Raw genomic sequence first — 230,686 nt, 5'->3', positions numbered from 1 at the left:
ATAAAAAATACTTAGAGGATTTAATAGATGAGTGGCTTATTCATGCACCTAACTTAAAACTGGAAGAGAGTCAAAAAGAGTTAAATCAAAAATTACTCAATAGTATTATAAAAGATTTTAATATGGGAAATTATGACTCATTTTCAAATCTTAAGCAATTTTTAGAAAGTAACGAGAAAAATAAAGACCTGAAGTACGTTCTTAATCTAAAAAGAGGGCATCTAGGAACAACAGTATTGAATGTGTTTGTCGCACACGATGAAGCCATTCATCCTCTTCTCAAAGCTGGTGCTGATCTAAATATGCAGGATAATAAAGGTAAAACACTTTTGCATGATACTGCTATTTATTCCAGTGAGTATGAAGGTCTAAAGTATCTCTTAGATGCAAAAACTGATCCAAATATACAAGATAAAAAAGGTAATACACCTTTACACTATTATGCTGCTAATTGTAATGATTATAGCAGAAAGGTTATGGATTTACTCATAAGCAAAGGAGCTGATTTAAACATAAAAAATAACAATGGAAAAACCCCACTGCAAATTGCAATTGATAGCAACAATATTATAGAGTGTTTTTTAACTGACAACCAAAAAAAGTTAAGAGACCAACTACGTAAAATGGTTAAAGCTACAGATTCTGATGAAGATTGGGATAATCCTTATGGTCCAGGTGTTGAAGATCTGAAAAAGTTTTTAGATAAACATAAAAATAACCAAGATTTAAAGATAGTTTTAAATGTTAAGGGTGATAGTTCAATTTGGCCGTTTTGTCAATTTCCTGATGTAAAAGCTTTACTCTTAAAAGCAGGAGCAACTGACTTTGTAGGTAATAAGCAAGATAATTGTGAAAAATGTGATAGTCTCTTATCAGAGATGTATCAAACAAATCAACTTGCTAAGCTAAATAAATTTTTGAGTAAGGTAGTAAAAGCTAAAAGCATGATTGAACTACAGGAAGTTGTAAATGAGATTATAGCTTCTGGAATGAGATTAAATTTTGCTAAAGACAAAGATTATTACTTTGCAGATCACGTACTAGAAAAAATTGCTAAGTTAGAAGGAAGCTATGGAATTGCCAGTGATATAGTATGTGCATTAATATCGAGAGGAGCAAAGTTAAAAAACTCAGATAGTTTAAAAGTCATTGATACAATAGAACGAGAGTTTAAAGATCATAAAGCTAATGTAATCAAGGCTCATGTAGAGTACATTAATTATGCTGAAGAATTTTTTAGAGTTGCAAAGGATGCTACCAGTGGTCAACTGTGTGATGGAAAAATCGATAACAGTGTATCTTACTTAGAATACTCAGAGGATAGTATAATAGATGTTGCAAAAATCACAGATAGAACAAGGAATTTAGGAATACCTCAAGGAGAAAAAGGATATGGAAGGAGTGTAATAAAAATTGGCAAAAGTGAGGTGGAAATTATAACCCAAGATGGCATAAGGAATTACACAGATCTTACAGAATGCAGCGATATAGTATTAACTTTCTATACCAGTTTGGGAAATATAGACGTTAGACTGTATCCTGACGTACAAGATAAAAGCAAAATTATAGTAGAAGTGAGTAATAGAGAGGAAGTATTGGAAAAATTCAAAGGTCATGAAGAAGAATTAGGCGAGGATTGTGCACTTGGTGATTATGATGTCTACTATGCTATTGAACAGGGATATTTTGAAAGGTCTGGAAAATTAATGCATCCTGAAGTAATAAGCGAGTCTAACAACAAATGGACAGAACGTGAAGAGTTAAGAAGGGATTCTATGGAGGAAATTGCTAGAAGGCATAAGTTATCACAAGATTTACGTAATATTGAATCTAGTATTGTTAAAAAGGAGAAGAGCTTTGACATAAAAACTCATCTGATAGATATCTTTAAAACTCTGTCTAGGTTATCTGGAGAAAAAGAGAATATTTCTAAAATAGATTTAGTTAACGCGGCAGAAAGAGAGAGTAAAAGATTGGGACTAGAAGGTAGATACAATTGGGATGGGATTTTTAATTTAGAGAAAGAATTTACTGAAAAGGCAGAAAAACAATGTGATAAAGAGCAAAAATCAAACATACCTGATGATTTTTATGTAGGGCATGCAATCAATAATGGAAGCTGTTTTTTTGATTCATTCAGACAAAGTCTAGAACAACAGAAGGGAATCAAAGTCACTGTAGGGCAGTTAAGGAATGAGTGTAAGAGGTTTGCGCAAGACAATCCTCCAGAGTGGTTTATAAGTAAAGTTCGCAATGACTTTGATGAGGTTGAAGGTAAGTTCGTAAATCGTGGAATTACGTGTGACCAATATATCAATAGCATTGGAAAGAATGAATTTTGGGGACGTTCCGATATCGAGGGCAGAGTACTTTGTGGTAAGTATGGTGTGAAATTGCATGTTGCAGAGAGTAACCGATTGCACACTATTGATAAGCAACAAGATCCGTTCTTGCATCAGTTAATAGATAGCTCAGGATCAAAAGCAGGTAAGATAGATTATAGTCACAATAGTGTCCTACATATGATAAATGGAGGCCATGATCATTTTCAACCCTTACTTTATAGAAATAAGGCCTTGGCAAAACAAACGCAAGAACAAAAAGATTCCTTATGCTATTCAAGCTTGCCAAGCTGTAGTATGGATGAGTTAAAGATAGAAAAAGCATCTCATCAACAGAAGGCACTGCTTGTAAGTAGACCATAGCTTTGTATATGATTTGTTACACAGCAATGATGGGAGAAGTTTATTTAGTAAGTTGAAAAAGAAACTATTTTATTTAAAAAGTTTACTTAATGTTTATGGATTTTCAAGTACACTCTCAGATTCAAAAGGGGCTATAGATTGCTCGACATGTACTATTTCCTGGAGTTGTGTGCTGAAGTTTAGAGTATTGCCTTTTTTGATGTTTAAAGAATTTTCCTCTAAATCTACTATTACAATATGCAGCTAAAATTGGATACATCTTCTACCATTGTTGCACCTAATATGCTAAAATCTTCATCACTTATATTGATTTTCTACATAATTGATTTTGTAACATTTATTTGCTCTTCTATATCAATTTCAACATCTTTTTGTGTGGCCCTTTGTAGTAGCTCCTTTTGCAATAACCTTTTTTAATTTTCTGGCACATACTTTTTTCGATGTTTTTTCATATTGTTATTTTTATAAACGTTACGACGCTGAGCCGTAAAATTTCTCCCTTTGCTCACTCCATAGCATCGGTATTTCTCTCAAATCAGCTAGCTTCAAGGCTCTTGGCTGTCTCCCATTTACTATGTCTTCTTTAATCTTTGGTGCTAAATAGTTCAACCTCAAAATTTGCTGTATACGTCTTGTACCTATATTAATTTTGGCACTCAGCTCTTTCACACTTTCGTATTTTCCTTCCTCCAGTTGCCGTTTCCACAGGTGGGCTCTTACCACTGCTTTGAGTAACGCATTATTTGTTTTTCCTTCTGGTTCTACTACTGTGCATTTATTTCCTTTCTTTTTTAACCACATTGGTATAAATTCCACCTCATCCTCTGAACTCATTTCTATTCCATCTTCTTTTACCATTACTCCCTTTATTAATTTTTTCACCATTTCTTTCTGTTCTCTGAAACTTAAATTTTTCCATTCTTCCGCTTTTTCTTGCCAATTTTTGTATAGGTGCTCTGCTCTCTTCATTACTTCTTTTTCTACTTCTCCTGCTACTATATTCCGACTCTTTGACGCACAGCTTTTTCCAACTAAATGATTGTTGCATATGTAATATCTATACCTTTTATTCTCTTTTTTTGCGTACGTCAGCGTCATATTTGCATCACAGCTCTTGCACTTAATTATTCCCCTAAGCAACGCTTCCTCATATTTTGCTTTTCTATATGGCTGATCCTTTATCAATTCCTGCGCTTTTTGCCATTTTTCCTCTTTTATTATTGCTTCATGCTTTCCCTCATACTCTTTCTCATAATGCCGTATTTTTCCCATATATATTGGATTTGTTATTATTCTTCTCACCGTGGCCTTTTTAAAGATATCTGATTTTGTTCTGTAACCTTGGCTATTTAACTCCCTTGCCAACTCTGCCATTGATCTCAGCTCCAAATATCTTTCAAATATATGTTTCACTGTTTTCGCTTCTTTCTCATTTATTATTAATTCTTTATCTTTTACATCATACCCTAGCGGTAAAGTTCCACCCATCCACAATCCCTGCTCCTTTGATGTTGCTATTTTGTTTTTTACTCTCTCTACTATCATTTCTCTTTCTAGTTGTGCTGCTCCTGACAATACTGTTTGTACAAATTTTCCCATTGGCGTATTATTGTCAAATATCTGTGTTACTGCTACAAAATTTACTCTATGTCTTCTAAAAAATGATGTTACTTCGATGCTGTCTTTTGTTTCTCTTGATAGTCTGTCTAGTGTGTACACTACTACACAATCTACTTCTCCTTTTTTTACATCTTCAAACAATTCCTTTATCGCTGGTCTTTCTAAGTTCTTTCCTGAGAAACCTCCATCGTCGTACCTTTTGGCCAATGCTACCCAGCCTTCTCTGCTCTTTATGTACTTCTCACATGCTACTCGCTGCGCATCAAGACTGTTAAACTTTTGTTCTAGACCGTCTTCATTTGACTTTCTCGTATATATTCCACATCTTATCCCTTTACACATTTTCCCTTCTCTTTTGATCACGCAAACCAAATAGGAGCGGCCCATTGTAACTCATTCCCATTATTTTTCCGGCTACTGCTGACAATGACGTGAAAAATTCTTCTCTGTAGATTAAACCCTTATCTGTTACCATTACTGCATGCGTCTCTTCCCCTCTCTCTAGTATTAATTCTGTCCCTTCTACTGGTAATTTATCGCTACTTATTCTTTTTCCCTTCTCTAGTCGATCTGCCAGATGCTCTAGTCTTTTTGTCCCCTTTCTTGACATTTCTCCATACGCTTTTTCCTGTATTCTATAAGCTAATCTTGGTATCAGATATTTCTTTGAGTATCTAGGTGCTTCTTCCTCATATACCTTCTTCCATATTTTTCTCAGTTCTGCCAACGCTTTTTTCTCTAAATTCATTACTTTCTTTTCTGTTTCTTCCTCCATATTTTTAGCCTCTCATAAATAGCTTTTCAATCCTGTCTGTTTCTTTCTTTAATACCTCGGTTATCTCTTTACTATTTTTCGCATAATCCATTGCTATCATTCCGAACTTATCTTCTTGCTCTATTTCTGCTCCTGCTTCCACTAACTCTTTTACTATTTCTACTTTCCCCACCATACATGCAAGGTGCAATGGAGTGCATTTATTTTCATATTCTTTCGCATTTACATTCCCTCCTGATTTTATTAATTCTCTCACGGTTTCTAGATATTTCTCCGTTACCGCTAAGTGCAGTGCTGTGTATCCTTCTACATCTGCTGCATTCACATTCGCTCCTTTTTCGATTAATAACCTCACTGTTTTTGCGTCTACTGCATAATGTAGAACTGTTCTTCCATTCTCGTCTCTTTCATAAATATTTTTACTTGAGTTCTCTAATAGTGACTCCTCTTTTTCTTTTTTACTCATAATCTACCTCACCTTTTCTTTAAATTTTAACCCCTCTTTTAGGCCTTCTTTCTCACCACCTCATCTATCATTTCGTTCACTTGGCTCATTATCTTGCTTGCTAAATTTTGACATTCTTTCTTTATTAGCGATTTGTCTCTCTTCCTTATTTCTCCTATCTCTATTATTTTTAGCTCCGGCATGTAGCTTCCATTCAACATGTCTGCTATTTCTCCCACTAGCCCCTCTATTCCATAGCACGTCAGTTCTCTACTTTTTGTTATTCCTCCTTGTTCTCTCAGAAACTTACTCGCCTTTCCATTCTCTTCGCTATTCCATGAACAATACTTTTCACTTTCCCAGATGTAATACATTGGTGTTGCGCCATATTTATTCAGTTGATTAACCTCAGCCCCTGCCTTTACCAGCTCTTTTATTATTTCAACTCCTGCTCCTCCCATTTTACACGCAGAGTGCAATGGCGTACATCCGGCGATGTATTGAGTGGCATTTACTTCTGCTCCTTCCCTTAGCAGCACTTTTACATTTTCTAAGCTTTTTGCGAATACTGCACAGTGCAGAGGTGTATAACCATTTTTATCTCTTGCATTGATCTCTGCTCCTTTTTTTATTAAGAACCTCACTGTTTTGTAATCAGAGATTTCTACTGCTTGGTGTAATATCGTCTCTCCTTCTTCATTTCTTTTATTAATGTTTTTACTTGATACTTCTTTAAAAAACTTACTAAAAGATTCTTTGCTAAACTTCATACTTACCTCACAAAATTAGCTTTTCTAGCGCCAGATAAATTTCTTATATTTACCTGCTACTATTCAAGTCATGTCCTTTTTAGCATGAGAAAGCAAGTCTTTTTCTTTTTATTTCATACACTTTTACCTATTATTAATATAATATATGAGGATCTAAATATAAGTACTTAACTTATTACACATATTGCTTGACTATCTTTCCAACTTCTGTGCAAATGTCGATGTTCGTGCCATTTCAGTACTCCTGGGTAAAACACTAAAATGTAATTTTCTAATTCGTGTATTGAGTCTTTCTGCTCTGAATCTAAATCGTTCTCATACCTAATATTGTGTTCTGCTATAACGTATTCTACTATTTTTTGGTCAATGAAGTTCTTTGTTTGATAAAAATGAGTAACGCCAAATCTTTCTAAAATTGGTTTGTGTTTTAAATTCCAACGTTGCCCTGAAAGTTTATCGTTTCCCAATACAAATTTATTCCCTCTTTCCTCTACACTACCAACTGGAAAACATGCGTTTATTTCTCCTAAATTCCAACTGTTGTAAGTTAAAAATATGATATAAAGGAGATAAGAGGGAAGATAACCCTACTCACTATAGGAATAGAGTTATCACGGGCGTGTGCGACCGACCAACTGTTGGTATTATAACCGTTCGGATCAAGGTACACTAGCCCATCTCTCGATACGTTTGAATAGTTGCATGGGACATATGTATGCACCCGTTTACAATCTTAAATTAATTAAAACTAATCGAGGTTATTATGATTACATCTTATCAAAATTTTATTGGCATTGATATCGGAAAATTTAAAAATGTTGTTGCAGTTCACAAACAGAAGAACGCTGTCGAATTCGACAATGATACTGCTGGCTGGCAACAATTGTTTCAAGATTTTTCAAATATCTTACCTAATTCTTTAGTAACTCTGGAAAACACTGGAAAATATGAGCTTGGCTTAGCACATTTTCTTGTTGATAAAGATATTGCTGTACATCGAGCTAATACTCGCAAAGTAAAAAGCTTTGTTCTATCTCATGGAACTTTAGCAAAGTCTGATCAATCAGATGCAAGAGCCCTTGCTCAGTATGGGTTTGAACGCTATAGTACTCTATCTCTATTTGCACCTATGTCAAAAGAACAAACAACCTTAGTTGCACTTTGTCAACGTCGTGATGACATTACAAAAATGAGAGCTCAAGAGAAATCTAGGCTTGCAGCACCTGAAAACGACCATATAAAAGAAAGCTGTCAGAAAACTATTGAATTCTTTAATAGCCAGATAGATGAGCTCAACAATACCATACAAAAAATTATTGATGAGAATCCAGAGTTACAAAAGCGCCAAAAAATCCTTAAAACAGTTCCAGGAATAGGTGCAAAATTATCTCAAGATTTTCTGTGTCTAATGCCAGAACTTGGTTATGTAAGTAGGGGAGAAATTGCAAGTCTTGCTGGAGTTGCACCTCATCCGAAAGAAAGTGGTAAAACTATTGGTTATCGCAGAATAAGTGGTGGCAGAAGCAACGTTCGTGAAAAGCTTTTTACAGCTGCGATGTCTGCTTCAAGGTCTAAGTCTGCGCTTGGTGCCTTCTATTCCTCTCTTTTACCCATAAGCATTGAACCAAAAGGAGCTCCAAGTCCTTTGGTAAAAGAAAAGCTCATTGTATCCACATATTTAGCATAATCTGCTAAAGCAATATTTGTTTCGACATGAGCATTAAATATTCTTGCACCGTCTAAATGAAGATTTACATTGTGAGCTTTTAAAAAGTGATATAACTCGACTTGTTTTTCAAAAGGATAAATTTTACCATTAAACCCGTTTATACTATTTTCTATAGAAACAAGACTCACCTGAGCAAAAATTTTGTACCTTGGCTTAGAATTAATAGCATATTCTACTTCAGCAACATCTAAGATTCCGCTATTATTTCTAATACAATTAAATACGATATTATTTACTTTTGCATTGCCTGCGCTATCGAAAAAATTAACGTGATAATTATAATGAGTTATTAGTTCATCACCAGGACTTGTTTGACTGGCAATGGCTAATCTATTTGCAAGCATACCGCTGGTTGCAAATAATGCTTCTTCTACTTTGAATAATTGTTTGCAATATTCTGATAAGTCATTACAGCTTTTGTCTTCACCATAAGCAAAATCTCCAACAGTTGCATTACTTATTGCATGTATAACGTTGGAGCTCTGCAGAGTTGTAGTGTCACTTCTCAGATCAATAATTTTTTCCATCTTATTTTTTGCCATTCAAACAACCAATTTGAGCATTCCAAAGTTCCTTGTAAAGACCTTGCTTAGAAACTAATTCAGCGTGTTTACCATCTTGGACAATTTTTCCTTTGTTAAATACTAGAATTCGGTCCATGTGTAAAAGTGTAGAAATACGGTGTGCTATAGTAATCGTAGTTTTATTTTTCATCAATTTGAATAAACTCATTTGAATTGTTTTTTCTGTTATAGAATCTAACTGACTAGTTGGTTCATCGAGAAATAATATTGGAGCGTTTTTTAAAAATGCCCTGGCTATTATTATTCTTTGTCTTTCTCCTCCAGATAGCTTGATGCCTTTTTCTCCGACTGTAGTTCCATATTGATCTGGTAGAGTCATAATGAAATCGTGAATACCAGCCAGCTTTGCAGCTCTCATTATTTCTTCGATAGTAGATTGAAGTCTACCATATATGATGTTTGCTAAAATAGTATCATGAAATAACAATGGGTCTTGAGGTATTACAGATATTTGTTGCCTCAAAGAACTCTGTGTAACTTCTGATACTATTTGATTATCAATCTGTATATTACCTTTTTTAACATCAAATAGCCTTAGGATTAAGTTTATAAAAGTAGATTTACCACCTCCAGAACAACCAACTAGACCTACTTTTTCGCAAGGATTAATGGTAACTGAGAAATCTTGAAATAATGACTCCTGACCTTCATAAGAAAAAGAAACATTATTAAACGTTATTTTTCCACTTAATAAATTTAATTCTTTAGCATTTTTCTTATCTTGAATTTCTGGTACGGTAGTTAAGATTGGCAATGCATCTGAAACTTTGCCGAAATGAGTAGAAAATTGCGTAAGATTCCTAGTTAGATGGTTAAGAAACTCTATAATCGATATATTAATTCCAAGTACAAGAGCTATATCTCCTATTGCGATCTTGTTCAATTGATAGTCATAAATTAAAAAGTACAAGTTTACTGCTTGGAGTATATCAAATGAATAGCCATATATAAACCAAAGACAAAAGTATGCCCATTGTAATTTTCTCTCTGCAATAGTTCTTTTCTTGCATATTTGAAAAAATTTGTGTCTCTCATGTGCTTGCTGAGAAAATAGCCTTACTGATATAACATTTAAAATACTATCTGCTATACTAGCTATTACTTGTGAATTTTGTTTAGAGTAATTATCAGCTAGTTCAGTAAGTACACGAAAGCTGAAAATCGATACTAAAATAAAAATGCTTACCCAAGTGAATGTAGCGATTGCAAATTTTATGTTTACTAATGATAAGGTATAAATAGCTAAGACTAATGCTATGCTGTAACCGAAAAAACAATCTATAAGCAATCTTATTAACTCTATCACACTATCCATTAAGCTACTGACCTTATGTACTAAGCTTCCAGATAAATTGTTCTGATAATAGGAATGGTCTTGTTGGAGTAGTCTACAAAAAGATATATCAGCTATCTTTTGACGCATTAAGGTAAACATTCGAATGTCAACAAAATAGCCATAGAATCTAAAAGCAGTAGTGATAAGTAATGCCATACCAAGATAAGCGCTTACAGGTAATAAAAGATTCTCAATTACATTACCTTCCTGATATTTTACAGCTGTATCTAGAATATTTTTTACTAAATACTTTCTAAAAGACAAATCAACAGCTACCACCAGGGCAACTAAAGACATTATAAGTACATTAAGTTTGAATTTAGATACTATATTCAAGATGAACATCAATACACATTTGAAGCTATCAACTCTACTTCTGTTCATTTATAATGCTAGCTCCACTACGTTGACTTTTTTATTGAGAAATACAAGTAGTGAAAACCATAAATTTTTGTATATTTTTCCTGAGATGTCTCCAGCATCATGTAGTGCTGATGCTCGATTCAGAATAAGTAGCTTATATAAATCTCGCTTAGCCTCAGTAGTGTCGATCTCAGAAATATTTGTAGTTGTGTCTGTAATAAAGGCTAACCAGCTCTTGATAAGTTCTTCCATGTTTTTTGCTTTTACACTTTCCTGGTAGCCAAACAATGACAAGCATTCTCTCAGTACAGATTCTGTTAACTCACCACAATTGAGTATACCAAAAACTGAAGGCTGAGGTTTTGGCACATAGGGAAGATCTTGATCTTTTACAATCCACCTTGTTACATAAGCAAATCTATCTTTAGCATCTGTATTCTTATCACTACCATGCCATAACCGTGAATCAAAAACTATCCCATCTCCTGCTGAAATAGGTAGTGACTTAATTTTGTAATTTTCCCGATTGTTTGAGTACTGATCAAAAAAATATGGGTACCAAAAATCAACTAAAGGCTGTATTTCCCATTTATGACTGTTTTCTATAATTTGCAGTGCACCTGAAGTTTCACTTACATTATTCAAAGCTAACCAAACAGAAAAGTGGTAAGGATCATTGAAACTATAGGAGATGTCTTGGTGGAAGGGAACTGCATCTATTAAATCAGCAGTTTTACATATAACATTTGATTTTTTCTGCAGTATCTGACACTGAAGTGACTTTTCAAGGTAATTTTTAATAATTTCATCTAATGCTTGAGAGATAATTCTAGTTACTTGAGATGACGTGCCCCATCTGCCGGTACAGTTTAAGTAGTCAGAAGTTGAAACACTTAGTTCTTGGGATAGCTCTGATATCTTATTTGTTATATCACTTAAAGACTGAGTTATTAGCTTTAAAGGAACCAGATTTTTGATAATAAAAAAACCATTTTTTTGTAGTATTTCCATATGATTAATACCTGACATCAATGACTGATAAGTAATCTGTTAAAGGCACAACAGCAAAAATTTTGAATCCTTTTACTTGTTTTAATATTTTTTCCCAATCGCTTAATGTTCTTAGTTTACCTCCTGTTTCAACCATTACATTAATATCTACAGAGCCTCCAGTTGGAGAGCGGTAATCTAAAATAGTTTCTATCAATAAAATACGAGATATTCCTTTGACCAATTTTAAATAAGATAATACTTTATCATCATCATAATGCTGCAGAAAGCGGCAAAAGACACCTAATTCATAATTTGTAACTGATAGTTCTTCCTGAGTTATAAGTTTGACTTTTAAATTTTCTACTAACTGTCTTGGTACTTTATGTTCGTTATATAGGCCTATAGAACCTTTATTGTGTATATCAGAACAAGCAAGAAATAAAGAGTGTACACCAAATAGCAATATATTCTTAGCACCATCTATATTAATCCTAGAATTAAACTCTTTAGTATCAAACCTAGAATATCCTAGCAATGCTTGGTAAAACGCTATTTTCTTATCTTCTGATGCTTCTCTTTCCTTAAAAGATTCAAATGAAGAGATGGACTTCTGTTTTAGTATATCGGCAATCTTTAACCAATTCTTTTCAGCGGCAACTCTTGCCCACATCGTTGCTGCTTTTGGCAAAAATGGTATTTCCTTAAAACACTTACCTTTTGATGATAGTTGCCATAAGTCCTTGTCCTTATCGTAATCAATAAACCCTATTTCCCACAACGCCCTTAACAGCCTTTCTAGATTTGGTACGATAATGTTTAACTTTTTAGATAAAACTGGCATAGTTGCAGGTAAAATATTTAACAAATCAAGTTCAATAGCAACGCTTGTTAGGTAAGTTTTCCAAAAGGCTGAAAGTTCTGCAGAAATCCTATGCACTTGAGATTCTTTACCTAAATCAAAAATACTAAACTTTACATTTCCGGTAATATTGATTTGTCCTAACACACCTTCAAAAGTTTCAACCTTTGCCATGCCATTATAGAATGCTTCTACCATTTTAAATCTCTGCTGGTAAACAGGATCACCATTAATATCTATATGAAACCAACCATGTTGATCTTCTGCAATAGAATACCCTTTATGAAAAACATTAAGTTTTTTATACCATTTATTATGTACTAACTTTCCATGATGATTAATATGTGTAGCTTTGCCATCCTTATAGACTACAGAGATACCATCCTTAAAATCTCCAACATAATCATATTCCTCCTGATAAATTCTGTTGCCATTTAAATTAATATGAAAACATTTATCATGTCTTCTAACTACACAAGCATCTTCCTGATAATTTCCAATCCATTGATAAGACTGTTTGTATACTCTACATCCAGATGGATCAATATGGTAACACCCTGTATCATCTTCTACGGCTGCTCTATTAAAGTAGAATCCAAAAGTTTTCAGAAATCTATTATGATAAACTGCTTCTCCTCTTACATTGATATGATAAGCACCTGTCTGATCATAAACCGGTGCAAGACCAGGCTCATGAAATTTACCAACCTTTATAAACCTATTTTCATACAAAGGATTTCCTAGCAACTCGTGAAACCTCTCACACGGTGAAATTTTAATAGATTTAAGATTATCTTTGATTAATTGATCAAAGGTTTTCTCATGTTGCATGTTTTGCATAATTTATAATTTAAATAATTCTTTTGTAAGCTTAGGTACTCACTACTCTGCCATATTTCCTCGAGTTTAACCTCATTAACATTACCAAAATTTCCTAATGTCTTACGGAGTTCATCTGGAGCACAGCAAGGACTAAACTTTCCTTCATTGTTTATCCATGCTTCTTTACCTAAAAATGGGCATTGACCACCTGGAGCCAAATCCTTAATACCTTCTTGAGAAAGGATTGTGAAATTTTCTAATTTTATCTTTTTACCATTTGGTAATAGCATATTATCTCTAAGCTCATATAACCTTCTCACCTCTGTATTCCATCTACTAATTGCTAACTCATCTCTTCTCATAGATAGATCCTTAATTTCCTCAAAATGTGCCCAAAGATGATGTCCTTTAACTCTATCTATGCCATTTTTTATGGCCATCTTAACTATGTCATAGAGTTCATGTAAATTACTTTCCAAAAATGTTAATTGTAAAGTAACGGTACACCTTTCACCTGTATCGCTAAAGTATTTATCTCTAACTTCAAGGAAAGTTTTTAAATTTTCTGTCACTACTTCCCATTTTGAACCTTTCATGATTCTTTCATGAGTTTCTTTAGTTGCCCCATTCCAGGAAATCTTAACATCAGATAAAATTGGTACCAATAGTTCAGCCCATTTTCTAGCTCCTTTAATGGGAAAAGAACCATTGGTTGTGAGGTTAAGCTTAAGGCCGAACTCATGGCACAAATTGATTATTTCATCAAAGCTTTTATACATTAAAGGCTCACCCATAGTAGAAGGAATGATTTCCCTTAAAGGTGTGCCAGCTGCTTCCTTAATTACTTTTCTGATAGTTTCTATCGACAGTATCTTAGGTTTTATTCCTTTGGCTTTCTTATCTTCTTTAACTTTGCTGTATGGTGAGAAACATTCGCACATTATACAAGCAAAATTGCAGTAATCTGGATTAGTATCAAAAGTAATTCTCCAAGGACCAGGTTTCAAAGCTACTGATTTGCCTTTCTTTTCAATAGCATTACGGTAAATCTTGTTAAGTTTCTCAATATGCTCACTCATAGAAGGTATATTCCCATTTTCAGTATAAGGATAGCCTTTTTGGGTAAGTTTATTGTATAACTCCTGATTTGTAGATAGGACTTGCATTTTTTCTGACAAACTACTTGCATCTCTGTGCTTAAATAATAGTCCATCTCTTACATATTCTGCCATACCACCATAATCGGCTGTTATAACTGGTATTCTAAGTTGCTGTGCTTCATGTATTACTAATGGTGAATTTTCACCCCAAATTGAAGGAACGACTATTGCATCAACTTTATTAAATACGTCAGTAACTATATTCTTATTATCATAACTTCCCATCCACTCTATTCTTTCTTTAACAACAGGTGAAAACTGATCGGCAATCGCTTTTAAAGCTTTAGTTTCTTCTCTTGCTGCTCCCCAAATTCTAAGTTTTGCTTTAGATGATAAGTGAGAAAAAGCTTTCAATAATAGATTAACACCTTTTTCGGGAGTATGAGTACCAATATAACCGAAAATAAACTCTTTTTCTTGTGCTCTATTTCTATTCTTAAGACGATTGAGATCAAAACCATAATCAAGATAAGAAATTTTGTTTATCGGAACATAAAAATCCTGAGTAAATTTATCCATCAAGAATTTCGATGGGGAAATAAAGTAATCTATATAGTCTATTATTTTCCTTGTGTGCTTCATTCTAGTTGCAACCCATTGTTCCCAATAATTTATGTCTAAATTCAGGAATTCTTCATCTCCTGTAAAATATCCTTTGTAACATTGAGTTGCACATTTTTGATCCTTTTGTCCATCACAAAGCCGTAACAAATCTTCAGAATTGCGTTGAATAAACCTTCCTCTTGGACACATTAACCAAAAGTCATGTAGCGTAAAAATTGTAGGTATATTTTCTTTAAAAGCAATTTCTGGTAAAGTAATTGATAGATGATTAAGATGACCAAAATGTATAAGATCTGGCTGAAAGTTATCTATTACTCTTTTAAATTGTATATCTACTTCTTCATTGATAAATTTGTAACGATATTTAGCTGTGGGTATATTAATTAAATGCAGTAAGATTCGAGAGTCACTACTATCTAGGACTGTAGTGTAATAAAAATCAGGTAAAAAGCTATTTTCATACCTAGTAAATACTTGTACCTCATTGTTATTTGCTAGTTCATGAGCAAGAGTTTGGCTATAAACCTCTGAACCAGCACTATAATAAGGAGGGTAACCATGAATAACTTTTAATATTTTCATATATTACCATATCTATATTGTTAGGATGTTCTTGTGTATTGTTTTGTAGACTTTTTATAAATTTACTTAATCCTACTTCTAATGAATGTTTTGGAGACCAACCAAGTAGCTCTTTAGCTCTAGTAAAGTCACCATGGAACTTAGTTACATCAAAATTTCTTGGAGGATAAAAATCAATTCTAGAATCACTTTTCGTGACTTTTAATATTGTTTTTGCTAAGTTTTCTAAAGTACATGGGCTATTAGTAGTAAGATGAATAGCAGGAAGAGAAGATTTTTCGCTTTGTAAATATTTAACAGTTAAGCATATACCCTCTATAACATCATCCAAATAGGTAAAATCAAAAACACATTCTTTACCTTCTATTTTAATTGGATCACCTCTTAATGCATTAATACAGAGTGCAGGAATTACTCTACTGTTATGATCTAGTAAACCACCGTATACATTTGAAAAGCGTAATATTGCTACATTAAAATCTTTTGAACTTGTTATTTGTTCCTCAATAAATGCTTTACCTTTTGCATAATTATTTATTGGATCGATACTAGCAGATTCTGTAACTGGCAGTTCCTTCTGCTCTCCATAGACTTCCCTACTACTTGCATATATAAACCATGGTTTATTTGGAAGTGACTTACATAACCCTAAAAACCGCATTGTACCATCAACATTAATTTTTTGACACAGTGTAGGATAAAGTTCACCATGTATAACTCTAGAAATTGCAGCCAGATGAATGATTCCTGTACACTGAGCAAGTAGTGGTACTATATCTTCTGAAAAAAAACTGAGTGGATTATCGCGAAACCTAATATCGCAGCTTATTACTTCATGGCCTTGGTTTTCTAACTTTTTCACCAAGGTTGACCCTATCAAACCTGCAGCACCTGTTATTAATATCCCCATGTATACCCTCTACTACAACTAGGAAAATTTGTCATACCAATTATCTTACAAGTAAGAATTAAAGGGTATTATAAAACCAGTATAAAACAAATGTCAACTTAAATTAATGAATAAAAAAAATGTAGTTATGAAAGAAAAGTTGGCTGCCTTCTTTCTTGAAAATAGTGTTCGGCTTTAATCAAATCCTCCTTATTATTTACTCCCATTGCTTCTCTTTCATCAGAAACTACATAACCTACACTCAAGTTATTGTTTGCTGCAATGGGCACTATATCATTAAGACAATATTCATTGGTCGAATTATTAAATTTTATTTCTTTTACTAAGGTAAAGAGATCTTTAGCATATGAAGCTATTATTCCAGAGTTTGCAAGAAGCATTTTATCTCCATTTTTTAGGATTTTTTGAACATTGCCGTAATTATCAATTACTAATCTTCCATATTGTTCATCTTGACTATTGAATCCAAGAAGAACTAAATTATTATACTTTAAACAATCAGTCATTTTCATAACTGTATCACTAGATATAAAGGGAGTGTCTCCATACTGTATTAAAACTATGTCTTGATCAGATAACTCCTCCAGATTTTCTAGAGCAATTTTAACTGCAGTGCCAGTACCTGTAATATCTTCTTGAATTATTAGTTTTATATTGTATTGATCGATTATACTTTTTAGGGTATCAAAGTTTTCTAAATCTTTTAGAAGGGAGTTGTTAACAACAATTGATAAGCTTTTTAGACTCAGCAATTTTGCATTAGAAATTATATGTTCTAAAAGAGTAAGATTTCCCACTTGGTGCAACGCTTTTGAATATTCAGAATTCATTCTACTGCTCTTTCCTGCTGCTAATATTATCAAAATGTTACTCATACATAACTCAGGAATTGATTAGGTAGTAAGTTAATTCATAATTAGTAAGATGTAAATCCCACTGTAATTTTTGTATATTTTCTAGATCTTGGCACCCTCATTAGAGTTTCATTTAAGAGAGCTATAACTTTAAACTCTTTACTCGATTTTCTACGCTGACATCTTGTAAACTCTGATCTGGACTTTTTAATATTTCTAATAATCTACTTGCAAGGTTTGAGTGTTTATTGATTACTGCAACCTGGACTAATGACTTGTCTTGATCATTACGAGCATTTGTTACAGCTACGCGCTCATCAGGTTTTATTGCTTTCAGCTTACTGATAATTTCAACATTACCATTTTTTGCATTCTCAAACAGCTCTTCTACTAATTTCAATAGGTTAGTAATATTTTGGTCTCGAGAAAGATCAAGTGGTGCTTTACCTTCTTTATTCTTGATGTTATAAATTGCACCATGTTTCAACAAAGATTTTACAGCTTCGAAAAAGCTATTTTCAGTAGCAACATGCAACGATGTAGTGCCTTTAACTATTGTTTTAGCATTAATAAAATCACTCAATTTATTGTGGCTTACACGTTGTAACAAAGCTTCAATAATTTCTTTATGACCTTTGGAAGCAGCAGTGTGTAATGGTGTATTACCTTTGTTAGTAACTTTAGTAGCATCAGCTCCATTTGCTAGCAAGATATTTACAACTTTTATGTGCCCATTATTAACAGCATAATGTAATGGCGTTCTTCCATCCACGTTTTTCGAATCAATGATTGCTCCATCTCTAATGGAACTCTCAATTCCTAAATAATTATTATCTTCTATAGCCTTAAATAACTTCTCAGTCAATTTTAGTAATTTTATAACTTCTGGGTTTCCTCTTCTTTCTGCAAAGTGTAATGGTAAAACATATCTACCTCCTTCAGCTCTAGCATTAAAGTATGCTCCGCTCATAAGTAGAGACCTAACTATATCTAAATTACCAATTTGTGCCCCTAAGTGTAAAGGCGTAGCATTTTTATCCATTTTTGCATTAACATCCGCTCCATTTATAATAAGAGTTTTAACTACCTTAGGATGACCATATTGAGCTGCAAGATGTAGGGCTGTGCCTTTATTTTGATTTTCTTTTACATTTACATCAGCACCATGTTTCAATAGAACGGTTGCTATCTGATCATAACCTTTTTCTGCTGCAAAATGTAAAGGAGTCCAATTTGTGTGATCTAAAGCATTAATATCTGCTTCCTTTTCTAAGAGCAATTCAACCACCTCTAAATGATCATGGTCTACTGCAAAGTGTAGAGGTGTAGTACTTTTAACTGTTTTAGCATTAATGTCTGCTCCTTTATCAAGCAAAGATTTAGCAACTTCTAAATTACCATCATATGCTGCACAATGTAGAGGAGTCCAACTTCTGTTATCTAGAGCATTAATATCTGCTCCATTTTCAATCAAGAAATTCATTATTTCCAAGCGATTATGTTCTGCTGCCAAATGTAGAGCTCTTCTACCATCATCCATCTTTGCATTTATATTTGCTCCTTTTGCAATTAAGCTCTCTACTATTTTTAAAGAAAAACCATTATATGCTGCATTATGTAAAGGAGTCCAATTCTGATCATCCACGGTGTTAATGTTTGCTCCATTTTTAATTAAAAAATCACTCACCTCGAAATGACTTTGCTGAATTGCTAGATGCAAAGGTGTAAAACCTTCGTTTTTTTTAGCATTAACATTGGCTTTTTTCTCTATTAGTAGCTTCACTACTTCTAAGTGACCATTCTGAGATCCTATATGTAAAGCTGTGGAATTATCGTGGTCCTTAGCATTAACATCAATTCCCCTTACGAGAAGAAGAGACTTAACTACTCCAAAGTGATTACGTTCTGCTGCTAAATGTAGAGGTGTAAGATTCTCATAATCCTTAGCATTAACATTAGATTTTGCTTTTAGTAAAATGTCTACTAACTCTAAAAAGCCATTTTGAGACGCTAAATGTAGAGGTGTAATCTTATCATCTGTTTTTGCATTAACGTTTGCTCCCGCTTCAAGCAGAACTTTAACTATATCTAACCTACCAGTTTGTGTTCCCAGATGTAAGGGTGTAATGTTTGCATCAACTTTATGATTACCTATGCCTGAAGATCCAGCGTTAATATTAGACCCTTGTGAAATAAGAGCTTTAACTACTTCGAGGTTACCATTTTGTACTGCAGAATGCAAAGGTCTTGCTCGATCATTATTTACAGCATTAACATCTAATCCCTTTTCAATAAAAACATTTACTATATCTAGATGACCATTCTCTGCTGCTAGGTGTAAAGGTGTATTAAGTTTATCTGTTTTAGTACTAAGATCTGCTCCATTTGCAATCAAGGTGTTGACTATATCTAAATATCCTTGCTGGGATGCAAAACTTAAAGGTGTAAAGCCTAGAATGGTCTTATGGTTTACATCTGCTCCATGAGTAATAAGAAAGTTAACCATCTCTAAGCGATTTTTTGCAATTGAAAAATACAGTGGCGTAAAGGCATCGTACTTAATCTCTGAGTTAATATCTAAACCCTCTCCTAATAAAGTGTTGACTAAATCCAACTGACCATTTCCTGCTGCTAAATGTAGCGGCGTAAGACTAAGATGTTTCTGAGTTTCATAGTTTTCATTTAAAAACTCTACAAAAAATTGCAGCTGATCCAGATTATTAGATATTCTATTAGTAAACATAAAGGCCTCGCATGAAGAATTTATGTAAAATATAGTATCTACAAGTTTTTAAGCAAGATAAATCTTCTTCTTAAAAAAGATACTGTGATCCAATCTGTGTGCTTATAACTTTTTTATTTGATCATGAGTGATCAGCTGTCTCAGCTGCAATAGAGACACCTGCCTTAAGTAGTTACATCAATTTTCTCTGTTTTTGCCCCTTTTTTTTCTGATGAAGATGTCTTCATTCTTCTCAGTAGCCAATATTCTTTTTAAAGAATAATCGTTACGTGCACCAAAGCATTAATAATTATACACAATTGTGAAGAAATATTCAATCTTTTTATTGTTTTGAATGTGTTGATGAAAAAAACGTCTGTCAGAGATCATCTGAGAATTGCATTTTAGGCTTTAGATGTAGAAGGGGTCTTATCGTCTTTTTATAAATACTCTAAAAATAGGCTTAAATCGCCAAGAGATGGATATCATGAATTTAGTAGCGTAAAAACATCAAAGATACCTCATATCATAAAGTTTAATGTCAACATTTGGTGCAACATTCCTGATTTACAAAGCAGAGTCAATAAAGGTTGCAAATAATCTACTTATGTTGGACGTTTCTGTTAATGCTATTTCTAAAATAACAGATTTATCTATTGAGGAACTTGAAAATCATGCTTCCAAAACTTAACCTGAATTAAAAGCAACATTAGTTTACTGATTTCTACACAATATATTAAAATACCAACAAAGGTGATTACATAATTAATTATCTGCATTACTGGATGAAATTCTTGTGCTTCTGTATTCAATATATAATATTAAAAAAATATTTTAGTAAATTTATTAAAGTAGATACTAGAAACTCGCTTATTTTGTTTTTCTAGCTCAGTTATAGTTTTCGATTTTGCTTGCAGAATTTGTCTATCACTTTCTGGTTATCCTCTATCATTTTACTTGCCTCTTGCTGAAGAAATTTGATATTTCTGAGTGTAATATTGTCCATCTCAGTCGATGCTACTTTCAATTGCGATTGTATTCTTATGTATTTATCATCTATTACTTGTTCTAGTTGATAATCAACTACTTGTTCTAGTTGATAATCAACGCAATCCAATCCAGAATGGCTTTGTTGCATAGCACTGATAGGCATGTAAATCACAATGAACTTACGCAGCTAATTTAAATTTAGCCATACCAATATCAGTAAATTTGTTCAGTAAGTAGCACTTAATTAACAGCTCTTTTTCACGATTTACCTCTGATTTATTTTTCAAGCCAAACCCAAATATTTGCTTCAACCTATAGAAAAAGACTTCAATATAAGACCGTGCTCCATACTTAACTTTTTTCTTCCATTCATTAATACCATCTTCATAATTCTCATATGACCTAATTCTACTAATATACTTGTTTCTTTCTGATAAGTAGTCAGCTAAACAAATTTTAGTATCCTTCCTAGGGCGAATAATAGGCACAATATTGTATTTTCTGCATTCTTTATACACACTTTTTATATCATAAGCCGCATCTGCTCGAATAGAACAAATGTTATATTTATCACTGACTTCTTCTAACATATCGCAGACCGGCAAATAGTCTACAGCAACACCACTAGTGTAGTTCATGCTTATTGCTTTCTTATCATTTATGTTTAAAATAACATGTAATTTTCTTACTTGACCATAACCACTGTATTTTCTTTTTCGAATATTAAGCTTACTATGCCCACCGTTATTATTGTAGATACTAACTCTAGTGCTATCTACGGCAATTTCAACATTTTCCAGATCATCTTTATTGCTTCTATGGTCATCAATCTTCAAATTAAGCTTTTTAAATCTTCTGGAAGCTTGTGTATAGCTGATAATCTTAAGTTTTTTGCCTATTTGTACCATATAACCTTTTACAAAACCTACAGCTTGTCTCAAGCCAATTCTAAAAAGATGAACTATTATGTGTATTAAAATTACAACTTTATCACTATAAGTGTTATTGCCACCTGCAACTTTTGGACTATTTTCATACCAATTTTCTATGGCTTGATTAACAAAATGAAAAACATTTCCTCTTTTTTTTAGAAACTCATTATATTCTCTTTGGTTACTTACTCTCATTTTTTGTGGCATAAGTTATACTTGTTTGAAAAATGCCTATTTTACAACAAAATGCGTTAGTAACCATAAGCTTTTCTCCTTACAATAACCTCAACCAACACTAGCTATGCAACAAAGCCATCCAGAGTTACAAAAGCGCCAAAAAATCCTTAAAACAGTTCCAGGAATAGGTGCAAAATTATCTCAAGATTTTCTGTGTCTAATGCCAGAACTTGGTTATGTAAGTAGGGGAGAAATTGCAAGTCTTGCTGGAGTTGAACCTCATCCGAAAGAAAGTGGTAAAACTATTGGTTATCGCAGAATAAGTGGTGGCAGAAGCAACGTTCGTGAAAAGCTTTTTACAGCTGCGATGTCTGCTTCAAGGTCTAAGTCTGCGCTTGGTGCCTTCTATTCCTTACTATTACCCATAAATATAGGATTCATGAGCAAGTCTCCATCCTTCTGCTAAATCAAAGAGACGTTTCCATCCCTTCCACAAAGCTATAGGACCTGGTTCTAAGTCATTTTTGCGAGCTAAAAACCCTCCCAATTGAGCTACCCACCTCACGATTTTTCTTATGGGTGGTGGGGCTTCAGGATAGTTTTTTGTTTTTAGCATTTTTGTATACAAAACCTTCCACTCCTCATCAGTCAGTATGATAGTACAAGGAAGATTGGGATTTGTTCTAGCTACTAATGTAATAAAAAATATTCTCCATGCAATTATACTCATTATTGTAAGAAAGCGGATCAATCTATCTGCTGTTTGGAGTCTACATTCTTCAACTTTAAGACCGGATTTCAAAATTTTATGAAAGACCTCTATTCTCCACCTTAAGCAATACCATTGTATTTTTTCTACTGCTTCTTCAAAATTATTAACACTTATATTTGTCAATAAGATCCAGTTCATAGGTTCTTCGCCAAATGGGGAATACTTTTCTATAACATAGACAGCATTCAAATTTAAATTAGGAAGTTTTTGAGTCTTACGTCTAGCGTTGTTTTTTGATGCATTCATCACAAAGTTACTAAACTTTACTTCTAACACTGCTGTTCTTTTAGGCCTATTATCACGGGTAGGAATACTTATTTGAATTTCTCCTTGGCAAGGCATACGATTCATCAAATCCCACAACTTTTCACCACCTTTTTCAGAATAAGTTGATCTCTTGTTTACTGTTCTGTTTTGATTTCCTCTTACTACAAAAAGAGATTGATTAGTGGAAGCAACTTCAAATAAATCATAAATATCTCCTTCTCTATCGCAAACGGTAACTACCTTAACATCCTTTAATCCAGGGTGATTAGTAGAGTCTTTTAGTGATGCTATCCACCGTATGCTTTCTTTCTCTTCTATAGGAACAGCAGTGTTATGGCTTCTCCTTTTCAACTCTCTTAGGTCTTCAGCTAAGGGAGGTCTAGTACTAATTTTTTGATCTAATAATCCTATAGGTAGTCCTTCTGTTGTAACTGCAAATGTTGTATGCATCACTAATCCATGGGTTTTAAAATTGGTTGTTTCAGATCTTAATCTTGCTGCTATAATCCCTAATCCTTTGGCCTTTTTATGATTTTTATATGAAATATAACTCGTGTCTTGGATAGCTAAAATAGTTGAATATTCTTTAGCTCTTTCAACAGTTTTAACTATATGACTGTCTAATATCTTTCTTTCAGAAATGGCATCATTTTGAAAAAATCTATAAGCTGCTTTACTTTGATACCAATCTTTACAAGCTTGATTTATTGAACATTCAGGCGATTCAGCAAAACTATTAACTACTTTTAAAAGCCTTTTACTTAATCTTATATCGCCAAAATTAACAATCCCAAATTCACTTTCTGCCCATTCACTAGTTGAGGTATTTATACTTCCTTTCATCATATATTTCATTTTTAGACCATAGGTCTATTTATAGTACTAAATTGAATTAGTAAAATAGCAGCTTTTTACCATTTATATACTTATGGGTAATAGTAAGCTTCTATTCAAGGCTTGTTGGTAAAGGTAAAAAGAAGATGGTGGCTATGACAGCTCTAATGCGTAAAATCATAGTAATTGCCAATGCGAGGCTTAAAGAAGCAGTCAATGTGAATTAAAAAAATCTGCATAGAAAATAGGTTAACGAATATGTGCGTCTACACACATTTAAAGCACATATTCGTTAACCATAAGATCTAAGCAGTAACTGTTGTTTGATACAAAATTTTTCTATGATTAAGTTAGGGTTTTTATTGTCAAAAATGCACTTTTTACTCGAATAAAAAACAAAATTACAAACAAAAGTTGTAATGAAACTAAATTCAAAAAATTTTAAAAAACATAGTTGATCCGATAATACTATCTGTGCTTTTGCAAACTTTATTTCTGGCAATAAGCTCTGTGGTAGTGGATGTAGTGCTTTTGAGTTATACCACTGATGATTTCTTTCATAGATGCCTTTGTAATCCTTCGTGTGAGGCTCTGTTTCTCCAAGTACTGCTACATCTAACCGATATATATCATTACTAAATGCTTGTTCATAATGGTTACGTAGATAACTCTCTATAACCTTAATTGATGTACCACTAAACCTGAAAAAATTTACTCTTCCAAACGATAATACTGGTCCGTCTTTTTCAATTTTTATCCCTGAGTAATCCGATAACAAACTTCCAAATAAACTTTCATCTAAAATAAATCTGCTAATATTATAGTGATCATTGAAAATCCTCATTAGTCGCGATCTTACGGGCAATGATAGCTTTGCTAGCTCTACTACTGCATCTACAAAAAAGTCATTTGGAACATCCCTTATCCCTATCTGCAATTCAAAAAAGTGCTTACCAGGTGGTTCTTCGATAATTGTAATATCTTCTATATTTGCCCATTTTAGCGCTATTTTTAGTGATGCAGGTGTTCCTCTTAAACGCTGAAATTCTACCCCTTCTTTTATCGCTCTTCTTTTCTCTTTTGCCCAACGCAGTATCTCTTCTAAACCATATTCTTCTATTATCCATGGTAATACTTTTTCCCCTGGACTAAATTTAAACCCTCTGATACAGTTTGGATCAACTTTGTAATCTATCGCATCTACTAGCGCTTTCTCCTGTTTTGTTGCATTTGGTGGCAATAACATTACTCAATCTTTAAATTTCTCAAATTTGCACATTCATTTCCCAGAACCACAACATCCTCTTTTGGCTCGATTAATTCTACGTTTTCTACACCATCTACAAATAAATTCGCTATTATCCAAGATCTTGTTACACTCCACCCTAATCTTTTTGCTAATTCAAACTTCTTAATAAACTGCTTCTTGATTTCTTCCTCTGATATTACAGGACTTATGCTCATTCTGCTGTGAATATCTATTTCCGTAATATTGCAACCAATTACTGTTATTGTATCTGCTAAAACCCTTATATCATCTCTAGTAACCTGCTTTTTTACAATTTTAAGTAGCTCTTCTAACGCTATGCCAGTTGTGGATAATTGTGTTGATAAGATTGAAATTTGTACTTTTCCTGGTATAGGTGATTCTACTAGCGCATCCTTTACTCTTCTATCTGCCGAAAGTGCATGATATTTATAATATTCCTTACTTCCTCCTGTTGACCAACCTGCTATTTTTGCTTTTACCCTCTTTCTAAATCTTTCATCCTCTTCTTCTTTTTCTCTCTCTACTCCATAAAACTCAGCCAAATTATCAACTGTCGCAAATTTAAGTAAGTTACTCTTTACTGCTTCATTTATTCTTTCTCTAAGCAAAAGTTCTCGCCATGCTGCTACTTCTAATACCTTCATTGCTGGATCACTTTCTACCAATCCTGTAAAACTTGCATCTCGCTTTACTAACTCTTCCTTCATTCTCGAAAATATTTCCTCATATCTTAGTTTTTCAATAATATTAGATGTTTGCATTTCTAAACAACTACTCCACTAATATTTATGAACTTGCCTTCTGAAAGATAGACACCTTCTAAATTCAATGTTACTCTCCCTTCTTTTACTCCTTCAACTTTTACTTTTTCTAACTTAAATCTCTTTTCCCATTTTTCCAAAGCTTCTGCAGTTGCTGCGTAAATTTCTAGTGTTAAATCACGATTAACTGGCTTATCCACTAATTCAAATAATCTTGAGCCATAATCTCTCCTCATTATTCTACTGTTAATAGGAGTGGTCAGTATATCAATTATCGACTGCTTTAAGTGCTCTATTCCTTCTAACGTTTTTCCTGTTTTAGCATCCATACCCTTCATTTCTATTTTGCAAAAACGCTTTCACTGCCTTTTATTACTTTAAACCCACATGAAACTATATCTCCTACTCTTCCTACACTAAGACCATTTGCAAACACTGTTTTTGATCCTTCAGTTAATGCTCTTCCTTCACTAAAACTGTCTCCTTGTCTACATATTGACTTACCGTTTACAAAAACATTATTACTTCCGCTAATGCAGAAATGTGGTATAGCTTCTCCACAGTAGTCTCCTAACCTCACTATTCCTTTGTTCAATTTAAGTCGATCCTTTCTGCTTTCAGTTTTATTCCACTTTTTGTCATTTCTATCTCTGATTTTCCTACTTTGAAATTTAATTTATCCACTACAGAAATTTCAAGATTCTTGCTCTCTTTGTCATACAATAACTTTGTTCCATCTTGAAATACTAAACTGTTAATCATTTCACTATTCTCTGGAGCAGAATAATTTTGCTGATATATTCCAGCTAGTACTACTCCTAATGATAACTCTCCCAATGGTGACAATATTACTACCTGTTCATTTATGCTTGGTGGTAGCCAGCTTCTTTCCTCTCCTGCTCTAGAAGTTATCCATGGAAGAAAATCTGTTAAAAGTTCTCCTATCTTCACTCTTACTTTTGCTTTCTCATAATCTACTTCTTTTACAACTCCTATTCGTACAATGTTTGCTAACTTTCTTTGCAGCTCTGAAATAGCAAAATTACTCTCTAACATTTTCTTCTATTATAATCGTATGTGGCTTAATCTTATTTTCTGTCCATATCGATTTACCTAAATGAAGCTGATGACTCCAATCAACCATCCACACCAAATATGCATCTAATTCGGGTCTAAATCCGTCAATTTCTGCAGAGATAAATTCTCCTGGTGAAACATTTTTTATATTCCATGTATTTTTGTTTACAACTTTTGCCACCTCGGCAGCTAATGTTCTGACAATAAGAGGAGCATTTTCGATTGTGCTATCAACTACTATTCTAGCTTCAAATCTTGCTTTCAGAGCTAATTCTTCTGTTCCTGGATCTTTTCCTTGCTCTAGACTTGATAATTCTATAAATACTGCCGGTGCTACTAATTCTTTCCTTATTGCTGGATATACTTCGCATGTTTGTATCGCAGAAATTTCTTTCTTCAGCGTGGTACAAATTTTATCATGTAAATCTTTCAAATTCATCCTTTATAGCTCAATTCACGTTCAAAAATTTTGTACACACTTTCTCAATCTCATAATTAACAAGATCTCTCATTACTTTTGATGCTTCAGGTTCGAGTGGCAATTTAACTTCCTTTATTGGCAATGCTGTTTTTCCCTCGCGTTTAAAAGCTCCTTTATAATCTCTTGGCATTGTTGCAGTAAACGCTCCAATAAACTCATGTTTTCCTACTTTCGTACCTCTTCTTGTTTGTCTCACTTTACCAATTAATGAAGTTCTGACGTCATACAGATTCGCTCTAATTAATACGTTCAACCTGCTTGTCTTTGCTTTAAAAATTCTTAATCTCTTTCTTATCAAACTTAATTTTATCTTCTTTTCCTCACTGATTTCCTTAGCTGCTTGCGCTTTTAACCATAGTGCTGTTCTATTTAGTGCTTTTATAGCTGCCAGTTTTACTTTCTGCTCTTTTTCGTCAATATTGTTACTAATTTTAATATCAAACACTTTCTATTGCCTCAATTTTCCATATTTCACTCGAAGAATCTTTTAACGGTGGTTCAAAAATCTTGTAGAACCTTTTTTCAATCTTGATATAATCACCTATGCTAAAGGAAGTAACGTCCTGATCACGTATTTCTATAGAAGCAATTTGCTGAGTTAATGCTCCATCTGCACCTAGAGAGTACGTAGTCTCAGGACGTTTAATTAGCACTTTTATTCTACGAATGCCCTCCTTGTTTTTATTACAATATGTGGCTTCCACTCCTAAATGCTCAAAACAATCTTCCAATAATTTTCCTATATTCATCAACTAGAACTAATTTTTACCAAAACTCCCGGACGATGGCACATTGGCAATGGATTCGACTGCGTATGCAAATCGGTCCCTCTATCAAATCTTCTTGGCTCTTGTTTTGCATATAGTGGCTGTCCTAGTGTATTTACTGTTTCATTAAAGTCTGCTGGTGCGAAATATGTCGTAAATGTATTCGCTGTTCCTAGTGGAAAACAGTTTCCACTTTCTCTTTCTATAAACCTCCTCACATTTTCTTCAGGATCAGTTGCTTGCCCTCTATATTCCTCAAATGTTATGCCACAGAACGTAAATCCTGACCTCATATCATTTCGAAGTGCTGCTCCTTCTTGCCATCAACTATGTTTTTTAAAATTTTTTGAATTTAGTCTCATTTGTTGATAATTTTGTATTTTTATTCAATTGAAAAATGTATTTTGGCAACAAAAACCCTAGTTTATACAGAAAGAAATTTATATCAAACAGCAAGCACTGCTTAGATTTTATGGTTAACGAATATGTGCTTTAAATGTGTGTAGACGCACATATTCGTTAACCTATTTTCTATACAGATTTTTTATTTCATATTAATTGCTTCTTTAAGTCTTGCATTGGCAATTACTATGATTTTTCGCATTAGAGCTGTTATAGCTACCATCTTCTTTTTACCTCTACCAATAAGATCAGAATAAAAAGCACCAAGTGCAGATTTAGATCTTGCAGCAGCCATAGCAGCTGTGAAAAGCTTTGCACGAACATTGCTCCTACCACCTGTTATCCTTCGGTAACCAATAGTTTTACCGCTTTCTTTTGGATGTGGAGCAACTCCAGCAAGACTTGCAACTTCTTTTTTGTTTAGGTGGCCAAGTTCTGGCATTAGACACACAAAAACTTGTGATAACTTGAGACCTATTCCTGGCACTGTTCTCAAGATCTTTTGACGCTTTTGTAACTCTGGATTTTTATCAATAATTCTTTGTATGGCATCGTTGAACTCATTTATCTGACTGGTAAAAAAGTCTATTGTTTTTTGGCAACTTTCCTTTATATAGTCGTTTTCAGGTGCTGCAAGCCTACATTTCTCTTGAGTTCTCATTTGTGTAATGTCATCACGACGTTGACAGAGTGCAACTAAGGCGGTTTGTTCTTTTGACATAGGCACAAATAGAGATAGAGCACTATAGCGTTCAAAACCATATTGAGCAAGGGCTCTTGCATCTGATTGATCTGTCTTTGCTAAAGTTCCATGTGATATGATAAAACTTTTTACTTTACGAGTATTAGCTCGATGTACAGCAACATTCTTATCAACAAGAAAATGTGCTAAGCCAAGCTCATATTTTCCAGTGTTTTCTAAAGTTACTAGAGAATTAGGTAGGATATCTGAAAATTTTTGAAACAACTGTTGCCAACCAGTAGCATCATTGTCAAACTTGATAGCGCTCCTTTGGTTATAAGCTGCAGCAACATTTTTAAATTTTCCGATATCAATGCCAATGAAATTTTGATAAGATGTAATCATAATAAATAACCTCGATAGTTTAATTAATTTAAGATTGTAAACGGGTGCATACATATGTCCCATGCAACTATTCAAACGTATCGAGGGATGGGGCTAGTTTACCTTGATGGCTACGGTTGTAATACCAACTTTCATTCGGTCGCACACGCCCGTGATAGCCCTATTCCTATAGTGAGTAGGGTTATCTTTCCCTCTTATCTCTTTTATATCACATTTTTAACTTACAACTTTCTATGCTAGTGTGCTTTCATCAACCTGGATCCCAGTGTCAGCTACTTTCATGACAAGAAAAGAAGCACTGGTTTCACATGAATCTGAACAGATATCATGTTTTTCTTTAGTTTACTGCTTACAAAGTGACTTTTTTTGTTTCTGCATGAGCTAAATTAACTACCAATATCATACCTGAAGAACCCACCTGACCATTCTAGAAAATTTAACGCTGAGTACACTTTACTTTTAGCTTCTTCCACAGTATTTCCTTCTCCTACTATATTTAGCACCCTTCCGCCATCGGAAATCCAATTACCACTTTCATCCAACTTAGTACCAGCATGAAAAACTAGCACACCAGGAATGTTTTCAATTTTATCCAATCCTTTAATTACCTCTCCTTTTTGATAATCACCAGGATAGCCTTTACTTGCAACAACTACACAAACTGTAGTTTTGTGATTAAACTCCACCATTTTTGTATTTAACTTGCCTTCTGCAACTGACAACATCAACTTTAACAAATCACAATTTGGATCAAGTCTAGGTAAAATAGATTGTATTTCCGGATCCCCAAACCTAACATTATACTCAAGAAGCTTTGGACTATCTTTGCAAATCATTAAACCAGCAAAGAGTACGCCTTTATAGGATGTTCCCATGTTAGTCAGTGCTTGAATTGTAGGATATATTATTTTTTGGATAATTTTTTGCTCCATCTCCTTACTTATAATCGAAGGTGATGAGTATGACCCCATGCCTCCAGTATTTTGTCCCTCGTTATTTTCACCAACTCTCTTGTAATCTTTTGCACACCCAAGGGTTACTACCTTGAACCCATCAATAAGAGCAAAAAAACTTACTTCCTCTCCAATTAAAAACTCTTCTATGATTATTTCTTCACCTGACTCACCAAGATTTTTCTCCACTAGCATTGAATCTATTGCTGAAAAAGCTTCATTTTCTGTGTGGCATATTATGACGCCTTTCCCTGCTGCAATTCCATTTGCTTTAATTACAAGCGGAAATTTTATTTTATTACTACGGACAAAATTTTTAGCTAACCTTTCATCAATAAAACGCTCATACTTTGCAGTTGGTATACCATACTGTTTACATAGTTCCTTCGTAAAAGACTTTGATGCCTCAAGTTTTGCAGCTGCTTGACTTGGAGCAAAAACATTTATTCCCTCTGCAGCTAAATCATCAGCAAGTCCATTAATTATCGGTTGCTCTGGACCAATAATTACTAGCTCTATATTTTCTTTCTTGCAAAATTGTATAACATCCACTGAATCTTGAATATTTATATTCACAAGAACTCCAAAATTTTCCATGGCCGGGCGAACAGGAGTAACATATAACTTAGTCAAGGTAGGAGACTTCTTTAAAGCCCAAAGTAAAGCATGCTCACGCCCACCAGAACCTATAACCAGAACCTTCATCTTTATTTCCTCGCTTTTCTATATGTCAAAATTATTGTTTGCTTATAACAGTATCATTACTCATGTATCTTTGCAACACGTTTGGTATTGTAACTGACCCATCGGAATTTTGATAGTTCTCCATTATGGCAACAATTGTTCTTCCTATGGCTAAAGCTGAGCCGTTTAAAGTGTGAACGTATTTTTTTGTTTTTCTGTCAGTTTCTAAGAAGTATTTAGTGTTCATTCTTCTTGCCTGGAACGTACCGCAATTTGAGCAGCTTGATATTTCTCTGTACTTATTTTGCTCAGGTAACCATACCTCTATATCATAAGTCTTTTGTGCAGCAAAGCCCATATCACCACTACAAAGCAGCATTATTCTATACGGTAGTTCTAATTTTTTTAATATTTCCTCAGCAGCATTTGTCATGCGTTCAAGCTCATCATTTGACTGGTCTTCAGTTGTGATGCTTACTAATTCCACTTTACCAAATTGGTGTTGCCTTATCATACCTCTTGTATCTCGTCCTGCACTGCCAGCTTCTTTACGAAAACATTCTGAATATGCAGTAAAACGAATAGGCAGTTCTTTTTCTTCTATTATTTTGTCAGCAACTAAATTTGTTAAAACTACTTCACTTGTGGGAATTAATCTTAATTTATCGGTAGTTAAATATGAGTCATCAGAAAATTTTGGTAGCTGACCAACGTTATACATCGCCTCGTTTTTCACCAAGGCTGGGTGATAAACCTCAGTATAGGCAAATTCATTAACATGTGTTTCCAGCATAAAATTTATTAATGCTCGTCCAAGCTTAGCTAACTGTCCTTTTAATATTGTAAACCTTGATCCAGAAATTTTTGCTGCTTGCTCAAAATCCATCAAGCCTAACCTTTCTCCGAGTTCATAGTGAAATTTTGGCATAAAACTAAATTGCCTTTTTTCTCCATATTTTCTGATTTCTACGTTGGAGCTCTCATCTTCACCTATTGGTACATTTTGTGCAGAAATATTTGGTAAGTTAGATAAAATATCCACTAACTTATTTTTTTCTGTTTGCTCCTTGAGGCTGATTGTCTCTATCTCACTTATGATGCTTTTTGATAACTTTACTTGTTCTTCACATGGGCTTTTGTTCATTTTAAGCCTCTTTATTTCTTCCGTGACCTCGTTTCGTTGCTTATTTAAAGCTTGCAATTTAGTAGTCAGTGATCTTTTTTTATGGTCTATCTCTAATATTTCTTCTGTAGTAAATTCTTTCACCCCTCTGCTTTTTATTGCTTTTTCAAATCCTTTAGGGTTTTTGCGTATATGTTCTATATCATGCATATGTTGTGCTATTACTAACATCATTACTCTACTTCAAAAGCTTTGAATGCTCAATATTTTTACATATAAATGCTAATATTGATTTTACCTTCATAATTTGCTAGAATTGATAAACTTGAAATATAATATGTTAGCCATCATAGAAAGATACAATAAATCTAAAGAGAGTACTCACTTCACTAAACTTAAGGCTAGTGGAAGATTTGCTGTCTACGCTTTTTGTATATATTTGGCGACTACATTTACCATTGGCTGTTTGGGATTGATAATGGGATCTTTCCTCTTAACCTTACCACTTGCTATGCTCATCTCCAACCCTATAGCTTGGATCTTAATGGGAATAGTGCTTGCAGCGACATACAAGATGGTTATTGAACCTTTATTTTACTTGGTAAAAGGTTATGTTGATGAAAAAGGAACTGTAAAGGAAGAAAAGAGTCCAAAAGAGCAAAAATTCACAAGAAGTAAATCACTGGATAGTGGACTAGATACTATATCAAGACAAACAAATGATTCGGATAAGAGGGTACGTAGAAATTCCTATTCTCCATCTACAGATAGTGGTATTGTACCAGGAAGTGAACCTGCCTCAAGTAACAATAGTCGTAGAAATTCTAATGCTTCAGGAGATAGTGGTTTGGGTGGCAAAGAGTTTCATGAAGATTTACAAACTCTTATGCATCAGACAAATAGAGAAAATTACTATTACTGGCTACAAGAACATGATATTTCTCATATTGCAAGAGCTGTATATAACTATTCAGAAAATTCAAGTGGCAATGTAGTTTTTTGTATTCCTGGTGATGTGAGTACTTTAAACTCAAAACTGAAAGAGTATAAAATAGAACAAGGGAACACAAAAAAAATCTTTGCCTCGATTATTAATTTAGGAGGAAATCACTGGGTAACACTGATAGTCACATGTAATGGTAACAGACAATTTAGAGCTTATTATTGTGACTCATTTGGTAATAAATTACCAAATGAGGTTGAAGGAAAGGTAAAAGACGATATAAGTCTTGCTAATGAGATTGCTGAGAAGTGTCTAGTACCCTTAAATAATGAGGTGGGAAGTTTAATACGGAAAAGAGAAAATAATCCAGATAATGCTAGCCTTAAAGAGAAAAAAGATGATGTTGAAAAAACATTAGGTCATGCAAGAGAATATAGAAATAAGTTAGTTAGTAAGCCAATTGATACTAGTTATATAGTGGGCATATTGCAGGAAACCTTAGAGATAGGAAATGATAGCATAAAGAGTTCTGCGGTTGATCAGCAAAAAGATGGCTGTAATTGTGGAGTATTTGCTTTAGAAAATGCTCATAGGATTACGGAAATGCTCAACGAGGATAAATCATTTGATGAAATTGACAGAGAGTTATCAAAGTACAAGCCTAGGCCAGGACAATTGCACGAGAAGAGAAGAGAGTTCGCAAAAGCACTTATGGAGGATGAAGAGTGGAAAGAATCCATTGCTGAAGGTGGAATTTTACATGATACTATACAGCAGCTCATTTCTGAAGATAGTAAGAAAGAGGAGGCACAATCTACCATAAGTTCGATTATTCAAAATGTTACTACAACGTGTGCAAGACGTTTGGGCTTAAGTAATTAATCTATAAAATCTATGTCCCTACAAATAGGAAGTTTGACGATTGATTCTCCAGTTATTTTAGCGCCAATGTCTGGAGTGACTGACTATCCATTTAGGAGTATTGTAAAGAAACTTGGTGCAAGTTTGCTAGTCTCAGAAATGATTGCAAGCAGAGCTATGATCATGCAAACTCGCCAGAGCATGCAAAAAGCAAAAGTCGATGAACTAACCGCTGTACAACTTGCTGGTTGTGAGCCTGATGTTATGGCGGAAGCTGCAAAGTTAAATGAGGGCATGGGTGCAAAAATCATAGATATAAATTTTGGTTGTCCAGTTAAAAAAGTTGTAAACGGTTACGCAGGGTCAGCACTTATGCGTGATGAAAAAAAGGCTGCTGAGATAATAGAAGCTGTAGTCAAGGCAGTGAGTGTGCCAGTTACAGTAAAAATGCGTACTGGATGGAATGACGAAAATCGTAATGCTCCGCGCTTGGCAAAAATTGCAGAAGATTTGGGAGCAAAGATGATTACTGTACATGGAAGGACAAGGGCACAGCTTTATAATGGTCAAGCAGATTGGAAATTCGTTAGAAATGTTAAAGAGCAGGTAAAAATTCCAGTTATAGTAAATGGAGATATTAAGAGTTTGAATGATGTTCAAAGTGCACTTAAAGAATCTGGGGCAGATGGAGTAATGATAGGTCGTGGTGCTTACGGCAAACCTTGGCTGATTAATCAAGCAATAAACTTTTTGAGTGGAAATAAAGTTTCTGAGCCAACAGCCTCAGAGAGATTAAGCATAATACTCAAGCATTATGACAGTATTCTTGAGTACTATGGAAGCGATACAGGAATAAAGATGGCCCGCAAACATATAGGATGGTACAGTAGCGGGCTTCAAAACTCATCTGAATTTCGTGTAAGAGTAAATAACATAATAGACAGCACAGAGGTGAAAGAAAATATAATTGATTTTTTTAGTTAAAAACAGATTAAACATACTACCTCATTAGATATATTCAATTTGACTGATCATAGTGCGATGCCACCACACTCTCTTCTTCATCAGAATGTAATTGATAACTATTATCACTCAGCAATTTTTCGTAACCGTTCACGGAGATAAGGTGGTTTACAAAGTAAGTATAAAAGTGTAAAGAGATAGGAAGCTAAATATGGAATGGGTAAATGACAACAGTGCTGCAAGAAAAGGTTGTAGCAGAAAACGCTAATCTCAAGGAAGAAATAAAAGCACTGATCAGAGAAAATGATAGCTTGAAAGCAAAAATAGTTGAATTAGAAGACAAATTGGGCTTAAATTCGCAAAATTCATCGCTGCCACCATCACGAGATATATATCGTAAGAAAGCAAAAAAGAAAAGTGATAAAAAACCAGGAGGTCAGCCAGGACATAAGGTGCATAAGCGTGAATTAATGGCTGCAGACGAGGTAGTGAGATGCACAATTGATACAATTTGTATGTGTGGAGGTAAGATTACTTTAGAAGATGAAATTATTCATCAGAAGGCAGAGTTGCCAGAAATTAAGCCAATTGTAACTGAGTACAGGTTGCAAAGAGGACATTGTAGAGTATGTAATAAAAGAATTACAGCAAATTTACCCGAAGGTGTTGCAAGAGATTTTCTAGGACCCAATGCTAAAACAGTTATAAGCAGCCTTAGCGGCTTTTTTATTAACTCAAAAAGAGAGGTACAGCAAATTTTGGGCAGTATTTTTAATCTAAATATAAGCCTTGGTTTAGTCTCAAATACTGAACGCAGGGTATCGAAGAAGTGTGCATCTGAATATGAGAAAATGAAGGAAGAGTTGCAAGGAAGCGAGTATTTGCATATAGACGAAACAGGGCACAGAAATCAAGGAAAGAGAGGCTGGAGTTGGGTAATAACAAACAAAGCGTTGACACTTCTGAAGGTAAGCGAGTCTCGTGGTAAGAAGGTGTTGAAGAGTTTACTGCCAGAATATGATGGTATAGTTGTGAGCGATAGATACGCTGTATACAATTACTTCAATCGTGAAAATAGACAGATATGTTGGGCACATCTGGCAAGAGATTTTGAGAGATTTGCCCATAGTAAAAATGTTGAAGTGAGCAAAATTGGCCAAGCACTAAAATCGCTCAGCAATAAGGTGTTTGTAGTAGATAAGGCAAAAAAACAAAATTTGATAGATAATTTGAGATTTTATCGACTGGTGCGAAAAATTCGGAAAAGGGTAAAACATTTTTTACGTAAAATGACGAGGGTTGCAAATAGCACTCAAGCTTCAAGAATGGCCGCTAAGATGTTACGATCTGAGGATATGATGTGGAAGTTTTTAAGAAAACCTGAAGTGATAGAAACAACTAATAACCTTGCAGAACGGCAAATTAGACGGTACGTAATTTATCGTAAAAACAGCTTTTTCACCTGGTCAGAACGTGGAGAAAGATTCGTGGAAAGAATGTTGTCGATATTTTTGACATCACGTCTAAATGGCCAGAACCCCTTTCAAAAGCTACAGAATCTAGTAGCTGTCACTGCTTAGTTCTTTAATTCATTCTCACAATCCGTGAACGGTTACAATTTTTCGTCATAAGTCTCAATATCAAAATATTTTTCATATTTATCTATATTTTCACAAAGCGAAAGTGCTTTCACCTTATTCATAATCAGACCCGTACCCGCAGGAATTAACCTTCCTACTATAACATTTTCTTTTAACCCACTCAAAGGATCACTCTTTCCGCAAAATGCTGCTTCCGTAAGTACTTTTGTTGTTTCTTGGAAAGAGGCAGCAGAAATAAAGGAATTAGTTTCAATGCTTGCTCTAGTAATTCCCTGCAGAATAGGAAGATAATGAGCAGGTCGTTTTCCAGAATTATTCATAGCATCATTTTCTCTATCAATTTCCAGCCTGTCGATATTTTCTCCAATTAAGTACATAGTATTACCAGGATCGGTAATTTCTACTTTTTGTAGCATTTGCTTTAAGATCACTTCTAAATGCTTGTTATCTATGCGCACACCTTGCAATCTATAAACTTGCTGTATTTCAGAAATCATATAGTGTGCTAACGCTTCTAACCCAAGCACACGTAGAATATCATGAAGATCAGGATCGCCATCCATCAATAAATCACCTTTACGCACAAAATCACCTTCATTGACTATTACATGCTTACTTCTTGATACTAAATACTCAACTTGAGAAGCTTGGTCATCTACAGGTTTAATTACTACACTGCGTTTTCCTCTACGGTCTTTTTCAGAGAACGTTACATAGCCATCTATTTCACTAACGATAGCATGCTCTTTAGGACGACGTGCTTCAAATAATTCTATAACCTTAGGCAAGCCACCAGTAATATCACGAGTTCTAACTGACTCTCTCGGCGTTCTTGTGATAACATCACCTGCATGAACCTTTTGGCCATCCTGTACATTAAGCACTGCACCAACTGGTATAAAGTAACATGCTTCCACACCACTTGAAAGTGTTATTACTTTTTCATTATCATCAAGCAGTGCAATACGAGGACGTAAATTAGCTACACCAGAGTGCAATTTCCAATCTTTTACTACTCTATTTGATATTCCTGTAGATTCATCCATCACTTCAGTGATTGAAATTCCATCTTTTAAATCCTGGTAAGATATTGTACCACTCTTTTCCGTAATAATAGGTAGTGTATACGGATCCCATTCCGCAACTTTATCACCAATTTTTACTAACTCACCCTCATCTACATAAAGTTTAGCACCATAAGGCACACTGTGCTTCAATTTTTCACTACCAAGGCTATCAATTAAAACGACTTCACAGGAACGGCTTATCACAATTTTATTTCCGTTTTTATCTATAATTATATTACTATTGTTTAGTTTTATTCTAGCATTAATAGAAGCTATAATATTTGAGGATTCAACACCTCTAGTCATTACCCCACCTATATGGAAAGTACGCATCGTTAACTGAGTACCTGGCTCTCCAACAGATTGAGCAGCGATAACACCAACTGCTTCACCTATTGAAACAATTTTACCAGTTGCAAGGTCTCTTCCATAACACAAAGAACACACACCAGGACTTATTTCACAAGTTAAAGGCGATCTAATTTTTATAGCATCAAGACCTGCAATGTTGATTTGCTTTACTTTACCTTCATCAATTAATTCCCCTGCTTTTAATAATAACTCTTTGGTTACTGGGTTATATATATCATTTGCAGCTGTTCTACCCAGTACAACACTCTCTAGAGATGCAACTATAGTACTACCTTCAACTATAGCTCTTACAATAAGGCCATTTTTCGTTTTACAGTCATGTTTTGTAACTATGCAATTTTGAGATACATCAACCAAGCGACGAGTTAAGTATCCAGAGTTTGCAGTTTTAAGTGCAGTATCAGCTAAACCTTTACGCGCACCGTGAGTAGAATTAAAGTATTCAAATACATTTAATCCTTCGCGAAAATTAGAAATTATAGGTGTTTCTATAATTTCACCAGAAGGTTTGGTCATTAACCCTCGCATTCCTGCTAACTGCTTCATCTGGGAAGTAGAACCTCTTGCACCTGAGCTAACCATCATATATATTGAATTGTACTTACTATTTTCATCATACACAGATATCGCTTTTAACATATCATTCGCTATTATATCTGTGCACTTAGACCACTCATCTATAACTTTATTATACCTCTCACTTTTAGTGATTAGTCCGTCTTGATACTGTGCAGAAAATTTCTTAATTTCACCCCTTGTATAATCAACGTGTGTAGCTTTAGTTTCAGGTATGACCATATCGCAACGACTAAAAGAAGTACCAGAAAATGTAGCATACTCAAAGCCAAGTGTCATCAATTTATCAGAAAATACCACTGTAGCACTTTGACCGCAGCTACGATATACTAAATCAACAATACTAGTTATTTCCTTAACTGTTAATACCTGATTTATTAAATCGAAGCTTAGATTCTCATGTTTAGGAAAAATCTGCCATAATATTAAACGTCCAGGAGTTGTACAAATAGTTTTATACTGAATGTTTCCATCGCTATTGATGTGTTCCATTTTGTACTTTATATGAGAATGAATATGCAGAGTACCGTTGTTTAAGGAATGCTCAACTTCACAAAAAGCACAAAAAAGTGGTAAATCATCCTTCTTAAGTTGCTGTAAAGTTAGGTAGTATATACCAAGCACTATATCTTTACTAGGAACTATAATCGGTCTTCCATTAGAAGGACTTAAAACGTTATTAATTGACATCATCAACACTCTAGCTTCAAGTTGAGCTTCCAATGAAATTGGCACATGTACTGCCATTTGATCACCATCAAAGTCAGCGTTAAATGCTGTACAAACAAGTGGATGAAGCTGTATTGCTTTACCTTCAATAAGGACTGGCTCAAAAGCCTGAATACCAAGCCTGTGTAGCGTAGGCGCTCTATTTAGTAAAACAGGATGCTCTTTTATTACTTCTTCAAGCATATCCCAGACTTCTGGCTTTTCTGCTCTTATTAACTTACTAGCAAATTTAATAGTTGGAGCGATTCCATATATTTTAAGCCTTGAGTAAACAAAAGGCTTGAATAACTCAAGAGCCATTCTTTTCGGTAATCCACACTGATTTAGTTTTAAAGTTGGACCAACAACTATTACAGAACGTCCAGAATAATCTACCCTTTTTCCTAAAAGATTCTGACGGAAACGACCTTGCTTTCCTTTCAGCATATCGCTAATAGACTTTTTATACCCAGTAGCGCCAGCTTTATTTACCAGAGCATTACGACGACTATTATCAAAAAGAGAATCAACTGCCTCTTGTAACATTCTTTTCTCATTACGAATCATAATCTCAGGAGGATTCAAACTTAACAATTTTCTCAATCTATTATTTCTATTAATAATAGTTCTATAATGATGATTTAAATCAGAAACTGCAGGTCGACCACTTTCAAGCGATACCAAGGGACGCAAGTCAGGTGGTAAAATAGGTATAGCTGTAAGTATCATCCACTCAGGTCTGTTTCCAGACTTGATAAAATTTTCAACAATACGTAATCTCTTTATAATTTTCTTTCTTCTCATTTCAGAAGCAACAGACTCTAACTCCTGTCTTAAATTCTTCCTAATTTCATGTAAATCAAGGCGTATTAGCAATTCTCTTATAGCTTCAACACCTTGCATAGCTATAAAGCTATCGACCCCATAGCTATCTTTAGCTTCATTATAAGCTTTCTCACTAATAATTTCACCTTTTTCAAAAGAGGAAACAAGAGGATCTATTACAACATAATTATCACTATATAAAATACTTTCGATATCTCTAAGAGACATATCTAATAATGCTCCAATTCTTGAAGGAAGTGACTTCAAAAACCATATATGAGCAACAGGAGATGCAAGCTCTATATGACCCATTCTTTCTCTTCTTACTTTAGAAGATGTAACTTCTACTCCACATTTTTCGCATATACGGCCCCTATGTCTTCTTTTTTTGTACTTTCCACATAAACATTCATCATCATTGACAGGACCAAAAATTTTAGGACAAAATAATCCACCTTTCTCAACTTTGAATGTACGGTAGTTTGCAGTTGAAACATCTGTTATCTCTCCATAAGACATACGTTTAATACTTTCAGGGCTAGCAATGGAAATGCTAACCTCATTAAAAGATTGTGCGATATTAGTGTGAGATATATCTTCAATTACTATGTCATTTTGCTTCAAATCCACATTAAAACACAAGGAACGCAACTCTTTTATCATGACATTAAAGGATTCAGGAATTCCACATTCAAAGTTACTGTCACCTTTTATTACCGCTTCATAAATCTTAACCCTGCCATTAATGTCATCAGACTTCACAGTTAACATTTCCTGCAAAGTGTAAGCAGCACCGTAGGCTTGCAGTGCCCAACATTCCATTTCACCAAAACGCTGACCACCAAAATGAGACTTTCCTCCAAGAGGTTGTTGAGTAACCAAACTATAAGGTCCTACTGAACGCGCATGAATTTTACCATCTACTAAGTGATGCAACTTAAGCATGTACATGTAACCAACTGTAACTTTGCGATCAAACTTCTCACCCGAGCAACCATCATATAATACAACTTGCCCAGAGTTATCCAATCCAGCAAGTTCAAATAGCTTTACTATTTGTTCATCTTTTGGACCTTCAAATACAGGTGCAGTAACAGGAATGCCATCACGCAACTTATACGCAAATTCAATGAGGTGATTATCATTAATATCGCGAATGTTATTACAAATAGATAAATTACTGCCACAACTATAAACCTCAATCAGGAAGTGACGTAAACTACTGTGTGCATCTTTACAAGAGTTGAAATAATTCTCTACTAATGTAGTCAATTCATTATTTAATTCATCCTTATTAGGCGTATCTAAAATAGAAGCCGTTATTTCATCATCATTAATATCCTCAAATTTTTTATTATCAAGATATAATGCTGCAAATTTTTCAAAATCATCATCACTGAGAGATCTAATTGCCTCACAAAAAGCACGTTTGATTTTATTGATCTCATCAAGAATATTGCCTACTTTTTCTCCTAATTTTTTACAAGCCCAACCTACATGCGTTTCCAATATTTGACCTACATTCATTCGCGAAGGAACGCCAAGAGGGTTAAGAATAATATCAATAGGAGTACCATCTTCTAAATAAGGCATATCTTCTACTGGAACAACTCGAGAAATCACACCTTTATTTCCATGTCTACCAGCCATTTTATCCCCTGGCTGCAAACTATGTTTTACAGCAATAAAAACTTTTACTGACATCGACACACCTTGAGGCAGATCATAGCCTTCATGCAATTTTTCTACTTTTCGCTTAAAGTTTGCTATCGCATGTGATACTTTTTCATCAAAATCTTTTTTTAAGCTCTCAACTTGCTTAGAAATAGATTGGTTTTTCAATCCTATATCCCACCATCCCTCACGTTCAATAAAATTAATACTTTCTCGATCTTGAGAGCCAGAATTAATAAGAATTTTTCTTAATTCATCATAGAAATATTGATTAATAACATTGATTATATGGTCTCGTTCTTTCTCAAAGTCGTTTGCCTCTTTTTGTTTAATAAGAAACGCCCTTTCGTTTTCTTCTTCCCCTCTGCGTGTAAAGACCTGCACATCAATCACTATCCCTTCAATATCTGGAGATGTATATAAAGAGGAATCCACACAATCAAATGACTTTTCACCAAAAATTGTCATTAACAATTTTGTCTCAGGAGGCAATGAAAGAGAATGCTTAGGTGTAACTTTCCCCACCAAAATATAACCTGGACCAACTCTTGTACCAACCTTTACTATACCACTATCATCCAAGTGATAAAGATTTTCTTCATTAACACCGGGTATGGCACGAGTTATTTTTTCCGACCCTAAAGGAGTGTCATGTACAACACATTCAAATTCTTCTATATGAATAGAAGTAAATAGATCTTTTTTAACAACTTCACTAGAAATAATGATTGAGTCTTCAAAATTATAACCTTGCCAAGACATAAAAGCGACTAGCAAGTTTTGGCCAAGTGCCAATTCACCGTTATTAATAGCAGGACCATCAGCTATCACATCACCTTCCTTAACACAATCACCTACATGCACCAGTGGTTTCTGGTTAATACAAGTATTATGGTTAGAACGCTGAAATTTTCTTAGATGATAAATATCTACATCCAAGTAGTTAATTCCTCCTTTGTCAAAAGCACGTATAACTATAGAGTTACTATCTGAGCTGTCAACTATGCCACCACGTTTTGCTAAAACTACAGCACCAGAGCCAGAAGCTACGAAAGATTCCATGCCAGTAGCAACCAAAGGAGCAGTAGGCTTCAATAAAGGTACAGCTTGACGCTGCATATTTGAACCCATTAACGCTCTATTAGCATCATCATTTTCTAAAAATGGAATTAAAGAAGCAGCAACCGATATTACCTGCTTAGGAGATAAATCAATGTAACTTACTTGATTACTATTTACCATTACAAAGGTACCAGCATACCTACAGTATAACATATCATCAACAAAGCAGTTGTTCTCATCAAGCTTTGCGCTGGTATCGGCTATATAATATAAACCTTCATCTATAGCAGACAGATACTCAATTTGATCAGTAACAACCTTATTAACTACTTTCCTATAAGGACTTTCAATGAACCCATATTTATTAATACGAGCGTATATAGCTAAGCTATTAATTAAGCCTATATTCTGCCCCTCAGGAGTTTCAATAGGGCAAATTCTTCCGTAATGAGTTGGATGAACATCACGCACTTCAAATCCCGCCCTCTCTCTTGTTAAACCACCAGGACCTAACGCTGACAACCTTCTTTTATGTGTTATTTCAGATAATGGATTAGTCTGATCCATAAATTGAGATAATTGGGAAGAGTTGAAAAAATCTCTTAAGACATTGGTTAACACTTTTGGATTTATAAAATCAGATGGAGAGACTTTATCTAAACTAGAAGTAGACATAGAATCAACTACTGCCCGTCCCAATTTTAATAATCCAGTTCTAAATTGATTTTCTATAAACTCTCCAACTGAACGGACTCTTCTATTTGCTAAATGATCAATATCATCTACAGATCCTTGACCATCACGTAACAATACTATTTTTCTTATAATTTCAATAATGTCTTCATGTGTTAAAGTAGTTAAATTTTCCTCATAATTTAACCCAAGGCAAGAGTTAAGTTTTAATCTACCAATGTTAGACAAATCATAATATTCCGGACTGAAGAAAAGATTACGAAAAAACTCCTCTACTATCTTTAAAACAGGAACTTCACCAGGACGCAAAACCTTATATATTTCATATAGAGCGTTCTCATAAGACATGTTTTCATCTAAGAAAAGTGTGTTTAATATGTAAGGTCCAACAGAAACATTATCTATGTTCAACACTGATATTTTATCTATAGATAATAATTCAAGCTTTTTTATATCCTCTAATTTTATAGATTCACCAGCAGATAAGACTTTTGTAGAACTAGCACTATCTATTAAATCTTCTGCAAGAAATAAACCACATATAGAATCATAAGGAATTAGATACTCTTTCAATCCGTTATCATATAGATTTTTAGCTAATTTTGAAGTAATACGAACATTAGCTTTAAGTAACACATTGCCTTCAACATTCTTTAAATCAAAAGGAAGCCTCACTCCCTTGAATTTATCAGGGGAAAAAGGTACTCTCCAGCCACTTTTATGTTTTATATACTCTATTTTTTCATAAAATTTATTAAGTATGTCATTATTTGATAAGCCCAAAGCCTTTAATAAAACTGATATTGGCAACTTTCTCTTTCTATCAATACGAAAATACAGATGATCTTTAACATCAAACTCAATATCAAGCCAAGAACCTCTATAAGGAATAACTCTAGCAGAATAGATCAATTTGCCAGAATTGTAAGTTTTTCCCTTATCACTATCAAAAAAGACTCCAGGAGATCTATGCATTTGTGAAACGATAACTTTCTCTACGCCATTGATGATGAAAGTACCTTTATCAGTCATCATAGGCAGTTCACAAAAGCGAACCTCCTGCTCTTCAGCAGATTTTATAGTTGCAAGCTTAGAATGATCATCATCTTCTTTAATCTCTTGATATTTTTCAAGAGAAACACCATCCTGCATAATAACAAGACGTATAGAAGCAATAACCTGAGCAGAAAAAGTTATACCACGTTTTATACATTCAGACTCACTATACTTAAGATCATCTACCCTACAATTCAAAAATTCGATAGTAGCCCTATGCAAAGGATCAGATATTGGAAAAATTGTATGAAAGATAGCTTCAAGTCTTTCATTACTCTCATTATTAGGAGTAAAGGAATTATATGACCCCTTTTGGACTTTAACCAAATCCAACAAAGAATCTTTTAAATCAATCGACCTGGAATAAGAAACTCTAGGAACAAAAGCACTAGAAGCACACATATAAGAAGAATCAACCATTAAAATACCTTCACTAATTAAAAGAGCTATATCAACATAAAATTAATATACTAACATTTTATTCAAGCTCAACTTTAGTTGCTCCTGCTTCAATAAGTTTTTGCTTTATTTTTTCTGCTTCGTCTTTAGAAACATTAGCAGTCAAATCTTTGGGTAAAGACTCAACTAATTCTTTCGCTTCTTTTAAATTCAATGTAGAATTAACTTCTCTAATAGCTTTAATCACTCCTATTTTTTTGCTTGCATCAATCTCTTTGATTACAACTTTATATTCAGCTTTTTCTTGAGCAACAGGAGCATTAGCATTATCACTAATAGGCACCCCAGCACCAACAGCTCCACCAAGAAAAGAACCACTAGGCAACCCTATTTTTTCTTCTAGAACTTTTACAAGTTCAGAAGCTTCTAATAGATTTAAAGATAATATTTTATCAACCAAATCACTTGTTACATTATTCATACTGACCACCTTATTTAACAACAAATTTATTTTTTAGAACTATAGTAATCCAAAACTCTCATAAGCCTCATAGAAGATGAATTAATAGACAATGCTAACCGAGCAGGAATATCATAAGATATTAAACGCATAATTTTAACACGCAATTCATCCAGAGAGGGAAGCTTAGCCAATTTGTTAACATCTTCCACTGTTAACAATTCATTTATATGAGCCGCACAAATCACAGACATTTTTTCTTTGTTAGCATTAATAAAATCAACTATTAACTTTGCAGCTTCTACTATAGCACTAGAATATATAATAGCAACAGAACCAGAAAATTTACCTGATAAATAAGAAAATTTACCAGTCCTTTCCAAAGCCAAGCAAGCTAGAGTATTTTTAACTACTAACATCCCACCCATTACAGATTTTAGACTATTCCTAAGAATTAATGAATTGCTAACATTCATAGACTTGAAATTTACCAATATTAAGAAATCATTATTTACAAACACATTCATTATGTTTTGTATAAATTCATCCTTATCTTTACGCTTCACAATTTCGCTCCCTTAAATTATATCTTCTACTTTGTTTATTTTATGAGCTTTACCCATAGTTGAATTTAAAAAAACGCTTTTAAAGTAAACTCCTTTCACAGAAGCAGGTTTATTGTCTCTAATTACTTTAAGAAAGGCTTTTAAATTTTCCAGCAAATCATCAATATCAAATTTAATACTTCCTAATTTACCATGAATAACCCCATTTTTATCCGTCCTGAATTTTATTTGACCAGACTTAATGGTTTTAGTAGCTTCCGCAATATTAGAAGTCACAGTACCAAATTTAGGGTTAGGCATCAGCCCTTTAGCACCCAATACTTTTGCAATAGGAGTGATTTTTGCCATGAAATCAGGAGTAGTGATGCACCAATCAACATTCAACTTTCTACCTTTTTTTATCTCTTCAATTAAATCTTCTCCTCCTGTAATATCAGCACCAGCTTTTTCAGCTTCTAATAAATGTTTATCTTGAGCAAAAACAGCTACTTTAATATTCTTCCCGATACCTTTAGGCAACACTACTGTACCACGCACCTGCTCTTCAGATTTACGTGAATCTACACCTAAATTGACTGCGATATCAACTGATTCATTAAATTTTGCTGAAGCAGACTCAACAATCTTCTCCAAACACTGCTTAAAATCATCATTATATGTACTCATTTACCTAACCTTCCACAACTTCTATACCCATAGATTTTGCAGTGCCTATAACCATCTTCACTGCTGAATCTTCATTATCCACTTTCATATCAACCATCTTACACTTTGCCACTTTAATGATAGCAGACATAGATAATTTAGCCACTAATTCTTTACCAGAATTACCAGAACCTTTACTTAATTTAGCTTCCTGCTTAAGCAAATAAGCCACAAGCGGACCGCTGACAGTAAAATCATGAGAGCGATCATCCTTTATGGAAATTCTCACTGTTACTAAATCACCTACTTTATAACTAGCGTTAGCAGCGCTAGTAGCTTTATTAAAAGCTTCACAAAATTTAGGAACAGGTATACCACGCGGGCCAAGTACTGAAGCAATTTTCGGTCCTGGAACTGCTTTTCCAGCTTCCATAAGCAAGTTAATCTTAGCAACTACATTACTCATAATTAATCCTCTATTTTCTCTACTTGAGCCAAATCAAGCTCTATTATTGTTGGCTTACCTAAGATTGATACTTCAATATTAATAATTTTTTTCTCATCATTTACCATATCTACCTTACCAGTAAAATTTTGAAAAAGACCATCATTAATTTTTACTTTTTCACCTTTCTCATAACCATAACTCAACTTTTTCGTTTCTTGAGCATTGTAAAGCGCACTACACATTGAGCGAATCTCATTATCCTCAATCACCTTTGGAACATTACCATTTTTCAAAAATCCATAAACCTTAAGAGATTTTGGTATATTATTAATAAAATTTAATACCTCATCGCATAAATTCATGTATAAAAAGACATAACCAGGAAAGGACTTCCTTCGTTTAGCATTTTTTTTAGATTTTAAATCCATCTCACTTAATTCTTCACAAGGAATAAAAACCCTATTAAAATAATTATTAATATTCAATCTCATAGAATTTTCTAATATATATTGGCGCACTTTCTCTTCATAATTAGAGGCAACTCTTAAAATGTACCACTTATATCTATTAAATTCCTTACGTTTTAAAATTACCTCATCATCTGAAATCATCTCAAAATGACCAGACTCATCACCACAAAACCCAGTCATTTGATTCAAAATATTTTTGCTTTCATCACACAGATGCATACATATATATACTTCACATAACTCTTTTATATCAGATTTTACATCACATACTGTCTGATAAGGAATAAACACCTCCTTAAAGTAAACAGTATTGGTTGCCAACTCGCATATATCCTTCTCATACCCGTAATCGACTTTAATGATATACCATTTATACTTATATTCCATAAATAATTCCAAATAAAGTCTTAATTACGTAAAGAGACATAAAATCTACGAAGCAAAAGAAAATCGAAAAGCATAATATAACAGTTATTACAATAAACAAAGATGACAATACCTGCTGTTTTTTTATCCAAGCAATTCTCCTTATTTCTTGCTTTATATCGCAAAAAAAAACATACAGGTTTTTTAACATTTCTACCATAATATTAATGCAGGAGCGATAGGAATTGAACCTACAACCTCTGGTTTTGGAGACCAGCGCTCTACCAATTGAGCTACACTCCTATAATTCAAAGTTTACTCTAAAATTTCCGAAACAACGCCAGAACCAACAGTTCTACCACCTTCTCTTATCGCAAAACGTAATCCTTTATCCATTGCTATTGGTACTTGCAACTCCACTTCTATACTTACATTGTCCCCTGGCATTACCATCTCCTTTCCATCTAGCAATTTTATGCTCCCAGTTACATCCGTTGTCCTTAAATAAAACTGTGGCTGATAATTTCCAAAAAATGGTGTATGCCTTCCTCCTTCTTCTTTCTTCAATATATACACCCCCGCATTAAATTTCTTATGCGGGGTTATTGTCCCTGGTTTTGCCAATACTTGCCCTCTCTCCACTTCTTCTCTCTTTGTTCCTCTTAGTAGTATTCCTACATTGAGTCCTGCACTTCCCTTATCTAGCAACTTCTTAAACATCTCAACACCAGTACATGTCGTCTTTTGCGTCGCTTTCAGACCTATTATCTCTATATCATCCCCTGTCTTTATCTCCCCCTTCTCTATTCTTCCTGTTACTACCGTCCCCCGGCCCGATATTGAAAATACATCTTCTATTGGCAACAAAAACGGCAAATCTACAGGCCTTGGAGGTACTGCCACATACTCATCTAACTTCTCCATCAATTTATCTATTGATTTCTTTCCATACTCACTACTATCATCCTCTAATGCTTTTAACGCAGACCCAACTATCACAGGCACTTCATCACCTGGAAATCCATACTTACTCAGCAACTCTCTCACTTCCATTTCTACCAAATCTATCATATCAGCATCAGCAACATCAGCTTTATTTATATATACCACGATATATCCAACACCCACCTGTTTTGCCAGCAATATATGCTCTCTCGTTTGTGGCATCGGCCCATCAACCCCTGACACTACCAATATCGCTGCATCCATCTGTGCTGCACCTACTATCATATTCTTTACATAATCAGCATGTCCAGGGCAATCAACGTGTGCATAGTGTCTCTTTTCTGTTTGATATTCAACATGCGCTGTTGCTATTGTTATACCTCTCTTTCTCTCTTCTGGCGCTTTATCTATTTGATCATATGCTACAAAATTACCATAATGCTTTGTTATCGCCGCTGTTAACGTTGTCTTCCCATGATCCACATGTCCTATCGTTCCCACGTTTACATGCGACTTTCCAAATGCTTCTACTATCGCTGTCATAATTACTAACCTTTAATTATACTTTAACTTTAACTCATCAACCACATATTGTGGCACTTGTTCATAACAAGAAAAATGCATACTATACTGAGCTCTTCCCTGAGATATAGAACGCAAAACATTTATATAACCAAACATATTTGCAAGAGGAACCGAAGCAGTAATTATTTTGCTATTATTACCTAAATCCAGCATATCAACAACACTGCCTCTTCTACTATTTATATCACCCATAACATCACCCATATATTCTTCAGGAGTAATGATTTCCACTTTCATTATAGGTTCTAGCATTTTTGGACCAGCTTTATTTGCCATTTCCTTAAAAGCACCTTTAGCAGCAAGTTCAAAAGCCAAAGGACTAGAATCAACATCATGAAAAGCACCATCAAGAAGAGTAGCCTTAAAATCAATCAATGGAAAGCCGGAAATTATACCACCTTCTTTTATCAACTCTAAGCCATTTTGCACTCCAGGTATATACTCTTTTGGAATAGCACCGCCTACAATTTTACTTTCAAACTGAAAGCCAAAACCAGGCTCAAGAGGTTCGAATTTTATTTTAACTTTAGCAAACTGACCAGCACCACCTGATTGTTTTTTATGAGTGTAATCAATTTCAACAGATTTAGTGATAGTTTCACGATATGCAACTTGAGGCGCACCAACGTTAGCTTCAACATTAAACTCGCGCTTCATTCTATCAATAATAATCTCAAGATGCAGCTCACCCATACCTTTCAATATAGTCTGCCCACTCTCTGCATTTACTGACATCCTTAAAGAAGGATCTTCTGCAACCAATCTATTCAAAGCAACACCTAATTTTTCCTGATCTGAGGTGGTTTTCGGTTCTATAGCAATTTCAATAACAGGATCAGGAAATTCCATACGCTCTAATAGTATAGGAAAATCAGATGAACATAAAGTATCACCAGTAATTGTTTTCTTTAATCCAACTAAGGCAACTATATCACCAACTTTAGCTTCGTTTATATCTTCTCTGTTATTTGCATGCATAAGCAACATTCTACCAATTCCTTCAGTCTCATTCTTTCCAGCATTTAACACAGCAGATTTAGATTTTAACTTACCGGAATAAATACGAATAAACGTCAAGCTACCTACAAATTTATCCGTCATCACTTTAAACGCAAGAGCAACGAATTTCTCTTTTTCTGAAGGTTTGATCTCAATTTTCTTTTCTGAATCTTTAGGATCAGTTCCAATAATTACATCAACATCAATAGGAGAGGGTAAAAAATCAACCACACCATCTAAAAGTGATTGCACGCCTTTGTTTTTAAAAGCTGACCCACATAATACAGGGACAAATTTTCCTTTAATGGTCCCGCTTCTCACACACTTTTTCAACAAATCAATTGGCAGATCGTTAGATTCAAAGTAAGTATTTATCGCCTCATCATCCATTTCAGCTGCAGCATCTAATAAAAGATTTCGATACTCTTGAGCCTTATCAAGCAAATCAGAAGGAATATCTTCATAAGAAAATTTAGCGCCTAATGTTTCTTCTTGCCATATAATAGCTTTCATAGAAATAAGATCGATTATGCCTTTAAAATCTTTCTCACTTCCTATTGGCAACTGAATAACTAAAGGTGATGCGCCAAGCTTCCTTTTTATCATATCGACACATCGATAAAAATTTGCCCCGATTCTATCCATTTTATTAACAAAGCAGATACGAGGAACGTTATATTTATCAGCTTGACGCCAAACTGTCTCAGACTGAGGCTCAACTCCAGCAACTCCATCAAATACAGCAACCGCACCATCCAAAACCCTCAAAGATCTCTCAACTTCAATAGTGAAATCAACATGACCAGGAGTATCTATTATATTAATCCTATGATCATTCCAAAAACATGTTGTTGCAGCAGAGGTAATTGTAATGCCACGCTCCTTCTCTTGCTCCATCCAATCCATAGAAGCTGCACCATCGTGCACTTCACCAATCCTATTTTGTTTGCCAGTATAAAATAAAATACGCTCTGTTGTGGTGGTCTTGCCAGCATCTATATGAGCCATTATTCCTATATTTCTATACCTAGATATTAAAACTTCCATACCACAATCAATCAGCTAATATTAAAAACGAAGATGAGAAAATGCCTTATTAGCTTCAGCCATTTTATACTTTTCTTCACACATCTTAAATGCACCACCACATTTATTATAAGCATCTAATATTTCAGACTGCAAACAATAAGCAGTAGTTCTACCGCTCTTTTTTCGAGCAGCAGAAGTTGCTCTAGCAATCCACCTTAATGCCAAAGAAATTGCTCTATCTTGACGAATTTCAACAGGGACTTGATAAGTTGCACCACCAACACGCCGAGAGCGTACTTCTATAGAAGGGGTAACATTTTCTACTGCTGTTTCAAAAATTGATAAGGCATCTTTGCCTATTTTCTTTTCAGCTAAGGACAAAGCACTATAAGCAATCTTTTCTGCAATAGATTTTTTACCACATTTCATAATTATATTAATAAAACGCATAAGCAAGACACTACCATAACGAGAGTCAGGGCTTGTTCTTTTTTTTGCTTTATTACGACGCGCCATAAATTTTAACCAGATTTCTTTACACCATATTTTGAACGAGCTTTCTTTCGATTTTGCACACCACGTAGATCAAGAGCACCTCTTATTATGTGATAACGTACACCCGGCAAATCCTTAACTCGCCCACCACGTATTAAAACAACAGAATGCTCTTGTAAATTATGACCTTCGCCAGGTATATAAGCCGTCACTTCACCGTATCCACTAATCTTTACTCTAGCTACCTTACGTAGTGCTGAATTAGGCTTTCTAGGAGTTGTAGTATATACCTTAGTGCAAACACCCCTTCTTTGAGGATTGCATTTTCCCAAAGCTGGCACCTTCTTCTTGCGAGTTAACCCTGATCTACCTTTACATATTAATTGATTTATCGTAGGCATATACTGTAAACTTAAAACTCTAAAAATAACTAAGTCTTAGTTATAAAATAATAAACCTCAATAGTCAATATAAAAATAAACATTACTACTCTAATAATCTCAGCCTAATTGCTTTGAAAGCTACTGATAATTATATGCTAAAGCGCATATTGGTTTTAATATTAAGAAATTATCACTTGCTGTGGTCTAATTAATATAGATATGGAACAAGTAATATACTGTGATGGCTATCAAAGAATATGCAGAAAATAATGCTTATAATAGAGCCAAGAGCTTCTAACATTAATGCAAAAATACCAACCGAACTAACCGAATTACCAGTAAAGCCGGATGATTTTTACAATCCTACTCTTGACACTTAGATTTAATGCAGCTACCCTAAGTTCAAAATTCTATACTCAATTTTGCTGTTCTTGCATACAAGGAACACGTTTTTAGAATAATGAAAACAATCAGCGCTTTAATTAAAGAAGGGTCAAAGCTACTATCATCACATAGAATTGAATCGCCACATTTGGATTGTGAAATCATCATGCAGTACGTACTTGGAGTAGAAAGATCATTCACAATCATGAATCACATCAATCAGGTACCAAGAAACAAAGAACTTCTATTCTGGAAATTAACAAAAAAAAGAGCAGAAAGATATCCAATATCGCAAATAATAGGTAATCGTGAATTCTGGAGTAAAAATTTTATAGTTAACCAACATGTTCTAGATCCAAGACCAGATAGTGAGACAGTAATTTCAACAGTGTTAAAATATTACCAAAATAAGAAGCAAAAAATAAAAATTGCAGATTTTGGCACAGGCACAGGCTGTTTGTTGATCTCCGTACTTAGTGAGTATGAATATGCTATTGGAGTTGGTTTTGAAAAAAGCCTGGAAGCATACAAAATTACCTGCCAGAACACAAAGAAACATAATCTTCTCAACAGAGCTAAAATATTTCCAAATTCGTGGACAGAATGCAGAGATTTATTTGATCTCATAATAAGCAATCCTCCATATATTAAAAGAAGTAAGTTAAAAGATCTGCAAGCTGAAGTGCAAAAAGAGCCAAGAATTGCTCTTGATGGTGGTATCGATGGATTGAGCTGTTACCTGAGTATTTTTCCAATATTGAAAAAGTGCCTTAAAAAAGATGGGTTTGCGATACTGGAAATAGGCGAAGATCAAAGCAATATTGACAAAATAATACCCTTATATGGACTGGCTTTTCAGGAATACGTATACGACTTGGCTGGAATGAAAAGATGCATTGTTGTAAAGCAAGATAAAGAACATGACTAGTAGAACGCTAGCTTTCTAAGAACCTGTTCATAATCTCAAGAAAGGCATAAAGTAAGAAATAGAGTGTATAAATTAGGATATATGAGGAGTGTATACCCAAGTGACATAAGTCGAGAGAAGTTTGAGATTATTTCACCAGATCTGGAGTCTTGTGGAAAAAACAAAACCAAGAAAACTTGATTTGTATGATATATTTTGCGGAGTGTTGTACGCCCTAAAAAGTGGTTATCAGTGGAGGATGCTACCAAAAGAGTTTCCAAAATGGCGCAATTGTTATGATTATTTCAAAAATGGAGTGAAAAAGTAAAAGGAAATAAAAAAAAAGTATTTTGGAGTGCATGTTAAAAAAAATAGTTAGTGTAGTCCGACAAAACAATGTTTGGAAAGAAAAAATCAGCTTTTGCATAATTGACACTCAGAGTGTAAAGAACGCAGACACTGATGAAGAAAAAGGCTATGACGCTGGTAAAAAAATCTCAGGAATAAAACGCCATATCGCACAAGATATAGATGTTTGCTATTTATTCTTAAGCTTGGGAGTGTTAAATAGCATTTTACTTTTTTTAGTATGTAGAGATTTTCTAGGAATTATTCTATTGAATTCTATGATATTATTTTTTGTAACATTGTTATACATACCATAAGAGTGAACTGACGAAATTTGTAAAGGAGTTTTATGGCTTAGCTACATGGTACTAACACTCAAGTAAATTTTCATCAATGACGCAATTTGCTATGTCTATATCTCACATAGCTTACAACTTGCTTTACTCCTTTTACTTTTCTTGCAATTGCTATTACAGCTTTTAATTCCGCCTTATTTTGAGCTATACCCATCAAATAAACGACTCTATCAACTGTATTAACGCTATAATTAATTGATTTAATATTTCTTTTTCCCAGAAGCCTCGTGCTTATCTCTGCTGTTATCATACCATCTACAGTAACATCTAGCATAGAAGCCATTTTAATTGGTGTGACTCTTATTTCATTTATCACTTCTTTAATCTCTTTTTGCTGCCAAGCTATTTTCTCTGCTGTGAGTTGCTTTTCATGATTATCAACATTTCCAATGAGTAATACTCTTCCTTCACTCACTTTAACTTTTATAGATGAGAACAGTCCGTGTTTTAAGAGTCCCTTATTGATTCTTATTACTATAGTTGTATCATCAATAATGTTTCCCAAGGATTTATCTTGCATTGTTATTGCTGTAGCCGCTGCAGTTGCTGTTACCACTATACCACTCACAAGAGTCGTACAGCCACTCTGTGTAATCAGAAAAATTGCGAGTAAGAAGCTTGCTATTAATCTCATTATTAATTTCCAGAGTTTAGAGCTTTAATTAAAGAATATTAATAAGCTTTTTTTATTGTGTAAATACTATAAATTGAATAAGCCTTGAATATTTCTAAGACAGTACTTATCTCAATAATGTTAGTTAAAGTAATTCAGGCTTAGATTCATAGTGGAGTTAACCAGTATTATAAGTTCAGTCTGTGGTACTAAAATCTAATCTTTAAATTGCATAAGATGAAAGAAGTGGTTATCTATAAGTTAATGAAGGGTTCTTGCGGATATGGCGAAATTGGTAGACGTGCCAGGTTTAGGTCCTGGTGAGCTTGCTCGTGGGGGTTCAAGTCCCTCTATCCGCACTTAAAGTCATGTAACTCAGGTTTTAAGAGAAAATTTATAATCACTAAGTACACTTTTGTTTGTATAAGAACCTGTTCTTAAGGATTGTATTTAACTTAAATTCTGGTAAAATGGCTTTATTAAAACATAAATAAAATATTGATAACAGGTTGTAATGTCTAGTAATATAACTCAAAATGCAGTCGAAGCAGATACATTAAGTAATATATATACCTATAAGGAACTTAGTGTAGATAAACTAAAGTATGAGTATGAAATCACAGTTAGTAGTGATTATATAGAACAAAAGATAAACTCTAGATTACAAGAAATAGCGAAGGATGCAAAATTGCCTGGATTTAGATCCGGAAAGATGCCTTACGATCTTGTTGTTACAAATTATAAAAACGAAGCTTTGGAATATGTGATAAAAGATACGATTGACTATTGCTCAAGTGATTTAATGAAAAAAATCGAAGTTAAGTCTCACATCCATCCTAAGGTTGATATTATGTCATTACCAAACCTGGATAAAAAGGATGAAAAAGGCGACTTTCTGTACAAATTATCTTTTGAATCGATGCCAAAAGTGCCAGTAATAGATCTTGATAAAATAAATTTGAAGAAAGTTAAGGCAAAAATCAAAGAGGGAGACATAAAAGAATTTATTGATTCTATAAAAACAAAATTTCCTAACTTTGTCTCTGTTGATGATGCTTCTTATCAAGCAAAAAACGAGGATAAACTGATAATTGACTTTGAAGGGCGAATTAGAAATAAGCTCTTTCAAGGTGGAAGTGGCAAAAATTTTACTGTTAATTTAGGATCTGGAACATTTATAAATGGTTTTGAAGATCAATTAATTGGCATGAAAAAAGGGGAAACAAAAAGCTTTAAGTTGAGATTTCCTGAAGATTACCAGGTAATTTCCCTTGCGGGGCAGGAGGCTGCTTTTTCTGTTCGAGTTAATGATATTCAGATTGCCGAAGATTTGCAAAGTGATAATGAAATAGCTAGGAGAATTGGTTTTGAAGATCATTCTTCGCTAATAAATCATGTAAAAGAAGTAATTGATAATCAGTGTAAAGAAATGGGAGATCTCTTAATTAAGAAAGAGCTATTTGATTGTTTGGATGCTAGTTATAGTTTTGATTTGCCTATAGAAGTAGTAAAACAGGAACAGCAGAGAGTGGAAAGAGAGTTGAATGCTAAAGATGATTCTTGTAAAGAAGCTGAAAGACGTGTAAAGCTTGCAATGCTATTTATGGAGTTCAGTAAAGAACATGAAATATCATTAACTCAAAGTGATATTATGAATGTTATTGTAAATCAATATGTCAGTAAAGATGTATCATTTGACAGAGTATTTAAACATTTTAAATCAGACAGACAATTTCAGGAATTAGTTAGAGGGCAAGCGCTTGAGTATAAAGTGACAGATTATATGATAGAAAAAGCTAGTAAAGAAGAACAGATTGTTTCTGTGAAAGAATTAAAGGAATTATTTGATAATATTTGATAGGAAAAGGTATGACTCTTATACCAATTGTAGTTGAACAAACTAGTCGCGGTGAGCGGGCTTATGACATATATTCAAGGCTAGTAAAAGAAAGAATAATTTTCGTAACTGGCCCTATTGAAGACAACATGGCCAGCGTAATAGTAGCACAGCTTTTATTTTTAGAATCGGAAAATCCTGATAAAGACATTCATATGTATATTAATTCGCCAGGCGGTGTTGTAACTGCTGGTTTATCAATCTACGATACAATGCAGTACATAAGTCCAGACGTTTCAACTTTATGTATAGGTCAAGCTGCATCTATGGGTTCTTTGTTGCTTGCAGCTGGTGCGAAAGGTAAGCGCCACTCTCTACCTCATTCAAGAATTATGATACATCAACCATCTGGTGGTTATCAAGGTCAAGCAACTGATATAGAAATACATGCTAAGGAAATTTTGCGAATTAAGAAAAAGCTAAATCAAATTTATGAAAAACATACTGGGCATTCACTCAAGAAGATTGAAGGAATGATGGAAAGAGATAAATTTTTGGATCCTATAGAAGCAATGAAACTTGGCTTGATTGATAAAGTAATAGCTGAGCGTAAAGATATGAAGATTGAAAATATTAAAGTTAAACAAAAGGTAGTTTAATGGATAACAATAATGATTTACACTACTGTTCTTTTTGTAATAAGGCACAAAACGAAGTAGATAAATTGATTACTAACTCTTCAGATGGTTTAAAGGTGTTCATTTGTAATGAATGCATAGAGTTATCCCATAAAGCAATAAGTCAAAAGAAAGAGAGAGCTTTTAATTCAGATCATATATCTGATATGAAGCTATTACTAAAGAAACCTGAAGATATAAAAAATTTTCTTAGTAAGCATGTTGTAGGTCAGGAACATGCGCAACACGTTTTATCTGTGGCTATGTATAACCATTGTCAATCCATGGTGCAACTTCATTCTATAAGTGATATTGAAATTGAGAAGTCAAATATAATGCTTATTGGCCCTACTGGTTCTGGTAAGACTTTGCTAGCAAAAACACTTGCTAAAGTTTCAGATGTGCCATTTGCTATGGCCGATGCGACAACTTTGACTGAGGCAGGTTATGTAGGTGATGATGTAGAAAGCGTGTTGTCACGTCTATTACAAGCTGCAAATTATGATGTTGCAAAGGCACAGCATGGTATAGTGTTTATCGATGAAATAGACAAGATCACAAGAAAGTCTGAAAGCGCTTCAATAACCCGTGATGTTTCAGGTGAAGGGGTCCAACAAGCTCTACTAAAAATCATGGAAGGTACGGTTGCTTATGTTCCTCCACAAGGAGGGCGAAAACACCCGCAACAAGAGTTTATACAAGTAGACACTAGTAACATACTATTTATTTGTGGAGGAGCTTTTGAAGGCCTAAATAAAATTATTGAGGCAAGAAAAAAGGGAACATCAGTTGGCTTTGGAGCAGATATAAGTCAGTCTAAAGCACAAAAGAAAAAAAATGCTTTACGCGATGCTCAACCTGAGGACTTAATCAAATTCGGTTTGATACCCGAATTTGTAGGACGGGTTCCAATAACTGCTGTTCTAGATGAGCTGGATCACGAGGATTTAATACATGTGTTGACAGAGCCAAGAAATGCGCTAGTAAAACAATATAAAGCATTGCTTGCATTTAGTAAAGTAAACCTTGAGTTTTCAGATGAAGCAATATCAGCTATTGCTAAAAAAGCTATAAGCTATAAAACAGGTGCAAGGATGTTACGTGCTATCTTAGAGTCACTTTTGCTTGATGTTATGTATATATCCGGCAACGGAGGTTTTGAAGGTAGCACTATAACGGTTACTAAGAAAATGGTAGAATTAGGCAAAGCGACGATTAATCATAATAATAAGGGTAGTGTTATAACGGTTAATGATTAATTTGAGGCATATATTATGAGTATTGGACGTGCTGTAAACTTTAATTCTACTGTATTACCAGTATTACCTCTAAGAGATGTAGTAATTTTTCCAAATATAATGTTGCCTTTATTCGTAGGTAGAGAAAAATCTGTTCATGCACTAGAATATGCAATAAGTAGCAGTAGTCACCAAAACGAGATTTTTCTCATAGCACAAAAAGATGGTTCTATTGATAATCCAGAGCCAGAGAATCTTTATGAAGTAGGCGTGTTAGCAAACATTATACAACCATTAATAAAACTGCCTGACAATGCAGTAAAAGTCATGATTCATGGGGTAAGAAGGGGAAGAGTTATAGAATATATTAGCTCTCACACTTTGTTACAGGCCAGAGTAGCGTTAGATGGTCATTATGAGTATGGAGAAAATGAAGATAATATTGATTTAGAAGCTTTAAGGCGTTCTGTTATAGATGCATTCGACAATTGGTGTAAACTAAGCAAGAAAAGTCGACCCGAGATTATTATTGACCCCATTGATCAAGTTAAAGAGGTTAATCAAATTGTAGATATGATAGCTTCGCACTTAAATATAAAGGTATCAGATAAGCAAAACATACTTGAAGTTTATAACCCAAAAGAGCGTTTAAAAAAAGTTTTTGCTCTTATTGAGAGAGAAATAAGTATTTTGAGTGCACAAAACCGCTTGTATAAGACAATTAAATCACAGGTTGAAAGTACTCAAAAAGTTTACTACCTTAATGAGCAATTAAAAGCTATACAGAAAGAATTAGGTGAGTTTGAAAATGGAGATGAAGGGAATATACTCAATGAATTTGAAAAAAAGATAAATGAAACAAAGCTTTCTGAGGAAGCAAAAGAGAAAGCCATAACTGACTTAAAGAGATATAAGAAAATGAATCCCATTTCTCCTGAAGCAACAGTTATATCTAGTTACTTGCATTGGTTGCTTGATTTACCATGGGGAAAGTACAAAGATGCAAAAATTAACTTAAATGCGGCTAAAAAAATCTTAGATGAAAATCATTATGGCATAGAGAAAGTAAAAGATAGAATAATAGAATTTTTAGCAGTATTAAAGAGAGTAAAAGAGATAAAGGGTCCTATACTTTGCTTAGTTGGACCACCTGGTGTTGGTAAAACTTCTTTAGCTAAGTCTATGGCAAAAGCAGTAGGAAGAGATTTTGTTCGCATATCTCTTGGTGGTATACGTGATGAGTCTGAAATACGAGGACACAGAAAAACTTATATTGGCTCAATGCCTGGTAAAATCATTCAACACATGAAAAAAGCTAATTCATGCAACCCGCTTTTTCTGCTTGATGAAATAGATAAGATGGGTTCTGATTCGCGTGGTGATCCTGCATCTGCATTACTTGAGGTTTTGGATACTGAGCACAATAAACACTTTACGGATCATTACTTGGAAGTTGAATTTGATCTTTCAAGTGTAATGTTTGTAGCTACGGCAAACAGCTTAAATTTGCCACATCCTTTGCGTGATAGGATGGAAATTATACAATTATCTGGATATAGCGAAGATGAGAAGATCAGTATTGCTACGCATCACCTTATTCCAAAATTTAAAAAAGAGCATGGTTTGCATCAGAAGGAGTGGAAAATAACTAATGAAGCATTATACGAGTTGATACGTTTATATACACGTGAGAGCGGCGTGCGAAGCATGGAAAGGGAACTTGCAAAGCTCATGAGAAAAGCAGTTAAAGCAATATTAACTGATAAAAATAAGAAAATATCCGTAGAGGTTGGTAATTTACAAGATTACCTAGGGGTACGTAAGTATACCTTTGGCATTGCAGAAAATGAGAGTTTGGTAGGGGTAGTAACTGGTCTCGCCTATACTGAAACAGGTGGTGATATTTTAATGATAGAGTCAGTCCTAATTCCGGGCAAGGGGGAAATAAAATACACAGGAAAGCTTGGAGAGGTTATGCAAGAGTCTATAAAAGCTGCGTATAGTTATGTGCGATCAAATTGTTTATTTTTCGGTATAAAACCCGAAAAATTTCAAAATAATGATATACATTTGCATGTACCTGAGGGTGCTGTGCCAAAAGATGGTCCCTCTGCTGGCAGTGCAGTATGTACATCTATTGTTTCTCTTATGACAAATATACCAGTTAACAAAAGTGTTGCTATGACAGGTGAAGTAACATTGCGTGGTAGAGTGTTGGCTATTGGGGGTTTGAGAGAAAAATTGCTTGCTGCGCTAAGAGGATCAATCAAAACTGTGATTATACCAAGTGAAAATGAGAAAGATATGCAAGAGATTCCTGCAAATATAAAAGAAGAAATCAATGTAATTTTTGCTGAGAATATTGATGAAGTTATAAAAGTTGCTTTGATGCACCCTATTACTTCAATTGATGATAATAACGAAATTAGTGTGTCTAGCTCCATAGAAAATAAGGATAATACCTTCCCTTCATCAGAAACATTAAAGCACTAAATTGAAAAGGTTTATGCAATTTTCGTTTCTTTTTTTTAACCTCAAAGCTCTGATTTGAATATATAAATTACAAGTAACATATATGGCAATTTCATAAGTTCATTTTTCAAGCATATATTGCAATATCTCACTAGCAATTGCAACATCTTGGCGTGGAGTTTTACCATGTTCTATAAACACTGAGATTGCATAGCGCGGATCATGGTAGGGGCCATAAGCGATAAACAATTTATGACTTTCACCTTTAGAGTTTATCTCTGGTGTTCCGGTTTTGCCAGCAATTTGTATACTGCCTAGTCCTTTTCTATAGTTAGAATTCACCACGTCAAACATAGCTTTTCGAACCACACTAAGATGCTCATGATTCACATCAATATCAAGAAAGTCTTGCCCTGATTTACTCATCTCAATGTGGGGAATTACCTCCTTTCCTGTTGCAACCCTCGCTGCAAGAACCGCAAGCTGTAATGGCGTTGTAAGTAAATACCCTTGTCCTATAACTAAGTTAATGGTATCACCTAAATACCACTCTGAATATAGCTTGCGTGCACGCCAATTCATGTCAGGCAACAATCCCGGAGCTTCTTCCTTAAACATTCCAATTAATGGTCCACTTCCTATACCAAATTTGCTAGCCATTTCTAGTAGAGAATCTACATTTATTTTTTTTCCTATATTATAAAAGTAAGTGTTGCATGAGAGAGCCATTGCCTCATTTAAAGATACATATCCATGAACTTTGCTTTTCATGCAACGAAATTTCCGCTCACCTATCTTCATATATCCCCTACACGAGAATTTTTCTTCTGGTGTTATTATTCCATCTTTTAAACCCGCAAGCGCATCTATTATTTTAAATATTGAACCAGGTGGAATTTGATATGATAATGCACGGTTTACAAGCGGTAACGAAGGAATATTTAAACTTTCCCAAGTTTCATTTGATAATCTGCTAGTGAAAAGATTATTATCGTAAGAAGGTGAGTTATACAATGCTAAAATTTCTCCGTTATTTACATCAATTACCACTGTGGAACCTTGGTGGTCTTTAAATATCTCTGCGATTTTTTTCTGTAAATCAACATCAATTGTCAGCTGTACATCTTGTCCGTCTTGTTGAGGTATGCTAGACAACTCTCTCATGATACGCTTCTTAGAATTTATTTCCTGCTCAGACTTGCCTGTCCTGCCTTTTAATATATCATCATATGTATATTCAATGCCACTAACCCCTGCTTCGTTTATGCCTTGCTGTCTTTTCGTGTATCCGATTATATGAGAACATATCGAACCAAATGGGTAGTAACGTTTATAAAGAGCAGTTATTCTTCTTTCTGATGATTTTATCGCATCAGGTTTAATTTCTGATAACATCTGCAAGTCAACTTCCCTAGTAAAGTTTTTTTGCCCATCAAACAAAACAATATACGAAATTTTGTTTACTGCGAGTTCAACGCTATTCCTATCCAAAATCCTGCCTCGTTTAGGCACAATAGTAACAACTTTTATCCTATTATTATTGGATAGCACTTCATATTTTTGTCTATCTCGTACTTGTAAAGTATACAACCTACAACTAAAAATAGCAGAAATAGTAAGCTGAATACCACCTAATATGAATAACCTACGGTTGAAGACCTTGTTTTTTGTCCACATAGAATTCCTTTAGAACGCACTCATCCTCCTTTTATTGGCACATTTCTAGCTTTCACTACATCACAAACCCTTTCTTCCCACTCACTTAAGGTAACAAGTTTGTAACCCGATTTTTTTAGTATTTCAATAATCTGAGGTAAAGCTTCAACTGTATTTGATTTGTTATCGTGATCATGGAACAATATAATCGCTCCATTATGTACATTGCTTAAAACTCTTTCAACCAAAATCTCTGATTTATCACCTTGCCAATCCAGAGAATCGACTGTCCATAATATGGAATACATATTTAATCGATTAGTATTTTCGATCAAATTATCGTTATGACATCCATATGGTGGGCGAAACCATTTTACATTCTGTTCTGTTGCATTTTTAATTGCCACATTTGTCTTTTCCAGTTCTTGCAATTGCTCCTCACTTGAAAGTGATGTCAACTTCCTATGCGACCAAGAATGATTACCTAATTCATGACCTGCTTCATGGATTTTCTTTACTATCTCATATGTTTTTTTATTTATGCGTTCACCAAGCAAAAAAAATGTCGCTTTTGTTTTATTGCTCTCCAGGATATTAATAATATCTCCTGATCTATTATAAGATGGACCATCATCAAACGTAAGTGCAACAAACTTATCTTTGTTATTCAATAATTTCTTTATATTACTTAAATTTCTATATGATAGATCCAAATCACAACTGAGCCCACGATACGGTAAGTTAAAGTTACAATCACTACAGAAAACTGCGCTTGAGTATAGCAAAAGGAAAGCGATTATCCTTATAAACATATATAATCAGCAAAGTGCTAGAATACCTTACTTTCTTGCTAAGTTAAACCACTTTTAACAGCTACTGTTTACTTCGTCATTTTCTCAATATAATATATTAATAATTTTATATAATATATTATGATTGCAAACATAAACACCGTTGCACTTCAGGGAATCAGCACAGTAAATGTCAATGCACAAATTCACATGGCAAATGGTATTCCAGCTTTTAAAGCAGCAAGGACAACATTGCAAATTTAGAGTTCAAAAGGGTTATTCCTCGAGAACTACTGCGTCAGAAAGCTGGCGTTGAATTTGTATATAATGTTGATCTTGGAGGTTTTTATGAATAATAGTGAGAGAAAAGAGAAATTAGAAACTCGTATTCTATCAAGCAGAGGTAGATCTTTGCTTGACTATGAGCTACTGGAACGTAATCTATCTGCATACACAGAAGGAAGAGAAGTTGCCAAAAAGCTAATGGAGCTCTTTAGTAGTTTAGGGAGAGTAATTAATGCTGATTTTCATGAGCTAAAAAATGTTACAGGAATGAACGATGGAGCAATAGCAAGTATCTTTTGCCTGAAAGAGATTTTTGATAGGATATTGAAAGGTAAGTTAAAAAAGCTGTCGATTCTTGATAATAGAGAAGAGCTACTAAAATACTTTAAAGCAGCAATAGGGTAGTCAAGAAAGGAAAGCTTACGAGTGATATACTTAGATAGAAGTGGTCATTTAATATATGAGTATATTCAAGACTGTGGAACTATAGACAGAGTACCTCTGTATGTGAGGGAAATAATAAAACAGGGATTACTGATTGACGCATCATCTGTTGCAATTTCACATAATCATCCAAGTGGAGATATAGAGCCATCTAAAGAGGATGAAGATAACACACTTACATTAGCTGCAACCTGTGAAAATGTAGGAATGAAATTAATAGATCATATAATCGTAACACAGAAGAGCCATTTTAGTTTTTATGACAGTGGTTTATTGTAATCTGTAGACTGGAAGGAAAGTTCTCTAGCTTTCCTTCTTTTTTTCCACTTCATAAATTAAAAAATTCAATATAAGCTTGAACAGCTAAAATTAGTAATAAAAAGTGGAATTAGGCAAAAAAATAAAGGAACTTAGGTTATACTGTGGTTTAACACAAACTGAGTTAGGAAAAAGAATAGGTGTTTCATATAGGCAGATACAAAGGTACGAAAATGGTTCAAACCACATTTTGGCTAGTAGACTATACGACTTAGCAAAAGCTCTATCGATTAATGTGGCTGATTTTTTTACTGATGTGCATGACGACTTACATGAAGCTTATGATGAGGAGATATTAAAATTAGTCAAAGGATACAATGAAATTAAGAGCAAAAGGTTACGTAGTGTAGTTTATATATTGGTAAAATCTTTTTCTCAAAGTATATTATCTGATACGTAAAATGACCATACAACATCCTATCGATAAGCAAATAGGTGAAAGAATAAGGAAAAGAAGGCTAATATGTGGTTTTAGCCAAAGGGACTTAGGAAAAAAGCTTGGAATTTCATTTCAGCATATACAAGGATATGAAACTGGAGAGGTAAGGCTTGTAGTTGATAGATTGTATAATTTGGCAGAAGTTTTGTCTGTTGATATGTCATATTTTTTTACCAAAGCCTCTGAAGACTTGCATGATAAGGCCTTCTGTAGCGGTGTGGGCAGCGAAGAAATATCAAGATTAGTAAGAGAATATAGAAAAATTAAAGATGAAACATTGCGTGATATTGTGCATTCAGTGATAAAGGCTCTTGCTAACAAATAGTACAAATTTTAAAATTCAGGTATTTTTTATAATATAAAACACTTCTACAAGCAATACTAATTAAGGTAAATTTTTTATGGTAATCTTAATTAAGGGAACGTTCAAAGAAGTGTGTCAAACCGAAAAAAAAGTAATAAATTGATATAAAAAAATGGAGGTTTGACAATGAGTCAGAAAGTAGTAAACAGAACTACCGGTTTGGTAGATTATAAAGAATTAGAAACAAATATCCTGTCATCTATACGAGAAGGAAGACCATTGACAGGAAGAGATGGAGCATTAACACCGTTTATGTAGTTAGGTGGGAGGGTTAACACCCTCGCCTTGAGGCGAACACTTTAGTATAATGCACTTTAGTGTTCGACTACTTTAGTATGGATTACAAGCATAGCTCTCATAGTACGTTTGATTTAAAATACCATTTGGTATTTTGTACTAAATATAGACATAGGGTACTTACAGGTCAGATAGCTACACGCGCTAGAGAAATTATTAGAGAGATATGTACTACAAACTACGTAGATATTATAAGCGGTTCCTGATCATATACACATGCTAGTTTCTATGCCTCCTAGTATAGCTCTCTCAAAATTAGTTCAATATATCAAAGGTAAGAGCAGCCGTAAGCTCTTCCAAGAATTTCAGCAGCTAAGAAAAAGATATTGGGGGCAACATCTTTGGGCAAGAGGATACTTTGCTGTCACAGTTGGTAATGTCAATACTATAGATGTTCAAAAATACATCGAAGGGCAGGAAACACACCACAACAAAGATACTAATTTTAATATTTCAGAGTTTTAAAACTCATAATCTGCTTTACAAGCTTCTTTTCATACCACCAGCTTTAGCTGGTTGCAGTTGATAAAAAGGCTGCTAGAGGCAAGTCTGGAAGTGAAATAGAAAGCCACATGTCAGCTAAAAGTGAAGAAAATAACCATGGGAGAAACGCAAAAACTTTACGCACGAGTGCAGGCTCATTTGAGCTGCTAACACCAAGAGATAGGGAGGGAAGCTTTGAACCGCAAATAGTCAAAAAAAGACAAACAAGCCTACATCCAGAACTTGAAGCAAAGGTCTTAAGTACATACGCCAGTGGCATGGGATACAGAGACATAGCTTCACACGTTGAGGAAATATATGACCATAAAATATCAGCAGCAGAGATATCCAGTATTACTGATAAACTGCTACCAATAATCAATGAATGGTGCAGCCGTCCACTGCAATCAGTATATCCAATAGTGTTCATGGATGGCATGTTTTTTAAGGTTAAGGAGGATGGACATTGTGTAAGCAAGTTTATGTATAACATATTAGGCATAGATCAAAATGGCAGAAAAGAAGTATTAGGTTTTTATTTGGCTGAAAGTGAGGGAGCTAATCTCTGGTTGGGAGTGCTAAATGACCTCAAAGAAAGAGGAGTAGAAGATATTCTAATTGCCTGCATTGATGGGCTAAAAAGCTTTCCTACAGCTATAAATAGTATATTTCCTAAAGCAGAAGTACAACTATGTATAGTGCATCAGATAAGGAATTCACTGAAATATGTATCTAGCAAAGATGTAAAAGTTTTCATGAATGATTTGAAAAAAATATATCGTGCTTCAAGTAAAGAGATTGCTGAGAATTATTTGCTTGAGCTGGAAGAAAAATGGAGTGAAAAATATCCCTTGGTTACAAAATCGTGGCAAAACAATTGGGAAAATTTATCTGGTTATTTTAAGTATTCTGGGCCAGTTAGAAAGCTGATTTACACTACCAATCCAATTGAGGGATGGCTTTGTTGCATAGCTAGTGTTGGTTGAGGTTATTGTAAGGAGAAAAGCTTATGGTTACTAACGCATTTTGTTGTAAAATAGGCATTTTTCAAACAAGTATAACTTATGCCACAAAAAATGAGAGTAAGTAACCAAAGAGAATATAATGAGTTTCTAAAAAAAAGAGGAAATGTTTTTCATTTTGTTAATCAAGCCATAGAAAATTGGTATGAAAATAGTCCAAAAGTTGCAGGTGGCAATAACACTTATAGTGATAAAGTTGTAATTTTAATACACATAATAGTTCATCTTTTTAGAATTGGCTTGAGACAAGCTGTAGGTTTTGTAAAAGGTTATATGGTACAAATAGGCAAAAAACTTAAGATTATCAGCTATACACAAGCTTCCAGAAGATTTAAAAAGCTTAATTTGAAGATTGATGACCATAGAAGCAATAAAGATGATCTGGAAAATGTTGAAATTGCTGTAGATAGCACTAGAGTTAGTATCTACAATAATAACGGTGGGCATAGTAAGCTTAATATTCGAAAAAGAAAATACAGTGGTTATGGTCAAGTAAGAAAATTACATGTTATTTTAAACATAAATGATAAGAAAGCAATAAGCATGAACTACACTAGTGGTGTTGCTGTAGACTATTTGCCGGTCTGCGATATGTTAGAAGAAGTCAGTGATAAATATAACATTTGTTCTATTCGAGCAGATGCGGCTTATGATATAAAAAGTGTGTATAAAGAATGCAGAAAATACAATATTGTGCCTATTATTCGCCCTAGGAAGGATACTAAAATTTGTTTAGCTGACTACTTATCAGAAAGAAACAAGTATATTAGTAGAATTAGGTCATATGAGAATTATGAAGATGGTATTAATGAATGGAAGAAAAAAGTTAAGTATGGAGCACGGTCTTATATTGAAGTCTTTTTCTATAGGTTGAAGCAAATATTTGGGTTTGGCTTGAAAAATAAATCAGAGGTAAATCGTGAAAAAGAGCTGTTAATTAAGTGCTACTTACTGAACAAATTTACTGATATTGGTATGGCTAAATTTAAATTAGCTGCGTAAGTTCATTGTGATTTACATGCCTATCAGTGCTATGCAACAAAGCCATCCCGGATGCAGGGTATGTTCAACGTTCTGAGTTTTCCCCCAACTTTTGGTATTTCCTTTCTCCGGTTCCTATTTGGGCTATAGGTTTTGGTTATTAGTTCATGTCTTATTTGCTGAAGATACTTTTCTAAGCCTTCTGCCTCTATCGATTTGAATGTTACCCCATCAATTCCTGGTGCCCCATTGCTTTTCTTTGTTAGCTTATATGCTTCTTCTAGTGTCTCCATCTTGCAGACGTGTACATAGATTCCCCAGAATCGCCATTCCGGTTCTGCTTTCGCTTTGATATATATCTTTCTTCTCAGGTCTTGTAATTTTATTGGCATTTTTGTCATTTTTACCTTTACCTTCCTTTTGTTAAAAGATCTCTACTAGTAGGGTGCCTTTGCTCCATGGGCGTTACCCCACTTCTTCGCTACTACACACCCATCCGCCACCCTTTCATCTTCGGTTCTTTTCCTGTTTTCCAGTTATAGAACCTACCACTCCAAGGTATTTCTCCTTGGGATGAGGAGGGCTTCTCCAGTTGCTTTGTATGTCCTCATTACCATGCTATCACTACCACCCCGCTGAAGTAGAACAATTGTATCAGTCGTTTTTCAACTGCCTATTCTGCTTTCGCCCATTGACCGCTGGCTCAGCCTTCAGTTCTTATCGTTTTCGAGGCCACCTATATGTTTGCTTTCGCTACGGCCTAGTAATTCGCCATGGCTTTGTTGCATAGCACTGATAGGCATGTAAATCACAATGAACTTACGCAGCTAATTTAAATTTAGCCATACCAATATCAGTAAATTTGTTCAGTAAGTAGCACTTAATTAACAGCTCTTTTTCACGATTTACCTCTGATTTATTTTTCAAGCCAAACCCAAATATTTGCTTCAACCTATAGAAAAAGACTTCAATATAAGACCGTGCTCCATACTTAACTTTTTTCTTCCATTCATTAATACCATCTTCATAATTCTCATATGACCTAATTCTACTAATATACTTGTTTCTTTCTGATAAGTAGTCAGCTAAACAAATTTTAGTATCCTTCCTAGGGCGAATAATAGGCACAATATTGTATTTTCTGCATTCTTTATACACACTTTTTATATCATAAGCCGCATCTGCTCGAATAGAACAAATGTTATATTTATCACTGACTTCTTCTAACATATCGCAGACCGGCAAATAGTCTACAGCAACACCACTAGTGTAGTTCATGCTTATTGCTTTCTTATCATTTATGTTTAAAATAACATGTAATTTTCTTACTTGACCATAACCACTGTATTTTCTTTTTCGAATATTAAGCTTACTATGCCCACCGTTATTATTGTAGATACTAACTCTAGTGCTATCTACAGCAATTTCAACATTTTCCAGATCATCTTTATTGCTTCTATGGTCATCAATCTTCAAATTAAGCTTTTTAAATCTTCTGGAAGCTTGTGTATAGCTGATAATCTTAAGTTTTTTGCCTATTTGTACCATATAACCTTTTACAAAACCTACAGCTTGTCTCAAGCCAATTCTAAAAAGATGAACTATTATGTGTATTAAAATTACAACTTTATCACTATAAGTGTTATTGCCACCTGCAACTTTTGGACTATTTTCATACCAATTTTCTATGGCTTGATTAACAAAATGAAAAACATTTCCTCTTTTTTTTAGAAACTCATTATATTCTCTTTGGTTACTTACTCTCATTTTTTGTGGCATAAGTTATACTTGTTTGAAAAATGCCTATTTTACAACAAAATGCGTTAGTAACCATAAGCTTTTCTCCTTACAATAACCTCAACCAACACTAGCTATGCAACAAAGCCATTCGCCATTATCCTATGATAACGTTGTCGGTAGGCTTCAACATTTTGCTTTCCCTCCACATTGCTACCCTAGCTACAGGACTTCGACTTTTATCCTGGTGGGTCTACCTCCCGCTGAACATACTTGCCTTCTCTGGACACACAGCCAATTACGTGAATTGAAGTTTAAGAGATTATGCAGAAATTAAGGTGAAAAACTTACTTGTCATAGCAAGTTTACATTTTCATAGAGAATTTTTATCACATGTCAAAAAATATATTGACTTAAATGCTTTTGTATTTTCTAATACTAAATTTATAATATTGGAAGGCAAGATGAGTTTAGATTCTGAATTAATTGAAGCGGTAGGGCTGGGAAATTTCGATAGAGTAAAATACCTTATAACTAAAGGAGCTAATGTTAATGCTATGGACGAAGACCATAAGACTCCTTTATTTTTTACTGCTAGAAATAATATAAGTAATGATATAAGTATCGCAAAATATCTTATAGAAAAAGGAGCTGATATTAATGCTAAAGACAATACTGGTTCAACCGTTCTACACTTTGTTATTTACTGGAATAAACTAGAATTAATGAAATACCTCATAGAAAAAGGAGCTGATATTAATACTCAGGATAAGGACAAATGGGCACCTTTACATAAGGCTTCTTCTTGGGGCAAATATGATATGGTAAAGCTCCTTGTAGAACATGGTGCGGATATTGGAGCTATAAATACGGGCGGCAAAGTGCCCTTGAATCTAGCTAGTGAAAAAGGTCATACAGGTATAGTAAATTTTCTAACGCAAGCAAAACTAGACCAAGAACTGATAACTGCAGCTGCGGAAGGAAATCTCCAAGTAGTTGAAAGTCTTATTAGACAAGGTGCTAATATTGAAGCCACAGACGAGGGTAATCGTACAGCTTTGCATGAAGCTGCTCTCTATGGTAAACTAGATGTAGTAAAGCTCCTTGTTGAACACGAGGCCAACATTGAAGCTAAAGATAATGATAATAACACACCTTTAGACCTAGCTCGTGAAAGAGGTCACACAGATATAGTAAATTTTTTATCGAAAGAAGAAAATTTAAACCAAGAATTATTAACTGCTGCAGCACAGGGAGATCTTGATAAAGTTACAAATCTTATTGAGCGAGGTGCTGAGGTTGAAGCTAAAGATAAAGATAATAAGACACCTCTACACTTAGCTGTTGAGGGAGGTCATAAAGGTGTAGTAGAGTTTCTTCTTAGTAAGAAAGCTAACATTGAAGCTACAGAAAATTATGGATGGACGCCATTACACTATGCTGCATGGAAAGGTTACTTAGAAATTGCTCAGCTTCTTATTTATCGAGGTGCTAAAGTTGATGCTAAGTCTAATCCTGATAATGATAGTAAAGAACCTATACATGTTGCTGCTGCATACGGCAAAAAAGATGTTGTAGAATCTTTACTTGATAGTGGTGCAAATATTAATGTTACAACCAAGAGTGGTTTGACACCACTACACTATGCTGCACGGGAAGGTTACTTAAAAATTGCTCAGCTTCTTCTTGATAAGGGAGCTAACATTGAAGCTACAGAAGATTATGGATGGACACCATTACACTATGCTGCATGGAAAGGTCATCAAGAGGTTGCTCAGCTTCTTATTTATCGAGGTGCTAAGGTGAGAGCAAAAAGTCGAAAAGGGCAAACACCTTTAGATATAGCTTATAATTATGATAATAATTTTTTTCCAGAAGTAATAAAACTCTTCGTAGAAAAATTAGCTAAATTAGATGAAGTAACACCTTTGCATTCGGCTGTTAAATATGGCTCATCAAAAGTAGTGGAACTTTTTATAAACGATACCGTTAACGCTCAAGAAGAGAACCATGGTTGGACTCCTTTACATTTTGCTGCTCAAGAAAATAAAGAGAACATAGCTGGACTTCTTGTAGGCAAAGGTGCTAATGTTAGTGCTATAAACTATAGAGGTTGGACTCCTTTACATGAGGCTGCAAGTAAAAACAGTCTCAATGTAACTCGGCTTCTTGTAGACAAAGGAGCTGTTGTTAACGCTAGAAATCGTAAGGATTGGACTCCTTTGCATGAAGCTGCTAAAAAGGGTAACTCTGATATAGTTGATTTTCTTATCAAAACTAATGGCACTGACATTGAAGCTAGAAGTAGTAATCGCAAAGACACTCCGTTACATGTAGCTGCTGGAGAAGGTAAGCTCGAAGTAGTTAAATTGCTTGTAAACAACACAGCTGATGTTAATGCTAAAAATAAATATGGCAAAAAACCATTGGATATTGCTAAGGACAAAAATCACACAGATGTTATTAATTTTTTAACACCAAAAACCTCTCGTAAACGTCGTGATGTGTCAAATGAGCAAGAATTTTCAGCTGCAAGTGGTTCAGCTAGGTCAATTTCATGGATAAATGATTATATTTCTTGGATTCAAGATTTTGCAAGTAGGTTTATAGATAATGATTTTCTTAAAAAGGTTCAATCATTACCTGCAAATAACCTTGCTCGTGGATCTTATGCAATAAGTTATCCATTGCAAAATCAAAAGAGTAGCTTCATGAGGCGTGTTAAGCGTTCTGATTATAATGAAGAATTACATGAGGCTTCAATTGAAGGAAGATTAGATAGAGTAATGAATGCCATAAAAAATGGCGCTAATGTTAATTCTAAATACAGCAGTGGTAGAACAGCTTTACACCTTGCAATTCAGTTTCCTAATCTAAATATAGTAAAATACCTTGTGGAAAACAAAGCTGATGTTAATGCTCAAGACGAGAGTCGCTGGACTCCTTTGCATAGCGCTGCTTTTATGGATCAATTAGGTATGGTAGAGTATCTACTTACAAGGAGAGCTACTAATATTAACGCTAAAGATATTCGTGGTCACACACCTTTGCATTTTGCTATATCTAAAGGATACTCAAATATAGTTAATTACCTTATTAATAACAAAGCTGATATCAACGCTAAAGACAATGATGGTCAGACATCTCTGCACTTTGCTGCATCCGAAAAGAGCTTGGAAATGGTTGAGTATTTTATTAACAAAGGGGTTGATATTAATGCTAGAAACAAGTCTGATGAGACGCCTTTACATATGGCTGCTTTTTACTCTGGTGAATTAGAGATAGTAAGGTACCTCGTGAAATAGGGAGCTGATATAAAAGCTCAAGAAAAAAACAGTAAAACGCCTTTAGACTTAGCTCACGAAAGAAATCACAAAGAAATAGTAAATTTTCTAACGCAAGCAAAATTAGACCAAGAACTGATAACTGCAGCTACGGAAGGAAATCTCCAAATAGTTGAAAGTCTTATTAGACAAGGTGCCAATATTAAAGCCATAAATAAGGATAATAAAACACCTTTGCACTTAGCTGCTCAAGGAGGTTATAGAAGTGTAGTGAAGCTCCTTCTTGACAATCGAGCTAGCATTGAAGCCACAGACAAAAACGATTGGACACCCTTACATGAAGCTGCCTTCTATGGTAAACTAGATGTGGTAAAGCTCCTTGTTGAACACGAGGCCAACATTGAAGCTAAAGATAAAGATAATAAAACACCTTTAGACCTAGCTCGTGAAAAAGGTCATACAGATATAGTAAATTTTTTATCGAGAGAAGAAAATTTAAACCAAGAATTATTAACTGCTGCAGCACAGGGAGATCTTGATAAAGTTACAAATCTTATTGAGCAAGGTGCTGAGGTTGAAGCTAAAGATAAAGATAATAAGACACCTCTACACTTAGCTGCTGAGGGAGGTTACAAAATTGTAGTAGATTTTCTTCTTAGCAATGGGGCTAACATTGAAGCTAAAGACAATAAAGATGGGTGGACACCACTCCACTATGCTGTAATGAAAGGTCACTCAGAAATTGTTCAGCTTCTTCTTGATCGAGGTGCTAATATTAATTCTAAAGCGTATAATGGTAGAGAGCCTATACATGCCGCTGTTCAATTTAATCAAGCACATCTTGTAAAATTTTTCCTGAAAAAAGGCGTAAATATTAATGTTAAAACGAATGAAGGTTGGACACCTTTAATGAGGCTGCAATTCATGGTTGGTCAGACATAGCTGGGATTCTTATTGACAATGGTGCTAACGTAAGAGCTAAAAACAAAGGTAACAAAACACCTTTAGATTTAGCTGATGAATATAATAATACGGAAATAATAAAACTCCTTGTAAGAAAATCAGCTGAATTAGATGAAGTAACACCTTTACATTGGGCTGTGAAACACCGCTCATTAAAAATAGTTAACCTTTTCATAGAAGATGATGTTAACGCTAAAGAAGAAAACCATGGTTGGACTCCTTTACATTTTGCTGCTCAAGAAAACAAAAAAGACATAGCTGAGCTTCTCATTGCAAGAAACGCTACTGTTGATGCTAGAAACTATAGAGGTTGGACACCTTTACATGAGGCTGCAAGTAAAGGCAAGCTAGACGTAGCTAAGCTTTTTGTAAAAGAAAGAGCTAATGTTAATGCTAGAAATAATAAAGGTTGGACTCCTTTGCATGAAGCTGCTAAAAAGGGTAACTCTGATATAGTTGATTTTCTTATCAAAACTAATGGTACTGATATTGAAGCTCAAAGTCGTAATGGCTTTGTTGCATAGCACTGATAGGCATGTAAATCACAATGAACTTACGCAGCTAATTTAAATTTAGCCATACCAATATCAGTAAATTTGTTCAGTAAGTAGCACTTAATTAACAGCTCTTTTTCACGATTTACCTCTGATTTATTTTTCAAGCCAAACCCAAATATTTGCTTCAACCTATAGAAAAAGACTTCAATATAAGACCGTGCTCCATACTTAACTTTTTTCTTCCATTCATTAATACCATCTTCATAATTCTCATATGACCTAATTCTACTAATATACTTGTTTCTTTCTGATAAGTAGTCAGCTAAACAAATTTTAGTATCCTTCCTAGGGCGAATAATAGGCACAATATTGTATTTTCTGCATTCTTTATACACACTTTTTATATCATAAGCCGCATCTGCTCGAATAGAACAAATGTTATATTTATCACTGACTTCTTCTAACATATCGCAGACCGGCAAATAGTCTACAGCAACACCACTAGTGTAGTTCATGCTTATTGCTTTCTTATCATTTATGTTTAAAATAACATGTAATTTTCTTACTTGACCATAACCACTGTATTTTCTTTTTCGAATATTAAGCTTACTATGCCCACCGTTATTATTGTAGATACTAACTCTAGTGCTATCTACGGCAATTTCAACATTTTCCAGATCATCTTTATTGCTTCTATGGTCATCAATCTTCAAATTAAGCTTTTTAAATCTTCTGGAAGCTTGTGTATAGCTGATAATCTTAAGTTTTTTGCCTATTTGTACCATATAACCTTTTACAAAACCTACAGCTTGTCTCAAGCCAATTCTAAAAAGATGAACTATTATGTGTATTAAAATTACAACTTTATCACTATAAGTGTTATTGCCACCTGCAACTTTTGGACTATTTTCATACCAATTTTCTATGGCTTGATTAACAAAATGAAAAACATTTCCTCTTTTTTTTAGAAACTCATTATATTCTCTTTGGTTACTTACTCTCATTTTTTGTGGCATAAGTTATACTTGTTTGAAAAATGCCTATTTTACAACAAAATGCGTTAGTAACCATAAGCTTTTCTCCTTACAATAACCTCAACCAACACTAGCTATGCAACAAAGCCTTCCTGATTTGAAGGAAAAAAGCAAACTGCTAACTAGCTATAAAGGTGTTGGACGGAAAACCGCAAGTATCCTACTCATAGAGGTACCTGAACTTGGCAGGTTAGATAATAAGGAAATAGCTTGTCTAGTTGGAGTTGCACCAAAAACTAGTGAAAGCGGAAGGAAAGTAAGCAAGGCCCAAGTCATAGGTGGCAGATTTTATGCTCGAAAAGCATTATACATGTCTGCTGTGGTTGCAATGCGTCATAATAAAAAAATGAAAGTATTTTACCAGCGTTTAGTTGACTCCGGCAAAGCCGCTAAAGTTGCTTTAGTTGCTGTAATGAGAAAAATCATCATTTGTTTAAATGCTATGATAAAAAACAATAATTTTTATCTTGATGTTTAAGACGGTAGATGCCAGTGTCTGGGCATTGGAATAACAAAAAGAGGGCAGGGCCCTCCTTGTATATTAGATATAGGCTGAGTTATGATCGTGATAAATGTGATCGCTTGCGCAGTCGAACATTTTCACAAAACCATTCTCTAGATAGAGATTATATTCATGATGTTGATCTAATAACTCAAAGTTATCTTGTGTTTCTAAGCTGAAGTGACTTGAATCTGATAGCAATTCGTAATTTGGATTATCTATTTTACTAATGCTGCTTATTACTTTGCCATTACCATTTGATATAGCCAAACTATAACTATCACCATCCTTCATTATTTTGATGGATACCTTATCTTCAGGTAACACTATAAGCTTTTTCGTGTCACTATCGTGAATTAGAAATTTGCCATCTTTAAAGTAATACTTGTCTTCCGGCAAAGCACCAATCTTATAATCCGATGTATGCAGTTTGTTCCAAAAATCTAACACAGATTGCTTATCTGCTCCTTCTGCTCTATTATACAAGGCTTTCACATCATTATAATCTATGATTACATTTGCCTTATGCTTTCCTTCTACATCTCTATCATAGCTCTTTTCTATTTTCAAGATTGTGTCTTTCAACACTACCTGCTCTTTCTCCTCCACTGAAGCTGACCTTTTTGCCCTTGTTGGAATTTGTGGTTGATCAGACTGTATTTCACTATTGTCGTTTGATACAGTTCTCTCTTCAGCAACAACATTAGTAGTACTATGAACTTCTGTCTTAGTTTCACTTACTTGCCCTTTTGGACTTTCGGTTTGTTTCTCTTTTGTGAATATTCTCTGATAGTCCGTGTAGCCTCTGTTAGTATCGCCGATATCGCCACTGCCTTGATCGAAAGTTATTTTTTTGCTTCCATTTCCCATATTCTCAATTTCAACTTGAGGAGAAACAGATGCGAGGAAATCATTATAGCTGTAGTTATAATCAGCAGAAAAGAATATTTTTCCTTTGAAGTTATGGAAATTATTAGATAACATTCCAATTTCTTCATCAGTATCACCATCAAATAGTTTTACTTTAGTGAAATATGTTTGATCTTTTATTCTAACTATTTGACCACTCGAGCTTCTTTGTATCTGATAATCATTTGGATCATGTTTAATTGTAAAAAGTTTACCAGGGGCATATTTTTCTAAGTTTATAAGGCCCACATTTATATGTTTATGAGAATAATCTCTCTTTTCATATTCATGTGCAAATACTGGGTCAATATATTTGTATTCGTCTGGTATGCTACTGTATTCTCTTCCTTCAGAATCAGATGGTGCTAATTTATATTGTCCATCTTTTTCCACCAATTTTAGGTGAGTAACATTGCCTGGCAATTGAAACCTTACGTTTTTTCCATGATCATGAATGAACAAGTTACTTTCATTTATAACTTCACCTCTTTCATTTTTCATCTCTTCAGTGATATAGAAGCCCATATTTTTGAATGCATGTAGATTTTCGCCTCCTTGCTTTACAACCGCTTCGTATACATCGTCGTCTGTTCTATCAGTCCCTTTATCATCCAATAATGTTCCTTTTTCTACGATTACGCCGCTTTCTCTTTGCTCATCAGAATATTGAGCATGCTTTGAATCCTGATGATTTAGAATTTTGGTCCCTCTAAGAAGCAGAGAATCTAAATCTTTTTGAATGTGTCCAGTGCTAGGATGCAACAATTCATTTTCATGTAAATGTGCTTCATCAAAGTATTCATCACGTTCAACTGTTCTGCCATCTATCAGAGAAGCTTTATAATGACCATTTTCTTTTGTAATAGCTATATAAGCACCACCGTCATATTGAGTATTCAAGTTGTGCAATATGTCCTCAAAAACAAAAGTTTCTTTAGTTTGACCTTCAACTTGCTTAAAAAAGCCCGATTCGCTCGACAACTCTCCAAGCTTTGTATTCCCATCATATATAGATAGTGCACCCATATCTCCGTGACCAAGAGCTTTGATAGAGAAAACTTTACCTTCTTGTAGATTAATATGAGCACCTCTGATTAGGTTTGGATCGATATTAACCATCTCTTCTAACATCTTTTTTACGTCAATGTTCTGAGTTTCTTTTACTTGTTTCAAGCCAGCGTTTATGGTTTTATCAAGCAAATCATCTTTCAGTTGTGTATATTTGTCCTGTGTAGCATTATATAATCTCTTATCTTCATTATGATAATTAGTGCTGGCTGAATTGCATTTTTCTACAAATTTCTCATAAGAGATCTCTCCTCTTTTGTATTGCTCGTATGCATCATGACGCTGTGTTTCTTCCTGTTCACGCAGGCTTTTCAACACATCATTATATTTTATATCCTTCTGCTTATCTAAGTCTTCTTTCCCATCATAGTAAGATTTTCTAAGATCTTCACCATGTTTTGATAATATCCTCAAAGCTTGCATTTTATACTCTTGACTGTTTTGATATTCATTACCTTGTTGATCAGAGTAAGTCAGCTTAACCTGCCCATCAGTAGTTTTTACTGCCTTTAAGAAATGATATTCCTTTGATATATCGAGGGTATCATTTGTTGCCCTATTAACAGCACGAGCATAATCGTAAAATGACACATGCTCTACAGCAGAGAAACTTCCAACGTTTTCTCCATCTATTTTTTCTATATTTGCTTTATAATACGATACATCTTTAATTTCTCCACCCACTATTTCTTGACCAGTTGCTATAAAATCTCCTTTTGTAACTTGCAAAGCGTTGAGATGTTCCATTGCAGTTTCTGTATCATTCTCAGCAAGCCAACTTTTGAAGTCAGCATCATGTCCTTTTATGTCTTTCAAGAAACTTTTTGATTCATCTGAGTTACCTTGACATAAAGCATCTAGGTAGTCTCTTAATAAACTAGGATCTTTTTCCTGTAAGTACATTATCAACGCATGACCAGTTTTATACACTAAACTGTTTTCTTCACCATTGGCTGAGTATTGTAAATTTAAAATTCCACCTAGATCCAAATTTGCGGATTCAGTTTTATCAATGCTTGACCCTTGAGCATTGAACTTGTGATCTGAATGATGTTCAAAGTAATCTGCAATTCCCTCCATTAATACTGTAGGTAGAGATTTTCCTCCTGTAGCCAAGTAAGTTAAACCATGTGCAAATTCATGCTGAAGGTTATGAACGCCACCTTGCTGATAGACATACATCTCAGCAAAAATATCAGCTTCTCCTTTGTAGTAACATTTACCACCTTCATCTCCAAGGTAAGAACCAAAACGTTCGCTTCCACCAAGGTGAGTGTAATCAGCCTTATCATCAAACACATAAATTTTGAATGTTTGTTCTGAGCTACCAGGCTCCAGCTTAAATGCATCTTTAAAATTAGTAGCTGTTTCTCTTATCTCACTTTCAATGTGAGCAACTTTACTTGCTCTTAAATTATGAGAATAAACTTCTACTTTAATATTTAAATCTTTAACTTCTATGATATGCTTGTTGTTAAAATATTCATCTTTAGATATATTTTTATTTACTTGTCGATTGATTGTCATTACTTTAACCCCTAATTTATTAGTCTTTACAATATCAAGCATAAAGTGACTCATCTGAAAAAAACGTAAATTCTCATATTGGTATAATTTATATCTTAATAAAAAAGTATAGATAGTTAACTTAATATGTAACATTTAGAATGTGGCTAAAATTCTATAGCTAACCTTAGGTGGCTGCTAACAAGTAACGGAATTATAAATATTAAGAAATTTATCAATTTTAAAAAAGGCAAAAAAATCCCTATGTAGCGAGTTTTGACCCTATAACAATGTAAATTGGCGTTGTAATAATGTGCTAACAAGCGCGATTTGGCTGAATGTAGAAAAAATAAAAAAGACATGCAGCCGCTATAATTTTTATGTAATTTGCCAATAAATATCTGAGTTTTTTACTGAATTTTTGTTGTTGAACCCGCGAGGATCAAAAATAAGGATAAGTACTCTGATTGGTATGATAAGGAAAGTGGGAAGGTTTGTCAAGGAGTTTCATTCAGCAAGAAGTCTAAAAGCAAATTGACTTTCATTTCACTGAAGCACTATACTAAGGTTAAGATGGGTAATTAGCTCAGTTGGTAGAGCACTTGCTTGACGTGCAAGGGGTCGCTGGTTCGAGCCCAGTGTTACCCACGTTTTTTTGCTCATAAAAAGATTTTATATGACAGCAGTGCACAATGGCAAACACTCAATAGCAGAGTCCAAGCGCTTAATTTATTCCATAATAATAGTTGCAATAACAATGCTTATGGAGATAGTAGGTGGAGTAATTTCACACTCGCTTGCTCTGTTATCAGATGCAGGGCATATGCTCACTGATCTTTTTGCCTTGATTTTAAGCTGGGTAGCGCACAAATTTTCAGCTAAGAAATCTGATTTACAGAGGTCATATGGGTATCACAGATTGCAGATAATTGCAGCATTTGTTAATGGTTTAACTCTATTTTTCATTGCAGCAGTCATTATCATTGAATCAATAAAGAGATTCATTTGTCCGGTCAATGTTGAATGGAAAGTAATGCTAATAATTGCCACACTTGGCCTGATCTCTAACATTATAGTCTTTTTTATATTACATAGTAAATGCGAAAGTAATATAAACATAAAAAGTGCTGTATTGCATGTTATCGGAGATATTTTAGGTTCTGTAGCTGCTATACTTGCATCCATAATTATCATGTTTACCGGATGGCAAATAGTGGACCCTATTTTGTCAGTATTTGTCAGTGTAATAATCTTAAACAGTGGCTATAAAATTCTCAAGAATTCTTGCCATATACTCCTTGAAGGTACACCTGAGAGTGTATCTGTTGAGGAGATAAAAAGTGAGATTGTATCTAAGTTACCTGAAGTGATAGATGTGCATCATATACATGCATGGTCACTATCTGATAATTATTTTATACTTACTATGCATGCCAAGATAAAGCAAAATGGACAACACACTAATATTTTGTATGAGATAAAAAAAATACTATTAAATAGGTTCGAAATTGCGCACTCTACAGTTGAAATTGAATACGATGAGTGCGTAGACAGTAAAATACTTAAGCATTGACATCTATAGGCTATTTGTTATTACTACAATATCATAATATTATAGAGAGTAGGCTATGATAGGTGTTTCCCAAATACAATTTCCTGGAAAGGATTCTTACAGATTAAAGACAGCAAGTTACTTCGCAGCTTTTGTTTCTTTAAGCATTTTAGTTAATCCTGCCAATGTCTTTTTATCTTTTGCCACATTGTTTTTTAGATCTGAAATAAAAACTTTTTACGTTTATAAAGACATAAAAGCTGCAAAGCAGGAAAAAATAAGTAAAAAGGAATATTGGGAAATATTTTTTAAGGATAATAAAATTAAGATAGAATCTTTCCTTTTATTTTTTGCCTCTATAACATATATAACTTTTACAACTACTTTCCTGCTTGTTTCGTTACTTGCAACAATACCACTTGCAATGATTTTAATTCTATTACAAAGTGAATTAAGGCCAAAGGATTTTAATCCATTTACGTTACTCAAAGCTGCTATTAGTTTCTTTTTAGAAGGCATAAAAGAAAACTCACGTGGGCTAGTCAATAGCTTTGATATTAAGCTTGAACATTTACTACCCCATCAATTAAATAATGATATCATTAAAAATATTGACAAATTAAAAGATAAATATACTGAACAAGTATCTGAAGACACTATTAATAATGAGGGATTTAAAGAGTTTATTGAATATATAAATCACTTACATATGCTTGATGGCCAACCATTTAGTAATGAGAATAAGGGAAAATTAGTAATGTTTTTGCAAGATTTTTGCAAAGGTAATGAGAAACATAGCTCTGGTTTCACTGGTGGACAAATTCTTCTGTTAGTTCTTAGAGCCTGCAATGATGGAGATAGAGAAGCTGTAAAAAATAAAAAAGACGCGTTGATTGCAAATTTACTAGATAGCCAAACTTTCTCTAGAAAAGAACGAATTCCTAACACATGTTTTACTGGTGTTATCTACAGAATGTTAAGTACATTAGAGGGTATTCATTCCGATCCAGAGATTAAATTTACACCACCTAGACAAATGCTCCTTACAGAAGCAGAAAATGAAGCACGTAAGTTTATGTTAGACAGGCTAAAAAATAAGAAGAACAGTAAAGAAATTCTTAGGGCTTGGCATAACGCCCAAAATAATTATGAAGATGATAAAAGTCAAAAAATAGTTGATGATTTTATTGCAGAAGTAAGTATTTCCTTAATGAGAAATTTACTGAGTTTTACTTCTCAATATAGTGAACAAATTGTGCTGACGTTAATGAAAAATATTAACTCTGTAAAGTTAAATAAATTAGAGCACTTTGCGCTGTCTCAGCACATAACAAATAAACTACAGGGGGATGGTTTAGACGATCAACTCGAAAACATCAAAGGAAAAGTCTTTTTGGAGCTTTTAAACCAAAATTTACTTAGAACAGATTTTTTTCTCAAGGACTCATCTTTAACTGAAGCTAAGAGAATAGCTAGCAAAATAATAAAAGAAGAAGTAAAAGAATTAAAATTGAAAGCCAAGAAGACTATTAAGGGTCAAGTGGCCAGAATGTTAGATAGTTTAAGAACGTTACCACTAGAGAAAAGGTGTTATAGGGTATACACGGAACTGAGTAAAAATAGCAGAGACGATAAAGAAGAAATAAAGAAAATTCTGCAAGAAAAGCTAGCAATAACAGAAGCAGTGATAAATAACATGTTAAAAAAAGAAGCTTCACACAGGCTAGAGATAGAGATTGAAGATATTTATAATCAAAATAAGCGCAATGTAACCACACTTTATGAAAAAATACAAGAAGTGAAGCAAAGATTCATTGAAGATGAATTTTTAATACCTCAAGAAGTAGAGAGTATAACAAGAGTAAAAATTACAATCTTAAATAAAGAAGATAAAATAATACCATCAAGCAGTTTATCTCGTAGTTTAAGTGTCAGTGATTTAACATCTCATTGCTTATAGAAACTTATGCTCTCTGCCTTGCAGAAGATTTGCAATATTTTTGTAATGCTTCAAGAAAATTAATATCGCTACAGTGAGTAGTATAAGGAATAACTCCTTTTGAAAAAAGAAAGATGCTATAACAGCTGCTGCATTAGCAGCCAAGGAAGCAAGAGAGGAGTACCGAAAGATAAAAAATACTATTAGCCAGACAAATACAAATGCTAATGCTAATGCTATAGAAATGTTAAGTGCTACTAAAACTCCCAAAGTTGTTGCAACCCCCTTTCCTCCATTGAACCTTAGCCAAATAGGAAACATATGCCCTAGAACTGCTAAAATTGCAGATACATATATATAAAAATCGTTATTATCACAAAATTGTTGTGCTGTATAAACCCCGACAAATCCTTTCAAAGAGTCTAAAAATAATGCGAGGACAGCAAGTCTCTTATTTCCTGTTCTTGCAACATTTGTAGCACCAATGTTTCCTGAACCTACTTCTCTTAAATTTATACCATTTATTTTTGCAATAATTAAGCTAAACGGTATTGAACCTAATATGTAAGATAATACAAAGACTACAAATATCTCTATCATAGCAGAAATCTAGCTAATTTTGTTATTCCTTAGCCTTTTTAGATAACATTGGACTTCATTGTTAATCTGATTGCTAAACAGTATAAGTGCTGTCATATTGATGAGTGCTAAACAAGAGAATAAAGCCCCACCAATATTAGCAATAGCCATTATATCTTTAGACAAACCTGACAAAAATGCAACTACCACCACCGCTATACGATATATTACTACACTTTTTACACCAAACAAATACAGCCATCCCATTTCACAACAATATACAAATGAAATTACTGAGGAAAACGCAAACAAAGGCGCAGCGATGGTTAAAAGTATAGGAAACCAAGAAGAAACTGTTTCAAATGCTTTTTGGGTGATCAATATTCCCTCGCCAATGCCAGTCTGGTATGCGCCTGTTATTACTATTGTTATTCCTGTCAAACAACAAATTAACATTGTATCAAAGCATGGTTCTATCATAGCAACTAGACCAGTCCTAACCGGCTCCTCATCTTTAGCTACAGCGTGAGTAATTGCAGCAGAACCAACACCTGCTTCACTGGCAAAAATTGCCCTTTGAATCCCAGCGACAAATGCTCCTACTACTCCACCACCAACAGCATTGAAGTCTATCATACTGGAAAACAATATTTTTAATGTATTGCTAAAATTGTGAATATTGAATGCAATAATCGTGAAACAACTCAAAATATATATGAGTGACATAATAGGCACCAGCGCAGAAGAGACTTTAGCTATTCTCCTGATTCCACCGATAATCACTAGAGCAAGTAATGTAGAAATTATGAAGGAAAGAACCCAAGGATGACTATCTATCCAGCTTGAATAGCCAGATAATATTGAAACCATTTGATTAGTCTGAAATGCTACACTTCCACCAAGACCTGACAATACAAAAAACACTGCATATATTGCAGCTATCACAATACCAAGCTTCTTAAATCCAAATTCCTCTAGTCCATTTCTTATATATTGAAAGGGACCACTGAATAACTGCTCCTGGCCTTCTGTTCTGTGTCTGAATGCTAAAGTTACTTCAGCAAACTTTGCAGACATACCAAAAAAGCCTGTGATCATCATCCAAGGTACCGCTCCTGGCCCTCCCATTGAAATTGCAATTGCAACACCAGCAACAGTTCCAAGACCTACTGTGCTTGATAGCGCGGTTACAAATGCCTGAAAATGCGTAATGTGACCATCATGATGATCTGTGTCATATTTTCCACATAAAATAGCGAACGCATGCTTAAACATCCTTATGTTGAGAAATCTAAAACGTAGTGTTAGAAATATATAACCAAAGGCCAATAAAAGAATTATAAATGGTACGTGAAAGATCTTGAAAAACAACACTTCATTCATGAAGTTGCTTACTCCATTTAATGCAGTGTCATAACTTTTATGAAAAACTGAAGCAGCGTATACATCATTAAATGGTAGGCAAAATAACACTATATAAAGCATTCTATAAATCATGTTTAATACCTTTTGTAATAAGAATCTATTGTATTTAAGACTTCCCTTCTCAGTAGATATATCGCAACAGCATTTGGAATCATAAGGCACATAAACAGGCTATCACCTAAATAAGATATAAATTCTATATTTTTTGATATACAGCTGATATACACTGAACCCACTATAAAAAACTGAAACAATATCAGTACTTTTTTGTTACCAAATAAGTACACTAGGGCAACTTCACAGTAGTAATAGTAAGCTATTATTGTGGAAAATGCAAAGGAAAACATTATCAGCGGAAGAGCTAGCTTGCTAAATAAAGGTAAGGCTGTTGAAAATGCTGAGCTAACTAACGTAATATCACCTACGGTATTAGTGATATGCATATCGGTGATAATTATCACAATACCAGTCAAAAATGAGACTAATATTGTGTCTACAAATGGTGCAATCATTGCAACACTTCCAACTTTAACTGGGTCTTTCTCTTTTACAATCGAATGTGCTATAGCTGCTGTTCCAGTACCTGCTTCATTAGCAAACACTGACCTTCTTACCCCTGCTATTAATCCACTCAATACTCCACCTCCTATAGCTGATTTGTTAAAGATATCTTGAAATATTATAGATAGAGCATTCAGTAGATTATTTCCGTTTACACAGATTAAATATATACACATGCCTATATATAACATTATCATGATCGGCCCTAAACCTGTTGCAACTAAAGCAATTCGCTTTATTCCTCCCAGTATTACAATTAATACAAATAGCGAGATAATAACAGATGTGTTGTATTCAAATAAGTTACTTGACAACGCTGCAATTTGATTTGCCTGAAATGGTATGCCGCCTAGAATCATTGCAACAAGCAGCATAACTGCGTAGATAAATGCAAGGAATTTGCCAGTCTTCATAAATCCAATCTTTGCAAGTCCATGTTCCATATAATAAAAAGCCCCACCAGTTGTGTTTTTAGAGCGATGAGTAAATGCAAGCACTACTTCAGCAAATTTTATTGACATGCCAAGTACTCCGGTAATTATCATCCAAAAAACTGCACTTGGCCCCCCTATTGTAATAGCTATTGCAACTCCTGATATTGTTCCAAGACCAACTGTTCCTGAAATTACCGTTGCAAATGCCTGAATGTGGGTGATTATGCCGTTATTATTATGGCTCTCTAGGTTGAATAGTGTTTGTACCCCATATTTGAACAACCTAAAGTTAATGAATTTGAATCGAATCGTACAAAAAACCCCAGTTGCAATTACCCAAATAATTATAAATGGTATGTTGAATATCTTTATATATAAAAAAGAGTTTAATAGATCAGTTGCTTTTACAATCATGCTGCTCACTACTTTTATATAGCTAATGAGTTTTATATGTGTAGTATATATAAAGTCCAGTGCTTATTGGAATAGTAAGTATATACAATGCGCCTAAAATTGGTAGTGTTATCCAGGGCTTGCTTATAAACAGTATGATCAATATTCCAAAAAACGACACAAATATATAGGATAGGCTTCTAGGAACATAAATGTACTTTGCAGAGAAAGTTGGAATATGACTTATCGAAAAAAATGAAATGGCCAAAAAGTAACAAGCTGTATTCTTTACGTTAAAAAATTGCTCTATAAGAAGTAAGTATTCACTCTCATGAGATTGAAAGGTAATAATTATTGGTAACAGAGCAAGTAAAGCGCATACAGGAGCTGGAAGGCCGGAAAAGAAAAATTTTTTCCAGTATAATTGCTCTAAATGTAGCGAAACATTGAATCTTGCAAGTCTTATTGATATGCAGATTACATATATCATTACTAAAATCCATCCTACAACTTTAATTTCATTTAACTTCCAAAAATATAAAAGAAAAGCAGGTGCTGAACCAAAATTTAGAAAATCTGCAAAAGAATCGAGTTGTGCTCCAAAATCGCTAGTTGATTTTAAAATTCTGGCTATCCTGCCGTCCATTCCATCTATTATTGCTGCAATGATAATAAAAATTGCTGAAAATTCCCATTGTTCATTAAATGTGAATTTAAGTGAAGTAAGGCCAGCACATAAACCTAATAAAGTTATAAAGTTTGGAAATAACTTGGTAATAGGTAAGGATTTACCGTTACTTTCATCGTTATTCATACAATGTCAAAGGTAAGCTTCTCTTGTTTATTTAAATCTGCTATAACTGTCTCACCGCCAATAACAGTTTGTCCTTCTGAAACTCTTACTTCTATACCAATAGGAATATAAATATTTACTCTGCTACCAAATCTTATAATTCCAAATCTTTCACCTGCTTTTACGCTCTGAGATGTCCTCAAATTACAAACAATGCGGCGTGCAATAAATCCAGCTATTTGTTCCACAATGATTTCTTTTCCCTTTTCATATTCAATCACAATAATCTGCTTTTCATTTTCATTACTGGATCTATTACTCATTGCAGAAACAAACTTGCCTTTCTTGTAGCTCATTTCCTTTATCGTACCAGATATTGGTATACGATTCACATGGACATTCAAAACGCTTAGAAATATGCTGACAAGTGTAAATTTCTTTTCTTCTTCATTCTCTTCTGATAAAGAGTAACTAACTTCTTCTATCTTTGAAATCACACCATCAGCGGGGCTTAATATAAAATCCTTATTGCTTGGTACAGCTCTTGCTGGATCACGAAAAAAATAGGTACATAATAACGTTGGAAATAAGCAAGTAATTCCAGCTCCCCAAGATATAGAGAATGCTATACATGTTACGATAAAGGAAACAACTATAAATAAATAACCTTCTCTGTTTATGTTAGGCAAACCAAAGCACATAACTTATTCTCAATAATTCATTATTAATAATTTATCATTTATAATTTCTCATGAAAAGCTTTTTTTTACTGTTTCACTTTTCGAATTATTATAGGCTTTGTTGCATAGCTAGTGTTGGTTGAGGTTATTGTAAGGAGAAAAGCTTATGGTTACTAACGCATTTTGTTGTAAAATAGGCATTTTTCAAACAAGTATAACTTATGCCACAAAAAATGAGAGTAAGTAACCAAAGAGAATATAATGAGTTTCTAAAAAAAAGAGGAAATGTTTTTCATTTTGTTAATCAAGCCATAGAAAATTGGTATGAAAATAGTCCAAAAGTTGCAGGTGGCAATAACACTTATAGTGATAAAGTTGTAATTTTAATACACATAATAGTTCATCTTTTTAGAATTGGCTTGAGACAAGCTGTAGGTTTTGTAAAAGGTTATATGGTACAAATAGGCAAAAAACTTAAGATTATCAGCTATACACAAGCTTCCAGAAGATTTAAAAAGCTTAATTTGAAGATTGATGACCATAGAAGCAATAAAGATGATCTGGAAAATGTTGAAATTGCTGTAGATAGCACTAGAGTTAGTATCTACAATAATAACGGTGGGCATAGTAAGCTTAATATTCGAAAAAGAAAATACAGTGGTTATGGTCAAGTAAGAAAATTACATGTTATTTTAAACATAAATGATAAGAAAGCAATAAGCATGAACTACACTAGTGGTGTTGCTGTAGACTATTTGCCGGTCTGCGATATGTTAGAAGAAGTCAGTGATAAATATAACATTTGTTCTATTCGAGCAGATGCGGCTTATGATATAAAAAGTGTGTATAAAGAATGCAGAAAATACAATATTGTGCCTATTATTCGCCCTAGGAAGGATACTAAAATTTGTTTAGCTGACTACTTATCAGAAAGAAACAAGTATATTAGTAGAATTAGGTCATATGAGAATTATGAAGATGGTATTAATGAATGGAAGAAAAAAGTTAAGTATGGAGCACGGTCTTATATTGAAGTCTTTTTCTATAGGTTGAAGCAAATATTTGGGTTTGGCTTGAAAAATAAATCAGAGGTAAATCGTGAAAAAGAGCTGTTAATTAAGTGCTACTTACTGAACAAATTTACTGATATTGGTATGGCTAAATTTAAATTAGCTGCGTAAGTTCATTGTGATTTACATGCCTATCAGTGCTATGCAACAAAGCCATTATTATATAAACATTTGCTTATAAAATCGCTGATAGATGTAAATTTTTTAATAAAAATTGAAGTTTTTTAACTATTATTAATATAATTTTAATAAAAACTTAATAATAATCCTTAATAATCTATGAATTAATATGTTCGCAATTTCGTATGACAGGGGAAATAGAAAAAGATGAATCTCCTTCCTTATACTCTGCAATTCGGATGGGTGATATTGAAGCTACAGAGCTACTAATAAAGTTTGGTGCAAACGTCAATGATAATTATGAACGTAATAGTACGCCACTGCATGTTGCTATCGGGTATAAGCAGTTTGAAATAGCGAAATTGCTGATAAATAACGGAGCAAACGTTAACGCAAAAACTGGAAATCATGGCAAAGATGACTTAACACCAATGCACCTTGCAATTTTTGCAAACACGCCAGAGTTTATAGAATTGCTAGCTAGCAATGGTGCGTTAATTAATGAAAGGGAAAGCACTGAAGGACATACACCTTTTCACCTTGCTGCTTTATATGGGAATAAAAGTGTAATACAAGCCTTAGTTGATAAGGGACAGGATATTGAAGATATTGATAATAATGGGCGGACAGCTTTATTTTTAGCTATTAGACAATGCACTGAAGCAAAGGATGATAGCAGAGTAGAAGTTATCGAGTATTTGATAAATAAACTCAAAGCAGATATAACGAAAAAAGATAATAATAACAACACAATACTTTTTCCTGCTGCTAATAATTGTCCTGGAAAAGTAGTGGAACTCATCATTAAACAATATATAGAAAGCTTTGGTAGAGATCGGTTGAAGAATTTTATCAACCACAAAAATAAAGCTGGAATGGATGCCTTGGATATTGCACTCAATAGTGGAAATGAAGAGGCCATTGAAGTACTTAGATCATATGGAGCAGACATTGAGAAGATAGAGGGTGAAAGTCGTCTATTTCGTACAGTAAAAGAAGGTAATATAGAAAAAATGAGGCTTCTTTTAGAGCAAGGAGCAAACGTTAATATAAAAAATGGAAAGGGGCTTACTCCTTTAGATATTGAGATGCGGGAAAACGATCAAGACATGGCTCGATTCCTAAGAGAGAATAAAGCAAAAACAAGTTTAGAGATAAAAGTTCAGTTAGCGGCATTAGTTACGCTAACTATTATAACTCTTGGTTTAGCACTAGTAGTGTATTTTGTTGTGAAAGGTATTCAAGAAATTGCTGCACAAAAAACAGGCAGTACTCTCAATAATGTAGAAAGTACAAAGATAGAACCTCCTATCAAGCAAAAATAAAGCTTTTTACAGGTAGTTGATAAGTTTCTTGCTTTATTTACATTCTTTCTATAGTATGATATATTAATGTTAGAATAGGGTATGTTTGCAGGTCAAAATAATAATCAACAGCAAAATAGAAATAGAGTACAGGCTTTAATAGAAAGAGTGCAAAATGCTTACAACAACACTAATAAAATTAAAAGATTCATTAATATAGTTTTATTAGTAAGTATGATTCCTTCATTTTTTCTTCTTGTACAGCTCTCTTTGTATTTATCATTAGTAAATTATTTTTTCAAACCAAGGGAAAATGAAAAAAGATTATCAGCGTGGCCAAAAAATGTTATTAGAATAACATTAAGCATTTTTTTAATTATACACATTATTAATTCCTGTGTGCTTTTGGTACTGCCTATATTGTGCTTATGGTTGCTAAACAAATCACTCATTGAAGAAATACAGCAGTTTAACGATTTAATACAACAAATTCCAGAGGAAGAAAGGCCTATTTTCTTTCAAGATTTAGCAGCCATTCCTTTTATGGCACAAACTACTCATGACCCAAGTGCAGTTGCTAGTATAAACTTGAGTGTTGATAGACTCATAGAAAAGTATAAAGAGAATTTAAGCAAAGATGAATTCTATGTACAGCTAAATAGAGGCAACACAACCGACATTGAAGAGTACATCAAACAGTCAAATGAATTTACAGAAGGCGATAAATCTCATGCACTTGAATGCTTAAGATTTATCAATAGAACAGGAGATAATTTTAAAGACAATCATAGTAAGTTAACACTAAAGCAAGCAGCTATTTTATGTTGGAAAGCCTGCAATGATAGAAATACAGGGACAGAAAATCAAAGAACTCCTTTGAATGATGAAGACATAAAAAACAGAAAAGATATGTTTTTAAAAGGTCTTGTAGACGCTGCAACAACTTACGGTAATCAAGGTCAAAGTTGTGCAGGTGGAACATACAATAAATTATTTGAGTCTTTATCTGGCTTACATCCATCAGTGGTTATTACACTCGATGGAGAAGAGGCTAGAGAAATGATAAAAGAAACGATCACACAAAAATTCCCTGAAATGGCCAGAGCCAATTTCACCAATTTCTCTGGAACAGAACAAGAAAGGATCCGTAGCGAGTTACCAGAGTTATCATCTGAAACAGTAAGGTATATTATGACTACGCATTCAGCTCTTGAGAGAAGGTGTCAAGAGTTCAGCAATAGATTAAACAATGATAAAAAGAATGAAATATTAGAAGAGTGTATGAGCAACTTATCCTATGTTAAATTGGAAAATCTAAGTGGAAGGAAAAGGTAAATTGTATTTGATTGTAGCCATTTATCTTGAAATATGAAGCAGAGTTTTGTATGATTATTTGAACTTAAGTTTATGTATTGAAATAACATGTAAAACCACTTCGTGTAGGTGATGTATTATATTTTATCTACATGTCAAGGATCCTTCTTTCAACTTAAAGATGTTGCTAATCAGCACATACAAATGTAATATTAATTAATATTTATAAATAAAGCAATTCCATGGAAAGTAACTACAACGCTGATGCAATAAAAATCCTAAGAGGTCTTGATGCTGTAAGAAAGCGTCCAGGTATGTACATTGGTGATACTGATGATGGATCTGGTCTGCACCATATGGTGTACGAGGTTGTTGACAATGCGATAGATGAGTCTTTGGCTGGGTATTGCAGTAAGATTGAAGTTAGCATAAATGAAGATGGTTCAGTTTCTGTAACCGACAATGGTCGTGGCATTCCAACAGACATTCACCCAGAGGAAGGGATATCAGCAGCAGAAGTGATAATGACCCAATTACATGCAGGAGGTAAATTTGACAGCAATACCTATAAGGTTTCTGGAGGATTACATGGTGTTGGAATTTCAGTTGTTAATGCGTTATCGAGTTGGCTGGAATTAACCATATGGCGCAATAAGAAGGAATATTTCATACGCTTTGAAGATGGTGAGTCTGTTGAATCTTTAAAGGTAATTAATGAAAACAAAAATAAAAGAGGAACTAGAGTAACGTTTATGCCATCAACGGGGACTTTTAGTAGTATTGATTTTAGTTACTCCACTCTTGAGAGTCGCATCAGAGAATTGGCATTTTTAAACTCAAATATTGAGATCATTTTGTGTGATCTCCGTAATAAACCACATGTAAAGTCTCATTTTAACGATAGTAAAGAGTCTGAAGATAATTTTGGTACAGCTAATTTTGTACGGTACTTAGACAAGAATAAGACACATGTTACTAAAATTGCCAGCATTAGAGATAATGTAAAAGATCTAGGTACCAGTGTAGAAATATCAATGGAGTGGAATGATTCCTACTATGAGAATATGCTATGCTTCACAAATAATATAAGACAACGGGATGGTGGTACGCATTTGGCAGGGTTTAGATCTGCACTAACCAGATGTATCAATAACTATGCAAACAATGAAGGTTTTTTGAAGAAGGCAAAAGTGAATTTGACTGGAGAAGATGTTAGAGAAGGCTTAACTTGTGTTTTATCTCTCAAGATGCCTGATCCTAAATTTTCTTCACAGACAAAAGATAAATTGGTCAGTTCTGAAGCGCGGGCAGTTGTAGAGAGCATAGTTTTTGACAAGTTGAGTACAATACTTGAAACTGACCCCAAGTTAGCAGCAAGTATAGTAGAAAGAGCGATTAGGTCAGCAAAAGGAAGAGAAGCCGCAAGAAAAGCACGAGAGTTAGTTAAAAATAAAAACAATATTAATATTGCAACTCTACCTGGAAAGCTTGCCGATTGTCAGGAAAAAGTTCCTGAGTTATCGGAATTGTTTATAGTAGAGGGTAATTCCGCAGGTGGTACTGCAAAGCAGGGACGTAATCGTAAAACACAGGCGGTACTTGCTTTAAGAGGGAAAATTCTAAACGTAGAACGTGCAGGGCTGGATCGTATTTTTTCATCTGCAGAAATTGGCTCTCTGATCACGGCAATTGGAGCTGGAATAGGGAGTGAGCACTTCGATATTGAAAAAACTAGGTATCATAAAATTATCATTATGACAGACGCAGATGTTGATGGCTCGCATATAAGAACTTTGATTCTAACTTTCTTTTTTAGACATATGCGTGAAGTAATTGAAAAAGGATATTTATACATAGCGCAGCCACCACTCTATAAAGTTACAAAAAATGCTAAAGATACTTATATCAAAGATGATGAAACTTTTGAAGAGTATATAGTAAATTCAGCGATTAAAAAATTAACATTAAATGGTGTAGGCAAAGATTTGCGTTTCGTTTTGAATAAGTGCCTCAGTATTTCAAACATTAGCAAAAATTATGATAGGGAAATACCAAAAGATCTCTTAGAATCATTGCTAATTTTAAGCAAAAAGAATGCTCTATTGTCTGCTGATGAGATATTAAAATATTTAAAATTGATGTATAGTGAATATAATTGGGAAGTAGAAGTAAAAGATGAGGAAATTCACATTGCTAAATTGTTTCAAGGGTTAGCAGACAAATATGTATTCTCGCTTAGTATGCTTGAAAGTAAAGAAATACGGAATATATTGAGTTCTCTTGATAACATAATTGACTTATTTAATGGTGATTCATTTTTACAGTCACAAGAAACTGAAATAAAAATAAAGTCTCCAAGTGCACTCGCAAAAATAGTGATGGATTATGGTAAAAAAGGTTTAACTCTGCAGAGATTTAAAGGCCTTGGTGAAATGAATGCTGATCAGCTTTGGGAAACTACACTCAATCCAGAAACTAGAACTCTGCTAAAAGTTGAAATAAAAGATTGTGAAGAAGCAGATAGCATATTCTCGGTGCTAATGGGTGATATAGTTGAACCACGTCGTGACTTTATAAATAACAATGCACTTAACGTGCATGATGTTGATATTTGATTTTAGAAACGCTAAACCCTTATGGCTTAGCATTGTGTGCCAAACCGGCTATTTAAAACGTACTACTAACCAATCCATTTCAGAAATCTGAATTGATCTCGGTTGTATTCCCGTTTTCGATCATAAATATATAGATTTTCTGCCCTATTGTTGTTATAATTAATCCCTCGCTAAAATTGAATATTAATGAATGAATTGAGAAGGCTCACTATTACAGAGATGCATGATGGACTTAGGCGGGGGGATTTTTCTGCTGTTGAGCTTGTAGAGACGCATGTTAATGCAGTTGAAAATGAGCAACTAAATGCATTTGTAACAAAAACCCCAGAAATCGCGATAAAAGCTGCTAAAATAGCAGATGAATACTTCTTGAAACAAAAAGATAATATTTCACCACTTATGGGCATACCAGTTGGTGTTAAAGATTTATTCTGTACAAAAGGAATAAAAACAACAGCATGCTCAAAAATGCTGGAAAATTTCATCCCGACTTATGAATCTACGGTATCTAACTTGCTTTTAAAAAATGGAGCAGCCATGCTTGGTAAACTTAACATGGATGAGTTTGCTATGGGTTCTGCGAACACAAACAGCTATTTTGGTCCTGTTAAAAATGTATGGATTAGAAAAAGTGACGGAGAAAAAGTTGTTCCTGGTGGATCATCTGGTGGATCTGCAGCATCAGTTGCTGGGTTTTTATGTGCTGGAGCACTAGGAAGTGATACTGGTGGTTCTGTACGCCAACCAGCAGCTTATTGTGGAGTTGTTGGAATAAAGACAACTTATGGAAGGTGTTCGCGTTTTGGTATGATTGCGTTTGCAAGTTCTCTCGATCAAGCAGGAGTAATTACTCGTTCCGTTTCTGATTCAGCATTAATGCTTGAAATAATTTGTGGCTATGATGAAAAAGATTCAACATCGAGCAAAAGGACAGTGCCTAAATTTTCCAGTTTTATAAATGGTGATATTAAGGGTAAGCGCATTGGTATACCAAAAGAGTATAAGATGGATGGAATTTCAGATGAAATAGTTCATAATTGGGAAAAAATTGCTTCCTATTTAAAAGAAAACGGTGCTGAAGTTGTTGACATTACTCTGCCTCATACTAAATATGCGATACCGGTTTACTATCTAATTTGTTCTGCTGAAACTTCATCTAACCTTGCTCGCTATGATGGTGTACGTTACGGATTCAGGGTTGATGCTGATACCCTTGAAGAAATGTATTCGCTAACAAGAGCAGAAGGTTTTGGTAAAGAAGTGAAAAGGAGAATTTTAATTGGTGCTTATGCGCTTTCTTCAGGTCATTACAATGAGTATTATGAAAAAGCACAGTGCATTAGGGCATTAATTAGAAATGATTTTATAAAAGCGTTTGAAAAAATAGATTACATACTTGTGCCATCTGCTCCAACAGAAGCTTTTGGCTTAAATGAAAAGCCAGACCCGCTAATTATGTGCATCAATGATGTGTTTACCGTGCCGGCAAGCTTAGCGGGATTACCTGCTATTTCTGTTCCTGTTGGACTTTCCAATGAAGGCTTACCACTTGCTTTGCAAGTAATTGGAAATTATTACGATGAAGCTGGAATATTAAATATGGCAAGTGTGATAGAGCAAAATTGTGGCAGAATAGTTAATTCCCTTACGTAATATGTTTTCTTATAGTAACTATAGCATTATGATTATTTTGGCTATAGGAAACAAGAGCTTGATTTTTATAGCTAAATAACAGACCATCAAAGGCACACATAAATATCTACAATGAAAGAAAAAACTTTCACAATCATTGATGGTTATGGTTTTCTTTTCAGGGCTTACTATGTCTTACATCATTTAACTACCACAGCTGGTATTCCAGTAGGTGCTGTGTACGGTTTTCTTAATATGGTTCTGAAGTATATTTCCCATTCGGACTACTTAACTATAGCACTTGATTCTGGCAAAAAAAATTTCAGGCACAGTTTATATTCTGAGTATAAAGCAAACAGAGTAACGCCTCCTGAGGATCTAATTCCACAATTTACAATACTGAGAGAAGCGGTAGAAGCTTTTAACTTCAGCTATGAAGAGATTGAAGGCTATGAAGCAGATGACATAATTGCAACACTAGCTGCAAAATATGCCAACCACGAAGACTTTAAAGTAGTAGTAGTCTCATCAGATAAAGACTTATTTCAACTTTTGAATTACAACATTCTAATATTTGATCCTATTAAAAATATATACATAGATGAAAAACAAGTGATAGAAAAATTTGGTGTAAATTCAAATAAGCTTCTTGATTTATTTTCTCTAACTGGAGATGCATCTGATAACATTCCAGGCGTTCCAGGAATAGGCCCAAAAACTGCAGCTAAATTGCTGGATAAATTTGATTCGTTGGATAACATTATAGAAAACATCAATAACATTGAGCAAACAAGAGTTCGTAATATTCTTACTGAGCATAAGGAAAAAGCACTAATTTCAAGAGAACTTTTGTCACTATGCAAAAAAGTAGATCTTCAACATGATATTGTAAAATATGAAGTCCATCCTCCAAATATGGAAAAATTGTTATCCTTTTTGAAGAAATATGAATTTAATTCATTGATAGGAAAAGTAGAAAAGCTCTTTTCTTATAGTGGATCTAGCACAAAAGAGAAAATAGAATATAGTAGTGAAGAATTAGAAAAATTTTTGGAGCATTGCAGATATGAAGGTAAAATTGCAATTCATTGCCACTTTGAAAACAATAGATTGAACAAAATCTCCTTATCTTGTAGTGAGGATAATATTTTCTACATAGATCAAAGCTGCCTACAAGATGCACTTACTATAATAAATTCAACTTTATTTTCAAATGGGGTGCTTAAAATAGTACATGATATTAGAAAGATCAGAGAAATATTTCCTACAATAGAGAGAGTGCTAGACTCAATTGATGACCTGATGATCATGTCATACAGCCTTGACACAGGTAAGCATGATCACAGCATTCCAAACATAATTGCACACAATTTAAGTAAAAATGTAGAAACTTTCTCGGCAAAAATTTTAATAGCGATCCATGAGAAACTGACACAAAGATTATTTCAGGAAAAACTTTTTACGATTTACGAGCGCTTTGATAGACCTCTCATGAAAGTAATATTTGATATGGAGCAAAATGGAATACTGCTCAATATTCAAAAACTACAGGAATTGTCTGATAAGTTTGAGCAGCTAATTGCTGTACTTGAAAACGATATACATAATTTAGCAGGAGAAAAATTCAACATTGCATCGCCAAAACAATTAAGTGATGTTTTGTTTAATAAAATGGAGCTAAGTAAAAAGAAAAAGTCAAAATCTGGGTCTTATAGCACAAACTCTGAAGTTCTAGAGGCACTTGAAGAGGAGGGGACAGAAATCGCAGGTAAAATTTTAAGTTGGCGACATTCAAGTAAATTAAAGGGTACCTATACTGACGCGTTAATAAAACAGGTTGATCCGCTTGATGGTAGGATACATACAAGCTTTTCAATCACTGTGACTGCAACTGGAAGGCTGAGCTCTAGCAATCCTAATTTACAAAATATTCCTATCAGAAGCGAAGAAGGTAGTCTTATCAGGCAAGCCTTTATTGTGCCAAAAGGTTGCAAGATAATTTCTGCTGACTATTCACAAATAGAATTAAAAATCCTGGCACACGTTGCAAATGTTACCGCATTTAAAGAAGCTTTTGCAAACAGGCAAGATATTCATGATATCACTGCAAGACAAGTTTTTGGAGTGCAAGAAATAGATGAGCAATTAAGACGCAAAGCAAAAACCATTAATTTTGGCATTATATATGGCATTAGTCCATTTGGCCTTGCAAAGCGACTTGGCATTACCTTTCAAGAGGCTGCTGAATACATTAATTACTATTTTTCTTGTTACCCAGAAATAAAGGTCTATATGGAAAAAGCAGTATCTATCGCGAGAAATCATGGTTATGTAGAGACTTTGTTTGGTAGAAGATGTTTTGTAAGAGACATCAACAATAAAATTCCTTATCTAAGACAATTTGCAGAAAGGGCAGCAATAAATGCACCACTGCAGGGAACTGCTGCTGATATAATAAAACGCGCGATGATTCGGCTTTTTGATCAGTTAAAGTCAGGTAAAATAATCCTCCAGGTTCATGATGAATTACTTGTAGAAGTGGAAGAGAGCAGAGTGCAAGAAACAGCAAAACTTATGAAAGATATAATGGAAAATGCAGTAGAAATTTCTATACCACTTGAAGTAGAAATAAAAATTAGCGACAACTGGGGCTTTTCTTAATTATACCGTAGACCCTAAGAACCTGTCTTGAAAGGACTTAAGTGGTATCTGTTCAGATGCATGGCTAATGTGTAAATATTGAAGCAAAAGTAATGTCATCCCAGTGCTTGACACTGGGATCCAAATTGCTCACAAGCAACCTAATCATAGATATTAAAAGCAACGCTTTCAATGAGACTACAAAAGGCTGGATTCCAGTGTCAAGCACTGGAATGACACCTTATTGTTGTAAATTCACTTTTACCTTATTTTGCCACACCCCTGAACGGATGCCTTGAGTGGTTAATTTCGTAAGTATAATAGTAGTCATATTAAAGAGTTCTTGAAGTAAGGAGAGTACACTCATACGTCAAGCAAACAACATTTACCTAAAATCTGTGACATTAGCAGCTTTCTTGCCCCGTTTTCAGTAAACAGTGATTTTTCTATATATTAGAAAAATTTTTATTTTAATTAGCGTTAAACAGTAGGCGCCTATTGGTTTTTAGCTAAAGTAAAGGTCAAATATCTGGAATTCTGGACATAAAATCCCCCTGTGTAAAAAAAAAGATTAGAAAAAGTAACCGTTCACGGATTGTGAGAATGAATTAAAGAACTAAGCAGTGACAGCTACTAGATTCTGTAGCTTTTGAAAGGGGTTCTGGCCATTTAGACGTGATGTCAAAAATATCGACAACATTCTTTCCACGAATCTTTCTCCACGTTCTGACCAGGTGAAAAAGCTGTTTTTACGATAAATTACGTACCGTCTAATTTGCCGTTCTGCAAGGTTATTAGTTGTTTCTATCACTTCAGGTTTTCTTAAAAACTTCCACATCATATCCTCAGATCGTAACATCTTAGCGGCCATTCTTGAAGCTTGAGTGCTATTTGCAACCCTCGTCATTTTACGTAAAAAATGTTTTACCCTTTTCCGAATTTTTCGCACCAGTCGATAAAATCTCAAATTATCTATCAAATTTTGTTTTTTTGCCTTATCTACTACAAACACCTTATTGCTGAGCGATTTTAGTGCTTGGCCAATTTTGCTCACTTCAACATTTTTACTATGGGCAAATCTCTCAAAATCTCTTGCCAGATGTGCCCAACATATCTGTCTATTTTCACGATTGAAGTAATTGTATACAGCGTATCTATCGCTCACAACTATACCATCATATTCTGGCAGTAAACTCTTCAACACCTTCTTACCACGAGACTCGCTTACCTTCAGAAGTGTCAACGCTTTGTTTGTTATTACCCAACTCCAGCCTCTCTTTCCTTGATTTCTGTGCCCTGTTTCGTCTATATGCAAATACTCGCTTCCTTGCAACTCTTCCTTCATTTTCTCATATTCAGATGCACACTTCTTCGATACCCTGCGTTCAGTATTTGAGACTAAACCAAGGCTTATATTTAGATTAAAAATACTGCCCAAAATTTGCTGTACCTCTCTTTTTGAGTTAATAAAAAAGCCGCTAAGGCTGCTTATAACTGTTTTAGCATTGGGTCCTAGAAAATCTCTTGCAACACCTTCGGGTAAATTTGCTGTAATTCTTTTATTACATACTCTTATATGTTAAAAACAAGTCTTTATAAATGTCACGAAATGGCGGTATAAAGACACGCAGAGAGGAGGAACCGTACATACTCTTGGTCATAAGGACCGTTTTGCAGCAAGGTTCTCCTCTCTGGTTTATTATACTGAAAGTGTAACCGTTCACGCAATGGCGTCAACTTAAGAGCCTTCATTAGCAGACTCTCCTAAAGACATGATGGCGTTTAGGCTTATCAACTTTGTCCATTCACGGTATAAGAAAGTAGTTTACAAAAATTGCATAATTAGTATAAAAAACAATAAACTAGATAGATGAGGGGTTGATGATAGAGGTGCTACAAGAAAAGATTGTGGTATTGGAGTCAGAAGTTGGTACTCTGAAAGCAGAGAATGATAAGTTAAGGACAAAAATAATTGAGCTAGAGGATAAGCTGGGTTTAAATTCAAAAAATTCATCGCTGCCACCATCGCAAGATGTATATCGCAAAAAGACAAAAAAGAAGAGCGATAAAAAACCAGGCGGGCAGCCAGGACATGAAGCGCACAAGCGGGAATTGATGGTAGCAGATGAGGTGGTAAAATGTTCAATTGATACAATTTGCATGTGTGGAAGCCAAGTTATTTTAGAAGAAGAAACTGTGCATCAAAAGGTTGAATTGCCAAAAATTAAACCGATAGTGACTGAATATAGGCTACAAAAAGGCTACTGTAAGGCGTGTAAGAAAAGGATCTCAGCTAGTCTGCCTGAAGGTGTGACAAGGGATCTTTTAGGAGCTAATGCAAAAGCAGTAATTAGCAGTTTTAGTGGATTTTTTATCAATTCAAAAAGGGAAGTACAGCAAATTTTGAGCAGCATATTTAATCTGAATATAAGCCTAGGTTTGGTATCAAAGACCGAGGGTAGAGTATCAGAAAAATGTATATCTGAATACGAAAAAATAAGAGAAGAGCTACGGAAAAGCAAGTATTTACATATAGATGAAACAAGCCATAGGAACCAGGGAAAGAAAGGTTGGAGTTGGGTAGTAACGAATAAAACAGCAACACTTATGAAGTTAGTTGGATCTCGCGGAAAGAAGATATTAAAAGGGCTATTGCCAGAGTATGATGGAATAGTTATAAGCGATAGGTATGCTGCGTATAATTACTTTAATCGTGAAAACAGACAGATATGCTGGGCCCATTTAGCAAGGGACTTTGAAAGGTTTTTTTACAGTAAAAATGTTGAAGTGAGCAGAATTGGCGCAGCATTAAAATCGCTGAGCAACAGGGTATTTGTGGTAGATAGAGCACGTAAACAAAACCTGATAGACAATTTAAGATTTTTCCGGTTAATGAGGAAGATTCGAAAAAGGGTGAAACATTTTTTGCGAGAGATAACAAGGGTTGCAAAAGGAACTCAGGCCTCGAGAATGGCTGCCAATATACTACGTTCTGAAGATATGATGTGGAGATTCGTGCGCAATCCTGATCTGATCGAGACAACCAATAACCTTGCAGAACGTCAGGCTAGACGGTACGTCATTTATCGTAAAAATAGTTTTTTCACTTGGTCAGAACGTGGAGAAAAGTTCATTGAAAGAATGCTTTCGATATTTTTGACTGCACGTTTGAATGATCAGAATCCTGTCCAGAAACTACAGAATTTAGTCGCTATTCCTGCCTAATTGGGAATATTCCGTGAACGGTTACTCATAAGGACCGTTTTGCAGCAAGGTTCTCCTCTCTGGTTTATTATACTGAAAGTTCCGAACAACTGGTTGAGCTTTTAGGCTCGTATATAAGGGTGGAAAATGCAGTATACACATTATTTATGGAGGGATTATGAATTTATCAAATATTATTACTGGCATTGATATTAGCAAAAATAAACTAGATATCCATATTCATCCACTTGGACATCATAAAGTATTTGAAAATAACGTTCAAACTATTGATCAAATAATCGACTTTTTGCGTTTACATAACGTAACCAAAGTTCGACTTGAAGCAACTGGTGGGTACGAAAAATTATGTGCTTATACTTTATTAAGCCATGGTTTTGAAGTATATGTCATTCAACCAAGATGGGTGAGAGATTATGCAAAAAGCCTTGGTATTGCTACTAAAACTGATAAAATAGACTGTAGCATCATCTCACGTTATGTTAGTAATACAGACATGCGTGTCACTCCTTTAAAAGTTAGTAGTATTGACTGTTTGAAGCAAAAATTATCTCGCAGGAATCAACTAGTAGAAATAGCAAAAATACAAAAAACCCAAGCTCATCAAGTAACCGATTTATCTATAATCAAACAAATGGAAGAGCTACTTGCAGTTTTACAAAATCAAATTCAAGTCTTAGAAGATGAGGTAATGGAATTAGTCGATAAAAATCAAGAGCTTAAAAAAAAGTACATGTCAATAACTAGTATACCTGGTGTAGGTGCAATAACAGCTATTACTTTTATTTGTTATCTACCCGAGCTTGGAACTCTCCAACATAAAGAAATATCCAGCCTTTCCGGAGTTGCACCTTTTAATCGAGATAGTGGTTTTAGTAAGGGAAAAAGGTGTATTCAGGGTGGTAGATCACAAATTAGAAAGGTTTTACATATGTGCATTCTTAGTGCGCAAAGGTACAATTCTTATATAAAAATCTTCTTTGATAGGCTATACAATCAATATAAAAAACCATATAAAGTTACCTCTACTGCTGCAATGAGAAAATTACTTATCCTTGCTAACTCTTTAGTAAGAGACGGTAGACTGTTTACTGAGGAGTATAGCCCTAAAACTGCTTCTATATAGCAATAGCATAGCTGTGAATAAGTACGCCCACACAAATTTTAAGTACTTATTCACAGCTACATCAATTTTTCTATTGACTTTTAACACAACTGCTACAATGTCCTCTTTGCAACCTGTACTCAGTTACAATTGGCTTAATTTCTGGCAACTCTGCCTTCTGATGAATAATTTCATCTTCTAAAGTAATCTTACCTCCACACATACAAATTGTATCAATTGTGCATCTCACTACCTCGTCTGCAGCCATTAATTCACGCTTATGCACCTTATGTCCTGGCTGACCTCCTGGTTTTTTATCACTTTTCTTTTTTGCTTTCTTACGATATATATCTCGTGATGGTGGCAGCGATGAGAATTTTGCGAATTTAAGCCCAATTTGTCTTCTAATTCAACTATTTTTGCTTTCAAGCTATCATTTTCTCTGATCAGTGCTTTTATTTCTTCCTTGAGATTAGCCTTTTCTGCTACAACCTTTTCTTGCAGCACTGTTGTCATTTACCCATTCCATATTTAGATTCCTATCTCTTTACACTTTTATACTTACTTTGTAAACCACCTTATCTCCGTGAACGGTTACTAATTTTTGGCCTTATTGTACTTACATCAATAATTTATTATCACATTTAATATTACGCATTAAAATTAACTCATCTCTTTCAAAGGCTCTATATTAAAAATCGAAAGTCCAGAAGCAATGACGTGTGCTAAGGCTTGGACGAGAAACATTCTTGCAGCGGTGAAATTTAAGTTATTCTCCAGTATAAACCGCATATTTAAATCACTTTTGCCATATCCCCATAAAACGTGAAACGCTTCTGCAACTTCAAGTAAGTAGAAAGTGATTCTATGTGGCTCACAAAGCCTTGCAGATATTTCTACCACATCTGGCCACTTTGCTAAGGTTTTTATGAGGAATAGCTCCCCATCTGTCTTTAAAAGTGAAGGGTCTGCTGTTGGGAGCTCTTTTGGAGCATTACGCATTAACGAATGAGCACGGGCGTGCGCATATTGCACATAAAAAATAGGGTTGTCTTTTGACTGTTCTTTAACTTTAGCAAAATCAAAGTCCAAGACCATATCATTCTTGCGTGTTAACATTATAAAACGAGTTATATCCCTGCCAACCTCTTCCACTACATCCCTAGCTGTAAGAAAATTTCCTGATCTTTTCGACATCTTAACAGGTTTGCCATTTTCGAAGAAATTCACAATATTATGCAGTTTTACCTCTATCTTTGCTTGATCATCACTGAGCGCAGAGACAACTGCTCTAAGCCTTTTAATATAACCGCCATGGTCACTGCCGAGCTCTACGATCATATTGTTAAAACCACGTGATATCTTATCAAAATGGTAAGCAATATCCGATGCAAAATAAGTCCAGCTACCATCCTCTTTTTTTAGTGCGCGGTCAACATCATCACCAAATGTTGTAGAGCGAAATAACATTTCTTTTCTGGAAGTCCAACTTTCACTTTCTTTGCCTTTTGGTTTCTCCAAGTATCCTTCATACACAAGACCCTTATCAGATAATATCTTTATACTCTCTTCGATTTTGCCATTTTTTTGTAGCTCATACTCTGAAGTAAAAATATCATGATTGACTCCAAGCAAGCTCATGTCCTCCTTTATAAGTTCTAAGATAGAACTTAAAGTATATTCTCTAATTACTCGATTATCTTCCTCTTCTCTAAGCTCCTTGCCATATTTTTTAGCTAGCCCCTCCCCTATTGGTTTTAAATATTCACCTGGGTATAAACCTTTTTCGATGCTAATTTTTTCTCCCAGAGCTTCCTTATACCGCAAATATACTGACTTTATTAGTGTATCTATCTGCGCTCCAGCATCATTAATATAGTATTCCTTAGTAACTTTATAACCAACTTTTTTCAATAAATTTGCCAAAACGTCACCAAATACTGCCCCTCTTGCATGACCAATATGTAGTGGCCCAGTTGGATTTGCAGATACAAATTCAACATTGATGGCCTGATTGTTTCCAATGTTGAGAGTGCCAAACTCCGTTTTTAGCTCATTTATTTGCTTTAAAATCCCATGCCATACTTCCATTTTCAAGTGCATATTGATGAACCCAGGACCTGCTATTTCCACTTTTGCAACTTCATCAAAAGATTTAAATTCTTCTGCTAAGATCCCTGCAATCTCAACTGGATTCTTTTTTTCATGCTTTGCAAGCACCATAGCAACATTTGTGTAAATATCTCCATGCGCTCTATTGCTCGGAGGCTCTACAATAAAGTTTGTTGCATTCGTACTTATAACACCCCTTTGCTTCAACTTATTTAATTTGCTGGAAATTAGAGAGGAAACCTGCTTGAAAATGTTCATTTATTATACTGCTAAAATCTATAGCAGTATAGTTGATAAATGGAAGGAGTTGAAGGGTTATCTTAACTATTTTACCTTCATTTTCTCTTTTGCTTTAACAGGCTGATGTAACACTTGATAGATTAAACTTAGACAGCAACTTTTCGTATATCATAGCATTATACTCTGAAACCATAAACTTAGATCAACATTAATTCAGAATAACCAAAGTCAAAAAACTCCGGATACCATATAATTCCAGGTAGTTCTATTTCCCAATCCCAAGTTGTATTCAGCATTACTGTGTTGCCATCGTCGCAAGTATTAAACCATGCTACGTCATGATTACTACAACATGAATCATAACAATCGTTGAAACACAAATTATAATAATACTTGCAGCATGGGTGTAGTTTACACTCATCTACGGTAGGTTTTACCTTATTTCCTTCATCTATAGGAGGTTTTACTTTATTTCCTTCATCTACAGGAGGTTTTACCTTATTTCCTTCATCTATAGGAGGTTTTACTTTATTTCCTTCATCTATAGGAGGTTTTACTTTATTTACTTCATCTACAGGAGGTTTTACTTTATTTACTTCATCTACAGGAGGTTTTACTTTATTTACTTCATCTACAGGAGGTTTTACTTTATTTACTTCATCTATAGGAGGTTTTACTTTATTTATTTCACCTCCAGTAGGTTCTTCTCCTCCAGTAGGTTCTTCTCCTCCAGTAGGTTCTTCTCCTCCAGTAGGTTCTTCTCCTCCAGTAGGTTCTTCTCCTCCAGTAGGTTCTTCTCCTCCAGTAGGTTCTTCTCCTCCAGTAGGTTCTTCTCCTCCATATTGAACAGCATTCGTTAGATTATCAGTAACACTAGTATATGTTTTATTATCATACTGGTTATTAAGATTATACTTTAACATAGAAATCTCCCATACAATTAGAGTTATATATAAAATTATTAATAGAACAAGGTAAAAAATTACACGCCGAATTAGTTATTAATCAAGCTCTAAATCTATAGATATAAGGGCATAATACATACCCCATATCCATAGTATAAATTGTTATGTTATTACCATATCACATCAGTGCTATACCTATCGTCGCATTATGCTTTCAGCACATAGTATCCCTACACGTCCTTCACACCTTTTACACCCTCACTAAGTTTTATCGCCTTCAAAATAAATCGTTGTGCTCTGGAGCTAATTTTGCAGCTGTATCAGTTCCTATCCCAGTTCTTGTTCCCCAACCACAACATGGTACATTTAACACTACTGTGTTACCAGAATCGTGAGCATGATACCATGATGCTGTTGTACCATGACCATAACCGTGATTACTACCGTAGCATGGGTCATAACCATGTTTACAATGTGAGTTATAATCATAGTGGTATGGAGTACAATGATGCTTGAAAAACGGGTCTTGACTGTGACATAAACGAGTAGTATGACAATGCTCATCTTTATCAGGAATGCATATTGATTTACAGCCTGGAAAAGAAGTTTTGGTATTATGAGAACAAACGTTTTTTGGAGATGAAGTGTGATAGTGAGTCATAAATATCCTTTAAAAAATAACTATTAGACTATTATAGGATAAAATAATTAATAAATTTATAATCTTAATACTAAGATTGATATATTTAAAATTTCCTTTCCAGCCGTTATACAAGTATAGCTCTTTTCATAATAGTCCAAACGAGGTAAAATAAGGTTTTATAGTAGTGAAGGTAAGGATGCCAGCAGCATATAGTTATAAAAAAAGCAATGGAAGCACTAGAAGAAGGAGAAAGCAGGGAAACGGTGGCAGCAAGATTTAAAATTGGAAGAACTACGTTATGGGAGTGGCAGCAAAGAAGAAAAGAAACAGGAGATTTTCAGTCAAAAAAACTTGGAAATGGAGGTTATAATCACAAAATTACTGACTGGAATAAATTTACTGAATTTGCTAAAAAATATGGTGGTATCGGAAATGGCTAAGCTTTGGAGCAATGTTAGTATCCCAACGATCCATCGAGCTCTTAAAAAAATTGGACTCACACGCAAAAAAAGACATATAGATACAAAGAAAGAAACGAAGAAAAACGCGCTGAATTTTTGAAAATTATAGCAACAAAAGAACCTCAAAACTTAGTTTATATAGATGAGTCTGGCATTGATAACACCGAGTTATGGATATTGCCAGAAGGGACAGAGGTTTTATGCTCTAAAATCTGGTAAAAAAATTCAACGAATCAGTATGATTGCAGCCTTAAACGGCAGAAAAATAGTTGTTCCGTTAACATTTGAAGGCCACTGTAATATGGATATCTTTAATAAATGGTTTGAGCAGTTTTTGACACCGATTTTGAAACCTGGACAAACTGTTATCCTTGATAATGCTACTTTTCATAAGTCTAATAAGATTTGCTAAAGGAGTTGGCGCAGAAATTTTATATCTACCGCCTTATTCTCCCGATTTTAACAAAATTGAGCATCATTGGTTTGCTATAAAAAACAGAGCTAGGAAAAACATCCCTCTATTCACATCTTTTCGTCATGCTGTTGATTCCGCTTTTCTATAAGCTTTTCGGACTATTATGAAAAGAGCTATAGTATATCCAATCCAGGAATTTTGGTAAAATCTATACCAGTTACTCGATATAATTCTTCATGCAAAGCAAAGTTTGGTTTACTTTTTCTGTGCTTATTTTTCTCTTCACCTAACTTTTTACTCTCATCAGACTTTGTCTAAAATGTTTTATAATATTCTTAAATGCTCCTGTCACATTCTGCTACTTTTTCCTGATAAATATTATATAGCTCAAATTCTTGCTTTAATGTAAATAGGTGTTCTTTTCTATAGTTTCCTGCTAATGCTTTTGCAATAACAGATTTATCACTTTTTATTCGTCCATCTCTTAGTTCAGCCAATTTTTCAGGATTATTCTCACCATCTATTATTGCTTTAATAATTTGCATTCCAGTTACACCAGTTGTATCGCTTATAACTTTATGTAGTTGAATATTCATTTGTGTTAGCGCTTTTTGCATACGCAAAGTATGTGTAGAAGCATTTTCAATTAAATTTTTACGTTGCCGAACATAACTACGCAATACACACATTTGATCATCTGGCCTAAATGACCCTTGGAGTAACCCGTAACTGTGTAGTTGTTGAATCCATTTGCACATCTGATTTTCTCCCAGGTACATTTTTAACATGTTTTGCGTTTACCAGTTTTACTTCAAATCCGTGTGATTCAAGTACTTGAAACAAAGGAATCCAGTACACTCCTATTGACTCCATGGCTACTGTATTAACTTTACATTTTTTCAACCATTTTGCTATGTTGTAGAGATCTTACGTAAAGCAGCTAAATTTTTGTATACGTTGTTCATCGCTTCCTTCGGGTACACATACATAATGTACAGCCTAGCCAACATCGATTCCTGCTGCATTAGATCTCTAATTTACTTTTGAACTTTGCCATTTTTAATCTCCATTATATAATAATCCATAATTGAGAAGTGCTTAAGCTTGGGACGGTTGAGTTATACATTCTTCTAATCGAGGTAGCCCAAAAGGCTCAATCAGTGGTTCGACCGTTCCTCCAAAGCCACGCTGTCCTACGGGCACTTAAGGCACCATTGCACAGTTCGGCTATAACTGCAAAAAGCTCTTCTCTACAAAATTATACATAAAATTTGCTATACACTCAGCTAGGAAGTTTCTTTTTGGTTTGACAGGTTTTATCTGTCCGGCGCTGTCCAGTATGATAGGGGTTTTTAGGTCAATTCGGCGGATGCTATATACCATGCTGCTATAAAACCTAAATAAATCTTTCTGAATTCGACTTTGTTCTACATTATGAATGGCAGAATTGTTAGTATTATAAAGCCTTTCTGGATGTGGTTCATTTAAGATATTATATCCAACAATGGCAGGATGGTCCTTAAGTTCTCTTGCAAGATCTTGCCAAAATTTTGCTGCTTGTTTTTGAAAAGCTTGATCTGACCATAAACGTAAATCATCTTTATCGTTATTATTTTGCTCCCATCTAGATCCAGGTAAGCTAAGCATCGTTAACACTACTGGTATTTTTTGTTGATGAAAAGCATCTAAAACATCTTTCAGAACTTTCAGGTCTTTGGAAATCAGGCCCGGATAATTGTCTGCATTGCCTAAGAGGAAGTCACGTTGCGTAGTTTCAAATTTGTCAGGAGCAAGAAGAATAAAACCAATTTTGTATTCCTTTGCTGCTTTGATTAAGTCACTATCAACTTTTCTATTGAAAACATTTGCTCCCTTTCTAACTCCAGTTTGCCAAAAGAGCATTTTGCTGTTCTCCGGTATGGCTTTGTTGCATAGCTAGTGTTGGTTGAGGTTATTGTAAGGAGAAAAGCTTATGGTTACTAACGCATTTTGTTGTAAAATAGGCATTTTTCAAACAAGTATAACTTATGCCACAAAAAATGAGAGTAAGTAACCAAAGAGAATATAATGAGTTTCTAAAAAAAAGAGGAAATGTTTTTCATTTTGTTAATCAAGCCATAGAAAATTGGTATGAAAATAGTCCAAAAGTTGCAGGTGGCAATAACACTTATAGTGATAAAGTTGTAATTTTAATACACATAATAGTTCATCTTTTTAGAATTGGCTTGAGACAAGCTGTAGGTTTTGTAAAAGGTTATATGGTACAAATAGGCAAAAAACTTAAGATTATCAGCTATACACAAGCTTCCAGAAGATTTAAAAAGCTTAATTTGAAGATTGATGACCATAGAAGCAATAAAGATGATCTGGAAAATGTTGAAATTGCCGTAGATAGCACTAGAGTTAGTATCTACAATAATAACGGTGGGCATAGTAAGCTTAATATTCGAAAAAGAAAATACAGTGGTTATGGTCAAGTAAGAAAATTACATGTTATTTTAAACATAAATGATAAGAAAGCAATAAGCATGAACTACACTAGTGGTGTTGCTGTAGACTATTTGCCGGTCTGCGATATGTTAGAAGAAGTCAGTGATAAATATAACATTTGTTCTATTCGAGCAGATGCGGCTTATGATATAAAAAGTGTGTATAAAGAATGCAGAAAATACAATATTGTGCCTATTATTCGCCCTAGGAAGGATACTAAAATTTGTTTAGCTGACTACTTATCAGAAAGAAACAAGTATATTAGTAGAATTAGGTCATATGAGAATTATGAAGATGGTATTAATGAATGGAAGAAAAAAGTTAAGTATGGAGCACGGTCTTATATTGAAGTCTTTTTCTATAGGTTGAAGCAAATATTTGGGTTTGGCTTGAAAAATAAATCAGAGGTAAATCGTGAAAAAGAGCTGTTAATTAAGTGCTACTTACTGAACAAATTTACTGATATTGGTATGGCTAAATTTAAATTAGCTGCGTAAGTTCATTGTGATTTACATGCCTATCAGTGCTATGCAACAAAGCCATCCGGTATTGACTTAGCACTCACATTACAGAAAACTATAGAATACAAAACAGCTGTAATTAGAAGAAAAATTTTCACTTATATAATTTTGCTATAATGGTAAGTAACCTAACAGACAAGATCCCGTTTGTAAAGATGCATGGTACTGGCAATAGTTTTGTTATCATAGACTCACGTTCAGCAAATAATTTAGACTGGAATTATAGACAAATTGCTGATCAAGGCAGTTGTGATCAAGTGATAATTATAACAATGTCTAATGCTGCAAACTGCTTTATGCATATCTACAATGCTGACGGTAGTCGAGCTGAAATGTGTGGAAACGCAGCACGCTGTGTTGGATATTTGATAATGTTAGAAAAAGGTACTGAATATATCACTATTGAGCTGATAAATAATCGTATCTTAGAATGTTTTAAAGTAGGTGATAAATCAATAAAGGTCAATATGGGTAAACCACTGCTTAAATGGAATGAAATTCCTCTTTCTTGTGAATGCGATCCCCTTTATCTACCTATAGAGCTTGAAATGCTGAAAGAGCCAGTTGCAGTAAATATTGGTAACCCTCATATAGTTTTTTTTGTTGATAACATAAGCGAAATACCATTGCAGAATTTAGGACCAAAGCTAGAAAATCACGAATTATTTCCTCAGAAAACAAATGTTAGTATTGCACAAATAGAAAAATCTGGAGAAATAAACTTAAGAGTTTGGGAAAGAGGAACAGGTATTACTGCTTCATGTGGTAGTGCGGCTTGTGCAGTATTTGTTGCATCTATACTTCGTAAGTGTTTGGCTACTAAACAAACTTCAGTGCATTTACCAGGAGGTCAGTTATTGATTGAGTGGTCAAAAAATATACTGATGACTGGGGATATAGGGTTTTTATGACCTAGGCTAGGCACTGACACTCATTACTTCTAACACCTTTTTACCAATCACAGCAGGGGTTTCTGCAATCGCAATCCCAGCACTGCGCATAACCTCTAACTTTGCACCAGCACTTCCGCCACTAGAGGAGATAATAGCCCCAGCGTGCCCCATACGTCTTCCTGGAGGTGCTGTTTGACCTGCTACAAAACCAACGATTGGCTTTTTAGTTTTTTCTGTTTTCACAAAATGTGATACATCCTCTTCTTCGTTTCCACCTATTTCACCAATAACTACAATACCATGAGTATCGTCATCTTTTAAAAAGAGCTCCATACAGTCAACAAACGTCATACCATGAACAGGATCCCCTCCAATTCCTATACATGTTGACTGACCAAGACCAACAGCGGTTGTTTGTGCTACCGCTTCATAAGTTAAAGTTCCAGAACGAGACATAATTCCTATATGTCCACGTCTGTGAATATGTCCTGGCATAATTCCTATTTTGCATTCTTCGGGTGTAATAACCCCTGGACAGTTTGGGCCAATCAATCGACTGTTTGAACCAGCGAGAGCGTGCTTTACCTTTACCATGTCAAGTATAGGAATGCCCTCTGTGATGCAAACTATTAATTCTATCTCTGCATCTATTGCCTCAAGTATTGCATCAGCTGCAAATTTAGCAGGTACATATATCACAGTAGCATTCACATCAGTTTTTTCTTTAGCTTCTGCTACGGTATTAAAAACTGGTAAATTAAGGTGAGTGCTTCCACCCTTGCTAGGAGTTACACCGCCAACCATTTTGGTTCCATAGCTAATTGCTTGTTCTGAATGAAATGTACCTTGTGCACCAGTAAAGCCCTGGCATATTAATCTTGTATCTTTATTTACTAAAACAGACATACTCTACTTCACCTCTTGTACTATTTTCTGTGCAGCCTCGTCAAGTTCGTCTGCAGCAATAATATTTAGCCCTGACTCTTCTAAAATTCTTTTTCCTTCTTTAAAGTTAGTGCCTGATAATCTAACCACTAAAGGGACCTTAATATCTATTTCTTTTGCAGCTTCAACTATTCCATTTGCAATGATATCACAACGCATTATACCGCCAAATATATTAACCAAAATTCCTTGTACATTACTATCAGATAATATAATTTTAAATGCTTCAGTGACAGTTTCCTTACTTGCTCCACCACCAACATCTAGAAAGTTAGCAGGCTCTGCTCCATAGTACTTTATTATATCCATTGTTGCCATAGCAAGACCTGCACCGTTCACCATGCAACCAATATTGCCATCCATTTTGATGTAACTAAGTCCATGTTTTGAAGCTTCTATCTCTTCTTTAACTTCTTCATCATAATCACGAAGCTGCACGATTTCTGGATGACGATATAAAGCGTTGTCATCAAAATTAATTTTAGCATCAAGTGCAACAAAATCCCCGGAATTTGTTTCAACTAGTGGGTTAATTTCTATTTGGCTTGCATCAGTTGTAATAAACGCATCATATATATTTTTTGCAATATTTGTTATTCTTTCTATTTGTTCTGAATTCAAATTAAAATTATTGGCAAGTTTACTGTTATCAAGATTTGTAAAACCAGTAGCAGGGTCAATATCAAATTTCACAATTTTTGTAGGAGAATTTTTTGCCACTTCTTCAATATCCATTCCACCTTCTGAGGAAAATATAAATACTAACCTACTGAGCTTTGGATCAACTACTAGACTCAAATAGTACTCTTTTTTAATGCTTGAACCTTCCTCAATGTATACTCTTCTTACCTGCTGTCCACTAGGCCCTGTTTGATGAGTAACTAAAGTTATGCCAAGCATGTCCTTTACAAGTTGTTGAGCTTCTTTAGTTGACTTTGCTAGCTTTACGCCACCAGCCTTACCCCTACCACCTGCATGAATCTGAGCTTTAACCACAAACACGTCAGATTTTAGTTGATTTATTTGAGTTTCTACTCCTTCTGCAGATGTAGCAACAAAACCCTTTGGTAACGGGACATTAAACTTGTGTAAAATTTCCTTTGCTTGATATTCATGAATATTCATAAGATAACTAATTATTAACCTTAGTAAAAACTACCAACCATAACGCTGTCTTCTGCATTCTTGCTGATACCTCTTTTTCCTTGCTTCAGCTTTTTTTTTAGCTGTTTTCTCTGATTTCTTTTCGTGATATTTTTTTTTCATTTTGAGCCCTCTTCCTTCCTTTTGAATTATTTTTCTCAACACTGGAAGAGCTCTATCTACATCACCATAATGGACTGATACTTCAATCAAACTCTATACCTCCTTCGGTAATCACTTCAAAATCCATTTATAAATTAGAAAATTAACATTGTCAATTATTTTATAAACTTGAGCGATAGAATATGATATGCAGTGATTTATATGAAAAAAGCTTCATTCTGCTGTCAATCATTTACTTGCTGATAAAAATTGCTTTTAGGTTACAGTGCTCTTGTAATTTTTCTAATCTCGGGGCGGAGAGATTTGAACTCCCGACCCTTTGGTCCCAAACCAAATGCGCTACCAGGCTGCGCTACGCCCCGACTTCTTTACTAAGAGTATCGATAGTTCGGAAAAATGCAAGTTTCATTTATTTCTTTTAGGAAAAATATAATGCAGATTTCTTTATATAGAGTGTCAAGTTGCACTAGCCATATTAAAAAATCTAGCTATACCAATTGGTGAAGGTTAATGCAGCAACTACAGCAGTATCAACTCTCAAAATTCTTTTTCCTAGACTCAGTTTCTGACAAAATTTATTGGCAGAATCAAGTTCGTAAGATGAAAAACCACCTTCGGGGCCAACAATAATAGCAACGTTTTTCTTGCCTTTTAGAACTTTATTAGGAGGTTGTCCTTCACCTGTTTCATCACACAAAACAAAATTTTTATTCTGGGAATCGAATAATTCACAAAAATTAATAGGAAGAAAAATCTGTGGTATACTTGTCCTACCGGATTGTTCCGCAGCTTCAATTGCCTGTAATTTCGCTCTACTTAGGTTAATGTTTTTTACTACTGTACGTTCTGTTGAAATAAATTGAATGCAGGTTACTCCCATTTCAGTTGCTTGTCTTACTATGTTGCTTAAGGCGCCGCTTTTTACCAGAGCACAATACAAATATAGATTTTTTTCATGTTGTTGTTGTTTAGTGCGTTCTTTTATTATAATTTTTGTCGATTTACTTGATATATTCACTACTTCTCCTAACCATTCTCCATCCTTTCCATTAAAAAGATAGATGTTATCATGCTTCTTAAGCCGCATTACATTGTAAATATAGTGACTTTGTCGTGGATGAAGAGCCAAACTTACATTTTGTGATAAAGCTTCTTCAACATAAAGCCTAATTTTTTTCATTCAAAACTTTAGTTATTTGCATTCTGTTTGAGTGACTCTTACGGGATTTGAACCCGTGTTACCACCGTGAAAGGGTGGTGTCCTAACCACTAGACGAAAGAGTCGACTTGAATCTAACTGAGTTATATCGATTATACATATAAAGTCAATTCAATTATTTTGAATCACACAGTTAGAGTGATATATCAGTGATTTTATATCGACAGCCTCCTATTACCCCATGTTCAATGCTTACTGAACCTATCTCAGATTTAGGAGCTTTAGATCCTAAATCTAATTTTTGTTCAACTTTTGTATCTGAATCATAGCCAGAATCGTATCCAGAATCTCTACGCTCAAAATTTTGCCTTATTTCTTTTACGTTAAAGCCAGCCTTGGTCTTGATTTGCTGACTCGCTGGCTTATTAGCACTTTGCTCATTTAGTTTTACTTGCAAATTATTCACTTTATCCTGCACTAATCCATGATAAGTCCCAGAATTATCTTTTATATGTTTTGCTTGTCTTTCTGATCTCTTTTTCGATAAATCTACTTTAGCATAAATAGGCTCTGGTTGCTCTTTATGATTTAAGCTAGTGGGCTTTTTTTGCTCTGAGAAATCATCTACATCTTCATAAATAGGTTCTCCTGATATACTAGAATAACCACTATCTTTCAATGATAAATTTTCAGTAGATCTTTTATGCAAATCATATACTTCAGCATAAATGGATTCTTCCGATACGCTCAACTCTTCTAATGAGTTACTAACCTTAGCGTCATATACCTCATCATAAATGGGCTCTTTTAAAAGTAAAATATCATCATGCTCAAAAATTCTAGGAGGTTTTTTAGGTGAGTTGGCCTTAAATTTTAGCTCTACTTCCTCTTTAAGCTTGTCACAACTTTCCGTTTGTTTCAAAATCTCCAATATTTCTTTTCTTTCTTTTTTTATTAGCTCACCAAGCACTAAACAACATTTTTCTTTACGATCTTTGAGACTGTCCTTATCTCCGTACTGCATAGCTTCTGATGCTATTTTGTATTGAAGGATTACATTTCCTATACTATTATTTATTTCATTAATATTTGCTCCAGCACTAATAAGTAACGTCATTACATTATGATCAAGATTTGTTACTGCATACTCTAAAGCTCGATTTAAAGTTTGATCATTATTCAAGTTAAATGACCCCTTGTTCCTAAAAGGATTAATTCTAGAAAAGAGTTTTTCAAAGCTGTTTACTATATTATGAAGACTTAAAGCTAGCCTCACGCCTCTTATATTGCTATTTCTAGAGGATTTAATTAAAAAACTATCTACTATACCCATGATTGTACCCCTCTATATAAAAGCTCACCATTGTGGTACAATTTTAAACTATAACGATTTATTTTATATTAATAACCGCTTTTCACACCCACTTGACAAGAGGCGGCATCGACATCATAATTGCATCGGGGTTACCATTAGTCATTAAACCAAACCTTGTACCACGATCATAAAGAAGATTGAACTCCACATATCTGCCACGTTTTATCAATTGTTCTTCTCGTTGTTCTTTTGTCCAAGATTTTTGCATATGTTTGTGTATGATGTGTAAGTAAATTTCTAAAAAGGCTTCACCTACTGCTTTTGTGAACTCAAAATCATTTTTCCAGTTGCCAGAAGTTAGATTGTCATAAAAAATTCCACCAATACCACGTGGCTCTTTTCTATGTTGTAAAAAAAAGTAATCATCACATTGCTTTTTAAATTTCGGATAATATTCGATGTTGAACTCATCGCAAGTTGCTTTAATTGATTCGTGAATATACTTGCAATCTCCCTCATCTTTATAAATTGGAGTAAAGTCCATTCCTCCACCAAACCATTGTTTTGAGGTATATATCAGCCTTGTGTTCATATGTGCTGCAGGGATAAGGGGAGATTGCATGTGAGACACTAAAGATATACCGCTTGCCCAAAACTCTCCATTGCTTTCACTTGCACCAGGAATTTCATTAATGGCTGAGTCTGCGAGCTTTCCGTATACTCTTGAAACGTTTACTCCAACTTTTTCAAAAATATTACCAAAGATAATTGTAGATTCACCACTTCCTCCACCTGGTCGGTTCCACTTTCTTTTTTCGATTTTTGGTTCTGTGAATGACTGTAACTCAATTGATAAGAAAGATTCGGTGATCTTGTTTCTCAGTGCGCAGAACCATTCAAATGCTTGTGTCTTTTGTTTTTCCATAATGCCTTCTGTTGGCTTATTAATATTATTCTACTCTATATTTACAGGAATTAATTAGATTGGGATAGTAACTACCCATCAAGGATGTTAATAAATCTATAATAATTAAATCAATATAGTAGAATATTTTTATATGTGCAAGGATGCCAAGCAATAATAATGAGTAAAAGATACATAGATGACAAAAAAGAGAACAGAGTTGACTTCATACTAAGAAATTATGGGATGTCAATTATTGTGATGGCAGTCATTATGTTCTTACCTCCAATAGCAATATCAGTACTCTATTTTTCTAATGTATATAGTCAGCATGTTAATATAGAGATTAATTTATTAATTAGCATTCTAATGACTCTCTTTGTGGCATATAATATAAAACGTTACAAGTATCTACTTAATATCATAGAGTTTCAAAATGCAATATTTGCAAATGCGCTGAATCATAATACAGAGTTTTGTCTCATTTTACATAAAGATGAGGGTATTATTTATGCTGATGCGAGGTTCTACGAAAGGTTTAAAGATCACATAAACGATGATGTTACGCTAGATAAAATTCTTGAAGCAGGAGATGTGTCAGAAAAAGACAGAAAATCACTCTATCATGCGTTAAGAAATAACACTTCTGTAAAAGTATGCATTTCCTTAAGCAAGAAGAGTAGAATATCTAACTTTCTTTTGCTCTCTGAACCAATACCGGATAATCCACAAATTGCTATAAATAGTAATAAGACTTTAAATTTATCATTAGCCCCAATAGCAAGACCGAATGGGTATTTTGTACTGAAGGCAACACAGGTAAACAAAGAGCAGGTATATGAAGAGTTGATAGAGAAACACAATATAGCAACTTACGTTGCAAATACAAAAGGAGGTATCTTATCTGTAAATAAAAGATTTTTAGACATGTTTGAACTAAAAAAATTGGAAAAAGGTAGCTCAATCAATGATTTTATATCTCAATCTAAGTATGACGATACAATAACCAAAAATGAAATTATGTTTTTTACTATAAGCGGTGCTCCATTTAAGGCTTATATGAGTACTGCTATATTTTGTGATAAATACAATCATAGCTATATACACGGCTTTATAACACCAACTGAATCAAATATTGTTGATTATCAACTACACCCTTGTTTTACAAATTCGTCAATTGCTATTGCACAATGCGACATAAATGGCAATTTTATAAAGAAAAATATAGCATTAGTAAAACTTGCGGGGTCAAATAATGGTTCTATCTTTGCATTGATATCAGATGGTTATCATATGAAAGTGCGTGAATATTTTTCAAGTAATAGGATAAATAATGCGTCCTTTGATGTGCAGCTCAATGGCGGTAATAACATGAAAATATATTTTAATAAGTTTCTTCATAATAAAGTGATGTTCATACTTTGTTATTTTATTGATAATACTGAACGTAAAAAACTAGAGATAAAACTTGAGCATTATCAAAAGGTGCAAGCTATAGGGCAATTAGCAGGTGGTATTGCACATGATTTCAATAATATATTAACCGGAATAATAGGATTTTGTGATTTGCTTTTACTCCAGCACTCAGCTAGCGATCCATCTTTTGGAGATATAATACAGATACAGCAAAATGCAAAACGTGGGTCAAATTTAGTAAGACAACTGCTTGCTTTTTCAAGAAGACAGACTTTGCAGCCAAAGATTATTAATGTAAATGGTACGATAGCTGATCTTTATGAAATGATCAAAAGATTAATAGGTGAAAATATAAAATTTAATATTTATTATGGTAGCGATTTGGGTGCTGTTAGGGCTGACCAAGGACAATTAGAGCAAGTTATGCTTAACTTAGCAGTTAATGCTGGTGCTGCTATGGAAAAGGGGGGAGAGTTAACTATACGAACCTTTAATCAAAAGGTTGATTCATTAAATTCTACACCTCAGGATATGTTTTCTCCAGATAAGGAAACGATTGAACATGGGAATTATGTTGTGATTGAAGTGATTGATACTGGATGTGGAATGACGAGTGATATAATTGAAAAGGCATTTGATCCATTTTTTTCTACCAAAGATATTACTTCTGGTACAGGTCTTGGCCTCTCTACTGTATATGGCATTATTAAACAAACCGAAGGATACATCTATGTTGCTAGCAAAGTGAATCATGGAACTAAATTTAGCATATTTTTGCCCATAGTTTACATATCGGATGAAAATGATAAAGAGGAAGATAGTAAAGAAATAGAGAAACCGGTAGAGATTAAAGGTAATGGTATAATTTTATTAATTGAAGATGAAGATTCAGTAAGGGAATTTACTGCTAAGGCTCTTACAAGAAAAGGATTTAATGTAATAGAAGCGAGTATAGGCAGCGAGGCACTAGAGATCATTAGAAAAAAAAATCAACACATAGATCTAATAATCACTGATGTAATCATGCCAGAGGTGAGTGGTCCAGAAATAGTTAAAGAAACATTGATACATAGGCCAAACATCAAAGTTATTTTTATTTCTGGGTATACAGAGGATGCTTTTTTAAAGAGCGATGAAATCAATATAGAAGACTTCCATTTTTTACCCAAACCATTTACTCTGAATGAGTTAGGAAATAAGGTTCAAAGTGTGTTACACAAGACAAAAAAAGGCAGTTTACTTTGAGCATGATTGGCAACAAAAAAATTTTTCTAATGCAAAAATTTCTTGCATATATACAATAGAGTTATTTTATACATAAGATAAAAGGCGTGAGCAAGATCATTGCAATAGTAAATCAAAAGGGTGGAGTTGGTAAAACTACAACTAGTATAAATTTATCAACAGCCTTTGCTGCTGTGGGAAAAAGTACTTTACTGGTAGATCTTGACCCTCAAGGAAATGCTAGTACAGGACTTGGGATTTCTTATCGTAGCAGGGAAGAAAAAAATATATATAAAATACTGCTGAGCAGCGAAAGTGAATTGGTGGAATCGGCAATTTTCAATATAAAGGAAATTCCAAATCTATCGCTGATTTCATCAGTGGTTGACTTATCAGCTGCAGAAATTGAGCTATCACAACTTGAGCAGGGAAAATTCGTACTAAAAGATACGCTAGAGAAAGTACGTAATAATTATGAGTACATAATTATCGATTGTCCTCCATCACTTGGTCTGCTTACTATCAATGCTCTGACCGCTGCTGACTCGATTATTGTTCCTCTTCAGTGTGAATTTTTCGCTCTGGAAGGATTGAGCCATTTAGTTAAGACTGTAGAGCTGATAAAAAGAAATAACCTAAACCCTTTCCTGTTAATAGAAGGAATATTGCTCACAATGTATGACAGACGCAACAAACTTAGTGAGCAGATTAAAAATGATATTTGCCAATATTTAAATGATAAAGTATATAAAACTATTATCCCCTTGTATGTGACCATTATTCCACGTAATGTACGGTTATCAGAAGCGCCTTCTCATGGAAAACCTGCTATTGTATATGATCTTAAGTGTCCTGGTGCACAAGCATATATAAGTTTGGCAAAAGAAATTTTAAAGAAACACATGAGCATCTGTAAAGAGAAAAAGCTGATAAGTGAGGGTGCAGCATGAAGGACAATAGGCGCTTAGGTAGAGGTCTTGCTGGCCTCATAGGCGATAATTATGGTAATAAAGAAGATCGGTTACCTATTTCATTACTACACCCGAGCAAATTTCAGCCGAGAAAATATTTTGATGAGGAGTCATTAAAAGAACTTGCAGGTTCGATAGAGAAAAATGGTATAATACAACCTGTTGTGGTGCGCAAAGATCCAAATAATGAAGGTTATGAAATAGTAGCAGGGGAACGTCGTTGGCGGGCAAGTAAAATTGCAAATCTTGATAGTGTGCCAGTCATCATAAAAGATTTAAATGACAAGGAATGCTTAGAAGTATCGATAATTGAGAACATACAGAGGCAAGACATTAATCCAATAGAAGAAGGTGAAGCGTATAGGAAACTAATAGATGAATTCTCCTATACACACGAAGAACTAGCTTCAACTTTAGGTAAAAGCCGCAGTCACATAACCAATATGATACGAATGCTGTCACTCCCTAATGGAGTAAAAACAATGATCAACGAGAAAAAATTGTCTATGGGTCATGCAAGAGCATTGATTAATGTTGAAAATGCGGAAAGTATTGCAGAAAGAATAGTTTCTCAGGGCCTGAGCGTTAGACGAACTGAAAAATTGATAAAAGACTTACAACAAAATAACGACCGAAAAGAGCATAAGTGTACTAAAAATCAAGATATGGCAGCATTAGAAGGAGCTATATCTTCTCAGCTTGGTTTAAAGATCAAAATTAATGACAGTAATTCTAAGGGTAAAGTCATGATACGTTATAACAACTCAAATGAATTGGATTTTATATTGAAAATTTTGAATAGAAGACTTGAATCAGCTATTAATGTCGAAAGTAGCTCATAGAAATTTCTTGACAAACCTTCCCACTTTCCTTGCAATGGAAGTGAAATGGTGTAACCGTTCACGGATTGTGAGAATGAATTAAAGAACTAAGCAGTGACAGCTACTAGATTCTGTAGCTTTTGAAAGGGGTTCTGGCCATTTAGACGTGATGTCAAAAATATCGACAACATTCTTTCCACGAATCTTTCTCCACGTTCTGACCAGGTGAAAAAGCTGTTTTTACGATAAATTACGTACCGTCTAATTTGCCGTTCTGCAAGGTTATTAGTTGTTTCTATCACTTCAGGTTTTCTTAAAAACTTCCACATCATATCCTCAGATCGTAACATCTTAGCGGCCATTCTTGAAGCTTGAGTGCTATTTGCAACCCTCGTCATTTTACGTAAAAAATGTTTTACCCTTTTCCGAATTTTTCGCACCAGTCGATAAAATCTCAAATTATCTATCAAATTTTGTTTTTTTGCCTTATCTACTACAAACACCTTATTGCTGAGCGATTTTAGTGCTTGGCCAATTTTGCTCACTTCAACATTTTTACTATGGGCAAATCTCTCAAAATCTCTTGCCAGATGTGCCCAACATATCTGTCTATTTTCACGATTGAAGTAATTGTATACAGCGTATCTATCGCTCACAACTATACCATCATATTCTGGCAGTAAACTCTTCAACACCTTCTTACCACGAGACTCGCTTACCTTCAGAAGTGTCAACGCTTTGTTTGTTATTACCCAACTCCAGCCTCTCTTTCCTTGATTTCTGTGCCCTGTTTCGTCTATATGCAAATACTCGCTTCCTTGCAACTCTTCCTTCATTTTCTCATATTCAGATGCACACTTCTTCGATACCCTGCGTTCAGTATTTGAGACTAAACCAAGGCTTATATTTAGATTAAAAATACTGCCCAAAATTTGCTGTACCTCTCTTTTTGAGTTAATAAAAAAGCCGCTAAGGCTGCTTATAACTGTTTTAGCATTGGGTCCTAGAAAATCTCTTGCAACACCTTCGGGTAAATTTGCTGTAATTCTTTTATTACATACTCTACAATGTCCTCTTTGCAACCTGTACTCAGTTACAATTGGCTTAATTTCTGGCAACTCTGCCTTCTGATGAATAATTTCATCTTCTAAAGTAATCTTACCTCCACACATACAAATTGTATCAATTGTGCATCTCACTACCTCGTCTGCAGCCATTAATTCACGCTTATGCACCTTATGTCCTGGCTGACCTCCTGGTTTTTTATCACTTTTCTTTTTTGCTTTCTTACGATATATATCTCGTGATGGTGGCAGCGATGAATTTTGCGAATTTAAGCCCAATTTGTCTTCTAATTCAACTATTTTTGCTTTCAAGCTATCATTTTCTCTGATCAGTGCTTTTATTTCTTCCTTGAGATTAGCGTTTTCTGCTACAACCTTTTCTTGCAGCACTGTTGTCATTTACCCATTCCATATTTAGCTTCCTATCTCTTTACACTTTTATACTTACTTTGTAAACCACCTTATCTCCGTGAACGGTTACAATTTGTCTTCTAATTCAACTATTTTTGCTTTCAAGCTATCATTTTCTCTGATCAGTGCTTTTATTTCTTCCTTGAGATTAGCGTTTTCTGCTACAACCTTTTCTTGCAGCACTGTTGTCATTTACCCATTCCATATTTAGCTTCCTATCTCTTTACACTTTTATACTTACTTTGTAAACCACCTTATCTCCGTGAACGGTTACGAAATGGTGGAGTTTGTCAAGTAAGTTATTTCGTTTCTACCTTCAATAAAAATTTGCACGCAATAGCACAGAAGCATACGTTGCTATTCCCTCATTTCTACCAATAGAACCTAATTTTTCCGCTGTGGTTGCTTTGATACTTACGAATTCACCATTAATTTCTAATATTTTTGATATGAATTCCTTCATTCCTGCTTTGTAAGGCGATATTTTAGGCTCTTCACAAACTATAGTAATATCTAAATTAGACACGCTATATCCTTTTTCCTGTGCTTTTTTAGCAGCAAAGTCAAGAAAATGAGATGAATTGCAATCCTTCCATTTAGAGGAATTAGGAGGAAAATGTTCTCCTATATCGCCACATCCTAGTGCTCCGAGTATTGCATCAACGATTGCATGTATTGCAACATCACCATCGGAATGTGCCTCTATTGCCATATTATGCTCAATTTCCACACCGCAAATTTTTATAAAGCTCTTAGCATCATTTTGAATTTTAACAAATTTATGTATATCATAACCGGTTCCGACACGGAATTTTGGCTCTCCAAAGAGAAGTTTTGCCATATTGATATCCTCTTTTGTAGTTAACTTAAAATTCTTTTTCTCACCTTCAATAATCGCAACATGTTTTTTATGCTCCACCATTAGTGATGAATCATCAGTAAATTCTTTGACTGACTGATGGCACGATAATAATTCTCTGAAATTAAAAATTTGAGGGGTTTGTATGGCTCTAAGTTTTTCTCTTGAAATCGTAGATTCAACGAAATTATTACTCACCAACGATATAGTATCCTCGACTTCTATTGCTGGAACTACTCCTGTATATTGACCATTAATCATGGATTCAATCAAGTTATTTATTAGAATATTTGATACAAAAGGCCTACAAGCATCATGTATAATAACAAAATCTGGATTGATCTTTTGCAAACTCTCCAGTCCAAGTTTAACTGAACTCTGCCTGCTTTTTTCTCCACATACTGGACTCAGCAATTTAGTATCTATAGTTGATGACGTAACTTCTTTATAGAAATCTTTTTGACTTTCATTTACTACCACTCTTATGTAACTTATGTACTGATTAGCTAAGAATTTTCTAATTGTGTGAAATAAAACAGACTTACCTGCCAGTTTTATATACTGTTTAGGGATTTTGGCATTGCATCTACTGCCTACTCCTGCTGCAACTATTAATGCTGCTATCTTGTATTCCTCAAGTCTGTTAGTGTACATGCTTATCATTTTCGTTGTTAATACAAGTTATCTAGCATTTTAAAAAAGTTTGATTCAATTCTCAAAAAAGAATATTCTTTTACTAGGTGTAATATATGTTAGAGGGAAATAATGCACGTTGCTAAGTATAATAAAGAAAATGAGATACATCTTATATTTTTTCATGGAATAGGTGATAATTATAAAAATGCGTCCAGGTATATACAAGATAGATCTACATATCTCCATAGGTCTAATTTCTACACTCATGCACATAAATACCCAATTGCATTTCAAAACTATATAACTTACGCAATAGCTAGTTTCTTATTTTTAGGAATATCCATATTATCACCCGCTCTGATATTATTTACCAACCCAATGACGTCTAGGACAGCGAATTCAGCAATATTAGCAGCTTTGATTTGGCACTTTTTTGTCTATATCAATACTCATGATTCCATTTATAAATAAGAATAAAAGCTTATCTCAGTCTTCGATAAAAAAAATCAATGAATTAATGGACAAGGGTGTAAAACCTGAAAACATCATACTTTTCGGCCATTCCTTTGGAGGAGCAGTTGCATCAGAAGTATTAAAATATTTTACAGACAAAAATATTAAACTTGGAGGCGTTATTTTTACTAGCACTTTCAGCTCTTTTCATAATGCAATAAAGCATTTTCCAATTCCTCAAGCAAAAATTTTAAGTGTACTGCCCTCATGCTTATTGAAAAAGATGCTTAAGGTCCTAAATTTAGATTTTGATATAGTAAGCAATATACAAAAGCTACAAAATGATAATATACCAATAGTAGTCATTAATCATGAAAGAGACACCTTAATACCATATCCTGCACAATTGGCAAAGGCAGTAGACGATCTATTGTTAAATAGAAATTCGATTAAGATCGTTAATCTGAGAGGCTTTACAGATAACCCGCATAACGGAGTTTTATCTAGTTGGCAATTGAGTGAAAATTTGGCTGATCTCATGCCTAATAAAATAATGAATAGATAGTACTTACAAAAAACTGTATATTTTTCGGTAAATTAACTATTCTAAACACATGCAAAAACGTCATATAACTATTTGTTGTGTACTGCTTTTCATAATAGGGGCATTATTTTTGATGCGTCCTATGATTGTTCCGTGTCTAATATCTGTTTTTGTTGCACATCTATTTAACCCGCTAGTAACCAAGTTTGAAAAATATAGAATACCACGTTCATGTTCTGTAGTTTTTATAATACTTACCTTATTGATAGCTTTTATATTAGTTATCACATTTGTTTTACCTATTATATATTTTCAAATTACTTTAATATTAAATTTCTTAGTGAATAAGATACCTTCATTAAAGCTTAAAGTGATTCCTTCTGTGCTAGAATTTCTTAATATAAAAACTGAAGATAGTTTATTTGATCACTTGTCTAAAAATCTAGTAGAAAATTACAGTGATTATATATCTTATTTTATAAATGCTCTTAGCATGGGCAGTAATCTTATAATTCAAGTGCTAAATTCAAGCTTTAATTTGATTTACATGGTATCATTAATAGCTATTACGCTTGTGGTGTTTTTTTATGTATTACGTGATTGGCCTGCAATTGTAGAAAAGGCTAATAAACTAATTCCCATTCTTTACAGAGAAAAAGCTGCAGGTTATTTTTCCAAAGTAGATTTCATTATATCTAATTACCTAAAGGGACAGTTAAACGTATGTATAGTCATGATGATCTTTTACTCCGTGGGCCTTAGCATAATTGGGCTGAAGCATTCTGTAGCTATTGGAATTTTATCAGGAACATTAACATTTATACCCTATATAGGGCCATTATTATACACTATTATCGGATTTTTGAGCGCCATTACTCAATTTAGTGGATGGTTTGAAAGTACTGCTGTCTTGCTATTATTTAGTGTTGGTCAATTAATAGACTCAAGCATATTAGTGCCTTTATTAATAGGAAAAAAAGTTCATATACATCCAACTATCATTATTTTAGGAGTTGTCATATGCACCTCATATTTTGGGTTTATAGGTATATTATTTTTTATTCCAATAATAGGAATGTTCAGTGTATTAGTAGAATATGCAGTCAATAAATATTTTGAAAGTGAGCTTTATAAAAATGGCTAATTAGTTCACGATAAAAAGAAAAAGGACCTCTGATACATTTGAGAGATGCAAGTAAATTTTTATGCAAAAATTATTATCAAAAAGTAGTAATGTAAGAGGCTTTACGTGCAATTAAATTTATTTAGCAATAATCAAGTTGATTATTGCTGGCAAAACTATATCACCTTAGACGAAAATAAGCACGTATATAACTTAATAGTTAACGATTTATCTTGGAAATGCCTGATTCTTTTTGGACCTAACAGCTCTGGAAAAACTCACCTTGCTCATATTTGGCAATCAATAAACAATGCAATTTTTATCAATGTGAATAATTTTGTAAGCGAAATTAGGTATAGCGATGCGTTTATTTTAGAGGATGTACAAAACATTAAAGATGAGGAAATGTTGTTACATTGTTATAATTATATGAAAGAAAATGATAAGAGACTGCTAATCACTTCTTCAATTTCACCAAAAAAGCTTAACTTCAAACTAAGAGATTTAAGCTCCCGAATATTGTCAACTACCAGCGTAAAAATTTTGCCTGCAAGCGAGGAATTATTAAGAATTATGCTAATAAAACGATTTTCAGATAAACAGTTAAAAATTGATTTAAAAGTGATTAATTATATTCTAGCAAGAATAGAACGTTCTTTCCACAGCATTAATAAAATTATAGAAAAAATAGATAGTGAATCCATAGGATCAAATGTAACCATTCCTTTTATTAACACTTTATTAAAAAAAAGTCCCAAGTGATTCCTTCTGCTGCAAGACATTTGTTATATATATTAAAGATTTATTAATACCCATACAATAATGAAGTTGAAATCACTATCTCTTTATGTTAAAATTATAATAAATACTATGATGTAATAAGCATAAACAGACATAGCTAAGGGATATTTTATATGATAGTAAAACTTACTTTACAGGATGTTTTTATAGATTTGATGTTATAATTGAAACATGGTAAAAATAAGATCAAATTTAAAAAAAAGGTTAAAACAAAGGTTTGTAGTACTTACTTTATTGATAAATGTTTTATTTATCTCATATTTTCTTATAAAAAATACAAAAAATACTTTTAATCAAATTATAGTCAAAGAAATAAATATAGGAGCTAATAATGAAAAATAAACAACCACAAAATAAAAAAGAGGATCTTTACATAACGTATTACATAGATACTTTGGTTTCCGAAAAATCCTCTACACAAAATACTTTGGAAAGTTATCGTTCAGATTTACACCAACTTGAAAAATTTTTATTAGAAGGAGGCACTACCTTAGTTGGTGCAAGTAAAGCTAATATTAAAGATTATGTAAACTTTTTACGTACACAAAAGAAATATAAAACTAGCTCTATATCAAGAAAAATATCTGCTATCAAAAATTTCTATAAGTGCCTATTTAATGATGGAATAATAGATTTTAATCCAGCACCGGCTAATGATAATGAATTAAGAAATCCAAAGGTTTCCCGTCCTTTGCCTAAGTATTTAAGTGTTCAAGAAATATTTTTGCTCATGGAAACAGTAAAAAAATCAGCAAGCGGATCGAATAAAGAGATAAGCAGTAAAAGGCTATGTGCAATTTTAGATATTCTTTACTCTTCCGGGATGCGTGTTTCTGAACTAATCAATATGAAGTTATGTGAAGTATCACATTTAGTAAACAGTAATGGTAAGGAAGGCTACATAATAATAAAGGGAAAAAGTGGCAGAGAAAGGCAAATCTTTTTTAATCAACAAGCATTGCAAAGCCTTAAAGATTATTTATCAATTCGTGACAATCTGCTCCCTAACAACAAAAAATCTGATTGGCTATTCCCAGGTGATAAACCTAATAAACCAATTACAAGGCAAAGAGTTGGTCAATTAATAAAGGAATTAGCAAGAAAGTGCGATATTGATGAAAATAAAATCTCTCCACATGTGATTAGGCATTCTCTTGCTACCCATCTACTGAATAGCGGAGCAAATATTGTGCTGATACAAAAAATTCTTGGCCATACTAATCTTTCTACAACACAAATATATACTCATATTGCTAACGAAAAGTTAAAGGACAAATTAGCTGATTCTCATCCTATTACTCAGATGATCAATAATTAAACTTATTGCTTTTAGTTTTGTAGTAAAGTTAAATTCAAATAAGTTTACGTGTGTTTGTGATTGCAAGTTTATTATTTAATTTACTCCTTATATTATGGGAAGTATTCTATACTTTAATTACTCTCCCTGTAATTTTCTTTCCTGAGTGTGTAATAACCATTTTCCTTGTTTGCTCGGTGAGAGTTGTATTATTCATGTTGCGTTTATTATGTGGCATTAAATATGAAGTGAGGGGAATGGAAAACATTCCTAAGCAACCTTTTATAATTGCATCTAAACACCAATCTCCATTTGAAACATTTATTTTTATACTACTCTTTAGAAAAGCAGTTTTTATTTTAAAACGTGAATTGAAATGGATTCCATTCATTGGTTTGCATCTCATGGCATTAAAAATGATTTTTATTAACCGCTCAGATGGTATTAGTTCTGTGCGTCATATCATGAAATTAGCAAAAGTGTGTATAAAAGAAAATAGAGGCATAATAATATTTCCTGAAGGTACAAGAACAACTATAAACCAAAATATAAAATATCAATCGGGTATTGCTGCTTTATATAGCGTATTATCTGTTCCTGTGTTACCGATTGCTTTAAACACTGGTTTGTTTTGGCCAAAAAGCATACTTTCTCTGAGAAAGAATCCCGGAAAGGCGGTAATAGAAATATTACCTCCCATATATCCTGGGTTAAACAAAAATGAATTCTTGCAAAGTTTAGAAAAAATCATTGAAGAAAGAAGTAGTAGATTAATTGCAGAAAAAACTGATATTGCAAATTAACAAAAAAACTTTATAATTAAAAGAAAAGTACAGGTATTAATATATGGCAAATCATAAGAGTGCTAAAAAAATGATGAAGGTAATAGCAAAGCGTACTTTAGTAAATAAGATGCGAAAAAGCAAAACTCGTACTGCTATTAGAAGATTAGTTGATATAATCAAGTCTGGTGATAAAGAGAATGTTGTCTTGGCATTTCGGAATGCTGAATCCAATTTACACAAATGTGTAAATAAAGGTGTCATTCATAGGAATACCGCTGCGCGTAAAATAAGTCGCTTAAATGCAAAAGTAAAAGCATTGATGACCGCTTAATACGGTTAATGTAAAGTTAGCTGTATTAATATATACTCTTCAGTTTGTATATTCTGTATAAAATTAAGTAGCTTAAGTGATGGATAAAAAAGCATTATTGGAACTAAGTAATGGGTCAAAAATTGATCTACCCGTATTAAATGGAACAGTAGGTCCTGGCGTGTTAAATATCAAGGATTTATATAAGAAGACAGGATTATTCACTTACGATCCAGGGTTTGTTTCTACAGCTTCATGCTCTTCTACAATTACATTCATTGATGGAGATGAAGGAGTTCTTAAATATAGGGGACATAAGATAGCTGATTTGCCAGAGAATAATCATTTTACTGCTGTGATTTATTTATTGCTCTATGGTGAATTACCCAGTTCAGAGCAACACAAAAAATTTCTTCTCAAAATACAAGAATCATCCAAAGTATCAGAGCAAGTTACAAATGTAATCAAAGCATTTCCAAAAACTGCTCACCCTATGTCGATTTTAGTTGCATGTTTTGCAAATTTGTCAGCGTCTTACCATGAAATGCATGGCAACAATGTCAATGGTGAAGATTTAGATTTTGGAATTTCTGCAATAGCAAAAGTTCCTGCAATTGTTGCAATGATTTATAGACATATCAACAATCAGGAATTCATAAATGCTAATAATAAATTAAGTTATAGTGAGAATTTCTTAAATATGATATTTGGCAGTGCTGTTAATAATACCCTTTTTGTAAAAGCTCTGGATAAAATATTTACTCTTCATGCTGATCATGAACAGAATGCTTCTACAGCAGCTGTCAGATTGGTAGGGTCAGCTGGTTCTAATCTATTTGCAAGCCTGTCTGCAGGAGTTGCTACACTTTGGGGTCCAGCACACGGTGGAGCTAATGAGGCAGTTATAAATATGCTAAAAGAGATAGAGCAAAGTGGAGATGTAGATAGATTCATTGAGAAAGCTAAAGATGATAAAGATCCATTTAAGCTAATGGGATTTGGACATCGTGTTTATAAAAACTATGATCCGCGCGCGCTTATATTAAAGGATGCTTGTCATGAGATTTTAAGCAAACTAGAGCAAAACAATGAATTACTTGAAATTGCAAAAAAACTTGAAGAAATAGCTTTAAAGGATGAGTATTTTATTACACGTAAGTTGTATCCAAATGTTGATTTTTACTCAGGTATAATAATGAATGCTATCGGTATCCCTTCAAGTATGTTTACACCCATTTTTGCACTTGCAAGAACCACTGGTTGGGTTGCCCAATGGTATGAAATGGTAAACGATAAAGAAACCAAGATTTGTAGGCCAAGGCAGCTATACCTTGGCAAATAAACTTTCATTCACAATTCATCTTTGAATAGCCTAATTTCCTTTAGCTATAAAATACAGCAAATTGATTTTTTACTAGTTGATGTCTGCTTTTTTGCAGAACATTGGTCAGGCTGTGATATAGAAGGTTGGTTAAATGTTGTTTTGGGCTTATTAAAAGAAGATCGTGCTGAAGATCGTGCTGAAGAAGGGCCAAAGCCACTATCTTTAGCCGAAGCATCATCTTTAATTCTTTGTGCATCTTCATCATAGTAATTGAGGCCAAGTAATTTTCTTGAGTTTCCAGTATGTGATTTACCTATAACTGAATTCTTAGGTGAATCACCAAAACCACTATCTGCACTTGTATCTGCACTTGGTCCATCCGTCCCTACTTTTTCTTCAGAAGGGGCAAGAGTTTGTGGTTTCATAGCTGGCACACGCGCAGGATCAATGGACAGTTTATAATCCTTATTGATTACAGAGCTCTCTATGATCTTATCCATCACGCAGTAAGCAATGTCTCGGTTAAAAAAGTCTATTGCATATATTCGTCCGTCACCATATGTTGGCAGACCTCTTTCTGCAATATCATCTTTTACATCACGCAATACTTTTGTACCACCAAACACCTTATTATTAATATGATCAACTTCTTTTTCATTTAAAAACTCTATGTATAGCCCTTCCCATAATAGTCCAAAAAGGTCATAAGAAAGAAGAATCGACAGCATGACGAAAAGATTTGAATAAAGGAATGTTTTTCCTGGTTCTGTTTTTTATAGCAAACCAATAATGTTCAATTTTGTTAAAATCTGGAGAATATGGAGGAAGATATAAAATTTCTGCACCAACTCCTTTAGCAAATCTTATTAGACTTATGAAAAGTAGCATTATCAAGGATAACAGTTTGTCCAGGTTCCAAAATCGGTGTCAGAAACTGCTCAAACCATTTATTAAAGATATCCATATTGCAGTGGCCTTCAAAGGTTAACGGAGCAATTATTTTTCTTCCACTTAAGGCTGCAACCATGCTAATTCGTTGAGTTTTCTTCCCAGATTTTAGGGCATAAAACCGCTGTCCTTTCTGGCAATACCCATAGGTTCAGTGTTATCAATGCCAGACTCATCTATATACACTAATTCTTTAGGTTCTTTTGTTGCTATAACCTTTGAAAATTGAGCTCGCTTTTCTTCATTTCTTTCTTTATATCCGTAGGTCTTTTTTTTCTTGTGAATCCTATATTTTTAAGTGCTCGATGAATTGTTTGTCTACTAATATTGCCCCAGCATCTCTGACTGAGTTTTGCCACCTTGCTCATTTGCAAATTCGGCAAATGCATTCCAGTCGGTAATTTTATGCCACGCTTCCAGGCTTTTTTGACTGAAAATCTCCCGTTTTCTCACGTCTTTTCTTCCACTCATATAAAGTTGTTTTTCCGATCTTAAATCTCTTGGCAACAGTTTCTCCACTCTCTCCTTCATCCAATGCTTCCATTACCTTTTTTCTTAAGTCATAACTATATGCTACTGGCATCCTTACCTTCCACTACTATCAATCCATATCTTACTCTTTTTGGACTATTATGAGAAGGGCTATACTGACAAAATTCATTTTTGTTGCAAATACCCTTTTATAAACCCGACTGTTTGTCTTAAACCAATTCTAAAGAAACTGACGATATATGCACTAAAATCACAACTTTATCACTATAAATATAGTTGCCGCCCTGCATTTTTGGACAATTCTCGTACCAATTTTCTATGGCGTCATTGATATAACAAAAAATGCTTCCTCTTTCTTGGAGAAATTTGTTATATTCATGGCAGTTACTGACTCTCATTTTTTGTGGCATATTTTTTCTTCAACAGTTAAATGGCTGTTTTATAATGAATTTTGTCAGTAACTGCCAGTTCTTTTCACTTGAGCGATGCAACAAAGCCATCCCAGTGTCACGCGCTGGGATGACAAGAGGAGAACTACTGGGATGACAAGGGGAGAGCTACTAAATGACATCTTCAATTTCTGTGTGTCAAGCACTGAAGAGGTCTCTCCTATTTTCTCTTGATGAATAAATCTAAGTAGAGTATAGTAAAAATGCATTTATGTAGCGGTTAATGAGCAATTTAGTTTTAGTCTATATAACTTTTTCAAACTTGAAAGAGGCTAAGGCTATTTCTGAAGAATTGTTAAACGAGAAGTTAATTGTGTGTGTAAATATATTTCCTGAAGTAAATTCTCTGTATTTATGGGAAGGTAAAATTAATAGTAATTGTGAAGTGGTGGCAATTATGAAGAGTAGGAATGATCAGGCTGATAAGATTGTAGAAAAAATCGAGGCAATGCATTCTTATGATCAACCAGCCGTTGTGATAATACCCATAGGAAAAGCGAATAAATCTTTTACTAATTGGGTTAATAATGTTATTGATATAAACAATATTGGGGTGTAGCCAAGTGGTAAGGCAGCGGTTTTTGATACCGTCACGCGAAGGTTCGAATCCTTCCACCCCAGCTTTATTAAAGTGTGCGTGAAATGATATCACTTTTTTATAAATTAAGGTTATTTAATTATATACTGGGCAGCTTGAAAGATATAGTTGTCAAGCTATTTCTTTTCACTCTGTATCTTTATACATCGAGCATTATGCTTATGTTTCTCACCAATGGTTTTTGGTATACTGTAGAGTTTAGCTCTTTCAAAAATGCATTTTACCATTTGTATCAATATTTAAAATGGTATTATGAAAATAGAGATGATTTGGGTTATGGAGTTTCTATTAGAATATTAGTAGCGTTTCTTACTCCGCATTTTCTCTACAAATTATTTTCTGGCACAGGCTGGAAGTCTTTTTTCAAGGAGAAGATAGTTCAGATACTCAGCACGAGAAGAAAAATGAGTAATAAACCAAATGGCAGTAGTTATGGTTATAGTAATAAGAACAGTTACGGTAACAATAATCTTCAAGAGGCAGAACGGAAAGTGAATATGATAAAGCAGCTATTAATCCAAGATATAGATGAAGCTATAGAAAAAAGATTAAATGATATTTTTCTTGGTGAGAGGGGTAAACCTCATTAAAAGGGCTTTATCTTTTTTAGAATTGACTGTATTTTGTTTTTTACGTATAACGGATCTCAATCAGCCAGTATACATGTTTCAACAAAATCTTGACTGAAGTCTGATAGTCAGGAAATTGCTTTACGTTTCTCTACCAAGCTTTCTGTTTTTTTACAGTTACTTGCTGCATCAATCATTGCCTGTGATATCACTGATTGCCACAGTATGCAGTACCTTTGTATATCATCTAAAGTGCTATTTGCTTCGTGATGGTGAAAAAATTCTTTGAAATTGAAGTTATTTGACATTATGTACCTCTTTAAGTTGAAAATTAGAATTTGAAGTAGTGCGAAAGTTGTCTGCTGCAATGAGTAGCCTTTATGACAGTCAGACCGGGTTTTATGTGAGCTATAAATGTTTAAGAAATTATATCTATTCAGATCTATGTGAAACCAGTGCTTCTTTTCTTGTTATCCGAGCTGGGATCCAGGTTGACAAAAGCGCTTTACAACGTTTTGTGGTAACCGTTCACGGAATATTCCCAATTAGGCAGGAATAGCGACTAAATTCTGTAGTTTCTGGACAGGATTCTGATCATTCAAACGTGCAGTCAAAAATATCGAAAGCATTCTTTCAATGAACTTTTCTCCACGTTCTGACCAAGTGAAAAAACTATTTTTACGATAAATGACGTACCGTCTAGCCTGACGTTCTGCAAGGTTATTGGTTGTCTCGATCAGATCAGGATTGCGCACGAATCTCCACATCATATCTTCAGAACGTAGTATATTGGCAGCCATTCTCGAGGCCTGAGTTCCTTTTGCAACCCTTGTTATCTCTCGCAAAAAATGTTTCACCCTTTTTCGAATCTTCCTCATTAACCGGAAAAATCTTAAATTGTCTATCAGGTTTTGTTTACGTGCTCTATCTACCACAAATACCCTGTTGCTCAGCGATTTTAATGCTGCGCCAATTCTGCTCACTTCAACATTTTTACTGTAAAAAAACCTTTCAAAGTCCCTTGCTAAATGGGCCCAGCATATCTGTCTGTTTTCACGATTAAAGTAATTATACGCAGCATACCTATCGCTTATAACTATTCCATCATACTCTGGCAATAGCCCTTTTAATATCTTCTTTCCGCGAGATCCAACTAACTTCATAAGTGTTGCTGTTTTATTCGTTACTACCCAACTCCAACCTTTCTTTCCCTGGTTCCTATGGCTTGTTTCATCTATATGTAAATACTTGCTTTTCCGTAGCTCTTCTCTTATTTTTTCGTATTCAGATATACATTTTTCTGATACTCTACCCTCGGTCTTTGATACCAAACCTAGGCTTATATTCAGATTAAATATGCTGCTCAAAATTTGCTGTACTTCCCTTTTTGAATTGATAAAAAATCCACTAAAACTGCTAATTACTGCTTTTGCATTAGCTCCTAAAAGATCCCTTGTCACACCTTCAGGCAGACTAGCTGAGATCCTTTTCTTACACGCCTTACAGTAGCCTTTTTGTAGCCTATATTCAGTCACTATCGGTTTAATTTTTGGCAATTCAACCTTTTGATGCACAGTTTCTTCTTCTAAAATAACTTGGCTTCCACACATGCAAATTGTATCAATTGAACATTTTACCACCTCATCTGCTACCATCAATTCCCGCTTGTGCGCTTCATGTCCTGGCTGCCCGCCTGGTTTTTTATCGCTCTTCTTTTTTGTCTTTTTGCGATATACATCTTGCGATGGTGGCAGCGATGAATTTTTTGAATTTAAACCCAGCTTATCCTCTAGCTCAATTATTTTTGTCCTTAACTTATCATTCTCTGCTTTCAGAGTACCAACTTCTGACTCCAATACCACAATCTTTTCTTGTAGCACCTCTATCATCAACCCCTCATCTATCTAGTTTATTGTTTTTTATACTAATTATGCAATTTTTGTAAACTACTTTCTTATACCGTGAATGGACAAAGTTGATAAGCCTAAACGCCATCATGTCTTTAGGAGAGTCTGCTAATGAAGGCTCTTAAGTTGACGCCATTGCGTGAACGGTTACAAAAATATCGACAACATTCTTTCCACGAATCTTTCTCCACGTTCTGACCAGGTGAAAAAGCTGTTTTTACGATAAATTACGTACCGTCTAATTTGCCGTTCTGCAAGGTTATTAGTTGTTTCTATCACTTCAGGTTTTCTTAAAAACTTCCACATCATATCCTCAGATCGTAACATCTTAGCGGCCATTCTTGAAGCTTGAGTGCTATTTGCAACCCTCGTCATTTTACGTAAAAAATGTTTTACCCTTTTCCGAATTTTTCGCACCAGTCGATAAAATCTCAAATTATCTATCAAATTTTGTTTTTTTGCCTTATCTACTACAAACACCTTATTGCTGAGCGATTTTAGTGCTTGGCCAATTTTGCTCACTTCAACATTTTTACTATGGGCAAATCTCTCAAAATCTCTTGCCAGATGTGCCCAACATATCTGTCTATTTTCACGATTGAAGTAATTGTATACAGCGTATCTATCGCTCACAACTATACCATCATATTCTGGCAGTAAACTCTTCAACACCTTCTTACCACGAGACTCGCTTACCTTCAGAAGTGTCAACGCTTTGTTTGTTATTACCCAACTCCAGCCTCTCTTTCCTTGATTTCTGTGCCCTGTTTCGTCTATATGCAAATACTCGCTTCCTTGCAACTCTTCCTTCATTTTCTCATATTCAGATGCACACTTCTTCGATACCCTGCGTTCAGTATTTGAGACTAAACCAAGGCTTATATTTAGATTAAAAATACTGCCCAAAATTTGCTGTACCTCTCTTTTTGAGTTAATAAAAAAGCCGCTAAGGCTGCTTATAACTGTTTTAGCATTGGGTCCTAGAAAATCTCTTGCAACACCTTCGGGTAAATTTGCTGTAATTCTTTTATTACATACTCTTATATGTTAAAAACAAGTCTTTATAAATGTCACGAAATGGCGGTATAAAGACACGCAGAGAGGAGGAACCGTACATACTCTTGGTCATAAGGACCGTTTTGCAGCAAGGTTCTCCTCTCTGGTTTATTATACTGAAAGTTCCGAACAACTGGTTGAGCTTTTAGGCTCGTATATAAGGGTGGAAAATGCAGTATACACATTATTTATGGAGGGATTATGAATTTATCAAATATTATTACTGGCATTGATATTAGCAAAAATAAACTAGATATCCATATTCATCCACTTGGACATCATAAAGTATTTGAAAATAACGTTCAAGCTATTGATCAAATAATCGACTTTTTGCGTTTACATAACGTAACCAAAGTTCGACTTGAAGCAACTGGTGGGTACGAAAAATTATGTGCTTATACTTTATTAAGCCATGGTTTTGAAGTATATGTCATTCAACCAAGATGGGTGAGAGATTATGCAAAAAGCCTTGGTATTGCTACTAAAACTGATAAAATAGACTGTAGCATCATCTCACGTTATGTTAGTAATACAGACATGCGTGTCACTCCTTCAAAAGTTAGTAGTATTGACTGTTTGAAGCAAAAATTATCTCGCAGGAATCAACTAGTAGAAATAGCAAAAATACAAAAAACCCAAGCTCATCAAGTAACCGATTTATCTATAATCAAACAAATGGAAGAGCTACTTGCAGTTTTACAAAATCAAATTCAAGTCTTAGAAGATGAGGTAATGGAATTAGTCGATAAAAATCAAGAGCTTAAAAAAAAGTACATGTCAATAACTAGTATACCTGGTGTAGGTGCAATAACAGCTATTACTTTTATTTGTTATCTACCCGAGCTTGGAACTCTCCAACATAAAGAAATATCCAGCCTTTCCGGAGTTGCACCTTTTAATCGAGATAGTGGTTTTAGTAAGGGAAAAAGGTGTATTCAGGGTGGTAGATCACAAATTAGAAAGGTTTTACATATGTGCATTCTTAGTGCGCAAAGGTACAATTCTTATATAAAAATCTTCTTTGATAGGCTATACAATCAATATAAAAAACCATATAAAGTTACCTCTACTGCTGCAATGAGAAAATTACTTATCCTTGCTAACTCTTTAGTAAGAGACGGTAGACTGTTTACTGAGGAGTATAGCCCTAAAACTGCTTCTATATAGCAATAGCATAGCTGTGAATAAGTACGCCCACACAAATTTTAAGTACTTATTCACAGCTACATCAATTTTTCTATTGACTTTTAACACAACTGCTACAATGTCCTCTTTGCAACCTGTACTCAGTTACAATTGGCTTAATTTCTGGCAACTCTGCCTTCTGATGAATAATTTCATCTTCTAAAGTAATCTTACCTCCACACATACAAATTGTATCAATTGTGCATCTCACTACCTCGTCTGCAGCCATTAATTCACGCTTATGCACCTTATGTCCTGGCTGACCTCCTGGTTTTTTATCACTTTTCTTTTTTGCTTTCTTACGATATATATCTCGTGATGGTGGCAGCGATGAATTTTGCGAATTTAAGCCCAATTTGTCTTCTAATTCAACTATTTTTGCTTTCAAGCTATCATTTTCTCTGATCAGTGCTTTTATTTCTTCCTTGAGATTAGCGTTTTCTGCTACAACCTTTTCTTGCAGCACTGTTGTCATTTACCCATTCCATATTTAGATTCCTATCTCTTTACACTTTTATACTTACTTTGTAAACCACCTTATCTCCGTGAACGGTTACACAAAACTATTTTATATATTAAGTAATAAAGTTATTAATTTATAGGTTCTTCTGAAAAAATCATCTTCTTCTAGATAAGAACTCCCTAAAAAAATAAATGTAACAAATAAAATGCCCATCTCAAATGTTGCTATATTTCACGATATTTCCTTAACTTGACGCGTATGGTTTATTTAACACTTCCAATAAAAAAAATATCAAAGTCATCATATTATATCACGAACCTTTTCCAAGACTTTTTTCATATTTTCGCTTGAAAGTGGAATTAAGCCAAGCCTAGATAAATATCCACCTTCAGTACTAATAGAGTCTATAACTTCTCTAATGAATTCCCTTAATCCATCAACAGTATCTAAGTGTTCTTTCTTTATATAAAGATATAAAGGCCTTGCTAACATATACTCCCCCGATGATATATTTTTATAAGTTGGCTCAATTCCTGCGATTGTGCTTCCTTGAATCTCATCTTGGTTTTTCGCTAAAAAGCTGAAGCTAAATATTCCTAAAGCATTTTTATTGCTCTTCAATTTTTGTATTATTATGTTTTCATTAATTCCAACTTCTATATATCTTCCATCATCTCTGATATTACTACATGCTTTCTTTCTTTTTTCTTGATCTTGATAATTCTCTTTGAAAATCCTTGAGTTCATACATGAATATTGATCAAGCATAATAAAATTAATCAAAGTTTCATGTGTACCTGTATTTTGATGTGGGCCATAGATTTTAATTTCTGTTTTTGGTAGAGCTTGATTTACATCAGACCAAAATTTCTTGTTATTCTTTACTAATCTATCATTGTCTTCAGAATATGAAGATAAAGTTTCAAACAGGTCATTTTTTGTAAAATCAAATCTATGGCTTTGATTTGAATTTGCAATAACAATTCCATCATAGCCAATTATGATCTCTATTACTTCATTCACTTTATTTCTTTTACATAATTCTCTCTCTACTTCCTTCATAGGGCGAGATGAAGTAGTGATATCTGGTGTGCCTTCCCCTATTCCTGAACAAAACATTTTGAACCCTGATCCACTTCCTATCGATTCTACAACTGGAGTTTTAAAGGAAAATATACGGCTGAATTCTTCAGATATAAATGAGATAAAAGGAAAAACAGTTGAAGATCCAACAATTCTGATATATCTTCTGGCATCAACATTTGACAGTGGGATGAGTAATACAAATGCAAAAATAAGGAAAAGGCGTTTCAGCATCGTTTTCGCTCAAGAGTGTAAACTTAATTATCGTAATAAAAAATCAAACTGAAAAGCTTTTTTTCTAGATTTCAAAAGGTATAACGATCAAATGTGTGCGTAATGATGAGATCTGAATCACAGCATTCATACAACTGTATCTATATCGAATCTTCTTATGTTTTTCAATACTGAAAAATTCTTTCATATTAACTTAATGATGCAATATATCCTTTTCTTTAATAGATAAGTCATCATCGACTTTTTTTATATTATCATCAGTAATGTTTTGTATTTCCTTTTTGGCAACATGAAAATCATCTTCTGAGATTTCCTTATTTTTCTTCATTTCCTCTATTTCTTCCATAACATCTCTGCGTATATTTCTAATTGCAACTCGTGCATTTTCAGAAAATTGATGCAATAATTTCACTAATTTTTCACGAGTTTCTTGTGTTAAGTCTGGAAGAACTATACGTATAGTATTTCCTTCAACAACAGGATTTAAATTCAGGTTAGCATTGATTATCGCATTTTTTACTTCACCGATAACAGTAGCATCCCAAACTTTAACTGATAGAGTTTTGTTATCTATAGCTGAAACGCCTGCAACTTGGTTCAGTTTTTGATGTCCACCATAGATATTTACAACTATACCATCAAGTAATGATGCGTTAGCTCTACCAGTACGTACACCTTTCATATCATCGTGAAAAGACTGAATAGTTTTTAGCATTCTTTCTTTTGTTTTAGCTTTTATTTCGTTTAACATAAATTACCTAATGTTTACAATCTGAAACTATAGTATAAGTGCCTTGACCCTTAATAATATCAACCATTTTTTCTCTTTTTAAAGAAAAAACTACAATTGGGATAGAATTCTCACGAGCAAGTGAAATTGCTGATGCATCCATAACTTTTAAATCACGAGTTAGCAGATCTGTATAAGAAAGCCTATCATACATCACAGCATTCTCATTTTTTTTTGGATCGGCAGAATATACACCACTTACTTGAGTACCTTTTAAAATAACATCACAATTCATTTCAACAGCACGTAAAGCTGCAGCTGTATCTGTAGTAAAAAATGGGTTACCTGTGCCTGCTGCAAAAATGACCACTCTACCTTTCTCTAAATGATGAATAGCCTTCCTTCTTATATAAGGCTCACATATAGTAGTCATGGGTATAGCAGACAACACCCTAGAGACTATAGAGCTTTTTTCTAAAAAATTTTGCAAAATTAAAGCATTAATGACAGTACCAAGCATTCCAATATAATCACTGCTTGCTCTTTCACAGCCACTTAAAGATGCTGATGCACCACGAAAAATATTCCCACCACCAACAACAATACAAACTTGAACTCCGAGATTACAAACTTCAACTATGTCTTTGGATAGTTTATCTATAACTTCCATATCATGGCCAAATAGCTTTGATCCCATCAAAGCCTCCCCAGAGATTTTGAATAACACTCTGGGGTACTTTACTTCTGAAGTTTTGTTACTTATTTGCACCATCCAAAGTAAGTAACTTATAATTAGCTAATTTAACAGCACTTGATTCTATAAAATCAGCAATCTTCATTTTATCATCTTTTATAAACTTCTGCTCTAGCAGAACAACTTCTTCATAGTATTTAGCCATTCGTCCATCTACTATTTTTTTCGCTACCTCTTCAGGTTTATTTAAGCTCTTTACTTGCTCCTCGATTATAGAACGCTCATTTTTTAATTTTTCTTGATCTAAATCATTTATAGATAAAGCTTCAGGTTTCATAGCAACTACATGCATAGCTATTTGCTTTCCAATCTCTTTTTTATCACCAGATGACTGCAATGCTACTAAAGCACCAATCTTACCTAAGCCAGGCATATCACCATGTACGTATCCAGAAATAATCCCATCTTTAGTCTCTAGGTAGCAAAGATTGCTTAACTCTAACTTCTCACCAAGAACCGATGTACCACTCATAATAGCTTCCTGCACTGTACAAACATCTTCATATTTGGCATTTTTTAACTCATCAAGACTAGTACAACGTTCTTGACAAGCAATTGATGCTAAATTTGAAACTAATGCTATGAACTTCTCATTTCTAGCAACAAAATCAGTTTCACAATTGACTTTAACCAATACACCATAATTTTTAGCCAAGCACATAGCAATAAGCCCATCCGAAGCTACTCTATCAGACTTTTTGTCAGCTTTAGCAAATCCTATTGTACGTAACCTATCAACGGCTTTCTTAATATCACCATCACACTCTTCTAACGCTTTCTTACAATCGCTTAAGCCAAGCCCTGTTCTATCGCGTAATTCCCTTATACTACTTGAATCCATCTTCATTTACTTACTATTACCTCCCTTTCTGTTTCAACCTTAATACGCTTCTTTTTAGTTTGCACAATATCCTCTTCTTTTTCTTGAATAAGCTCATCATCCTTAACTCTAGACCTTGTCAAACTAGACTCTATTCCAGCTAATATAGAATCAGCAACTAATTTACAATAGAGCTCTATTGATTTTCTTGAATCATCATTTCCTGGTATAGGATAGGCAATACCATCTGGGTCAGAATTGGTATCAAGTACTCCAACTACAGGAATACCCAGTTTTTTGGCCTCTTTAACCGCTATATGCTCTTTGTTAGTATCAATAATAAATAAAATATCAGGAACTGCTCCCATTTCTCTAATTCCACCCAATTCTTTATCAAGCTTTTTTCTTTTCTTTTCAATGTTTCCTAATTCTTTTTTTGTTAAGATGCTATCTTCATCATTGGATATTTTCTCATATTGTATCAAAGTTTTTATCGAAGAAGAAACAGTGTTCCAATTAGTCAGCATACCACCAAGCCATCGATCATTTACATAATACTGACCACAACGAACTGCTTCACTTGCAACAATATCTAAAGCTTGAAATTTTGTACCAACAAATAAAATGCGACCATCTTGAGATGCAACATCGTATAAAGCTTTCATCGCCGCCTCTAACAATGGTAATGTTTTTCGTAAGTCTATTATGTGTATACGATTCTCTTGATGTATACCATATATATATGGGGCCATTTTCGCATTCCAGCGACTAACTTTATGGCCAAAATGCACACCAGATTCAGCTAAATCACGTATAGTGACTTTAGGCAAATTTGTCATATTTACTCCTCCAAATAGTTTATCCTCCATGGCATAACCCTAACGGGACTACTTGCACAAGCCATGTGTGAAATTAAGTTATTTACATAGTAATAAAAAAGACAAAAAAGCGCAAACAAAAAATATTGACAAGTGGCAACACGTTGATTAGCTTTAAGGTTGCAAACGTTAAAAAGCAATGGGGGGTGTAGCTCAGTTGGTTAGAGCGCATGCCTGTCACGCATGAGGTCGTGAGTTCAAGTCTCATCACTCCCGCCATTACAGCAGAAACATCTTAAAATTCTTTAACTTTCTTATTAATTTGAATTAATTTCTTTCAGAGACTTGACATGATATTGTAATTGCTGCTTAATCTATTTAATTTTATCATTAATAATTGGGATTAAATATGTTCATTTCTGAGGTTTTTGCGGCAGATGCGACTAACAATGTATCAGCATCTGTTGCTAGCTTTATTCCACTCATTTTAATATTTGTAGTATTTTATTTTCTCATTATTCGCCCCAATCACAAAAAACTAAAAGAACATAGAAGGATGATAGATCAAATAAAACGTGGTGATACGGTTATTACTTCTAGTGGAATAATAGGTGAAGTAAACAAAGTTGACGAAGTAAATGCACAACTAATACTAGAAATAGCACCAAAAATTGAAATAAAAATCCTAAAGTCTGCTATATCTGAAATCTTAAATAAAGAAATTCAAAAGCCAGTAGCTAAATCTATTGAAAAAAGCAAAGTTGAAAAGAATGGCAAGAAAAATAAACTAGAGGAAAGTAAAAAAGACAAAAATGCTTCATAATTTAAGAAGTGTGTGGAATATTAGGTATAGTAAGTAGCGGTGATTCAGTAATACCAACTTTACTAACCGCGTTGCAAAAATTGGAATACAGAGGGTATGACTCTTCAGGTATAGCAATTATAAATAATAGAGGTAAGATAGAAGTAAAAAAATCAGAAGGTAAAGTTGAAAGATTGTGTGAAGTTGTTCATGAGAGCAAGATATCTAGTAGCAAAGTTGGTATAGCACATACTCGTTGGGCTACACATGGAGCTCCAAATCTTAAAAATGCTCATCCCATTTATATAAATAATGTTGTTGTTGCTCATAATGGCATAATTGAAAATTACAATATATTAAAAAAGGATCTGGAGGAAAAGGGAGTATCTTTCCACACCGATACTGATACAGAAGTGATACCAAACATATTAACTTCATATCTTGATGAAGGGTTATCACCAGTTGATTCTATATTACAGTGTCTAAACAATTTACAAGGTTCACTTGCTTTGGCTTTATTATTTGCAGAATATCCAGATACTTTATTTGTTGCAAAAAGAAATTTGCCTTTAGCAATAGGATATAACTGTAATAAAGTGTTTGCTGCTTCTGATACTAATACTTTGAATTCATTTGTAGAAAAAATATTGCATTTAGAAGATAATGATATTGCAGTAATAAAATCTAACGAATTCAGTATATATAATAATGGTATACAAGTTAAACGCAGAACAGAAAATAGCAGTCCAAGAAATTTTCTAATTAGTAAAAATGGTTACCCTAGCTTTATGCTAAAAGAAATTTTTGAGCAACCGTATGCATTAAACAAAACAATAAATCAATTTTATAAACAATATAAAGAAATCAACAAAGAATTATTTTCTGAACTAGGTTACATTACTATAGTTGGATGCGGTTCATCCTATTTTGCTGGACTAATAGCAAAGTGTTGGCTGGAAAGTATTGCTCAAATTCGGGTATATCTAGAAATCTCGTCAGAATTTAGGTATAGCAGCGTCAAGCTCGAAGAAGGTAGTATTGGCTTATTCATTTCTCAATCTGGTGAAACTGCAGATACTATGGAAGCACTACGTTATGCGAGATTGCAGAAACAAATGATCATTAGCATAATTAATACATTTAATAGCAGCATAGAAAAAGCCTCAGATATTGTATTGCATACTCTTGCTGGACCTGAGATTGGTGTTGCTTCGACAAAAACCTTTTCTACGCAGCTTGCAATTTTAGCATGCTTTGCTGTAGAGCTTGGAAAAATAAAAGGTATACTGGGTAGAGAGAGGATAAAGGAACTAAGCGGTGCTATTAATTCCATTCCCGAACATGTAGAGCATGTTTTGAATGTGATGGAAATACAACATATATCAGGCAGTATATTAGAGCACAATAATATAATTATAATTGGGAGAGGAAGCTCATATGGAGTTGCAATGGAAGGTGCATTGAAGATAAAAGAGCTTTCATATATCAACACAATTGGTATTGCAGCGGGAGAAATGAAGCACGGTTCTATCGCCTTGATAGACTCTACTGTACTTGTTATCGCAATTATTCCTTACGATAATTTATTCTTTAAAACGCTATCCAATATACAAGAGATTATTGCAAGAAAAGGTAAAGTAATTGCCTTTAGTGATAAGCAAGGAGCACCGCTCTTAAAGGGAATTTGCATAGATGTGGTGCAACTTCCAGAAGTTGACAATTTTGTTTCTCCAATTATCTACAGTGTTGCTATGCAATTTCTTGCTTATTCTATTGCAGAAAAAAAAGGGTTAGATGTAGATTGTCCGAGAAATTTAGCTAAATCTGTCACAGTTGAGTAACTTATTTAAAGTGAGTTGCTAATTAACAGCTCTAATTGTCAGTTATAAATTACTGAATTTTACTAATAAATTCATTGCTATCATTAGCCCTCTGCGAAAGAATATGTAACTAATGTAAGGATGAGAGAGGCTAAAATCCACGCCTCAAATTAACAAGATTTGCCATTATGGTTACCAGACACAACTTAATCTAGCAAGCAAGAATTAACTAACAGAAAAATTGAAAACTAATATCAGTCTCTTATGTAATGCTACTAATATTTTTCTAAAAGCAATATGTTTTCTATTTAGGAAAGTCTACATCGCCATAACAATATTTACTAGAATGAGGTCTTGTCTCATTGTAAAAACACAACCAATGATCAACGTCTATCTGAAGATCTTCTAATGAATTGTAGATTGTTTTACAAAAAAAGAGGAGTAAATGAGAGTTCAGTAACTTGATTATAGAGTTGTACTGCCTTTCCATATTTGAAGCAAGTTGTTATTCTATCTCAAACCGTAGCACAAAGTAAATATGGCAATTTACACTAAAATTTTCTGTTTATGATTTATATTATGTAAAGATACTATTTGACCTTGAGCTTTAAAGATATTATGTAATAGCATTATTTAATATGCGAGGTTTATTATGGCTAAAGTAAATGCAGGTGAAAGCGTAAGAAAGCTCAAAGAAATTAAATTTCAGCTTATGTCACCAAAAAAGTCCAAAAGTAGTCAACAAATGTCACCAAAACGGAGTCGGAATTCTGGTGAAAAGCTATGGAATGCATTAGAATCATTACAAGAAGCAAAATCAGAGTTAAAAAAAAGAAAGTTTGAAATAGAACTAAAAAAAGACACTGAAATATCAGACGAAGGAATAGAAAAAGTAGTGGAATTGGAAAGGAAAACAGAAAAAGAGATAGAAGAAATAGCAATGCCAATATCAACGTTACTACTTAAGGAAACAATAATAAAATTACAAGGAACAAAAATAATAAATTTTTTAAAAAAATTAGAAAAACAAGTAAAAGAAATGCAAGAATTATGTAAGAAACTAGAATTAAATGCTAAAATAGAAGAAGAAGATCTAAATAAGCTCGAGGACATAAAGAAAGAATCAGAAAAGTGTTGCAGAGAGTTAGTGAGCTATATGCCTAATTCAAATAATCCTAGAATGTTGTACACTGCTGTTATTGGTGTTGGTCTTGCTGTTGGGCTGGTAGCAAGTACTATACTTGAACATACAACTAGACTAAGTATGTTAGCAATAATTGGCATAGCTACATCATCTGCACTCGTAGCTGGTGGTGCTACATATGCAGCACTAAGACCTAATACTAAAATAGATGAATCAAAAGAAGTCCAAATAAAGAGTTCTCATCACTCACTTTCCTAATCACACTTTAATTCAAACTTTATCAGTTTTATTCAAGTTGCTTCTAAAAGGAGAATATCAATGGTGTTCTCCTTACTGATTTGGTTAAAATGCAGAAAACGCCTATGTCAAAATTTACACAGATGTTAAGTGCTGCCACTAATTCCCAGTTAGTACAATTTGTGTATCTTATTGACATATTTAATTTATTCTGTTACAATTTTTAGTAATTAGGTTGGGGTAAAACAATGAAGAGTTTTAAATGGCTACTTAATCAAGTCAGACTTTCATGGATTAGCTTAATATCAAAAGTAAAGAGCTTTTTTCAAACTAACGATACACATTATCAAACAACTGCTAGCAATGGAAATGATCATACAAGAAAAATAAGTGTAGAAAATACAATAGAGGCGAAAGTTAATGAAGAGGATGTATGGTATGATTCTCTGAAAGAACAAGAGCCAGGTGAAAAAGAAAGAGATCTGGATGAAGAAGAATTTTTTGATGCTATTGAAAATTTGGATGAAGAGGAAGTGAGTGCTAACATAGAAGGAAAAGAGTATGAAAAAAATAAGTATAGCTCTTTTCATAATGGTCCAAACGGGTTAAAATAAGAGTTTATAGTAGTGAAGGTAAGTATGCCAGCAGCATATAGTTATGATTTAAGAAAAAAAGCAATGGAAGTGCTAGACGAAGGGGAAAGCAGAGAAACGGTAGCAGCAAGATTTAAAATTGGAAGAACTACATTATGGGAGTGGCAGCAAAGAAAAAAAGAAACAGGAGATTTTCAGTCGAAAAAACTTGGAAATGGAGGTTATAATCACAAAATTACCGACTGGAATAAATTTACTGAATTTGCCAAAAAACACGGTGGAAAAACTCTATCGGAAATGGCTAAGCTTTGGAGTAATGTTAGTATCCCAACGATTCATCGAGCTCTTAAAAAAATTGGACTCACACGAAAAAAAAGACATATGGATACAAAGAAAGGAATGAAGAAAAACGTGCTGAATTTTTGAAAATTATAGCAACAAAAGAACCTCAAAACTTAGTATATATAGATGAATCTGGTATTGATAATACCGAAGACTATCCCTATGGATATTCTCAGAAAGGACAGCGGTTTTATGCCCTAAAATCTGGAAAGAAAACTCAACGAATTAGCATGATTGCAGCTCTAAATGGTAGAAAAATAGTTGTTCCGTTAACATTTGAGGGCCATTGTAATATGGATATCTTTAATAAATGGTTTGAGCAGTTTTTGACACCGATTTTGGAACCTGGACAAACTGTTATCCTTGATAATGCTACTTTTCATAAGTCTAATAAGATTTGCTAAAGGAGTTGGTGCTGAAATTTTGTATCTTCCTACGTATTCCCCAGATTTCAATAAAATTGAGCATCATTGGTTTGCTATAAAAAATAGAGCTAGGAAAAACATCCCTCTATTCACATCTTTTCGTCATGCTGTTGATTCTGCTTTTCTATGAACTTTCCGGGTAACCGTTCACGGATTGTGAGAATGAATTAAAGAACTAAGCAGTGACAGCTACTAGATTCTGTAGCTTTTGAAAGGGGTTCTGGCCATTTAGACGTGATGTCAAAAATATCGACAACATTCTTTCCACGAATCTTTCTCCACGTTCTGACCAGGTGAAAAAGCTGTTTTTACGATAAATTACGTACCGTCTAATTTGCCGTTCTGCAAGGTTATTAGTTGTTTCTATCACTTCAGGTTTTCTTAAAAACTTCCACATCATATCCTCAGATCGTAACATCTTAGCGGCCATTCTTGAAGCTTGAGTGCTATTTGCAACCCTCGTCATTTTACGTAAAAAATGTTTTACCCTTTTCCGAATTTTTCGCACCAGTCGATAAAATCTCAAATTATCTATCAAATTTTGTTTTTTTGCCTTATCTACTACAAACACCTTATTGCTGAGCGATTTTAGTGCTTGGCCAATTTTGCTCACTTCAACATTTTTACTATGGGCAAATCTCTCAAAATCTCTTGCCAGATGTGCCCAACATATCTGTCTATTTTCACGATTGAAGTAATTGTATACAGCGTATCTATCGCTCACAACTATACCATCATATTCTGGCAGTAAACTCTTCAACACCTTCTTACCACGAGACTCGCTTACCTTCAGAAGTGTCAACGCTTTGTTTGTTATTACCCAACTCCAGCCTCTCTTTCCTTGATTTCTGTGCCCTGTTTCGTCTATATGCAAATACTCGCTTCCTTGCAACTCTTCCTTCATTTTCTCATATTCAGATGCACACTTCTTCGATACCCTGCGTTCAGTATTTGAGACTAAACCAAGGCTTATATTTAGATTAAAAATACTGCCCAAAATTTGCTGTACCTCTCTTTTTGAGTTAATAAAAAAGCCGCTAAGGCTGCTTATAACTGTTTTAGCATTGGGTCCTAGAAAATCTCTTGCAACACCTTCGGGTAAATTTGCTGTAATTCTTTTATTACATACTCTTATATGTTAAAAACAAGTCTTTATAAATGTCACGAAATGGCGGTATAAAGACACGCAGAGAGGAGGAACCGTACATACTCTTGGTCATAAGGACCGTTTTGCAGCAAGGTTCTCCTCTCTGGTTTATTATACTGAAAGTTCCGAACAACTGGTTGAGCTTTTAGGCTCGTATATAAGGGTGGAAAATGCAGTATACACATTATTTATGGAGGGATTATGAATTTATCAAATATTATTACTGGCATTGATATTAGCAAAAATAAACTAGATATCCATATTCATCCACTTGGACATCATAAAGTATTTGAAAATAACGTTCAAGCTATTGATCAAATAATCGACTTTTTGCGTTTACATAACGTAACCAAAGTTGGACTTGAAGCAACTGGTGGGTACGAAAAATTATGTGCTTATACTTTATTAAGCCATGGTTTTGAAGTATATGTCATTCAACCAAGATGGGTGAGAGATTATGCAAAAAGCCTTGGTATTGCTACTAAAACTGATAAAATAGACTGTAGCATCATCTCACGTTATGTTAGTAATACAGACATGCGTGTCACTCCTTTAAAAGTTAGTAGTATTGACTGTTTGAAGCAAAAATTATCTCGCAGGAATCAACTAGTAGAAATAGCAAAAATACAAAAAACCCAAGCTCATCAAGTAACCGATTTATCTATAATCAAACAAATGGAAGAGCTACTTGCAGTTTTACAAAATCAAATTCAAGTCTTAGAAGATGAGGTAATGGAATTAGTCGATAAAAATCAAGAGCTTAAAAAAAAGTACATGTCAATAACTAGTATACCTGGTGTAGGTGCAATAACAGCTATTACTTTTATTTGTTATCTACCCGAGCTTGGAACTCTCCAACATAAAGAAATATCCAGCCTTTCCGGAGTTGCACCTTTTAATCGAGATAGTGGTTTTAGTAAGGGAAAAAGGTGTATTCAGGGTGGTAGATCACAAATTAGAAAGGTTTTACATATGTGCATTCTTAGTGCGCAAAGGTACAATTCTTATATAAAAATCTTCTTTGATAGGCTATACAATCAATATAAAAAACCATATAAAGTTACCTCTACTGCTGCAATGAGAAAATTACTTATCCTTGCTAACTCTTTAGTAAGAGACGGTAGACTGTTTACTGAGGAGTATAGCCCTAAAACTGCTTCTATATAGCAATAGCATAGCTGTGAATAAGTACGCCCACACAAATTTTAAGTACTTATTCACAGCTACATCAATTTTTCTATTGACTTTTAACACAACTGCTACAATGTCCTCTTTGCAACCTGTACTCAGTTACAATTGGCTTAATTTCTGGCAACTCTGCCTTCTGATGAATAATTTCATCTTCTAAAGTAATCTTACCTCCACACATACAAATTGTATCAATTGTGCATCTCACTACCTCGTCTGCAGCCATTAATTCACGCTTATGCACCTTATGTCCTGGCTGACCTCCTGGTTTTTTATCACTTTTCTTTTTTGCTTTCTTACGATATATATCTCGTGATGGTGGCAGCGATGAATTTTGCGAATTTAAGCCCAATTTGTCTTCTAATTCAACTATTTTTGCTTTCAAGCTATCATTTTCTCTGATCAGTGCTTTTATTTCTTCCTTGAGATTAGCCTTTTCTGCTACAACCTTTTCTTGCAGCACTGTTGTCATTTACCCATTCCATATTTAGATTCCTATCTCTTTACACTTTTATACTTACTTTGTAAACCACCTTATCTCCGTGAACGGTTACCTTTCCGGATTATTATGAAAAGAGCTATACTATAGTCTACAAGATGGTCTACAAGAAAAAAATGAATTTGATCACACAACACACACTCTTACACTTGCTTTTGAAATTGAAAAGCCATTTCCAGACTCTGACCTTAGTAAATTTAAGTTATGCGAACTTAAGCAAAATGGTGATAAATATACGTTTATCTTAGAAAATGATCAGAAAAATCGAATAGAATTACACTCTGAATATCTCAATATTTATTTTCCTAAGTATTTTGAGAAACACAGAAAAAAAGGAGCTTACACCGAACTTTTTTCTCAAGAAGAAAATAGAATTAGCAATGATATTATAATACCGCTACAAGTTCCAAAAGAAGCAAGCATACTTACCAAAGAGTGCAATTGGTTAATAAGAAAGGTTGTAGGTGAAATACCATATTATCCAGTGGGCAAATCGCTTGAATACTGCAGGAGTCGTGTAAATTTCTTTCTTAACTTAAACAATATTATGTCTTTTTCTCTAAAATCAGCAAAAGCACAATATGCAGCTATGCTATCAGGTACTCCAACAGAAACAAACTGGCCAATAAAGGATATTCTAGTCAGAGGTAGTTTTATTAATCAGCATATTCCTAGAGTTGAAGAAGCTTATATTGATAAGCATTATATAGTTGAAGAAACTTTTGAAGTAGTTAACGTAGAATGTGCATCAGAGCTGAAGATTTCTCAACCTAGCATATAGCCTTATATTCTTTCATCAGCATGATATAATTTTGTGCAGATTGTGTAATATGTTTTATTTCTTCATTTGACATTTTTTTGAAGAATTGTGCTGGCCTGCCAGCCCATACTTCACCACTTTTTATCACTTTTCCATGTGTCACCAGTGAACCAGCAGCTACCATAGCTTCAGACTCGACAATCGCATGATCCATTATAACAGAGCCCATACCAATAAATGCTTTATCATGTATCGTGCATGCATGTAACACACAAAAATGTCCAACCGTCACCATACTACCAATAATCGTGTCACCGCCTGGATTTCTATCTACATGAATTACGGTGCCATCTTGAATATTCGTTTCATCACCTATTTCGATTGATCCAACATCTCCTCTGATCACACAATTAAACCAGATACTCGCATTCCTTCCTATTTCAACGTTACCTATAATACGCACACCATCTGCGATAAAAGAACTTTCATCCATTTTTGGTTCATAATCTTTGTATTTTAAAATGTGATAGCTCATAATTTAAATAAGGTTTAATACATACTTGGGTTCCAGTAGTCAAGTTACTCGGGTAAAGATATTCTTGACTTATGATCCTTATGCTCCTAAAATCTTTATTTTTAGCTCTATTTATAATGTCAGTAACAGTACTTAGTGTACTTCAAATAATATTAGTTGTTGTATTGGTAATTTTAGTGCTCCTGCAGCCACCTGGAAGTAGTTCATTAAGTGGCTTTAGTAATTCACAACAGGGAATGAATTCAATAATTCCGGTAAAGTCTTCTGAAAATCCACTCAGTAGAATAACTTCTATAGTTGCTGGGCTGTTCATTATAAATACACTGTTACTATCAGGATTATGTTCAAAAGATGTACATAAAAAATCAATTGCAGAGAAGATTATATCAGAAAAGAAGCAAGAAAGCCAATCAACTTCTGTTCCATTTGAAAATTAATGAAAGAAACCAAGTTTATCTTTGTTACAGGTGGAGTTGTTTCATCACTTGGTAAGGGTTTAGTTGCTTCAAGTGTGGGAGCACTTCTTCAAGCTCATGGATTCAATGTTCGCATCAGAAAGCTTGACCCATATCTCAACATTGATCCTGGAACAATGAGCCCAGCTCAGCACGGGGAAGTATTTGTTACTGAGGATGGTGCTGAAACTGATTTAGACCTTGGACATTACGAGCGTTTTACTAAAATTAAAGCAACCAAGGACGACAATATAACAACTGGTAAAGTATATAATAAATTATTAAAGAAGGAAAGGTGTGGTGATTATCTAGGCAAAACTGTGCAAATCATTCCTCATGTGACAGATTTAATCAAATCTTTCATTTTTAATGGTACAGAAGATTTAGATTTTGTAATATGCGAAATAGGCGGAACCGTAGGTGATATTGAAAGCCAACCGTTTTTGGAAGCTATACGCCAAGTTAATTATAAACTAGGAAAGCAAAAAGTTATCCTTATTCACTTAACTTTAATACCATATCTCACTGCAGCACAAGAATTAAAGACAAAACCGACACAGCATTCAGTTCGAGAGTTAAACTCTGCGGGGTTACAACCAGATATTATATTATGTCGCAGTGAAAAAGAAATTTCCGATAATCAAAAAGAAAAGATAGCCAATCTTTGCAATGTTTCTTTATCTAACGTAATACCTGCTCCTGATGTAAACCATATATACGAGTTACCGTCCTTGTATAATCAATGTGGGCTCGGGACACAAATTTTGGATCACTTTCACTTAAGTAAGCCAAAACCAAGCTTACCTGAATGGGACCAAATAGTACACTCTATGAGACATCCAACACAAGAAGTTATCGTTTCCATAGTAGGAAAATATACTGAATTTCCTGACGCATATAAATCACTGATTGAAGCATTAAACCATGGTGCAATTAGTAATAAAGCTAGAGTGAAGATAAATTGGGTCAACTCAAGAGAAGAGAATGGAAAATCTATAGATGCAAAGTTTATCAGAGAAAAATTACAAAGCTCTAATTCAGTCCTTGTTCCAGGAGGATTTGGTGATAACGGAATAGAAGGTAAAATATTAGCAATAAAATATGCCCGTGTAAATAACATTCCTTTTTTAGGAATATGTCTTGGTATGCAGCTTGCAGTGATTGAATTTGCTCGTAACGTTATTAAGCTTGAAGATGTACACTCTGAAGAATTTTATACTTGCAAACACCCAATCATCAAGCTCGCTGATGGTAAGAACGTTGATCTTGGTGGAACCATGAGACTTGGAACATACAAGTGTAATGTAAATCCAAATTCAAAAATGGCAAATGTGTATAGTAGTGTCACTATTTCAGAAAGACACAGACACAGATATATAGTTAATTTAGATTATAAAAATAACTTAGAAGAGAATGGAATGATATGCAGTGGTATATCAGAAGATAAAACATGCATAGAGGCAGTGGAGCTAAAAAATCACTCATGGTTTATTGGTGTGCAATTTCATCCAGAATTTCAATCAAGACCATTTTCTCCTCATCCTCTCTTTACATCATTTATTAAGGCAGCTATTGACAATAGAGTTTAATAGAACTGAATAAACTCTATTCTAATAGAGAGGTAAAAAATGTTACTAAGAAATAGTAAAGATAGCATTACATATGGATCTGCGACCTTCGAGGAATTGAATAGGCATGTAGAACAAATAATATATAAATTAGAGGAGGATCAAATTATAGAGGATATAATGGAAGAAGTAGTTGTAGCTATAAACGAACTAAAATCGGTAGAAGAAATAAAAAAATATTTAAAGCGAGAAATAGATAGCCTTGTAAAAAGGACAATAGTCCTTAGTGAATTCTATAACCTAGAAAAAATAGAAAAGCCAAGAAAAGAAAATTATATTTACCCAAGCACCTAATGTTTAAGTACCAATACATGGAACTTGCCATAGAGCAAGCAAAACTTGCTCAGAAAGATGGCGAAGTGCCAATAGGTGCTGTAATAGTTAATGGAAACAATATCATCTCCTCTGCACACAATATATCTAATGATCCAACTGCACATGCAGAAATGTTAACAATTAGACAAGCATTTTCAACTTCCACGCTTTATGAAGCTGAAATGTACGTAACGTTAGAGCCGTGCCCGATGTGCGCTCAAGCTATCTCTTTTGCAAAAATTAAACGTCTGTACTTCGGGGCTTACAATCCCAAAGGTGGAGGAGTTGAAAACGGCACTAGAATATTTCAATTCTGTAACCACATACCTGAAGTTTATGGTGGAATATTAGAAACAAAATGTTCTCTTTTGTTAAAAGATTTCTTTGAGAAATTGAGAACTTAGTTTAAGATGTGTGAGATTGTTTCAATATTTTTTGAGTAAAATCTGTAGTAACCGTTCACGGAGATAAGGTGGTTTACAAAGTAAGTATAAAAGTGTAAAGAGATAGGAAGCTAAATATGGAATGGGTAAATGACAACAGTGCTGCAAGAAAAGGTTGTAGCAGAAAACGCTAATCTCAAGGAAGAAATAAAAGCACTGATCAGAGAAAATGATAGCTTGAAAGCAAAAATAGTTGAATTAGAAGACAAATTGGGCTTAAATTCGCAAAATTCATCGCTGCCACCATCACGAGATATATATCGTAAGAAAGCAAAAAAGAAAAGTGATAAAAAACCAGGAGGTCAGCCAGGACATAAGGTGCATAAGCGTGAATTAATGGCTGCAGACGAGGTAGTGAGATGCACAATTGATACAATTTGTATGTGTGGAGGTAAGATTACTTTAGAAGATGAAATTATTCATCAGAAGGCAGAGTTGCCAGAAATTAAGCCAATTGTAACTGAGTACAGGTTGCAAAGAGGACATTGTAGAGTATGTAATAAAAGAATTACAGCAAATTTACCCGAAGGTGTTGCAAGAGATTTTCTAGGACCCAATGCTAAAACAGTTATAAGCAGCCTTAGCGGCTTTTTTATTAACTCAAAAAGAGAGGTACAGCAAATTTTGGGCAGTATTTTTAATCTAAATATAAGCCTTGGTTTAGTCTCAAATACTGAACGCAGGGTATCGAAGAAGTGTGCATCTGAATATGAGAAAATGAAGGAAGAGTTGCAAGGAAGCGAGTATTTGCATATAGACGAAACAGGGCACAGAAATCAAGGAAAGAGAGGCTGGAGTTGGGTAATAACAAACAAAGCGTTGACACTTCTGAAGGTAAGCGAGTCTCGTGGTAAGAAGGTGTTGAAGAGTTTACTGCCAGAATATGATGGTATAGTTGTGAGCGATAGATACGCTGTATACAATTACTTCAATCGTGAAAATAGACAGATATGTTGGGCACATCTGGCAAGAGATTTTGAGAGATTTGCCCATAGTAAAAATGTTGAAGTGAGCAAAATTGGCCAAGCACTAAAATCGCTCAGCAATAAGGTGTTTGTAGTAGATAAGGCAAAAAAACAAAATTTGATAGATAATTTGAGATTTTATCGACTGGTGCGAAAAATTCGGAAAAGGGTAAAACATTTTTTACGTAAAATGACGAGGGTTGCAAATAGCACTCAAGCTTCAAGAATGGCCGCTAAGATGTTACGATCTGAGGATATGATGTGGAAGTTTTTAAGAAAACCTGAAGTGATAGAAACAACTAATAACCTTGCAGAACGGCAAATTAGACGGTACGTAATTTATCGTAAAAACAGCTTTTTCACCTGGTCAGAACGTGGAGAAAGATTCGTGGAAAGAATGTTGTCGATATTTTTGACATCACGTCTAAATGGCCAGAACCCCTTTCAAAAGCTACAGAATCTAGTAGCTGTCACTGCTTAGTTCTTTAATTCATTCTCACAATCCGTGAACGGTTACAGTTTTTTTTCGTTTCCTTTCTTCCTTATACCACTTTTCCTTAACTTGACGCGTATGGTTTATTTAACACTCCCTTCCTTTCTGGATTACAGCGTCACGCGCTGGAATGACACCTATTTGTTTTAGTAGTTCCTTTCCTGTCATTCAAGTAGCCTTTTCTTGTCATTCCAGTGCCCAGACACTGGTGCTCACAAGCAAACTAATCATAGGAGGTATTATAATAAAAACAACGTTTTCAATGAAACTACATAAAGCAAGTGTCACGAACCGGAATGACACCTATTATTGTTTTTACTTTATATCTTTATTTGTCTATCTTATTTTGCCATTCTGTTGAACGAATACAGGAAAATAAACTGTAATATCTAACTTTGATGCAAAAAGATTAACATATAACACGTAAAAGTTACTGAATCACTTTAGCCATATATAGAATTATTTTGTTAAATATTCTCTACTCCCAGGTTTCATTATAGGTAATTGTTTTAATTCACTTGGCAGTTCTTCCTCGCTATAGTTTTTGATATTTAGTTCAATCAAAGATATTACAGGAAAGGGCAGTTTTGTTTCACTATTTCTCTTGATCAAAGAAGCTCCAGCAACAACTTTACCTCCCTTCTCTTCTGCACATTTTACTGCTTCAAGTGAAGATTTACCTGTGGTAATCACATCTTCAATTAGTAAGATTTTCTCACCTTGTTTAATCTCAAATCCACGGCGTAATTCAAATTTACCATTAACACGTTCGCAAAATATTGTTCGGATTCCAAGCTGTCTACCAATCTCATAACCCACGATTATTCCACCAATCGCAGGAGATAGTATTAAATCTATGGGTTCAATAAGCTCTTTTCTTATTTTATTCGCCAATAGCTCACAAACGTTCATTGCTCTGCTTGGATTTTCAAAAATTTTAGCGCATTGTATGTAAGTGTTGCTGTGCAGCCCTGACGAGAGTACAAAATGTCCGTGCAAAATCGCACCAGCCTCTTCAAATTCTTTTATTATTGTATTATCTAATATCATTCTTGAGTTTGAAATTCTTTATTAATTATCTGCGTTATACAGATATCAGACCACACATTTATTGCAGTTTCAAACATATCAATGATTGTATAAATAGGCAAAATCAATCCCATAATGTACAAAGGAACATTCATTGATACCAAATAACTAGTTGCCATAAAATAGCACCCCATCGGCACTCCAGCGTTACCAATTGCAGCTCCTGTAGCTAAAAAAATCCATATGAACATCTCACTTAAGGAAAATGTGTGCCCATTCATCTCTGCAACAAACATCACTGTGATTAAAATAAATGCAGCACACGCATTCATATTGACTGTTGTGCATATTGGTAGAATAAAAGATGACAATTTCTTTGGTACCTTTAGCTGATTTTGCACACATTCTATAGTTGTAGGCAGCGTTGCACTAGATGATTTAGAAAAAAACGCAAGTGTAAGTGCTGGCATCACACCTTTCATCGTTTGAATTGGTGATATACCTTTATACCACATGAGTAGTGGCAAAATCACAAATGCTTGCACGAAATTTGCAGACATTATGCAAGCAAAATACCAAAAAAGACTATGGAATTCGCTGCCACCTTTTAACTCGTATAAAAAACATGTGATAAAAGACCATACAGCAAGAGGAATAAACTTTAATAACCCTTGAGCAATTCTAAGAAGTGTATCAAATAGTGCAGAAAATATTTGGTGTAATATATCTTGTTTTTCTTTTGAGAGCGAAATAATAGCTCCACCCATCAAAAAAGCAATCAATATGCTGCCAATAACATTATTTTCAAGAAAAACTTGCACAAAATTCGAAGGAATGAGTGATTTTAAGTATGAAAAGTAATTGTGGTTGCTGTCACTCACACTTTCTATTGTGTTACTTATGAAATTTTTTCTTACTGGATCTATGAATAAATAGAAAGATAGCGCAACAAATGCAGCTATAATGGTTGTAAGCAGCGTATAAAACAGCGTCTTCTTAAGTAATACTTTAATTTCAATTGAGTCTTTAAGCCCTGAAATTGTGGACACTATAGATAGAAAAACTAAAGGTAAGCTAATCAATTTCAACAGACTGATGAATATATCGCTAAATAGCTTTGCTATTTCAAATATTACTTCATTGTTTAAATAGTAAGCAATTACCGCAAACAGTATAGAAAAGAGTATTGCAAGTTTGCGCATTGAAAATAAAACCTCAAAATAACATTATATAACAATTTTTGGAATTAGGTTAAGATAACTTTACAGATGAAGGAAAAATGAGTAACATTTCATTATTAATTAAATATACATAGAAGAAGGTATGGGTCCAGAAATTAAAAGCGTTTAAAGTCTTATGGGATAGCAGCTATAATAGGAACACTTATAGGCTTTAGTTTAAACTTTGCAGCTTTATCACCTTTAATCATAGGCGGAATTATTTCTTTGGTTTCTACATACTCATTTCTCATTTTAATTACTTCCAGAGAAGATAGTCTTAAGCATTATGAAAAAACAAGCCAAACAAAGCTAATAGCTTATTTTTTATGTACCTTAGCTACCACTGCCGCAGTAGGGATTGGTCTTGGTGCAGCTATAGGTACTATTTTTCCTGCTGTAATGTTAAATATAGAATCAGCAGCTTTGATGAGTGCAACAATAGGAGTTATTGCACCAGTTGTAAGTCTTTTTGCATTAGGTTTATTAGCATTGACGGCTGAAAAAATAAATGAATGTATTATAGAACCTACAGTCGAAAAAATAAAAGAATGCTTTTCTTCAAAGGAAGCATAAATTATCCTCGCAAAATAGTGTACCTTGGACTTAAATTGAAGTGTACTCAATTGAAATAGGTCATATTAGAGAAGGTTAGAAGTTACCTACCCAAAACCCTTATCTCCCACTCAAGTTCAATGTTAAATTTATCTTTTACTGCATCTTTTACTCTGTTGCCAAGGTTTTCTAAGTCAAGTGCAGTTGCATTATTGTAATTGAGTAGAAAATTACAATGTTTCTTAGAAATTTTAGCTACACCATTATCTAATCCTCGGCAGCCAGATTCATCAATCAGTTTCCATGCCTTGCAGCCTATTGGATTTTTGAATATACAACCAGCAGTTTTTCCTCTTACTGGTTGGCTTTTATTTTTTTTATCAATAACTTCTTTCAATCTTTGAAATATAAGCTCATACTCTGAACTTACTCCTTTAAATTCAGCTTCAATAAAAATCCACCTGCCTTTTAGACTATGTCCACGATAAAAATATCCCATTTCTTCGCTGGAGAACTCATATAGGTTTCCATCCTCTAGGTTTACTGCTTTTATGGATTGTACAACACTTGCGATATCACTACCATATGCACCTGCATTCATTTCTATTCCACCGCCAACTGTTCCTGGAATTCCAGCAAGAAACTCAAGCCCACTAATTTGCTGTTCCCCTGCAAAGTAGGCAAGGTTACTAAGCAGTGCAGCACCACCTGCAACTATGGAGCTATTATCTTTACATTTAATATACGCAAATTCCTTACCTAATTTCACCGTTATTCCTCGAATGCCACTATCTCGAATTATTATGTTGGATGTTGCACCGATAACGCTAATTGGTAACTCCGCATCTTTTATCAAGCACATTAGATCTTCAATGTCACGTGGCTTAAATAGTACATCAGCTTGGCCACCAACATTTAACCAAGTCATTTTAGACATTGAAACATTATAACGGTAGATTCCACATACTTTAGGTAAGCTTATAAGCATTTTGATTTTAACTCTAATCCTGCATCCATACCCATTTTTTCTGCATCTTCTACAAACGAAGTGCGTTCAGTAAAGTATATAACTCTCTCGCCCGCTAACATACAATAAAGATGTAGCATGTTTTCACTCACATATTCTGCTAAAGCTGCAAGCGGTGTAAAGCATGAACCATTTACTGTCTTCATGAAACTGCGCTCTGATTTTGCCCTTACAAAAGACATATTATTATTAATTTTCTCTAAAAGATCGATAACTTTTATATCATTCTTTCGGCATTGAATGCAAATTGCCCCCTGCCCTACTGCGCTTAACATGACTTTTGGTGGCAATACCTCTGTAATTAAGTGATATTTTTTTAATCTTATCAGCCCTGCTTCAGCTAAAATCATTCCATCAAAATTCTGATTTTGCAGTCTAGTTGTCACATTTCCACGCAGTGTCACTACATTTAAGTCTGGCCTGAGATTTAACAGCTGAACTTTTCTTCTTATTGAAGAAGTTGCAATTGTAGCCTGCTGTGGCAAAGTTTTTAGGCTCTTATATTTATGAGAAATAAATACATCACATGGACTTAGCCTCTCTAAAACACAAGGAATTGTTAAGTCCTTCGAGAAAAACGCAGGTACATCTTTTAGCGAATGAACCGCCATATCTATATTATTTTTTAGTAATTCAGCCTCAATCTCCCTGAGGAACAGTCCTTTACCTCCTATTTCAGCAAGGGTTACATTAGCATATTTATCACCAGAAGTTTTGATTTTAATGATCTCAACGGATAGATTAGGAAAAGACTCTAATAATCTTTGTTTTGCTTCCAAAGCTTGGATGATCGCAAGGTCGCTTCCTCTCGTACCTATTTTAACTAGCATATATCCTTCATATTATATGTCTATATTCTATGTCCATTTTTTATTATCTCCAGTTTAGTTATTGAATACTTTATAATTAGTGCATAGTATCACGAACATTTAGTAATCGACGAGTATGTATGTTTGATATTTTAAAAGATTCTAATGGCAGATTTAATAAAAAGAATATTTTACCTCTTGTAGGTGCCACTGTCGCTATTATTCTAACAGCATTAAGTGCAGTAGTAGCAATTCCCAGATTTTCCTCTCACCCCTCTCTATCTAGTCCTCTCGGTTGGAAAGATCCAAGTTATAGTGAATTTCTTGCTATTCACATACCAGCTACCATAGTTACTTTCTCAATACTTGGTTTATGCATTTACCTTCCGATTGATAGCATTAGAAAAAATAAACAAATAGAGAATCTTAAAGCTACCTCTGAACCTCATTCATGGATTTATAATGATATTTTAGAAAAACAAACGCAGACCATCAATTATAGATCAGGGCTTTAGGCGGTCCTAATCTTTTAGGTGCTTGTGATTAGCAACTATTCGGTCTACAATGCACTAATATAGTTTAAATTTATGCCAAACAAGATAATAGTTAAATCTCTTTCAGTGTTACTAATTTTTTTGCTGTCCTTATATATAATACTGCCAAATTTTATTGATAATAAGTTCTTTACCTCAAAAAAGAGAATAAATTTAGGGCTTGACCTGAAAGGTGGATCATCTCTGCTTCTAAATGTAGACTTAGATTTTTACTTCAAAGAGAAACTAAGCATGCTAACCGATGAAATAAAAGAAGGTCTGTTAACACAAAAGATTGAATTTAGCGCAAAAAACGATAAACAAGTGGTTGTAACTTTAAATAATATTGATGATTACAAAAAAGTTTCAACGTTAATACATAAAATAAACCCAAATTTAGAATTGAGTAGAAAAAATACTGCAATTTTCATTTCATATAAACCGCATTATAAGAATTCATTAATCAATGAAGTAGTTTCAGAGTCAATAGTTAATGTTCAAAGACGCTTAGATAAGCTTGGTACTAAGGAAGTAAGTGTGCAAAAACAAGGACAAAATAAGATATTAGTCCAAGTTCCTGGAGTAGAAGACACTCAGCAGATAAAATCTCTGCTTGGCAAAACAGCCAAGCTGGCCTTCCATTTGGCAAACACCAATGTAGCTAAAATGCAAGATATCGATCATGACACTACGATTATGCTCAAGGATTCTTTGGGTAATTCCTACCCGATATTCCGCAAAACTGAAATAGGCGGTGATTCATTAGTTAACGCATCAGTTAGATTTGGCAATTTAGGTAAACCAACAGTACATTTCAAATTCGACAGCATAGCAAGTAAAAAATTTGCAAAAATTACTAAAGAAAATGTAGGAAAGCCTTTTGCAATTGTTTTAGATAACACAGTCTTAACTGTACCAACAATACGTGAACCTATTCTAAATGGAGAGGGAGAAATTAGCGGTAATTTCACTGAAAAACAAGCGAGTGAACTTGCAATACTTTTAAAATCAGGTGCACTACCTGCACCACTTAAAATAATTGAAGAAAAAAACATTGGTCCAAGCCTTGGAGAAGAGTCAATAAAAGCAGGAGAAATTGCAGCAATAATCTCTATCATAGCCGTTGGTTTATCTATAATCATTACTTACGGCAAATTAGGCTTATTAGCGTCTGTTGCACTCGTTTTTAATGTAATCTCTATACTACTCATTCTTACCTTACTTGAAGCAACTCTTACTCTCCCTGGAATTGCTGGAATTGCGCTAACTGTTGGCATGTCAGTGGATGCAAATGTTTTAATATTTGAACGCATCCGCGAAGAAATAAGAGCAGGAAAAAGAACAGCTCGTGCCATTGAAGAAGGATTTAAAAACGCAATAAAAACAATTCTTGACTCAAACCTCACTACACTGATTGCTGCAGGAATAATGTTCATTATTGGTAGCGGAGCAATTAGAGGGTTTTCTGTCACTTTATCGATAGGAATCCTGTGCTCGATGTTTTCTGCAATTATAGTCACAAAACTTCTGATAGAATTGTGCATCAACCCACAAAAGCTAGTACTTTAGTATCTGTTCAGCAGAGTGACAAAATAAGATAGACGAGAAAAGACAACTAAATGGTTGTCATGAAAGTAGCTATCTAGTCTTTTCGTCGTCAAAAACGTTGTAACATGCTCACCAATTTAGTGAGCATAAAACCAATATATTTGTGGAGGAAAAGGAAAAAAGAAACAGAAACCATCTTCAGGCTATCACAAAGGATATGGCCATAAGATTAAAGATATGGATAGATTTATCAAATTTCTGGATGGAAATCAGGATATTAGAATTGAAAAGATAATTGAAGAATTTGGTAATATGTGTAGAAGCACAGTATATAACTACCTTAGCAAAGTAAACTATACATATAAAAAAAACTTTTCTTTATCGAGAAAGAGATAAAGAGAAACGTAAAGAGTTCATAAAAAAAGTAGAAGAAATAAATAAAGGAAACTTGATATACATAGATGAGTCTGGAATAGAGGACAATGAATTTTATGAATATGGGTGGTCTCAAAGAGGCAAGAGGTTATTTGCCCAGGGTTCAAAAGAAAGAAGGTAAGCATGATTGGAGCACTGAATGAAGGAAAAGTTAAAGCACCATGGATAATTGATGGCTACTGCAACAGCGAGATTTTTGATGCTTATGTAGAAAATGTACTTGTCCCTGTATTTAAACCTGGACAGACTATTGTTCTCGACAATGCGAGTTTTTATAAATCTGCAAAGACGAAAAATTTGATAGAAAATATTGGGTGTAAAATTTTGTTCTTGCCTCCATACTCGCCAGATTTAAATCCGATTGAGAAGTTCTGATCAAGCACGACATAAGAAAGGCTCCACAAACCTTTTGGCCCAATATTAATTCGGCTATTGATTTTGTTTTTCAGTGCTCGGGCAAATCTTACTTCGGTTAGCTATATTACTAAAATCTCGTATTCTACATTTGACTTTAATAGCTCTTTATCTTCCTGAAATCTGAATGTTTTATCAATGCATCTTCTATCCATCCGTTAGCAATACTTTCACTTATTCCATAGCTTTGCGCTATATGGAAATATGTACGGTATTTACGCAAATATTCTAGTGCTATTAGCAAACATGCATTGTTTATTTGGTTTTCCTCCTCTTGCATTTTTCTTGGCCTCTTCCTCTATTAAAATTTCTATTATTTTTCCAATGTTTTTCTTTTTACTCCTCTTAGTCTTCGAAGCTTCTCTTCATCAAGTTTACTTACCTGCTCAAAATTTATACCTTCCCTAATATTGCTTCTACTACTTGTTTCTTAAGTTATCCAAGAAGTCTAATGGCAAGCACTGACCACTTTTGCTTCAGATGCCCTTGAACAGATATTATTACTAGAAATTAAACATCAAACCAACTTCAATATTATGAGTGGATATATCGTCTGCAATAGGTGTTGGAATATTAAAGTAACGATAGCCGAGAAAGGTTTTAACTTCTGGAATTACTGAGTAATCAACACCAAGCTTTATTTGATAAACAAGCCAAGGAACATTCAGTGGCATTAAATTTTTAGATGATTTATCAATCCTTTTTAATCTAAAAACTGTTGATCCTATACCAAGACCAATATACGGAGCAAATTGAGTATTTTGAACATTAGGGTTATAGTAAAAATTTAATAAGAATGCAGATACACTTGCTGATTTATCAAATACCGGAGGAGAGTTACTATCTTCAATATTGACTTTAGAATACATGGTCTCAAAATCAACTCGGCCATTTTCTCCAGCATAGTAACCTACAGATATGCTGCTAAGCCACTGAAAATCAATTTTACCGTTAAATTTTTTTATGTTTTTAATTTCATCTCCTAAGAATAGGTCTAAAAGAAAACCACCATAACGGCCCTCAGCTAAAGCAAGAATTCTTTTTCCTATTGCACGTATACCCTCCACAAATACTTCTGAGCTATCATAATATATCTTACCACCATTAGCACTAACATAGAAATCAAGTTTTTTTGATTTTTCCTTTGTAGGTTCAGCTTGATCTGCAATACTTGGCCATATATTTTTCTGATTAGCTACTTGGAAAACAGAAGGTGAACTACTTTCAAGTTCTTGACATTTTATTGGCACTTCTTTTTCATTAACTTCTTCAGAATGTATCACACTTTCATTATTGTCCGTTTCTAATTTTAAGGGCTGCACTTGCTCAATGTGTGTATTGTTATTGATATAAGTAATAAAAAAATAGACACACGGAATGAAGATGAAAAATAAAGCAATAGATATTCTAATTATCATAAATGAATTATCACTTATAGTATAACTACTATATCATATATTCCTTTAATGTACAAAAATTAAGAAATAATATTTCCAATTAAACAATTATTTTCTATTCCTTTAACATGAGCTTTCACAATACTTTTAGCTTGAACTCTTGATGTAAGTTTTATTAATGCAAAATTTTCTGTTCTACCAATATTATTCTGCTCAACCAAAACGCTTTGCTCAGTGCCGAGCAAAGATTGATAAAAACTGCTCATCATTTCTTTATTTATTTCTCTTAGATGCTTTACTCGTTCTTTACGTACATTCTCTGGTATTTGTGGCATCCGTGCAGCAGGTGTGTTTTTCCGCTCTGAATATGGAAAAGCATGTAGATAAACTACATTTATTTTTTTCAGTAAATCAACTGTATCCTGAAACATTTCATCAGTTTCTGTTGGAAATCCAGCAATAATATCAGCGCCAAATGCTATATTAGGTCTTAAGCTCTTCATTTTATGATAAAATTCTATCACTTGTTCTCTATTGTGACGACGTTTCATTCTCTTTAGTATTAAATTATTACCAGACTGTAGACTCAAGTGTAAGTGAGGCATAAGTCTTGACTCATTAGCTATTAAATCCATTAGTTCATCATCAACTTCAGCAACATCAATAGAGGAAAGTCTTAGTCTCTTTAACTGTGGTATATCCTTTAAAACTCTTCTAATCATTGAACTGAGTGATTGCTTACCAAACAAATCTGTACCAAAGTCAGTAATATCAACACCTGTAAACACCACTTCTTGATACCCATTTTCTATAAAAATCTTAATTTGCTCTATAATATTGTTTACTGGCACAGATCGATTATTTCCTCTTGCCTCAGTAATTGAGCAAAATGTACAACTATGATTACAACCATTTTGAATTTCAATAAATGCCCTTGATTTATCTTCAAATCCATTAATGAGAATAGGTTCTACTTGGTTATCACTGACTAAGATTTCATCATTATTTAGTAGATAATTTTCAGCTCTTAGCTTGTCTTGATTACCTAGCACTTTACTTACACCAGGAATATCACTATATGATTTAGGATCTAATTGAACGGCACAGCCAACTACGATAATTTCTTTACTTGGGTCGTTTTTATAGATCTTACGTATTTTTTGCTTCACTTGGCGTTCTGCTTCGTTTGTCACTGCACAGCTATGCACTACAACAACATTTTCTCTCTTTGCTTTTTTTAATGCTTCTTTGATTAACTCACTCTCGTAGAAATTTAGACGACAACCAAATGTTATTACTTCATTCATGCTTTTGCTTTAATAGATCTAAATTATATCAAATATCCAAGCAAAATGACTATTTTTTGGTAGATATTATAATTTAAACATAACCTCTAGAGTTGAAAATCACAGGAAGAATTTGTAGATATACAGTAAGATCATTTAACATTTTGGTATTAGATTTCTTGCATAACTGGAATTCAAAGAGTTCCAGCTCGTGACGCTGGAATCAAGATTTTCTTATTGGATACCAAGCTGGCTGGTTATGCAAGAGATCTATTATATTCCATAAAAAAAGCTTAAGGCCAATGATGTTAACCTCAAGCGAATATAAACCAAAAAACATTTTGCTAAACCTTGAAGCTCTACCATGCAAATTCATCTATATCATTTGGTACATAAGTGTCAGAATAAGCTTCATCCAAACTTTCTGCTTTCCATGGAAGCCATGAAGAAGGTTTTATCTTCTCTAAAACTTTACCTGGTATTGATGTTATCTCTTGCTTCACGTCTTCTTTTAATTTTTCTATTTGTAACCGAGCAAAATCTTCCACGCGAACCATGAGTTTATCTGTTAGCTCTTTTATCATGTCTTGATTTTGTTCTGTAACTTTCTTTGTAATAGGTACGACAATTTTACTTATAATCTCCGTTCCTAATGGAACAACGATTTGCTTTGCAACCTGATCACTAACAGGTTTAATAAGGTAATCTGCTATACTCTTTGCTGTATCTCCAGTCAGATTTGTTATTTTTTTTTAAACTATCACCAATAATACCATAGTTTTTTTGGTACATCATATCTTCATCAGCAACTTCATATCTTCCTAAATCATCATACATTCCCATTTCTTGGTGAGACAATCCATTTGCATCAGATACATATCCGTATTTATTAAGTGAATTGGAATTAGACCGCATAACATTCTCCTAATTATTTATATATTCCTATTTCAGTATGAAACAACTAACAAAACATTAACTTTGAAGAACTCTTCTCAATTAATACATCAATAAAGGTAAGACCATATAATTTTCTCCTTTCTTGATACTATTCTCCTCCGAACTTAGTTCACACAGTTATTCAGACACTTCTGAATTTACCACCCCCAATTCCACTGCTTTTTTATATTTTGACTAGGTCTTCTCCTACAATTAGATAATCAGTACTCTTATCTGAAATGTACCATATAACTACACCAAGCTACAAATATGACACAAGAGTTTAGATTATTTTAGTTATTCTCTTGTATAAGATACTCTTTATATCAAAAAGAGGACCATATGAGTGAAGCAACTTTTTCTGAAAAAATCAGCTTTCTAGAGAAGACATAGCAGAGTTAACAGAACTTATGTGTCTTGAACGAAGTGAAGTAAGTGAAAGTGGAACAGGGCTATTAGAACTTATAGCTGAACAGGAGCAAATACTTGAGGATTTAGGAATAGAATCAAAAGAGCTTTTATGTTCTCAGCATACAGGAATGTATGAGAACCTTAGTCAGCCCTATTCTACGGATCTCGAGGTTTTATAGCAGATATATAGATTATCATTATTATTGATACCTACTCAAGAGTTGCTATGGCAAACAGAGAAAACTGCAATTACTGCCGCTAATCTTTTTAATATATCTTTCTTTGATGGTGCTATTATCGCGCATTTTGACTGATATGGGCTATGATAAACCAGAAAATCACAGCTATATTTAGGAATTGAGACAAGGCCTCATTTAGGTAAATATTGCTATGCAGACTTTTCTTGATAGCAAGCATATTGCTTTTTAGAAAAATATTAGTAGCATCAAACATAGAGATTGATATTAGTTTTTCTGTCAGATTAAGTTGCGTCTAGTACAACTGACTATGCAAATAAGCTAACAGAACTTGAGATATTTTAATTGTTAGTTTTAGGGTGTATTTTCGTGTTCATTGCTATGAATGGGCAGAGCTACCTCTTCGAGGTAGCTCATCGGATCACCTAAATCATGCTCTATTTCTACTTCAAACTTGAACCCGTAACCGTTCACGGAATATTCCCAATTAGGCAGGAATAGCGACTAAATTCTGTAGTTTCTGGACAGGATTCTGATCATTCAAACGTGCAGTCAAAAATATCGAAAGCATTCTTTCAATGAACTTTTCTCCACGTTCTGACCAAGTGAAAAAACTATTTTTACGATAAATGACGTACCGTCTAGCCTGACGTTCTGCAAGGTTATTGGTTGTCTCGATCAGATCAGGATTGCGCACGAATCTCCACATCATATCTTCAGAACGTAGTATATTGGCAGCCATTCTCGAGGCCTGAGTTCCTTTTGCAACCCTTGTTATCTCTCGCAAAAAATGTTTCACCCTTTTTCGAATCTTCCTCATTAACCGGAAAAATCTTAAATTGTCTATCAGGTTTTGTTTACGTGCTCTATCTACCACAAATACCCTGTTGCTCAGCGATTTTAATGCTGCGCCAATTCTGCTCACTTCAACATTTTTACTGTAAAAAAACCTTTCAAAGTCCCTTGCTAAATGGGCCCAGCATATCTGTCTGTTTTCACGATTAAAGTAATTATACGCAGCATACCTATCGCTTATAACTATTCCATCATACTCTGGCAATAGCCCTTTTAATATCTTCTTTCCGCGAGATCCAACTAACTTCATAAGTGTTGCTGTTTTATTCGTTACTACCCAACTCCAACCTTTCTTTCCCTGGTTCCTATGGCTTGTTTCATCTATATGTAAATACTTGCTTTTCCGTAGCTCTTCTCTTATTTTTTCGTATTCAGATATACATTTTTCTGATACTCTACCCTCGGTCTTTGATACCAAACCTAGGCTTATATTCAGATTAAATATGCTGCTCAAAATTTGCTGTACTTCCCTTTTTGAATTGATAAAAAATCCACTAAAACTGCTAATTACTGCTTTTGCATTAGCTCCTAAAAGATCCCTTGTCACACCTTCAGGCAGACTAGCTGAGATCCTTTTCTTACACGCCTTACAGTAGCCTTTTTGTAGCCTATATTCAGTCACTATCGGTTTAATTTTTGGCAATTCAACCTTTTGATGCACAGTTTCTTCTTCTAAAATAACTTGGCTTCCACACATGCAAATTGTATCAATTGAACATTTTACCACCTCATCTGCTACCATCAATTCCCGCTTGTGCGCTTCATGTCCTGGCTGCCCGCCTGGTTTTTTATCGCTCTTCTTTTTTGTCTTTTTGCGATATACATCTTGCGATGGTGGCAGCGATGAATTTTTTGAATTTAAACCCAGCTTATCCTCTAGCTCAATTATTTTTGTCCTTAACTTATCATTCTCTGCTTTCAGAGTACCAACTTCTGACTCCAATACCACAATCTTTTCTTGTAGCACCTCTATCATCAACCCCTCATCTATCTAGTTTATTGTTTTTTATACTAATTATGCAATTTTTGTAAACTACTTTCTTATACCGTGAATGGACAAAGTTGATAAGCCTAAACGCCATCATGTCTTTAGGAGAGTCTGCTAATGAAGGCTCTTAAGTTGACGCCATTGCGTGAACGGTTACAAAAATATCGACAACATTCTTTCCACGAATCTTTCTCCACGTTCTGACCAGGTGAAAAAGCTGTTTTTACGATAAATTACGTACCGTCTAATTTGCCGTTCTGCAAGGTTATTAGTTGTTTCTATCACTTCAGGTTTTCTTAAAAACTTCCACATCATATCCTCAGATCGTAACATCTTAGCGGCCATTCTTGAAGCTTGAGTGCTATTTGCAACCCTCGTCATTTTACGTAAAAAATGTTTTACCCTTTTCCGAATTTTTCGCACCAGTCGATAAAATCTCAAATTATCTATCAAATTTTGTTTTTTTGCCTTATCTACTACAAACACCTTATTGCTGAGCGATTTTAGTGCTTGGCCAATTTTGCTCACTTCAACATTTTTACTATGGGCAAATCTCTCAAAATCTCTTGCCAGATGTGCCCAACATATCTGTCTATTTTCACGATTGAAGTAATTGTATACAGCGTATCTATCGCTCACAACTATACCATCATATTCTGGCAGTAAACTCTTCAACACCTTCTTACCACGAGACTCGCTTACCTTCAGAAGTGTCAACGCTTTGTTTGTTATTACCCAACTCCAGCCTCTCTTTCCTTGATTTCTGTGCCCTGTTTCGTCTATATGCAAATACTCGCTTCCTTGCAACTCTTCCTTCATTTTCTCATATTCAGATGCACACTTCTTCGATACCCTGCGTTCAGTATTTGAGACTAAACCAAGGCTTATATTTAGATTAAAAATACTGCCCAAAATTTGCTGTACCTCTCTTTTTGAGTTAATAAAAAAGCCGCTAAGGCTGCTTATAACTGTTTTAGCATTGGGTCCTAGAAAATCTCTTGCAACACCTTCGGGTAAATTTGCTGTAATTCTTTTATTACATACTCTACAATGTCCTCTTTGCAACCTGTACTCAGTTACAATTGGCTTAATTTCTGGCAACTCTGCCTTCTGATGAATAATTTCATCTTCTAAAGTAATCTTACCTCCACACATACAAATTGTATCAATTGTGCATCTCACTACCTCGTCTGCAGCCATTAATTCACGCTTATGCACCTTATGTCCTGGCTGACCTCCTGGTTTTTTATCACTTTTCTTTTTTGCTTTCTTACGATATATATCTCGTGATGGTGGCAGCGATGAATTTTGCGAATTTAAGCCCAATTTGTCTTCTAATTCAACTATTTTTGCTTTCAAGCTATCATTTTCTCTGATCAGTGCTTTTATTTCTTCCTTGAGATTAGCGTTTTCTGCTACAACCTTTTCTTGCAGCACTGTTGTCATTTACCCATTCCATATTTAGCTTCCTATCTCTTTACACTTTTATACTTACTTTGTAAACCACCTTATCTCCGTGAACGGTTACGGGATGGCTTTGTTGCATAGGTCAAATAAAAAGAACTGGCAGTTACTGACAAAATTCACTATAAGACAAGCATTTAACCTACTAAAGAAAAATATGCCACAAAAAATGAGAGTCAGTAACTGCCATGAATATAACAAATTTCTCCAAGAGAGGGGAAATATTTTTTATTACGTCAATGATGCCATAGAAAATTGGTACGAAAAAGGTCCAAAAATGGCTGGTGGCAACTATATTTATAGCGATAAGGTCGTGATTCTGGTTCACATAATAACTTATTTATTTAGAATAGGTCTGAGACAAACAGCGGGATTTATAGCAGGGTACCTTGAGCAAGTAAGGAAAAACTTGCAAGTTATTAGCTATTCCCAGGCCTCAAGAAGGCTTAAAAAACTTAACATCAAAATTAATGATCGAAGACATGATAAAAATAATACAGAAGATATTGAGATTGCCATAGATAGTACTGATCTACAATAATATTCCAGGTCATAGCAAGGCAAATGGTACAGATAGAAAGTATCGCCGCTATGAGCAAACAAGAAAACTGCATGTAATGCTAGAGATAGGTAGCAAAAAAGTTATAGCAGCAAAATACAGTGGCGGAGTTTATTCTGACCACTATGGAGCATGTGATCTTATTGCAAGGATTGATGTTAAATATAATATAAGCACACTATATGCAGACAGGGCATATAATCGAAAGAAGTTATACAAACTGTGCGATGAGCTTGACATAAAGACAAGGATTCCTCCGCAAAATAATTCAGTAGAGCATCCAAAGTTGGATTATATGGATGAGAGAAATTCTACAATCAAGCTCATAAAGTCATATGATGAAGATGGTATGAAGAGGTGGAAAAAAGAGATAAATTATGGGAAGAGATCTTATATAGAAAGTTTTTTCTCGCGACTGAAGCAAACATTTGGGTTTAGTTTTAGAAACAAATCTGAGGTTAATCGTGAGAGAGAACTGCTACTCAAGTGTTATTTGCTTAACAAATTTACTGATATAGGCATGGCTAAATTTGAGATAGCTTCATGAATTTATTCCACGTTACCTATTATCCGAAGAGTGATGCAACAAAGCCTGCTGGAATCCAGATCAAGTACGGCTATCATCCAAATAACCCTTCGTTGTCATCCCAGTAATGGGATCCAGGAACTAGCGTCACGCGCTGGAATGACATTAAATAGTTTTCCTTAAAATTTGAGTTATGCAAGCAGCCTCTTTGGTGTGATTCGAGTAGCTGAAACTGGAATGAAATTATTGCTACTCCCACTCAATAGTTGCTGGTGGCTTGGAAGTTAAATCATACACAACTCGATTTACTCCGGAAACTTTGTTAACAATTATACTACTGACGTCTTGCAAAAACCTCCAAAATACTAACGAATGTTGATCTTTATTTTCAAATGGAAATGCATCAGCTGTCATGCCATCAGATGAAGTCACAGCCCTTAAAGCGCAAACATATCCGTATGTACGATTATCTCCCATAACTCCCACAGTTTTTACTGGTAACAGTACAGCAAAAGCCTGCCATATTTTATCATACAGATCATAATTTTTCATTGTGTTGATATATATTTCATCTACTTCTTGCAATATTCGTACCTTTTCTTCATCAACCTCACCTATGATCCTCACTGCAAGTCCAGGCCCAGGAAATGGATGTTGAAATATTATCTCATCTGAAAGCCCAATTTCTTTGCCAAGCAGCCTTACTTCATCTTTAAAGAGATAGCGTAAAGGTTCTACTAGTTTCAGATTCATTTTTTCTGGCAACCCACCAACATTGTGATGAGATTTAATTGTACTAGTGTTTCCTGAAGCGTGCCCTGATTCAACTACATCAGAGTAAATGGTGCCTTGCATTAAAAAATCCACATCACCTATTTTTTTTGCCTCTTCTTCAAATACTTCGATAAAAGTATTGCCGATAATTTTTCGCTTTTCTTCCGGATCAGTTATTCCCCTTAACCTACTTAAAAACAAGTTTGATTTATCAACGTAATTTATTGGAATTTCTTTTAACATAGCAGTGGTCTGGCTCTTACTCAATAACCCAGTATCGATAAAAATACAGTTTAATTGTTTTCCTATAGCTTTGTGTGTAAGAACTGCTGCAACACTTGAATCAACCCCCCCACTTACTGCAGCAATTACTTTTTTCTCCCCTACTAAGTTTTGAATTTTTTCCTTCTGTTTTTCAACGAATGACTTCATTGTCCAATCTCTCTCACAATTTGCAATATCTAAGAAATTAGAGAGAAGTTTACTACCATTTGTCGTAGGCTTAACTTCAGGATGGAACTGAGTACAGTAAATCTTCCGCTGTTCGTTGGCAATTATTGCGATTGTTTGATTTATTATACCTGAGGCAATAGCAGTAAATCCTTGCGGTATAGTTTCGACACTGTCTGCATGGTTCATTAGCACATCGACTTCGGAATTAACGTTCCAAGTATCCTTTATAATTGGGGATTCTTTTAGTATCTTGATTTTAGTTTTGCCAAATTCCTGATTGAATTCTTTTCTTACCTTTGCCCCGAAATAATGACAAATGAGTTGCTGTCCATAACATATTCCAAGTATAGGAGTGTTTATTGTTTCGTTAAGTTTTATAATTTTATGTGCTACTTCACTTACTTCAGAGCAATTGTCATTTACAGATTGCGGTCCTCCAGAAAAAATAAATCCATTGAATTTTGATACTGTTTCGAAATCGATATTGCTTGGAAATATTTCACAGTAAACGCCCATTTCCCTGATTTGTCTTGCAATAAGCTGTGTAAACTGTGAACCAAAATCAATAACGGCAATTGCTGACAATGTGCTCCTCCATATTATTTAAAGCAATATTTGATAATAAAGAAAACAATAAAGTAAGTAAACTAAGACCTGTTTAAAAACTTTAATATATGACTAAAGTAACTTAAATTTACCGCAACAGATTTGTGATTAAGCTGTCTTAATTATCATTCTGATACTCTCTTCTTATCATAATAGCAACCCCAACATCTTTCCTTAAGTTGATGCCATTGCCTGAACGGATACGTTTAATATATATATAAATTCCTATCTTTTATATCTAATAAACCAAGTGTTGGTACGATTGTTGCTTTCAGGAAGATGACGGTTTCTACTGTCTTAGCCAGTTTTTTTGACTTTTGATGCAATAAGTTTTGGTTATTTTTTCTATGCTCTATAAGCCCACCAATTACCATAACTTCGCCGCTCTTAATTTTTAACGTAGAGTGCATTTCTCTGGTTTCAATAATTGGAATGTCACTATTTAATTTCATTTTATTCTGCTGTGCGACATATTCTATATTTGGGTCTTTAGTGTAATCGTTAATTCTTGATAAGGTTGGATGTATATCCATGAATATTTCATTAGTATCAATGTTAATGCTTGGGTGGATTATTAACACCACACCTATTGGAGTGCTATTCATCTTGGTAATTAAGGCATGATTGGAGTTTCCGGTATCTTTCTGTATATCGGAAGTAAAATAGATATGGTTTTTAGTAAATGAAATCATTGCTTGCTGATTATTTATAGCATGTACTCTAGGGCTTGAAATTACGGTTGAAGTGCCAAATTTATTTAAAATTTTTACTAAATCTCCTAAATCACTCACACTAGAGTTAATTGCTAGGTCAATAATAGAGTTACCTTGATTTGTTATAGATTTGGTTTCATTATGCAAATCATTTAAGTTGATACCAGAAAGGTATTTATCGTCTAATAAAACTTCAACTATTTTGGCCTCGATCATTACTTGAGAAGACGCCAATTTCTTAACTTTATTAATATATTCTTCAACAGCTTTGTGAATATCTTTTCTAGCATTTAGAATAATGACACCAGCTTCTCTGTTGGATGAAAGAAACTCACCATCATCTACTCCGTTAACATCCATTATTGCATTTAAGCCTTTTTCTAATGAATTCCATAAATCACTACTATATTGAGATTTCATATAGTTTCTATCACCATCACTGTCGGTAATATTGTTACCAATGATAAAACTCCTTTGCGCAGAGTGTTGAATATTGATGAAGTCTACGTAATAATTTTGTGCATATGGCAAATCTTGTTCAATTCTAATTACACCATTATTCATTGAGTAACGCAATTTGGCGCTGTTGGCTATATTCTGAATTACTTCGTTTATGTTCTTATCTTTTAGCTTTAAAATAATATTACCTGATATTTTGGGATCTATGTCTAAGTTAACGTCAGAAAGTTTTCCTATCTCAATCAGTAAATCCTTTACTGGTACTTTTTCATCAACATTAATCGAAAGAAACTGATTACTGGTTGTAAGATCGGGAAACTCTACCGGTAAAGGTATCATTTCTGGTATTGCTGGTTCGTTATTCTTCAAAGGAGTATTATATTGTTGCAACGAATAATCGTGCTTATAATTGTCTATATTAACAGAATGTTGCTTGTTAGGTAGATGTGTACAAGAAATAATGAAAAGGAGTATTAAACATTTTAAAATAGCCATGAGGGCAGCATACAAATCTATACTAATAGTTTTCTATAAAAATGTTAAAAATGTATTTAATTGTATCCGTTCAGGGGAGTGGTTTAAGAAATGATAGATAGGAGATTATGAAAAGGGTTTAGCCGCATGGAAGTGGGATGAAAAGAAGCACTGGTTTCACATGCGTCTGAACAGACACCATTTTACAGCATTTTAAATTTGTCCTGTGCAATGTTTGTACAGTTGCGATAAAAATTACTTGACAAATTTTGACAGCTTTGTTATTTTGATAGTGAAGATATTCTAGAGCTCGAAATCTATCTTCGTCTGCAGACTTTTCAACTTCATTAATTTATAATCTCTAGTTAAAGTATATTGTACTTATGTATAGATAACTTCTATCATAGCTATATACATTTTTCTGAGTTTTTTTGTATTACTTAGGAGGATCATCATGTTTAAAATCATGGATTACGCATATCATTGACATAAATGCCTTAAAAGGACAGATGGTACCTACGTCCTCTTTATATAGATTATGTATTTGTTCAGATACGACTAAATTGTGTCTAGTGTAGAAAAAATTAGACAAATTCAGCCTTATATAGAACCAAATTCAACGGAAGTAGAATTATCCTCATTTCCATAATAGTAAGGATTTGCTTCTTGCGTATTATTAACAGCAGTTTTTAATAGTACTTCCTTATCACTATTCCATGCAACTTTCTCCATAATTGGAATATAATCCTTACACTTTTGATTATCTCCACAATCCTTGATTTTACTATCATCATTTAGATAACGCTTCAATGCATCATAGTATACTTTAGTGTTATTACCCTCTTTATCTATCATTTGTCCTAAGGTATTAACAAGTATCAATGGTGCAACTTGTTTTGCTTTTACAACACTTGTTTCACTGGACTCTCTAAAGAGATTAGGACATGCTCCTCTGGAAAAAAAGCTCTTGTTGAATTCTGGATTACCATAGTAAACGTTCGGGTAACAGAAACTCTTAATCTCTTCTTCTTGACACGCTAACTCTATTTGATCATCCACACATTTTTCACATTCTATATTACCAAGCCAGGATATTGAATTAAGATCCTCTGTAAAGGCAAATTTAAAATTTACTGCACCATAATTACCATTTGCTCCCTCTTCTATATATTTTGCAATCTTAGGATTACTGTACATCTCAGGATATAATTCCTTTAGTAAATCAGATGAACTAAAACCTTGACAACCTATCTTATTATCAACTTTATAAAAATGAGAATACGGCCCACAATTTTCATACTTGGAACAATCTGAGGTTACTTTTCGAGATGTAATTTCTCCATTTTCATTCTCTCCTTCATCAGTAACAGGTTCGCCCGTATCAATTTCACCTTCTCTATCGGTAACAGATTTATCTATACCACTTCCTTTTTTACATTCTTCAGCTATTTTTTATACCACTCAGTCTCTGCTGATGATTGCTCTACATTTTAATTTCCGTAGCTGTTCACAACATTACACTCTGGAACTATATAGCTAATATCGCATGCTGATTTCTCTCTTTATCTTCTGCAAATTAATTAAATGAAGGGCATTAAGTATCCACACTACTAAAAAAAGTGTGGTACAAAATATAAACATTGCAATGAGTGGCAGCAGTAAAGAACCTTCTATTGCTACTCCACCTTTTCTAAAAATACTTGCTGGCTGATGAAGAGTAGACCATAAATTCACAGAAAATTTTACTATGGGAATATTTATAGCACTAAAAATGGCAAATACTGCTGATGATTTCTCTGCTCTTGCTTGATTATCAAAAGCGCTCCACAATGAAAGATAACCAACATACAGAAAAAACAAAATCAGCATTGAAGTAAGCCTTGCATCCCATACCCACCAAGTACCCCATGTTCCTTTTCCCCAGACGCTACCTGTGATTAAGCATATTGCCGAAAAGACTGTCCCTGCAGGAGCAGCAGCATGTGCCAAAACACTAGCAACGCTATTGTTCCACACCAATGAAATGAAACTGAGTGATGCAATGAGTCCGTATATTCCAAGAGCAAGCCATGCAGAAGGCACATGAAGATACATAATTCGTACAATTTCTCCTTGTTTATAATCTCCTGGGGAGAAGAATAATGCCAAGAACATTCCAATTAAAAAACATGCGAAACAAATAACCCCAAGCCAAGGTAGAGCTTTTTTAGTAAAAGAAGTGAAATTTGTAGGCTTTAATAAAAACATTCGTTTTGAGAATAATTGTGTTAAGAATTTATCAATTAGTTTGAGTTTTATCAACAAGATAGTTTTTCTATATTTACGTAGTATAATAAATTAGCACAATTTCAGTAGCAGATTGCTTGCTATTATTTTTAGTATAACGTTGATGATCCTTAAAAAGCTTAACCTACACTTAGTGTCAGATTCAAGTGGTGAAACTGTTATATCAGTTGCAAAATCAGCTCTGAAACACTTTCGTTCTGTAGAAACGATCGAATATGTTTGGTCTTTCGTAAAAGGAGAAGAGCAGATTGACAAAATTTTAGAGGAAATTAATAGAAAAAGTGATGAGCATAATTTTGTTATATGCACTATTACTAATGATGAGCTAAGAAAATATCTAAAAAATAATTGTATAAAGCTAAAAATTCCCTACAGAGCGATATTATCACACATTATTAGGGAAATCTCATCCTATCTTGAAATTGAAAAAGACGAAAAACTTGACTTACATGCTGAGATAAATAACGAATATTTTCAGCGCATTGAGGCAATAAACTATACCATTAATCATGATGATGGACAAAATATTCAAGATATTGATAAAGCCGATATAATTTTGGTTGGAGTTTCACGCACATCAAAATCTCCCACCAGTATGTATTTAGCTTACCGAGGCTATAAAGTTGCAAATGTTCCTTTTGTTAGCGAGATACCCTTTTACGTCGACTTAGCAAAATTAAAAAATAAACTGACTATAGGAGTAACAATAGACGTAAGAAGGCTAATAGAAATACGCAAAAATAGACTGACTTCAATTAATAATGAAGGTAATAATATATATGCTGACCCTAGAAAAGTAGAAAAGGAAATTAAAGAAGCAGAGGAGTTCTTTAAGCAAAATAACTGGCCAATTATTGATGTCACGCAAAGGTCAATCGAAGAAGTATCAGCAACAATTATACAGTATTTTAATAAAATGTGAAAAATTTATCAATTGACTAACTCTCTGTCAGTGATCATAATGTAAGGTAATTCTATTCTTACTGTAGATATGAAAGTTAAAGGGTCACTAAAATCTCATCGTAACAGAGATAAAAATTGTAAAGTTGTGAAAAGGGGTGGTAAGGTTTATATTATAAATAAGGTAAAGCCAAGATGTAAAGCGCGTCAAGGTTCTTAGCTTTTTGTTTTCCTTTTTATGTCATATGTTTTTCATATGGAAGCATGGTTAGAAAGAAACAAAAATTGTTGTATTTAACCATAGCACTGCCCATTTCTTCTCTTACATTATATTTTGGTATTAACATGATTACAGGCAGACGTGGCTTGTTAACATTAATTAACTTAAAAAAAAGAAATTAATTACGTGCGTCAACAAGTCCATGAATTTTAGTTCCACCCTAAGCCCTCTTGAGCTTGAGAATTTTTTCTATATATAGGCTGAGCATGAATGACATCTGATCATCAATTATGCAAATCTGGATCTTGTTGTGCATACTTAAGTCATTTTGCCAAAATTCCCTTTTTGCATCACCTTTTAAACCTCTTGTGTATACTTCTGTAATTGTGGTAAATTTTTGATCATTGGCAGCCACTTCTCCACACTGCTTCCATACATATTCTCAACTTCTTCTCGCTTTTACTGTGTATTCCTTTTGTGCTCTTTAAAACGGTACCTTCTATATATATATTTATTGTCATTAGGCTAAGTTACCGCTTTTTTTCCATTTTTATACTTCCTGCCCTTGATTAATTTGACCTGCTAACATTTTGTTTACAGGGCCTGCTATTAACTCTGCACAATTTATTCTTATGGTAAAAACTTCTTCTTCACTCTTATTTTTCCTTAACTTGACGCGTATGGTTTTTTAAATACTCCCGTCTGTCAAGGAATTTCTACTCATGAAGGTTATTGCTTGGAAGATTACTGAAATTTTGAAAAATGTAGTCTACTTCTATATTCAAATATATCAAGCAGTAATTCAAAATTAGCTATTGTACCTTTTGCACTATTATATGCAAGGTTGAGCAATTCTCTGTCCTCATATAAATCAGCAAATTTAAACTCCATGCACCCTGATTGTTTTGTGCCTAGAATATCTCCGCTACCCCTCAGCATCATATCCTTTTCAGCAATATAAAATCCATCTTGTGACTCACACATAATCTTTAACTTTGAATACGAACTTTTACTGAGATTGTCATATAACAGTACACAAAAAGACGGTTTATTTCCTCGTCCTACTCTACCTCTCAACTGATGTAATTGCGATAACCCAAACTGTTCTGCATTCTCTATAATCATAATAGTTGCATCTGGTACATCTATGCCAACTTCTATCACAGTGGTTGCAACAAGCAGAGAAAATTCATTTCTCTTGAAGGAAAACATGACTTGATCTTTCTGATCTTGAGTTAGTTTTCCGTGTATTATTCCAACTCTATCAAAAAATGTCTTTTGTAACTCCTGAAAGCGTATTTCTGCTGCGGCAACATTGAGTTCTTCATTTTCTTCTATATATGGACAAATCCAATATGCTTTTTCGCCTCTATTTATAGCATCTTTCAGTTTTTGAATAATATCTGATACTTTTTTAACGTTCATAATAACGGTTTTTATTGGCAATCTAGATTTTGGTTTTTCCCTTAAAATAGAACATTCAACATCACCATACATAGCTTGCTGCAAGGTTCTTGGAATGGGAGTTGCAGTAACAAAAAGTATATCGGTATTTTCTCCTTTTCCTACCAACCGATTCCTCTGTATCACTCCAAATCGCTGTTGTTCGTCTATGACTGCGAGTCCTAAATTTTTAAATGTAACGTTGGCTTGAAATAATGCATGAGTACCAATTACTATATTTAAAATACCACTTGCAAGTTCGTTCATAATAATCTTTCTTTCCTTGCGCGCAGTTTTACCGGTAAGCAAAGCAACTTTTATATCAGTACAAGATAGAGCTTCTTCGATCCAATTATAATGTTGCTCAGCCAAGATAGTAGTTGGTGCCATTAGAGCTGCTTGCATGTTATTTTCTGCCACATTCAGCATCGCAAAGAGTGCAACTACAGTTTTGCCACTCCCAACGTCACCTTGCAGCAGACTTACCATGCGGTATCTGGATTTTTGTCTTTCTGAGATTTCATCTATCGCTCGAATTTGATCATTTGTTAATTGGAACGGTAATTCATTTAAGACCTGCTCTTTGTATTTATTCAATATTACAAATTCCCTTCCTCCTTTTTTCACATGATTTTCCCTCGCAAGTTTTAGCGCCAGCTGATACGCAAATAGTTCATCATAAGCAAGTCTTTCTCTGCAAACTTCTGCTTCTACGAGTGAGCTCGGTCTGTGCAATCTTATGATGCTTTCTTTCCAATTCAGCCATTTCTTTTGCTTGATTAATGTTTCATCTATCCACTCTGGCAAATCAGGCAAATCTTTTAGATTAGAACTTATTATGTTTCTAATGCTCTTGTTAGTAATACCGCGACATAATTGGTAAACTGGCTCTATGCAGGCTATTTCTTTAAATAGATTGATATCAGACAACATGTAATCTGGGTGAGTAATTTGCCAATGTTCGGCAAACTTTTCAAGTTTACCACTGATTACTATATCTGTTCCAACTGGAAATAATTTATACAAATATTTAACTGAGTAATTAAAAAAAACTATAAATAAATACTGACTTTCACTTTCAACGATTATTTTATATGGCCTACCTCTAACAGTGGGGCGCTGGTGCTCATACACTTTTGCCATAAAAGTTATAAATTCTCCCACTTGAGCATCAGGTAGTGATTTACTTCTATCCACATAACTGAGCGGCCTATAAAACAGCAAGTCCATTACTCTGTCTCCACCGCAAAGTTTAGGCAATATTGCGGAATGAAACCTTGGTATATTCTCAATTTTACTATTTAGAAAAGTCAGCACACTTGACTGCTCATCAACATTCATACTGTGTAAAACCGTTTATTCATAATAGAGCCTTACTAAAATCCTGTCACCCTATTATGACTGTCTATGTTAAGTATATTATTGACATATTAACTATTTTTATGTATTATTATACTATCAGCAATTCATATCAAAGTATTAACAATGAACAACTCTATACAGGAAAAAAAGGGAAATCCAGTCGTTACACTAAAAGCTCAGGCAGAAAAGTTTGATTTTAGCAGGTTAAGAGCTGACAAAAACAACAAGTTAGCAACTACTGGAAAACAGATGTATGACGATTTTCGAAGAATGAGGTTTGTTATTAACAGCAAAAGTCTAGACGAAATTTTAATTGGTGCATTGATAGATGGAGTAGATCAACATAATTTTGATGAAGTTTGGGATAGACATTATAAAAAGCAAGAGATACCTGGCAATAAAAAAACCGACCAATATAAAGAGGAGTTTGAAAGGTTTTACAATCTAGGTAAAGGGTACACTCATCTATTACCAAAAAAAGGAGATAAAAACAATAATTATCGCCTAATTGCAAAAGAAGTTTTCAGGGAAATGTTCAAATATGCTGCAGCAAAAGTTCCAAGTGATCCTATTTTGGAAGAGTTAATCACCAGTTGTAACCAACTTGGTTATGATGGTAATTTATCTTTTCATGTTGATACACCTGCGTTGGCAAGCCACAACCTCGTAACTGGGGTTCTCAAGAAAACAATAAATATTAATTGCACTGAATCAAGTTATACAAAAATTGAATCTAAAACGTCTATATCTGTATTAGACTCTAACAAGACAAAGGAATATGAAAACTCAAAAGATGCAGCTATAGCTACTATACAAAGTTCAATCAAATTCACACTTCAGTATCAAGATGGGAAAGATGATGTAGTATATCAAGATGGCAAATTGTCACTTACTGTACCTCGAAAATTGAGAGATTATAAAACTGATGGCATAAGTTTATTTGATATTATTAAAGAATATTTCTATAAATTCTGCGAGAAGTTAGGGTTCAAGGTAACCGTTCACGCAATGGCGTCAACTTAAGAGCCTTCATTAGCAGACTCTCCTAAAGACATGATGGCGTTTAGGCTTATCAACTTTGTCCATTCACGGTATAAGAAAGTAGTTTACAAAAATTGCATAATTAGTATAAAAAACAATAAACTAGATAGATGAGGGGTTGATGATAGAGGTGCTACAAGAAAAGATTGTGGTATTGGAGTCAGAAGTTGGTACTCTGAAAGCAGAGAATGATAAGTTAAGGACAAAAATAATTGAGCTAGAGGATAAGCTGGGTTTAAATTCAAAAAATTCATCGCTGCCACCATCGCAAGATGTATATCGCAAAAAGACAAAAAAGAAGAGCGATAAAAAACCAGGCGGGCAGCCAGGACATGAAGCGCACAAGCGGGAATTGATGGTAGCAGATGAGGTGGTAAAATGTTCAATTGATACAATTTGCATGTGTGGAAGCCAAGTTATTTTAGAAGAAGAAACTGTGCATCAAAAGGTTGAATTGCCAAAAATTAAACCGATAGTGACTGAATATAGGCTACAAAAAGGCTACTGTAAGGCGTGTAAGAAAAGGATCTCAGCTAGTCTGCCTGAAGGTGTGACAAGGGATCTTTTAGGAGCTAATGCAAAAGCAGTAATTAGCAGTTTTAGTGGATTTTTTATCAATTCAAAAAGGGAAGTACAGCAAATTTTGAGCAGCATATTTAATCTGAATATAAGCCTAGGTTTGGTATCAAAGACCGAGGGTAGAGTATCAGAAAAATGTATATCTGAATACGAAAAAATAAGAGAAGAGCTACGGAAAAGCAAGTATTTACATATAGATGAAACAAGCCATAGGAACCAGGGAAAGAAAGGTTGGAGTTGGGTAGTAACGAATAAAACAGCAACACTTATGAAGTTAGTTGGATCTCGCGGAAAGAAGATATTAAAAGGGCTATTGCCAGAGTATGATGGAATAGTTATAAGCGATAGGTATGCTGCGTATAATTACTTTAATCGTGAAAACAGACAGATATGCTGGGCCCATTTAGCAAGGGACTTTGAAAGGTTTTTTTACAGTAAAAATGTTGAAGTGAGCAGAATTGGCGCAGCATTAAAATCGCTGAGCAACAGGGTATTTGTGGTAGATAGAGCACGTAAACAAAACCTGATAGACAATTTAAGATTTTTCCGGTTAATGAGGAAGATTCGAAAAAGGGTGAAACATTTTTTGCGAGAGATAACAAGGGTTGCAAAAGGAACTCAGGCCTCGAGAATGGCTGCCAATATACTACGTTCTGAAGATATGATGTGGAGATTCGTGCGCAATCCTGATCTGATCGAGACAACCAATAACCTTGCAGAACGTCAGGCTAGACGGTACGTCATTTATCGTAAAAATAGTTTTTTCACTTGGTCAGAACGTGGAGAAAAGTTCATTGAAAGAATGCTTTCGATATTTTTGACTGCACGTTTGAATGATCAGAATCCTGTCCAGAAACTACAGAATTTAGTCACTATTCCTGCCTAATTGGGAATATTCCGTGAACGGTTACGTCACTGCTTAGTTCTTTAATTCATTCTCACAATCCGTGAACGGTTACACCTAAACGACAATGGGCTGTTTGAATAGCACCCTTCCGGTGTCTCAAACTACAACAGTTGTGAATAGAGAGTAATACGAAAAATTATACAATCAACGAACTACCTGTCATTTCATTTGGCTTTTTGAGTCCAAGTAGCTGTAAAATAGTAGGAGCAATATCAGATAATTTTCCATCTCTCAGTTTTAAATTTTCACAAGATATAATAAATGGAACTTTATTTAGAGTGTGCGCTGTGTGAGGTGTGTTATTTTCTTCATCGAACATACATTCCACATTACCATGGTCTGCTGTAACAATGAGTGCAGTATTACCCACTTCTTTGACAACGCTGAGTACTTTTGCAAGGCAATCATCTACAGCGAGCACAGCTTGCTCGGCTGCTTTTATATTACCTGTGTGTCCCACCATATCAGGGTTAGCGTAGTTTACAACTATCAGCGCAAATTCTTGAGAATGAATTTTTTTTACAAGCTCTTCTGTGAGCTCAAAGGCTGACATTTTAGGCTGCAAATCATAAGTTTTAACTTTTGGTGAAGGAATTAGTATTCTTTCTTCACCAGAAAAAGGTTCTTCTCTTCCACAATTAAAAAAGAAAGTCACATGCGCATATTTCTCAGTTTCTGCAATGCGCAGTTGCCGTAATTTATTGTCTTCTATTATCTGTCCCAAAGTGTTGGCAAAAGATTCAGGAGGAAAGAGATAAGGGATTTTTAAGTTCGCTTTATATTGCATCATACTTAAAATTGAAGAGAATTTTGCCACTTCAGTATAGCCTGCTTTACCAAGACAAATACTTGCCAATTGTATCATTCGATCAGCACGAAAGTTAGCCAATAGCAATCCATCTTCTGGTTTTATACCTTGATAATCTCCTATTATTGCGGGCCTGATAAATTCATCGGTTATATTATTTTGGTAATTTTCATCAATAAGCGATACTGCATCATCATAACGAGGCGCCTTTGCAAATGCGATGGCTTCATAAGCTTCAATTGTTCTTTCCCACCTATTATCACGGTCCATAGCATAATAACGCCCAGAGACAGTGGCGATTCTTATATCATTTTCCTTTATGCTTTCTGTAAATTCTTGAATGCATCTTTTCCCTGAATTTAGCAGTGTGTCTCTGCCATCTAAAAATGCGTGTATTACAACTTTAATTCCGCGCTGTGATATCTTGTTTGCTAAAGCTGAAATGTGCTTTTGATGCGAATGAACACCGCCATCTGATATCAATCCCATTATATGGCATATGCCATTCTTACTTTTTAGATCATTAATAAAATTCTGTAGATTTGCATTATTTTCTATCGTTTCGATTGCTTGATTAATACGCTGAAGGCTTTGCATTACCACTCTACCGCTACCAATATTCATGTGACCAACTTCTGAATTGCCTATTTGGCCTTCTGGTAATCCAACATCAGTTCCACAGGCAGATAAACTGCACTTTGGATAATTAGAGCTAATATGTTGCCAACAAGGTGGATTTGAATTGCTAATAGCATTGTATTTACTATTTTCTATTCCATTACCCCAGCCATCTAGTATACATAAAACGACTGATTTAAAGTTCATATAAAAGTTAACATCGAAACCCTCAATGGTACCAAAAACAAACTCTTCTTACAACTTTTGTGTTAAAATAAGAGATAGAAAAAGCTGCTTGGAGGCAATGGTATATGAAGTTTTTCATAAAATATTTTATTAAAGTGATTGACAGTTGCTGAAGTGTTTACTAAAACACTTGCATAGCTTTAATAGTGAGGTCAAATGAGTTATAGTCAATATGTAAAGGATAATACTTTAGCAACATCAGGTGCTATAATTAATGTTGATAGATTAGTAAACTTTTTAAAAAGCAATACAAACATTACAAGACTTATTTTACGATGTTCAAAAATTAATTATGAGGTTATAAAAGAATTAGCTCAGCTTTCTCATCTTACTTCACTTGATCTAAGTTGCAGTTATGTTGGTACAGAAGGTGCAAAGATTTTAGCAAGCGGGAATCTTATAAATCTTACTTCGCTTGATTTAGGAGGAAACGAAATTGGTGATGAAGGTGTAGAGGCTTTAGCCAGTGGAAATCTTACAAGTCTTACTGAGCTTAAATTATATGATAATAAAATTGGCGATAGGGGGGCAAAAGCTTTAGCAAGTGGAAACCTTCAAAAGCTTACTTTACTGAGTTTAGGATGGAATGAAATCAGTAATGAAGGTGCAGAGGCTTTAGCAAGTGGAAATCTTAAAAATCTTATTACACTTAAAGTATATGATAACAGCATTAATTACAGAGATATACAGACTTTGGCGAGTGGAAATTTGGTGCGTCTTACTTCGCTCATTTACAATTATTGCAGTATTGATGAAACATTGCCAAAAAATGTCCTTCCTCAATTAAAAAGGAAATGTAATAAAAGAAAAATAGGAGAGGAGCCAGATAGCAAGCTAAGTGAAGCGCAGACATCTTTGCATTTTGACAGTAAAGGCTTTAAACCTATATAACTTCACACGTTTTGTCTGTTTAAGGTAACCGTTCACGCAATGGCGTCAACTTAAGAGCCTTCATTAGCAGACTCTCCTAAAGACATGATGGCGTTTAGGCTTATCAACTTTGTCCATTCACGGTATAAGAAAGTAGTTTACAAAAATTGCATAATTAGTATAAAAAACAATAAACTAGATAGATGAGGGGTTGATGATAGAGGTGCTACAAGAAAAGATTGTGGTATTGGAGTCAGAAGTTGGTACTCTGAAAGCAGAGAATGATAAGTTAAGGACAAAAATAATTGAGCTAGAGGATAAGCTGGGTTTAAATTCAAAAAATTCATCGCTGCCACCATCGCAAGATGTATATCGCAAAAAGACAAAAAAGAAGAGCGATAAAAAACCAGGCGGGCAGCCAGGACATGAAGCGCACAAGCGGGAATTGATGGTAGCAGATGAGGTGGTAAAATGTTCAATTGATACAATTTGCATGTGTGGAAGCCAAGTTATTTTAGAAGAAGAAACTGTGCATCAAAAGGTTGAATTGCCAAAAATTAAACCGATAGTGACTGAATATAGGCTACAAAAAGGCTACTGTAAGGCGTGTAAGAAAAGGATCTCAGCTAGTCTGCCTGAAGGTGTGACAAGGGATCTTTTAGGAGCTAATGCAAAAGCAGTAATTAGCAGTTTTAGTGGATTTTTTATCAATTCAAAAAGGGAAGTACAGCAAATTTTGAGCAGCATATTTAATCTGAATATAAGCCTAGGTTTGGTATCAAAGACCGAGGGTAGAGTATCAGAAAAATGTATATCTGAATACGAAAAAATAAGAGAAGAGCTACGGAAAAGCAAGTATTTACATATAGATGAAACAAGCCATAGGAACCAGGGAAAGAAAGGTTGGAGTTGGGTAGTAACGAATAAAACAGCAACACTTATGAAGTTAGTTGGATCTCGCGGAAAGAAGATATTAAAAGGGCTATTGCCAGAGTATGATGGAATAGTTATAAGCGATAGGTATGCTGCGTATAATTACTTTAATCGTGAAAACAGACAGATATGCTGGGCCCATTTAGCAAGGGACTTTGAAAGGTTTTTTTACAGTAAAAATGTTGAAGTGAGCAGAATTGGCGCAGCATTAAAATCGCTGAGCAACAGGGTATTTGTGGTAGATAGAGCACGTAAACAAAACCTGATAGACAATTTAAGATTTTTCCGGTTAATGAGGAAGATTCGAAAAAGGGTGAAACATTTTTTGCGAGAGATAACAAGGGTTGCAAAAGGAACTCAGGCCTCGAGAATGGCTGCCAATATACTACGTTCTGAAGATATGATGTGGAGATTCGTGCGCAATCCTGATCTGATCGAGACAACCAATAACCTTGCAGAACGTCAGGCTAGACGGTACGTCATTTATCGTAAAAATAGTTTTTTCACTTGGTCAGAACGTGGAGAAAAGTTCATTGAAAGAATGCTTTCGATATTTTTGACTGCACGTTTGAATGATCAGAATCCTGTCCAGAAACTACAGAATTTAGTCGCTATTCCTGCCTAATTGGGAATATTCCGTGAACGGTTACGCTATACGAACATTGTGACAATTTGCGTAACAAATGGTGTCATCCCAGTGCTTGACACTGGGATCCAATTTTTCATTTAAGCTCATTAATTTGTAACCGTTCACGGATTGTGAGAATGAATTAAAGAACTAAGCAGTGACAGCTACTAGATTCTGTAGCTTTTGAAAGGGGTTCTGGCCATTTAGACGTGATGTCAAAAATATCGACAACATTCTTTCCACGAATCTTTCTCCACGTTCTGACCAGGTGAAAAAGCTGTTTTTACGATAAATTACGTACCGTCTAATTTGCCGTTCTGCAAGGTTATTAGTTGTTTCTATCACTTCAGGTTTTCTTAAAAACTTCCACATCATATCCTCAGATCGTAACATCTTAGCGGCCATTCTTGAAGCTTGAGTGCTATTTGCAACCCTCGTCATTTTACGTAAAAAATGTTTTACCCTTTTCCGAATTTTTCGCACCAGTCGATAAAATCTCAAATTATCTATCAAATTTTGTTTTTTTGCCTTATCTACTACAAACACCTTATTGCTGAGCGATTTTAGTGCTTGGCCAATTTTGCTCACTTCAACATTTTTACTATGGGCAAATCTCTCAAAATCTCTTGCCAGATGTGCCCAACATATCTGTCTATTTTCACGATTGAAGTAATTGTATACAGCGTATCTATCGCTCACAACTATACCATCATATTCTGGCAGTAAACTCTTCAACACCTTCTTACCACGAGACTCGCTTACCTTCAGAAGTGTCAACGCTTTGTTTGTTATTACCCAACTCCAGCCTCTCTTTCCTTGATTTCTGTGCCCTGTTTCGTCTATATGCAAATACTCGCTTCCTTGCAACTCTTCCTTCATTTTCTCATATTCAGATGCACACTTCTTCGATACCCTGCGTTCAGTATTTGAGACTAAACCAAGGCTTATATTTAGATTAAAAATACTGCCCAAAATTTGCTGTACCTCTCTTTTTGAGTTAATAAAAAAGCCGCTAAGGCTGCTTATAACTGTTTTAGCATTGGGTCCTAGAAAATCTCTTGCAACACCTTCGGGTAAATTTGCTGTAATTCTTTTATTACATACTCTACAATGTCCTCTTTGCAACCTGTACTCAGTTACAATTGGCTTAATTTCTGGCAACTCTGCCTTCTGATGAATAATTTCATCTTCTAAAGTAATCTTACCTCCACACATACAAATTGTATCAATTGTGCATCTCACTACCTCGTCTGCAGCCATTAATTCACGCTTATGCACCTTATGTCCTGGCTGACCTCCTGGTTTTTTATCACTTTTCTTTTTTGCTTTCTTACGATATATATCTCGTGATGGTGGCAGCGATGAATTTTGCGAATTTAAGCCCAATTTGTCTTCTAATTCAACTATTTTTGCTTTCAAGCTATCATTTTCTCTGATCAGTGCTTTTATTTCTTCCTTGAGATTAGCGTTTTCTGCTACAACCTTTTCTTGCAGCACTGTTGTCATTTACCCATTCCATATTTAGATTCCTATCTCTTTACACTTTTATACTTACTTTGTAAACCACCTTATCTCCGTGAACGGTTACAGAAAATTAACCATGTGAAATTCTTGTTGATATGACTTAATGAATAATTATTTTAGGTTACTAAGTTATTTAAGAAACTTTGATAATATTTAGCCCACTTACTTTTCTATTTTCTATGTCACGATGAGCCTCTATTATTTCATCAAATTTATATTTTTTATTAATTCGTACAATTAAAAGTTTTTTTCTTATCATCTCGAAGATTTCCATTGTGGTAAGCACTAATGTGAATCTATCACGCTTATAATGGTATATTGAGGTTCCAGCTGCAAATAACGAACGCGAACTAAGTAAAGAGAAATTAATAGGAGCATTACCTGATATCTGCCCATAGGAAACATATATGCCAAACTTACCTAAAGATTCAAAAGAGAGCTTGCTTGTAGCGTAACCTATAGGGTCATACACCGCACCTACTCCTCTGTTTTGCGTAATCTCCATAACTTTAGAAACGAAGTCTTTATCATTGTAGTTTATTGCGTATGTGCAGCCACTTTGTAAAGCTATCTTCATTTTTTCGTCAGAGCTTATAGAACCTATCACTACACCTTTTTTATCCTTTGCCCATTGGCATATTATTTGTCCTAAACCACCATTAGCTCCATGAACTAGTACAAAAGCACCAGGCCTGATTTTATAAGATTGATTAACTAAATAGTGAGCTGTCATACCTTTAAACAACACTGCAGCAGCAACTTCATCAGGTATATCATTCGGAATTTTTATCAAATATTTCTGGTGTACAATGCGCTTTTCACAATATGCCCCTGGAGGAGCTGTGCAATATCCAACTCTATCTCCAACCTTAAGTCCATCACTAATTTTTTTACCAAGCTTTTCAACAACTCCTACTGCCTCTACTCCAAGTACTGATGGCAGATCTTTAATTTTGCGTATACCTTTTCTGTGCTCTAAATCATAACGATTTAAGCCGATAGTTGTATGACGTATTAAGACTTCTTCGCCTTTTGGCTCACCTATATTCTTATCTACAAATTCTAATACTTCTGGTCCCCCAGGTTTTTTTATTTGTATAGCTCTAACCATGATGAATGTAAGATAAAAACTTTGATTATGTTATCTAACAATTAATATTTTGCAAAATGTTATTTAGAGTTTATATACTACATAAGTGTATATTAATAGTTTTAAGGTATAAATTATAATGAATAGAGAAACTTGGCTTTATAGTGCTTTGTGTAATGTGTTGTATAAAGTGAATGAAGATCACGATTTAGATATTAGTAATGTAATAGAAAAAATAAAAGAAAGGCTAGAAAGTAGAATGCAAACTTCAAGCAAAGAAAACTATTATAAAGATTTACACACTTCTTGGGAAGAAAAAGGTTTTGATATTAATCACAAATTTGATTTGAAAGACTATGATGGCTTTCCAGTAGATAGTCTTTTTTCTATTGCTATTAATTACAAACCTTGCGCTTTACCAAATCTAGCACAAGTTTTAATAAAAGCAGGGGCTGATGTGCAAAACAAAAAAGGATACTTACATGCCTGCGTTTTGACCCATTCTCCGGACATATTAAAGGCTCTCATAAAAGCGGGAGTGAATGATAGCCCAGATGAAAACTACAATGGAAACACTGCTTTAGAGTGTGTTGCTGAATTATATTGTAAGGATAAGTCAATTGAACGCAAAAATTGCTGTGAGATTCTAATTAAGCATACATTAGAAAAAAATCCCAACATAGAAATGCCAGTCTCTATAAAAAGTAATAAAGAGTTAACTGAGTACTGGAATGCTTGCAAAGCAAATAGTGAAGAATGGGAATTAGCAACAACGAACACTGAAACACAAGTAGTCAGTGTGCAAAAAGCAAATAAGAGCTCCTGCTCAATTCAATAGATGTATCGTACAACCTTGTTCGGATTACAATAGGAAAAGGTTTGTTATTTAAGCTTAAAAAACGTATATGATAGTGTTATTTCACTTAAATCTTTTGTACTATTGTCACGCATTATCTCAGGGTCTACGTAAAAGGATACGGGCATAGCCGCTTTTTGTTTTGGTAGCAGCATTTGCTCTTCAAAACAAAAGCATGCAACTTTATTGAAATATTTACCTGCTTTAAAAGGTGTGACATTATACACTGCCATTCCAAAAGAAGGCTGATCAGATAAATTTTTTGCATAATAAAATACTAAACTTTGTTGCCCTATATTTGTATCGATGTAGTTAGTTTCTGATTTAAATTCCCAAGGCAGACCTGATATTATATCAGCATTAAGGTGAACCCTGATTTTTTGGTCAGTTGCATTTATTGTTGCATTAGTTACTTTTCTCGTTGTGCCACCATATCCAGTAGCTTTACAAAAGATGCTATACAACGGTACTGAAGCATATGCAAGACACAGCATCAATACCACTAAAGATATTAGGAGGAAAACTATAGAACTTTTATTGTTTCCCCTTAAAAAGGAAATCATCTAATCCTTATTGTTGAACAAGTTAAGTAACCTGAGTAAATTGAGGAATATATTGATGAAGTCAAAGTAAAGATTAGTTGCACCAAGTATTGCCAGCTTAGTAGTTGCAACTTCTGAGCCATCATTATATCTATAATAAACATCTTTGATTCTCTGAGCATCGTATGCGGTCATTAAAGTAAACACTATCACTGATACAAACGATATTGCAAAATAGAGAGGACTGCTTCCAAGAAACAGATTAACTATAGATGCAATGATTAACCCCCAGATTCCCATAATCAAAAAAGAACCCATGCTGGTAAGATCTTTTTTTGTAGTATTACCATATAAAGCCATAGAACCAAACATGATCGATGTGATGAAAAATGCTCTTGCTATATTTCCTGCAGTGTAAACTACAAAAATATGAGATAAAGAAATTCCCATTAAAACTGAGAACGAGAAAAATATAGTAAGTGTCAACTGAGCACTTAGGTTTTGAAGCCTAAAAGACATATAAAACACCAATGCAACTGGAGATAGCATTACCACAAGCGATAGAACAGGATTAGAATAGATCACTTGAGAAAGACCAGAAAACACTGTTAAAAACGCAACAAGCCCTGTAACACCTAAAGCCAAAGCCATATAATTGTATACTTTAGTCAGGTAACTCCTGAGCCCAGTACTATAATAAACGCCTTGAGAGCGAATATCTTGTTCATTTCTCGTATAAGACATATGTAACTCCTTATTATCTCTTGATGATATATTATAATACAATACAGCGTTTTTATCAAGTATAAAATGACATACTACAATTGAATGGTGTGGTATGCAATTAGAGAATTTCTTCCATAACTATAAGCAAATCGGTTTTCAGCAGCATTTAACTATTATAACAACCTCTGGCAATAGAAATTACTTTCACCATTCCCTCTATCATGATTTAAGGGGAATGGTGAAAGTAGTTTTTGCATTTACTAAAGCATTCTTCTTATAGATACTATACCAACAATCCACTATTTTTTCTATGTCTCGCGGTTTAACCTCCGGACCTATACTGATTCTAATTGAACATTCTGCTTGCTCTTTTGTTGCTCCCATTGCAAGCAAAACATGAGAAGGCCCAACTTTTCCAGAAGAACATGCAGAACCATTGCTGACTGCAATATTATTTAAGTCAAAGCACATGAGCTGCAGATCATTCTTCACTCTCGGCATATAAATGAAACTTGTATTTGGCAATCTTTTAGAATTTCTGCCAAAGATCTTGATATCACTGACAAGACTTAATAATTCACACTCCAATTGATCACGCAGCTTCTCTACTTCATCCATTTTTGATAGAAGATCTGGAATATTTTGCAATGCAGCAGAAAGACCTGCTATTGCAACAATATTTTCTGTACCACCACGCAATCCTTTTTCTTGCCCACCACCTATTATAATAGGTTCTATTACAAGCTTTTTGTCAAATATTAGAACTCCACTACCTGCTATACCACCAAATTTGTGGGCAGATAGAGTAAGTAAGTCTATTCCTAAATCTTCAATATTCACTTCGATTTTCCCAACACTTTGAGCAGCGTCAGTGTGACAGATTGCCCCGAATTTATGTGCCATTTTAGCTATTTCCTTAACAGGCTGGATAACTCCAGTTTCGTTATTAGCCATCATCACTGAAATTATTACTTTATTCCCTTCAAGTTCGCTTAGAATTTTTTCTAGCTCTAAAAAGTCAACAATACCCTCTTGATTAACGGGTATTATATGTGGATTACATGCAGAATTAAGAATTGAAGGATGCTCTGTAGCTGAAATTACATGCAGATAGCCTTTCATTCCTCTCATGACGAGGTTGTTTGCTTCAGTTGCACCAGACGTAAAAACTATTTCTTTATCATCTGGAATGCTAAGAGCATCACGTACGTTATCTCTTACCTCTTTAAGAATCTTCCTCGCTTCTTGTCCTCTTTTATGCAGCGATGATGGATTTAGTGTTTGTTTCGACAAAATCTCAAGTATACTTTTTTTTACATTTTTACTCACTGGAGCAGTTGCATTATAATCAGCATACACGCAACTACTGTCTTCCAGAGAGAATAAACTCACAGGCTTATTTGTCACTTACCATCAACCAATTATGTATGTTAACTTTAACACGATAAAAATTTATTGCAAAAACAGGGAAATTAATACATAATTAATAAACAATTTACATTATCAACACCTGTCAAAACAGGTTTTTATTAGGAGTTATCATGGTAGAAGTCTTTTTAAATAATTCAACAAAAAAGATAGAAGGTAGATACCATCAAAGCAAAGATACCAATGCACCAGTTGTGCTAATTTTACATCATCACCCTCAATATGGTGGTAGTATGGATAGTAAGATTATACATACTATATATGAATCTTTTATCGATAATAACTTTTCTGCATTGACAATTAATTTTCGTGGTGTCGGAAAATCTACCGGAACTTTTGATAAGGGTATAGGAGAATTAACTGATGCTGCAGTAGCTATTGATTGGCTTCAGGAGCATAACTCTAACAATGTTCCAATTTGGATAGTTGGTTTTTCTTTTGGAGCATGGTTAGCTATGCAATTGACAATGCGCCGTCCAGAGATAGTAAGTTTTGTTGCCCTTTCTCTTCCAGCAACTAAGTACGATTTCTCTTTTCTCTCTCCTTGCCCAGTTCCTGGACTTATAATACAAAGTAATAATGATACAATTTCAGAAGAAAGCGATGTAACAGAATTAGCACAAAGGTTAATAAATTCGGTAAAAAATAACCATATGGAATACCATATAGTAGACGATACTAACCACTTTTTAAGGGATAAAGAAGAGGAAGTAGCTCAAATTATAGATAATTATATAAAACTACGCTTAAACAGTGCAGTCACTTCCTCCAAAAAAGTTAAAAAAGAGATAAGGGTAAAAGAATATGCCTAACTTTACAAATGAGAGAAATGAACGTATTAATATCAATAAAAAAAGTCTTGTTATGTTTAGGCAATTATTATTTCTCGTTTTAGCAATGTTTATGCTGTCAGGATGCTTTCTAAGTAAACAGCGTAAGTTAAAGAGTCCGTGTATAAAAAATAATGAAAGCATTTCATGCGAATTATACTCCGTTAATGACCATTGGTTAAATAAGTACAAGTTATAGGTAGCTTTGTATTGTACTGTTTCTTCCATTTACAGCTTTACTAATGATCGGTTTTTTAACTGAAAAATGTGATCTGCTTTTTCTGCAAGGATATAGTTGTGTGTTACTATAAGCATAGAGCTGTTATTTTCCTTTACATATGAATGTAACAGCAAAAATACATTCAAAGAATTTGTTGGGTCTAAATTTCCCGTTGGCTCATCTGCAAGTAAAAGCTTTGGAGAGTTTACAATGCTTCTTGCAATTGCAACCCTCTGCCTTTCTCCACCAGAAATTTCAGATACCATACTACTTGCTTTATTTTCCAGACCAAATTTTTCTAATATTGCTTGCGATTTTTTTTTTGCTTCAGCTTTGCTTCTTCTTGCAATAAGCTGAGGAAGCATAACGTTTTCCAACACTGATAACTCTTGTAATAAATAGTGAAATTGATAAACAAAGCTAAGAAAATTTCTTCTTACATGAGTTTTATATTTATTGCTGGCTTGCGTACAATTTACTCCATCTATTGTCACTACACCTAAAGTTGGCTTATCCAATAGGCCTGCAATTTGCAATATAGTTGTTTTTCCTGATCCTGAACTGCCGATCAATGCAACTACTTGCCCTCTTGTAAGACTCAGATTGATATCTTCTACAATAGCAGGACTTTTTTTGAAGCTCTTACTTACAGAAGCTAGCTCTAGTGTTACACCACCACCCATATTATAAAAAGATCCAGGAGGGAGAATTAGACCGAGAAACTGTTACCACAACCACATCGAGACTTAGCGAGAGCATTCTTGATTTGAAAACCAGAACCACTTAGATCTTCAGTATAATCTATAGTTGAGTTATTTAAAAATTTCGCTGAACAATTATCAACCATTAATACAGGGTTTCCATTCTCATCATTAATTACTATATCTTTACCTTTTTCACTAAAACTGGAGTGGCTTCTATAATCCTCGCTATCTTCGTCATCGTCAAAATCGTCGTCTTCATCATCGTCAAAATCGTCATCCAAAGACATCTTCTTATTTATTTGATCCATAAGAAAATTATACTTGAAGCCAGAGCATCCACCACCTGAAACTGCAACCCGCAAAATAGAACTCTCATCTCCTTCCTGTTCTACAAGGGAGTGGATTTTCCTTAATGCATTGTCAGTTAAGCTAATATTGTAATCTGTTGACATAACAACCACCGTTCATTATTGATAACCTATTATAGTAGAAATTTTACATGTCAAACAATAATTTTCTATTAAGTTACGCGTGCTTTCCAAATAAAACAAAAGGAAGAAATTTTAAAGAGCCAGAAGATGAAAATCGCAGCTGCTTTCAGCGTGATAGGGACCGCATTATTCACTCTAATGCGTTTAGGAAATTGGGGTACAAAACACAAGTTTTTATCAATTATGAGCATGATTACTATCGTACTCGGCTAACTCATAGCCTTGAAGTTGCACAAATTGCAAGATCCATCGCACGCAGGCTCAGATTAGATGAGGACATCACCGAATGCATAGCGCTTGCACATGACCTTGGTCATCCTCCATTTGGTCACACAGGTGAGAATGCTCTAGTTCAAATTGATAACGAGAAGTATAAGTTTGATCATAACGTTCAAGCTATAAGGATTTTAACTTATCTTGAACAAAAACATGCTGACTTTAATGGTATGAATCTAAGTTGGGAAGTGATTGAAGGCGTTGCAAAGCATAACGGTCCTTTACTCGGTCAAAATACGGTATCCCACACAAATAATCAGCTACTATTAGAATACAATGAAAAATATGATCTAAAGCTTGAAGAATTTTCAAGTCTTGAAGCGCAAGTTGCTTCGATTGCTGATGACATTGCTTATAGTGTTCATGATCTTGATGATGCACTCAGGGCAAATTTAGTAATAACCGAAGATTTGCTCGATGTTCCTTTAATTGGCAAAATGTTCAAAGAAGTAAAAAGCGAATATTCAGAATTGGCTCAAAGCAAACTCATACATGAATCACTGAGTAGAACTATAGGAATTATGATAAATGATGTCGTTTTTCAGACTGAAAGAAATATTAAAGACTACAAAATAAAAAGCGTAGAAGATGTAAGGAGCTTAAATAATATGCTAGTCACATTTTCACCAGAAGTTGCAAATGCCACAAAAGAGATGAAAAAATTCAACATGGAAAAAATATACAGAAGTTATAAACTGACCAGAACAATGAACAAAGCAAAACGTATAGTACAGGAGCTTTTTCAATGCTTTTATGAAAACCCAAGGTTATTACCCACAGAGTGGAACAAACTTGCTTGTGAATCTCAGCGTTCAGTAATAATATGTGATTATATCTCAGGTATGACAGATAGATTTGCCATACACGAGCACAGAAGAATTTTTGATACCTCATACGAAATGACTTCTTTCTAATGACCGATGATTATTTCATGTCGATCGCATTAAAACTTGCAGGAAAAAGTCTTGGAAGTGTTGCACCAAATCCCACTGTTGGATGTGTCATTGTAAAAGACGGCATGGTAATTGGTGAAGGCTACACAGGAATCGGTGGACGTCCACATGCAGAAGTAGTTGCTTTACAAAATGCTAAAGACTTAACTCATGGTGCAACTATGTACGTCACTCTCGAACCATGTTGCCACTTTGGAGTTACAGAACCTTGCACTGCAGAAATCATAAAATCAGGAATAAGAAAGGTAGTGATTGCAGCAATTGATCCAGATAATAGAGTTTTAGGCAGAGGCATAAAAGCTTTAGCAGATGCAGGAATTGAAGTTGAGCAAGGTATTATGCAAGAAGAAGCAGAGAAACTGAATGTTGGCTTTTTTACCACCAAGAAACTCCATAGACCATTCATAGCTTGCAAAATCGCAACAACTCTCGATGGAAAAATCGCAACGTTTACAGGTGATAGCAAATGGATAACAAGTGAAGATACGAGAAATTGCGTACATGAGCTCAGAGCAAAATATGATGCAATTATGATTGGCAGTAGTACCCTTATCAATGACGATCCACTCTTAACTTGCAGATTACCAGGACTCGAAGAAAGGTCGCCAATAAGGCTAATTATCGATAGCCAAGCAAAATTGCAGGAAGAGCATAATATTGCAAAAACTGCAGACAAAATAACAACTTGGGTGATTACAAACAGAGAAATAGAGAAAAAAATAAAAAACATTAATTATTTGATAGTCAATTCAAATCACAAACCTCCTGTTATTCCAGATGTTACCCTAACACACTCTCCTGTCATTCCAGTGCCCAGACACTGGGATCCAGAAAACTTCAAGCAATTGCATAATGAAAACTGGTCACGGGCTGGAATGACATCGGAACATGATGTTATCGGCAAAGTCTGCTTAAAAGACATGGTATCAAAACTTGTTTCAAAAATTGGTATAACAAGATTATTAGTTGAAGGTGGAGGAGTGTTAATTACAGAATTATTAAAACATAACTTAATCGACAGGTTGATAATCTGCCGCAGTGGTAAAATTTTAGGTAATGACGCCACTCCTTTTGTAGGAGATTTAGGAATTCAATCCATCAATGAATGTTATCAGTTCAAAAAAGCAGAGATAATAGAGTTTAGTAAGGATGTAGTTGAGATGTGGGATAGATTATCATAACCTTTACATGCTCAAATGAAAAAAAGAGGCAGAATCATCTCTACTTCTGTACCATTTAGCTTATGAGCTTTTTTGAGATATTTTGCTTTCGAATGCTTCAAAAACTGTAGCATCTTCTAACGAACTCTTAAGTGTTTCATTAAATTTGCTTGAATCCAGTTTTGCAGCCAATTTCGTATCAACTTCAGACTTGTCAGCTTTTCTATTCAACTCATCTTTAGTAGCTAAATCTTTAATTTTTCCTTCAACTTCTGTTTTAGCTGCTTCAGCTTTACTAGCTGCTGTTTCAGCGTCTGCTTTAGCTTCACTTATTTCTTCATTCTTATGCATTTGCTGATATGAAGCATAAGCTGCTGCGGCAAAATATACAGCGGCAATAAATAGAACTGCAATTCCAGCAGGGCTAGCAATAAGTGCTAAAGACGCAGGTCCAGAAATTACTTTAGTAGCAATCAATACTGTTGTTATTGCTGCTGCTAAAGATGCAGTTGCAACTGTACTTTCAATACTCATTTTTGTTATATGTGCAGTGTTTTCCCACTTCAATACGTTTTTTATAGTCATAATAGTCCCCTTATAATAAGGCTAATAAAAAGATTGAGTAGTGTGTATTAATAATGCATGTTGGTCAAGCTACTTTTCGCATAAAGTATATATTTCAAGCTAAAATGTTATCAGTTGTATATAATTAAACGTATGAAACATGGTTGGCTGAATCTTGATAAACCAACAGGAATGAGTTCTGCACAAGCTGTAACTCAAATTAAAAGGATTTTTGGAATAAAAAAAGCCGGACATTTGGGAACACTTGATCCTTTGGCTTCAGGTGTATTACCAATCGCTCTTGGTGAAGCAACAAAAACTATACCGTATTTATCTTGTGACTTAAAGGCATACAATTTCACAATAAAATGGGGAAAACAAACAACTACGGATGATTTGGGTGGTGATATCATTAGAACTAGCGATATAAAACCCGAATATAACCAAATAAACTGTGCGATTAAGGATTTTATTGGTGAGATAACACAAACTCCTCCTCAATTTTCAGCAGTGAAAATCAAGGGAGCAAGAGCATATAAATTAGCAAGAAGTGGGCAAAAGGTAAATATAAAGCCCCGGCAAGTCAAAATACATGAACTGAAGCTGATATTCTTGGACACTATAAATAATAGTGCTGATTTTTCTATGATCTGCGGTAGCGGTGTATATGTAAGATCAATTGCAAGAGATCTTGGAGTCACATTAAATTGCTTTGGACACATTACAAAATTAAGAAGAACGATGGTAGGTGATTTTAAGGAAGATGAATCAGTGACAATTGAGCAACTTACTAAAAAAAAACACAACAACTTACTCTCCCCGGTGCTTGACACTGGGATCCAGATATACAAATACTTACAAATCATGTAATGGACAAAAGATTCTAGGAGCATATGTCAAAAACAATGTTCGTGATGAAATAGACTGGATCCCAGTGTCAAGCACTGGGATGGCAGAAGATGATGGAGGTAATACAAAAGGCTTCATCATCCCCATTGAATCGGCTTTAAAATCGATGTTCAAAGTTGAAATTTCCTTAGAGGAAGCGGAGAAAATCAGAAAAGGTCAAGAAATTATATTAAATAACTTGCGTAATTTAAAGAATTATGATATTTTTTGTACGATAGTGGGTAATGTACCTATTGCAATTTGCAGTTTTACTCATGGTTATGTGAAGCCTATTCGTGTTTTTAATATTTTGAAATGAGGTTTAGATGTCAATAACATCCCAAAAGAAAAAAAGTTTGATTAGTACATATGCAATTAAAGAAGATGATACAGGTTCATCTTTTGTACAGTGTGCAATTTTAACCGAGAGGATCAGTAATTTAACTGAGCATTTTAAAGCGCATAAGCATGACCATAATTCTAAGCGCGGTTTACTTATATTGATAGGTAGAAGGCGCAAGCACTTAAGTTATATAAAACGTAAATTTGGTAATGAAGCCTATCAAGAGTTAATAGAGAAGTTAGGCATTAGAAAATAATCGAGGAATTTTGTATGTTTGAAATTATAAAAAAATCTATAGATTGGGAGGGGCGTACCTTATCTTTAGAAACTGGGAAAATAGCACGTCAAGCTGATGGTTCAGTAGTTGTAAATTATGGAGATACTTCTATCTTAGTCACTGTTGTACGAAAAAAGAAGGAAGAAAGTGTTGATTTTCTCCCTTTAAATGTGCAGTTTATTGCAAAAAGTTATGCCATGGGTAAGATTCCTGGTGGTTTTTTTAAAAGAGAAGGAAAACCATCTGATAGAGAAACTTTAATTTCAAGAGTAATAGACAGAAGTATAAGGCCGTTATTTCCTGAAGGTTTTCATGATGAAATTAGTGTAGTATGTAATCTATTAACTTACGATACGGTCAATTCTCCTGAAGTACCAGCATTGATAGGTACCGTCGCAGCTCTTGCAATTTCTGGTGTTCCTTTCCACTTTACTATAGCTGGAGTTATGGTCGGTTGTGATGAAAATAACAATTATATACTCAATCCTTCCGTTCAAGAGATGAAAGCAAGCAACTTGGATCTGTTTTTGTCTGGTGATGAAAATTCGATCTTAATGGTCGAATCGGAAGTCAAAGAGCTCTCTGAAGAAAATGTTTTGAGTGCAATAAAATTCGGCCATGAACATCTTCAACCTGTTATTAAGCTCATAAAAGAATTTGCTGATACAGTTGGCAATAAACCTGAAAGCTTTGCTCCTGCTGATATATCAGATATAACTCAAGAACTTGAAAAATATGGCAAAGATTTTGAAGAAGCATATTCAAAAACAGTAAAACAAGAGCGAGTTCAAGCTCTAGAAGTAGTCAGGAATAATATATTGAATACTCTTAAAGAGGCTGGAAAAGACGAAAAGTTAATTACTTATGCAGTAAAAAGCTTTGAAAGATCTTTAGTGCGTGAAATGATTAGAAGGAAAAGTGTGAGGATAGACAGCCGTAAGTATGATGAAATACGCCAGATAGAAATTGAGGCTGACATTCTACCCAAGACTCACGGTTCTGCGCTATTTACAAGGGGTACCACTCAGGCACTAGTTGTTACTGCTCTTGGTACTACACAAGACGAGCAAATTGTGGATGACATTGAAGGGGATAGACGTGAACATTTTATGTTGCATTATAATTTTCCTCCATTTGCTGTTGGAGAGGCTTCTGCTATACGCGCACCAGGAAGGAGAGAAATTGGTCATGGTAAACTTGCTTGGAAAGCAATTCATCCTGTTTTACCTGATAAATCTGAATTTCCTTATACAATAAGGGTAGTATCTGAGATTATGGAATCTGATGGTTCTTCTTCTATGGCAACAGTTTGTGGAACTTCCATTGCATTAATGGATACAGGTGTGCCAATAAAGGCTCCCGTTGCAGGAATTGCTATGGGTCTCATCAAAGACAAAAATGAGCATATAATACTTTCTGATATACTGGGCGATGAAGACTATCTTGGTGATATGGACTTCAAAGTAGCAGGAACTAGCGAAGGGATTACAGCACTGCAGATGGATATGAAAATTCCTGGTATAAGCTTTGAAATTGTTGAAAAATCTTTAGAACAAGCAAAAGTCGGAAGATTACATATCTTAGAAAAAATGAATGCAGTAATTTCAGAACATCGTAAGGATATAAAAGATCATGTACCAAGAGTGTTATCGTTTTATATAGATAAAGATAAAATTTCTGCAGCTATTGGTGCTAAAGGAAAAAATATACGCAGTGTATGTGAAAGAAGTAATGCAAAAATTGAAATAGGGGATGACGGTAAAGTTTCTGTTTTTGCCATTAGTAGTACTGAAGCTGAAGCTGCAAAGAATATGATGATTGATTCAATAACAGAGCTAGAACAAGGTTCTATAATTGATGCTAAAGTTGTAAAGATAGAGAAGTCTATTGTAGAGCTAGAACTTCTTAATGGAAGAAAAGGAAAAATGCATATAAGCGAGGTAGCTAATCAACATGTAGAGTCCATTGAGGATATACTTAAACAGGGTGATACCTTCAAAGCTTTGATAATTGACTTTGAAAAAGGTGGATGTCCAAAATTATCAAGACGTCGTGTTGATCAAGAAACAGGTGAATTTTTTGAAGGTAAGCTTTACAATGAAGAAAGGAGAGATGGTTTAAATAATAGGGATAATTATTATAACAACTCGTTTAATAAAAAACCTGGAGATAATTATCATAGTAATAGACCTACTCGTCCTCGTTCTGGTTTTAGTAATAGAAACAGACCAAAATTTGGTAATAATGACTCATCATCAGGTTTCTATTGAGGTTGAACTTACTTTCTATTATCTCAGTGTCGAAGCACTGGGATAATAGGAATTTTTAAAACTGACAAGATAACAAAAATGGTTTGTGTTATCTGTAGGGTTATAACGAAAGATTTTTGTAACCGTTCACGGAGATAAGGTGGTTTACAAAGTAAGTATAAAAGTGTAAAGAGATAGGAAGCTAAATATGGAATGGGTAAATGACAACAGTGCTGCAAGAAAAGGTTGTAGCAGAAAACGCTAATCTCAAGGAAGAAATAAAAGCACTGATCAGAGAAAATGATAGCTTGAAAGCAAAAATAGTTGAATTAGAAGACAAATTGGGCTTAAATTCGCAAAATTCATCGCTGCCACCATCACGAGATATATATCGTAAGAAAGCAAAAAAGAAAAGTGATAAAAAACCAGGAGGTCAGCCAGGACATAAGGTGCATAAGCGTGAATTAATGGCTGCAGACGAGGTAGTGAGATGCACAATTGATACAATTTGTATGTGTGGAGGTAAGATTACTTTAGAAGATGAAATTATTCATCAGAAGGCAGAGTTGCCAGAAATTAAGCCAATTGTAACTGAGTACAGGTTGCAAAGAGGACATTGTAGAGTATGTAATAAAAGAATTACAGCAAATTTACCCGAAGGTGTTGCAAGAGATTTTCTAGGACCCAATGCTAAAACAGTTATAAGCAGCCTTAGCGGCTTTTTTATTAACTCAAAAAGAGAGGTACAGCAAATTTTGGGCAGTATTTTTAATCTAAATATAAGCCTTGGTTTAGTCTCAAATACTGAACGCAGGGTATCGAAGAAGTGTGCATCTGAATATGAGAAAATGAAGGAAGAGTTGCAAGGAAGCGAGTATTTGCATATAGACGAAACAGGGCACAGAAATCAAGGAAAGAGAGGCTGGAGTTGGGTAATAACAAACAAAGCGTTGACACTTCTGAAGGTAAGCGAGTCTCGTGGTAAGAAGGTGTTGAAGAGTTTACTGCCAGAATATGATGGTATAGTTGTGAGCGATAGATACGCTGTATACAATTACTTCAATCGTGAAAATAGACAGATATGTTGGGCACATCTGGCAAGAGATTTTGAGAGATTTGCCCATAGTAAAAATGTTGAAGTGAGCAAAATTGGCCAAGCACTAAAATCGCTCAGCAATAAGGTGTTTGTAGTAGATAAGGCAAAAAAACAAAATTTGATAGATAATTTGAGATTTTATCGACTGGTGCGAAAAATTCGGAAAAGGGTAAAACATTTTTTACGTAAAATGACGAGGGTTGCAAATAGCACTCAAGCTTCAAGAATGGCCGCTAAGATGTTACGATCTGAGGATATGATGTGGAAGTTTTTAAGAAAACCTGAAGTGATAGAAACAACTAATAACCTTGCAGAACGGCAAATTAGACGGTACGTAATTTATCGTAAAAACAGCTTTTTCACCTGGTCAGAACGTGGAGAAAGATTCGTGGAAAGAATGTTGTCGATATTTTTGACATCACGTCTAAATGGCCAGAACCCCTTTCAAAAGCTACAGAATCTAGTAGCTGTCACTGCTTAGTTCTTTAATTCATTCTCACAATCCGTGAACGGTTACAATAGCAAACCATTTTGCAGGATAACCTTATCCACTACAAGAAATATGCAATTTAGAACATTAAAAATTATAACGTATACCTACTTCTATTATTGCATCTGGTTTTTTCATCGGTGGTTTAAAGCCACTTAATTGACCACTTGCAGCAATAGCAACTGTGCCAATTATCTGCGGAATAATTTCACAATCAACACCTAACTTTACTTTATAGGCAATAGTACCCAGTATTTTATCTAGTGTTTCATTTTTAGTTGTATCTGCATTTGTATCTTTACCAAGACCAAAAGATGGCAATATGCGAATATATCCACCCAGACCTATACTAGCATATAATTTAATGGGATCAATTTCAAGATCAGGATAGTAAAGGTAATTTGCCAATAAACTAGCTCCTACTTTCCTTTTTTCTTCATCAGTTATATCACTTATGTCAGCAAGAACCTCAAGTTCAAACTTAGAACTTTTGTTATGATGATAACCAAAAACAACGCTAGGTTTCAATTGAAAGCTTGCACCCCATCGAGTTCCAAAGTTTAAACCTACATAACCTACATAGTACTGATCTTCGTACCGGTCTTCGTATTGCTCTTCATACCGATCTTTGTACTGGTCTTCATACTGGTCTTTGTGTTGATCTTCATATTGGTCTTCTAACTCACTTGTACCATTACTAGCTGTACTTGCTAAAGCAACCAGCACAGCTAACACTTTCGTCGTTCTCATATAATTCATACACATTACTTCCTTAAAATAGACTGGAATAAGTGTTCAAACATGCTAGCAGCAAGTTTTGAGCATTGCTTGTGGTTACACCTAAACATGTACACAATGTTACCCAGCATTAAAAATTATAGCGTACTCCTACTTCCAGCATTGCATCTGGTATTTGTTTTGCTTTTAGACCACTCAGTTGCCCGCCTACGGTTAAAGCAGCTGTACCAACTATCTGTGGAGCAACTTCATAATCAACACCAACCTTCAGTTTGTACGAAATAGCACCTAGTACTTTATCTAGTGTGTTATCTTGAGCTTCAGCTGCATTAGGGCTTCCTTCAGATTTACCAGAGCCAAAAGGTATTACTTGGAGATATCAACCTAAACCTCCACTGACATATAGTTTCACAGGATCAATGTCAACGTCAGGATAATAACGGTAATTTGCTAATAAACTAGCTCCCATTTTCTTGTCTGCTGCACCAAACATATCACTTACGTCGGTGAGAATCTCAAGTTCAAACTTAGAGCTTTTATCATAATTATAACCAAAAACTAAGCCAGGTTTTATTTTTAATCCAGTACCCCATCCACCACCAAAGTTTAAACCTGCGTAGTACTGCTCTTTTGCGCTATTGCTAGCTACTTTATTACTAGCTGCACCTGCTAGAGATGAAGTGAGCAACACAGCTAAAACACACAATCCTTTTATTTTCATATAACTACCCATACAAAAAAATATATAATGCACAAGTATATATCCTTTATATTAAAAAAGATATAACTGCATATCAAAAAAAGTATACCTACGAAATTAGGGACATGCTACTCAAAATTTTTATATAACTATGTTTACTACCTTATTTGGTACAGCATATATAGTGCGAATTTTGCTTTGATCGATTTTGTTAGATACAGAATCTGTTGCTATTTTCTTCAATTTTTCTTGAGGTAAATCAGTTGCCACTTCAATGGTCGCACGTAACTTTCCATTGATCTGCACTACTACAGTCACCATATTATCAATTAGTAGTGATTCATCAGCTTTTGGCCAAGGTTGCATATATAGCATGCCTTCGCCTCCTATTTTTTGCCATAAATTTTCAGCCAGGTGTGGCATGAATGGCTCAATTACTCTGATTAGTATGCATATACCTTCATCAATAAGAGATTTTCCAGTTTTTACGTCTATTTCAGCTATTAAATTTGTCATTTCACGAAACTTTGCTACCACACAGTTTAATCTGCAGTTTTCCAAGTCATCTGTAAGCACTTGCAATAGTTTATGGATTTTTTTTCTGTACTCTAGGAGTTTACCTACAATGTTTTCATTATCATAGTGTATGTTTACGGGCCTAAGTTGCACTACCATACGCCACAATTTATTTATGTAGCGAAAACAACCTTCCACGCCATCATCAGACCATTCCATATCTTTTTCTGGGGGGGTATCGGATAATACAAACAAACGAGCAGTATCAGCACCGTATTTTTCTATGATAAAGTTTGGGTCAACTGTATTCTTCTTTGACTTACTCATCTTTTCGACTTTTCCAACTTGGATCTTAGCACCCTTCGCAATCAACTCTTTTGCTTTTTCGGGAAAGAGCCATTTGCCATTCTCATCTTTATAAGTTATATGGCAGACCATTCCTTGAGTGATTAAAGTAGAGAAAGGCTCTTTAACGTCAAAATAGCCACATTTAGTTAAAGCACGGCAGAAAAACCTTGAGTAAAGCAAATGTAGAATTGCATGTTCTATTCCACCTATGTAATAATCAACAGGCATAAAACGATTACAAGTATCTTTATTAATCGATTTATTTTCACTGCAAAATGCAGCAAAATACCAAGAAGATTCAAAAAAAGTGTCAAATGTATCAGTTTCACGTTCTGCTTGCTTTCCGCACTTTGGACAATCAACAAATTTCCAGGTTGGGTGCTTATCCAGGGGATTACCACCACTTGTAAATTCTACATCCGTTGGTAGAACAACAGGGAGGTCTTTTTCTGGAACTGGAACAATTCCACAATCTTTACAATGTATAATAGGTATAGGACATCCCCAATAACGTTGCCTTGAAATTCCCCAATCATGCAAACGGTAGTTTACTGTTTTTTTGCTTATTCCTTTTTCTTCAAGCTTTTTAATGATTACTTCCTTTGCCTCATTAATCATTAGTCCGTTTAAGAATTCAGAATTGAACATCACTCCATCACCGAAGTACGGTTCTTTTAAGATCTCTGTGCTCTCTTCACAAACTACAGGAATAATCGGTAAACCATACTTCTGTGCAAATTCAAAATCACGCTGATCATGTGCAGGGCAACCAAAAATCGCACCTTCTCCATACTCCATCAACACAAAATTCGCTATATAAATTGGTAATTCCTTGTCGAGAAATGGGTGCCTGACGTTCAGTCCAGTGTAAATTCCAATTTTTTCATCATTCTCCCCCTTTGCCTTCATATTACCAATAAAGTCTCTTATTTCTTTGTCCTTAAGGTCTTGTACAATAGGGTGCTCTGCTCCTACTGCAAGAAAAGAAGCTCCAAATAAAGTATGAGGAGAAGTTGTAAAAATCTTTAATTTCTTATTCAGGCCAACTATTTCAAAATCTATAGTTGCCCCTTCAGATTTTCCTATCCAGCGCTCTTGCATAGTTTTGACTTTTTCTGGCCAATTTTTTAAACTTTGCAGACAATGAAGCAAATCTTCAGCAAAATCAGTAATCTTTAAAAACCATTGGAATAACTTACGTTTTTCAACAACTGCACCTGATCGCCATCCTTTTCCATCAACCACTTGCTCATTTGCAAGCACTGTTTGGTCCACTGGATCCCAATTAACCCACGACTCTTTTCGATAGGCAAGACCATGCTTTAAAAAATCCAGAAAAAATTTCTGTTCGTGTTTGTAATAATCAGGCTCACATGTGGAAAGCTCGTGATTCCAATTGTAGGAAAGACCTATAGATTTTAGCTGTGCACGCATATTGTCTATATTCTCTTTTGTCCACGCTGCAGGGTTAATATTATTGTCCCTTGCTGCATTTTCAGCTGGTAATCCAAACGCATCCCAGCCAATTGGGTGCAAAACCTCAAATCCATGAGCTCTCTTGTAACGTGCTATAACATCTCCTATTGCATAGTTACGCAGGTGCCCCATATGAATCTTACCAGATGGATATGGAAACATTTCCAACACGTAACATTTCTTCTTTTTACTATCTTTGCTTACAGAAAAATCCCACTTATTTTGGTAGAATTTTTCAACGTTTTTAAAATCATATTTCATAAATTCAATCACAGTTTATATGTACTAAAGGATCGACTGCTTGACCATTATGCCTTATTGTGAAACACATCTGCGGATCTTTATCTTGTGTGCTTGATTTACCTGCAGATCCAATTACTTGACCTTGTTTTACTTTATCACCAATTTCAACTTGTATGTTTTTTAAATAGGAGTACATAGTCATGTAATTATCTTTATGTTCCACTATAATTAAATTTCCGTACCACCTCAGGCCTTTGCCTACGTATATTACTTTGCCAGGTGCAGAAGCAATAACCTTTGTTCCACTTTGAGCAGTAATTTTTATGCCATCTTGACATATTTTATCAGAAGAGGTAACTGCACCTTTAACCGGTATTACAAATTTACACATGCTTTGTGCATTATTGTTATATACCTTATCTACGAAGGCTTTTCTACTTTCTTTTTGCAGCGAAGAATCAACATTTTCTTTAATCAAATGATACTCCCTTGTGTACTCCAGGTCTCTTTTTCCATAAAATTCTTCGCCTTTAAGTAGTACAGGTGCAGGTTTTTGCAGGCCACAGCTTATCAGTATTGCTGATAATATAAAGAACAAGGCTATACGACACATACACTTATCTCTAGATATATCAACTTTCACAAAACTTTATAGTGTTTTTCGTCTATTTATTACTTTCTTCATTTATTTTATCAGTCAAATAGTCTCTTAAATCGGTAAGTTCTTGCAACAAATTTCTTGAATAATGATCAATTCTTACATCGTTACCAAATTCCTTTTGTACTCCTTTTATTGTATATCCTTTGTCATATAGCATATATTTTATTTTCTTTATTGCCTCTATACACTTATGATCATATAGTCTTCTTCCCTTCCGTTTTATGGGTTTAATTTGATGGAATTGACTTTCCCAGAATCTTAAAACATGCTGCTCCAAATGTAGTTCTTCAGCTACTTCTCCAATTGTGTAAAATAATTTTTCCTTATTCATCGGTTGTTTATTAATTTCTTCATCATTTTTGAAGGTCTAAAAGAAATTGATTTTCTCGCTTGAATTACTACCCTTTCCGATGTCTTTGGTATATTTCCTGGTCTTTCTTTCTTGTTTTTAACCAAAAATGTTCCAAATGAAGATATTTTTACTATTCCATCCTTTGCTAAGCTCGTTTTTATCTCATCCAATATATCATCTATTATTGCAATAGAGTCTTCTTTCGATAATCCAATTTCCTGGTTTATACATTCAGCTATTGTTGCCTTAGTTACTGTTGTGTCTTTTGTTGTCATAATTTATTACAGTATGTTAATATAATATAACAATCGACTCAAGATTCAGCTACTTTATTTTTATAGTATGTTTCTTTTGTAGCATAATTAAAAATACTAGCAAATGTTAACATTGCAAATATTGTGAAAAGCGCCATTTGATGATCTGAAAAAAGTGCTAAAATTGACACTAAAATTCCACTCATAACAAACATAAATCCATTGATAATGGATGATGATGTGCTAATATACTTCTGCTCAACAATCTCACTACCAACAGTAAAATTAAGCATATGTCCTCCTGCAAAAAAACCAAACATTAACATACAAAAGTATATAATATGAACTGTTAAATTACCGCATAGTAAAATAATAGCTGAAATACTTTGCAATGTGGCAAAAGCAGAGATTACGTGCCTTCTATTTTTAAATAGATTTGAGATTAGATCTGCAATTGGAGCACCAACTGCAAGACCAAGCCACAATATTGCAGTTGCCACACCTAACTCCATTGTATTGAGTTCTAAGTTGCTTAGTAACCTTGGTGCCCACAGCATATTAAGCGCTAAAAATGTTCCAAAAGTAATAGCACCCACTATTGAGGTTATCCAGATATCTCTTAATTTTAGCACTGTTAGTACAGAACATATTACTGTTTTTATAGAGCTCTTTATTGTGTATTCCACCAAATTTTTTTTTGAAAGTCCTTTCGGATAAAAAAACATAAGTACAAATATCGATACGCCAAATAATATTACGCATACAATAAGATTTTTCCAATCTGCACCTTCGGTAAGCAAGCTAGAGAAGCACATTTGAATCATCAAAGCAGAAAGACTTGAAATTGTCTGCACTAGTGAGAACATCAGTCCAAATTGAGTAAGGGGAAAATATGTGCTACTTACATGAGCAGCGCCAATAAAACCAAACGATGCTCCAATTGCGATCAAAAATTGAGATAAAATTAAATGGGCAAAATTGTCACTCTTGATAAGGACAAAAAAACCAAAGAGCATGATTGACAATGAGAAAAAATAAATTTTTTTGCTGGAAAAAACATTAAACATTGCCCCAATAAAAAATTGTGAGATAGCAAAAGTCCAAGTATATGCTGAATTAGCTAGTGCAACTTGCGCGATTGTGAGCCCAAGTTCTTTTTCAAGATTCACGCTTATAAAGGTGTAGATTATCTGCATATTGCTGAATACAACAATCAAGTTACTGATTAGCCAAATGAACCAAGCTTTATTTTCCATAAGATTTTTTTATAAATAGTCCATTGATAATAAACCTCTTTTAGGCTCTGATTATTGTTAAAACAGTTGCAATTATAGTATGATATAAAAGCTATGAAACAACAAATTTGTTGTGAGATTTAATTTGTTAGAGTCTGTACATAATCTCAAGAAAGGAATAAGTTCAACAATCATCATCTATAAGATAAAGGTGAAAATTTGAAATTATCATGAATTGGCTCATTTTTCTGCCACTTAGATGATGTTTTTTCAAATTGTTGATAAATCAAAGTCAGTTTAGCTATTAATTATTCATCTTTTTTCTAATTATGCAGTGGATCTATTATTAAACCTTTCAATAATACTTTTTATTTTTGCTGCCTCTTCAAACTCTAAATTTTCAGCATGCTTCAACATTTGTTTTTTCAAACTGCTTAGATCATTCTGACTAAAATCCTCAATCACCACTTTTTCCCGTAAAGTATTTGATATAGGCTTTATTATAGTTTTTGGTACAATATTATACAGTGTATTATGCTCTGTCTGTTTCTTTCTTCTCCTTTCAGTTTCTTTCAGTGCACGATCCATAGAATTAGTAATTTTGTCTGCATATAAAATTACTCTGCCTTCAACATTTCGTGCAGCACGACCTATCGTTTGAATGAGCGAAGTCTCTGATCGTAAAAACCCTTCTTTGTCAGCATCTAAAATTGCAACCAATCCACACTCGGGAATATCAAGACCTTCCCGCAACAAGTTAACGCCAACAAGAACATCTATTTCTTTAGATCTTAATTTGCATATAATTTCAATTCTTTCCAGTGCACCAATATCTGAATGTAGGTAAGTTACTTTCATACTGAGCTCACTCATATGCTCAGCTAGTTTTTCAGCCATTTTTTTTGTCAATGTGGTAATTAGAATACAAAACCCTTTTTTTATCGTCACTTGTGCCTCATGAATCACATCATCAACCTGACTCCCTGTTGGTTTTATGATGCAGATGGGATCTGTCAGTCCTGTTGGGCGGATAACTTGCTCTATAAATGCGTGATTAGTCTTTTCTAATTCATATTTTCCTGGAGTAGCCGAAACGTAAATAGTCTGTGGCCGTATTGCCTCCCACTCTTCCAATTTTAATGGACGGTTATCAAAAGCAGAAGGTAGCCTAAAACCATAATCTATCAATTTCTTTTTACGTGCTTCATTACCGCTATACATTGCACCTATCTGGGGAACGGTTACATGGCTTTCATCAACAAATAAAATTACATCTTTAGGTAAATACTCAAACAATGTAGGCGGTGGATCTCCGGCTTTCATTCCGTAAAGATAACGCGAATAATTTTCAATACCTTTACACACTCCCGTTGCCATCATCATTTCAATATCAAAATTAGTACGCTGCTCAAGGCGTTTTGCTTCAACAATTTTGTTCTGTGAATAGTAATAATCCAGGCGTTCATGTAGTTCTTTTTTAATCAATTGAACTGCTTGCAAAAGAGTCTCACGTGATGTAGTGTAATAGCTATTTGGAAAAATGGTGACTGTATCTATGCGTCTGATAATATTGCCGTTCATGGCATCAATCTCAGAAATTTCCTCTATTTCATCACCAAACAATGATAAACGCCAAGCTTTATTTTCATAATAGGCAGGAAATATATCAATAATATCGCCGCGCACTCTGAAATATCCTCGCTCAAATCTGACATCAGAACGTTTATATTGGAGATTAACTAAATTATTCAGAAAGTCATTAACATGAATCTTATCTCCAGCACTTAAAGTCAAGGTCATGCTGAGATAGCTCTCAGGCGAACCAAGACCATATATACAAGAAACACTCGCAACTACAATCGTGTCCCTACGCTCCAAAAGAGAGCATATAGCAGAATAGCGTAGCATATCAATTCTTTCATTTATTAAAGAGTCTTTTTCAATATAAGTGTCTGTTTGTGGCGAATAAGCCTCAGGCTGATAATAATCATAATAAGAAATGAAGTATCCAACAGCATTGTGAGGGAAAAATCCTCTCATCTCCTCGTAAAGCTGCGCCGCTAAAGTTTTATTATGTGCCATAATTAATGCAGGCCTGTTTGTTCTTGCAATAACATTTGCCATAGTGAAGGTTTTTCCAGAGCCAGTAACTCCAAGCAAAACCTGATCTCTTTTATTACTATTTAACCCTGCAACTAAGTTGTCTATTGCCTGTGGTTGATCTCCAGCTGGCTGAAAATGTGTAACTATTTGAAATTCCATACCTTTATATTTTCATAATGTATTTATTACTATACAATACATTTGCTAGTGTAAATAAGGTATGAAAGAATGAACATAAAAAACTCTATTTTTTCTTTTTATAGAGCCTGCTCCAAATCCTATTGTTGGTTAATACAAAAAACACCGTCAAAATTATAAAGTATGTCACTATTTTTAACCCAAGTTTATGTCGGCGTTCCATTTCTGGCTCTGCTGCCCATTGTAAGAAATTTACCACATCATATGACATACTTTCAACTGTAGCTTGCCTTGCACCATCATATTCTACCATTCCTTCAGAGAGTGGTGGTGCCATAGCTAACCTGCCTGTTGAAAAATATGGATTAAAATATAAACCGTTCTCATCGTGTTCACCATTTTGATAACCAATGAGCAGTGAATAGATGTAATTTGCACCATCGTGCCTTGCTTTAACAATGAGTGATAAGTCTGGTGGAATTGCACCATTATTACTTGCTGCAGCTGCTTCTTTTGTATCAAAAGGTGCAATAAAATAATCCGAAGACACTCCCGGCCTATCAAACATTTCACCCAAATCATTTGGACCATCTTTCACTTGGTAAGAGGCTGCAATTTGTTTTACATCCTCTTCGGAAAAACCAACATCTTGCAAGTTACGAAACGCTATTCTATTCATTGAATGGCAAGCAGCACAGACTTCCTTGTATACTTTATAGCCACGCTGAATTGACTCTCTATCGAAAGATCCGGTAATTCCATTAAAACTCCAGTCAATTTTCTTATTTGGTAAAGGTTTAAACTCCTCTGCAGATAGAGAATTAGCGAAAAATAATACACAAAACACAGCAACTTTAACCAATAGCATCACTTCATCTCCGGCACGGAATCGCTTATTGTTTTTGGTAATTTTTTTGGTTTCTCATACTTACTAAGTAAAGGTAAAATTATCACAAAATATGAAAAATAATAAAGAGTTGAAAGCCTACTTAAAGTAATGTAAGGCTCCTTAACTTCTTGTCCCCCAAGCCAGGCAAGAAATGCAAAATTTATTGCAAAAACCCAAAAAAATTTCTTAAATAATGGACGGTAGGAACCACTTTTAACCTTTGATTTATCAAGCCAAGGCAAAAGAAACCACACTAAAATAGATCCAAACATGGTAAGTACACCAATAAGTTTATTTGGAATTGAACGCAGCATCGCATAAAAAGGTAAGAAATACCACTCTGGCACTATATGTACTGGAGTTACCATAGGATCAGCCTCTATATAATTATCAGGATGCCCAAGATAATTAGGGGCATAAAAAACAAATGCAAATAAAATTATAAAAAATAAACCAAAAGTTATGCAGTCCTTTGCTATATAGTAAGGATAAAAAGGAATGGTATCCTTATCTGACCTGACTTCTATTCCACTTGGATTATTAGAGCCAAACCTATGCAGAGCAACAACATGCAACATAGCTAAAGCGATAATAATGAAAGGCATAAGATAATGCAGCGCAAAAAAACGATTAAGCGTTGGATTATCAACAGAGAAACCTCCCCATAGCCATATAACTATTTTATCACCAATTAAAGGTATAGCCGAGAATAAATTAGTTATAACTGTTGCACCCCAAAAACTCATTTGTCCCCATGGAAGAACATATCCCATAAAGGCAGTTGCCATCATTGCAAAAAATATAAATATGCCAATAAACCATACCATTTCTCGCGGTCTCTTATAAGATCCGTAATATAATCCACGCATGATATGAACATAGACCACCATAAAGAAGAGCGACGCCCCAACAGCATGAGTATAACGTATCAGCCATCCATAACTTACGTCACGCATTATACGCTCCACACTATTAAATGCATGATCAACATGCGGAGTGTAGTGCATGGCAAGAAATATACCTGTTATTATTTGTAAAATCAGCGCTATACCAGCTAAAGAACCAAAATTCCAAGCATAATTTAAATTTTTTGGTACTTGATAAGAAGCAGTATGTTTTAGAAAAGAAAATATAGGCAGTCTGTACTCTATCCAACCTAATATACCTTTTTCTTCTATTATTTCTTTTTTGCTATCATCTTCCATAACTTAAAGCTTTGTCATCTTAACTCATTGTATTGTAACAATTTAACGCTAATAAACAATAAAAAGTTTAAGTTTAAAGAGTAGATTTCACAAAAACAAGCACTCAAATTTGAGTGCTTGTTTTAAAGGGACTTTTGATGACATACACCTTTAGATATTGTTGAATTGCTTAATGAACTTCGAGGACATTGATAAAGTTTTTCACACTTACTAAGTGCTGTCTCGAAGTTTTTTTCTATAGTGTTAAGCCTTCTTTCTCTAATTTCTTGTATTGTGAGAAGTGAATCTTCTAGTGGCCTTGAGTATTTTTTCTCTGTGAACTTTCTGATCATTACATCAGTTAGTAGAGCTGTTGAATTAAAATCAACTTGTGAAGAACCAATTGGGCTACCAGCCAAGTGATCAACAGATTGCTGTGCAGGAAGTAAAGTAGGAGCACTGCTGAATAAGCCATTGAGTGTGGCAGTGGTTACCCAACTAAATATACTATTAATAAAAGAAAAAGGTTTTACTGCACTGCTTGGTGCAGGATCTGGAGTATCACCAGCTTCCAATCCTATCTTAGTATTTGCCCTGGTGGAGGCTGAGAAAGGGTTCGCTGTACTACTTGCTGCATCTGGAGTATCACCAGCTTCTAATTCTAACTTAGTATTTATTCTAGCAGAAAGTAATAGTTCTGTACAATTATTTTTATGAAATCTTAACACAGCTAAGAATATTTTTTTTATGTCACAGCCATCACTGCAAAGACTTTCATAACCTGGAATAACCTCAAATGCTATTTTGCCATTTGTACTTCTAATATTAATATCAATATTATTATCAAGCAGAACTTTTGCTATATCTAATCGACACTGATAAAGTGCTAAGTGTAAAGCTGTAAAATTTTGCATTCCTTGAAAGCTAGTGTTGCCGTGAATACAATCAAATACAACTTTCTCCATATCATATGTTACAACAATGGATACGGAAGGAACAATGCACGCATCACTCACAGCATTAACACGAGCACCATTGTTAATCAAAAACTGCAATATCTTTGAGTTAGCTCTGTAAGTAGCAAAATGTATAGGTGCCATGCCATATTGCTTACCATTAATAATATCGTTTTGTACACCTTTAATCTTTGCCTTTCTAACACATCTTTTAACTTTCTCAAAATCAAGTTTGTTTATAGCAATAAACAATTTATTCCTTAACTCTTCTATTCTGTATTTTCGCATCAAATACCTCCTATAAGACAACGCCCTTGGCTTTGTATCACATGATTTAGTATTTACAAGTAAAATTTACAGAGAAAACAATAGTTAAAAATTAGGTCTTTAGCAATCTATCACGTGCTGCGTTTAACTTTTGTGCAAAATATTCCGAGCCTCCCTTGTCTGGATGGACCAGTTTCATTAAATTTTGGTATGCCTTATTGATTTCATTTTGGCTTGCCTCGGAATTCAGCCCCAGTATTTTTAATGCTTCATCTTTGGACATATTATCACCAGTGTAATTTTTGGTGTAACTTTTACTGCTGTTAAATTCGTTCAAAAACTTACTTAATATAGAGTTCATCATAAAACTTATGTTATTTCTCTTTGCCAAAAAGAGAAAAAATACAACAACGCTAGGTAAAACAAACGTGATTATTGTGAATATCAAAAAAAGGAAGAAGATGAATGACATGTATATTTTTTTATCATTTTATGATTAAATAGTAACAATTATAATTGTCATGGTAAATAACATGTTTATCCAGATTGAAGAAACACCAAACCCAAACACGCTGAAATTTCTTCCTGGTTTTGAAATTCTGAGCGAAGGAGAAACAGCTGATTTTTCAAATGCAGATGAAATAAAGAACTCCAAACTAGCAGTAAATCTTTTTCAAATAGAACATGTTGTAAGAGTATTTTTTGGTCATGATTTTATTTCGGTAACAAAATCAGATAGAATGAATTGGGATATAGTAAAGGTGGAAATTTTAACTACAATTATGGATCACTTTACTTCTGGTGGAAAAGCATTTGATAAAGAAGGAGTAAGTGATAATAAAATGCTAGAGGAAGAATTCTTTAATGAAAATGATATAGAAATTGTAAATAGAATAAAAGAATTGATGGAAAGTTATATTAAACCTGCAGTTGCTCAAGATGGTGGTGATATCAAGTTCCGTGGCTATAAAGACGGAATAGTTTACGTTGAACTGCAAGGAGCTTGCTCTGGGTGCCCAAGTGCTGCAATTACCTTAAAACAAGGAGTGCAGAATATGCTAAGCTATCACATACCAGAAGTTTCAGGTATAGAGACTATGCTATGACTAATCAAACAGTTAGAGGAACAAAAGATCTCCTGTTTGATGAATGGTACAAGTTTAAACACATAGAGCAAACAGCAAGCAGAATCTCAAGTTTATACGGCTTTTTACCTGTTCAAACTCCGATATTTGAATATACGGAAGTTTTCACAAAGACTTTAGGTGATAGCTCAGACATCATCACTAAAGAGATGTACACCTTTAATGATAAAGGGGGAAAGAGCATAACTCTGCGTCCTGAGTTCACTGCAGCTATTGTTAGGTTACTCATTGAAAAAAAACTGCAAACGCCGATAAAATTATTTTCAATAGGGCCTGCATTTCGCTATGAAAGACCGCAAAAGGGAAGACAAAGGCAATTTCATCAGATAAATTTTGAGGTTTTTGGCATAGAAGATCCAAAAGCTGATATTGAATTGATATCACTCGCTCAGCACTTACTAACTGAATTTGGCATCAATAAAAATGTAAAGCTGGAAATCAACTCTCTGGGTGATAGTGAAACAATAACTCAGTATAGAGAAGCTTTGATATCGTATTTAAAAAAGTTTCAAAATGACCTATCAGAAGATAGTCAAAATAGATTGATTAAAAACCCACTCAGAATATTAGACTCTAAGGATAAGACAGATAAAGAAATAATCTCTGACGCACCAAAAATCAGTGATTATTATACAAAAGAATCTTCATATTTCTTTGACCAGGTGTTAAATGGACTGCAAGCTCTTGGCATACCTTACACTGTAAATAGCAAATTAGTTCGAGGTCTAGACTATTATTGTCACACAGTATTTGAATTTGTCACAGAAGATTTAGGTGCACAAGGAGCAGTTTTTGCCGGTGGAAGATACGATAATCTAGTATCTTCAGTAGGTGGAAAACACACTCCAGCAATAGGATTTGCAGGGGGGATTGAGCGTATAATGGAATTAATCAACTATGCTGAAAAAAAAGAGAGGCCTATTTATATAATTCCAATCGGTGGAGAAGCTGAAGAACATGCTCTAACACTTGCAAGTGAATTACGCAGAAATGGTTTATATGTGATTTACGAATATAGTGGAACTCTAAAAACCCGAATGAAAAAAGCAAATCAAGCAAATGCAAAAGTTGTATTAATCTTTGGTGATGAAGAGCTAAGCAGTAAAACTTTAAAAATTAAAAATATGGACACGGGTGAAGAAAAAATGATTGCTCGCGATAAAACCGTAGAAAATATCTAATCAGAAGCAATAGGAGTGTTAGCTATAGAAGAAAATTCCTCTGCACAAGAATTTTTCATAGCATTTAATATATCATAATCTGTAAAATCTAATTTTATCGGTGTAATAGTAATAAAACCTCCTTTTATTTTATCTACACTACCACTGCCTGAGTGTTCCCGAGACCAATTTAAGCTCAAAGAACCATTTAAGTTTTCAGTAAAAGTTAAATCACCATCAATGTTATATTCACCTTGTTCAGCAAATTCGACCCCTTTCACTTTTTCTGTAGCAGGAAAATTTATACTCATCACTATATCTTTAGGCCAACCAACTTTCATTAGCTTGCTGATAACCTTTGGTGCAAAAACTTTTGTATTGTTCCAGTCTATTTTATCATGATAAACTTGGCTCAGCGCAATAGAAGGTATAGATCTTGCAGCACCTTCCATTGCAGCACCGATTGTGCCTGAATAACAAATATCATCTCCAACATTTGATCCAATATTTACTCCAGATAATATTAAGTCTGGTTTTTTATTCATAATTTTATTTAACGCGATAATGACACAATCTGCGGGAGTACCAGACACACTAAACTCCCTTTCACTATGTTGACTTATTTTAATAAATTGCTTTACTGGATAGTCAAGAGACCTTGCAGCTCCACTCCTATCAGTATCTGGTGCCACTATCCATACTTCCGATGCAAAATTGTGTGCAATTTCTTTAAGTAGTCTTATTCCTTCACTTTCAAAGCCATCATCATTTGTTATCAATATTATCATATGCAGTACTCGACTATCAAAGTATACTGATGAGGTTTTAAGTTTCTTTGCATAACTATGAACTGTAACAAAGAACCTGCTACGAATCAATAAGGAAAAATTAGAGAGTGACCAGTTTGCTATCCTTTAGCTTGCTGTGAGTTAATCGTAAATACCAATTTTTAGCTTCACACCTAACTCACAATCAAAGTTTAGTAAACTCTAGAGGCGTGCTAAGCAGCAGAAAACCTTGCTATATTTCCCAAAAATGCTTTCACTCTTTCAAGGCAAGTGGATGGTTCTGCAGGTATTGCTACTTCATCTATCTTACCATATATTGCTGCATCTACGACTTCACCTGTTATTAATTCCCTTAGCTTTTGTTTTATCTGTCCTCTACGAATATGTTCTCCATAGTCATTATAAAACTTCACATATAACTCTTTAAATACAAATTCTTTTATAGCACTTCTCATATGAGAAATTCCATCCTTTACTTCATCATTTGCATTGCTCAAATCCACTTCAGAACCTAGCGAATATAAGTCATCAAAATTTTCTTTTAAAATTTTTATTTTAAAGTAGTGCTTATCTACAGATCTCTCAAGAAATCTTTTAGTAGCATTACCGGCCAATTCTCCTATTATCTGAGGCTCTAGTTGAGCTGCAAAATTATTTTCTGCTTCAAGGCCACTTAATGCATAAATGATACGATTAAGCATTCCAGGACCACATTGGCGATTACTTTCCTCAAAACGAACCAGCAATACAGATTTCAATAGCTCTACATCTGCATTTTGCTTTCTTGCTGCAATTAAAACTAGATTTATGGCCTGTGTTAATGTCAGTCCGGTTTTGGAATCTACCCACCTTACCCATTCTCCTTCTCTATAATTATCTACCTTCAAATAAGGCGCTATCAGTTCTTTCTGCTGATTTGTCAAACCGCCTATATAGTTTTTAAACTCTTCATCCAGCTCATTTGACGGAGTCCCATATTCTTCCTTTAATTTTTTGGCACACTCAATAACACTTTGCTCAAAACTTCTAGTATGAACATTCTGATTACCAGTACCTACATCACTTACATTAAACAAAAAGCTCATTTGCTTTACACTTAAACCCAGAGGCGAGAAGAGCTTTATTAATGGATACTTTATTAACTCAAGAAGTGCTACTGGGATCAATAATATAGTATTAATAAGCACTAAACATATTCTAAGACCCAACGCTCTACTATTTGATAATGTTCTGCTAAGCTCTGATATCTTCGATGAACAATACAAAAATGGTAATTGGATACAATATATTGAGTATATAGAAAAAAATAAAATCTTATCTTTCAACCCTATTGTCGGGTCATTATATACTTCAGAAAAAATGTTATCATCACTATTTTCATTTTTGAAAGATTGATAGCTACTTGTAATCTTTTCTGTAAAAATAGAACAGAGCTTATGCAGTCCGTAGCACAAAACACAAGTGGCAAGTAAAACTGCAAGTGTTCCAAAAACAGCTAACACCTCACTTGAAGTTTTGGCAAGAAGGAATGCATAAAGCGCATCAATAAAGATCTCAAGTAAGTAGTCAAATAAAAAAATTGCTCCAATAGCAGCACCAACTAATAGAACATACCCACAAACAACCAAAAATGTTTTTAACCTCGGATTCATAAACCACTTCTTAATAACCTATTAATATACTTCTCATTATATGCTTAAATTAAAAAAATGCAAATTTTTATACAAAAAAGATCAATTGAAATTTTCGAGCTTCAGCTATATTGTTAATATATTCAGATAAAAATTAAACATTGTTGTGTCAAATAAAATAGGCTTTTTGGCTATTTTCGCCTTGGTGATCAGTAGCCAAATCGGCTCTGGAATTTTTATGCTCCCAATTAGCCTTGCACCATACGGCGCTTATAGCCTCATAAGCTGGGTTATATCAGGATTTGGTGCTATATCTCTTGCTTTAGTTTTTGCTTCACTCTGCGCAAAATTTCCAGAAACGGGTGGTCCTCATATTTATGTGAAACATGCCTTTGGCTCTACAGCAGCTTTTTTTGTTGGCTGGACATATTGGGTAAGCTCGTGGGTAAGCTCAACAGCTGTGACAATTGCAAGTATCGGTTATTTAGCCCCGCTTTTTCATAATGATATACAAGATATACGTTTGCTTTTAGAAATAACATTAATTTTAGCTATTATGCTAATAAACTTAAGGGGAGTAACTACTGCTGGGCATGTTGAGCTTCTGCTGACCATTGTTAAAATTATTGCACTTCTCGCAATACCTATCGCAGGGTTGTTTTTCTTTGATAAAAATAATTTTATTGTAAGCGAGGAAGTATCAAACTTTACAATATCACAAACTCTTGCTCGTTCTACACTCCTTACTCTATGGTGTTTTATTGGACTTGAATCAGCAACGGCACCTGCAGGATATGTCAATAATCCCTCTAAAACAATACCAAGGGCTATAGTGCTTGGAACAGTCTGTGTTGCTGTGATATATTTCATCAATAGTCTTTCAATTATGGGATTGATAAGTTGTAATGACCTAGCTAGTTCAAAAGCACCATATGTTGATGCGATAAAAATTATGTTTCCAGGTAATTGGCATTTAATTATTTCTGTTGTTGCCTTTATCGTTTCTGTAAGTAATTTAAATGCTTGGTTTTTAGCTGATGGACAGGTCACCTTAGGCCTTGCAAAAGACAAGTTAATGCCGCAATTTTTTGGCAAAAAAAATAAGCATGATGCTCCATTATGGGGAATAATACTCAGTACTTTGGGGGTGTTAGTTTTACTTATCCTAACGTCAAACAAAAGTTTTGCTGAGCAAGTAACTTCAATAATTGATATCTCTGTGGTGTCATTTTTGTTTATCTACTTAGCATGTAGCCTTGCTTTTCTCAAAGTTAATATACAAGACAAAAGCTACTGCAAATTTTTAATTGGAGGTGTGGCTGTATCTTTTTGCTGTTGGGTAATATACGAGACTTCTATAAAAACATTGTTAATATCAAGTCTATTCCCTTTAAGCGGAACACTTATTTATCTACTTTGGTATCATAAACTAAAAACTTAACTTAAATTTTTTATTTGCTAAAATTCTTAAGCTATACTACTGGCTTACATTAATAGAATTAAGAGGTATTGTGTCAAATAAAATAGGTTTTTGGGCTGTTTTTGCTTTAGTCATTAGTAGTCAGATCGGCTCTGGGGTTTTTATGCTTCCAATTAGCCTTGCTCCATATGGCGCTTATAGCCTTATAAGTTGGATGATATCAGGAGCTGGTGCTGTGTCTCTTGCGCTAGTTTTTGCTACGCTATGTGCAAAGTTTCCAGAAACAGGAGGTCCTCACGTTTATGTGAAACATACTTTTGGTCCTGCTGCAGCGTTCTTTGTTGGTTGGACATATTGGGTAATCTCATGGGTTAGTACAACAGCTTTAATAGTTGTGGGTGTTGGCTATCTTACACCATTTTTCCATGAAGATATCAAAAGTATGCGTTTATTTTTAGAGCTGTTGTTATTTACAATCATTACATTAATAAATTTAAGGGGAATAGCTACTGCAGGGCACGTTGAGTTTCTGCTCACGGTTGTGAAGGTTGCTGTATTGCTTGCAATACCTGTAGCAGCGTTGTTTTTTTTCGATAGAAATAATTTTATCATAAGTGAAGAAATATTAAGTCTTACAACATCGCAAATTCTTGCCCGCTCTACACTCCTTACTTTATGGTGTTTTATTGGACTTGAATTGGCAACAGCACCTGCAGGGTCAGTTGATAATCCAGCTAAAACTATACCAAAAGCTGTGGTGCTTGGCACAGTTTGTGTTGCTGTTATATATTTTATCAACAATTTTGCAATTATGGGATTGATCAATGGCAACAATTTAGCAAGTTCAAGAGCACCATATGTTGATGCGATAAAAATTATGTTTTCTGGTAATTGGCATTTAATTGTTTCTATAGTTGCATTCATTTTTTGTGTTGGCAGTCTAAACGCTTGGGTTTTATCTAGTGGACAAGTTGCTTTTGGTCTTGCAGAAGATAGACTAATGCCAAAATTCTTTGCTAAAAGGAACAAGCATGGCTCTCCTTTTTGGGGAATAACAGTTAGTTCAATTGGAACTGCAATTTTACTAATTCTCACTTCAAACAACAATTTTGCCCAGCAGATTACGTCGATTATTGACTTTTCTGTAATTTCATTTTTGTTCGTTTATCTTGCATGCAGTCTTGCCTTTCTAAAGGTTATTATACAGGAGAGGAGTTGTTATAAGCTTTTAATTGGTAGCATAGCAACAACCTTTTGTTGTTGGGTGATATTAGAAACCCCTGTAGGTACTCTGCTGACTTCGAGCCTGTTCACTGCAAGTGGCATACCCATTTATTTATTTTGGTACTGCAAAACTTCTGTGCAACAAATTCAGTAGTGAGAGATACACTTTAAATGGTTAATATTTATGGGCCAAGATTTTTTTTCTCTTTATCTACTTGTTCAATATTACCATTCTCAAGTTTGCTACCTACTTCTTCTGTGCGTTTATTATCTATGTAGATCTCATTTTTTGCTTTATTAGAAAGACCTATTTGCGATTGCAGTTTTTTATACTCTTCTTTTTCAGGCGTGAAAATTTTCACTAAAGATCTTCCTATTATTGGTATTGAACTTAAAAAATCTCTTAATCCAAAAGATTCTTGCTTCTTGTTTGAAAGATGCTGGTCTATCTTAGAAATTTTCACACCATACTTTTTATCATCAAAATTTATCGCTGGCTTGCTTTTTTTCGAAAGAACATTTTGAATCTCTAATCTATTGATTTTTTCAGGCTTTTGAAATGCAGATACTGCAGGTTTGACCTTAGTGTCATCATGTTTTTTACTCATTTCATTCTACCATGCAATATTACTAGTGTCTTATAATTATAACTAAATTCTGGTTAATTGCAAGGTAAAAATATTAAAGTAATTGTAAATTTTATCAGTAAAAATATAATATAGTTTTAAAATCAGAGGTTTATTTATATGGGATGTAAGATTGCAGTTATTGGAGCAACAGGAAGAGTAGGATATGAGGTATTGACCATGCTTGCTGAGTTTCAAAAAGAGGGAAAATTTTCGATAGATTCTGTTGTTGCTTTTGCATCGAAAAAATCAAAGGGAAAAAAGGTGAGTTTTGGTGACAAAGAGTTAACAGTTTTATGCCTTGAGGATTATGACTTCGTTGGAACTAATATAGCCATTTTCTGTGCAGAATCTCATGTTTCTGAGAGATACGTACCAATTGCAACTGAGGCTGGGTGCGTTGTGATAGATAACACTTCCTACTTTAGGATGAAAGAAGGCGTGCCACTAGTTATTCCAGAGATCAACAAAGATAAAATTACGGAATATAAAAACCATAACATAATATCTAATCCAAACTGTACTACAATACAAATGTTGCTGGCATTACATTTATTACACAAAAAAGCAAAAATAAAGAGAATCGTTGCTTCAACTTATCAATCAACTTCTGGTGTAGGTAAAGCAGCAATGGATGAGCTTTACAATCAGACAAAAAAAATCTTTATGAATGAAGCTAAAAAACCTGAAATATTTCCTAAGCAAATAGCATTTAATTGCATTCCTCATATAGGAGAGTTCATGGAAGATGGTTCTACAAAAGAGGAGTGGAAAATGCAAGAGGAGACAAAAAAAATTTTAGAAGAGGATATAAAAGTAACTGCAACTTGTGTACGAGTACCTGTTCTTGTTGGTCATGCTATAGCAGTAAATGTAGAATTTGATCAGCATATAACTGAAGAAGAAGCTCGTGAAATGCTCAGTGAAGACGATGGAGTTTTAGTACAAGATAAGCGCGAAGATGGTGGATATATGACTCAGATTGATGTTGTGCAAGAGGATGCCGTATACATATCGCGTATTAGACAAGACGATACCGTTAAACACGGATTAAATATGTGGATAGTAGCTGATAATCTACGCAAAGGTGCAGCACTAAATATAGTGCAGATCTTGGAGATCTTGATCAAAGAGCATTTATAGCTCAATAACTTAAATCTATATTGACATGTCCCATTTTACGCTTGTCCCTAACCTCTTTTTTCCCATATATGGTTAAACTAGCTTTTTCGTTGCTCAAATATTTGTGAGAATTATATATATCATTACCTATTATATTTTTTGTCATGCAAGGAAAGCGTAATACTACTTCCTGCATAGGTAATCCGCATATTACCCTCACCAGCTGCTCGAATTGACTAACGTTGCATGCATCCAAGCTCCAGTGGCAAGAATTGTGGGGTCTTGGGGCCAATTCGTTAACTAGTAATTCATGATTTTGAGTGATGAAAAATTCAATAGCTAGGATTCCTACTACATCAAGTGCAGTTGCTATTTTCTTTGCAGTTTTTTGTACCTCTTGGGCTAATTTATTATCTATTTTAGCTGGTGCTATTGAAGTATTAAGTATTCCGTCAACGTGGTGATTCTCTGCTATAGGAAAAAAAGCTACTTTACCGTTTTTATTTCTTGCAACGACTATTGAAACCTCTTTCAGTAAATCAACACTTGCTTCAAGAATGTACTCTTTATTCCAATCGAAGGAAGCAAATTGCTTCAGTTCAGAATCATTTTCAATCACATATTGTCCTTTTCCATCATAACCCATTTCTGTTGTTTTTAGCCTCACTGGATAGCTAAAAGTTTCACTACTTTCTAGTAGCTGATTATAATTTTGTATACTTTTGTAATCAGCAGTTTTTATGCTTAAATCTCTAATAAAATCTTTCTCTCTCAGCCTATTTTGCGAAATGTGTAACGCCTTTTTGCCTGGATAAAAATCTGCGTGCAGCGACACAATATCAATTGCACTACATGGAATATTTTCAGACTCAATAGTGACTAAATCCACACTCTGTGCAAAAGATTCAAGTGCCCTCTTATCACAGAAGTCTGCTATTGTTAAATCATCAGCAACAGAACAAGCTGGATCGTTTTTAGCACTGGCAAAAATATGCGTTTTGTGCCCAAGTTTTATTGCAGCGATAGCAGTCATTTTACCTAATTGCCCACTTCCTATTATTCCTATCACTTTTTTATCCAGTGGATCTGTTTTGTTCATCATGTAGATTAATATTTCCTAGTTAGAGTACGATAATATGCTTGGAAAATCTATGAAAAAAGTGTATAATTGAAGTGTGTTAAATTTTTATCATGAACACTTTACGATGACCATGAAATACACACTTATTACTCATTCTGTTGAAGTTACAGTTTTGCCAATTTACATTGAAGAGCAATCCATTCCTTATGAAAATTGTTACGTATGGATGTATAATGTTAAGATAAAAAATAAAAGCTCATCAACCATTCAATTATTAAGTCGCTATTGGCGAATAATAGATCATAAGGGCAAAATAAATGAAATTGCTGGAGTTGGTGTTATTGGAGAACAACCTGTAATAAAATCTGGAGAGGTATTCAAATATACAAGTGGAACATACTTAAATACACCATCAGGAATAATGCAGGGTAAATATGAATTTCTGAACGAAGAGAGCATAAAAACCTTTGATGTTATGGTACCACCCTTTTCCTTAGATAGTCCATACGTTAACACTAGACCTCATTGATCATCAAGATAGTGTATTTGTTTAAGTGCATCTGAAACCAGTGCTTCTTGTTTTGTCATTTGAGCTTCCATAATGTCATCCGAGTAGCTGATACTGAGATCCAACTAAGTTGATAAACACGAAAGCACTGACCATTTGCTTCTATAGTTGTCTTTTTTCGTCTATCTTATTTTGTGTAACCGTTCACGGAGATAAGGTGGTTTACAAAGTAAGTATAAAAGTGTAAAGAGATAGGAATCTAAATATGGAATGGGTAAATGACAACAGTGCTGCAAGAAAAGGTTGTAGCAGAAAAGGCTAATCTCAAGGAAGAAATAAAAGCACTGATCAGAGAAAATGATAGCTTGAAAGCAAAAATAGTTGAATTAGAAGACAAATTGGGCTTAAATTCGCAAAATTCATCGCTGCCACCATCACGAGATATATATCGTAAGAAAGCAAAAAAGAAAAGTGATAAAAAACCAGGAGGTCAGCCAGGACATAAGGTGCATAAGCGTGAATTAATGGCTGCAGACGAGGTAGTGAGATGCACAATTGATACAATTTGTATGTGTGGAGGTAAGATTACTTTAGAAGATGAAATTATTCATCAGAAGGCAGAGTTGCCAGAAATTAAGCCAATTGTAACTGAGTACAGGTTGCAAAGAGGACATTGTAGAGTATGTAATAAAAGAATTACAGCAAATTTACCCGAAGGTGTTGCAAGAGATTTTCTAGGACCCAATGCTAAAACAGTTATAAGCAGCCTTAGCGGCTTTTTTATTAACTCAAAAAGAGAGGTACAGCAAATTTTGGGCAGTATTTTTAATCTAAATATAAGCCTTGGTTTAGTCTCAAATACTGAACGCAGGGTATCGAAGAAGTGTGCATCTGAATATGAGAAAATGAAGGAAGAGTTGCAAGGAAGCGAGTATTTGCATATAGACGAAACAGGGCACAGAAATCAAGGAAAGAGAGGCTGGAGTTGGGTAATAACAAACAAAGCGTTGACACTTCTGAAGGTAAGCGAGTCTCGTGGTAAGAAGGTGTTGAAGAGTTTACTGCCAGAATATGATGGTATAGTTGTGAGCGATAGATACGCTGTATACAATTACTTCAATCGTGAAAATAGACAGATATGTTGGGCACATC

At 34.4% G+C, this 230,686-nt stretch carries 192 protein-coding genes, 7 tRNA genes and 26 pseudogenes (2 of these 225 only partly in view); 96 read left to right on the top strand and 129 right to left on the bottom strand.

All coding sequences use genetic code 11. The annotated features are described in order from the left end of the window. Positions 1-2,705 carry the 3' portion of an ankyrin repeat domain-containing protein gene (locus OPR58_RS04095; protein ID WP_265023054.1) on the top strand. Its footprint begins 211 nt before the window's first position, so the window shows 2,705 of its 2,916 coding nt (coding positions 212-2,916); the start codon falls outside the window, past its left edge; its stop codon occupies positions 2,703-2,705. Between the two features lie 471 nt (positions 2,706-3,176). On the opposite strand, the gene OPR58_RS04090 is transcribed toward OPR58_RS04095, so the two are convergent. The 5 genes and pseudogenes from OPR58_RS04090 to OPR58_RS04070 all read right to left on the bottom strand — a co-directional run. Next, positions 3,177-4,667: a recombinase family protein gene (locus OPR58_RS04090; RefSeq protein ID WP_265022319.1), complete on the bottom strand. Its 1,491-nt coding sequence runs from the start codon at positions 4,665-4,667 to the stop codon at positions 3,177-3,179. Beyond that, positions 4,660-5,100: a DUF2924 domain-containing protein gene (locus OPR58_RS04085; protein ID WP_265022318.1), complete on the bottom strand. Its 441-nt coding sequence runs from the start codon at positions 5,098-5,100 to the stop codon at positions 4,660-4,662. The genes OPR58_RS04090 and OPR58_RS04085 overlap by 8 nt, the downstream gene beginning before the upstream one ends. A 4-nt stretch (positions 5,101-5,104) precedes the next feature. Further along, positions 5,105-5,566, bottom strand: coding sequence for an ankyrin repeat domain-containing protein (locus tag OPR58_RS04080; protein ID WP_265022317.1), 462 nt, complete (start codon positions 5,564-5,566; stop codon positions 5,105-5,107). Between the two features lie 38 nt (positions 5,567-5,604). Further along, positions 5,605-6,315, bottom strand: coding sequence for an ankyrin repeat domain-containing protein (locus tag OPR58_RS04075; RefSeq protein WP_265022316.1), 711 nt, complete (start codon positions 6,313-6,315; stop codon positions 5,605-5,607). 167 nt (positions 6,316-6,482) lie between these two features. Continuing rightward, positions 6,483-6,857, bottom strand: a pseudogene (locus OPR58_RS04070) (phage tail protein); the annotation flags it as partial. Between the two features lie 221 nt (positions 6,858-7,078). Here OPR58_RS04070 and OPR58_RS04065 point away from each other — a divergent pair. Beyond that, a pseudogene (locus OPR58_RS04065) lies at positions 7,079-7,922 on the top strand (IS110 family RNA-guided transposase); the annotation flags it as partial. On the opposite strand, the pseudogene OPR58_RS04060 reads toward OPR58_RS04065, so the two are convergent. The 8 genes and pseudogenes from OPR58_RS04060 to OPR58_RS04025 form a co-directional block, all read right to left on the bottom strand. Next, positions 7,915-8,571: pseudogene (locus tag OPR58_RS04060) on the bottom strand (threonine aldolase family protein); the annotation flags it as partial. The pseudogenes OPR58_RS04065 and OPR58_RS04060 sit on opposite strands and share 8 nt — an antisense overlap. A gap of 1 nt (position 8,572) precedes the next feature. Beyond that, positions 8,573-10,348 (bottom strand): ABC transporter ATP-binding protein, encoded by a 1,776-nt coding sequence (locus tag OPR58_RS04055; protein ID WP_253303154.1) that lies wholly within the window; start codon positions 10,346-10,348, stop codon positions 8,573-8,575. Next, entirely contained in the window at positions 10,349-11,338 is a 990-nt protein-coding gene (locus OPR58_RS04050; RefSeq protein WP_319803921.1) for a phytanoyl-CoA dioxygenase family protein, read from the bottom strand. It abuts the gene before it with no gap. Between the two features lie 4 nt (positions 11,339-11,342). Beyond that, positions 11,343-13,019, bottom strand: coding sequence for a WG repeat-containing protein (locus OPR58_RS04045; protein WP_265022373.1), 1,677 nt, complete (start codon positions 13,017-13,019; stop codon positions 11,343-11,345). Next, positions 12,980-15,307, bottom strand: coding sequence for a glycosyltransferase (locus tag OPR58_RS04040; RefSeq protein WP_265022374.1), 2,328 nt, complete (start codon positions 15,305-15,307; stop codon positions 12,980-12,982). Before OPR58_RS04040 ends, OPR58_RS04045 begins: the two co-directional genes overlap by 40 nt. After that, the gene (locus tag OPR58_RS04035) at positions 15,264-16,217 is read right to left on the bottom strand and encodes an NAD-dependent epimerase/dehydratase family protein (RefSeq protein WP_265022375.1); all 954 of its coding nucleotides are present in this window, start codon (positions 16,215-16,217) and stop codon (positions 15,264-15,266) included. Before OPR58_RS04035 ends, OPR58_RS04040 begins: the two co-directional genes overlap by 44 nt. Positions 16,218-16,342: 125 nt before the next feature. Continuing rightward, a complete protein-coding gene (locus OPR58_RS04030) occupies positions 16,343-17,092 on the bottom strand; it encodes an NTP transferase domain-containing protein (RefSeq protein ID WP_265022376.1) in 750 nt (249 codons plus the stop codon). Between the two features lie 121 nt (positions 17,093-17,213). Then, positions 17,214-19,814: an ankyrin repeat domain-containing protein gene (locus OPR58_RS04025; RefSeq protein WP_265022377.1), complete on the bottom strand. Its 2,601-nt coding sequence runs from the start codon at positions 19,812-19,814 to the stop codon at positions 17,214-17,216. Between the two features lie 517 nt (positions 19,815-20,331). On the opposite strand from OPR58_RS04025, the gene OPR58_RS04020 reads away from it, so the two are divergent. Next, positions 20,332-20,484 carry a hypothetical protein gene (locus OPR58_RS04020; RefSeq protein WP_174516912.1) on the top strand — a complete coding sequence of 51 codons (153 nt, stop codon included), beginning with the start codon at positions 20,332-20,334 and terminating at the stop codon, positions 20,482-20,484. 201 nt (positions 20,485-20,685) lie between these two features. On the opposite strand, the pseudogene OPR58_RS04015 reads toward OPR58_RS04020, so the two are convergent. Next, positions 20,686-20,877, bottom strand: a pseudogene (locus tag OPR58_RS04015) (patatin-like phospholipase family protein); the annotation flags it as partial. An 85-nt stretch (positions 20,878-20,962) separates the two neighbouring features. Beyond that, positions 20,963-21,922: an IS5 family transposase gene (locus tag OPR58_RS04010; protein ID WP_265022212.1), complete on the bottom strand. Its 960-nt coding sequence runs from the start codon at positions 21,920-21,922 to the stop codon at positions 20,963-20,965. A gap of 112 nt (positions 21,923-22,034) precedes the next feature. Here OPR58_RS04010 and OPR58_RS04005 point away from each other — a divergent pair. Continuing rightward, positions 22,035-22,313, top strand: a pseudogene (locus OPR58_RS04005) (IS110 family transposase); the annotation flags it as partial. On the opposite strand, the gene OPR58_RS04000 reads toward OPR58_RS04005, so the two are convergent. Further along, positions 22,311-23,777, bottom strand: coding sequence for an IS4 family transposase (locus OPR58_RS04000; RefSeq protein WP_265023151.1), 1,467 nt, complete (start codon positions 23,775-23,777; stop codon positions 22,311-22,313). The pseudogene OPR58_RS04005 and the gene OPR58_RS04000 sit on opposite strands and share 3 nt — an antisense overlap. Positions 23,778-23,863: 86 nt before the next feature. Here OPR58_RS04000 and OPR58_RS03995 point away from each other — a divergent pair. Continuing rightward, a pseudogene (locus OPR58_RS03995) lies at positions 23,864-23,992 on the top strand (IS110 family transposase); the annotation flags it as partial. 65 nt (positions 23,993-24,057) lie between these two features. Here the strand turns inward: OPR58_RS03995 and OPR58_RS03990 are convergent. The 12 genes and pseudogenes from OPR58_RS03990 to serS form a co-directional block, all read right to left on the bottom strand. Next, entirely contained in the window at positions 24,058-25,011 is a 954-nt protein-coding gene (locus OPR58_RS03990) for a phage tail protein (protein ID WP_265023051.1), read from the bottom strand. Then, the gene (locus OPR58_RS03985) at positions 25,011-25,796 is read right to left on the bottom strand and encodes a baseplate assembly protein (RefSeq protein WP_265022314.1); all 786 of its coding nucleotides are present in this window, start codon (positions 25,794-25,796) and stop codon (positions 25,011-25,013) included. The genes OPR58_RS03990 and OPR58_RS03985 overlap by 1 nt, the downstream gene beginning before the upstream one ends. A gap of 2 nt (positions 25,797-25,798) precedes the next feature. Continuing rightward, on the bottom strand, positions 25,799-26,134 hold the full coding sequence (locus OPR58_RS03980; protein WP_265022510.1) for a GPW/gp25 family protein: 336 nt from the start codon (positions 26,132-26,134) through the stop codon (positions 25,799-25,801). 2 nt (positions 26,135-26,136) lie between these two features. Then, complete coding sequence (locus tag OPR58_RS03975; protein ID WP_047759655.1) at positions 26,137-26,391, bottom strand: PAAR domain-containing protein; 255 nt, start codon at positions 26,389-26,391, stop codon at positions 26,137-26,139. Further along, positions 26,388-26,852: a phage baseplate assembly protein V gene (locus tag OPR58_RS03970; RefSeq protein WP_047759504.1), complete on the bottom strand. Its 465-nt coding sequence runs from the start codon at positions 26,850-26,852 to the stop codon at positions 26,388-26,390. The genes OPR58_RS03975 and OPR58_RS03970 overlap by 4 nt, the downstream gene beginning before the upstream one ends. Continuing rightward, the gene (locus OPR58_RS03965; RefSeq protein WP_253308731.1) at positions 26,839-27,312 is read right to left on the bottom strand and encodes a hypothetical protein; all 474 of its coding nucleotides are present in this window, start codon (positions 27,310-27,312) and stop codon (positions 26,839-26,841) included. Before OPR58_RS03965 ends, OPR58_RS03970 begins: the two co-directional genes overlap by 14 nt. Before the next feature lie 10 nt (positions 27,313-27,322). Beyond that, positions 27,323-27,799, bottom strand: coding sequence for a phage tail protein (locus OPR58_RS03960; RefSeq protein ID WP_265022963.1), 477 nt, complete (start codon positions 27,797-27,799; stop codon positions 27,323-27,325). Next, positions 27,792-28,103, bottom strand: a complete 312-nt coding sequence (locus OPR58_RS03955) for a head-tail joining protein (RefSeq protein WP_264686591.1) — start codon at positions 28,101-28,103, stop codon at positions 27,792-27,794. The genes OPR58_RS03960 and OPR58_RS03955 overlap by 8 nt, the downstream gene beginning before the upstream one ends. Further along, positions 28,103-28,444, bottom strand: a pseudogene (locus OPR58_RS03950) (major capsid protein); the annotation flags it as partial. The pseudogene OPR58_RS03950 and the gene OPR58_RS03955, both read right to left, overlap by 1 nt. Before the next feature lie 221 nt (positions 28,445-28,665). Then, positions 28,666-29,610 carry an IS110 family RNA-guided transposase gene (locus tag OPR58_RS03945; protein WP_265022222.1) on the bottom strand — a complete coding sequence of 315 codons (945 nt, stop codon included), beginning with the start codon at positions 29,608-29,610 and terminating at the stop codon, positions 28,666-28,668. A 386-nt stretch (positions 29,611-29,996) separates the two neighbouring features. Then, positions 29,997-31,268 (bottom strand): phosphoribosylamine--glycine ligase, encoded by a 1,272-nt coding sequence (gene purD, locus OPR58_RS03940; protein WP_265023050.1) that lies wholly within the window; start codon positions 31,266-31,268, stop codon positions 29,997-29,999. Between the two features lie 31 nt (positions 31,269-31,299). Continuing rightward, on the bottom strand, positions 31,300-32,580 hold the full coding sequence (gene serS / locus OPR58_RS03935) for a serine--tRNA ligase (protein ID WP_265023165.1): 1,281 nt from the start codon (positions 32,578-32,580) through the stop codon (positions 31,300-31,302). Positions 32,581-32,707: 127 nt separating this feature from the next. Between serS and OPR58_RS03930 the strand changes: the two genes are divergently transcribed. From OPR58_RS03930 to tnpC (OPR58_RS03920), 3 genes are all read left to right on the top strand, one after another. Then, positions 32,708-34,195: a hypothetical protein gene (locus tag OPR58_RS03930; protein WP_406846506.1), complete on the top strand. Its 1,488-nt coding sequence runs from the start codon at positions 32,708-32,710 to the stop codon at positions 34,193-34,195. Between the two features lie 12 nt (positions 34,196-34,207). Further along, the gene (dusB, locus tag OPR58_RS03925) at positions 34,208-35,158 is read left to right on the top strand and encodes a tRNA dihydrouridine synthase DusB (RefSeq protein ID WP_010402373.1); all 951 of its coding nucleotides are present in this window, start codon (positions 34,208-34,210) and stop codon (positions 35,156-35,158) included. Between the two features lie 203 nt (positions 35,159-35,361). Continuing rightward, a complete protein-coding gene (tnpC, locus tag OPR58_RS03920) occupies positions 35,362-36,717 on the top strand; it encodes an IS66 family transposase (RefSeq protein ID WP_253309750.1) in 1,356 nt (451 codons plus the stop codon). A gap of 35 nt (positions 36,718-36,752) precedes the next feature. Here the strand turns inward: tnpC (OPR58_RS03920) and OPR58_RS03915 are convergent. The 12 genes and pseudogenes from OPR58_RS03915 to rpsL form a co-directional block, all read right to left on the bottom strand. Continuing rightward, a pseudogene (locus OPR58_RS03915) lies at positions 36,753-45,191 on the bottom strand (DNA-directed RNA polymerase subunit beta/beta'); the annotation flags it as partial. Positions 45,192-45,249: 58 nt separating this feature from the next. Continuing rightward, positions 45,250-45,651 (bottom strand): 50S ribosomal protein L7/L12, encoded by a 402-nt coding sequence (gene rplL, locus OPR58_RS03910; RefSeq protein WP_007301986.1) that lies wholly within the window; start codon positions 45,649-45,651, stop codon positions 45,250-45,252. A 26-nt stretch (positions 45,652-45,677) separates the two neighbouring features. Next, a complete protein-coding gene (rplJ, locus tag OPR58_RS03905; protein ID WP_007301987.1) occupies positions 45,678-46,196 on the bottom strand; it encodes a 50S ribosomal protein L10 in 519 nt (172 codons plus the stop codon). 12 nt (positions 46,197-46,208) lie between these two features. Beyond that, on the bottom strand, positions 46,209-46,862 hold the full coding sequence (gene rplA / locus OPR58_RS03900; protein ID WP_264375820.1) for a 50S ribosomal protein L1: 654 nt from the start codon (positions 46,860-46,862) through the stop codon (positions 46,209-46,211). 4 nt (positions 46,863-46,866) lie between these two features. After that, positions 46,867-47,307, bottom strand: coding sequence for a 50S ribosomal protein L11 (locus tag OPR58_RS03895; RefSeq protein ID WP_265023048.1), 441 nt, complete (start codon positions 47,305-47,307; stop codon positions 46,867-46,869). 2 nt (positions 47,308-47,309) lie between these two features. Beyond that, entirely contained in the window at positions 47,310-48,146 is an 837-nt protein-coding gene (gene nusG / locus OPR58_RS03890; RefSeq protein ID WP_010406831.1) for a transcription termination/antitermination protein NusG, read from the bottom strand. Beyond that, positions 48,136-48,336, bottom strand: a complete 201-nt coding sequence (secE, locus tag OPR58_RS03885; protein ID WP_007301991.1) for a preprotein translocase subunit SecE — start codon at positions 48,334-48,336, stop codon at positions 48,136-48,138. The genes nusG and secE overlap by 11 nt, the downstream gene beginning before the upstream one ends. A 19-nt stretch (positions 48,337-48,355) precedes the next feature. Further along, a tRNA-Trp gene (locus OPR58_RS03880) sits at positions 48,356-48,428 on the bottom strand. Positions 48,429-48,440: 12 nt separating this feature from the next. Next, positions 48,441-49,613, bottom strand: a complete 1,173-nt coding sequence (gene tuf / locus OPR58_RS03875; protein WP_265023047.1) for an elongation factor Tu — start codon at positions 49,611-49,613, stop codon at positions 48,441-48,443. Between the two features lie 12 nt (positions 49,614-49,625). Continuing rightward, positions 49,626-51,701 carry an elongation factor G gene (fusA, locus tag OPR58_RS03870; protein WP_265023046.1) on the bottom strand — a complete coding sequence of 692 codons (2,076 nt, stop codon included), beginning with the start codon at positions 51,699-51,701 and terminating at the stop codon, positions 49,626-49,628. A gap of 21 nt (positions 51,702-51,722) precedes the next feature. After that, a complete protein-coding gene (rpsG, locus tag OPR58_RS03865; RefSeq protein ID WP_265023045.1) occupies positions 51,723-52,199 on the bottom strand; it encodes a 30S ribosomal protein S7 in 477 nt (158 codons plus the stop codon). Between the two features lie 5 nt (positions 52,200-52,204). After that, positions 52,205-52,579: a 30S ribosomal protein S12 gene (gene rpsL / locus OPR58_RS03860; RefSeq protein ID WP_010406837.1), complete on the bottom strand. Its 375-nt coding sequence runs from the start codon at positions 52,577-52,579 to the stop codon at positions 52,205-52,207. A gap of 442 nt (positions 52,580-53,021) precedes the next feature. Between rpsL and prmC the strand changes: the two genes are divergently transcribed. Both prmC and OPR58_RS03850 read left to right on the top strand, forming a co-directional pair. Then, positions 53,022-53,873 (top strand): peptide chain release factor N(5)-glutamine methyltransferase, encoded by an 852-nt coding sequence (gene prmC, locus OPR58_RS03855; RefSeq protein ID WP_139686898.1) that lies wholly within the window; start codon positions 53,022-53,024, stop codon positions 53,871-53,873. A gap of 81 nt (positions 53,874-53,954) precedes the next feature. Continuing rightward, positions 53,955-54,379, top strand: a pseudogene (locus tag OPR58_RS03850) (transposase); the annotation flags it as partial. A gap of 211 nt (positions 54,380-54,590) precedes the next feature. Here the strand turns inward: OPR58_RS03850 and OPR58_RS03845 are convergent. After that, the gene (locus OPR58_RS03845; protein WP_010406846.1) at positions 54,591-55,190 is read right to left on the bottom strand and encodes a BON domain-containing protein; all 600 of its coding nucleotides are present in this window, start codon (positions 55,188-55,190) and stop codon (positions 54,591-54,593) included. A gap of 256 nt (positions 55,191-55,446) precedes the next feature. Here OPR58_RS03845 and OPR58_RS03840 point away from each other — a divergent pair. From OPR58_RS03840 to lon, 5 genes are all read left to right on the top strand, one after another. Further along, a tRNA-Leu gene (locus OPR58_RS03840) sits at positions 55,447-55,528 on the top strand. A 155-nt stretch (positions 55,529-55,683) separates the two neighbouring features. Further along, positions 55,684-57,027: a trigger factor gene (tig, locus tag OPR58_RS03835; RefSeq protein ID WP_265023044.1), complete on the top strand. Its 1,344-nt coding sequence runs from the start codon at positions 55,684-55,686 to the stop codon at positions 57,025-57,027. An 11-nt stretch (positions 57,028-57,038) separates the two neighbouring features. Further along, positions 57,039-57,665: an ATP-dependent Clp endopeptidase proteolytic subunit ClpP gene (gene clpP, locus OPR58_RS03830; RefSeq protein ID WP_139686893.1), complete on the top strand. Its 627-nt coding sequence runs from the start codon at positions 57,039-57,041 to the stop codon at positions 57,663-57,665. Continuing rightward, a complete protein-coding gene (clpX, locus tag OPR58_RS03825; RefSeq protein ID WP_010406852.1) occupies positions 57,665-58,942 on the top strand; it encodes an ATP-dependent Clp protease ATP-binding subunit ClpX in 1,278 nt (425 codons plus the stop codon). Before clpP ends, clpX begins: the two co-directional genes overlap by 1 nt. A gap of 15 nt (positions 58,943-58,957) precedes the next feature. Further along, positions 58,958-61,414, top strand: a complete 2,457-nt coding sequence (gene lon, locus OPR58_RS03820) for an endopeptidase La (RefSeq protein ID WP_265023043.1) — start codon at positions 58,958-58,960, stop codon at positions 61,412-61,414. A 99-nt stretch (positions 61,415-61,513) separates the two neighbouring features. Here the strand turns inward: lon and OPR58_RS03815 are convergent, their stop codons facing one another. Beyond that, the gene (locus OPR58_RS03815) at positions 61,514-63,070 is read right to left on the bottom strand and encodes a penicillin-binding transpeptidase domain-containing protein (protein WP_265023042.1); all 1,557 of its coding nucleotides are present in this window, start codon (positions 63,068-63,070) and stop codon (positions 61,514-61,516) included. 20 nt (positions 63,071-63,090) lie between these two features. Beyond that, complete coding sequence (locus tag OPR58_RS03810) at positions 63,091-63,762, bottom strand: polysaccharide deacetylase family protein (protein WP_265023041.1); 672 nt, start codon at positions 63,760-63,762, stop codon at positions 63,091-63,093. A gap of 219 nt (positions 63,763-63,981) precedes the next feature. On the opposite strand from OPR58_RS03810, the gene OPR58_RS03805 reads away from it, so the two are divergent. From OPR58_RS03805 to OPR58_RS03765, 9 genes and pseudogenes are all read left to right on the top strand, one after another. Further along, positions 63,982-64,104, top strand: coding sequence for a hypothetical protein (locus tag OPR58_RS03805; RefSeq protein WP_265023040.1), 123 nt, complete (start codon positions 63,982-63,984; stop codon positions 64,102-64,104). 84 nt (positions 64,105-64,188) lie between these two features. Beyond that, complete coding sequence (locus tag OPR58_RS03800) at positions 64,189-64,530, top strand: JAB domain-containing protein (protein ID WP_265023039.1); 342 nt, start codon at positions 64,189-64,191, stop codon at positions 64,528-64,530. A 21-nt stretch (positions 64,531-64,551) separates the two neighbouring features. After that, on the top strand, positions 64,552-64,848 hold the full coding sequence (locus OPR58_RS03795; RefSeq protein ID WP_265023038.1) for a JAB domain-containing protein: 297 nt from the start codon (positions 64,552-64,554) through the stop codon (positions 64,846-64,848). A gap of 103 nt (positions 64,849-64,951) precedes the next feature. After that, positions 64,952-65,287, top strand: a complete 336-nt coding sequence (locus OPR58_RS03790) for a helix-turn-helix domain-containing protein (RefSeq protein ID WP_265023037.1) — start codon at positions 64,952-64,954, stop codon at positions 65,285-65,287. A 1-nt stretch (position 65,288) separates the two neighbouring features. Next, positions 65,289-65,651: a helix-turn-helix domain-containing protein gene (locus OPR58_RS03785; RefSeq protein ID WP_265023036.1), complete on the top strand. Its 363-nt coding sequence runs from the start codon at positions 65,289-65,291 to the stop codon at positions 65,649-65,651. 165 nt (positions 65,652-65,816) lie between these two features. Beyond that, a pseudogene (locus OPR58_RS03780) lies at positions 65,817-65,945 on the top strand (IS256 family transposase); the annotation flags it as partial. Between the two features lie 80 nt (positions 65,946-66,025). Next, positions 66,026-66,452 (top strand): annotated as a pseudogene (tnpA, locus tag OPR58_RS03775) (IS200/IS605 family transposase). A gap of 60 nt (positions 66,453-66,512) precedes the next feature. Then, a pseudogene (locus OPR58_RS03770) lies at positions 66,513-67,426 on the top strand (IS256 family transposase); the annotation flags it as partial. Positions 67,427-67,534: 108 nt separating this feature from the next. Beyond that, on the top strand, positions 67,535-68,494 hold the full coding sequence (locus tag OPR58_RS03765; protein WP_265022212.1) for an IS5 family transposase: 960 nt from the start codon (positions 67,535-67,537) through the stop codon (positions 68,492-68,494). 29 nt (positions 68,495-68,523) lie between these two features. Here the strand turns inward: OPR58_RS03765 and OPR58_RS03760 are convergent, their stop codons facing one another. Beyond that, a complete protein-coding gene (locus OPR58_RS03760; protein ID WP_265022300.1) occupies positions 68,524-68,874 on the bottom strand; it encodes a reverse transcriptase family protein in 351 nt (116 codons plus the stop codon). A gap of 418 nt (positions 68,875-69,292) precedes the next feature. Then, positions 69,293-70,252, bottom strand: coding sequence for an IS5 family transposase (locus OPR58_RS03755; protein WP_265022212.1), 960 nt, complete (start codon positions 70,250-70,252; stop codon positions 69,293-69,295). A gap of 422 nt (positions 70,253-70,674) precedes the next feature. Here OPR58_RS03755 and OPR58_RS03750 point away from each other — a divergent pair, with 422 nt between their 5' ends. From OPR58_RS03750 to OPR58_RS03740, 3 genes are read left to right on the top strand one after another with little or no spacing between them, the layout of a single operon-like run. Further along, positions 70,675-73,515, top strand: coding sequence for an ankyrin repeat domain-containing protein (locus OPR58_RS03750; RefSeq protein WP_265023035.1), 2,841 nt, complete (start codon positions 70,675-70,677; stop codon positions 73,513-73,515). Positions 73,516-73,524: 9 nt separating this feature from the next. Beyond that, positions 73,525-74,436, top strand: a complete 912-nt coding sequence (locus OPR58_RS03745) for an ankyrin repeat domain-containing protein (RefSeq protein WP_406846509.1) — start codon at positions 73,525-73,527, stop codon at positions 74,434-74,436. After that, on the top strand, positions 74,391-74,981 hold the full coding sequence (locus OPR58_RS03740; protein WP_265023033.1) for an ankyrin repeat domain-containing protein: 591 nt from the start codon (positions 74,391-74,393) through the stop codon (positions 74,979-74,981). The genes OPR58_RS03745 and OPR58_RS03740 overlap by 46 nt, the downstream gene beginning before the upstream one ends. Positions 74,982-75,010: 29 nt before the next feature. On the opposite strand, the gene OPR58_RS03735 is transcribed toward OPR58_RS03740, so the two are convergent. After that, positions 75,011-75,970, bottom strand: a complete 960-nt coding sequence (locus OPR58_RS03735) for an IS5 family transposase (RefSeq protein ID WP_265022212.1) — start codon at positions 75,968-75,970, stop codon at positions 75,011-75,013. A gap of 109 nt (positions 75,971-76,079) precedes the next feature. Here OPR58_RS03735 and OPR58_RS03730 point away from each other — a divergent pair. Further along, positions 76,080-76,466: pseudogene (locus tag OPR58_RS03730) on the top strand (transposase); the annotation flags it as partial. A 63-nt stretch (positions 76,467-76,529) separates the two neighbouring features. Here OPR58_RS03730 and OPR58_RS03725 read toward each other — a convergent pair. Further along, positions 76,530-79,994: a peptidase M2 gene (locus tag OPR58_RS03725; protein ID WP_265023032.1), complete on the bottom strand. Its 3,465-nt coding sequence runs from the start codon at positions 79,992-79,994 to the stop codon at positions 76,530-76,532. A gap of 554 nt (positions 79,995-80,548) precedes the next feature. Between OPR58_RS03725 and OPR58_RS03720 the strand changes: the two genes are divergently transcribed. The 3 genes from OPR58_RS03720 to OPR58_RS03710 all read left to right on the top strand — a co-directional run bounded on the left by OPR58_RS03720 (position 80,549) and on the right by OPR58_RS03710 (position 83,485). Continuing rightward, positions 80,549-80,621, top strand: a tRNA-Val gene (locus OPR58_RS03720). Positions 80,622-80,649: 28 nt separating this feature from the next. Beyond that, positions 80,650-81,546 carry a cation diffusion facilitator family transporter gene (locus OPR58_RS03715; RefSeq protein WP_265023031.1) on the top strand — a complete coding sequence of 299 codons (897 nt, stop codon included), beginning with the start codon at positions 80,650-80,652 and terminating at the stop codon, positions 81,544-81,546. Between the two features lie 55 nt (positions 81,547-81,601). Next, positions 81,602-83,485: a hypothetical protein gene (locus tag OPR58_RS03710; RefSeq protein ID WP_265023030.1), complete on the top strand. Its 1,884-nt coding sequence runs from the start codon at positions 81,602-81,604 to the stop codon at positions 83,483-83,485. On the opposite strand, the gene plsY is transcribed toward OPR58_RS03710, so the two are convergent. The 5 genes from plsY to OPR58_RS03685 are packed head-to-tail and all read right to left on the bottom strand — an operon-like array spanning position 83,480 to position 88,350. Then, positions 83,480-84,064, bottom strand: coding sequence for a glycerol-3-phosphate 1-O-acyltransferase PlsY (gene plsY, locus OPR58_RS03705; protein WP_406846505.1), 585 nt, complete (start codon positions 84,062-84,064; stop codon positions 83,480-83,482). The genes OPR58_RS03710 and plsY overlap by 6 nt on opposite strands. Positions 84,065-84,073: 9 nt before the next feature. After that, positions 84,074-85,540: an alanine/glycine:cation symporter family protein gene (locus OPR58_RS03700; protein ID WP_265023029.1), complete on the bottom strand. Its 1,467-nt coding sequence runs from the start codon at positions 85,538-85,540 to the stop codon at positions 84,074-84,076. Positions 85,541-85,542: 2 nt separating this feature from the next. Then, positions 85,543-86,877, bottom strand: a complete 1,335-nt coding sequence (locus tag OPR58_RS03695) for an alanine/glycine:cation symporter family protein (RefSeq protein WP_265023028.1) — start codon at positions 86,875-86,877, stop codon at positions 85,543-85,545. A 22-nt stretch (positions 86,878-86,899) separates the two neighbouring features. Beyond that, positions 86,900-87,670: a CDP-alcohol phosphatidyltransferase family protein gene (locus OPR58_RS03690; RefSeq protein ID WP_265023027.1), complete on the bottom strand. Its 771-nt coding sequence runs from the start codon at positions 87,668-87,670 to the stop codon at positions 86,900-86,902. Beyond that, positions 87,667-88,350: a phosphatidylserine decarboxylase gene (locus OPR58_RS03685; protein ID WP_265023026.1), complete on the bottom strand. Its 684-nt coding sequence runs from the start codon at positions 88,348-88,350 to the stop codon at positions 87,667-87,669. Before OPR58_RS03685 ends, OPR58_RS03690 begins: the two co-directional genes overlap by 4 nt. 200 nt (positions 88,351-88,550) lie before the next feature. On the opposite strand from OPR58_RS03685, the gene OPR58_RS03680 reads away from it, so the two are divergent. From OPR58_RS03680 to polA, 6 genes and pseudogenes are all read left to right on the top strand, one after another. Beyond that, complete coding sequence (locus OPR58_RS03680; RefSeq protein WP_265022212.1) at positions 88,551-89,510, top strand: IS5 family transposase; 960 nt, start codon at positions 88,551-88,553, stop codon at positions 89,508-89,510. Between the two features lie 194 nt (positions 89,511-89,704). After that, positions 89,705-90,475: pseudogene (locus tag OPR58_RS03675) on the top strand (ankyrin repeat domain-containing protein); the annotation flags it as partial. Between the two features lie 450 nt (positions 90,476-90,925). Beyond that, the gene (locus OPR58_RS03670; protein ID WP_265023024.1) at positions 90,926-92,158 is read left to right on the top strand and encodes a hypothetical protein; all 1,233 of its coding nucleotides are present in this window, start codon (positions 90,926-90,928) and stop codon (positions 92,156-92,158) included. 221 nt (positions 92,159-92,379) lie between these two features. Beyond that, positions 92,380-94,752 (top strand): DNA topoisomerase (ATP-hydrolyzing) subunit B, encoded by a 2,373-nt coding sequence (gene gyrB / locus OPR58_RS03665; RefSeq protein ID WP_265023023.1) that lies wholly within the window; start codon positions 92,380-92,382, stop codon positions 94,750-94,752. A gap of 186 nt (positions 94,753-94,938) precedes the next feature. Beyond that, the gene (gene gatA, locus OPR58_RS03660) at positions 94,939-96,405 is read left to right on the top strand and encodes an Asp-tRNA(Asn)/Glu-tRNA(Gln) amidotransferase subunit GatA (protein WP_265023022.1); all 1,467 of its coding nucleotides are present in this window, start codon (positions 94,939-94,941) and stop codon (positions 96,403-96,405) included. Between the two features lie 111 nt (positions 96,406-96,516). After that, positions 96,517-99,045, top strand: a complete 2,529-nt coding sequence (gene polA, locus OPR58_RS03655; protein ID WP_010404431.1) for a DNA polymerase I — start codon at positions 96,517-96,519, stop codon at positions 99,043-99,045. Positions 99,046-99,640: 595 nt separating this feature from the next. On the opposite strand, the gene tnpC (OPR58_RS03650) is transcribed toward polA, so the two are convergent. Further along, complete coding sequence (gene tnpC, locus OPR58_RS03650; RefSeq protein WP_265023147.1) at positions 99,641-100,579, bottom strand: IS66 family transposase; 939 nt, start codon at positions 100,577-100,579, stop codon at positions 99,641-99,643. Between the two features lie 326 nt (positions 100,580-100,905). Here tnpC (OPR58_RS03650) and tnpC (OPR58_RS03645) point away from each other — a divergent pair, with 326 nt between their 5' ends. Together tnpC (OPR58_RS03645) and OPR58_RS03640 are read left to right on the top strand one after the other, a co-directional pair. Beyond that, on the top strand, positions 100,906-102,249 hold the full coding sequence (gene tnpC / locus OPR58_RS03645) for an IS66 family transposase (protein WP_265022247.1): 1,344 nt from the start codon (positions 100,906-100,908) through the stop codon (positions 102,247-102,249). Between the two features lie 157 nt (positions 102,250-102,406). Continuing rightward, positions 102,407-103,372, top strand: coding sequence for an IS110 family RNA-guided transposase (locus tag OPR58_RS03640; RefSeq protein WP_265022959.1), 966 nt, complete (start codon positions 102,407-102,409; stop codon positions 103,370-103,372). Positions 103,373-103,442: 70 nt separating this feature from the next. Here OPR58_RS03640 and OPR58_RS03635 read toward each other — a convergent pair whose 3' ends face one another. The 5 genes from OPR58_RS03635 to OPR58_RS03615 form a co-directional block, all read right to left on the bottom strand. Continuing rightward, entirely contained in the window at positions 103,443-103,619 is a 177-nt protein-coding gene (locus OPR58_RS03635) for an IS66 family transposase zinc-finger binding domain-containing protein (protein ID WP_406846499.1), read from the bottom strand. After that, a complete protein-coding gene (locus tag OPR58_RS03630) occupies positions 103,619-103,867 on the bottom strand; it encodes a DUF6444 domain-containing protein (RefSeq protein WP_265022250.1) in 249 nt (82 codons plus the stop codon). Before OPR58_RS03630 ends, OPR58_RS03635 begins: the two co-directional genes overlap by 1 nt. 147 nt (positions 103,868-104,014) lie before the next feature. Beyond that, positions 104,015-105,721: an arginine--tRNA ligase gene (gene argS / locus OPR58_RS03625; protein WP_265023021.1), complete on the bottom strand. Its 1,707-nt coding sequence runs from the start codon at positions 105,719-105,721 to the stop codon at positions 104,015-104,017. Between the two features lie 179 nt (positions 105,722-105,900). Beyond that, positions 105,901-106,626, bottom strand: a complete 726-nt coding sequence (locus OPR58_RS03620) for a hypothetical protein (RefSeq protein WP_265023020.1) — start codon at positions 106,624-106,626, stop codon at positions 105,901-105,903. A 259-nt stretch (positions 106,627-106,885) separates the two neighbouring features. Next, the gene (locus OPR58_RS03615) at positions 106,886-107,269 is read right to left on the bottom strand and encodes a hypothetical protein (protein WP_265023019.1); all 384 of its coding nucleotides are present in this window, start codon (positions 107,267-107,269) and stop codon (positions 106,886-106,888) included. A gap of 178 nt (positions 107,270-107,447) precedes the next feature. Here OPR58_RS03615 and OPR58_RS03610 point away from each other — a divergent pair. Further along, positions 107,448-108,275: pseudogene (locus OPR58_RS03610) on the top strand (IS630 family transposase). Between the two features lie 28 nt (positions 108,276-108,303). Here the strand turns inward: OPR58_RS03610 and OPR58_RS03605 are convergent. Both OPR58_RS03605 and OPR58_RS03600 read right to left on the bottom strand, forming a co-directional pair. After that, positions 108,304-109,184: pseudogene (locus OPR58_RS03605) on the bottom strand (IS110 family RNA-guided transposase); the annotation flags it as partial. Between the two features lie 170 nt (positions 109,185-109,354). Beyond that, the gene (locus tag OPR58_RS03600) at positions 109,355-110,029 is read right to left on the bottom strand and encodes a glycoside hydrolase family 5 protein (protein ID WP_265023018.1); all 675 of its coding nucleotides are present in this window, start codon (positions 110,027-110,029) and stop codon (positions 109,355-109,357) included. A gap of 125 nt (positions 110,030-110,154) precedes the next feature. Here OPR58_RS03600 and OPR58_RS03595 point away from each other — a divergent pair, with 125 nt between their 5' ends. Together OPR58_RS03595 and dapF are read left to right on the top strand one after the other, a co-directional pair. Next, the gene (locus tag OPR58_RS03595) at positions 110,155-111,114 is read left to right on the top strand and encodes an IS5 family transposase (RefSeq protein ID WP_265022212.1); all 960 of its coding nucleotides are present in this window, start codon (positions 110,155-110,157) and stop codon (positions 111,112-111,114) included. A 140-nt stretch (positions 111,115-111,254) separates the two neighbouring features. Then, entirely contained in the window at positions 111,255-112,049 is a 795-nt protein-coding gene (gene dapF / locus OPR58_RS03590) for a diaminopimelate epimerase (RefSeq protein ID WP_265023017.1), read from the top strand. A gap of 6 nt (positions 112,050-112,055) precedes the next feature. Here dapF and sucD read toward each other — a convergent pair whose 3' ends face one another. From sucD to hemF, 8 genes are all read right to left on the bottom strand, one after another. Then, positions 112,056-112,937, bottom strand: a complete 882-nt coding sequence (sucD, locus tag OPR58_RS03585; protein ID WP_064085491.1) for a succinate--CoA ligase subunit alpha — start codon at positions 112,935-112,937, stop codon at positions 112,056-112,058. A gap of 3 nt (positions 112,938-112,940) precedes the next feature. Next, positions 112,941-114,101, bottom strand: a complete 1,161-nt coding sequence (gene sucC / locus OPR58_RS03580; protein ID WP_265023016.1) for an ADP-forming succinate--CoA ligase subunit beta — start codon at positions 114,099-114,101, stop codon at positions 112,941-112,943. Between the two features lie 30 nt (positions 114,102-114,131). Next, positions 114,132-114,332 carry a 30S ribosomal protein S21 gene (gene rpsU, locus OPR58_RS03575; protein WP_007302350.1) on the bottom strand — a complete coding sequence of 67 codons (201 nt, stop codon included), beginning with the start codon at positions 114,330-114,332 and terminating at the stop codon, positions 114,132-114,134. Between the two features lie 198 nt (positions 114,333-114,530). Continuing rightward, a tRNA-Pro gene (locus OPR58_RS03570) sits at positions 114,531-114,604 on the bottom strand. Between the two features lie 122 nt (positions 114,605-114,726). Beyond that, positions 114,727-115,422 carry a 16S rRNA (uracil(1498)-N(3))-methyltransferase gene (locus OPR58_RS03565; RefSeq protein ID WP_265023015.1) on the bottom strand — a complete coding sequence of 232 codons (696 nt, stop codon included), beginning with the start codon at positions 115,420-115,422 and terminating at the stop codon, positions 114,727-114,729. A gap of 32 nt (positions 115,423-115,454) precedes the next feature. Then, positions 115,455-115,526, bottom strand: a tRNA-Glu gene (locus OPR58_RS03560). Between the two features lie 68 nt (positions 115,527-115,594). Further along, a complete protein-coding gene (locus OPR58_RS03555; protein WP_265023014.1) occupies positions 115,595-116,734 on the bottom strand; it encodes a hypothetical protein in 1,140 nt (379 codons plus the stop codon). Between the two features lie 82 nt (positions 116,735-116,816). Next, positions 116,817-117,641 (bottom strand): oxygen-dependent coproporphyrinogen oxidase, encoded by an 825-nt coding sequence (gene hemF, locus OPR58_RS03550; RefSeq protein WP_010403993.1) that lies wholly within the window; start codon positions 117,639-117,641, stop codon positions 116,817-116,819. 159 nt (positions 117,642-117,800) lie between these two features. On the opposite strand from hemF, the gene OPR58_RS03545 reads away from it, so the two are divergent. The 3 genes from OPR58_RS03545 (at position 117,801) to OPR58_RS03535 (ending at position 122,073) form a co-directional block, all read left to right on the top strand. Beyond that, the gene (locus OPR58_RS03545; RefSeq protein WP_265023013.1) at positions 117,801-120,281 is read left to right on the top strand and encodes a response regulator; all 2,481 of its coding nucleotides are present in this window, start codon (positions 117,801-117,803) and stop codon (positions 120,279-120,281) included. An 86-nt stretch (positions 120,282-120,367) separates the two neighbouring features. Beyond that, positions 120,368-121,210: a ParA family protein gene (locus tag OPR58_RS03540; protein ID WP_010404000.1), complete on the top strand. Its 843-nt coding sequence runs from the start codon at positions 120,368-120,370 to the stop codon at positions 121,208-121,210. Continuing rightward, positions 121,207-122,073: a ParB/RepB/Spo0J family partition protein gene (locus OPR58_RS03535; RefSeq protein WP_265023012.1), complete on the top strand. Its 867-nt coding sequence runs from the start codon at positions 121,207-121,209 to the stop codon at positions 122,071-122,073. The genes OPR58_RS03540 and OPR58_RS03535 overlap by 4 nt, the downstream gene beginning before the upstream one ends. A gap of 86 nt (positions 122,074-122,159) precedes the next feature. On the opposite strand, the gene tnpC (OPR58_RS03530) is transcribed toward OPR58_RS03535, so the two are convergent. The 3 genes from tnpC (OPR58_RS03530) to ispD all read right to left on the bottom strand — a co-directional run bounded on the left by tnpC (OPR58_RS03530) (position 122,160) and on the right by ispD (position 125,049). Further along, on the bottom strand, positions 122,160-123,515 hold the full coding sequence (gene tnpC, locus OPR58_RS03530; RefSeq protein ID WP_253309750.1) for an IS66 family transposase: 1,356 nt from the start codon (positions 123,513-123,515) through the stop codon (positions 122,160-122,162). A 78-nt stretch (positions 123,516-123,593) separates the two neighbouring features. Continuing rightward, complete coding sequence (locus tag OPR58_RS03525; protein ID WP_265023011.1) at positions 123,594-123,719, bottom strand: hypothetical protein; 126 nt, start codon at positions 123,717-123,719, stop codon at positions 123,594-123,596. 124 nt (positions 123,720-123,843) lie between these two features. Then, on the bottom strand, positions 123,844-125,049 hold the full coding sequence (ispD, locus tag OPR58_RS03520) for a 2-C-methyl-D-erythritol 4-phosphate cytidylyltransferase (protein ID WP_265023010.1): 1,206 nt from the start codon (positions 125,047-125,049) through the stop codon (positions 123,844-123,846). 102 nt (positions 125,050-125,151) lie between these two features. Between ispD and OPR58_RS03515 the strand changes: the two are divergent. From OPR58_RS03515 to OPR58_RS03485, 7 genes and pseudogenes are all read left to right on the top strand, one after another. Further along, positions 125,152-126,040 (top strand): annotated as a pseudogene (locus OPR58_RS03515) (alpha/beta hydrolase family protein). Positions 126,041-126,089: 49 nt separating this feature from the next. Continuing rightward, positions 126,090-127,163: an AI-2E family transporter gene (locus OPR58_RS03510; RefSeq protein ID WP_264375194.1), complete on the top strand. Its 1,074-nt coding sequence runs from the start codon at positions 126,090-126,092 to the stop codon at positions 127,161-127,163. Positions 127,164-127,268: 105 nt separating this feature from the next. Beyond that, a complete protein-coding gene (locus OPR58_RS03505) occupies positions 127,269-127,904 on the top strand; it encodes a DnaA ATPase domain-containing protein (RefSeq protein ID WP_265023008.1) in 636 nt (211 codons plus the stop codon). A gap of 370 nt (positions 127,905-128,274) precedes the next feature. Then, positions 128,275-129,261, top strand: coding sequence for a site-specific tyrosine recombinase (locus OPR58_RS03500; protein WP_010404031.1), 987 nt, complete (start codon positions 128,275-128,277; stop codon positions 129,259-129,261). A gap of 56 nt (positions 129,262-129,317) precedes the next feature. Next, entirely contained in the window at positions 129,318-130,043 is a 726-nt protein-coding gene (locus OPR58_RS03495) for a lysophospholipid acyltransferase family protein (protein ID WP_029237643.1), read from the top strand. 43 nt (positions 130,044-130,086) lie between these two features. Next, positions 130,087-130,356, top strand: a complete 270-nt coding sequence (rpsT, locus tag OPR58_RS03490; RefSeq protein WP_007302369.1) for a 30S ribosomal protein S20 — start codon at positions 130,087-130,089, stop codon at positions 130,354-130,356. 79 nt (positions 130,357-130,435) lie between these two features. Beyond that, the gene (locus tag OPR58_RS03485; protein WP_265023007.1) at positions 130,436-131,677 is read left to right on the top strand and encodes a citrate synthase; all 1,242 of its coding nucleotides are present in this window, start codon (positions 130,436-130,438) and stop codon (positions 131,675-131,677) included. A gap of 44 nt (positions 131,678-131,721) precedes the next feature. Here OPR58_RS03485 and OPR58_RS03480 read toward each other — a convergent pair whose 3' ends face one another. The 3 genes and pseudogenes from OPR58_RS03480 to OPR58_RS03470 all read right to left on the bottom strand — a co-directional run. Beyond that, complete coding sequence (locus OPR58_RS03480; RefSeq protein ID WP_265023006.1) at positions 131,722-132,387, bottom strand: hypothetical protein; 666 nt, start codon at positions 132,385-132,387, stop codon at positions 131,722-131,724. Continuing rightward, positions 132,362-133,190: pseudogene (locus OPR58_RS03475) on the bottom strand (IS630 family transposase). The gene OPR58_RS03480 and the pseudogene OPR58_RS03475 overlap by 26 nt, the downstream one beginning before the upstream one ends. Before the next feature lie 80 nt (positions 133,191-133,270). Beyond that, positions 133,271-133,509, bottom strand: a pseudogene (locus tag OPR58_RS03470) (transposase); the annotation flags it as partial. Positions 133,510-133,771: 262 nt separating this feature from the next. Between OPR58_RS03470 and cutA the strand changes: the two are divergent. The 3 genes from cutA (at position 133,772) to OPR58_RS03455 (ending at position 134,736) form a co-directional block, all read left to right on the top strand. Further along, the gene (gene cutA, locus OPR58_RS03465; protein ID WP_264682928.1) at positions 133,772-134,107 is read left to right on the top strand and encodes a divalent-cation tolerance protein CutA; all 336 of its coding nucleotides are present in this window, start codon (positions 133,772-133,774) and stop codon (positions 134,105-134,107) included. Then, positions 134,098-134,169, top strand: a tRNA-Gln gene (locus tag OPR58_RS03460). The genes cutA and OPR58_RS03460 overlap by 10 nt, the downstream gene beginning before the upstream one ends. A 21-nt stretch (positions 134,170-134,190) precedes the next feature. Then, complete coding sequence (locus OPR58_RS03455; protein ID WP_010402291.1) at positions 134,191-134,736, top strand: hypothetical protein; 546 nt, start codon at positions 134,191-134,193, stop codon at positions 134,734-134,736. Between the two features lie 107 nt (positions 134,737-134,843). Here the strand turns inward: OPR58_RS03455 and OPR58_RS03450 are convergent, their stop codons facing one another. The 3 genes from OPR58_RS03450 to tnpC (OPR58_RS03440) form a co-directional block, all read right to left on the bottom strand. Next, positions 134,844-135,023, bottom strand: coding sequence for a hypothetical protein (locus OPR58_RS03450; protein WP_010402288.1), 180 nt, complete (start codon positions 135,021-135,023; stop codon positions 134,844-134,846). Between the two features lie 237 nt (positions 135,024-135,260). Next, positions 135,261-136,604, bottom strand: a complete 1,344-nt coding sequence (gene tnpC / locus OPR58_RS03445; protein WP_265022247.1) for an IS66 family transposase — start codon at positions 136,602-136,604, stop codon at positions 135,261-135,263. A gap of 165 nt (positions 136,605-136,769) precedes the next feature. Further along, complete coding sequence (tnpC, locus tag OPR58_RS03440; RefSeq protein WP_265023163.1) at positions 136,770-137,645, bottom strand: IS66 family transposase; 876 nt, start codon at positions 137,643-137,645, stop codon at positions 136,770-136,772. Positions 137,646-137,879: 234 nt separating this feature from the next. On the opposite strand from tnpC (OPR58_RS03440), the gene OPR58_RS03435 reads away from it, so the two are divergent. After that, a complete protein-coding gene (locus OPR58_RS03435; protein ID WP_265023004.1) occupies positions 137,880-138,845 on the top strand; it encodes an IS110 family RNA-guided transposase in 966 nt (321 codons plus the stop codon). Between the two features lie 70 nt (positions 138,846-138,915). Here OPR58_RS03435 and OPR58_RS03430 read toward each other — a convergent pair whose 3' ends face one another. From OPR58_RS03430 to rpsB, 6 genes are all read right to left on the bottom strand, one after another. Further along, positions 138,916-139,338, bottom strand: coding sequence for a DUF6444 domain-containing protein (locus tag OPR58_RS03430; RefSeq protein ID WP_265022563.1), 423 nt, complete (start codon positions 139,336-139,338; stop codon positions 138,916-138,918). 288 nt (positions 139,339-139,626) lie between these two features. After that, the gene (locus OPR58_RS03425; RefSeq protein WP_010407224.1) at positions 139,627-140,643 is read right to left on the bottom strand and encodes a substrate-binding domain-containing protein; all 1,017 of its coding nucleotides are present in this window, start codon (positions 140,641-140,643) and stop codon (positions 139,627-139,629) included. A 193-nt stretch (positions 140,644-140,836) separates the two neighbouring features. After that, the gene (gene frr, locus OPR58_RS03420) at positions 140,837-141,394 is read right to left on the bottom strand and encodes a ribosome recycling factor (protein ID WP_265023003.1); all 558 of its coding nucleotides are present in this window, start codon (positions 141,392-141,394) and stop codon (positions 140,837-140,839) included. A 7-nt stretch (positions 141,395-141,401) separates the two neighbouring features. Beyond that, the gene (pyrH, locus tag OPR58_RS03415; protein ID WP_010407219.1) at positions 141,402-142,145 is read right to left on the bottom strand and encodes a UMP kinase; all 744 of its coding nucleotides are present in this window, start codon (positions 142,143-142,145) and stop codon (positions 141,402-141,404) included. Beyond that, positions 142,129-142,974, bottom strand: coding sequence for a translation elongation factor Ts (gene tsf, locus OPR58_RS03410; protein WP_265023002.1), 846 nt, complete (start codon positions 142,972-142,974; stop codon positions 142,129-142,131). The genes pyrH and tsf overlap by 17 nt, the downstream gene beginning before the upstream one ends. After that, on the bottom strand, positions 142,971-143,786 hold the full coding sequence (gene rpsB, locus OPR58_RS03405) for a 30S ribosomal protein S2 (protein WP_064085438.1): 816 nt from the start codon (positions 143,784-143,786) through the stop codon (positions 142,971-142,973). Before rpsB ends, tsf begins: the two co-directional genes overlap by 4 nt. Before the next feature lie 181 nt (positions 143,787-143,967). On the opposite strand from rpsB, the gene OPR58_RS03400 reads away from it, so the two are divergent. The 3 genes from OPR58_RS03400 to glmS all read left to right on the top strand — a co-directional run bounded on the left by OPR58_RS03400 (position 143,968) and on the right by glmS (position 146,408). Beyond that, a tRNA-Asp gene (locus tag OPR58_RS03400) sits at positions 143,968-144,044 on the top strand. A 130-nt stretch (positions 144,045-144,174) separates the two neighbouring features. Next, on the top strand, positions 144,175-144,588 hold the full coding sequence (yajC, locus tag OPR58_RS03395; RefSeq protein ID WP_006012489.1) for a preprotein translocase subunit YajC: 414 nt from the start codon (positions 144,175-144,177) through the stop codon (positions 144,586-144,588). A gap of 8 nt (positions 144,589-144,596) precedes the next feature. Continuing rightward, positions 144,597-146,408 carry a glutamine--fructose-6-phosphate transaminase (isomerizing) gene (glmS, locus tag OPR58_RS03390; protein ID WP_010407205.1) on the top strand — a complete coding sequence of 604 codons (1,812 nt, stop codon included), beginning with the start codon at positions 144,597-144,599 and terminating at the stop codon, positions 146,406-146,408. A gap of 241 nt (positions 146,409-146,649) precedes the next feature. On the opposite strand, the pseudogene OPR58_RS11260 reads toward glmS, so the two are convergent. Next, positions 146,650-146,826: pseudogene (locus OPR58_RS11260) on the bottom strand (IS481 family transposase); the annotation flags it as partial. A gap of 213 nt (positions 146,827-147,039) precedes the next feature. On the opposite strand from OPR58_RS11260, the gene OPR58_RS03385 reads away from it, so the two are divergent. From OPR58_RS03385 to OPR58_RS03375, 3 genes and pseudogenes are all read left to right on the top strand, one after another. Then, complete coding sequence (locus OPR58_RS03385) at positions 147,040-147,789, top strand: hypothetical protein (protein ID WP_265023001.1); 750 nt, start codon at positions 147,040-147,042, stop codon at positions 147,787-147,789. Positions 147,790-148,016: 227 nt separating this feature from the next. Next, a complete protein-coding gene (locus OPR58_RS03380; RefSeq protein ID WP_265023000.1) occupies positions 148,017-148,382 on the top strand; it encodes a hypothetical protein in 366 nt (121 codons plus the stop codon). A gap of 24 nt (positions 148,383-148,406) precedes the next feature. After that, a pseudogene (locus OPR58_RS03375) lies at positions 148,407-149,258 on the top strand (IS630 family transposase). Positions 149,259-149,303: 45 nt separating this feature from the next. Here OPR58_RS03375 and tnpC (OPR58_RS03370) read toward each other — a convergent pair. Continuing rightward, complete coding sequence (tnpC, locus tag OPR58_RS03370; protein WP_265023147.1) at positions 149,304-150,242, bottom strand: IS66 family transposase; 939 nt, start codon at positions 150,240-150,242, stop codon at positions 149,304-149,306. 234 nt (positions 150,243-150,476) lie between these two features. Here tnpC (OPR58_RS03370) and OPR58_RS03365 point away from each other — a divergent pair, with 234 nt between their 5' ends. Continuing rightward, the gene (locus tag OPR58_RS03365; RefSeq protein ID WP_264336652.1) at positions 150,477-151,442 is read left to right on the top strand and encodes an IS110 family RNA-guided transposase; all 966 of its coding nucleotides are present in this window, start codon (positions 150,477-150,479) and stop codon (positions 151,440-151,442) included. A 70-nt stretch (positions 151,443-151,512) separates the two neighbouring features. Here the strand turns inward: OPR58_RS03365 and OPR58_RS03360 are convergent, their stop codons facing one another. After that, positions 151,513-151,935, bottom strand: coding sequence for a DUF6444 domain-containing protein (locus tag OPR58_RS03360; RefSeq protein ID WP_265022588.1), 423 nt, complete (start codon positions 151,933-151,935; stop codon positions 151,513-151,515). Between the two features lie 100 nt (positions 151,936-152,035). On the opposite strand from OPR58_RS03360, the pseudogene OPR58_RS11255 reads away from it, so the two are divergent. Beyond that, positions 152,036-152,743 (top strand): annotated as a pseudogene (locus tag OPR58_RS11255) (hypothetical protein); the annotation flags it as partial. On the opposite strand, the gene OPR58_RS03350 reads toward OPR58_RS11255, so the two are convergent. Next, positions 152,733-153,257: a gamma carbonic anhydrase family protein gene (locus OPR58_RS03350; protein ID WP_010404888.1), complete on the bottom strand. Its 525-nt coding sequence runs from the start codon at positions 153,255-153,257 to the stop codon at positions 152,733-152,735. The pseudogene OPR58_RS11255 and the gene OPR58_RS03350 sit on opposite strands and share 11 nt — an antisense overlap. A gap of 116 nt (positions 153,258-153,373) precedes the next feature. Here OPR58_RS03350 and secG point away from each other — a divergent pair, with 116 nt between their 5' ends. From secG to tnpC (OPR58_RS03325), 5 genes are all read left to right on the top strand, one after another. After that, positions 153,374-153,694, top strand: coding sequence for a preprotein translocase subunit SecG (secG, locus tag OPR58_RS03345; RefSeq protein WP_265023162.1), 321 nt, complete (start codon positions 153,374-153,376; stop codon positions 153,692-153,694). After that, entirely contained in the window at positions 153,694-155,301 is a 1,608-nt protein-coding gene (locus OPR58_RS03340) for a CTP synthase (RefSeq protein ID WP_265022999.1), read from the top strand. Before secG ends, OPR58_RS03340 begins: the two co-directional genes overlap by 1 nt. Positions 155,302-155,340: 39 nt before the next feature. Continuing rightward, a complete protein-coding gene (locus OPR58_RS03335; RefSeq protein ID WP_007302591.1) occupies positions 155,341-155,634 on the top strand; it encodes a hypothetical protein in 294 nt (97 codons plus the stop codon). 17 nt (positions 155,635-155,651) lie between these two features. Next, positions 155,652-156,059 carry a nucleoside deaminase gene (locus OPR58_RS03330; protein WP_010404879.1) on the top strand — a complete coding sequence of 136 codons (408 nt, stop codon included), beginning with the start codon at positions 155,652-155,654 and terminating at the stop codon, positions 156,057-156,059. A 129-nt stretch (positions 156,060-156,188) separates the two neighbouring features. After that, on the top strand, positions 156,189-157,544 hold the full coding sequence (tnpC, locus tag OPR58_RS03325; RefSeq protein WP_253309750.1) for an IS66 family transposase: 1,356 nt from the start codon (positions 156,189-156,191) through the stop codon (positions 157,542-157,544). Between the two features lie 471 nt (positions 157,545-158,015). Here tnpC (OPR58_RS03325) and pyrE read toward each other — a convergent pair whose 3' ends face one another. Continuing rightward, entirely contained in the window at positions 158,016-158,606 is a 591-nt protein-coding gene (gene pyrE / locus OPR58_RS03320) for an orotate phosphoribosyltransferase (protein WP_010402118.1), read from the bottom strand. After that, the gene (locus OPR58_RS03315) at positions 158,603-159,787 is read right to left on the bottom strand and encodes a dicarboxylate/amino acid:cation symporter (protein WP_010402120.1); all 1,185 of its coding nucleotides are present in this window, start codon (positions 159,785-159,787) and stop codon (positions 158,603-158,605) included. The genes pyrE and OPR58_RS03315 overlap by 4 nt, the downstream gene beginning before the upstream one ends. A 243-nt stretch (positions 159,788-160,030) precedes the next feature. On the opposite strand from OPR58_RS03315, the gene OPR58_RS03310 reads away from it, so the two are divergent. Beyond that, the gene (locus OPR58_RS03310) at positions 160,031-160,378 is read left to right on the top strand and encodes a hypothetical protein (protein WP_265022998.1); all 348 of its coding nucleotides are present in this window, start codon (positions 160,031-160,033) and stop codon (positions 160,376-160,378) included. An 82-nt stretch (positions 160,379-160,460) separates the two neighbouring features. Here the strand turns inward: OPR58_RS03310 and murB are convergent, their stop codons facing one another. Then, positions 160,461-161,345, bottom strand: coding sequence for a UDP-N-acetylmuramate dehydrogenase (murB, locus tag OPR58_RS03305; protein ID WP_064085265.1), 885 nt, complete (start codon positions 161,343-161,345; stop codon positions 160,461-160,463). Beyond that, positions 161,336-162,214 (bottom strand): hydroxymethylbilane synthase, encoded by an 879-nt coding sequence (gene hemC / locus OPR58_RS03300; protein WP_265022997.1) that lies wholly within the window; start codon positions 162,212-162,214, stop codon positions 161,336-161,338. Before hemC ends, murB begins: the two co-directional genes overlap by 10 nt. Positions 162,215-162,333: 119 nt before the next feature. On the opposite strand from hemC, the gene OPR58_RS03295 reads away from it, so the two are divergent. From OPR58_RS03295 to OPR58_RS03280, 3 genes are all read left to right on the top strand, one after another. Further along, positions 162,334-162,708, top strand: coding sequence for a hypothetical protein (locus OPR58_RS03295; protein WP_010405308.1), 375 nt, complete (start codon positions 162,334-162,336; stop codon positions 162,706-162,708). 72 nt (positions 162,709-162,780) lie between these two features. Further along, positions 162,781-164,295, top strand: coding sequence for a protein translocase subunit SecD (secD, locus tag OPR58_RS03290; protein ID WP_010405309.1), 1,515 nt, complete (start codon positions 162,781-162,783; stop codon positions 164,293-164,295). Positions 164,296-164,832: 537 nt separating this feature from the next. Next, positions 164,833-165,084 (top strand): transposase, encoded by a 252-nt coding sequence (locus OPR58_RS03280; protein WP_265022995.1) that lies wholly within the window; start codon positions 164,833-164,835, stop codon positions 165,082-165,084. Between the two features lie 157 nt (positions 165,085-165,241). On the opposite strand, the pseudogene OPR58_RS03275 reads toward OPR58_RS03280, so the two are convergent. The 5 genes and pseudogenes from OPR58_RS03275 to OPR58_RS03255 form a co-directional block, all read right to left on the bottom strand. Then, positions 165,242-165,520, bottom strand: a pseudogene (locus OPR58_RS03275) (helix-turn-helix domain-containing protein); the annotation flags it as partial. Positions 165,521-165,626: 106 nt separating this feature from the next. Next, positions 165,627-166,541 carry an outer membrane protein gene (locus OPR58_RS03270; protein WP_265022994.1) on the bottom strand — a complete coding sequence of 305 codons (915 nt, stop codon included), beginning with the start codon at positions 166,539-166,541 and terminating at the stop codon, positions 165,627-165,629. 59 nt (positions 166,542-166,600) lie between these two features. Further along, a complete protein-coding gene (gene mtaB, locus OPR58_RS03265; protein WP_010402133.1) occupies positions 166,601-167,827 on the bottom strand; it encodes a tRNA (N(6)-L-threonylcarbamoyladenosine(37)-C(2))-methylthiotransferase MtaB in 1,227 nt (408 codons plus the stop codon). A 338-nt stretch (positions 167,828-168,165) separates the two neighbouring features. Further along, entirely contained in the window at positions 168,166-168,390 is a 225-nt protein-coding gene (locus OPR58_RS03260) for a hypothetical protein (RefSeq protein ID WP_264336713.1), read from the bottom strand. 109 nt (positions 168,391-168,499) lie between these two features. Next, on the bottom strand, positions 168,500-168,721 hold the full coding sequence (locus OPR58_RS03255; protein ID WP_265022993.1) for a hypothetical protein: 222 nt from the start codon (positions 168,719-168,721) through the stop codon (positions 168,500-168,502). Positions 168,722-169,152: 431 nt separating this feature from the next. Here OPR58_RS03255 and OPR58_RS03250 point away from each other — a divergent pair, with 431 nt between their 5' ends. Beyond that, a complete protein-coding gene (locus OPR58_RS03250) occupies positions 169,153-169,332 on the top strand; it encodes a hypothetical protein (protein WP_265022992.1) in 180 nt (59 codons plus the stop codon). Positions 169,333-169,837: 505 nt separating this feature from the next. On the opposite strand, the gene tnpC (OPR58_RS03245) is transcribed toward OPR58_RS03250, so the two are convergent. Then, complete coding sequence (gene tnpC, locus OPR58_RS03245) at positions 169,838-171,181, bottom strand: IS66 family transposase (RefSeq protein WP_265022247.1); 1,344 nt, start codon at positions 171,179-171,181, stop codon at positions 169,838-169,840. 165 nt (positions 171,182-171,346) lie between these two features. Further along, positions 171,347-172,639: an IS66 family transposase gene (tnpC, locus tag OPR58_RS03240; RefSeq protein WP_265022883.1), complete on the bottom strand. Its 1,293-nt coding sequence runs from the start codon at positions 172,637-172,639 to the stop codon at positions 171,347-171,349. A 175-nt stretch (positions 172,640-172,814) separates the two neighbouring features. On the opposite strand from tnpC (OPR58_RS03240), the pseudogene OPR58_RS11405 reads away from it, so the two are divergent. Then, a pseudogene (locus tag OPR58_RS11405) lies at positions 172,815-173,763 on the top strand (IS5 family transposase). A gap of 228 nt (positions 173,764-173,991) precedes the next feature. Here OPR58_RS11405 and guaA read toward each other — a convergent pair. From guaA to ccmC, 4 genes are all read right to left on the bottom strand, one after another. Then, positions 173,992-175,554, bottom strand: a complete 1,563-nt coding sequence (guaA, locus tag OPR58_RS03225) for a glutamine-hydrolyzing GMP synthase (protein ID WP_265022991.1) — start codon at positions 175,552-175,554, stop codon at positions 173,992-173,994. A gap of 227 nt (positions 175,555-175,781) precedes the next feature. Further along, complete coding sequence (locus tag OPR58_RS03220; protein ID WP_265022990.1) at positions 175,782-177,257, bottom strand: type II secretion system protein GspD; 1,476 nt, start codon at positions 177,255-177,257, stop codon at positions 175,782-175,784. Positions 177,258-177,821: 564 nt separating this feature from the next. Next, positions 177,822-178,418, bottom strand: a complete 597-nt coding sequence (locus OPR58_RS03215) for a hypothetical protein (protein ID WP_010402165.1) — start codon at positions 178,416-178,418, stop codon at positions 177,822-177,824. 339 nt (positions 178,419-178,757) lie between these two features. Then, a complete protein-coding gene (gene ccmC / locus OPR58_RS03210) occupies positions 178,758-179,468 on the bottom strand; it encodes a heme ABC transporter permease CcmC (RefSeq protein ID WP_007301928.1) in 711 nt (236 codons plus the stop codon). Positions 179,469-179,610: 142 nt separating this feature from the next. Here ccmC and OPR58_RS03205 point away from each other — a divergent pair, with 142 nt between their 5' ends. Both OPR58_RS03205 and ykgO read left to right on the top strand, forming a co-directional pair. Further along, positions 179,611-180,429 carry a pyruvate, water dikinase regulatory protein gene (locus OPR58_RS03205; RefSeq protein ID WP_010402159.1) on the top strand — a complete coding sequence of 273 codons (819 nt, stop codon included), beginning with the start codon at positions 179,611-179,613 and terminating at the stop codon, positions 180,427-180,429. A gap of 69 nt (positions 180,430-180,498) precedes the next feature. Continuing rightward, complete coding sequence (gene ykgO / locus OPR58_RS03200) at positions 180,499-180,627, top strand: type B 50S ribosomal protein L36 (RefSeq protein ID WP_006015378.1); 129 nt, start codon at positions 180,499-180,501, stop codon at positions 180,625-180,627. A gap of 220 nt (positions 180,628-180,847) precedes the next feature. On the opposite strand, the gene OPR58_RS03195 is transcribed toward ykgO, so the two are convergent. Further along, entirely contained in the window at positions 180,848-181,042 is a 195-nt protein-coding gene (locus OPR58_RS03195; protein WP_010402151.1) for a hypothetical protein, read from the bottom strand. A gap of 329 nt (positions 181,043-181,371) precedes the next feature. Then, positions 181,372-183,411: an ATP-dependent DNA helicase RecG gene (gene recG / locus OPR58_RS03190; RefSeq protein ID WP_265022989.1), complete on the bottom strand. Its 2,040-nt coding sequence runs from the start codon at positions 183,409-183,411 to the stop codon at positions 181,372-181,374. A gap of 144 nt (positions 183,412-183,555) precedes the next feature. Between recG and OPR58_RS03185 the strand changes: the two genes are divergently transcribed. Both OPR58_RS03185 and tnpC (OPR58_RS03180) read left to right on the top strand, forming a co-directional pair. Beyond that, positions 183,556-184,455, top strand: coding sequence for a hypothetical protein (locus OPR58_RS03185; RefSeq protein WP_265022988.1), 900 nt, complete (start codon positions 183,556-183,558; stop codon positions 184,453-184,455). A gap of 139 nt (positions 184,456-184,594) precedes the next feature. Continuing rightward, entirely contained in the window at positions 184,595-185,938 is a 1,344-nt protein-coding gene (gene tnpC, locus OPR58_RS03180; RefSeq protein ID WP_265022987.1) for an IS66 family transposase, read from the top strand. A 157-nt stretch (positions 185,939-186,095) separates the two neighbouring features. Here the strand turns inward: tnpC (OPR58_RS03180) and gpmI are convergent, their stop codons facing one another. Continuing rightward, complete coding sequence (gpmI, locus tag OPR58_RS03175; RefSeq protein WP_265022986.1) at positions 186,096-187,592, bottom strand: 2,3-bisphosphoglycerate-independent phosphoglycerate mutase; 1,497 nt, start codon at positions 187,590-187,592, stop codon at positions 186,096-186,098. Between the two features lie 195 nt (positions 187,593-187,787). On the opposite strand from gpmI, the gene OPR58_RS03170 reads away from it, so the two are divergent. Next, complete coding sequence (locus OPR58_RS03170) at positions 187,788-188,522, top strand: leucine-rich repeat domain-containing protein (protein WP_265022985.1); 735 nt, start codon at positions 187,788-187,790, stop codon at positions 188,520-188,522. Between the two features lie 193 nt (positions 188,523-188,715). Then, positions 188,716-190,059 carry an IS66 family transposase gene (gene tnpC / locus OPR58_RS03165; RefSeq protein WP_265022247.1) on the top strand — a complete coding sequence of 448 codons (1,344 nt, stop codon included), beginning with the start codon at positions 188,716-188,718 and terminating at the stop codon, positions 190,057-190,059. A 153-nt stretch (positions 190,060-190,212) separates the two neighbouring features. Here the strand turns inward: tnpC (OPR58_RS03165) and tnpC (OPR58_RS03160) are convergent, their stop codons facing one another. Both tnpC (OPR58_RS03160) and OPR58_RS03155 read right to left on the bottom strand, forming a co-directional pair. Further along, complete coding sequence (tnpC, locus tag OPR58_RS03160; protein WP_253309750.1) at positions 190,213-191,568, bottom strand: IS66 family transposase; 1,356 nt, start codon at positions 191,566-191,568, stop codon at positions 190,213-190,215. Positions 191,569-191,719: 151 nt separating this feature from the next. Continuing rightward, positions 191,720-192,697, bottom strand: a complete 978-nt coding sequence (locus OPR58_RS03155; RefSeq protein WP_265022984.1) for a quinone oxidoreductase family protein — start codon at positions 192,695-192,697, stop codon at positions 191,720-191,722. Between the two features lie 157 nt (positions 192,698-192,854). On the opposite strand from OPR58_RS03155, the gene OPR58_RS03150 reads away from it, so the two are divergent. Further along, entirely contained in the window at positions 192,855-193,514 is a 660-nt protein-coding gene (locus OPR58_RS03150) for an ankyrin repeat domain-containing protein (protein ID WP_265023161.1), read from the top strand. A gap of 44 nt (positions 193,515-193,558) precedes the next feature. Here OPR58_RS03150 and OPR58_RS03145 read toward each other — a convergent pair whose 3' ends face one another. The 3 genes from OPR58_RS03145 to OPR58_RS03135 all read right to left on the bottom strand — a co-directional run bounded on the left by OPR58_RS03145 (position 193,559) and on the right by OPR58_RS03135 (position 196,207). Beyond that, a complete protein-coding gene (locus OPR58_RS03145; protein ID WP_010407017.1) occupies positions 193,559-194,095 on the bottom strand; it encodes a cytochrome c oxidase assembly protein in 537 nt (178 codons plus the stop codon). Continuing rightward, positions 194,096-194,818, bottom strand: a complete 723-nt coding sequence (locus OPR58_RS03140; protein ID WP_265022983.1) for a Bax inhibitor-1/YccA family protein — start codon at positions 194,816-194,818, stop codon at positions 194,096-194,098. A gap of 201 nt (positions 194,819-195,019) precedes the next feature. Then, positions 195,020-196,207: a cysteine desulfurase family protein gene (locus OPR58_RS03135; protein WP_265022982.1), complete on the bottom strand. Its 1,188-nt coding sequence runs from the start codon at positions 196,205-196,207 to the stop codon at positions 195,020-195,022. 134 nt (positions 196,208-196,341) lie between these two features. On the opposite strand from OPR58_RS03135, the gene OPR58_RS03130 reads away from it, so the two are divergent. Then, on the top strand, positions 196,342-197,040 hold the full coding sequence (locus OPR58_RS03130; protein ID WP_265022981.1) for an alpha/beta hydrolase: 699 nt from the start codon (positions 196,342-196,344) through the stop codon (positions 197,038-197,040). Between the two features lie 246 nt (positions 197,041-197,286). On the opposite strand, the gene OPR58_RS03125 is transcribed toward OPR58_RS03130, so the two are convergent. Then, positions 197,287-197,961, bottom strand: a complete 675-nt coding sequence (locus OPR58_RS03125; RefSeq protein ID WP_010407030.1) for an ABC transporter ATP-binding protein — start codon at positions 197,959-197,961, stop codon at positions 197,287-197,289. A 26-nt stretch (positions 197,962-197,987) separates the two neighbouring features. Then, positions 197,988-198,434 (bottom strand): HesB/IscA family protein, encoded by a 447-nt coding sequence (locus OPR58_RS03120; RefSeq protein ID WP_007302232.1) that lies wholly within the window; start codon positions 198,432-198,434, stop codon positions 197,988-197,990. A gap of 47 nt (positions 198,435-198,481) precedes the next feature. Here OPR58_RS03120 and OPR58_RS03115 point away from each other — a divergent pair, with 47 nt between their 5' ends. Together OPR58_RS03115 and ribD are read left to right on the top strand one after the other, a co-directional pair. Next, entirely contained in the window at positions 198,482-199,663 is a 1,182-nt protein-coding gene (locus tag OPR58_RS03115) for a deoxyguanosinetriphosphate triphosphohydrolase (protein ID WP_265022980.1), read from the top strand. Further along, positions 199,663-200,883 carry a bifunctional diaminohydroxyphosphoribosylaminopyrimidine deaminase/5-amino-6-(5-phosphoribosylamino)uracil reductase RibD gene (ribD, locus tag OPR58_RS03110; protein WP_265022979.1) on the top strand — a complete coding sequence of 407 codons (1,221 nt, stop codon included), beginning with the start codon at positions 199,663-199,665 and terminating at the stop codon, positions 200,881-200,883. Before OPR58_RS03115 ends, ribD begins: the two co-directional genes overlap by 1 nt. A 60-nt stretch (positions 200,884-200,943) precedes the next feature. Here the strand turns inward: ribD and OPR58_RS03105 are convergent, their stop codons facing one another. Then, the gene (locus OPR58_RS03105; RefSeq protein WP_265022978.1) at positions 200,944-201,396 is read right to left on the bottom strand and encodes a hypothetical protein; all 453 of its coding nucleotides are present in this window, start codon (positions 201,394-201,396) and stop codon (positions 200,944-200,946) included. A gap of 183 nt (positions 201,397-201,579) precedes the next feature. Here OPR58_RS03105 and truB point away from each other — a divergent pair. The 4 genes and pseudogenes from truB to tnpC (OPR58_RS03080) all read left to right on the top strand — a co-directional run bounded on the left by truB (position 201,580) and on the right by tnpC (OPR58_RS03080) (position 206,760). Continuing rightward, positions 201,580-202,633, top strand: a pseudogene (gene truB / locus OPR58_RS11170) (tRNA pseudouridine(55) synthase TruB). 7 nt (positions 202,634-202,640) lie between these two features. After that, positions 202,641-202,913 carry a 30S ribosomal protein S15 gene (gene rpsO / locus OPR58_RS03090; protein WP_265022976.1) on the top strand — a complete coding sequence of 91 codons (273 nt, stop codon included), beginning with the start codon at positions 202,641-202,643 and terminating at the stop codon, positions 202,911-202,913. A 14-nt stretch (positions 202,914-202,927) separates the two neighbouring features. Continuing rightward, complete coding sequence (gene pnp / locus OPR58_RS03085; protein ID WP_265022975.1) at positions 202,928-205,204, top strand: polyribonucleotide nucleotidyltransferase; 2,277 nt, start codon at positions 202,928-202,930, stop codon at positions 205,202-205,204. 200 nt (positions 205,205-205,404) lie between these two features. Then, entirely contained in the window at positions 205,405-206,760 is a 1,356-nt protein-coding gene (gene tnpC / locus OPR58_RS03080; protein ID WP_253309750.1) for an IS66 family transposase, read from the top strand. Positions 206,761-206,856: 96 nt separating this feature from the next. On the opposite strand, the gene OPR58_RS03075 is transcribed toward tnpC (OPR58_RS03080), so the two are convergent. The 12 genes and pseudogenes from OPR58_RS03075 to OPR58_RS03020 form a co-directional block, all read right to left on the bottom strand. Next, on the bottom strand, positions 206,857-207,534 hold the full coding sequence (locus tag OPR58_RS03075; RefSeq protein ID WP_265022974.1) for a cell envelope biogenesis protein OmpA: 678 nt from the start codon (positions 207,532-207,534) through the stop codon (positions 206,857-206,859). A gap of 103 nt (positions 207,535-207,637) precedes the next feature. Further along, a pseudogene (locus OPR58_RS03070) lies at positions 207,638-208,228 on the bottom strand (hypothetical protein). Between the two features lie 120 nt (positions 208,229-208,348). Continuing rightward, a complete protein-coding gene (leuS, locus tag OPR58_RS03065) occupies positions 208,349-210,808 on the bottom strand; it encodes a leucine--tRNA ligase (protein ID WP_265022973.1) in 2,460 nt (819 codons plus the stop codon). A gap of 4 nt (positions 210,809-210,812) precedes the next feature. Then, positions 210,813-211,403, bottom strand: coding sequence for a murein hydrolase activator EnvC family protein (locus OPR58_RS03060; RefSeq protein ID WP_265023160.1), 591 nt, complete (start codon positions 211,401-211,403; stop codon positions 210,813-210,815). A gap of 52 nt (positions 211,404-211,455) precedes the next feature. Continuing rightward, positions 211,456-211,782 carry a MerR family transcriptional regulator gene (locus OPR58_RS03055; RefSeq protein ID WP_010402982.1) on the bottom strand — a complete coding sequence of 109 codons (327 nt, stop codon included), beginning with the start codon at positions 211,780-211,782 and terminating at the stop codon, positions 211,456-211,458. After that, positions 211,779-212,078, bottom strand: coding sequence for an integration host factor subunit alpha (locus OPR58_RS03050; protein ID WP_211907504.1), 300 nt, complete (start codon positions 212,076-212,078; stop codon positions 211,779-211,781). Before OPR58_RS03050 ends, OPR58_RS03055 begins: the two co-directional genes overlap by 4 nt. Positions 212,079-212,116: 38 nt before the next feature. Further along, positions 212,117-213,313, bottom strand: coding sequence for an MFS transporter (locus tag OPR58_RS03045; protein WP_265022972.1), 1,197 nt, complete (start codon positions 213,311-213,313; stop codon positions 212,117-212,119). A 306-nt stretch (positions 213,314-213,619) separates the two neighbouring features. Continuing rightward, on the bottom strand, positions 213,620-215,554 hold the full coding sequence (gene uvrB / locus OPR58_RS03040; RefSeq protein ID WP_265022971.1) for an excinuclease ABC subunit UvrB: 1,935 nt from the start codon (positions 215,552-215,554) through the stop codon (positions 213,620-213,622). 85 nt (positions 215,555-215,639) lie between these two features. Further along, entirely contained in the window at positions 215,640-216,401 is a 762-nt protein-coding gene (locus OPR58_RS03035; RefSeq protein ID WP_010402969.1) for a cytochrome c1, read from the bottom strand. Then, positions 216,401-217,627 carry a cytochrome b gene (locus tag OPR58_RS03030; RefSeq protein ID WP_010402967.1) on the bottom strand — a complete coding sequence of 409 codons (1,227 nt, stop codon included), beginning with the start codon at positions 217,625-217,627 and terminating at the stop codon, positions 216,401-216,403. Before OPR58_RS03030 ends, OPR58_RS03035 begins: the two co-directional genes overlap by 1 nt. Positions 217,628-217,749: 122 nt before the next feature. Next, positions 217,750-218,814: an ankyrin repeat domain-containing protein gene (locus tag OPR58_RS03025; RefSeq protein WP_406846504.1), complete on the bottom strand. Its 1,065-nt coding sequence runs from the start codon at positions 218,812-218,814 to the stop codon at positions 217,750-217,752. A gap of 127 nt (positions 218,815-218,941) precedes the next feature. Continuing rightward, on the bottom strand, positions 218,942-219,166 hold the full coding sequence (locus tag OPR58_RS03020) for a DnaJ domain-containing protein (RefSeq protein WP_265022969.1): 225 nt from the start codon (positions 219,164-219,166) through the stop codon (positions 218,942-218,944). Between the two features lie 196 nt (positions 219,167-219,362). On the opposite strand from OPR58_RS03020, the gene OPR58_RS03015 reads away from it, so the two are divergent. Together OPR58_RS03015 and hisS are read left to right on the top strand one after the other, a co-directional pair. After that, positions 219,363-219,935, top strand: coding sequence for a NifU family protein (locus OPR58_RS03015; protein ID WP_006015115.1), 573 nt, complete (start codon positions 219,363-219,365; stop codon positions 219,933-219,935). Beyond that, positions 219,932-221,155, top strand: a complete 1,224-nt coding sequence (gene hisS, locus OPR58_RS03010) for a histidine--tRNA ligase (protein WP_265022968.1) — start codon at positions 219,932-219,934, stop codon at positions 221,153-221,155. The genes OPR58_RS03015 and hisS overlap by 4 nt, the downstream gene beginning before the upstream one ends. Here hisS and surE read toward each other — a convergent pair. Beyond that, on the bottom strand, positions 221,152-221,922 hold the full coding sequence (gene surE, locus OPR58_RS03005; protein ID WP_265022967.1) for a 5'/3'-nucleotidase SurE: 771 nt from the start codon (positions 221,920-221,922) through the stop codon (positions 221,152-221,154). The genes hisS and surE overlap by 4 nt on opposite strands. A gap of 212 nt (positions 221,923-222,134) precedes the next feature. Then, positions 222,135-223,574: a hypothetical protein gene (locus tag OPR58_RS03000; RefSeq protein WP_265022966.1), complete on the bottom strand. Its 1,440-nt coding sequence runs from the start codon at positions 223,572-223,574 to the stop codon at positions 222,135-222,137. 145 nt (positions 223,575-223,719) lie between these two features. On the opposite strand from OPR58_RS03000, the gene OPR58_RS02995 reads away from it, so the two are divergent. Together OPR58_RS02995 and OPR58_RS02990 are read left to right on the top strand one after the other, a co-directional pair. Continuing rightward, the gene (locus OPR58_RS02995; protein ID WP_029237623.1) at positions 223,720-224,994 is read left to right on the top strand and encodes an APC family permease; all 1,275 of its coding nucleotides are present in this window, start codon (positions 223,720-223,722) and stop codon (positions 224,992-224,994) included. Between the two features lie 70 nt (positions 224,995-225,064). Next, positions 225,065-226,351 (top strand): APC family permease, encoded by a 1,287-nt coding sequence (locus OPR58_RS02990; protein WP_265022965.1) that lies wholly within the window; start codon positions 225,065-225,067, stop codon positions 226,349-226,351. A gap of 28 nt (positions 226,352-226,379) precedes the next feature. Here OPR58_RS02990 and OPR58_RS02985 read toward each other — a convergent pair whose 3' ends face one another. Further along, the gene (locus OPR58_RS02985; RefSeq protein ID WP_264375113.1) at positions 226,380-226,805 is read right to left on the bottom strand and encodes a hypothetical protein; all 426 of its coding nucleotides are present in this window, start codon (positions 226,803-226,805) and stop codon (positions 226,380-226,382) included. 138 nt (positions 226,806-226,943) lie between these two features. On the opposite strand from OPR58_RS02985, the gene OPR58_RS02980 reads away from it, so the two are divergent. Beyond that, complete coding sequence (locus tag OPR58_RS02980) at positions 226,944-227,966, top strand: aspartate-semialdehyde dehydrogenase (RefSeq protein WP_010402896.1); 1,023 nt, start codon at positions 226,944-226,946, stop codon at positions 227,964-227,966. Position 227,967: 1 nt separating this feature from the next. Here OPR58_RS02980 and OPR58_RS02975 read toward each other — a convergent pair whose 3' ends face one another. Then, positions 227,968-229,044, bottom strand: a complete 1,077-nt coding sequence (locus OPR58_RS02975; RefSeq protein WP_010402894.1) for a 5-(carboxyamino)imidazole ribonucleotide synthase — start codon at positions 229,042-229,044, stop codon at positions 227,968-227,970. Positions 229,045-229,150: 106 nt separating this feature from the next. Between OPR58_RS02975 and apaG the strand changes: the two genes are divergently transcribed. Both apaG and tnpC (OPR58_RS02965) read left to right on the top strand, forming a co-directional pair. Beyond that, positions 229,151-229,555 carry a Co2+/Mg2+ efflux protein ApaG gene (apaG, locus tag OPR58_RS02970; protein WP_265023159.1) on the top strand — a complete coding sequence of 135 codons (405 nt, stop codon included), beginning with the start codon at positions 229,151-229,153 and terminating at the stop codon, positions 229,553-229,555. Positions 229,556-229,812: 257 nt separating this feature from the next. Continuing rightward, positions 229,813-230,686: the 5' portion of an IS66 family transposase gene (tnpC, locus tag OPR58_RS02965; protein WP_265022241.1), read on the top strand. It continues 482 nt past the right edge of the window; the window shows 874 of its 1,356 coding nt (coding positions 1-874); it begins with the start codon at positions 229,813-229,815; the stop codon falls past the right edge of the window.

Source organism: Wolbachia endosymbiont (group B) of Ischnura elegans (assembly GCF_947251585.1).
Lineage (GTDB): Bacteria > Pseudomonadota > Alphaproteobacteria > Rickettsiales > Anaplasmataceae > Wolbachia.
This window is presented reverse-complemented; position numbering and strand designations above follow the sequence as displayed.

Bases quoted from the DNA above. Each gene is read 5' to 3' on its own strand.
- OPR58_RS04090 (WP_265022319.1), bottom strand. From the start codon at position 4,667: ATGTGTAAAGGGATAAGATGTGGAATATATACGAGAAAGTCAAATGAA.
- OPR58_RS04085 (WP_265022318.1), bottom strand. From the start codon at position 5,100: ATGGAGGAAGAAACAGAAAAGAAAGTAATGAATTTAGAGAAAAAAGCG.
- OPR58_RS04080 (WP_265022317.1), bottom strand. From the start codon at position 5,566: ATGAGTAAAAAAGAAAAAGAGGAGTCACTATTAGAGAACTCAAGTAAA.
- OPR58_RS04075 (WP_265022316.1), bottom strand. From the start codon at position 6,315: ATGAAGTTTAGCAAAGAATCTTTTAGTAAGTTTTTTAAAGAAGTATCA.
- OPR58_RS04055 (WP_253303154.1), bottom strand. From the start codon at position 10,348: ATGAACAGAAGTAGAGTTGATAGCTTCAAATGTGTATTGATGTTCATC.
- OPR58_RS04050 (WP_319803921.1), bottom strand. From the start codon at position 11,338: ATGGAAATACTACAAAAAAATGGTTTTTTTATTATCAAAAATCTGGTT.
- OPR58_RS04045 (WP_265022373.1), bottom strand. From the start codon at position 13,019: ATGCAAAACATGCAACATGAGAAAACCTTTGATCAATTAATCAAAGAT.
- OPR58_RS04040 (WP_265022374.1), bottom strand. From the start codon at position 15,307: ATGAAAATATTAAAAGTTATTCATGGTTACCCTCCTTATTATAGTGCT.
- OPR58_RS04035 (WP_265022375.1), bottom strand. From the start codon at position 16,217: ATGGGGATATTAATAACAGGTGCTGCAGGTTTGATAGGGTCAACCTTG.
- OPR58_RS04030 (WP_265022376.1), bottom strand. From the start codon at position 17,092: ATGAGTAACATTTTGATAATATTAGCAGCAGGAAAGAGCAGTAGAATG.
- OPR58_RS04025 (WP_265022377.1), bottom strand. From the start codon at position 19,814: ATGTTTACTAATAGAATATCTAATAATCTGGATCAGCTGCAATTTTTT.
- OPR58_RS04020 (WP_174516912.1), top strand. From the start codon at position 20,332: ATGTCAACATTTGGTGCAACATTCCTGATTTACAAAGCAGAGTCAATA.
- OPR58_RS04010 (WP_265022212.1), bottom strand. From the start codon at position 21,922: ATGCCACAAAAAATGAGAGTAAGTAACCAAAGAGAATATAATGAGTTT.
- OPR58_RS04000 (WP_265023151.1), bottom strand. From the start codon at position 23,777: ATGATGAAAGGAAGTATAAATACCTCAACTAGTGAATGGGCAGAAAGT.
- OPR58_RS03990 (WP_265023051.1), bottom strand. From the start codon at position 25,011: ATGTTATTGCCACCAAATGCAACAAAACAGGAGAAAGCGCTAGTAGAT.
- OPR58_RS03985 (WP_265022314.1), bottom strand. From the start codon at position 25,796: ATGCAAACATCTAATATTATTGAAAAACTAAGATATGAGGAAATATTT.
- OPR58_RS03980 (WP_265022510.1), bottom strand. From the start codon at position 26,134: ATGAAGGGTATGGATGCTAAAACAGGAAAAACGTTAGAAGGAATAGAG.
- OPR58_RS03970 (WP_047759504.1), bottom strand. From the start codon at position 26,852: ATGTTAGAGAGTAATTTTGCTATTTCAGAGCTGCAAAGAAAGTTAGCA.
- OPR58_RS03965 (WP_253308731.1), bottom strand. From the start codon at position 27,312: ATGAATTTGAAAGATTTACATGATAAAATTTGTACCACGCTGAAGAAA.
- OPR58_RS03955 (WP_264686591.1), bottom strand. From the start codon at position 28,103: ATGAATATAGGAAAATTATTGGAAGATTGTTTTGAGCATTTAGGAGTG.
- OPR58_RS03945 (WP_265022222.1), bottom strand. From the start codon at position 29,610: ATGATTACATCTTATCAAAATTTCATTGGCATTGATATCGGAAAATTT.
- purD (WP_265023050.1), bottom strand. From the start codon at position 31,268: ATGAAGGTTCTGGTTATAGGTTCTGGTGGGCGTGAGCATGCTTTACTT.
- serS (WP_265023165.1), bottom strand. From the start codon at position 32,580: ATGCATGATATAGAACATATACGCAAAAACCCTAAAGGATTTGAAAAA.
- OPR58_RS03930 (WP_406846506.1), top strand. From the start codon at position 32,708: ATGTTAGCCATCATAGAAAGATACAATAAATCTAAAGAGAGTACTCAC.
- dusB (WP_010402373.1), top strand. From the start codon at position 34,208: ATGTCCCTACAAATAGGAAGTTTGACGATTGATTCTCCAGTTATTTTA.
- tnpC (WP_253309750.1), top strand. From the start codon at position 35,362: ATGACAACAGTGCTGCAAGAAAAGGTTGTAGCAGAAAACGCTAATCTC.
- rplL (WP_007301986.1), bottom strand. From the start codon at position 45,651: ATGAATAATGTAACAAGTGATTTGGTTGATAAAATATTATCTTTAAAT.
- rplA (WP_264375820.1), bottom strand. From the start codon at position 46,862: ATGAGTACATATAATGATGATTTTAAGCAGTGTTTGGAGAAGATTGTT.
- OPR58_RS03895 (WP_265023048.1), bottom strand. From the start codon at position 47,307: ATGAGTAATGTAGTTGCTAAGATTAACTTGCTTATGGAAGCTGGAAAA.
- nusG (WP_010406831.1), bottom strand. From the start codon at position 48,146: ATGGAATATAAGTATAAATGGTATATCATTAAAGTCGATTACGGGTAT.
- secE (WP_007301991.1), bottom strand. From the start codon at position 48,336: ATGTTAAAAAACCTGTATGTTTTTTTTTGCGATATAAAGCAAGAAATA.
- tuf (WP_265023047.1), bottom strand. From the start codon at position 49,613: ATGACAGCGATAGTAGAAGCATTTGGAAAGTCGCATGTAAACGTGGGA.
- fusA (WP_265023046.1), bottom strand. From the start codon at position 51,701: ATGGAAGTTTTAATATCTAGGTATAGAAATATAGGAATAATGGCTCAT.
- rpsG (WP_265023045.1), bottom strand. From the start codon at position 52,199: ATGGCGCGTCGTAATAAAGCAAAAAAAAGAACAAGCCCTGACTCTCGT.
- rpsL (WP_010406837.1), bottom strand. From the start codon at position 52,579: ATGCCTACGATAAATCAATTAATATGTAAAGGTAGATCAGGGTTAACT.
- prmC (WP_139686898.1), top strand. From the start codon at position 53,022: ATGAAAACAATCAGCGCTTTAATTAAAGAAGGGTCAAAGCTACTATCA.
- OPR58_RS03845 (WP_010406846.1), bottom strand. From the start codon at position 55,190: ATGAGATTAATAGCAAGCTTCTTACTCGCAATTTTTCTGATTACACAG.
- tig (WP_265023044.1), top strand. From the start codon at position 55,684: ATGTCTAGTAATATAACTCAAAATGCAGTCGAAGCAGATACATTAAGT.
- clpP (WP_139686893.1), top strand. From the start codon at position 57,039: ATGACTCTTATACCAATTGTAGTTGAACAAACTAGTCGCGGTGAGCGG.
- clpX (WP_010406852.1), top strand. From the start codon at position 57,665: ATGGATAACAATAATGATTTACACTACTGTTCTTTTTGTAATAAGGCA.
- lon (WP_265023043.1), top strand. From the start codon at position 58,958: ATGAGTATTGGACGTGCTGTAAACTTTAATTCTACTGTATTACCAGTA.
- OPR58_RS03815 (WP_265023042.1), bottom strand. From the start codon at position 63,070: ATGTGGACAAAAAACAAGGTCTTCAACCGTAGGTTATTCATATTAGGT.
- OPR58_RS03805 (WP_265023040.1), top strand. From the start codon at position 63,982: ATGATTGCAAACATAAACACCGTTGCACTTCAGGGAATCAGCACAGTA.
- OPR58_RS03800 (WP_265023039.1), top strand. From the start codon at position 64,189: ATGAATAATAGTGAGAGAAAAGAGAAATTAGAAACTCGTATTCTATCA.
- OPR58_RS03785 (WP_265023036.1), top strand. From the start codon at position 65,289: ATGACCATACAACATCCTATCGATAAGCAAATAGGTGAAAGAATAAGG.
- OPR58_RS03765 (WP_265022212.1), top strand. From the start codon at position 67,535: ATGCCACAAAAAATGAGAGTAAGTAACCAAAGAGAATATAATGAGTTT.
- OPR58_RS03760 (WP_265022300.1), bottom strand. From the start codon at position 68,874: ATGACAAAAATGCCAATAAAATTACAAGACCTGAGAAGAAAGATATAT.
- OPR58_RS03755 (WP_265022212.1), bottom strand. From the start codon at position 70,252: ATGCCACAAAAAATGAGAGTAAGTAACCAAAGAGAATATAATGAGTTT.
- OPR58_RS03750 (WP_265023035.1), top strand. From the start codon at position 70,675: ATGAGTTTAGATTCTGAATTAATTGAAGCGGTAGGGCTGGGAAATTTC.
- OPR58_RS03735 (WP_265022212.1), bottom strand. From the start codon at position 75,970: ATGCCACAAAAAATGAGAGTAAGTAACCAAAGAGAATATAATGAGTTT.
- OPR58_RS03725 (WP_265023032.1), bottom strand. From the start codon at position 79,994: ATGACAATCAATCGACAAGTAAATAAAAATATATCTAAAGATGAATAT.
- OPR58_RS03715 (WP_265023031.1), top strand. From the start codon at position 80,650: ATGACAGCAGTGCACAATGGCAAACACTCAATAGCAGAGTCCAAGCGC.
- OPR58_RS03710 (WP_265023030.1), top strand. From the start codon at position 81,602: ATGATAGGTGTTTCCCAAATACAATTTCCTGGAAAGGATTCTTACAGA.
- plsY (WP_406846505.1), bottom strand. From the start codon at position 84,064: ATGATAGAGATATTTGTAGTCTTTGTATTATCTTACATATTAGGTTCA.
- OPR58_RS03700 (WP_265023029.1), bottom strand. From the start codon at position 85,540: ATGATTTATAGAATGCTTTATATAGTGTTATTTTGCCTACCATTTAAT.
- OPR58_RS03695 (WP_265023028.1), bottom strand. From the start codon at position 86,877: ATGATTGTAAAAGCAACTGATCTATTAAACTCTTTTTTATATATAAAG.
- OPR58_RS03690 (WP_265023027.1), bottom strand. From the start codon at position 87,670: ATGAATAACGATGAAAGTAACGGTAAATCCTTACCTATTACCAAGTTA.
- OPR58_RS03685 (WP_265023026.1), bottom strand. From the start codon at position 88,350: ATGTGCTTTGGTTTGCCTAACATAAACAGAGAAGGTTATTTATTTATA.
- OPR58_RS03680 (WP_265022212.1), top strand. From the start codon at position 88,551: ATGCCACAAAAAATGAGAGTAAGTAACCAAAGAGAATATAATGAGTTT.
- OPR58_RS03670 (WP_265023024.1), top strand. From the start codon at position 90,926: ATGTTTGCAGGTCAAAATAATAATCAACAGCAAAATAGAAATAGAGTA.
- gyrB (WP_265023023.1), top strand. From the start codon at position 92,380: ATGGAAAGTAACTACAACGCTGATGCAATAAAAATCCTAAGAGGTCTT.
- gatA (WP_265023022.1), top strand. From the start codon at position 94,939: ATGAATGAATTGAGAAGGCTCACTATTACAGAGATGCATGATGGACTT.
- polA (WP_010404431.1), top strand. From the start codon at position 96,517: ATGAAAGAAAAAACTTTCACAATCATTGATGGTTATGGTTTTCTTTTC.
- tnpC (WP_265022247.1), top strand. From the start codon at position 100,906: ATGATAGAGGTGCTACAAGAAAAGATTGTGGTATTGGAGTCAGAAGTT.
- OPR58_RS03640 (WP_265022959.1), top strand. From the start codon at position 102,407: ATGAATTTATCAAATATTATTACTGGCATTGATATTAGCAAAAATAAA.
- OPR58_RS03635 (WP_406846499.1), bottom strand. From the start codon at position 103,619: ATGGCTGCAGACGAGGTAGTGAGATGCACAATTGATACAATTTGTATG.
- OPR58_RS03630 (WP_265022250.1), bottom strand. From the start codon at position 103,867: ATGACAACAGTGCTGCAAGAAAAGGTTGTAGCAGAAAAGGCTAATCTC.
- argS (WP_265023021.1), bottom strand. From the start codon at position 105,721: ATGAACATTTTCAAGCAGGTTTCCTCTCTAATTTCCAGCAAATTAAAT.
- OPR58_RS03620 (WP_265023020.1), bottom strand. From the start codon at position 106,626: ATGTTAAAGTATAATCTTAATAACCAGTATGATAATAAAACATATACT.
- OPR58_RS03615 (WP_265023019.1), bottom strand. From the start codon at position 107,269: ATGACTCACTATCACACTTCATCTCCAAAAAACGTTTGTTCTCATAAT.
- OPR58_RS03600 (WP_265023018.1), bottom strand. From the start codon at position 110,029: ATGCTCTTTTGGCAAACTGGAGTTAGAAAGGGAGCAAATGTTTTCAAT.
- OPR58_RS03595 (WP_265022212.1), top strand. From the start codon at position 110,155: ATGCCACAAAAAATGAGAGTAAGTAACCAAAGAGAATATAATGAGTTT.
- dapF (WP_265023017.1), top strand. From the start codon at position 111,255: ATGGTAAGTAACCTAACAGACAAGATCCCGTTTGTAAAGATGCATGGT.
- sucD (WP_064085491.1), bottom strand. From the start codon at position 112,937: ATGTCTGTTTTAGTAAATAAAGATACAAGATTAATATGCCAGGGCTTT.
- sucC (WP_265023016.1), bottom strand. From the start codon at position 114,101: ATGAATATTCATGAATATCAAGCAAAGGAAATTTTACACAAGTTTAAT.
- OPR58_RS03565 (WP_265023015.1), bottom strand. From the start codon at position 115,422: ATGAAAAAAATTAGGCTTTATGTTGAAGAAGCTTTATCACAAAATGTA.
- OPR58_RS03555 (WP_265023014.1), bottom strand. From the start codon at position 116,734: ATGGGTATAGTAGATAGTTTTTTAATTAAATCCTCTAGAAATAGCAAT.
- hemF (WP_010403993.1), bottom strand. From the start codon at position 117,641: ATGGAAAAACAAAAGACACAAGCATTTGAATGGTTCTGCGCACTGAGA.
- OPR58_RS03545 (WP_265023013.1), top strand. From the start codon at position 117,801: ATGAGTAAAAGATACATAGATGACAAAAAAGAGAACAGAGTTGACTTC.
- OPR58_RS03535 (WP_265023012.1), top strand. From the start codon at position 121,207: ATGAAGGACAATAGGCGCTTAGGTAGAGGTCTTGCTGGCCTCATAGGC.
- tnpC (WP_253309750.1), bottom strand. From the start codon at position 123,515: ATGACAACAGTGCTGCAAGAAAAGGTTGTAGCAGAAAACGCTAATCTC.
- OPR58_RS03525 (WP_265023011.1), bottom strand. From the start codon at position 123,719: ATGACAACAGTGCTGCAAGAAAAGGTTGTAGCAGAAAACGCTAATCTC.
- ispD (WP_265023010.1), bottom strand. From the start codon at position 125,049: ATGATAAGCATGTACACTAACAGACTTGAGGAATACAAGATAGCAGCA.
- OPR58_RS03510 (WP_264375194.1), top strand. From the start codon at position 126,090: ATGCAAAAACGTCATATAACTATTTGTTGTGTACTGCTTTTCATAATA.
- OPR58_RS03500 (WP_010404031.1), top strand. From the start codon at position 128,275: ATGAAAAATAAACAACCACAAAATAAAAAAGAGGATCTTTACATAACG.
- rpsT (WP_007302369.1), top strand. From the start codon at position 130,087: ATGGCAAATCATAAGAGTGCTAAAAAAATGATGAAGGTAATAGCAAAG.
- OPR58_RS03485 (WP_265023007.1), top strand. From the start codon at position 130,436: ATGGATAAAAAAGCATTATTGGAACTAAGTAATGGGTCAAAAATTGAT.
- OPR58_RS03480 (WP_265023006.1), bottom strand. From the start codon at position 132,387: ATGCTGTCGATTCTTCTTTCTTATGACCTTTTTGGACTATTATGGGAA.
- cutA (WP_264682928.1), top strand. From the start codon at position 133,772: ATGAGCAATTTAGTTTTAGTCTATATAACTTTTTCAAACTTGAAAGAG.
- OPR58_RS03455 (WP_010402291.1), top strand. From the start codon at position 134,191: ATGATATCACTTTTTTATAAATTAAGGTTATTTAATTATATACTGGGC.
- OPR58_RS03450 (WP_010402288.1), bottom strand. From the start codon at position 135,023: ATGTCAAATAACTTCAATTTCAAAGAATTTTTTCACCATCACGAAGCA.
- tnpC (WP_265022247.1), bottom strand. From the start codon at position 136,604: ATGATAGAGGTGCTACAAGAAAAGATTGTGGTATTGGAGTCAGAAGTT.
- OPR58_RS03435 (WP_265023004.1), top strand. From the start codon at position 137,880: ATGAATTTATCAAATATTATTACTGGCATTGATATTAGCAAAAATAAA.
- OPR58_RS03430 (WP_265022563.1), bottom strand. From the start codon at position 139,338: ATGACAACAGTGCTGCAAGAAAAGGTTGTAGCAGAAAACGCTAATCTC.
- OPR58_RS03425 (WP_010407224.1), bottom strand. From the start codon at position 140,643: ATGCTGAAACGCCTTTTCCTTATTTTTGCATTTGTATTACTCATCCCA.
- frr (WP_265023003.1), bottom strand. From the start codon at position 141,394: ATGTTAAACGAAATAAAAGCTAAAACAAAAGAAAGAATGCTAAAAACT.
- pyrH (WP_010407219.1), bottom strand. From the start codon at position 142,145: ATGGTGCAAATAAGTAACAAAACTTCAGAAGTAAAGTACCCCAGAGTG.
- tsf (WP_265023002.1), bottom strand. From the start codon at position 142,974: ATGAAGATGGATTCAAGTAGTATAAGGGAATTACGCGATAGAACAGGG.
- rpsB (WP_064085438.1), bottom strand. From the start codon at position 143,786: ATGACAAATTTGCCTAAAGTCACTATACGTGATTTAGCTGAATCTGGT.
- yajC (WP_006012489.1), top strand. From the start codon at position 144,175: ATGTTCATTTCTGAGGTTTTTGCGGCAGATGCGACTAACAATGTATCA.
- OPR58_RS03385 (WP_265023001.1), top strand. From the start codon at position 147,040: ATGGCTAAAGTAAATGCAGGTGAAAGCGTAAGAAAGCTCAAAGAAATT.
- OPR58_RS03380 (WP_265023000.1), top strand. From the start codon at position 148,017: ATGAAGAGTTTTAAATGGCTACTTAATCAAGTCAGACTTTCATGGATT.
- OPR58_RS03365 (WP_264336652.1), top strand. From the start codon at position 150,477: ATGAATTTATCAAATATTATTACTGGCATTGATATTAGCAAAAATAAA.
- OPR58_RS03360 (WP_265022588.1), bottom strand. From the start codon at position 151,935: ATGACAACAGTGCTGCAAGAAAAGGTTGTAGCAGAAAAGGCTAATCTC.
- OPR58_RS03350 (WP_010404888.1), bottom strand. From the start codon at position 153,257: ATGAGCTATCACATTTTAAAATACAAAGATTATGAACCAAAAATGGAT.
- secG (WP_265023162.1), top strand. From the start codon at position 153,374: ATGTCAGTAACAGTACTTAGTGTACTTCAAATAATATTAGTTGTTGTA.
- OPR58_RS03340 (WP_265022999.1), top strand. From the start codon at position 153,694: ATGAAAGAAACCAAGTTTATCTTTGTTACAGGTGGAGTTGTTTCATCA.
- OPR58_RS03335 (WP_007302591.1), top strand. From the start codon at position 155,341: ATGTTACTAAGAAATAGTAAAGATAGCATTACATATGGATCTGCGACC.
- OPR58_RS03330 (WP_010404879.1), top strand. From the start codon at position 155,652: ATGGAACTTGCCATAGAGCAAGCAAAACTTGCTCAGAAAGATGGCGAA.
- tnpC (WP_253309750.1), top strand. From the start codon at position 156,189: ATGACAACAGTGCTGCAAGAAAAGGTTGTAGCAGAAAACGCTAATCTC.
- pyrE (WP_010402118.1), bottom strand. From the start codon at position 158,606: ATGATATTAGATAATACAATAATAAAAGAATTTGAAGAGGCTGGTGCG.
- OPR58_RS03315 (WP_010402120.1), bottom strand. From the start codon at position 159,787: ATGCGCAAACTTGCAATACTCTTTTCTATACTGTTTGCGGTAATTGCT.
- murB (WP_064085265.1), bottom strand. From the start codon at position 161,345: ATGCTTATAAGCTTACCTAAAGTATGTGGAATCTACCGTTATAATGTT.
- hemC (WP_265022997.1), bottom strand. From the start codon at position 162,214: ATGCTAGTTAAAATAGGTACGAGAGGAAGCGACCTTGCGATCATCCAA.
- OPR58_RS03295 (WP_010405308.1), top strand. From the start codon at position 162,334: ATGTTTGATATTTTAAAAGATTCTAATGGCAGATTTAATAAAAAGAAT.
- secD (WP_010405309.1), top strand. From the start codon at position 162,781: ATGCCAAACAAGATAATAGTTAAATCTCTTTCAGTGTTACTAATTTTT.
- OPR58_RS03280 (WP_265022995.1), top strand. From the start codon at position 164,833: ATGATTGGAGCACTGAATGAAGGAAAAGTTAAAGCACCATGGATAATT.
- OPR58_RS03270 (WP_265022994.1), bottom strand. From the start codon at position 166,541: ATGATAATTAGAATATCTATTGCTTTATTTTTCATCTTCATTCCGTGT.
- mtaB (WP_010402133.1), bottom strand. From the start codon at position 167,827: ATGAATGAAGTAATAACATTTGGTTGTCGTCTAAATTTCTACGAGAGT.
- OPR58_RS03260 (WP_264336713.1), bottom strand. From the start codon at position 168,390: ATGATAAAAGAGCTAACAGATAAACTCATGGTTCGCGTGGAAGATTTT.
- OPR58_RS03255 (WP_265022993.1), bottom strand. From the start codon at position 168,721: ATGCGGTCTAATTCCAATTCACTTAATAAATACGGATATGTATCTGAT.
- OPR58_RS03250 (WP_265022992.1), top strand. From the start codon at position 169,153: ATGTGTCTTGAACGAAGTGAAGTAAGTGAAAGTGGAACAGGGCTATTA.
- tnpC (WP_265022247.1), bottom strand. From the start codon at position 171,181: ATGATAGAGGTGCTACAAGAAAAGATTGTGGTATTGGAGTCAGAAGTT.
- tnpC (WP_265022883.1), bottom strand. From the start codon at position 172,639: ATGACAACAGTGCTGCAAGAAAAGGTTGTAGCAGAAAACGCTAATCTC.
- OPR58_RS03215 (WP_010402165.1), bottom strand. From the start codon at position 178,418: ATGTACAGTAATCCTAAGATTGCAAAATATATAGAAGAGGGAGCAAAT.
- ccmC (WP_007301928.1), bottom strand. From the start codon at position 179,468: ATGTTTTTATTAAAGCCTACAAATTTCACTTCTTTTACTAAAAAAGCT.
- OPR58_RS03205 (WP_010402159.1), top strand. From the start codon at position 179,611: ATGATCCTTAAAAAGCTTAACCTACACTTAGTGTCAGATTCAAGTGGT.
- ykgO (WP_006015378.1), top strand. From the start codon at position 180,499: ATGAAAGTTAAAGGGTCACTAAAATCTCATCGTAACAGAGATAAAAAT.
- recG (WP_265022989.1), bottom strand. From the start codon at position 183,411: ATGAATGTTGATGAGCAGTCAAGTGTGCTGACTTTTCTAAATAGTAAA.
- OPR58_RS03185 (WP_265022988.1), top strand. From the start codon at position 183,556: ATGAACAACTCTATACAGGAAAAAAAGGGAAATCCAGTCGTTACACTA.
- tnpC (WP_265022987.1), top strand. From the start codon at position 184,595: ATGATAGAGGTGCTACAAGAAAAGATTGTGGTATTGGAGTCAGAAGTT.
- gpmI (WP_265022986.1), bottom strand. From the start codon at position 187,592: ATGAACTTTAAATCAGTCGTTTTATGTATACTAGATGGCTGGGGTAAT.
- OPR58_RS03170 (WP_265022985.1), top strand. From the start codon at position 187,788: ATGAGTTATAGTCAATATGTAAAGGATAATACTTTAGCAACATCAGGT.
- tnpC (WP_265022247.1), top strand. From the start codon at position 188,716: ATGATAGAGGTGCTACAAGAAAAGATTGTGGTATTGGAGTCAGAAGTT.
- tnpC (WP_253309750.1), bottom strand. From the start codon at position 191,568: ATGACAACAGTGCTGCAAGAAAAGGTTGTAGCAGAAAACGCTAATCTC.
- OPR58_RS03155 (WP_265022984.1), bottom strand. From the start codon at position 192,697: ATGGTTAGAGCTATACAAATAAAAAAACCTGGGGGACCAGAAGTATTA.
- OPR58_RS03145 (WP_010407017.1), bottom strand. From the start codon at position 194,095: ATGATTTCCTTTTTAAGGGGAAACAATAAAAGTTCTATAGTTTTCCTC.
- OPR58_RS03140 (WP_265022983.1), bottom strand. From the start codon at position 194,818: ATGTCTTATACGAGAAATGAACAAGATATTCGCTCTCAAGGCGTTTAT.
- OPR58_RS03130 (WP_265022981.1), top strand. From the start codon at position 196,342: ATGGTAGAAGTCTTTTTAAATAATTCAACAAAAAAGATAGAAGGTAGA.
- OPR58_RS03125 (WP_010407030.1), bottom strand. From the start codon at position 197,961: ATGGGTGGTGGTGTAACACTAGAGCTAGCTTCTGTAAGTAAGAGCTTC.
- OPR58_RS03120 (WP_007302232.1), bottom strand. From the start codon at position 198,434: ATGTCAACAGATTACAATATTAGCTTAACTGACAATGCATTAAGGAAA.
- OPR58_RS03115 (WP_265022980.1), top strand. From the start codon at position 198,482: ATGTCAAACAATAATTTTCTATTAAGTTACGCGTGCTTTCCAAATAAA.
- ribD (WP_265022979.1), top strand. From the start codon at position 199,663: ATGACCGATGATTATTTCATGTCGATCGCATTAAAACTTGCAGGAAAA.
- OPR58_RS03105 (WP_265022978.1), bottom strand. From the start codon at position 201,396: ATGAGTATTGAAAGTACAGTTGCAACTGCATCTTTAGCAGCAGCAATA.
- rpsO (WP_265022976.1), top strand. From the start codon at position 202,641: ATGTCAATAACATCCCAAAAGAAAAAAAGTTTGATTAGTACATATGCA.
- pnp (WP_265022975.1), top strand. From the start codon at position 202,928: ATGTTTGAAATTATAAAAAAATCTATAGATTGGGAGGGGCGTACCTTA.
- tnpC (WP_253309750.1), top strand. From the start codon at position 205,405: ATGACAACAGTGCTGCAAGAAAAGGTTGTAGCAGAAAACGCTAATCTC.
- OPR58_RS03075 (WP_265022974.1), bottom strand. From the start codon at position 207,534: ATGTGTATGAATTATATGAGAACGACGAAAGTGTTAGCTGTGCTGGTT.
- leuS (WP_265022973.1), bottom strand. From the start codon at position 210,808: ATGAAATATGATTTTAAAAACGTTGAAAAATTCTACCAAAATAAGTGG.
- OPR58_RS03060 (WP_265023160.1), bottom strand. From the start codon at position 211,403: ATGTGTCGTATAGCCTTGTTCTTTATATTATCAGCAATACTGATAAGC.
- OPR58_RS03055 (WP_010402982.1), bottom strand. From the start codon at position 211,782: ATGAATAAGGAAAAATTATTTTACACAATTGGAGAAGTAGCTGAAGAA.
- OPR58_RS03050 (WP_211907504.1), bottom strand. From the start codon at position 212,078: ATGACAACAAAAGACACAACAGTAACTAAGGCAACAATAGCTGAATGT.
- OPR58_RS03045 (WP_265022972.1), bottom strand. From the start codon at position 213,313: ATGGAAAATAAAGCTTGGTTCATTTGGCTAATCAGTAACTTGATTGTT.
- uvrB (WP_265022971.1), bottom strand. From the start codon at position 215,554: ATGGAATTTCAAATAGTTACACATTTTCAGCCAGCTGGAGATCAACCA.
- OPR58_RS03035 (WP_010402969.1), bottom strand. From the start codon at position 216,401: ATGCTATTGGTTAAAGTTGCTGTGTTTTGTGTATTATTTTTCGCTAAT.
- OPR58_RS03030 (WP_010402967.1), bottom strand. From the start codon at position 217,627: ATGGAAGATGATAGCAAAAAAGAAATAATAGAAGAAAAAGGTATATTA.
- OPR58_RS03015 (WP_006015115.1), top strand. From the start codon at position 219,363: ATGTTTATCCAGATTGAAGAAACACCAAACCCAAACACGCTGAAATTT.
- hisS (WP_265022968.1), top strand. From the start codon at position 219,932: ATGACTAATCAAACAGTTAGAGGAACAAAAGATCTCCTGTTTGATGAA.
- surE (WP_265022967.1), bottom strand. From the start codon at position 221,922: ATGATAATATTGATAACAAATGATGATGGCTTTGAAAGTGAAGGAATA.
- OPR58_RS03000 (WP_265022966.1), bottom strand. From the start codon at position 223,574: ATGAATCCGAGGTTAAAAACATTTTTGGTTGTTTGTGGGTATGTTCTA.
- OPR58_RS02985 (WP_264375113.1), bottom strand. From the start codon at position 226,805: ATGAGTAAAAAACATGATGACACTAAGGTCAAACCTGCAGTATCTGCA.
- OPR58_RS02980 (WP_010402896.1), top strand. From the start codon at position 226,944: ATGGGATGTAAGATTGCAGTTATTGGAGCAACAGGAAGAGTAGGATAT.
- OPR58_RS02975 (WP_010402894.1), bottom strand. From the start codon at position 229,044: ATGAACAAAACAGATCCACTGGATAAAAAAGTGATAGGAATAATAGGA.
- apaG (WP_265023159.1), top strand. From the start codon at position 229,151: ATGACCATGAAATACACACTTATTACTCATTCTGTTGAAGTTACAGTT.